At 55.4% G+C, this 213,087-nt stretch carries 202 protein-coding genes, 13 tRNA genes, 2 pseudogenes, 4 riboswitches and 1 other annotated feature (1 of these 222 cut by a window edge); of the genes and pseudogenes, 32 read left to right on the forward strand and 185 right to left on the reverse strand.

The genetic code is table 11. The features are described 5' to 3' along the window. Positions 1-1,258: the 5' portion of an MFS transporter gene (locus ETC00_RS02125; RefSeq protein WP_171564313.1), read on the reverse strand. It extends 47 nt beyond the left edge of the window; only the first 1,258 of its 1,305 coding nucleotides appear in the window; it begins with the start codon at positions 1,256-1,258; its stop codon lies beyond the left edge, outside the window. A gap of 227 nt (positions 1,259-1,485) precedes the next feature. Here ETC00_RS02125 and ETC00_RS02130 point away from each other — a divergent pair, with 227 nt between their 5' ends. Together ETC00_RS02130 and ETC00_RS02135 are read left to right on the forward strand one after the other, a co-directional pair. Then, positions 1,486-2,034, forward strand: a complete 549-nt coding sequence (locus ETC00_RS02130; RefSeq protein WP_171564314.1) for a cysteine hydrolase family protein — start codon at positions 1,486-1,488, stop codon at positions 2,032-2,034. A 15-nt stretch (positions 2,035-2,049) separates the two neighbouring features. Next, positions 2,050-3,687, forward strand: a complete 1,638-nt coding sequence (locus ETC00_RS02135) for a nicotinate phosphoribosyltransferase (protein WP_171564315.1) — start codon at positions 2,050-2,052, stop codon at positions 3,685-3,687. Between the two features lie 78 nt (positions 3,688-3,765). Here ETC00_RS02135 and ETC00_RS02140 read toward each other — a convergent pair whose 3' ends face one another. From ETC00_RS02140 to ETC00_RS02290, 31 genes are all read right to left on the reverse strand, one after another. Beyond that, positions 3,766-5,382: a glycerol-3-phosphate dehydrogenase/oxidase gene (locus ETC00_RS02140; RefSeq protein WP_171564316.1), complete on the reverse strand. Its 1,617-nt coding sequence runs from the start codon at positions 5,380-5,382 to the stop codon at positions 3,766-3,768. Between the two features lie 168 nt (positions 5,383-5,550). Beyond that, on the reverse strand, positions 5,551-7,044 hold the full coding sequence (gene glpK, locus ETC00_RS02145) for a glycerol kinase GlpK (protein ID WP_171564317.1): 1,494 nt from the start codon (positions 7,042-7,044) through the stop codon (positions 5,551-5,553). Between the two features lie 63 nt (positions 7,045-7,107). Then, positions 7,108-7,815 (reverse strand): MIP/aquaporin family protein, encoded by a 708-nt coding sequence (locus tag ETC00_RS02150; protein WP_171564318.1) that lies wholly within the window; start codon positions 7,813-7,815, stop codon positions 7,108-7,110. 230 nt (positions 7,816-8,045) lie between these two features. Further along, positions 8,046-8,594, reverse strand: coding sequence for a glycerol-3-phosphate responsive antiterminator (locus tag ETC00_RS02155; RefSeq protein ID WP_171564319.1), 549 nt, complete (start codon positions 8,592-8,594; stop codon positions 8,046-8,048). A gap of 89 nt (positions 8,595-8,683) precedes the next feature. Further along, a complete protein-coding gene (locus tag ETC00_RS02160; protein ID WP_253264219.1) occupies positions 8,684-10,009 on the reverse strand; it encodes a homoserine dehydrogenase in 1,326 nt (441 codons plus the stop codon). 55 nt (positions 10,010-10,064) lie between these two features. Then, a riboswitch (SAM riboswitch) is annotated at positions 10,065-10,174 on the reverse strand. A gap of 85 nt (positions 10,175-10,259) precedes the next feature. Continuing rightward, positions 10,260-10,367, reverse strand: a riboswitch (SAM riboswitch). A 211-nt stretch (positions 10,368-10,578) separates the two neighbouring features. Then, positions 10,579-11,148 carry a DUF3221 domain-containing protein gene (locus ETC00_RS02165; protein ID WP_171564320.1) on the reverse strand — a complete coding sequence of 190 codons (570 nt, stop codon included), beginning with the start codon at positions 11,146-11,148 and terminating at the stop codon, positions 10,579-10,581. A 208-nt stretch (positions 11,149-11,356) separates the two neighbouring features. Next, positions 11,357-11,992: an orotate phosphoribosyltransferase gene (gene pyrE / locus ETC00_RS02170; protein WP_171564321.1), complete on the reverse strand. Its 636-nt coding sequence runs from the start codon at positions 11,990-11,992 to the stop codon at positions 11,357-11,359. 25 nt (positions 11,993-12,017) lie between these two features. Beyond that, positions 12,018-12,755 (reverse strand): orotidine-5'-phosphate decarboxylase, encoded by a 738-nt coding sequence (gene pyrF / locus ETC00_RS02175; protein WP_371808865.1) that lies wholly within the window; start codon positions 12,753-12,755, stop codon positions 12,018-12,020. A 430-nt stretch (positions 12,756-13,185) separates the two neighbouring features. Further along, a complete protein-coding gene (carB, locus tag ETC00_RS02180; protein WP_171564322.1) occupies positions 13,186-16,398 on the reverse strand; it encodes a carbamoyl-phosphate synthase large subunit in 3,213 nt (1,070 codons plus the stop codon). Next, complete coding sequence (locus tag ETC00_RS02185; protein WP_171564323.1) at positions 16,382-17,479, reverse strand: carbamoyl phosphate synthase small subunit; 1,098 nt, start codon at positions 17,477-17,479, stop codon at positions 16,382-16,384. The genes carB and ETC00_RS02185 overlap by 17 nt, the downstream gene beginning before the upstream one ends. A gap of 26 nt (positions 17,480-17,505) precedes the next feature. Next, a complete protein-coding gene (locus tag ETC00_RS02190) occupies positions 17,506-18,789 on the reverse strand; it encodes a dihydroorotase (protein ID WP_171564324.1) in 1,284 nt (427 codons plus the stop codon). After that, entirely contained in the window at positions 18,756-19,703 is a 948-nt protein-coding gene (locus ETC00_RS02195; protein WP_171564325.1) for an aspartate carbamoyltransferase catalytic subunit, read from the reverse strand. Before ETC00_RS02195 ends, ETC00_RS02190 begins: the two co-directional genes overlap by 34 nt. 168 nt (positions 19,704-19,871) lie before the next feature. Next, positions 19,872-21,218, reverse strand: coding sequence for a solute carrier family 23 protein (locus ETC00_RS02200; RefSeq protein ID WP_171564326.1), 1,347 nt, complete (start codon positions 21,216-21,218; stop codon positions 19,872-19,874). A 186-nt stretch (positions 21,219-21,404) separates the two neighbouring features. After that, entirely contained in the window at positions 21,405-21,944 is a 540-nt protein-coding gene (pyrR, locus tag ETC00_RS02205; protein ID WP_171564327.1) for a bifunctional pyr operon transcriptional regulator/uracil phosphoribosyltransferase PyrR, read from the reverse strand. Positions 21,945-22,158: 214 nt separating this feature from the next. Then, on the reverse strand, positions 22,159-23,601 hold the full coding sequence (locus ETC00_RS02210; RefSeq protein ID WP_171564328.1) for a TolB family protein: 1,443 nt from the start codon (positions 23,599-23,601) through the stop codon (positions 22,159-22,161). Positions 23,602-23,740: 139 nt separating this feature from the next. Continuing rightward, positions 23,741-24,670, reverse strand: coding sequence for an RluA family pseudouridine synthase (locus ETC00_RS02215; protein WP_171564329.1), 930 nt, complete (start codon positions 24,668-24,670; stop codon positions 23,741-23,743). A 60-nt stretch (positions 24,671-24,730) separates the two neighbouring features. Further along, positions 24,731-25,180, reverse strand: coding sequence for a signal peptidase II (gene lspA, locus ETC00_RS02220; protein ID WP_171564330.1), 450 nt, complete (start codon positions 25,178-25,180; stop codon positions 24,731-24,733). Between the two features lie 129 nt (positions 25,181-25,309). After that, positions 25,310-25,951 (reverse strand): serine/threonine protein kinase, encoded by a 642-nt coding sequence (locus ETC00_RS02225; protein ID WP_171564331.1) that lies wholly within the window; start codon positions 25,949-25,951, stop codon positions 25,310-25,312. Positions 25,952-26,155: 204 nt separating this feature from the next. After that, complete coding sequence (locus ETC00_RS02230; RefSeq protein ID WP_171564332.1) at positions 26,156-27,580, reverse strand: phosphoglucomutase/phosphomannomutase family protein; 1,425 nt, start codon at positions 27,578-27,580, stop codon at positions 26,156-26,158. A gap of 6 nt (positions 27,581-27,586) precedes the next feature. Next, complete coding sequence (locus tag ETC00_RS02235; RefSeq protein WP_171564333.1) at positions 27,587-29,566, reverse strand: glycoside hydrolase family 15 protein; 1,980 nt, start codon at positions 29,564-29,566, stop codon at positions 27,587-27,589. Positions 29,567-29,624: 58 nt separating this feature from the next. Then, entirely contained in the window at positions 29,625-32,006 is a 2,382-nt protein-coding gene (locus ETC00_RS02240) for a sugar phosphate nucleotidyltransferase (protein ID WP_171564334.1), read from the reverse strand. Positions 32,007-32,025: 19 nt separating this feature from the next. Next, a complete protein-coding gene (locus ETC00_RS02245) occupies positions 32,026-34,872 on the reverse strand; it encodes a 1,4-alpha-glucan branching protein domain-containing protein (protein WP_171564335.1) in 2,847 nt (948 codons plus the stop codon). Between the two features lie 14 nt (positions 34,873-34,886). Beyond that, entirely contained in the window at positions 34,887-35,534 is a 648-nt protein-coding gene (locus tag ETC00_RS02250) for a DUF4912 domain-containing protein (protein WP_171564336.1), read from the reverse strand. Between the two features lie 262 nt (positions 35,535-35,796). After that, positions 35,797-36,366, reverse strand: a complete 570-nt coding sequence (locus tag ETC00_RS02255) for a manganese catalase family protein (RefSeq protein WP_171564337.1) — start codon at positions 36,364-36,366, stop codon at positions 35,797-35,799. Between the two features lie 21 nt (positions 36,367-36,387). Continuing rightward, positions 36,388-36,657 (reverse strand): spore coat protein CotJB, encoded by a 270-nt coding sequence (locus ETC00_RS02260; RefSeq protein ID WP_171564338.1) that lies wholly within the window; start codon positions 36,655-36,657, stop codon positions 36,388-36,390. Further along, the gene (locus ETC00_RS02265; RefSeq protein WP_171564339.1) at positions 36,654-36,878 is read right to left on the reverse strand and encodes a spore coat associated protein CotJA; all 225 of its coding nucleotides are present in this window, start codon (positions 36,876-36,878) and stop codon (positions 36,654-36,656) included. The genes ETC00_RS02260 and ETC00_RS02265 overlap by 4 nt, the downstream gene beginning before the upstream one ends. Positions 36,879-37,276: 398 nt before the next feature. Continuing rightward, complete coding sequence (locus ETC00_RS02270; protein ID WP_171564340.1) at positions 37,277-38,074, reverse strand: DUF4247 domain-containing protein; 798 nt, start codon at positions 38,072-38,074, stop codon at positions 37,277-37,279. Positions 38,075-38,086: 12 nt separating this feature from the next. Then, positions 38,087-38,593 carry a DUF4178 domain-containing protein gene (locus tag ETC00_RS02275; protein WP_171564341.1) on the reverse strand — a complete coding sequence of 169 codons (507 nt, stop codon included), beginning with the start codon at positions 38,591-38,593 and terminating at the stop codon, positions 38,087-38,089. A 21-nt stretch (positions 38,594-38,614) separates the two neighbouring features. Next, entirely contained in the window at positions 38,615-39,019 is a 405-nt protein-coding gene (locus ETC00_RS02280; protein ID WP_171564342.1) for a DUF350 domain-containing protein, read from the reverse strand. 79 nt (positions 39,020-39,098) lie between these two features. Then, a complete protein-coding gene (locus ETC00_RS02285; RefSeq protein ID WP_171564343.1) occupies positions 39,099-39,764 on the reverse strand; it encodes a PspA/IM30 family protein in 666 nt (221 codons plus the stop codon). A gap of 88 nt (positions 39,765-39,852) precedes the next feature. Next, positions 39,853-42,057: a DNA topoisomerase III gene (locus ETC00_RS02290; RefSeq protein ID WP_171564344.1), complete on the reverse strand. Its 2,205-nt coding sequence runs from the start codon at positions 42,055-42,057 to the stop codon at positions 39,853-39,855. Positions 42,058-42,257: 200 nt separating this feature from the next. Between ETC00_RS02290 and ETC00_RS02295 the strand changes: the two genes are divergently transcribed. Then, complete coding sequence (locus ETC00_RS02295) at positions 42,258-42,353, forward strand: YjcZ family sporulation protein (RefSeq protein WP_171564345.1); 96 nt, start codon at positions 42,258-42,260, stop codon at positions 42,351-42,353. Positions 42,354-42,542: 189 nt separating this feature from the next. On the opposite strand, the gene ETC00_RS20815 is transcribed toward ETC00_RS02295, so the two are convergent. The 4 genes from ETC00_RS20815 to ETC00_RS02310 form a co-directional block, all read right to left on the reverse strand. Next, entirely contained in the window at positions 42,543-42,671 is a 129-nt protein-coding gene (locus ETC00_RS20815) for a hypothetical protein (protein ID WP_256379846.1), read from the reverse strand. Between the two features lie 85 nt (positions 42,672-42,756). Next, positions 42,757-44,385: a 2-hydroxyglutaryl-CoA dehydratase gene (locus ETC00_RS02300; RefSeq protein WP_171564346.1), complete on the reverse strand. Its 1,629-nt coding sequence runs from the start codon at positions 44,383-44,385 to the stop codon at positions 42,757-42,759. 23 nt (positions 44,386-44,408) lie between these two features. Next, positions 44,409-47,927 carry a BadF/BadG/BcrA/BcrD ATPase family protein gene (locus ETC00_RS02305; protein ID WP_171564347.1) on the reverse strand — a complete coding sequence of 1,173 codons (3,519 nt, stop codon included), beginning with the start codon at positions 47,925-47,927 and terminating at the stop codon, positions 44,409-44,411. 183 nt (positions 47,928-48,110) lie between these two features. Further along, entirely contained in the window at positions 48,111-49,574 is a 1,464-nt protein-coding gene (locus ETC00_RS02310; RefSeq protein ID WP_171564348.1) for an LCP family protein, read from the reverse strand. Between the two features lie 263 nt (positions 49,575-49,837). On the opposite strand from ETC00_RS02310, the gene ETC00_RS02315 reads away from it, so the two are divergent. Together ETC00_RS02315 and ETC00_RS02320 are read left to right on the forward strand one after the other, a co-directional pair. Next, positions 49,838-50,752 (forward strand): NAD(P)/FAD-dependent oxidoreductase, encoded by a 915-nt coding sequence (locus tag ETC00_RS02315; RefSeq protein WP_171564349.1) that lies wholly within the window; start codon positions 49,838-49,840, stop codon positions 50,750-50,752. Positions 50,753-50,795: 43 nt separating this feature from the next. Beyond that, the gene (locus ETC00_RS02320; RefSeq protein ID WP_171564350.1) at positions 50,796-51,269 is read left to right on the forward strand and encodes an NUDIX domain-containing protein; all 474 of its coding nucleotides are present in this window, start codon (positions 50,796-50,798) and stop codon (positions 51,267-51,269) included. A gap of 32 nt (positions 51,270-51,301) precedes the next feature. Here the strand turns inward: ETC00_RS02320 and ETC00_RS02325 are convergent, their stop codons facing one another. The 18 genes from ETC00_RS02325 to ETC00_RS02410 all read right to left on the reverse strand — a co-directional run bounded on the left by ETC00_RS02325 (position 51,302) and on the right by ETC00_RS02410 (position 68,542). Beyond that, complete coding sequence (locus ETC00_RS02325) at positions 51,302-52,699, reverse strand: MFS transporter (protein WP_171564351.1); 1,398 nt, start codon at positions 52,697-52,699, stop codon at positions 51,302-51,304. 14 nt (positions 52,700-52,713) lie between these two features. Beyond that, positions 52,714-53,832: a mandelate racemase/muconate lactonizing enzyme family protein gene (locus tag ETC00_RS02330; protein ID WP_171564352.1), complete on the reverse strand. Its 1,119-nt coding sequence runs from the start codon at positions 53,830-53,832 to the stop codon at positions 52,714-52,716. Between the two features lie 12 nt (positions 53,833-53,844). Continuing rightward, positions 53,845-54,606 (reverse strand): TraR/DksA C4-type zinc finger protein, encoded by a 762-nt coding sequence (locus ETC00_RS02335; RefSeq protein ID WP_171564353.1) that lies wholly within the window; start codon positions 54,604-54,606, stop codon positions 53,845-53,847. Positions 54,607-54,822: 216 nt separating this feature from the next. Beyond that, positions 54,823-57,609: an isoleucine--tRNA ligase gene (gene ileS, locus ETC00_RS02340; protein WP_171564354.1), complete on the reverse strand. Its 2,787-nt coding sequence runs from the start codon at positions 57,607-57,609 to the stop codon at positions 54,823-54,825. A gap of 50 nt (positions 57,610-57,659) precedes the next feature. Next, positions 57,660-57,930: a binding site (T-box leader), on the reverse strand. 55 nt (positions 57,931-57,985) lie between these two features. Then, positions 57,986-58,480 carry a DivIVA domain-containing protein gene (locus tag ETC00_RS02345; protein ID WP_171564355.1) on the reverse strand — a complete coding sequence of 165 codons (495 nt, stop codon included), beginning with the start codon at positions 58,478-58,480 and terminating at the stop codon, positions 57,986-57,988. Positions 58,481-58,574: 94 nt separating this feature from the next. Continuing rightward, positions 58,575-59,348: a YlmH family RNA-binding protein gene (locus ETC00_RS02350; protein ID WP_171564356.1), complete on the reverse strand. Its 774-nt coding sequence runs from the start codon at positions 59,346-59,348 to the stop codon at positions 58,575-58,577. 13 nt (positions 59,349-59,361) lie between these two features. Next, positions 59,362-59,631 (reverse strand): YggT family protein, encoded by a 270-nt coding sequence (locus ETC00_RS02355; protein ID WP_171564357.1) that lies wholly within the window; start codon positions 59,629-59,631, stop codon positions 59,362-59,364. Positions 59,632-59,656: 25 nt separating this feature from the next. Continuing rightward, positions 59,657-60,082 carry a cell division protein SepF gene (locus tag ETC00_RS02360; RefSeq protein WP_171564358.1) on the reverse strand — a complete coding sequence of 142 codons (426 nt, stop codon included), beginning with the start codon at positions 60,080-60,082 and terminating at the stop codon, positions 59,657-59,659. 29 nt (positions 60,083-60,111) lie between these two features. Beyond that, positions 60,112-60,810, reverse strand: coding sequence for a YggS family pyridoxal phosphate-dependent enzyme (locus tag ETC00_RS02365; protein ID WP_171564359.1), 699 nt, complete (start codon positions 60,808-60,810; stop codon positions 60,112-60,114). After that, entirely contained in the window at positions 60,807-61,655 is an 849-nt protein-coding gene (gene pgeF / locus ETC00_RS02370) for a peptidoglycan editing factor PgeF (RefSeq protein WP_171564360.1), read from the reverse strand. The genes ETC00_RS02365 and pgeF overlap by 4 nt, the downstream gene beginning before the upstream one ends. Positions 61,656-61,723: 68 nt before the next feature. Next, the gene (locus tag ETC00_RS02375; RefSeq protein ID WP_171564361.1) at positions 61,724-62,008 is read right to left on the reverse strand and encodes a YlmC/YmxH family sporulation protein; all 285 of its coding nucleotides are present in this window, start codon (positions 62,006-62,008) and stop codon (positions 61,724-61,726) included. Positions 62,009-62,234: 226 nt separating this feature from the next. After that, on the reverse strand, positions 62,235-63,014 hold the full coding sequence (gene sigG, locus ETC00_RS02380) for an RNA polymerase sporulation sigma factor SigG (protein WP_171564362.1): 780 nt from the start codon (positions 63,012-63,014) through the stop codon (positions 62,235-62,237). A 207-nt stretch (positions 63,015-63,221) separates the two neighbouring features. Further along, positions 63,222-63,944, reverse strand: a complete 723-nt coding sequence (sigE, locus tag ETC00_RS02385) for an RNA polymerase sporulation sigma factor SigE (protein WP_171564363.1) — start codon at positions 63,942-63,944, stop codon at positions 63,222-63,224. Position 63,945: 1 nt separating this feature from the next. Then, positions 63,946-64,905 carry a sigma-E processing peptidase SpoIIGA gene (spoIIGA, locus tag ETC00_RS02390; protein WP_171564364.1) on the reverse strand — a complete coding sequence of 320 codons (960 nt, stop codon included), beginning with the start codon at positions 64,903-64,905 and terminating at the stop codon, positions 63,946-63,948. Between the two features lie 201 nt (positions 64,906-65,106). Then, positions 65,107-65,673 (reverse strand): bifunctional adenosylcobinamide kinase/adenosylcobinamide-phosphate guanylyltransferase, encoded by a 567-nt coding sequence (cobU, locus tag ETC00_RS02395; RefSeq protein ID WP_171564365.1) that lies wholly within the window; start codon positions 65,671-65,673, stop codon positions 65,107-65,109. A 43-nt stretch (positions 65,674-65,716) separates the two neighbouring features. Further along, entirely contained in the window at positions 65,717-66,496 is a 780-nt protein-coding gene (locus tag ETC00_RS02400; RefSeq protein WP_171564366.1) for an ABC transporter ATP-binding protein, read from the reverse strand. A 4-nt stretch (positions 66,497-66,500) separates the two neighbouring features. After that, positions 66,501-67,538, reverse strand: coding sequence for a FecCD family ABC transporter permease (locus ETC00_RS02405; protein WP_171564367.1), 1,038 nt, complete (start codon positions 67,536-67,538; stop codon positions 66,501-66,503). Then, entirely contained in the window at positions 67,538-68,542 is a 1,005-nt protein-coding gene (locus ETC00_RS02410) for an ABC transporter substrate-binding protein (protein WP_171564368.1), read from the reverse strand. The genes ETC00_RS02405 and ETC00_RS02410 overlap by 1 nt, the downstream gene beginning before the upstream one ends. A 344-nt stretch (positions 68,543-68,886) precedes the next feature. On the opposite strand from ETC00_RS02410, the gene ETC00_RS02415 reads away from it, so the two are divergent. Continuing rightward, positions 68,887-69,240: a YmaF family protein gene (locus tag ETC00_RS02415; protein WP_253264220.1), complete on the forward strand. Its 354-nt coding sequence runs from the start codon at positions 68,887-68,889 to the stop codon at positions 69,238-69,240. 99 nt (positions 69,241-69,339) lie between these two features. Here the strand turns inward: ETC00_RS02415 and ftsZ are convergent, their stop codons facing one another. The 28 genes from ftsZ to ETC00_RS02555 all read right to left on the reverse strand — a co-directional run bounded on the left by ftsZ (position 69,340) and on the right by ETC00_RS02555 (position 100,407). Then, complete coding sequence (gene ftsZ / locus ETC00_RS02420) at positions 69,340-70,485, reverse strand: cell division protein FtsZ (protein WP_171564370.1); 1,146 nt, start codon at positions 70,483-70,485, stop codon at positions 69,340-69,342. A gap of 152 nt (positions 70,486-70,637) precedes the next feature. After that, a complete protein-coding gene (gene ftsA, locus ETC00_RS02425; protein ID WP_171564371.1) occupies positions 70,638-71,888 on the reverse strand; it encodes a cell division protein FtsA in 1,251 nt (416 codons plus the stop codon). Between the two features lie 139 nt (positions 71,889-72,027). Beyond that, positions 72,028-72,375: a small basic family protein gene (locus ETC00_RS02430; protein ID WP_171564372.1), complete on the reverse strand. Its 348-nt coding sequence runs from the start codon at positions 72,373-72,375 to the stop codon at positions 72,028-72,030. Position 72,376: 1 nt separating this feature from the next. After that, a complete protein-coding gene (locus ETC00_RS02435; RefSeq protein WP_171564373.1) occupies positions 72,377-73,126 on the reverse strand; it encodes a DUF881 domain-containing protein in 750 nt (249 codons plus the stop codon). A gap of 17 nt (positions 73,127-73,143) precedes the next feature. After that, entirely contained in the window at positions 73,144-73,851 is a 708-nt protein-coding gene (locus ETC00_RS02440; protein ID WP_171564374.1) for a DUF881 domain-containing protein, read from the reverse strand. Between the two features lie 33 nt (positions 73,852-73,884). Further along, positions 73,885-74,676 (reverse strand): cell division protein FtsQ/DivIB, encoded by a 792-nt coding sequence (locus ETC00_RS02445; RefSeq protein ID WP_171564375.1) that lies wholly within the window; start codon positions 74,674-74,676, stop codon positions 73,885-73,887. 169 nt (positions 74,677-74,845) lie between these two features. After that, complete coding sequence (gene murA / locus ETC00_RS02450; protein WP_171564376.1) at positions 74,846-76,102, reverse strand: UDP-N-acetylglucosamine 1-carboxyvinyltransferase; 1,257 nt, start codon at positions 76,100-76,102, stop codon at positions 74,846-74,848. Positions 76,103-76,117: 15 nt separating this feature from the next. Next, positions 76,118-77,023, reverse strand: a complete 906-nt coding sequence (gene murB, locus ETC00_RS02455) for a UDP-N-acetylmuramate dehydrogenase (RefSeq protein ID WP_171564377.1) — start codon at positions 77,021-77,023, stop codon at positions 76,118-76,120. A 116-nt stretch (positions 77,024-77,139) separates the two neighbouring features. Further along, positions 77,140-78,231 carry an undecaprenyldiphospho-muramoylpentapeptide beta-N-acetylglucosaminyltransferase gene (gene murG / locus ETC00_RS02460; RefSeq protein WP_171564378.1) on the reverse strand — a complete coding sequence of 364 codons (1,092 nt, stop codon included), beginning with the start codon at positions 78,229-78,231 and terminating at the stop codon, positions 77,140-77,142. A gap of 16 nt (positions 78,232-78,247) precedes the next feature. Then, on the reverse strand, positions 78,248-79,336 hold the full coding sequence (gene spoVE, locus ETC00_RS02465) for a stage V sporulation protein E (RefSeq protein ID WP_171564379.1): 1,089 nt from the start codon (positions 79,334-79,336) through the stop codon (positions 78,248-78,250). A gap of 67 nt (positions 79,337-79,403) precedes the next feature. Beyond that, entirely contained in the window at positions 79,404-80,768 is a 1,365-nt protein-coding gene (gene murD, locus ETC00_RS02470; RefSeq protein WP_171564380.1) for a UDP-N-acetylmuramoyl-L-alanine--D-glutamate ligase, read from the reverse strand. Then, the gene (gene mraY / locus ETC00_RS02475; protein ID WP_171564381.1) at positions 80,765-81,736 is read right to left on the reverse strand and encodes a phospho-N-acetylmuramoyl-pentapeptide-transferase; all 972 of its coding nucleotides are present in this window, start codon (positions 81,734-81,736) and stop codon (positions 80,765-80,767) included. The genes murD and mraY overlap by 4 nt, the downstream gene beginning before the upstream one ends. 43 nt (positions 81,737-81,779) lie before the next feature. Beyond that, positions 81,780-83,258 (reverse strand): UDP-N-acetylmuramoyl-L-alanyl-D-glutamate--2,6-diaminopimelate ligase, encoded by a 1,479-nt coding sequence (locus ETC00_RS02480; RefSeq protein ID WP_171564382.1) that lies wholly within the window; start codon positions 83,256-83,258, stop codon positions 81,780-81,782. A 119-nt stretch (positions 83,259-83,377) separates the two neighbouring features. Continuing rightward, the gene (locus ETC00_RS02485) at positions 83,378-85,303 is read right to left on the reverse strand and encodes a stage V sporulation protein D (protein ID WP_171564383.1); all 1,926 of its coding nucleotides are present in this window, start codon (positions 85,301-85,303) and stop codon (positions 83,378-83,380) included. A 68-nt stretch (positions 85,304-85,371) separates the two neighbouring features. Next, a complete protein-coding gene (locus ETC00_RS02490) occupies positions 85,372-87,738 on the reverse strand; it encodes a penicillin-binding protein (RefSeq protein WP_171564384.1) in 2,367 nt (788 codons plus the stop codon). A 140-nt stretch (positions 87,739-87,878) separates the two neighbouring features. Beyond that, positions 87,879-88,358 carry a cell division protein FtsL gene (gene ftsL, locus ETC00_RS02495; RefSeq protein ID WP_171564385.1) on the reverse strand — a complete coding sequence of 160 codons (480 nt, stop codon included), beginning with the start codon at positions 88,356-88,358 and terminating at the stop codon, positions 87,879-87,881. A gap of 37 nt (positions 88,359-88,395) precedes the next feature. Next, positions 88,396-89,331, reverse strand: coding sequence for a 16S rRNA (cytosine(1402)-N(4))-methyltransferase RsmH (gene rsmH, locus ETC00_RS02500; RefSeq protein WP_171564386.1), 936 nt, complete (start codon positions 89,329-89,331; stop codon positions 88,396-88,398). A gap of 86 nt (positions 89,332-89,417) precedes the next feature. Then, positions 89,418-89,849: a division/cell wall cluster transcriptional repressor MraZ gene (mraZ, locus tag ETC00_RS02505; RefSeq protein ID WP_171564387.1), complete on the reverse strand. Its 432-nt coding sequence runs from the start codon at positions 89,847-89,849 to the stop codon at positions 89,418-89,420. A gap of 150 nt (positions 89,850-89,999) precedes the next feature. Next, entirely contained in the window at positions 90,000-91,259 is a 1,260-nt protein-coding gene (locus tag ETC00_RS02510; RefSeq protein WP_171564388.1) for an adenosylhomocysteinase, read from the reverse strand. Between the two features lie 252 nt (positions 91,260-91,511). Continuing rightward, a complete protein-coding gene (bshC, locus tag ETC00_RS02515) occupies positions 91,512-93,134 on the reverse strand; it encodes a bacillithiol biosynthesis cysteine-adding enzyme BshC (protein ID WP_171564389.1) in 1,623 nt (540 codons plus the stop codon). Between the two features lie 113 nt (positions 93,135-93,247). Further along, positions 93,248-93,805, reverse strand: a complete 558-nt coding sequence (locus ETC00_RS02520; RefSeq protein ID WP_171564510.1) for a helix-turn-helix domain-containing protein — start codon at positions 93,803-93,805, stop codon at positions 93,248-93,250. A gap of 52 nt (positions 93,806-93,857) precedes the next feature. After that, entirely contained in the window at positions 93,858-94,277 is a 420-nt protein-coding gene (locus ETC00_RS02525) for a DUF3397 domain-containing protein (protein WP_171564390.1), read from the reverse strand. Further along, a complete protein-coding gene (locus ETC00_RS02530; protein WP_171564391.1) occupies positions 94,261-95,235 on the reverse strand; it encodes a ketopantoate reductase family protein in 975 nt (324 codons plus the stop codon). Before ETC00_RS02530 ends, ETC00_RS02525 begins: the two co-directional genes overlap by 17 nt. Before the next feature lie 296 nt (positions 95,236-95,531). Continuing rightward, positions 95,532-97,070, reverse strand: a complete 1,539-nt coding sequence (locus ETC00_RS02535) for an acyl-CoA carboxylase subunit beta (protein WP_171564392.1) — start codon at positions 97,068-97,070, stop codon at positions 95,532-95,534. A 15-nt stretch (positions 97,071-97,085) separates the two neighbouring features. Further along, complete coding sequence (locus ETC00_RS02540) at positions 97,086-97,859, reverse strand: enoyl-CoA hydratase (protein ID WP_171564393.1); 774 nt, start codon at positions 97,857-97,859, stop codon at positions 97,086-97,088. Further along, the gene (locus ETC00_RS02545) at positions 97,856-98,785 is read right to left on the reverse strand and encodes a hydroxymethylglutaryl-CoA lyase (protein ID WP_171564394.1); all 930 of its coding nucleotides are present in this window, start codon (positions 98,783-98,785) and stop codon (positions 97,856-97,858) included. Before ETC00_RS02545 ends, ETC00_RS02540 begins: the two co-directional genes overlap by 4 nt. Positions 98,786-98,837: 52 nt before the next feature. Then, on the reverse strand, positions 98,838-99,050 hold the full coding sequence (locus ETC00_RS02550; protein WP_171564395.1) for an acetyl-CoA carboxylase biotin carboxyl carrier protein subunit: 213 nt from the start codon (positions 99,048-99,050) through the stop codon (positions 98,838-98,840). A 13-nt stretch (positions 99,051-99,063) separates the two neighbouring features. Next, on the reverse strand, positions 99,064-100,407 hold the full coding sequence (locus tag ETC00_RS02555) for an acetyl-CoA carboxylase biotin carboxylase subunit (RefSeq protein ID WP_171564396.1): 1,344 nt from the start codon (positions 100,405-100,407) through the stop codon (positions 99,064-99,066). A 273-nt stretch (positions 100,408-100,680) separates the two neighbouring features. Here ETC00_RS02555 and ETC00_RS02560 point away from each other — a divergent pair, with 273 nt between their 5' ends. Continuing rightward, positions 100,681-101,148: an N-acetyltransferase gene (locus ETC00_RS02560; RefSeq protein ID WP_171564397.1), complete on the forward strand. Its 468-nt coding sequence runs from the start codon at positions 100,681-100,683 to the stop codon at positions 101,146-101,148. A 75-nt stretch (positions 101,149-101,223) separates the two neighbouring features. Here ETC00_RS02560 and ETC00_RS02565 read toward each other — a convergent pair whose 3' ends face one another. The 4 genes and pseudogenes from ETC00_RS02565 to ETC00_RS02575 all read right to left on the reverse strand — a co-directional run bounded on the left by ETC00_RS02565 (position 101,224) and on the right by ETC00_RS02575 (position 103,589). Further along, complete coding sequence (locus tag ETC00_RS02565; protein WP_171564398.1) at positions 101,224-101,853, reverse strand: RsfA family transcriptional regulator; 630 nt, start codon at positions 101,851-101,853, stop codon at positions 101,224-101,226. Positions 101,854-101,999: 146 nt separating this feature from the next. Next, a complete protein-coding gene (locus ETC00_RS20585) occupies positions 102,000-102,458 on the reverse strand; it encodes an enoyl-CoA hydratase/isomerase family protein (RefSeq protein WP_253264226.1) in 459 nt (152 codons plus the stop codon). A gap of 136 nt (positions 102,459-102,594) precedes the next feature. Then, positions 102,595-102,765, reverse strand: a pseudogene (locus tag ETC00_RS20590) (enoyl-CoA hydratase/isomerase family protein); the annotation flags it as partial. 446 nt (positions 102,766-103,211) lie between these two features. Further along, positions 103,212-103,589 (reverse strand): Spx/MgsR family RNA polymerase-binding regulatory protein, encoded by a 378-nt coding sequence (locus ETC00_RS02575; protein WP_171564399.1) that lies wholly within the window; start codon positions 103,587-103,589, stop codon positions 103,212-103,214. 219 nt (positions 103,590-103,808) lie between these two features. On the opposite strand from ETC00_RS02575, the gene ETC00_RS02580 reads away from it, so the two are divergent. Further along, complete coding sequence (locus ETC00_RS02580) at positions 103,809-104,513, forward strand: helix-turn-helix transcriptional regulator (RefSeq protein ID WP_171564400.1); 705 nt, start codon at positions 103,809-103,811, stop codon at positions 104,511-104,513. A gap of 213 nt (positions 104,514-104,726) precedes the next feature. Next, positions 104,727-104,993 (forward strand): DUF2626 domain-containing protein, encoded by a 267-nt coding sequence (locus tag ETC00_RS02585; RefSeq protein WP_171564401.1) that lies wholly within the window; start codon positions 104,727-104,729, stop codon positions 104,991-104,993. A 44-nt stretch (positions 104,994-105,037) separates the two neighbouring features. Here the strand turns inward: ETC00_RS02585 and ETC00_RS02590 are convergent, their stop codons facing one another. Then, positions 105,038-106,156 (reverse strand): class I SAM-dependent methyltransferase, encoded by a 1,119-nt coding sequence (locus ETC00_RS02590; RefSeq protein ID WP_171564402.1) that lies wholly within the window; start codon positions 106,154-106,156, stop codon positions 105,038-105,040. Positions 106,157-106,278: 122 nt separating this feature from the next. Between ETC00_RS02590 and ETC00_RS02595 the strand changes: the two genes are divergently transcribed. Beyond that, positions 106,279-107,349 (forward strand): coiled-coil domain-containing protein, encoded by a 1,071-nt coding sequence (locus tag ETC00_RS02595; RefSeq protein ID WP_171564403.1) that lies wholly within the window; start codon positions 106,279-106,281, stop codon positions 107,347-107,349. 148 nt (positions 107,350-107,497) lie between these two features. Here the strand turns inward: ETC00_RS02595 and ETC00_RS02600 are convergent, their stop codons facing one another. Beyond that, complete coding sequence (locus ETC00_RS02600; RefSeq protein WP_171564404.1) at positions 107,498-108,145, reverse strand: MBL fold metallo-hydrolase; 648 nt, start codon at positions 108,143-108,145, stop codon at positions 107,498-107,500. 73 nt (positions 108,146-108,218) lie between these two features. Here ETC00_RS02600 and ETC00_RS02605 point away from each other — a divergent pair, with 73 nt between their 5' ends. Beyond that, complete coding sequence (locus ETC00_RS02605; RefSeq protein WP_253264227.1) at positions 108,219-108,707, forward strand: hypothetical protein; 489 nt, start codon at positions 108,219-108,221, stop codon at positions 108,705-108,707. 67 nt (positions 108,708-108,774) lie between these two features. On the opposite strand, the gene ETC00_RS02610 is transcribed toward ETC00_RS02605, so the two are convergent. Next, entirely contained in the window at positions 108,775-109,221 is a 447-nt protein-coding gene (locus tag ETC00_RS02610; protein ID WP_171564406.1) for a hypothetical protein, read from the reverse strand. Between the two features lie 155 nt (positions 109,222-109,376). Between ETC00_RS02610 and ETC00_RS02615 the strand changes: the two genes are divergently transcribed. Continuing rightward, the gene (locus ETC00_RS02615; RefSeq protein WP_171564407.1) at positions 109,377-109,853 is read left to right on the forward strand and encodes a DinB family protein; all 477 of its coding nucleotides are present in this window, start codon (positions 109,377-109,379) and stop codon (positions 109,851-109,853) included. A gap of 364 nt (positions 109,854-110,217) precedes the next feature. Here the strand turns inward: ETC00_RS02615 and ETC00_RS02620 are convergent, their stop codons facing one another. Continuing rightward, a complete protein-coding gene (locus ETC00_RS02620) occupies positions 110,218-111,549 on the reverse strand; it encodes a PhoH family protein (RefSeq protein WP_171564408.1) in 1,332 nt (443 codons plus the stop codon). Positions 111,550-111,744: 195 nt separating this feature from the next. Between ETC00_RS02620 and ETC00_RS02625 the strand changes: the two genes are divergently transcribed. Further along, positions 111,745-112,353, forward strand: coding sequence for a YhcN/YlaJ family sporulation lipoprotein (locus ETC00_RS02625; RefSeq protein WP_171564511.1), 609 nt, complete (start codon positions 111,745-111,747; stop codon positions 112,351-112,353). Between the two features lie 34 nt (positions 112,354-112,387). Here ETC00_RS02625 and ETC00_RS02630 read toward each other — a convergent pair whose 3' ends face one another. From ETC00_RS02630 to ETC00_RS02640, 3 genes are all read right to left on the reverse strand, one after another. After that, a complete protein-coding gene (locus tag ETC00_RS02630; protein ID WP_171564409.1) occupies positions 112,388-113,575 on the reverse strand; it encodes a trans-sulfuration enzyme family protein in 1,188 nt (395 codons plus the stop codon). After that, positions 113,572-114,738 carry an aminotransferase class I/II-fold pyridoxal phosphate-dependent enzyme gene (locus tag ETC00_RS02635; RefSeq protein WP_171564410.1) on the reverse strand — a complete coding sequence of 389 codons (1,167 nt, stop codon included), beginning with the start codon at positions 114,736-114,738 and terminating at the stop codon, positions 113,572-113,574. The genes ETC00_RS02630 and ETC00_RS02635 overlap by 4 nt, the downstream gene beginning before the upstream one ends. A gap of 96 nt (positions 114,739-114,834) precedes the next feature. Beyond that, positions 114,835-114,947, reverse strand: a riboswitch (SAM riboswitch). A gap of 89 nt (positions 114,948-115,036) precedes the next feature. Further along, a complete protein-coding gene (locus ETC00_RS02640; protein WP_171564411.1) occupies positions 115,037-115,495 on the reverse strand; it encodes a pyridoxamine 5'-phosphate oxidase family protein in 459 nt (152 codons plus the stop codon). A gap of 150 nt (positions 115,496-115,645) precedes the next feature. Here ETC00_RS02640 and ETC00_RS02645 point away from each other — a divergent pair, with 150 nt between their 5' ends. Beyond that, positions 115,646-115,978, forward strand: a complete 333-nt coding sequence (locus ETC00_RS02645; RefSeq protein WP_171564412.1) for a DUF5665 domain-containing protein — start codon at positions 115,646-115,648, stop codon at positions 115,976-115,978. Between the two features lie 3 nt (positions 115,979-115,981). Here the strand turns inward: ETC00_RS02645 and ETC00_RS02650 are convergent, their stop codons facing one another. From ETC00_RS02650 to ETC00_RS02665, 4 genes are all read right to left on the reverse strand, one after another. After that, the gene (locus tag ETC00_RS02650) at positions 115,982-117,280 is read right to left on the reverse strand and encodes a hypothetical protein (RefSeq protein WP_171564413.1); all 1,299 of its coding nucleotides are present in this window, start codon (positions 117,278-117,280) and stop codon (positions 115,982-115,984) included. A gap of 205 nt (positions 117,281-117,485) precedes the next feature. Next, positions 117,486-117,758 carry a hypothetical protein gene (locus tag ETC00_RS02655; RefSeq protein WP_171564414.1) on the reverse strand — a complete coding sequence of 91 codons (273 nt, stop codon included), beginning with the start codon at positions 117,756-117,758 and terminating at the stop codon, positions 117,486-117,488. Positions 117,759-117,768: 10 nt separating this feature from the next. Next, complete coding sequence (locus tag ETC00_RS02660) at positions 117,769-118,095, reverse strand: YlaH-like family protein (protein ID WP_171564415.1); 327 nt, start codon at positions 118,093-118,095, stop codon at positions 117,769-117,771. A gap of 3 nt (positions 118,096-118,098) precedes the next feature. After that, entirely contained in the window at positions 118,099-118,959 is an 861-nt protein-coding gene (locus ETC00_RS02665) for a deoxyribonuclease IV (protein WP_171564416.1), read from the reverse strand. Positions 118,960-119,118: 159 nt separating this feature from the next. Here ETC00_RS02665 and ETC00_RS02670 point away from each other — a divergent pair, with 159 nt between their 5' ends. Then, complete coding sequence (locus tag ETC00_RS02670; RefSeq protein ID WP_171564417.1) at positions 119,119-119,349, forward strand: hypothetical protein; 231 nt, start codon at positions 119,119-119,121, stop codon at positions 119,347-119,349. Between the two features lie 81 nt (positions 119,350-119,430). Here ETC00_RS02670 and typA read toward each other — a convergent pair whose 3' ends face one another. The 6 genes and pseudogenes from typA to ETC00_RS02700 all read right to left on the reverse strand — a co-directional run. Beyond that, positions 119,431-121,272: a translational GTPase TypA gene (gene typA, locus ETC00_RS02675; RefSeq protein ID WP_171564418.1), complete on the reverse strand. Its 1,842-nt coding sequence runs from the start codon at positions 121,270-121,272 to the stop codon at positions 119,431-119,433. 171 nt (positions 121,273-121,443) lie between these two features. After that, positions 121,444-121,848 carry an adenosylmethionine decarboxylase gene (gene speD / locus ETC00_RS02680; protein WP_171564419.1) on the reverse strand — a complete coding sequence of 135 codons (405 nt, stop codon included), beginning with the start codon at positions 121,846-121,848 and terminating at the stop codon, positions 121,444-121,446. Between the two features lie 234 nt (positions 121,849-122,082). Then, positions 122,083-122,679, reverse strand: a complete 597-nt coding sequence (locus ETC00_RS02685) for a hypothetical protein (protein WP_171564420.1) — start codon at positions 122,677-122,679, stop codon at positions 122,083-122,085. 324 nt (positions 122,680-123,003) lie between these two features. Further along, a complete protein-coding gene (locus ETC00_RS02690; RefSeq protein ID WP_171564421.1) occupies positions 123,004-123,528 on the reverse strand; it encodes a DUF4446 family protein in 525 nt (174 codons plus the stop codon). 76 nt (positions 123,529-123,604) lie between these two features. Beyond that, positions 123,605-124,258: an endonuclease III domain-containing protein gene (locus ETC00_RS02695; protein WP_171564422.1), complete on the reverse strand. Its 654-nt coding sequence runs from the start codon at positions 124,256-124,258 to the stop codon at positions 123,605-123,607. A gap of 186 nt (positions 124,259-124,444) precedes the next feature. Further along, a pseudogene (locus tag ETC00_RS02700) lies at positions 124,445-124,726 on the reverse strand (hypothetical protein); the annotation flags it as partial. 406 nt (positions 124,727-125,132) lie between these two features. On the opposite strand from ETC00_RS02700, the gene ETC00_RS02705 reads away from it, so the two are divergent. Further along, a complete protein-coding gene (locus ETC00_RS02705) occupies positions 125,133-125,783 on the forward strand; it encodes a YktB family protein (RefSeq protein ID WP_171564423.1) in 651 nt (216 codons plus the stop codon). A gap of 115 nt (positions 125,784-125,898) precedes the next feature. On the opposite strand, the gene ETC00_RS02710 is transcribed toward ETC00_RS02705, so the two are convergent. Continuing rightward, a complete protein-coding gene (locus ETC00_RS02710) occupies positions 125,899-127,008 on the reverse strand; it encodes an NAD(P)H-dependent flavin oxidoreductase (RefSeq protein ID WP_311837315.1) in 1,110 nt (369 codons plus the stop codon). Between the two features lie 39 nt (positions 127,009-127,047). Between ETC00_RS02710 and ETC00_RS02715 the strand changes: the two genes are divergently transcribed. Next, positions 127,048-128,520: an aminotransferase class I/II-fold pyridoxal phosphate-dependent enzyme gene (locus ETC00_RS02715; RefSeq protein ID WP_171564425.1), complete on the forward strand. Its 1,473-nt coding sequence runs from the start codon at positions 127,048-127,050 to the stop codon at positions 128,518-128,520. Between the two features lie 112 nt (positions 128,521-128,632). Here the strand turns inward: ETC00_RS02715 and ETC00_RS02720 are convergent, their stop codons facing one another. The 5 genes from ETC00_RS02720 to ETC00_RS02740 all read right to left on the reverse strand — a co-directional run bounded on the left by ETC00_RS02720 (position 128,633) and on the right by ETC00_RS02740 (position 132,985). Then, on the reverse strand, positions 128,633-130,729 hold the full coding sequence (locus tag ETC00_RS02720; protein WP_171564426.1) for a hypothetical protein: 2,097 nt from the start codon (positions 130,727-130,729) through the stop codon (positions 128,633-128,635). Between the two features lie 118 nt (positions 130,730-130,847). Then, complete coding sequence (locus ETC00_RS02725) at positions 130,848-130,973, reverse strand: GapA-binding peptide SR1P (protein WP_171564427.1); 126 nt, start codon at positions 130,971-130,973, stop codon at positions 130,848-130,850. Positions 130,974-131,124: 151 nt separating this feature from the next. After that, positions 131,125-131,928 (reverse strand): alpha/beta hydrolase, encoded by an 804-nt coding sequence (locus ETC00_RS02730; RefSeq protein WP_171564428.1) that lies wholly within the window; start codon positions 131,926-131,928, stop codon positions 131,125-131,127. Between the two features lie 52 nt (positions 131,929-131,980). After that, entirely contained in the window at positions 131,981-132,280 is a 300-nt protein-coding gene (locus tag ETC00_RS02735) for a DUF3055 domain-containing protein (RefSeq protein ID WP_171564429.1), read from the reverse strand. Positions 132,281-132,460: 180 nt separating this feature from the next. Beyond that, positions 132,461-132,985: a MarR family winged helix-turn-helix transcriptional regulator gene (locus ETC00_RS02740; protein WP_171564430.1), complete on the reverse strand. Its 525-nt coding sequence runs from the start codon at positions 132,983-132,985 to the stop codon at positions 132,461-132,463. Between the two features lie 184 nt (positions 132,986-133,169). On the opposite strand from ETC00_RS02740, the gene ETC00_RS02745 reads away from it, so the two are divergent. Next, positions 133,170-133,598 carry a DUF1885 family protein gene (locus ETC00_RS02745; protein ID WP_171564431.1) on the forward strand — a complete coding sequence of 143 codons (429 nt, stop codon included), beginning with the start codon at positions 133,170-133,172 and terminating at the stop codon, positions 133,596-133,598. A gap of 60 nt (positions 133,599-133,658) precedes the next feature. On the opposite strand, the gene ETC00_RS02750 is transcribed toward ETC00_RS02745, so the two are convergent. The 5 genes from ETC00_RS02750 to dapD form a co-directional block, all read right to left on the reverse strand. Beyond that, complete coding sequence (locus ETC00_RS02750) at positions 133,659-134,078, reverse strand: DUF4912 domain-containing protein (RefSeq protein WP_311837303.1); 420 nt, start codon at positions 134,076-134,078, stop codon at positions 133,659-133,661. Positions 134,079-134,144: 66 nt separating this feature from the next. Then, entirely contained in the window at positions 134,145-134,738 is a 594-nt protein-coding gene (locus ETC00_RS02755) for a hypothetical protein (RefSeq protein WP_171564433.1), read from the reverse strand. Between the two features lie 378 nt (positions 134,739-135,116). After that, the gene (locus tag ETC00_RS02760; RefSeq protein ID WP_171564434.1) at positions 135,117-136,262 is read right to left on the reverse strand and encodes an N-acetyldiaminopimelate deacetylase; all 1,146 of its coding nucleotides are present in this window, start codon (positions 136,260-136,262) and stop codon (positions 135,117-135,119) included. Between the two features lie 4 nt (positions 136,263-136,266). Then, positions 136,267-137,484, reverse strand: a complete 1,218-nt coding sequence (locus ETC00_RS02765) for an aspartate aminotransferase family protein (RefSeq protein ID WP_171564435.1) — start codon at positions 137,482-137,484, stop codon at positions 136,267-136,269. A 16-nt stretch (positions 137,485-137,500) separates the two neighbouring features. Further along, complete coding sequence (gene dapD, locus ETC00_RS02770) at positions 137,501-138,211, reverse strand: 2,3,4,5-tetrahydropyridine-2,6-dicarboxylate N-acetyltransferase (protein WP_171564436.1); 711 nt, start codon at positions 138,209-138,211, stop codon at positions 137,501-137,503. Positions 138,212-138,303: 92 nt separating this feature from the next. Further along, a riboswitch (Lysine riboswitch) is annotated at positions 138,304-138,490 on the reverse strand. A gap of 149 nt (positions 138,491-138,639) precedes the next feature. Between dapD and ETC00_RS02775 the strand changes: the two genes are divergently transcribed. Next, complete coding sequence (locus ETC00_RS02775) at positions 138,640-139,083, forward strand: flavodoxin (RefSeq protein WP_171564437.1); 444 nt, start codon at positions 138,640-138,642, stop codon at positions 139,081-139,083. 125 nt (positions 139,084-139,208) lie between these two features. After that, positions 139,209-139,754 (forward strand): GNAT family N-acetyltransferase, encoded by a 546-nt coding sequence (locus tag ETC00_RS02780; protein ID WP_171564438.1) that lies wholly within the window; start codon positions 139,209-139,211, stop codon positions 139,752-139,754. A gap of 62 nt (positions 139,755-139,816) precedes the next feature. Here ETC00_RS02780 and ETC00_RS02785 read toward each other — a convergent pair whose 3' ends face one another. The 3 genes from ETC00_RS02785 to ETC00_RS02795 are packed head-to-tail and all read right to left on the reverse strand — an operon-like array spanning position 139,817 to position 141,341. Next, positions 139,817-140,626: an EcsC family protein gene (locus ETC00_RS02785; protein ID WP_171564439.1), complete on the reverse strand. Its 810-nt coding sequence runs from the start codon at positions 140,624-140,626 to the stop codon at positions 139,817-139,819. A 19-nt stretch (positions 140,627-140,645) separates the two neighbouring features. Then, positions 140,646-140,867 carry a hypothetical protein gene (locus tag ETC00_RS02790; protein WP_171564440.1) on the reverse strand — a complete coding sequence of 74 codons (222 nt, stop codon included), beginning with the start codon at positions 140,865-140,867 and terminating at the stop codon, positions 140,646-140,648. 21 nt (positions 140,868-140,888) lie between these two features. Next, on the reverse strand, positions 140,889-141,341 hold the full coding sequence (locus ETC00_RS02795) for a DUF1284 domain-containing protein (RefSeq protein WP_171564441.1): 453 nt from the start codon (positions 141,339-141,341) through the stop codon (positions 140,889-140,891). 152 nt (positions 141,342-141,493) lie between these two features. On the opposite strand from ETC00_RS02795, the gene ETC00_RS02800 reads away from it, so the two are divergent. Next, the gene (locus ETC00_RS02800) at positions 141,494-141,658 is read left to right on the forward strand and encodes a hypothetical protein (protein WP_171564442.1); all 165 of its coding nucleotides are present in this window, start codon (positions 141,494-141,496) and stop codon (positions 141,656-141,658) included. A gap of 95 nt (positions 141,659-141,753) precedes the next feature. Then, a complete protein-coding gene (locus ETC00_RS02805) occupies positions 141,754-142,539 on the forward strand; it encodes a class I SAM-dependent methyltransferase (RefSeq protein WP_171564443.1) in 786 nt (261 codons plus the stop codon). A gap of 110 nt (positions 142,540-142,649) precedes the next feature. Here the strand turns inward: ETC00_RS02805 and ETC00_RS02810 are convergent, their stop codons facing one another. Genes ETC00_RS02810 through ETC00_RS02820 form a run of 3 tightly spaced genes read right to left on the reverse strand, consistent with a single transcriptional unit; the run spans position 142,650 to position 146,380 of the window. Then, complete coding sequence (locus tag ETC00_RS02810; RefSeq protein ID WP_171564444.1) at positions 142,650-144,176, reverse strand: efflux RND transporter periplasmic adaptor subunit; 1,527 nt, start codon at positions 144,174-144,176, stop codon at positions 142,650-142,652. Positions 144,177-144,196: 20 nt separating this feature from the next. Beyond that, positions 144,197-145,654 (reverse strand): ABC transporter permease, encoded by a 1,458-nt coding sequence (locus ETC00_RS02815; protein WP_171564445.1) that lies wholly within the window; start codon positions 145,652-145,654, stop codon positions 144,197-144,199. A gap of 24 nt (positions 145,655-145,678) precedes the next feature. Then, a complete protein-coding gene (locus ETC00_RS02820) occupies positions 145,679-146,380 on the reverse strand; it encodes an ABC transporter ATP-binding protein (RefSeq protein ID WP_171564446.1) in 702 nt (233 codons plus the stop codon). 212 nt (positions 146,381-146,592) lie between these two features. Here ETC00_RS02820 and ETC00_RS02825 point away from each other — a divergent pair, with 212 nt between their 5' ends. Next, entirely contained in the window at positions 146,593-146,766 is a 174-nt protein-coding gene (locus ETC00_RS02825) for a hypothetical protein (RefSeq protein WP_171564208.1), read from the forward strand. Positions 146,767-146,939: 173 nt separating this feature from the next. Continuing rightward, positions 146,940-147,755, forward strand: coding sequence for a pyridoxine/pyridoxal/pyridoxamine kinase (gene pdxK / locus ETC00_RS02830; RefSeq protein ID WP_171564447.1), 816 nt, complete (start codon positions 146,940-146,942; stop codon positions 147,753-147,755). Between the two features lie 54 nt (positions 147,756-147,809). On the opposite strand, the gene rarD is transcribed toward pdxK, so the two are convergent. Next, complete coding sequence (gene rarD, locus ETC00_RS02835) at positions 147,810-148,718, reverse strand: EamA family transporter RarD (RefSeq protein WP_171564448.1); 909 nt, start codon at positions 148,716-148,718, stop codon at positions 147,810-147,812. Between the two features lie 258 nt (positions 148,719-148,976). Between rarD and ETC00_RS02840 the strand changes: the two genes are divergently transcribed. After that, a complete protein-coding gene (locus tag ETC00_RS02840) occupies positions 148,977-149,885 on the forward strand; it encodes an EamA family transporter (RefSeq protein WP_171564449.1) in 909 nt (302 codons plus the stop codon). Positions 149,886-150,188: 303 nt separating this feature from the next. Here the strand turns inward: ETC00_RS02840 and ETC00_RS02845 are convergent. The 25 genes from ETC00_RS02845 to ETC00_RS02965 form a co-directional block, all read right to left on the reverse strand. Then, positions 150,189-150,273: transfer RNA gene (locus ETC00_RS02845), tRNA-Leu, on the reverse strand. A gap of 41 nt (positions 150,274-150,314) precedes the next feature. Continuing rightward, a tRNA-His gene (locus ETC00_RS02850) sits at positions 150,315-150,390 on the reverse strand. Positions 150,391-150,400: 10 nt separating this feature from the next. Then, positions 150,401-150,477, reverse strand: a tRNA-Met gene (locus ETC00_RS02855). Positions 150,478-150,486: 9 nt separating this feature from the next. Beyond that, positions 150,487-150,560 (reverse strand) — tRNA-Gly (locus tag ETC00_RS02860). A 68-nt stretch (positions 150,561-150,628) separates the two neighbouring features. Further along, positions 150,629-150,705 (reverse strand) — tRNA-Pro (locus tag ETC00_RS02865). Between the two features lie 46 nt (positions 150,706-150,751). Beyond that, positions 150,752-150,828 (reverse strand) — tRNA-Arg (locus ETC00_RS02870). Between the two features lie 22 nt (positions 150,829-150,850). Then, positions 150,851-150,926: transfer RNA gene (locus ETC00_RS02875), tRNA-Gly, on the reverse strand. Between the two features lie 42 nt (positions 150,927-150,968). Then, positions 150,969-151,055 (reverse strand) — tRNA-Leu (locus tag ETC00_RS02880). Positions 151,056-151,078: 23 nt separating this feature from the next. Beyond that, a tRNA-Val gene (locus ETC00_RS02885) sits at positions 151,079-151,154 on the reverse strand. An 87-nt stretch (positions 151,155-151,241) separates the two neighbouring features. Next, positions 151,242-151,318: transfer RNA gene (locus tag ETC00_RS02890), tRNA-Glu, on the reverse strand. A gap of 10 nt (positions 151,319-151,328) precedes the next feature. Then, positions 151,329-151,421: transfer RNA gene (locus tag ETC00_RS02895), tRNA-Ser, on the reverse strand. A 254-nt stretch (positions 151,422-151,675) separates the two neighbouring features. Then, positions 151,676-152,485: a hydroxyethylthiazole kinase gene (gene thiM, locus ETC00_RS02900; protein WP_171564450.1), complete on the reverse strand. Its 810-nt coding sequence runs from the start codon at positions 152,483-152,485 to the stop codon at positions 151,676-151,678. A 208-nt stretch (positions 152,486-152,693) separates the two neighbouring features. Next, positions 152,694-153,356: a YitT family protein gene (locus ETC00_RS02905; RefSeq protein WP_171564451.1), complete on the reverse strand. Its 663-nt coding sequence runs from the start codon at positions 153,354-153,356 to the stop codon at positions 152,694-152,696. A 456-nt stretch (positions 153,357-153,812) separates the two neighbouring features. Continuing rightward, on the reverse strand, positions 153,813-154,820 hold the full coding sequence (gene iolC, locus ETC00_RS02910) for a 5-dehydro-2-deoxygluconokinase (protein WP_171564452.1): 1,008 nt from the start codon (positions 154,818-154,820) through the stop codon (positions 153,813-153,815). Then, on the reverse strand, positions 154,817-155,662 hold the full coding sequence (gene iolB, locus ETC00_RS02915; protein ID WP_171564453.1) for a 5-deoxy-glucuronate isomerase: 846 nt from the start codon (positions 155,660-155,662) through the stop codon (positions 154,817-154,819). Before iolB ends, iolC begins: the two co-directional genes overlap by 4 nt. Positions 155,663-155,672: 10 nt before the next feature. Beyond that, positions 155,673-156,590 (reverse strand): myo-inosose-2 dehydratase, encoded by a 918-nt coding sequence (gene iolE, locus ETC00_RS02920; protein ID WP_171564454.1) that lies wholly within the window; start codon positions 156,588-156,590, stop codon positions 155,673-155,675. Between the two features lie 21 nt (positions 156,591-156,611). Beyond that, positions 156,612-158,546 (reverse strand): 3D-(3,5/4)-trihydroxycyclohexane-1,2-dione acylhydrolase (decyclizing), encoded by a 1,935-nt coding sequence (iolD, locus tag ETC00_RS02925; RefSeq protein ID WP_171564455.1) that lies wholly within the window; start codon positions 158,544-158,546, stop codon positions 156,612-156,614. A gap of 50 nt (positions 158,547-158,596) precedes the next feature. Then, a complete protein-coding gene (locus ETC00_RS02930; RefSeq protein ID WP_171564456.1) occupies positions 158,597-159,601 on the reverse strand; it encodes an ABC transporter permease in 1,005 nt (334 codons plus the stop codon). A 27-nt stretch (positions 159,602-159,628) separates the two neighbouring features. Then, positions 159,629-161,134 (reverse strand): sugar ABC transporter ATP-binding protein, encoded by a 1,506-nt coding sequence (locus ETC00_RS02935; protein ID WP_171564457.1) that lies wholly within the window; start codon positions 161,132-161,134, stop codon positions 159,629-159,631. 16 nt (positions 161,135-161,150) lie between these two features. Next, positions 161,151-162,125, reverse strand: coding sequence for a sugar ABC transporter substrate-binding protein (locus tag ETC00_RS02940; protein ID WP_171564458.1), 975 nt, complete (start codon positions 162,123-162,125; stop codon positions 161,151-161,153). Positions 162,126-162,208: 83 nt separating this feature from the next. Continuing rightward, complete coding sequence (locus ETC00_RS02945) at positions 162,209-163,225, reverse strand: Gfo/Idh/MocA family oxidoreductase (protein ID WP_171564459.1); 1,017 nt, start codon at positions 163,223-163,225, stop codon at positions 162,209-162,211. 136 nt (positions 163,226-163,361) lie between these two features. Next, the gene (locus ETC00_RS02950) at positions 163,362-164,360 is read right to left on the reverse strand and encodes a Gfo/Idh/MocA family protein (RefSeq protein WP_171564460.1); all 999 of its coding nucleotides are present in this window, start codon (positions 164,358-164,360) and stop codon (positions 163,362-163,364) included. A 383-nt stretch (positions 164,361-164,743) separates the two neighbouring features. Next, entirely contained in the window at positions 164,744-165,748 is a 1,005-nt protein-coding gene (locus ETC00_RS02955; protein WP_171564461.1) for a LacI family DNA-binding transcriptional regulator, read from the reverse strand. 467 nt (positions 165,749-166,215) lie between these two features. Next, positions 166,216-166,929 carry a VanZ family protein gene (locus tag ETC00_RS02960; RefSeq protein WP_171564462.1) on the reverse strand — a complete coding sequence of 238 codons (714 nt, stop codon included), beginning with the start codon at positions 166,927-166,929 and terminating at the stop codon, positions 166,216-166,218. Continuing rightward, entirely contained in the window at positions 166,926-167,255 is a 330-nt protein-coding gene (locus ETC00_RS02965) for a PadR family transcriptional regulator (protein WP_171564463.1), read from the reverse strand. Before ETC00_RS02965 ends, ETC00_RS02960 begins: the two co-directional genes overlap by 4 nt. 1,093 nt (positions 167,256-168,348) lie before the next feature. On the opposite strand from ETC00_RS02965, the gene ETC00_RS02970 reads away from it, so the two are divergent. Further along, positions 168,349-168,633, forward strand: coding sequence for a hypothetical protein (locus ETC00_RS02970; protein ID WP_171564464.1), 285 nt, complete (start codon positions 168,349-168,351; stop codon positions 168,631-168,633). A gap of 50 nt (positions 168,634-168,683) precedes the next feature. On the opposite strand, the gene ETC00_RS02975 is transcribed toward ETC00_RS02970, so the two are convergent. The 35 genes from ETC00_RS02975 to ETC00_RS03140 form a co-directional block, all read right to left on the reverse strand. Next, positions 168,684-169,508, reverse strand: coding sequence for a nuclease-related domain-containing protein (locus ETC00_RS02975; protein WP_171564465.1), 825 nt, complete (start codon positions 169,506-169,508; stop codon positions 168,684-168,686). Positions 169,509-169,861: 353 nt separating this feature from the next. Then, positions 169,862-170,254 carry a VOC family protein gene (locus ETC00_RS02980; RefSeq protein WP_171564466.1) on the reverse strand — a complete coding sequence of 131 codons (393 nt, stop codon included), beginning with the start codon at positions 170,252-170,254 and terminating at the stop codon, positions 169,862-169,864. A gap of 108 nt (positions 170,255-170,362) precedes the next feature. Continuing rightward, positions 170,363-172,819, reverse strand: coding sequence for a DEAD/DEAH box helicase family protein (locus ETC00_RS02985; protein WP_171564467.1), 2,457 nt, complete (start codon positions 172,817-172,819; stop codon positions 170,363-170,365). Beyond that, on the reverse strand, positions 172,819-173,142 hold the full coding sequence (locus tag ETC00_RS02990) for a nucleoside triphosphate pyrophosphohydrolase (protein ID WP_171564468.1): 324 nt from the start codon (positions 173,140-173,142) through the stop codon (positions 172,819-172,821). The genes ETC00_RS02985 and ETC00_RS02990 overlap by 1 nt, the downstream gene beginning before the upstream one ends. Positions 173,143-173,155: 13 nt before the next feature. Continuing rightward, the gene (locus tag ETC00_RS02995) at positions 173,156-173,539 is read right to left on the reverse strand and encodes an HIT family protein (protein ID WP_371808866.1); all 384 of its coding nucleotides are present in this window, start codon (positions 173,537-173,539) and stop codon (positions 173,156-173,158) included. A 313-nt stretch (positions 173,540-173,852) separates the two neighbouring features. Beyond that, entirely contained in the window at positions 173,853-174,542 is a 690-nt protein-coding gene (locus ETC00_RS03000; RefSeq protein ID WP_171564469.1) for a glycosyltransferase family 2 protein, read from the reverse strand. Continuing rightward, positions 174,508-175,983, reverse strand: a complete 1,476-nt coding sequence (locus ETC00_RS03005) for an alkaline phosphatase family protein (RefSeq protein WP_171564470.1) — start codon at positions 175,981-175,983, stop codon at positions 174,508-174,510. The genes ETC00_RS03000 and ETC00_RS03005 overlap by 35 nt, the downstream gene beginning before the upstream one ends. Continuing rightward, positions 175,980-176,927, reverse strand: a complete 948-nt coding sequence (locus ETC00_RS03010; protein WP_171564471.1) for an NAD-dependent epimerase/dehydratase family protein — start codon at positions 176,925-176,927, stop codon at positions 175,980-175,982. Before ETC00_RS03010 ends, ETC00_RS03005 begins: the two co-directional genes overlap by 4 nt. Beyond that, positions 176,924-177,850 (reverse strand): FTR1 family iron permease, encoded by a 927-nt coding sequence (locus ETC00_RS03015; RefSeq protein ID WP_171564472.1) that lies wholly within the window; start codon positions 177,848-177,850, stop codon positions 176,924-176,926. Before ETC00_RS03015 ends, ETC00_RS03010 begins: the two co-directional genes overlap by 4 nt. A gap of 32 nt (positions 177,851-177,882) precedes the next feature. After that, complete coding sequence (locus tag ETC00_RS03020) at positions 177,883-179,355, reverse strand: glycosyltransferase family 39 protein (protein ID WP_483296498.1); 1,473 nt, start codon at positions 179,353-179,355, stop codon at positions 177,883-177,885. Positions 179,356-179,400: 45 nt separating this feature from the next. Next, positions 179,401-180,165: a hypothetical protein gene (locus tag ETC00_RS03025; RefSeq protein ID WP_249179047.1), complete on the reverse strand. Its 765-nt coding sequence runs from the start codon at positions 180,163-180,165 to the stop codon at positions 179,401-179,403. Between the two features lie 42 nt (positions 180,166-180,207). Beyond that, positions 180,208-181,383, reverse strand: coding sequence for a hypothetical protein (locus ETC00_RS03030; RefSeq protein WP_171564474.1), 1,176 nt, complete (start codon positions 181,381-181,383; stop codon positions 180,208-180,210). Positions 181,384-181,487: 104 nt separating this feature from the next. After that, positions 181,488-182,792, reverse strand: coding sequence for a UDP-glucose dehydrogenase family protein (locus ETC00_RS03035; protein WP_171564475.1), 1,305 nt, complete (start codon positions 182,790-182,792; stop codon positions 181,488-181,490). Further along, complete coding sequence (locus ETC00_RS03040) at positions 182,785-183,999, reverse strand: lysylphosphatidylglycerol synthase transmembrane domain-containing protein (protein WP_171564476.1); 1,215 nt, start codon at positions 183,997-183,999, stop codon at positions 182,785-182,787. The genes ETC00_RS03035 and ETC00_RS03040 overlap by 8 nt, the downstream gene beginning before the upstream one ends. A gap of 214 nt (positions 184,000-184,213) precedes the next feature. Beyond that, entirely contained in the window at positions 184,214-185,530 is a 1,317-nt protein-coding gene (locus ETC00_RS03045; RefSeq protein ID WP_253264221.1) for a restriction endonuclease, read from the reverse strand. A 43-nt stretch (positions 185,531-185,573) separates the two neighbouring features. Beyond that, positions 185,574-185,738, reverse strand: coding sequence for a hypothetical protein (locus ETC00_RS20595; RefSeq protein WP_253264222.1), 165 nt, complete (start codon positions 185,736-185,738; stop codon positions 185,574-185,576). An 884-nt stretch (positions 185,739-186,622) separates the two neighbouring features. Next, positions 186,623-187,765 carry an Ig-like domain-containing protein gene (locus ETC00_RS03050; protein ID WP_171564477.1) on the reverse strand — a complete coding sequence of 381 codons (1,143 nt, stop codon included), beginning with the start codon at positions 187,763-187,765 and terminating at the stop codon, positions 186,623-186,625. Between the two features lie 89 nt (positions 187,766-187,854). After that, positions 187,855-188,205 carry a hypothetical protein gene (locus tag ETC00_RS03055; RefSeq protein WP_171564478.1) on the reverse strand — a complete coding sequence of 117 codons (351 nt, stop codon included), beginning with the start codon at positions 188,203-188,205 and terminating at the stop codon, positions 187,855-187,857. Between the two features lie 146 nt (positions 188,206-188,351). Beyond that, positions 188,352-189,443 carry a stalk domain-containing protein gene (locus ETC00_RS03060; protein WP_171564479.1) on the reverse strand — a complete coding sequence of 364 codons (1,092 nt, stop codon included), beginning with the start codon at positions 189,441-189,443 and terminating at the stop codon, positions 188,352-188,354. A 110-nt stretch (positions 189,444-189,553) separates the two neighbouring features. After that, complete coding sequence (locus tag ETC00_RS03065; RefSeq protein WP_171564480.1) at positions 189,554-189,802, reverse strand: hypothetical protein; 249 nt, start codon at positions 189,800-189,802, stop codon at positions 189,554-189,556. Positions 189,803-190,336: 534 nt separating this feature from the next. Continuing rightward, a complete protein-coding gene (locus tag ETC00_RS03070) occupies positions 190,337-191,641 on the reverse strand; it encodes a phage portal protein (protein ID WP_171564481.1) in 1,305 nt (434 codons plus the stop codon). A gap of 10 nt (positions 191,642-191,651) precedes the next feature. After that, positions 191,652-193,211 carry a terminase large subunit domain-containing protein gene (locus ETC00_RS03075; RefSeq protein WP_171564515.1) on the reverse strand — a complete coding sequence of 520 codons (1,560 nt, stop codon included), beginning with the start codon at positions 193,209-193,211 and terminating at the stop codon, positions 191,652-191,654. Between the two features lie 104 nt (positions 193,212-193,315). Beyond that, positions 193,316-194,158, reverse strand: a complete 843-nt coding sequence (locus ETC00_RS03080) for a hypothetical protein (RefSeq protein ID WP_171564482.1) — start codon at positions 194,156-194,158, stop codon at positions 193,316-193,318. Between the two features lie 84 nt (positions 194,159-194,242). Then, entirely contained in the window at positions 194,243-194,632 is a 390-nt protein-coding gene (locus ETC00_RS03085) for a hypothetical protein (protein ID WP_171564483.1), read from the reverse strand. A gap of 13 nt (positions 194,633-194,645) precedes the next feature. Further along, positions 194,646-194,876 carry a hypothetical protein gene (locus tag ETC00_RS03090; protein WP_171564484.1) on the reverse strand — a complete coding sequence of 77 codons (231 nt, stop codon included), beginning with the start codon at positions 194,874-194,876 and terminating at the stop codon, positions 194,646-194,648. A 148-nt stretch (positions 194,877-195,024) separates the two neighbouring features. Continuing rightward, entirely contained in the window at positions 195,025-196,275 is a 1,251-nt protein-coding gene (locus ETC00_RS03095; RefSeq protein WP_171564485.1) for a replication protein, read from the reverse strand. A gap of 59 nt (positions 196,276-196,334) precedes the next feature. Beyond that, complete coding sequence (locus ETC00_RS03100; protein ID WP_171564486.1) at positions 196,335-197,327, reverse strand: hypothetical protein; 993 nt, start codon at positions 197,325-197,327, stop codon at positions 196,335-196,337. Beyond that, on the reverse strand, positions 197,324-197,512 hold the full coding sequence (locus tag ETC00_RS03105; protein WP_171564487.1) for a helix-turn-helix domain-containing protein: 189 nt from the start codon (positions 197,510-197,512) through the stop codon (positions 197,324-197,326). Before ETC00_RS03105 ends, ETC00_RS03100 begins: the two co-directional genes overlap by 4 nt. 60 nt (positions 197,513-197,572) lie before the next feature. Then, the gene (locus ETC00_RS03110; protein WP_171564488.1) at positions 197,573-198,460 is read right to left on the reverse strand and encodes a DUF5309 domain-containing protein; all 888 of its coding nucleotides are present in this window, start codon (positions 198,458-198,460) and stop codon (positions 197,573-197,575) included. 26 nt (positions 198,461-198,486) lie between these two features. After that, positions 198,487-198,897: a hypothetical protein gene (locus ETC00_RS03115; protein ID WP_171564489.1), complete on the reverse strand. Its 411-nt coding sequence runs from the start codon at positions 198,895-198,897 to the stop codon at positions 198,487-198,489. Positions 198,898-200,617: 1,720 nt separating this feature from the next. Further along, positions 200,618-200,875: a hypothetical protein gene (locus ETC00_RS03120; protein WP_171564490.1), complete on the reverse strand. Its 258-nt coding sequence runs from the start codon at positions 200,873-200,875 to the stop codon at positions 200,618-200,620. 64 nt (positions 200,876-200,939) lie between these two features. Further along, the gene (locus ETC00_RS03125; RefSeq protein ID WP_171564491.1) at positions 200,940-201,860 is read right to left on the reverse strand and encodes a tyrosine-type recombinase/integrase; all 921 of its coding nucleotides are present in this window, start codon (positions 201,858-201,860) and stop codon (positions 200,940-200,942) included. Positions 201,861-201,991: 131 nt separating this feature from the next. Then, positions 201,992-202,067, reverse strand: a tRNA-Val gene (locus ETC00_RS03130). Positions 202,068-202,099: 32 nt separating this feature from the next. Further along, positions 202,100-202,176, reverse strand: a tRNA-Ile gene (locus tag ETC00_RS03135). A gap of 282 nt (positions 202,177-202,458) precedes the next feature. Continuing rightward, on the reverse strand, positions 202,459-203,019 hold the full coding sequence (locus tag ETC00_RS03140; RefSeq protein WP_171564492.1) for a phosphatidylglycerophosphatase A family protein: 561 nt from the start codon (positions 203,017-203,019) through the stop codon (positions 202,459-202,461). A 220-nt stretch (positions 203,020-203,239) separates the two neighbouring features. Here ETC00_RS03140 and ETC00_RS03145 point away from each other — a divergent pair, with 220 nt between their 5' ends. Continuing rightward, complete coding sequence (locus tag ETC00_RS03145) at positions 203,240-203,944, forward strand: alpha/beta hydrolase (protein WP_171564493.1); 705 nt, start codon at positions 203,240-203,242, stop codon at positions 203,942-203,944. A 2-nt stretch (positions 203,945-203,946) separates the two neighbouring features. Here ETC00_RS03145 and ETC00_RS03150 read toward each other — a convergent pair whose 3' ends face one another. After that, positions 203,947-204,105 carry a hypothetical protein gene (locus tag ETC00_RS03150; protein WP_171564494.1) on the reverse strand — a complete coding sequence of 53 codons (159 nt, stop codon included), beginning with the start codon at positions 204,103-204,105 and terminating at the stop codon, positions 203,947-203,949. A gap of 152 nt (positions 204,106-204,257) precedes the next feature. On the opposite strand from ETC00_RS03150, the gene ETC00_RS03155 reads away from it, so the two are divergent. Continuing rightward, entirely contained in the window at positions 204,258-204,767 is a 510-nt protein-coding gene (locus tag ETC00_RS03155; protein WP_171564495.1) for a 2'-5' RNA ligase family protein, read from the forward strand. Between the two features lie 110 nt (positions 204,768-204,877). Further along, the gene (locus ETC00_RS03160; RefSeq protein ID WP_171564496.1) at positions 204,878-205,333 is read left to right on the forward strand and encodes a GNAT family N-acetyltransferase; all 456 of its coding nucleotides are present in this window, start codon (positions 204,878-204,880) and stop codon (positions 205,331-205,333) included. A gap of 54 nt (positions 205,334-205,387) precedes the next feature. On the opposite strand, the gene ETC00_RS03165 is transcribed toward ETC00_RS03160, so the two are convergent. Further along, positions 205,388-206,230 carry a PHP domain-containing protein gene (locus ETC00_RS03165; protein ID WP_171564497.1) on the reverse strand — a complete coding sequence of 281 codons (843 nt, stop codon included), beginning with the start codon at positions 206,228-206,230 and terminating at the stop codon, positions 205,388-205,390. Between the two features lie 108 nt (positions 206,231-206,338). Between ETC00_RS03165 and ETC00_RS03170 the strand changes: the two genes are divergently transcribed. Continuing rightward, on the forward strand, positions 206,339-206,701 hold the full coding sequence (locus ETC00_RS03170) for a YugN family protein (RefSeq protein ID WP_171564498.1): 363 nt from the start codon (positions 206,339-206,341) through the stop codon (positions 206,699-206,701). Here the strand turns inward: ETC00_RS03170 and ETC00_RS03175 are convergent. Both ETC00_RS03175 and ETC00_RS03180 read right to left on the reverse strand, forming a co-directional pair. Beyond that, a complete protein-coding gene (locus ETC00_RS03175) occupies positions 206,692-207,588 on the reverse strand; it encodes an MBL fold metallo-hydrolase (RefSeq protein WP_171564516.1) in 897 nt (298 codons plus the stop codon). The genes ETC00_RS03170 and ETC00_RS03175 overlap by 10 nt on opposite strands. Before the next feature lie 54 nt (positions 207,589-207,642). Beyond that, positions 207,643-208,278 (reverse strand): YitT family protein, encoded by a 636-nt coding sequence (locus ETC00_RS03180; protein ID WP_171564499.1) that lies wholly within the window; start codon positions 208,276-208,278, stop codon positions 207,643-207,645. A 260-nt stretch (positions 208,279-208,538) separates the two neighbouring features. Between ETC00_RS03180 and ETC00_RS03185 the strand changes: the two genes are divergently transcribed. After that, positions 208,539-209,909, forward strand: coding sequence for a hemolysin family protein (locus ETC00_RS03185; RefSeq protein ID WP_171564500.1), 1,371 nt, complete (start codon positions 208,539-208,541; stop codon positions 209,907-209,909). A gap of 484 nt (positions 209,910-210,393) precedes the next feature. Continuing rightward, on the forward strand, positions 210,394-212,760 hold the full coding sequence (locus tag ETC00_RS03190; RefSeq protein WP_171564501.1) for an ATP-dependent helicase: 2,367 nt from the start codon (positions 210,394-210,396) through the stop codon (positions 212,758-212,760). Positions 212,761-213,087 lie beyond the last annotated feature (327 nt).

Below are 213,087 nucleotides of genomic sequence, written 5' to 3' on the forward strand. Positions count from 1 at the left end.
CGATGGCGACGAGCGAAATCAACCCGGTCAAGATGATGTACAAAGCGACCGGTACCCACGAGTTGGCAAACACGTCAAGCAGCCAAGTAGCAATCAGCGGAGCGGTCCCGCCAGCGATGGCTGCCCCTATCTGATAGCCGAGGGACACACCGGTGTAGCGCACCTCTGTCCTGAAAATCTCGGAAAACAGCGTTCCCAGAACAGCCGTCACCGGCGCCCAGAGGATGCCCAGTCCGATCACCGTGGCCGCCGTCAGCCAAAACGCCGACTTGAGCGAAAGCAGATAAAAGTATGGAAACGCAAACAGCATGATCGCCACGGTGCCGCCGATGTAGAGCGGTTTGCGTCCGGCCCTATCCGACCATTTGCCCATAAACGGAATCGCGATGGTGGCCACCAGCGTGGCGATCGTCACCGCGTTCAGCGCCGTCACCTGGTCGTAGTCGAGGTACTTCGTCGCGTAGGCGATCACAAACGTTGAGAAAATGTAGAACGGTCCGGTCTCCACCACTTTGGCCCCAATGGCGATCAGAACGGACTTCCAGTGGTAGCGGAGCGTGTCCGCCAGCGGCACTTTGGCAATGCTGCCGCTTTGCTGCGCGGCACGAAACGCAGGCGTCTCGTCGATGCCGCTGCGAATCCACAGGCCGAGGAAGACGAGCACGGCACTGAGGACAAACGGCACCCGCCAGCCCCACGCCAGGAACTGTTCTTCCGGCAGCAGGCTCATGAGCGACATGGATAACGTGCCGAGCAGCATGCCGATGGTCACGCCCATCTGGGGAATGCTGCCGTAGAAGCCGCGTTGGTCGTTTCGTGCGTATTCTACAGCCAGGAGCAGGGCGCCGCCCCACTCGCCGCCAATCCCCAGCCCCTGCACCAGACGAAGGATGAACAGCAGGATCGGGGCCCACACGCCAATCGTGTCGTATCCAGGCAAAAGGCCGATCAGGACCGTCGCCGTCCCCATCAGCGAAAGCGTCAACACCAGCGTCTTTTTTCGTCCGACCTTGTCGCCGATATGACTGAAGATGAGGCCTCCCAACGGACGAATGAAAAACGTCAAGGAAAACGACAGGTAGGAGAGCAGCAGTCCCACCACAGGGTCCGTATTGGGGAAAAACAGCTTGCCAAATGCCAGTGATGCTACCGTCCCGTAGAGAAAGTAGTCAAACCACTCGATGGAGCTGCCGATCAGACTGGCGACCAACGCTTTGGTGCCCGTCTTCGGCGATACAGCCGTTTGCGCCATCTGCATCCTCCCTTTCCTCAAAGACAAATAGTGAATGTACCCCGAATGGTAACGCCCTATTGGCTGAATCGTCAATATTTTCACATAAAATACATGCCTGCATGGCGTCATATTGACGTGGGTATGTTTACCAGGTAAGATGAAGCCAACTTCCGTAACGACAGTCACGACTTGGCATCGTTATGGCCGGCTGGCAAACGCCGCGGTCTATTGATTCTTTCGGGGGGATAGCGATGAACGCCTTGATAGTGATTGACTATACGAACGATTTCGTGGCAGCCGACGGAGCGCTGACCTGCGGGGAACCGGCCCAGCGGATCGAACAGCGGATCGCGGAGCTGACCGAGCAGTTCGTGCGCGACGGCCACTACGTCGTCATGGCGGTGGACGCCCACCAGAAGGACGACCCGTACCACCCGGAAACGCCGCTGTATCCTCCGCACAACATCATCGGCACCGAGGGGCGACGGCTGTACGGAAAGGTGCAGGACGTGTACGAACGGCATGCCGGACGCATTACCTGGATGGACAAAACCCGCTACAGCGCATTTCAGGGGACCGATCTCGCCCTGCAGCTGCACGCTCGGGGCATTCGCGAAATCCACCTTACCGGCGTCTGCACGGACATCTGCGTGCTGCACACGGCGATCGACGGCTTTTACCGCGGGTTTACGGTCGTGATTCACGCCGATGCCGTCGCCAGCTTTAACCCGGCCGGTCACGAATGGGCCTTGAACCACTTCAAAAATCAGCTCGGCCTCCAGGTTTTGGCCGATTTGTGATAAGGAGACGCCTAGATGACACCCTACAAGACGCTTTTTGACGTAATTGACCCGAAAATCTACCGCTTTGTCCACATTTGCCAAACGTGCGGCCAGCCCAATTTCCGCACGACCGATCAACCGCAGAAATGCGCGGCTTGCGATGAGACCCGGTCGTTTGAAGTGCTGCCCTACTACGATCCGTCCCGGGATTACGCCCTCGACGCGGACGAGTACGCGCTCAGCATGATGTACGCGCTGTACAAGAAAGGGCTGCACAAAACCGAAGTGGTATTTGACGACTTTTACCGCAAGGCACCCTTCGTCAAACCGACAGGGGATTACCAGGGCGAGCTGGGCGGGTACGTGGCATTCGGCGGCTTGGAGCAGTTGATTGACATTCTCCAAAACCTGTACTTCAACGAATCGGACATCGCCTACCTGCGCTCCAAAAACCTGTACGACGAGGACTTTCTCGAAGAGCTGCGAAACCTGCGCTTCACCGGCCATCTGGATGCCATGGAAGAAGGCCAGATCGTCTTCCCCAACACCCCCTACATCCGGATCATCGCCCCCGTGATCGAATGCATCTGGATTGAAGCGCAGCTGCTGAATACCATCAACAGCGAGTCGCTGCTGATGACCAAAGGGGCCCGCATCATCACGGCGACGGACGGGCAGACCGTGATCGAAATGGGCAAACGCCGCGCCCAGGGGCGGGACGCTTCCGTCCAGGGGGCACGAGCCGCCTACATCGCCGGCTTTCACTTTACGTCCAATCTGAAAGCAGGCAAAAAGTACGGCGTGCCCACAACGGGAACGCACGCCCACCTGTTCGTCCAGTTTTTCCCCAGCGAGCTGGACGCGTTTCTCGCCTTTGCCGAGGTCTTTCCGGCGAAGTCAATCCTGTTGGTCGACACCTTTGACGTGCTGGGTAGCGGCATCCCCAACGCGATCAAGACGGCCAAGATCATGGAAGAACACGGACACAGGCTGAACGGCATCCGGCTTGACAGCGGCGATTTGGCCTACCTGTCCAAGCGGGCACGGGAGATGCTGGACAACGCCGGCCTGTCGTACGTAAAAATTGCCGCTTCCAGCGACCTGGACGAGTACACGATCGCTTCGCTCAAGCTGCAGGGGGCCAAAATCGACGTGTGGGGCATCGGCACGAAGTTCATTACAGCCTATGACAGCCCCGCCCTTGGCGGTGTGCACAAGATCGTCGCCCGCAAAACCGAGCGGGAATGGATCGCGCTGATCAAAATCTCGGAGAACCTGGACAAAATCATCAACCCCGGGCTGAAAAAAGTGTACCGCCTCTACGATCGAAACGGCATGGCCAAAGGCGATTACATCTGTCTGCAGGAAGAGACGCTGGACAACCTTACCGAAATCGTTCTGAAGCACCCGACCAATCCGCTCAAAAGCAAGCGGGTCGTCGACTTTACGGCAGTGGAATTGCTTCGCCCCATTTTCCGAAACGGTCAGCTTGTCTATCAGAAGCCCACGTTGGACGAGATAAGGGACTTCCACCGCAAGCAGAAAAGCACGTTCTGGGAAGAATACCTCCGCCTCGACAACCCGGAAGTATACCCTGTCGCCCTGTCCGACCGCTTGCGGGCGTTGAAGGACAAGCTGATTCACGACAAGCGGCGCCATTCACTGACGTAACTGACAACAAAAACACCCCCTCCGAATCATCTGCCGGAGGGGGAGCATGACCATTTAACTTGGCGCCTCGCCCGCCTGTCAGGGCGTCATGTCGTGGATCTGCTGCTCCAGTTCGCGGCGGTACGCGTCCGCCTGTTCCGCACTCCAGTTTCCGTACTGCTTCATGAAGGACAGGATCGGCTCTTTCCAGCGCTTCGCCCACGCGATGTCAAACAGCAGACTGCTCGTGCGGCGAAGCAAAAAGTCCCCCGGTGTCACTGCCATCTCCTCTTCCAGCGCGTACACCAGGGACGTGAACACTTCCAGCGACATCTGGTGCCGCTTTGCTTCCTGCCCGCGCTCGCGGATAATCGCAAACAGGCGGTCTATATTGCTGCCATAGCGGCGAACGAGCCGTTCCGCCTCCTCACGACTGAGGCCTGCCGCCATCCCTTCCTCTGTTTTCCTTGCGACAAAGGATGCAAAACCTGCGGAGCCGCCCACCTTGCCGCCGGACAGCGCAATCCGGTCCGTCGTGCACCCTGCCTGTACGCCCAGTTCCTGTGCGACGATGTTGACCACCTTTTCCGCCATCTTGCGGTAGCCGGTCAGTTTGCCGCCGGCAATGGTGATCAGACCGCTCGGGGAACGAAACACTTCGTCTTTGCGGGAGATTTCCGAAGCCGACTTGCCTTCCTCGTAAATCAGCGGCCGTATCCCAGCCCAGCTCGCCTCGATGTCCTCCGCCCGGATGCCCACCTCCGGGAACATGTAATGGATGGCCGAAAGCAGGTAATCGCGGTCTTCCACCGTCATCACCGGATGGGCCAGATCGCCGTCGTAGGGGGTGTCGGTCGTGCCCACGTAGGTTTTCCCCGCGCGCGGAATGGCAAACGCCATGCGGCCGTCCGGCGTGTCAAAATAGACGGCCTGACGCAGCGGAAACCGCGCCTGGTCAAAGACGATGTGCACCCCTTTGGTGTGAAAGAGCCGCTTGCCCTGCAGGGAACCGTCTTTTTCGCGCAATTCATCCACCCACGGACCGGCAGCGTTAACCACTTTTTTTGCGCGGATGGCAAACGTCTCCCCGCTGATCCGATCGACGGCCTGCACGCCAACGACCTTGCCGTTTTCGTACAGGAACGACTCCGCCTTCACGTAGTTGACCGGCAGCGCCCCGCGGGCCGCCGCCTCTTTGATCACTTCCAGCGTCAGCCGGGCGTCGTCCGTCTTGTACTCCACGTAGTAACCGCCCGCTTTCAGCTTTTCCTTGCGCAGGAGCGGCTCCATCTTGAGCGTCTCCTCCCGGCTGAGCATCCGCCGCCGTTCGCTCCGTTTCACTCCTGCCAGCCAGTCGTACAGGTACAGGCCGACAGATGTGGCCAGCCGTCCGTACGTGCCGCCTTCGATCAGCGGCAGCAGCATCCACTCCGGCTGGGTGACGTGCGGCGCGTTTTCGTAGACGATCGCCCGCTCTTTGCCCACTTCGGAGACGAGGCGAAACTCCAGCTGCTTCAGGTAGCGCAGCCCGCCGTGAACCAGTTTGGTGGAGCGGGAACTGGTCCCCGCGGCGAAATCCTGCATCTCAAACAGCCCTGTTTGAATCCCCCTCGCCTGGGCGTCCAGCGCAATCCCCGCTCCGGTGATACCGCCGCCGATCACCAGCAGGTCTACCTCTGTCGATTTGAGTTGCGCCAGGTGCTCCGCTCGTTTCATCACGCATCACTCCCTGTTTTACTTTATCGATGGGTCAACCCGAACAGTCCGGAAAAAACACAAACGACCACCAATCCCTCCTTGCCTGCAAAGAAGGATCAGTGGTCGACTCCGTATCTCAGACCATCCGTATGAACTTATCGCGTACAGTATACCACATGCGGCCGATTATTTGAAGGCCATCGCAGCCCGCACGGCTTTTTTCCAGCCGTCGTACAGTTCGTTGCGCTTCTCCTCGCTCATTTTCACGTCAAAGACGCCGTCGACGTGCCAGTTGGCGGCAATCTCCTGCCTGTCTTTCCAGAAGCCTACCGCCAACCCGGCCAGATAGGCTGCTCCCAGAGCGGTCGTCTCGTTTACCTGCGGACGTTCCACTGGCACGCCCAATACGTCGCTTTGGAACTGCATCAGGAAGTCGTTTTTCACCGCGCCGCCGTCCACGCGCAGCTTTTTCAAATTGATGCCGGAGTCGGCCTCCATTGCGGTGAGCACGTCTTTCGTCTGGTAGGCCAGCGATTCCAGCGTGGCACGGATGAAGTGCTCCTTGCTGGTCCCCCGCGTCAGGCCGAAGACGGCGCCGCGCACGTCACTGTCCCAATACGGCGTGCCCAGGCCGACGAACGCCGGCACCACGTAGACCCCTTCGGTCGATTCCACACGGCTGGCGTACGTTTCGCTGTCGGCTGCCGACTTCAGCATGCGCAGGCCGTCGCGCAGCCACTGGATGGCGGAACCGGCGACAAAAATGCTTCCTTCCAGCGCATATTCCACTTTGCCGTCGATCCCCCAGGCAATCGTGGTCAGCAGGCCGTGTTCGGAACGCACCGGTCTCTCCCCGGTGTTCATCAGCATGAAGCAGCCGGTGCCGTAGGTGTTTTTCGCCATGCCTTCCTCAAAGCATGCCTGGCCGAACAAGGCCGCCTGCTGATCTCCCGCCGCGCCGGAGATGGGCGCCTCCACGCCGAAAAAGAGATCTTTGTCGGTATGCGCGTAGATTTCCGAGCTGGAACGCACTTCAGGCAGCATCGCTTTCGGCACGGTGAGGTGCGCCAGCAGTTCGTCGTCCCAGCGCAGGTCGTAAATGTTGTACATCAGCGTGCGGGACGCATTGGTGTAGTCAGTCACATGCGCCTTGCCGCCAGAGAGCTTCCAGATCAGCCAGGAATCGATGGTGCCAAACAAGAGATCGCCGCGTTCTGCCTTGGCGCGTGCCCCTTCCACGTTGTCAAGGATCCACTTGACCTTGGTGCCGGAAAAGTAGGCGTCGATCAACAGGCCGGTCCGTTCGCGGAACAGGTCGTTCAGCCCTTTCGCCTTCAACTCTTCGCAAATATCGGCCGTCTGGCGGGACTGCCAGACGATCGCGTTGTAGACCGGCAGACCGGTGTGTCTGTCCCAGACGACAGTCGTCTCCCGCTGGTTGGTAATGCCGATCGCGGCCACTTCCTGGGCGCTGATGTTGTGGTTGGCCAGCACTTCGCCGATCACGCCGACGACGGACGACCAGATCTCCATGGCATCGTGCTCCACCCAGCCCGGCCGGGGAAAAATCTGCGTAAACTCCCTCTGGGCTACTCCCACCATGTGTCCTGCCCGGTTGAACAAAATGGCACGGGAACTGGTCGTGCCCTGGTCAATGGCCAAAACATACATCTTTTCCATCCGTCACATATCCCCCTTTATCGTTTCCCGATCATCTCTGCCTCAATCAGCTTGGGCCGACCGCTATCCGAACAAGGCCTTGAAGACGAGCGCTCCCGCCGTCCCGCCGACGATCGGCCCCACGACCGGAATCCAGGCGTAGCCCCAGTCAGATGTGCCTTTGCCCGGGATCGGCAGAACAAAGTGGGCGAGACGAGGCCCCAGATCGCGCGCCGGATTGATCGCGTAGCCGGTGGTCCCGCCGAGCGACATGCCGATGGCGACGATAAAAAAGCCGACGATCAGCGGATTGAGCCCTTCGGTAAACGTGTTGCTGCCGATAGCCAGCAGGCCAAACACAAGGAAAAACGTGCCCAGTCCTTCGCTGAGAATATTCGCAAATGTGTGTCGAATCGCCGGAGCTGTGCAGAATACTGCCAGCTTGGCCGCCGGGTCAGCAGTTTCTCTCCAGTGCGGCAGGTAGTACAGGTAGACAAAGATTGCTCCCAAAAACGCCCCGGCCATCTGGGCCAAAATGTACCCGGGCACGAGCTCCCAGGCAAACGAGCCAATTGACGCAAACGCAATGGTAATGGCCGGATTAAAATGGCCGCCGCTGATGGCCCCGACCGCGTATACGGCAAAGGCGACAGCAAACCCCCAGCCCAGGGTAATCACGATCCACCCGCTGTCTTTTGCCTTTGACTTGTTCAGCACGACTCCCGCCACGACGCCGTCCCCGAGAATCACCAGCATCATGGTCCCGATCAGTTCCGCCCAATACGCCGACATCTTGTTCCTCCATTCTCTTTTTTTAATATTTATGACGAGTCTGGACCGGTTTTCCCTCTTTTGCTGTTCACCTCCACTGGAAGAAAACAGAAAATCCACCTATTTATCCACGGTTTAAGTCCACAGGAACTTAAACACAGGGAATATATAGGTGGATCTCCTGATCTCATCCGACATATGAACTTCTGTAATCAATCTTATGCGGTCGTGAAAGCGTTGTCAATCATTTTTTACAGCTGTTTCCACAAGTTTCGATCGGAGGTGGTGACGGCGATGGCTCCTGCCGCCAGAGCGCTCTCGATCTCCTCCCGGGTGCGGATAAACCCGCCTACGATGATCGGAATTTGAATCTGTTCGCGAATTTCCGTAATAATGTGCGGCATGACCCCCGGAAGGACTTCGACGAAATCGGGTTTTGTCTGCTCAAGGATTTTGTAGCTCGTCTCCAGCGCGCCGGAGTCCAGCAGAAACAGGCGCTGCACCGTGACCAAGCCCTTCTTTTTGGCGGTCGTGATCACCTGCGAACGGGTGGAAATGACGCCGGCCGGCTTGATCTCCTGACAAAGAAACAGTGCGCCGTGCTCGTCGTTTTTCAATCCCTGCACCAGATCGGCATGCAGCCACAGCTTTTTTCCGTGCCGGCGTGCCAGGTCGGCGATGCTTTTCAGTTGGCAGATATGGCTCTCCAGCAAAATGATCGTCTCGTACCGGCTTTCCAGGACGCGTTCAAATTCTTTCATTTGGCGAATGGCCGGCAAGATGGTTTGCGAACCCAGCATGACTTGTCCTCATCCCCTTGAAGAAGAAGTGCTCCGCTTCAATCATGCCAAAAAAACCCGGCGAATGCGATGGGGAGTTGGATGCTAGTTTACAGCCCCGCACTCCCGCCGTCGGCATCTTGATCATCGGCCGCCTCCAGCACGGGGTACAGCCGCGCTTCGAGGCCGAAATCCCGTTCCAAAAGCCCAACGTGCTCCTCCTGCAGTCCGGCAGCGAGCAGGCCCACACGCAGGACGCTGCCCGAATCGTACTGGACGGTCATCCTGCGGACGGAGACACCCGCCCGTTCGAGAAACAGCAGTACCTGCTCCGGCGTCACGCCAGCCGCTGTCCCTGCCAGGCAGCAGAAGTCGAGGCCGGATGAGAGGCGGCTGGACGGGACCGCCTCCGGCCGTTCACGCCAAGCGGGATGAGGCGCAAACGGTTGGGTCAGCAAGTAGGCCAGATCTTCCACAACCGCGCTGGCAGTCGGCAATTCGCCCGCCCCTTTGCCGGTGAACAAAAGGTCGCCGACGAGACTGCCTTCCACCTGTACGGCATTGTACGCATCCTGGATGCGCGCCAGCGGATGCTCCAGCGGCACCAGCGTCGGCCGCACGGACAGGTGCAGGCCGCCGTTTCCCTGGTGGGCTTGCGCCAGCAGTTTGATCCGATACCCCAGTTCCTTCACCAGCCGGATGTGGCTCTGCGAGACTTCAACAATCCCCTGCCGCTCAATGGCTGACAGGGGCAGCGACTCCCCGAACACGAGCTGTGCCAGAATGTACAGCTTGTACAAGGCGTCCCAGCCTTCCACGTCGGAGCTCGGGTCTGCCTCCGCATACCCCAGTTCCTGTGCCCGCTTCAACACATCGTCGTAGGGAAGCTGGGCCTCCTCCATCTGCGACAGGATAAAGTTGGTCGTCCCGTTGAGGATGCCGCACACCTTTGTAATATCGTTGGTTCTGAGGAATTGACGGAGCACCCCAAGGATGGGAATTCCCCCCGCGACGCTGGCTTCATAGGCGAGATGGACGCCGTGCCGGTTGGCCAGTTCCACCAGCTCCGCGCCGCGTTTGGCCAGCAGCTCCTTGTTGGCCGTCACCACATGACAGCCCTTCTCGATCAGCGACCGTACGTAGTCGTAGGTCGGTTCCACGCCGCCCATCACTTCCACGACGATGTCTACGTCGCTTTCCATTACGTCGGCAAACCGTGTCGTCAACAGCGATGGCTCCACCTGCACGGCCCTCTGCTTCCGCGAGTCGCGCACCAGCGCCTTGACGATTTCGATGCGCTTGCCCAACCGGGCCGACAGCTTCTCCTGCTTCGAACGGATTGTCTTGACCACCCCGCCGCCTACCGTTCCCAATCCCAATAAGCCTACTTTTACCACACTCATGTTTTTCCACCCCGTTTTTTGTTTGTACAACATGAAAAAGCCTTCTTCGGATTCGAAGAAGGCTGGTGTGCATTGTGCTCGAGCCTTCTTCTCATCTCTCAAGACACGCGTGTCTTGCAGGAATTGGCACCTGGTCACGCACCGCGTGACGGTTGCCGGGCTTCATCGGGCCAGTCCCTCCACCTCTCTGGATAAGAAGAAGTCCTATGAAATTTTGAAACAGAAAAATAAAAAAACCTTCTCCGACAAGAAGAAGGTCTGCGTCCATATCAATCAAACCCGCTTCTTATCTGTCAAGACACCTGTCTTGCAGGAATTGGCACCTGGTCACGCACCGCGTGACGGTTGCCGGGCTTCATTGGGCCAGTCCCTCCGCCGCTCTGGATAAGAACAGTGTTTAACTCTTGGGTATCATTGTAAAGAATCACAGGTTGTTCGTCAACAAAAATCTGGCAGACCGGCATTTCGCCCGTCGTAAGCCGCTGCAAGTTGACATACATACGAAAAAGGATGGAGTCGTCAGATCGGCCATCCTTTTTCTTGACCAGCAAGGCACTGGCACCTGTCGAACCAACGGAAAAGGCGCTTTCGCCAATACCGGGTTATTTGATTCGCTTTACTTCACCCGTTTCTGCATGAACACTTATCTCGTGCTTCTGTCCTGCATTGAAAGTAAAAACGCGAACGATCCATTCTGATTCGGTGCTCACTGCATCCTGTACAATGAATATATCAGCTTTGTCAGAAAGACTCTTTACAAAGTTTAGCGCCATTTGAATGGCTTTCTTTTGCAGCATGGGATAATGTGGATGTTGTACATCATCTGCAACGACAAGTTTGCTCAAATCCGTTTTCGCAGGATACGATTCCAATGAAGGGGAAGCCGCCCATGTTTCTACTTCCGCTCCGACCTCTATGTCTGTAAGCAAAACCTTGTTATTCTTGCGATCAAGCAGAATGGCATCGTCGTTTACGAAATACCATTCGGCGTCATAGTCGCCATCTCTTGCTGTTTTGTCACTTTCAGCAACCAGCAGTGCTTTTTTCTCATAGTTTGTCTCGATGACGTATCCTGTCAAACCTTTGCGTTCGTTTTTGGGTTTCTCATCCGAGCATCCTGCTGTGAGAAGCAGAAACGCAAACAAGGTTATGTACAGTAATGGTCTGTTCATGATCCCTCCATTACGTTCAAATGTAAAAGAGCATCCACGATTTTTACCCACCGGTTATGAAGTATTATAATGTAAAAAACATGAAAATAAATTACATTTTGGTAACGAACAAAACAAAAAACGCCCCGAAACAGGGCGTTGGTAAAGTACAGTCGATTGAGGTACAAAATTTTTTTATCCAATCCGTTTGGACATGCGTCATGACCGGTTACGCATAAAAGCTGCGAGGGGCTTTGCGCCAGTCGGCCAACAGGCTTTCCTGCTCTGCCGTGATGACGCCGCGCTCGCGTGCCGTCTCGAGCAGTGCAGTGTAGTGGGAAAGCGTCGCGACCGGGATGCCTTCCTCCCTAAAGAGGGCTTCCGCTTCTGGAAACTGGTAGCTGAAGATCGCTGCCACGCCGAGCACGTCGCCTCCCTCCGCCTGGACGGCCTTTGCCGCTTTGAGCGAGCTGCCGCCGGTGGAGATCAGATCCTCGATGACCACCACTTTCTGACCTGCGGCCAGCGCGCCTTCCAGTTGATTCTGCCGCCCGTGCCCCTTTGCCTTGTCGCGCACGTAGATCATCGGCAGGTCCAGCAGTTCTGCCACCCAGGCAGCGTGCGGGATGCCTGCCGTCGCCGTGCCGGCGATCACTTCCACCTGCGGAAAATGTTCGCGGATCACCTCGGCAAACGCCTGGGCAATCCGGCGGCGGACCGGCGGATGAGACATCGTGAGCCGGTTGTCGCAGTAGATCGGCGACTTGATGCCGGATGTCCAGGTATACGGCTGGTCCGGGCGCAGGTGAACGGCGCCGATCTCCAGCAGGTGTCCCGCTATTTCTTTGGCTGTCGTGGTATTCATCCTATCCTCTTCCCTTCGCGTACGTTTAGAGGCATGCCGCCTGAACGGCGTTAACGATCCGCTCCCAGGCGGCGGCAGGATCGGGCGAAGCCGTAACCGCCCGGCCGATTACGATGTAGTCGCTCCCCAACTGAAACGCCTGTTCCGGGGTCGTGATCCGGGTCTGGTCTCCCTTCTCCGCCCAGAGAGGCCGAATCCCCGGGGTGACGGTGAGGACATCAATACCGGCCGCCTGCTTGATCATCGGTACTTCCAATGGAGAGGCGACGACTCCGTCCAGCCCCGCCTGTTTGGCCAACTTCGCGTAATGGACGACGACATCTTCCACCGTGCCGGGAATCGCCAGCTCCTCGTTCATCGTCTGCTGTCCGGTCGAGGTGAGCATCGTAACGCCGATCAGCAGAGGACGGGGAGCACCGGCCGCGGTCCCCTGCTCCAGTCCTTCCCGGGCCGCCTCCATCATCGCCACGCCTCCCGCAGCGTGCACGTTGACCATGTCGACGCCGTGACGGGCCAGGCTTTTCATCGCCCCTTTGGCCGTGTTGGGAATGTCGTGCACCTTCAGGTCGAGAAACACCTTCAGTCCCTGCTCCTTCAGGTAGTGGACGATCGCCGGGCCTTCTGCATAGTACAGTTCCATGCCCACCTTGACGTATCGAATCAGCCCGTCCAGCCGGGCCAGACATTGTGTGACGTCCTTTTTCGTGGAAAAGTCGAGCGCAACGATCATGCGCTCGCGTATATCGGTTGGTTGCAGCGGCACACCGCTCTCTCCCTTCCTAGTGGCGACACCGCCTCGAATTTGCTTCCCTGCGTAGCCACATCCAGGTCCGCGACAGGGGGCTTCCTAGTGGCGACACTTCGTCGCGTTTACTCCCCTGCGTAGCCACATCCAGGTCCCCGATAGGGGGCTTCCTAGTGGCGACACCGCCTCGCGTTTGCTTCCCTGCGTAGCCACATCCGGGTCCCCGATAGGGGGCTTCCTAGTGGCGACACTTCGTCGCGTTTACTCCCCTGCGTAGCCACATCCGGGTCCCCGATAGGGGGCTTCCTAGTGGCGACACTTCGTCGCGTTTACTCCCCTGCGTAGCCACATCCGGGTCCCCGATAGGGGGCTTCCTAGTGGCGACACTTCGTCGCGTTTACTCCCCTGCGTAGCCATAGCCGTAGCTCCGCAGGGGACGCTCTGACTGTTATACCGGCACGGCTATCTTGGCTCCCGTGCGCTGCGCCGGCATCGCTTCCGTAGAGAACGTGATCGTCTCCAGGACGTGCAGGAGCGCTTTTGCTGTGTCCAGGGACGTCAGGCAGACGGCACCGTTTTCCACAGCTTCGCGGCGGATGCGGAAACCGTCCCGCTGCGGTGTCTTGCCTTTGGTCAGGGTGTTTAACACAATATTCGCTTCCCCTTGATGGATCATGTCCAGCAGGTTGGGCGTGCCCTCGGACAGCTTGTTTACGCGGGTAACGGTCAATCCCGCTTTCTCCAGGTAATCCGCCGTTCCAGAGGTGGCCAGCAGTTTAAAGCCCAGGCGATGGAAGCGTTTCACGATCTCCAGCGCTTCTCCCTTGTCCTTGTCGGCGACGGTGACAAGCAGCGAACCATGTGTCGGGATGTTCATGCCGGCGGCCAGGAGCCCTTTGTACAGCGCTTTGGCCAGCGTCCGCTCGCGGCCCATCACTTCGCCGGTCGACTTCATTTCCGGACCCAGCGTGATGTCGACGCGGCGCAATTTGGCGAAGGAGAAGACCGGCACTTTCACGGAAACCATCTCGTCTTCCGGATGGCAGCCGGGCGTAAAGCCCTGCTCGACGATGGAGTGGCCGAGGATCGCCTTGGTCGCGATGTTCGCCATCGGGATGCCCGTCACTTTGGACAGGAACGGCACGGTCCGGGACGAACGCGGGTTTACCTCGATCACGTACGGACGGTTGTCGCAGATGACAAACTGAATGTTGATCAGCCCTTTGATCTGCAGGGCGCGGGCCAGCTTCGTCGTCATGTCGACCAGTTCTGCTTTGATTTCAGGCGAGAGCGACTGCGGCGGATACACTGCGATCGAGTCGCCGGAGTGCACCCCTGCGCGCTCAATGTGTTCCATAATGCCCGGAATCAGCACGTTTTCCCCGTCGCAGATGGCGTCCACCTCCGCCTCCGTGCCGACCATGTAGCGGTCGACCAGCACCGGATGCTCCGGATTGACCTTCACTGCGTGTTCCATGTACTCCAAAAGTTCCGTCTTGTTGTAGACGATTTCCATCGCGCGGCCTCCCAGGACGTAGGATGGACGAACCAGTACCGGGAAGCCGAGGCTTTCAGCCGCCACCACCGCTTCTTCCACAGAGGTGACGGTTTTGCCCGGCGGTTGGGCGATGTCAAGGCTTCTGAGCAGCGCTTCAAACTTTTCGCGATTTTCCGCTGCGTCGATGTTCTCCAGGCTGGTGCCGAGGATGCGCACGCCGCGGGCGGCCAATTTGTCCGCCAGGTTAATCGCCGTCTGTCCGCCAAACTGAACGATCACGCCCTCGGGCTGTTCCGCGTCGATGATGTTCATCACGTCTTCGATGTAGAGCGGCTCGAAGTACAGGCGGTCAGAGGTGTTGAAATCAGTGGAGACGGTCTCCGGGTTGTTGTTGATAATGATTGCTTCATACCCCGCCTCTTTCAGCGCCCAGACCGCGTGAACGGTGGCGTAGTCGAACTCGATGCCCTGGCCGATGCGGATCGGGCCGGAGCCAAGCACGACGACGCGCTTTTTGCCCGTCTCCACCCGCTCGTCTTCCTGCTCGTAGGTGGAGTAGTAGTACGGGGTCTGCGCTTCAAACTCGGCCGCGCAGGTATCCACCATCTTGAACACGGGCTTGAAGCCGTGCTCTTCCCGCAGAGCGCGGACTTCTGCTTCCGTTCGGCCGGTCAGTTCAGCGATTTTCCGGTCGGTAAAGCCCATCCGCTTCGCCTCGTAGAGCTTCTCCGGCGTCAGACCTGCCGCCAGTTCTTGTTCAAAAGCGACGATCCTGTGCAGCTTGTGCAGGAAGAAACGGTCGATGCTGGTCAGGTCGTGCAGCGTCTCGATGCTCCAGCCGCGGCGCAGTGCCTCTGCAAGCAGGAACAGGCGCTCGTCGTCAGCGGTGATCAGCCGGTCTTTCAGCTCCTCGTCGGCCAGCGCGGACGTGCCCTTGATCTCCAGGTGGTAGGTGCCGATCTCCAGGGAGCGGATCGCTTTCATAATCGACTCTTCAAACGTGCGGCCAATTGCCATCACTTCCCCGGTCGCCTTCATCTGCGTGCCCAGCTTGCGGTTGGCCGACTGGAACTTGTCAAACGGCCAGCGCGGGATTTTGCTCACCACGTAGTCGATCGTCGGCTCGAAGCAGGCGTAGGTTTGGCCGGTGACCGGGTTCTTCAGTTCGTCCAGCGTGTAGCCGATGGCGATTTTGGCAGCCATCTTGGCGATCGGGTAGCCCGTCGCCTTGGAGGCCAGCGCGGAGGAGCGGCTGACGCGAGGGTTTACCTCGATCACGTAGTAGCGGAAGCTGTGCGGGTCGAGCGCGAACTGCACGTTGCAGCCGCCTTCGATGCCCAGCGCGCGAATGATTTTCAGCGCGGAGGAGCGGAGCATCTGATACTCGCGGTCGGACAGCGTCTGGCTCGGCGCCACGACGATGGAGTCGCCGGTGTGCACCCCGACCGGATCGATGTTTTCCATGTTGCAGACGACGATGCAGTTGTCGTTTGCGTCGCGCATTACCTCGTACTCGATCTCCTTCATCCCGGCGATGCTCTTCTCGATCAGACACTGCGAGATGGGAGAGTATTTCAGACCGCTCGCCACGATTTCCCGCAAGCTCTCCTCGTCTTCGCAGATGCCGCCGCCGGTGCCGCCCAGCGTGTAGGCCGGACGGACGATGATCGGGTAGCCGATTTCGCTGGCGAACCGCACCGCTTCATCCACGGTGCTGACGATCGTCGACTCGGGCACCGGCTCGCCCAGCTCGTTCATCAGGGCGCGGAACTGCTCCCGGTCTTCCGCCTGCTTGATCGCGTCCAGGTTGGTGCCGAGCAGCTTCACGTTTTCTTCTGCCAGCACACCCGATTCTGCCAGTGCCACCGCCATGTTGAGCCCGGTTTGGCCGCCCAGGGTAGGCAGCAGGCCGTCCGGTTTTTCCTTGCGGATGACGCGGGTGACAAATTCCGACGTGAGCGGTTCGATGTACACGTTGTCCGCCATGTTGGTGTCGGTCATGATCGTGGCCGGGTTGGAGTTGATCAGCACCACTTCCAGCCCTTCTTCCTTCAGCGCCTGGCAGGCCTGTGTGCCTGCGTAGTCAAACTCCGCCGCCTGTCCAATGACGATGGGACCGGAGCCGATCACCAGGATTTTTTTCAGGTCAGCGAGCTTTGGCATGTGCCCTCTCCTCCTTCGCGGTGTCCATGATTTCGAGAAACTGGTCAAACAGGTAGCCGGTGTCGTACGGACCTGGGGCCGCTTCCGGGTGGTACTGTACGGAGAAAGCCCGTTTCTCCAGATTGCGCAGACCTTCCACCGTGCCGTCGTTCAGTGCAACGTGCGTAATCTCCAGGCCGGTGCCCGGAATCGACTCCGCTTTCACCGCGTAGCTGTGGTTCTGCGACGTGATGTAGGTGCGGCCTGTCATGATTTCCTTGACCGGATGGTTGCCGCCGCGGTGGCCAAACTTCATCTTCACCGTGTCCGCTCCGGACGCCAGGGCAAACAACTGGTGGCCCAGACAGATGCCAAACAGCGGATACTCGCCCAAAATCTCGCGGATTGTCTCGATCGCCTGCGGCACGTCTTTCGGATCGCCGGGGCCATTGGACAGGAGGATGCCGTCCGGCTGCAGTCGGCGAATCTCGGCTGCGGTCACGTTGTGGGGAACGACGACCACATCGCAGTTGCGCTTGGTCAGCTCGCGCAAAATACCATGCTTGGCGCCGAAGTCGACCAGCACCACGCGATGGCCCGTTCCCGGACAGCTAAACACGCTCTTGGTGGAGACACGAGCCACCTGATCGTTCATCAGGGGAGCGTGGCGGAGCGAGTCGAGCAGCTCGGACAGGGGAGCCTCGCTGGTCGTGATCATCCCTTTCATCGTACCGTGATAGCGAATCTTGCGGGTCAGCATCCGCGTGTCGACGCCGGCGATGCCCGGGATGTCGTACGCTTTCAGCAGTTCGTCCAGCGTCCCGGCGCTGCGCCAGTTGCTCGGCGTGTCACAGTGCTCGCGGACGACGAATCCGTGGATGTACGGGCGCACCGCCTCAAAATCGTCCCGATTGATCCCGTAGTTGCCGATCAGCGGGTAGGTCATGGTGACAATCTGGCCGCAGTAGGAAGGATCGGACAGCACTTCCTGATAACCGGTCAACCCGGTGTTGAATACCACTTCCCCCACGCTCTCCGTCGTCGCCCCAAAAGCGGTGCCGACACACTCCGTTCCGTCTTCCAAGATCAGTCTCGCTCGCATCTTCGCTTCCTCCTTTTTCTGCTTCCTTATTCCGCTTCCCGATATACGATCGCACCGTTTACCATCGTCAGGGTCGGCCATCCTTTGCAGACCCAGCCGGCAAATGGCGTGTTGGTTCCCTTGCTGGCAAAGGTGCCGGGATCAATGGTCCGCTCCGCTTCCAGATCAAGCACGCTGAGATCGGCTGGAGCACCCACTTCCAGGCGTCCGTACGGCAGTCCGAAAATCTCTGCCGGTTTTACGGTCAACAGCTCAATCAACTGCTTCAGCGTCAGTTCGCCGGTCAGCACCAGATGGGTGTACAGGAGCGGGAATGCCGTCTCCAGTCCGACGATGCCAAACGGTGCCCGCTCAATGCCGTTCGCCTTTTCTTCCGCTGTGTGCGGGGCGTGATCAGTGGCGATGATGTCAATCGTGCCGTCCTTCAGTCCGGCGATCAGCGCCGCCCGGTCTTCGCGGCTGCGCAGCGGCGGGTTCATTTTCCAGTTGGCGTTCAGGTCGTCCGGGATGTCTTCGTCGCAGAGCAGCAGGTGGTGCGGCGTCACTTCGCAGGTGACGTTCACCCCGGCCCGCTTGCCGTCCCGCACCAGACGCACCGATTCCTTGGCGCTGATGTGGCAGACGTGGTAGTGGACGCCGGTCTGCTCTGCCAGCAGGATGTCCCGTCCCACGTGGATCGACTCCGATTCCGACGGGATGCCCGGAAGGCCGTGCCGCGCCGCCACCACGCCGTCGTGAAGCGCGCTGCCCGGAGTGATCAGATCGTCGTCTTCGCAGTGGGCAACGATCGAGAGGCCCAGTTCTTTCGCCCGCTTCATCGCTTCCTTCATCATCGCGCTGGATTGGACGCCCACGCCGTCATCAGTAAGGGCGAAAATCCCCGCTTCCTTGAGCGCGGCGAAGTCGGTCAATTCCTTGCCGAGCTGCCGCACGGTAATCGCTCCGTAGGGGAGCACGCGGGCCTTGCCCGCTTCCTGCGCCTTGTCGAGAATGTAGTGGACCGTCTCCACACTGTCGATGACAGGGCGGGTGTTGGGCATGCAGGCGATCGTGGTAAATCCGCCTTTTACGGCTGCATGCGCCCCCGTCGCGATCGTCTCCTTGTGTTCAAAGCCCGGTTCACGCAGGTGGACGTGGACGTCAATGAAGCCGGCGGAGATGAGTCTGCCCTTGCAGTCGATCCACACATGCCCGTCGCGCGCAAGCTGTTTATCGATCGCTTTGATGCGTCCGTCTTCGATCAGCACTTCGGCGGGGATCAGTTCGCCAGCCTCGTTTATGCGTTTGCCGTTGCCAAGGATGATTCCCATGTCTTATCGCTTCCTTTCAGCACAGTTTCCAGTACTGCCATGCGGGCAGCCACGCCGTTGGTCACTTGTTTTTGGATCAGCGACTTCTCGCATTCCACCAGGTCGCTGTGGATTTCCACTCCGCGGTTGACCGGCGCCGGGTGCATGATCACCGCGCCCGGCTTCATCATCTTGGCCCGCTCCAGCGTCAGCCCGTGTGCCCGGTGGTACTCTTCCTTGGATACAAACAGCGCGTCTGTGTGCCGCTCCAACTGCACGCGCAGCATCATCACCACGTCGGCCGTCTGGACCGCTTCGTCGATGTCGACCTTTTTCACCCCGTCCGGCACGATCTGCGCCGGCGGCATCATGCTGGCCGGACCGGCGAGCAGCAGGTTGGCCCCCAGCTTGGGCAGGGCGTGCAGATGCGAACCGAGCACGCGGCTGTGGCGAAGGTCACCGATGATGGCCACGGTCAGCCCCTCGATCCGGCCGAACTGCTGCCGCATCGTCAAGAGGTCGAGCAGACACTGGGTGGGATGTTCGTTGGTGCCGTCGCCCGCGTTGATCAGATGAAGGCTGACTTCAGAGGCCAGTTCCGTCAGCAGGCCGTCCTTTTTCGTGCGGATGACCGCCGCCTCCACGCCCATCGCTTCCAGCGTGCGGATCGTGTCGTAGATCGTTTCCCCTTTTACAGTGGAAGAGGTCTCCGGGATGAAATTCAGCACGTGCGCACCCAGCCGTTTTTGCGCCACCTCAAACGAAAAGCGGGTTCTCGTGCTGGCCTCGAAGAACAGGTTGGCGATGAAGCGTCCCTTCAGCACATCCGTCTGCACACCAGGCCGCTCCGCCCAGTATTCGGCGCGATCCAGCAGCCGCTCGATCTGATCCGTTGTCAGCTCTTTCATGCCAATCAGGTGCGTGACGATGCTCATCGAAAATCCCTCCGTATTCCGCAATTGGATAAAAAAAGCTTCTTGCCGTCTTTGCCGTGAAGGCAGGTAAGGCAAGAAGCTCGTGATTTGCTTCCCTGTGCGCAGGTGAAACAGCGCCCAGCCGCCTTGCCAGCCTCTCGGGACTGATTTAAAGGTCGTCGGAACGTGTCAGGCGATATGCTTTTGTTCTTCGCGGTGCGCTTCCCCCATCGCCGATTCCTTGCCCGGCAGGATCAGGTGCAGCACGATGCCGAGGAAGGTGGAGAAGGCGATGTTGTCAATTGTCAGGTTGTGCAGGAAAGACTGCCAGAAGGAAACGCCCTCGAAGCTGATTTTGTAACCGCCGATCCCGGTCACCAGAATCGCGGCGGCAATGATCATGTTGCGCTTATTGGAAAAGTCCACTTTGCTTTCGACGTACATGCGAAGCCCCTGGGCCGCGATAATCCCGAACAGGATGATGGAGACACCGCCCAGCACCGGCGTCGGAATCGTCATCAGGAGCTCGCTGATTTTGCCGCAGAAGGAGAACAGGATTGCCAATACCGCCGCCAGCGCAATCACCGTGCGGCTGAACACACGGGTGATGGCGAGCACACCGATGTTTTCCCCGTACGTGGTGGCAGGCGGTCCGCCAATCAGACCGGCCAGCGCGGTCGCCACTCCATCCCCCAGCAAGCTGCGGTGCAGTCCGGGATCTTTCATCAGATCGCGGTCCATTACCCGGCTCGTCACCAGCAGGTGGCCGAGGTGCTCCGCCAGCGTGACAAACGCGACCGGCGCAATGATCAGCGCCGCTACCCAGGCGGACGGGTCGCCGAGCGCGAAGGCCACTTCTTTCAGCTTGAAGTCCGGAGCGGAAATGATCTCTGCAGTAGCCACCTTGTTCAAGTCAATCAGCTCAGGATGACGCATGAGCGTGTAGAGGTACCCGGCGATGATGCCGATGAGAATCGGAATGAGGGCAAAAAAGCCGCGCAGCATCACAGCCGCCAGAACCGTTACAATCATCGTCACCAGTGAAATTTCAATGGAGGTGAGCGACATGACCGACTGGCCGTCCACCGTTACCTTGGTCGCCATATCGACGGCCACCACCGACAGGCTCAGGCCAATGACGACGATGACGGACGCGATCACCACCGGTGGCAGAACGCGGTCCAGCCACTTTACGCCGGCCTTCTGCACGATCGCCGCCACGATGACGTAGACCAGACCGGAGAGCAGACAGCCCAGCAGCGCGGTGCCGACGCCATAGGCCTGGCTTACCGTGATGATCGGGCCGATAAAGGCGAACGACGATCCCAGGTAGTTGGGCAGCTTGCCTTTGGTAATCAGCAGAAACAGGAGTGTTCCCACCCCGCTGGTAAAGAGCGCGGTCGCCGGGTCCAGGCCGGTCAGAATCGGCACCAGCACAGTCGCGCCAAACATCGCAAACAGGTGCTGGATGCTGAGCGGCAGCAGCTTGGAGACCGCGGGTGTTTCGTGCACATCGACAAAGTTTTTTTGACTCATCTGTATTGTCCCCCTGCGTTTGTTTTGTCTTTTATTTGTCTATACTGCGTATTTCGGCCAACAAAAAACCTCTTTGTGCAGGCACAAAGAGGCATACTCCTTCCATCCTTCCACGGGCATGGAAAGCGCGTAAACCTCTTCGCAACCTCACGGGATTGCGGTTAAAGAGGCGTATCCATTTTTGTCTCAGATCAACTGGCGGATGGTGACCATGTCCATCCCGTCCACTTCCGCCAGCTTCACGTCCACAATCTCAGTACGGGACGTAGGGACGTTCTTGCCGACAAAGTCGGGTCGGATCGGCAGCTCGCGGTGGCCGCGGTCCACCAGCACGGCCAACTGGATCATGCGTGGGCGGCCGTTGTCGATCAGCGCGTCCAGTGCGGCCCGAACCGTTCGTCCGGTGTACAGCACGTCGTCGACGAGAATGACCGTCTTGCCGGTGATGTCACCGGGCAACTGGGCACCGTGCAGCACCGCATCTTCTGATTTGTGCTGCAGATCGTCCCGGTAAAAGGTGATGTCCAACTGGCCGACCGGTACCTTGACGTTTTCGATCAGTTCGATCCGCTCCACCAGCCGCTGCGCCAGGTAGATGCCCCTCGTCTTGATGCCGGCGATGATACAGTCTTCCACACCCTTGTTCCGCTCGATGATTTCGTGGGCGATCCGCGTCAGTGCCCGACGGATGGCCGCTTCGTCCATGATGACGCTCTTGTTGATCACGTGCGCTTCCCTCCCGGAAATCGGCTTGTCTTACCTGTGGCACAAAAAAGGCTTCTTGTCAGGCGACAAGAAGCCACTGGCCGATGACAGGCAAAAGGGGTGATCCGCCCTTTTTCCTGCCGTCTCTGCGTATCCGTGCCCTTGCCAGCCTCACAGGACTGGATTTAAAGGTTCCCTTTGTCAGAATGAATTATGGCACGAATCGCAAGCCGTGTCAATGAGGTTTTTGCTCTTTCCAGAAAACGCTGATCCACGCCGGCAGGTGGTTGCCGTAAAACCCGACGGAACCCGTCACATGCCGAAGCAGTTCCACTTCGCGTTCACTGCCCGTTTTCAGATAGAGCGAGCCGTGTTCGGCGGCATCAAGCCGGACAAACAGCAAGGCGTTTCCGTCCGGTGACAGGGTGGGAAAGATATCGGCCGTCTTGTCCGTCCCCTGCGTCACAGCCTGCTGACTGCCGTCAGCGCTTCGCCGCCAAATGCGCTGCCCGGGCACCTTCGGATTTTCCGGGTCGTCCTCAAAATACGTCTCAACACCGCGGGTAAAATACAGCGTGTACGGAGAGGCGGCTGTCCACGTCGGCTGCGCATCCACCTTGTCCGGCTGCCCTGCCGGGATCACCCGCCCGTTGGCATCGGCAATCATCACGCGCTTGTTGTGCGTGGCCATGCGATCTTCGCCGTCGATAAACGCCAGCAGGCTGCTGTCCGGCGACCAGGCCAGCCACTGCGGATAGGCCAGACCGCTGCCGATGTCCACCGGTTTGCTGCCGGAGCGGGTCAGGTCAAGGATCTGAATCGGCACGCCGTCATTAGAAAGCGAAGCGGCATTCATCCACACATAGTAAGCCACCCGCTTGCCGTCCGGAGCGACTTTCAACCCTGTAGCCTCCAGCGGATAGATGTCTTCGTCCACATTGGACTGCTCGGTAAGCGGATAGACGGCCAGCTGATTGCCTGCCAGATCAATGAGCCTGAGCGTCATCGGACGGTCCGAAGCGACAGGCACGGAGACGAGCAGGCGCTTGCCGTCCGGCATCCAGGCAAAATCGGCCAGCTCCATCGTCTGGGTGCTGACGACGCCCGCTTTCTCCCCGGCCATTTCCGCCACCACCAACAGCTTTTTTCGGTCCTCGTCCGCCCCGGACGCAGCGACCAGGTAGGCGAAGGTGCGGGAGACAGGCGACCACTTGGGATGTTCCAAGACGGGCCGCTCATCCACCTGGAATGCTCCGGTTCCGTCCGCCTTCACCGCCCACAAGTAAGCCGGTGACGAACTGGAGCGCGCCTCCTTTTCGTACAGCAGGTAGAGCAGCCATTTGCCGTCGGCCGACCACCCGGCGATCTCTGCTTCGCCCTGCGTCGTCACCTGCACGGGCACGGCGTCGGCCTTGCTGGCGTCGAGTATCCACAAATGCTTATTGTGGATAAACGCGATCGTCGCCGGAACGGCAGTCTGGCTGACGCGCTGAGGGGCGTCTGCGGCCCGCTCTCCCGGCTGCACGTCTACCGCCGGTTCACTTCCCGTCGGCAGGGATGGCACGGGAGCCGAGCCCTGACCCGTCGCGACCGGGACTGTTCCGGTCTGGGCGGATGTGGTCAGCACCGACGCCGTCAGCGCCGCTGCACATGCCGCCAGTTTCACCATCGTCCACATGCGTACTCCTCCTTTTTCTCTCGTCGTTGGTATGACGATACCAACGCGGCAATGTTTCATCGGCAACAAAAAACGCCAGGGAACATCTGTGGTACTCCCTAGCGTTTAATTCGCTGAACCGTATTATGTGTGCGCTGTGTCAGGCTTGCCGCAGCTGGTGAATCACGTCCAGCAGATCCTGCGGCAGCGGCGCTTCAAACTCCAGCCGCTCGCCCGTGCGCGGATGGTCAAAGCCCAGCGTTTTGGCGTGCAGCGCCTGGCCGTTCAGTTCCAGCGTGTTTTTCGGCCCGTACTTGGGGTCTCCCGCCAGCGGATAGCCGATGTATTTCATATGCACCCGGATCTGGTGGGTGCGCCCCGTCTCCAGCTTCAACTCCACCAGGGTAAACGCCTTAAACCGTTCCAGCACGACAAAATGGGTGACGGCCGGTTTGCTGTTTTCAAAGACGACGGCCATCTGCTGCCGGTTTTTCGGGTCCCGGCCGATCGGCGCGTCGATTGTGCCCATTTCGTGCGGGATAACCCCGTGCACGATGGCCACGTATTTGCGGTTGACGCTGTGCTCTTTCAACTGCCGGGCGAGGCTGACGTGCGCCTTGTCGTTTTTGGCCACCATCAACAGACCGGACGTGTCCTTGTCGATGCGGTGGACAATGCCAGGCCGAAGCACGCCGTTAATCCCCGACAGATCCTTGCAGTGGGCCAAGAGACCGTTGACCAGTGTGCCGCTGTAGTGTCCGGGGGCAGGATGGACCACCAGCCCGCGCGGCTTGTTCACAACAATTACGTCGGCGTCTTCGTAAACGATGTCGAGCGGCATCGGCTCCGGCTCGATCGCCATTTCCTTCGGCGGGGGGACGCGCAGCGTAATCTCGTCGTCCGCCGCCAGCTTGTAGTTGCTTTTCACCGGCTCCCCGTTGACGGACACTCGGCCTTCCTTGATCCAGATTTGCACTTGTGACCGGGACCAGTCTTCGTTTTGCATCGTGATGAATTTGTCAATCCGCTCACCCGCGTCGGCAGGCTCAACGGTCCAGTCGTACCGTTCAAACAACTGCGTGTCGTTCATCTCTGTCTCCTCGTATGTAGTACGCTAGTATCGTTTACAACCACTCGTTCCATTTACCACTTACTCGGCCTTGCGTCTGCCCTCCAGCAGCACGTCCAGCAGCAGCAGGGCAACGCCGAATGTAATGGCCATATCGGCTACATTGAAAATCGGAAAGTTGATCAGGGTAAAATCGAGAAAATCGACCACCTGGCCCGTGCTGACGCGGTCGATGAAATTGCCGATCGCCCCGCCCAACACCAGCGAAAGCGCGAGAGACACGCGCGGCTGCCGCTTGCCGATGCGCACGAGCGACACCAGAATGCCGATCACGACGGCAATCGTGATGATCACAAACAGCCATCGCTGGTTTTGCAGGATGCCAAATGCCGCTCCCATGTTCCGATGGGACGTGAGGTGAAACACATCTGGAATCAGGGGAATCGACTGCCCCAGTTCCATCCGGGTCACCACCAGGTTCTTGGTCCATTGATCGAGCGCGACAATGGCAGCAGCAATGAGATAGTACATCGATGGGGTCCTCCTTACTCCGACTCAGACAGCCAGCAACATGACGTCAACAGAAAATGATACCACAGCGCCGCTTGTGAAACAATGAAACGATCCACGCTCCCCGTGGACCGGTGCGTCTTCCCCTGCTCACCGAAAGAGGCGGGACAGCTTTTTGTAGTACCGATACCCTTTGCGCACGCCATCCAGCACCCAGAGCGGTATCTTCCAGCCGCGGTCCTTGAAAAGCGGCAGGTAGAACTTGTAGTACGCCCGTCGCAAGTCGCGCCACTTGCTGTCCGGTATGTTTTTGTAGTAGTCGGACACGTCGATCAGATAGCCCCGCCCCTGATCCATCAGCACGTTTTTGGCGTGCACGTCGTGGGGATACAGCCCCTTGGACCGGGCTTCCTCCAGCGCCTCCTCCACGTCCTCGATCACCTGCGGCGGGATCGGAATGCCGTAGCGAAGGCAGTCAAACAACGAGATGCCTTTGATCCGCGTCAGCACCAGAAAGCAGGGCTCCGCCTGATAGCAGACGGGAAACGAGCGGGTCTGCCCCAGCTTGCGGTACACGTCCACTTCCTGTTCCCAACCGGGACGCCCCGGTGCGTACAGCTTCACCACCACGTCCGGGTAGTCAGGATGGGCGAACACCGCCGCGTAGTTGCCCCTTCCCACCAATTCCCACGGGTACGGTGTGTGCAACACGACGACCGGGTCGTCCGGCGAACGGCTTTCCAGTTTTACCTCACGCAGGAACGGGTCCAACACGTCTCGATGAATGCGCATGTGTCCTCTTCTTTCGTCACGGAAGGGTTTCTTCTTTTTGATTCTAGCAAAACCAGAAAATTAGGCAACCTGCTCGGCGGATGCTGTTGAACAACGGCAAAAGCCGCCTCCCCGCCGCATGGGCCAGTCTGGGAGGCGGCCTCTTTTATTTTTCCCCGCACATGCATGTTCGTTTCCGGCAAGAGCGCAAAGAGGGCTAGTTCGTTACGCGTTGATCTCGATAAACCAGTCTTGGACAGCCTCTCTGATCTGTTCAAGAGCGGCAGGGTTCGCCGCCTCGCAGTAAATGCGGAGAAGCGGCTCTGTTCCGGACGGACGGATCAGCACCCAATGACCGCCGTCGAGCAGCAGCTTGACGCCGTCCATGCGGTTTACTCCCCGCACTGCAAACGGGCCTACCTGGCCAGGCGGCACCGCCAGCATCTGCTGTATCCAGCGTTCTTTTCCCGGCAGGCGGATATCCAGGCGCGTCGAAAACAGCTCGCCATACTCGTCGCAGACCTCCTGAAGAATCTGATCGATGCCTTTCTTTTCCCAGGCGCACATCTCCGCCAACAGCAGGTTGATCAGAATGCCGTCCTTTTCCGGAATGTGGCCGAAAATGCTGGCGCCGCCGCTTTCCTCGCCGCCGATCAGCACGTCTCCCCGCAGCATTTGGGCGCCGATGTACTTGAACCCAACCGGCGTCTCCACCAGCTCCAGACCGTAGCGGGCCGCCATCCGGTCCAACAGGTGGGTGGTCGCCACGGTGCGTACGATTCGGCCGCGCAGCCCCCTGTTTTTGACCAGATGGCGGGTCAGCAGGGCGAGCACGGCGTTGGGCGGCACGTACCGGCCGAAACGGTCAACGGCTCCGAAGCGATCCCCGTCTCCGTCATTGGCCAACCCCAGGTCGGCCTGCCGGTCGATGACCTCCCTCTTCAACAAGGACAGGTGGTGATCGTTCGGCTCCGGCAGGCTGCCGCCAAAAAACGGGTCGGTCGTCTCGCGGATGCTGATCGTCTCCACCCCTGCTTCTTTCAGCAGTCCGCTTACGTAGCCAATCCCGGCGCCGTGCATGGGATCAATCACGACCCGCAGCGGTGATTGTTTCAGCACGTCCAGGTGGACCATTCGCCTGAGATGCGCCTCGTAGTGCGGACGGAGCACGATCACCTGCAGCAGCTTGCGCGCCTTGGCTTCATCCAGCGGAATGTCCCGGACGCCGCCCGCCTCCTGGACCGCCCGGATCAACGCTTCCAGCCTGCTGGTGATCTCCGGAGCGGCCGGTCCGGCATAATCGGGAATGTATTTGATCCCGTTGTACTCAGGCGGGTTGTGGCTGGCGGTAATCATCACCGCGCCGCTGGCGGCAAAATGCTTGACGCCAAAGGCCACGGCCGGCGTCGGTGCTGCTTCGTTGACCAGATAGACGCGAATGCCGTTGGCGGCCAGCACGCCTGCCACGGTCTCGGCGAAGCGTCGGCCCAAAAAGCGCGTGTCATGACCGATGAGAATGCCCTGTTCCTGTTGGCCGATTTCCCTGGTATAGGCTGCAATGGCCTGGGCGACGACGCGCACGTTTTCCATCGTAAATTGATCGGCGACGATGGCGCGCCAGCCGTCCGTGCCAAAGCGGATGTCGTTCACTGCGATTCACCTCTCCCTTTTTTGCTTCAGCTCGTTTGCTTTGTCCACGTAACGCAGCACCGTGGCGACAAAGGTGGCGTGCGACCAGGTGAGCGGCGCAACGGAGACGGGCTCGCCGGTGTACGGGTCCAACTGCTCCGACAGCACGCCGCTTTCCATCGCGTGCCGCACCACCCAGTCGAGCCGCTTTTTCGCTTCGCCAAGTTCTTCCAGCGATTGCGCTTTCGCAATTTCCCAATCGGCTACCCACAGCGTGCAGATAATCCAGGGGTTCCCCGGCACCCTGGCCGCGTCGTGTGCCTTGCGAAAATACGGATCACCCTGGTACCGGGCGATTCCGCCCACCGGCGTATCCACCCGCAGACTGCGCCTAACCGCCTCCATCGTGCTGACGACCCGGGGATCGTCTGCCGGCATCACGCCCAGGGCAAACAGTCCGTACAGGCTGCTATCCACCGTTTCATCCTTTTCCAGCTTTCCGTCTGACCGCAGGTACCCCCCGCGCAAAAAACGGCCGAGGTCCGGATCGTACAGATGCTGCAACATGGCCGCACGGACGCGCTCCGCCCCTTCGTCATAGCGCTGGAAGCGGTGATCGTCGCCAAACAGTTGGGCAAACCTTGCCGCCGCCTTGAGCCCGGCGTAGACGGTGGCACTGGTAAAGGTAAAGATTCCTCTGCGCTCTTCCCACAGATCGTAGCTGGGGAGGGGGAGGTGCCATTCGGGATGGAGATGGGACAGCAAAAACCGGGCCGCCGGCCTGACCAGTGTGGGATACAGCCGCTGGCAAAATTCAATCTGCTTGCTGCAGCGGTACATCTCCCACAGCGCGTGGAGAACAAGCGCCGTCTCGTCCTCCTGGATGGGAAGCTGGTACTCCCCGTCCCGAACAAACGGGTGCCAGCTCGAACCGACAGACCCGTCTGGATTGTACTTGTGCAGCAGATAGCCGTCCTCCGTCAGCGCGTCACGGCAAAAGCGAAAAAACGGCGCCACCGTCCCGCCGTATCCCGCGCGGACCATCGCGCTGGCGACCAGCGCCCCGTCGCGCGGCCACATGTAACTGTAATGATCGCGGTTGTACTGCAGGATGTCCGAATCGTTGGCGGCCAGAATGGCGCCGTTCTGATCAATCTGTGTTTGGATGATCAACAGGCTCTGTTTGTACAGGCGGATCACCTCAGGCGGCAGGTCAGCAAAGCTTTGCTCCTCCTTGTTCACCCAACGCCGCCAGTAGACGTCCACGCGCGACAGCAGCCGGTCCGCTCCGCTGTCCAGCACGTACTGGTTCAATTCCTTGACCGCCGGGTACGTGTCACCAACGCACATCCAGTAGTACAGCGTCTGCTCCGCCAGCGGCTCCAGCACAAGGCGGAACGAAACGGTGCTGTCCACCGAGCCCTGCGCGATCGTGTTTCCTTCCAGCAGACCGTCCTCTGCGTCCCGCCAGGTTCCTTCCGCGTAATTAAACCGCTTGATGCCCACACTGTACTGAAAAATGCCGCCGTTCTCCGCCGTCCGGCCGTTCACCATGATGTAGACATTGCGCTTGTAATGGTACACGGTGTGAAGCAGGGGATCGTACACGGCCGTATCCCCCACTTCGGTCTCGTTCAAGCTGAAGTCGTGATGAAAAAACAGGCGCACTTCCCGCGTCTCCGCGAAGTGGTTGCGGACACGGACCTGTTTGAGGTAAATCGGGTCGCGCTGATGCACGCCGTCTGCGATGCAGAGCGAAAGCCCCAATTTCTCGTGACGGGCGGTGACATCGGTGACGAGCGACTCGTCGCGATAGCCGAGCCTGCGTTCCCATCCGTCTTCATCCAACCAGGAAAACCGCCCCTGCACCCAGATGCCCAGCTTGCAGTAATGACCGCCCACGTGATTCAGTTGCCCGACATACGGATAGAAGAGATCGCGCATGCGCAGTCTGTCGTCAAAATTGATCAGCAGCTTTCCGTTACCCACCACAAGCGGTCTTGGCATGATGTCACGCCCCTTCCGATCTGAAACTTCACGAGAAGGTTCCCGAAAACAAGGCGCGTTATCGGGACTGGAACTCCGCTATCCTCCGGGCGAACAATGCGGCGAGCGTCGATGCTGATTCCGCTGTCACGCCCTGTGAAATGATATTGACGTGGGAATGTTCTGTATCCGGCAGAATCAGCACCCAGCCGTGGGCGTCGTACACCTTGATGCCGTCCACCAACTCCAGCTGCTGGCCTTTGTGTTCCTCCAACATTTTACGCATCACTTTTCCCTTCCATGCCCACGGACAAAACACCGTCGTTTTGTCCATGTGGCACGCCGGAAGCTGAGCGGTCAACTGGCTGAGCGGCTGTTTTTCCCGTGACAGGTGCGCAAGGATGCAGACCAGGCTGAAAACCGCATCAAACAGCGGATGGAACCGCTCGTCCGGCGACACCTCCATCATCGCGCGCGGCGACAACTTGGTGCGGACCACCTCCACCTGCATCCGCCGGGCCAGCTGCTCCATCTCTTCCGGCGCGCTGACCGGCAGGCCGATCTGCCGTCGCTGCCCCCGGCAGGCGAGGAGCTGCAGCGCCATAAGTTGTTCCGGTGTCAGGCGTTCCCCCGTGTCCGTGAACAGCTCGAACTGCTCGCCGTTTTTGTGCAGGCGGACAGCCAGATCGACACCGTGCCTGCCGACCCCTTCTGCGACGGCGCCGTACACGGCGGTCACACCCAGCGCGCCAAACAGCGGAGCCAGAAACGCCGGCAGGAAGCGGGGCTCGCACTCGATTAGCAGGTTGAATCCCCGGCGCCGAATCAGTGCCGCGTCGATCTGCTCCAATAGTTCACGCGTGTAGGTTTCCTGCACCTGGTGTTCCACGTGCAGATAACCCAGGTGGTGCAGCGAACGGACATACGTCTCCTGCCAGCAGGCATTTTCAATTTTCCGCTCCCAATCGCGGGAGACCGGCAGCCCCAGCTGGTCGACGAACTGGATCACTACTTGCTTCTCCTCAGCCGATTCGTCCATGTGGATGTGAATCCCGCCCTGGCAGTGAAACTGTCGGACGGCGTACCGGTTTACCGGCGCGATGCTGATGCCGATGTCGATCGTGTCAATTCCGGACGAGCAGAGACTGGTCATGACGCTGTGCTTGAGCAGTTGGGCAAACGGGTGGGCGCAGGCGGACAGGGCGATTTTGCTGCCCGGCTTGAGCAGGTAGGCGTATGCGGCAGCCAGCCGGGTTACGAACTCCGGCGTAATCTCCACATTTGCCAGCCCTTTGATGCCATTGCCGCCGAACAGGCGTTTTGACTGCTTGGTTCCGTAAATGAGCGACGTGTGTACGTTGGCGCATTCCTCAATTTCCTTGTGGGGCCAGACCTTGACCCCGTCTTTTACCACCGCCTTGGCACCGATCCGGCAGCGGTCGCCGATGACCGCGCCCTCGCCCAGCAGGACACACGGTCCGACGCTCACGTTGCGGCCCAGAATAGCGCCTGTCAGTTCCGCCCGCTGGCCGATATAGGAGTTTTCCCACAAAATCGACTGCCCCAGCCTGGTCCCGGCGCAAATGACCGAATGACTGCCCAGCACGGAGTAGGCACCGACCGACACACCCGCTTGCAAATGGACGTTTTCCCCGATGTACACGGGCCCTTCCAGCCGCACGGACGAATCAATCCGCACGTGGTTTTCGAGAAAGATCCGGGGGGCAATCTCTCGCGCGTCAATCTCCACCCGCACCCGTCCGTCCAGCATGTCAGCCTGCGTCTGCCGATACACGTCCAGGGACCCGATGTCCGACCAGTAGCCCTCCGCGATGTGGCCGAACAGCGGCAGACCCGCGTCCAAAAAGGCGGGAAACAGCTCTTTGCTGAAATCCACTTCTCTGTCTTCTTCTATGTAAGAAAGCACCTCAGGTTCGAAGACGTACATGCCTGTGTTGACCGTATCACTGAACACTTCGGCCCAGCTGGGCTTTTCCAGGAACCGGGTGATTCGTCCGCTCTCGTCCGTCATGACGACGCCGAATTCCAGCGGCGTCTCCACTCTGGTCAGGATCAGCGTGGCCAATGCGCCGTTTCGCTCGTGAAAACGGACAGCCTCTGTCAAATCGATGTCCGTCAAGGTGTCTCCGCTGATCACCAGGAACCGGTCATCCAGGAATTCAGCGCAGTTTTTGACGCTGCCCGCCGTGCCCAATGGCGTCGCTTCTTCGAAATAGGTAAGCGAGACGCCAAAGCGTGATCCGTCGCCAAAGTAGCTGCGGATGGCATCGGGAAGGTACTGCAGCGTGACCGCGATGTCCGTAATGCCATGGCGTTTCAGCAGGTGGATCGTGTATTCCATGCAGGGACGGTTTAACAACGGCACCATCGGTTTGGGCGTATGGACCGTCAACGGGCGCAGGCGGGTTCCCTTGCCGCCGGCCATGATCACTGCTTTCATCAACCGTTCCTCCTCTCGGTCAGATCGAAGTTGCCCAGGCTGAACCCAATGAACGATACAAATCCATCGTCTGAAGCGCCAACCGGTTCCAGTCGTATTGACACAGGATGTCCTCACGCGCCGTGCGGACCAGCCGCTCGCGTTCATCGGGGCAGTGCAGGAGCCAGCACAACTGATCAGCAAGCGAATTGGCGTTGCCGGTGTAAAAGGTGAGCCCGTTTTCGCCGTGGCGGACGATTTCCCGCAAGCCTCCCGTGTCGGCCACAATCACCGGTGTCCCCAGCGCCATGGCTTCCAGCGCCACGATGCCGAACGGCTCGTACAAGCTGGGAAAAACGGCTGCCGCTGCCATTCGGAAGAGCAGATTGCGGCGGTCGTCGTCGACAAAGCCGAGAAATCGGACGCGAGACGCCAGCCCCCGCTGCTCCGCCATCTGCCGCCACTCTTCCAGCATGGGCCCTTTTCCCGCCAGAACGAAGACGGCTTCCGGGTGTTCGTGCAATACGCGGGGGGCGGCCTCCAACAGCAGGTGCACCCCTTTTTCCCGCACCATCCGGCCGACAAAGAAGATGACCGGTCCCGTCCCCAGCCCCAGTTCCTCCCGCACGACACGCATGCACTCTGCTTCATCCGCAGTCGCGGCCGGCGGGCATGCGACGCCGTTGGGGATCACGGCGATACACTCATGCGGTACGCCAAACAGCCTGTTCACCTCCCCGGCCATGTAGCGGCTGCACACGATGAGGCGGTCGGATGCGGTGGAGAGAAGCTGTTCGCGCTCGTGAATCCGCTGCTGCAGCGGGGTGTGAATCCCTTGATGACGGCCGTGTTCCAGCGCGTGGATCGTCGTCACCAACGGCCGTTCCCAACGCTGTTTCAGCTCCAGCGCTGCCCATCCGACCATCCAGTCGTGCGCGTGGATGAGATCGGGCCGAAATCCCTGCCGCACCAATCGTTCCGCCGCGTCTGTCATCGCCAGGTTGAGCTGAAATACCCAGTCGAGAAAATCGCTCTGCTCTCCCGGGACGTAGGTGTTGAGCCAATGGACGCACACCCCGTTTACCAGCTCCGAGTGCGCTGCCGTACCCGGTGAGGCTGTCAATACGTGCACCTCTGCGTGCTGCCTTGCCAGATGGCAGGCCAGGTCGTACACGGCCCGGCCCAGTCCGCCGACGACGCGGGGCGGAAACTCCCAGCTCAACATCAGCACCCGAAGCCCTTCCTGACGCTCACTGCCGGCGGCCACATACTGACGCGATACGTTCACTCTATGCGAACTTATCGGCAAATAGTACCGCAGGTCCAGATCGGGGAAAAGCGGATACGCCTGCTCTCTTGCGGCCAGTCGCTCGGGATCAATCGTCCCCGCCTCAATCTGCTCCACCAGCTCGCGAAAGCAGGTGAGATGGTCGTGAGTGCGGCGGACGGCGTAATCAACCACGGTTTGTCCGTCCATGATAAAAGCCCAGTCACTGCTTTGCGCCAGCATCAGCTCCCGGGCCGCCTGCTGCAGTCCGCGCCGCAACAGCGGACGTGCCTCATGATCGTCATGGGTCTTTTCCACCAGTTCGATCAGGTCCCGTTCAGCCTGGTGCAGGTGGCGGTAAATCCAGCTGTTTCGCTCGTTGAGCCAGACTTCGCCGTAGCCGTTTCGCCCCCAGGACGACATCGGCAGACGCCCCCGGTCAATCTGGGGGCAGGCGTCCATGTAGGCGGAGGGCGTGGTCAGACTGATCACATGTGAATCGCAGGCAGCCTTCCGCAGCAGAAAATCGAGAAACTGCGGCCCTTCGTACCACCAGTGGCCGAACAGTTCGGCGTCGTACGTGGCCGTAATCAGCGCAGGGCGATCCAGCCATTCGGCCGCCTGCACCACCTGTGCCTCCCGACTGGCGAGGAAATGACCGGCGTGAACGTCCGCCTTCTCCCTCGCCCGGTCGGGATCGTAAATGGCTTTTGGCTCATCCCGCCCGGTGATCCGGTGGTACTTGAGTCCTGTATGTACGCGGAATCCCTGGGGATGAACGTACGGAGCGATGTACGCCCAGTCCAGATCAAACCCGATGTCCCGGTAATATTCCCGGTAATCGTAATCTCCGGGATAGCCGGTGACAGAGCTCCATACCTGACGCGACGCTTCTTCATCGCGTGGAAAGGCGGCTACGTCGTACGGGGTCAACAGCGGCGCAAACAGCCCCCGCCGCGGATGAGGAGTGGCGTGGCGAACCGTGTGGCTGTCGGTGAAAAAGTAGCGGATGCCCGCCTCTTTCAGCAGGCGGTCCAGCCCCGGGGTATAGCCGCACTCGGGCAGCCAGATTCCCGCGGGACGGCGGCCGAGAATACGCTCATGCGTATCAATCCCTACCATAAGCTGGGCGCGGATTGCCTCTTCCGTCTCTACAAAGGGGAGAAACGCGTGAGTCGCGGCGCACGTAATCAGCTCCACGCAGCCGCTCTCCTGCAGCCGTTTCAAAGCGGATACAAGCGCATAATCCCACTTGCGGCAGTACTGGGCGATTTCCCGAAAGCGCTGCAGATACATTTTGGCGACGCGGTGCTCCTCCGGGCTGCCGCTCGTCCGCTTGCATTCCTTTCCGGCCAACTCGACCGTTTTGGCGAGATGGCGCCGGAATCTCTCACGGATCAACGGATCGTCAAGCATGGACAGCAGCGGAGGTGAAACGGCCAGCGTGATGCGAAACGGGATGCCGTCCGCGAGCAGCTTTTCAAACACCAGCAACAGCGGAATGTACGATTCGAGCATAGCCTCGTACACCCAGCGCTCTTCCAGGCGATCATCCCGCTCGCCATCCCGCACGTAAGGCATATGGGCATGCAGCACGAGGGAGAGATAACCGTTTGACACCACAGACACCTCGCTCATTTTGACGTTTTGGGATAGAGGGAATAGGAAGAAAAGTTCTCAAACCAGGCTGGTACGCGCGTGTCGGTGGCTGGCTCCACCAGCGGCTCGCCCCATGCGGCAGGGTAATTGCGCGGTGTCGCTGCCGGTTCCGAGCGCAGGATCGGGTAGAAGCGCTCGCGGTGGAACAGACCAAAGTCGGCGATGTACGTTCTCCCCGGCTGGACGTCATGCACAAACCAGGAGTGGGCGTCATGTGACACGGTCACGTCCAGGTGGCAATGCGCGTTGGTGCCGTCAAACAAGCGGTCGGTCACGTCGTAGAGACGGAGCCCCTTGTCGATCTGCCGGTAGTCTGCCTGCAGGTAGGATGCGACCATCCGCATGCGCGGCCAGGTGATCTCCCAATAGACAAACAGCACCGTCGGCCCCTGCACCATCAGTTTGACCACATCCCTCCCGTAAAACGGCGGCAGCCGCCACCCGTCGTCCGGTTTGTTCTTTGGCGGGACAGCATTCCGGCTGCTGGAGTCAGGTTCGGCCGCCGAACGCGATCTGCCCTTCTGCAGCCGGTATTTCACCTGGCCCACGGTCAGCCCGCATTCTTTGGCGATTTGCGCGATGGTCATGGACTGCGAGCGAAGCTGTAAGATTCGTTCCAACATCGTTGAACGCTCCTTTCTGCCGGTATCCTCCAAGCACGAGACTGGCGGAGGCGACGGGTCTTTTGCCAACAATGCCATCATAGCCAAAACCGCCCATCAAAGACTGTCGAACAGTGTGTGCACATCCTTTCTTCTTTTGTCGAGTTTCCGACAGTTTTTCGTCATGAGAACTGACGTACTGCAGGATGGCGAAAGACCCGTTGACCTTTCGGGAAATCAGGGCAAGAAAAAAACCACCTGTACAGGTGGATCAGACAGTAAATCAGAAAAATTTCTTTCGTCCCTGCTCTTCTTTCAACAGTTCCACTGCTTCACGAAATCTCAGCGAGTGGACGATCTCCCGTTCGCGGAGGAATTTGAGGCCGTCCTTCAGGTCGGGATCGTCCGTCATGTCAATCAGCCATTGATAGGTGGCTCTCGCTTTTTCCTCGGCGGCAATATCTTCGTACAGGTCGGCGATCGGGTCGCCTTTGGCCTGGATGTACGCCGCCGTCCAGGGGACGCCGGCGGCATTGTTGTAAAACAGCGCCCTGTCGTGATTTACGTAGTGGGGGGAGAGGCCGGCTTCCTCCAACTGCTCGATCGTGGCGTCTTTCGTCAACTTATACACCATGGTGGCAATCATTTCCAGGTGCGCAAACTCTTCTGTCCCGATATCCGTCAACAGACCGATCACCTTGTCAGGGATGGTGTACCGCTGGTTCAGGTAGCGGAGCGCCGCCGCCAGCTCCCCATCGGCGCCGCCATACTGCTCGATCAGGAGTTTCGCCATACGCGGATCGCATTTGCTCACGCGTACGGGGTACTGCAGTTTTTTCTCATAAATCCACACGTTTGATTCTCCTCCTCATCCTCATACCTGCCACGGCCACGGCGTTTCGGGCCACTGCCAGGGATATCCGGAATAGCTGTGTCCGAATTGCAAAAGCGGTCCGTAATGAGCCTCAAACTCGCACGCCACCTGCCAGCGTCTGGCGGAGTACTCGTTGAACTGCTGGACCGCATTCATGTCGTCTCGGTGAGTGTTCAGGTACAGCGACAACTCCACCAGCACGAAATCGAGCGCCTGCAGCTCATGCAGAAGCTGGTAGTAGCGTTCGTCCACTTGTTTGCGATCGCTCACTTCCGCTCCCTCCCTTTTCGATCCCGTCCCTCGTACGGACTGTACAATGCCGGCCAGAGCACGCCGTGGCGCAGCGCTTCGTGAGCAGAAAACTGCGGCAGTCCGGGGGGCTGAAAATTCATGAACAGGTTGGGGGGGACCACATAGGTTTTCACCCGGATCGGCGGACACGGGTCAAAGGGGCTGACGTACGGATAATACACTCTCGTCTGCGAATCCAACGAAGGTGACCTCCTTGCTAGGTGATTGACTAACCAGTATCACTGTATGACACTCACCTACCTGCGGTGTTGGGCGGTCGCCCGTTTGTGTGGCATAAGAAAAACCCGCTGTGCTCAGCGGGTTACAGTGTGTAGAAAATGACCATTGCGAGGAGAACACGTTTCCGTCAGCCGCTCCGTGCTCGCCCAACAGAGAAACACATACTGCTCGCTCCGCATTGATTTGCGGGGGATCGCCAAAGCCGCATGGCTACGCAGACTGTTCAACGGTGGCGATCCTTTTTCCCGCAAATCGCTGCTCCGCTCGGCAGGGCTCACAAGTCGCTCTGCCTGGAAACGTGCTTCTCCTTCGATGCAATCGGGTTGGCTTCAGTCGGAAACCCGCTGTTTTCAGCGGGTTATCGTCGTTTGGTGATACGGCCGAAGCCACCAACCTTCGTGCGCGGAGGCGATTTGCTTCGCGGCGGGGAGAAGATTGAGGATTTTTTTGTGGATGTCGAATTGGAGATGGTCGTCTTCTTGTCAGACTTGCGGATAATCCGCCCGACCTGCCCGGATGGCGCTGTGGACGGTTCCGTCTTTTTTTTGATGATGCTGCCGTCCGCACCGACTCCGGAACTCCGATCGGCAGGCTTGTCGCTGCGCTTGATGATGCTCCCCGTTCCCTGCTTGGTGACAGGAGGAGCCGCCTTTTTTTCCTGCTGGGTGGGGACCCGGTACGTCCCTCCTGGTTTGTAGATGTCTCTTGTGGTATACCCTCGATACGAACCGGTGGCATGTTTGTGCGCATCGAAGAGGTCATCCAGCAGGCTGGCGATGATGAACCCCTCCAGAAACGACGGATCGTAATTTTGCCGGACAAACTCCTTGCTGTCCACTTCGATGAGCGTGTCCGAAGGCTTCTCTTGATCCTGCTGCAGGTGGTACCATTCATCCGGATAGATGAGAAACATGTGTTTCTCGTCTTCTTTTGAGATTTCGTCCGGCTCTCGCTGCTCTGCCAGTTCGCGGGCCACTTCCGGCACCGTTTTGTTTTCGGCGCGGTAGACGCGGGAATACTGCCCGTCGTCCTTGGAGATCACCGATTCCAGCGGATAGTCCAATTCGGCCGACGGTTTCCCGCAGCCAGCCAGGGACAAGAGCAAGAGCGCTGGCACCAACAAGATCGCGACCGCTCGAAACAACCGCTGTGCCATCCTCATCCCTCCCTACGTTCCGCGCAAGACCTGCACGTCAGCCGAGAGGACAAACTCTCCCTCGTACAGCATGAAACGGCCGTCCTGCCATTCGATCCGCAGCAGATGGCGCTGGTCGGATTGAAACTGCCAGATGTGCTGCTCGCCTGACGAAGAAAACGGGGTTTTGCCCTGGGCCGTCACGTGACCGCTGTAGTGTTCCTCCAGGTGGTAGTAGACCCCGTCCATTTCGATCGTGGTCGGGACTCCATCGTCAAAATCCAGCCGGCCGTCAATGGCGCTGTAGAGCTGATACACCACCTGTTCCCGCTCTTCGATATAGAGATAGCGAATCTGCTGGCCGTCCTGCAGGGTCAGCATCACAGCGTTTCGACTGACGTTTTGAATCCTGCCCGTCACCTGATAGGTGACCAGGGAAACCTCCACCACATCTCCCGGCCCAACAGTGAGGATGCTGCGCTCTGCGGGCAGCGGCTCATGCTTGGCAAAGAGACCGTGGATTCGCTTGAACAAACTCATGGATGCCCTCCTTTCCCCGCACTACAGACAAGCGGCCAAAATCAAAGCGCCGACGATGTGGAAAGAGCCGGCCAACAATGCGTACGCGACTTTCCCCTGCCGCGTTCCCTCGTCCAGATCAAACGACGCAGCCATTTTCAACAGCCGTTCGACAATCCATTCCAGCATGAACAAAATGACAAATGAAACCACAGACACCAACAGGGCAATAAACAGATCGTTGGAAGTGGCAATCGACCGGGACAAGATATAGCCCTGGGCAAACAGCTTCATGACGAAACGGGTCGTTACCGCCACGTTCCCGTTCTTCATTTCCGTAATGTCCTTGTATTTGGTGAACAAACTGTCCACCCACATGAGCACAAACAAGAGAATGGCGCCGGCCCCGGTCCACACCAGCATGGCCAGCACTTCAAACCACGACAAAGTCCATCCCTCCACAGCGTCAAAATTTACTTGCGGCAGTTCGCGGAATCAGAGAAAAAGGGGAACCGCCTGGAGCGGTTTACCCCTCGTATTTTTTCATCAGGGCCGCCAGTTCGTCTTCAATTTCCTGATCACGGTTCAATTTGGCGATTTCCTCGTCCAGCGATGTTTCTTTTTTGTACACGTCGCCGCTGGCCTCCGCTTCCGCTTCGAGCTGCAGCGCCTTCTCCTCCATGCGCTTCAACCCCGCCATCGCCGTATTTGCGTCGAACCCGGACATCGCCTTGTTGATGTTTTTCTGGGCCTTGGCGGCGTTGACGCGGGCGACCAGAGTCTCCCGTTTGTGTTTCAGCTCGTTGATCTGCTTGCGCATTTCCGCCAGCTTTTCGCGCAGGTTGTCAGCCGCCTGTTTATTCTGCTCGTAGCTTGCCTTGTACTCCTCCATCTTTTGCTGGGCCGCTTTCTTTTCTTCCAACGCGCGTCGGGCGAGATCGACGTTCTTCGCCTGCGCGGCCAGATGGGCCTGCTCGTCGCGTTTCTTGACGAGGGCTTCCTGCTCCTCGTACAGCAGCTTGAATTTTTTCTCCAGGGCAATTTGGGCAGCGACAGCTTTTTCCGCTTCTTCCAGATCGGCCTGCATGTCGCGCAGATACTGGTCTGTCATTTTAACGGGGTCTTCCGCTTTTTCAATCAGAGCATACAGATTGGCCATGGTCAGGTCTCGCAGACGTTTGAAAAACGACATGACATTTTTCCTCCTTGCATAAGAATGTCAACGCAGCTGCAACTGCGCCTCTCTAACACGTATCTACGAAAAAAGAGGGGCCTCGGTTTCAACCGGACTCCTTTCGTTTGCGCATGCTGCCCTTGCGCTCTGCCTCGCCGCCAGCATTCTGCTGCAAACGCACCTTTTGCTCCCGGTCGTCCCACAGCAGGTAGGCGTCGAAACGCTCTTCGCCCTTTTGAAATCCTTTGATGAGATTGCTTCTGCCCGACTCCATCAGCCGTTTGACGTTGGCGGCGGAAATTTTCTTGCCCAAAATGGTCTTGGACAGCGTCACGCCGCAGCCGGTCTTGCGGTAGTTGGCACAGCCGTAAAAATCCCCCTTGTCCACCAGATCGCCGCCGCAGGCGCGGCAGGCGGCCACCTTTTTGCCCAGGCTGAACCGGGAGGACTGCCTCGGCATCGCCGCCACGTCGTATCCGTCCAAATTCCAGCTTTGCGACTGTTCCACCGCATCCTGCACGATCTTGCTGGACAGTTTTTTCACCTGCTCCATGAACGCCTGCGGCGAGGCCAATCCCTGCCCGATCTCCGCCAGACGCTGCTCCCACCGGGCGGTCATTTCCGGCGAGGCCAGGATCTTGTCACCGATCAGATCGATCAAAAGCATACCCTTGGGGGTGGCGTACACCTGGTTCCGCTTGACCTCGATGTACTTTCGCTGTTTCAGTGTGGCGATGATGGCGGCGCGGGTCGCTTCGGTGCCCAGCCCTTCCGTCTTCATCAGCACCTTCTCCAGCTCTTCGTTGTCCAGATGCTTGCCCGCCGTCTTCATCAGCGTGATCAGCTGACCTTCGGTGTAGCGCTTGGGCGGCTGCGTCCTGCTCTCCTTGACGCTTGCTTTGCACACCCGCCCCTCTTCTCCCTCGGCCAGCGGCGGCAGCACCGGTTCGTCCTCTTCCTTCTCCTCGTCGAACAGCACCGACCGCCATCCGGCCCTGAGCTGCACCTTTCCCTTGCTGACAAATGCAGCCCGGCCGTCCACCAGCGTGACCACCGTCGTGTAATCAAACAGCGCGCTCTCATAATGGGCGGCGATCAGCCGGCGGGCCACCAGGTCGTAGATTTTCCGCTCGTCGTCCCCCAGCTTGGCCACGGTGGGCACCTGCTCCGTCGGGATAATCGCGTAGTGGTCCGTTACCTTTTTTTGGTTGACGTAGCGTCGATCTTGGGCGATCGAGGACTTCGGCGCGGGAAAAAAGCCGCGGTACTCCGGCTGTCTGGCCAGCCTGGCAAGGATATCCGGGAACGCCCGCGCCTCCTCGGCCGTCACAAAGGCGGAATCAGAGCGCGGATAGGAGAGATATCCCTTGACGTACAGCTTTTGCGCCACGTCCAGCGTCTTTTGCGGCGAAAACTTGTACAGCTTGTTGGCGGCCGCCTGGAGGGAAGAGAGGTTGAACAGGTACGGGGGCAGGAATTCTTTCCGCTCCGTCTTCACCTCCGACACGCGTACCGGTTTATCACGGCAAAACGCGGCGATCCGCTCCGCCAGCTCGGGGTCGTTGATCCGCGATTGCCCGTCCTTCTGCCAGACGCCTTCATACCGTTTGCCGCACACGTCGAAGGTGGCCTTTACTTCCCAGAACGGCTCCGGCCGAAACGAGGCGATTTCCTTTTCCCGCTTTACCACCAGCGCCAGGGTCGGGGTCTGTACCCGGCCGGCGGAAAACACATCGCTGATTCCTTTTTTCTTTAGCAGGATGGTGTACACGCGGGAGGCGTTCATGCCCACCAGCCAGTCGGCGCAGGCCCGGCTGTACGCCTCGTGGTACAGATTGCGCGTCTGCTCCTCCTCCAATAGCGATGCGAAGCCGGCGACGACAGCCCGCTCCGTCAGCGACGAGATCCACAGCCGCTTCATCGGCTTGCGAACCCCGCTCATCTCCACGATCGTCCGGACGATCAGCTCCCCTTCCCGTCCGGCGTCGCCCGCGTGAATGATCTCGTTTACGTCAGGCCGCCTGAGCAGCTGCTTGATAATCCCGAACTGTTTGGCCTTGCCCTTTATCACCTGATGGCGAAACGATTCCGGGATGATCGGCAGCGTCTCCACCGCCCACTTTTTCCAGGCAGGGTTGTACGCTTCCGGCGGCACCAGCTCACACACGTGACCTACCGCCCACGTGATGTAGGCCCCCCGGGGAAACAGCTGGTTTGGCTGAATTTCCACATAGCCCTGCTTCTTTTTATGCGCAAACGGACTGGCCAACTTGATCGCCTGGTCCGGTTTTTCGGCAATGATGACTTTCATGCGTGGCATTCTCCCCATCCGTCTGGAAACATTTGTTCTGACTTCTATTGTACTACAAGTCCGCGGACCTGTCCCGGCTTGTCCATCCGTTGTCCAAACGGGGGGATTTCCTCGTCGGTGCGTCCAGCATTGGGCGAGCGTACAGGCAAAACCCACTGCGCACACATACAGTATGATAGTCGCGGAAAGGAGGGGTAGTGATGAGCAGTATCTTCAACGGTTGCGGATTTGACGAATTCAGCCTCGTGCTCGTGCTGTTTATCCTGTTGGTCATCGTCGGCTGCAGTTGTGAATAACGGAAACAAAGCAAAAGCAGAAAGATCCATGCAAGGGGAGAATTCGGGGGCATTCTCCCCTTGCATGCACTCCGCTATGGCTGGTGAGAAAACGCCGCCGACGGTCGATGGTACACATCTCTCCTCATGTATCCACAAGCACCAGATACCTGTACGCCTTGGCATGCTCGCTGCGAGCGATGGGGTGTCTCATTTCTTCTTGTCGTTCAATTCCACCACGTAGCCGATCAATTGAAGGACAGCCCCGATCAGCGACAATACCTGCCCGATCAACTGCAGTTCCTGAGTGGGCGTCGGGCGATTTTCTTTTTCCTTCATGTCTTCTCCCCCGGTATCGTTTTTCATCAGGATATGCAAAAAACGCGCTTTCCGCTGCTTGGCGAAAAAACGCGTTTTTTTCGTGCTAGACGCTGTGCATCTCCTCTTTGCTGCTCCGAACGGACAGCCAGGGAAAGCGGCGCAGGCTGTAGACGGCGTTGGCCGCCGTACAGGCTACCCGGTGCCGACTGGTCTTCAACGGATGGGCAAAGGCCGGGCGGTCTGCCAGGTTCCGCAGCCTCTCCAATGTGATCCCCTGCTGCGCCAGAGCTTCCTCGAATTCTTTCTGGGCGGCTTGCTTTGCTTTGAACAGCATCATCTGCACCCTGCTGTAGACGTTGATCGCGCCGTCTCCTGTCGTCTCGATCGGGAGGAAAATGGCATCCGGGTACTTTTCCGTGATCAGCGACTGCACGCCGTCCGATACCCCGGAAGACGGCATGCAGCCGAACGGCTTGACGGAGATCGTCATGTTCACTTTCCGCTTGACCACGTTCAGGATCAGCTTGCCCACTTCCATGTGGCCTTCGCCGCCGCGCAGGTGGTTGTTGTAATGCTGATGCGCAACCCGGGCCACCTCATCCATGTCCGGCAGATGGTAGCCGGACAAGCCCAACAGCTTTGCGTAGCTGTAAAACATCAAGCGGAGAACGCGGTCGGCCGCCCACAGCATGCGCAGGCGCATGACCGGATTTTTGCCGGCAAGGCCGTAGCGGCCGCCGTCCTCGCCGCGCAGCCTCATGCGCTTCAGCGTGTCGTAGCGCCCTTCCCAGATCAGGTAGAGAATCCAGGCAGTCAGCAATTGCACGTCTACCTCGGCCCCTTCCTTTTCCAGAAAGCGCTGCAGTTGATAGTTGCCGTCGCCCTCCGTCGTCATCGCCCAAAACTCGCCGATCACGCTCACCTTGGGTTTGGCCTGCGTCCGGTCCACCCTGATCGCCTGCAGCTCCCTGCGGCATGCCAGCAGGGCGGGAATCAGCCATTTGCGCTGGCGCAAGGCCTCGTACAGTCGATGTTTGCAGCGCTCGAGCGCGGCATCGGTGGCGCCCGGTTCCACTTCGTAGGGACGGATGCGATAGCCGATGGCATTCAGAATGTCGCCCAACAGGACTGCTTTCAAGAAACTGAGGAAGAACGCGGTGTCCAGCTTGAGGGCGGAGTCGCTGCCGGTCGCCTGCTTCAGCCCGCTCTGCTGCTGAAACAGGAGCACGCGGAAGCCGTCAAACCCGGCATCGCGCAGCGCCTTGCGATACTCCGTCACATACGTGCCGAAGCGGCAGGGCCCGCACGAACCGCTGGTGATGAACAGGTAGTTTGCGACGATCTCCTCTTTTGATTTGCCCTCCACGTCCCGCAGATACGTCAAATACTTGATCAGGTTGCCCACGGTAAAATACGTCGGATTGCACTGGCCGCGGTTGCCGAACTCCTTGCCGTACCGAAGCGACTCGTTGTCGGGACAATCCAGGTGCTTTACGTTGTAGCCCAGCCCGGAGAGCGCCCCTTCGATCAGGTAGTCGTGGGCCATGGTCAGTCCGCCGAAAAGGATGGTGGTGCTGGCCTTGTCCTTGGCCAAAAACTGGCGGGGAACCGGATCAAACCACTGCTGCCGACTGGCTGTCAATCCCAGCGCCTGCATCTGCTCTTCCTGATAACGGCGCAATTCATCGGCAATCGCGTTTTCGTTCCCGGAAATTTCTGTGGTGGTTGACATACCTTTTCGCCCCTTTCAGATGGTCATAACGGGATCGATTCGCTGCCCGTCTGCGCAAACCCGGTCGATTCCATCACAGCCGTCCGTTCCTGCGTGTCGAGGCCAAGCAGTTCCCGCCGCTTCTGTTCGATGCGCTTTTGCAGCTCCGCTTTTTTCGCGGCCAGATCCTGCAGCCGCTCCTCGTGCAGACTCAGGCTGTGGGCATAGGTTTTCACACGAATGTTGATCGAGCCGCTCGGCTTGTTGGCGTCGATGTCGTGCAAGGCGGAATAAGGCGTTCCTGCCGTCGAGATGATCTTGTCGATCAGCCCGTAGGTCGGTGCGTCATGACCGCACTTGAAACTGGACAGATCAAGCACCGCAACGTTGGGATGGCGGGCGGCAAACTTGGCTGCCCACACCTTTTGCACGCTGTTGGAACTGAAGTTTTCCGGCCAGACATCCGTCACCTCCAGTGCGTGCTCCACGCGCCCGCTCTCGATGTCGTCGCGGAAAAAACGCCGCAGCCACTGCTCGTCCTTGGGGATGGAGCGCATCGAAAGGATGGGGTAGCCCAACACCTGAAACTCTTCCAGCACGCCGTGATTGAGACCGGGATCGGAGTGGTACGGCCGCCCGATCATCAGGATGGCCAGACGGTTTTCCGCTTCCACCTGCTCCAGGATCGCCTTTCCCCGCTCCTGCATTTCGGCGTCAAAGAGGTCCATCGCCCGCCATCCCTGCTCCACGGCAAAATCGCTCTCGTCCTCGGTGATCTGCAGCACGTCTCGAAACGCCTCGAACAACTGCTTTTTCATCATGTGCCGCTCCGTAAAGGTGACGGCCGGGTCGAGGTAGGTGACACCTCTCGTCGCAAAGAAGTCAATCTCTTTCGTAAAGGCCGCTTTAATCACATTGGGCGCCCCGGCGACAATGGGACAGCTCGCGGAATCCATCACGTTCTGCAAGTGGGTCGGAATGTGGGTGATGCACGGGAATACGATGCAGTCCAGCGGCTTCCGCTCGTGATGCTTGAACAGCAGATTGTGGATGTGCGCCTGGGCCACCTTCGACGGGTAGCACGGGTCGATCGAACCGTACTTGCCGCCCTCCAGCCACATCTCTTCGCTGGTGTAGTCGCTGAATACGATGTTGTTCTTGTCGATGCCAAGTGTTTCAAAATAGGTGCGCCAAAACGGAGCCGTCGACCAGATGTTGAGCACCCGCGGAATTCCGATGCGCATCCGGCTACGCCGCTCTGCCGCCTCTGCCGAGGAGCGCTGAAAATGGCGCGTATACACCTTTCTGCGCACGCCCCCCAGACCCAGCCACCTGCGCGTGACGCGCACGTCGTTCACCGTCTCGTCCGCTGTCGGCATCGGTTCCGGATCGTAGAAATGCTGGAACATGCGGGTCGCTTCGTATTCCACCAGGTTGGGATAGTGTTTTTTCAGTTCCTGCCGCTGCTTGGTCAGGCGAATGACCGCCTCCTTGTCTTCCACCGTTCCCTTTTCGCAGCTAAAGCCGGAGATGTAGCGGGCCGTCTGTCCGTCCGGCGTCTTTGCGTCAATAAAGGTTCGGCTGCAGTGGTTGGGACAGAAGGTACAGCGGGTGGATTCGTCGTTGCGGGTGATGTACGAAAGCCCAATCGCAGCATCCAGCCCCAGGAAGGTGGAATACCCCCGACGCTTGACGACGCGCAGGGTCTCCATCGCGGCGCCGATCGCGCCTGCTTCACCAGGATGGGGATGCACGTACACCTTGGCGTCGGGAACCCGCTCCCTGATGTAATCGACCTGCGCTTTGACCGCTGCCAGGTTGTACTGCGTGCCGCCCTGGAGGACAAAGGTGCGGCCCAGTTCGGCCATGCGCGGGATCTGCACGACGTACTGCCAGACGTTTTTCGGCAGGACCAGGGCAAGGCCGGCCAGCAGTTCTTCCTTGGAATACCCTTCCTTTTGAAAATTGACCCGGTCGGCATCGAGGAACACCGCACAGCCGTAGGAAAACTTGGGGGTGAGTTCCGCCTTGAAGGCCGTTTCCGCATACTCCTGGATGGGAATGCCGAACTGGTCGGCCATCGCCTGCAGCAGCATGCCATTGCCCGCCGAGCATTGGTTGGACAGCCGGAAGTTGCGGATGTCGCCGTTTTTCAAAAAGAGCACTTTGATGTCCTGGCCGCCAATGTCGCAAATCACGTCGACATCCCCGAACTGGTGAACGGCGCTCATCATGTGGGCGACCGTCTCCACGATGTTGACGTCCGCCCTGAGCGTCTTCTCCAGCACGTCCGCCGCGTACCCGGTGGCGCCAAAGCCGATGATCTCCAGCTCCGCTCCTTCGCCTGTCACCTTGTCGCGAATCCGCCGCAGCATCTCTTTGGTGTCTTCGAGCGGGTTGCCCTTGGACAGTTGGTACTCTTTCAGCAAAATGGCGCCGCTCTCGTCAACGAGCACCGCTTTGGACGACGTCGATCCTCCGTCCAGCCCGATCACCGCCCTCACCTTTTGCCCAGGCGAGAAGCTGGCGGGCGTAAACGGCGGGATGCTGTACGTGCGGCGGAATTCTTCCAGCTCGCTGACACTGCGCACGAGCGGCGGGCCGGCATTTTCACCCAGTTTGGCTTTGCGTCCGTGGGCGATGAAGGCTTTCAGCGCTTCGATCCCTTTGTAGGCGCCCACCTCGGCCTGCTCGTGCAGTCCGTACATGACGGCGCCGTATGCGGCGTAGTACTGGGAGTTTTCCGGCACAAAAATCAGCTCTTCGACGGGGACGTCCCGGGGGTACTGGTATCCCCGCTCTTCCCACGTCTGCGGAATGCGCTTGCGCCAGCACTCCTGCAAAAACGGCAGGTACGTATTGGGGCCGCCCAACAGCAGCACCCGGTGCCTGAGCGTGTTTCCCCGCGTAAGTACGGACAGGTTTTGCATGACGATGGCGTCCGCCAGCGAACACATGATTTCCGCCGCCGGGATGCCGCTCTTCACCAGGTTGACGATGTCCGTCTCTGCAAACACGCCGCATTTGGCGGCCACGTGGTGCAGCTTGGAATCGTCGAAATGCAGCCGGCCCACCTCCTCCATCGGCATGCCCACCTTGATCATGCATTTGTCGATGGTGGCACCCGTCCCGGAGGCGCACTTGTCATTCATCGAGGTGATCGCCTGCTTGTCCCCCGTCTCTTCGTTTACCTTGAAGATGATGATTTTCGCGTCCTGCCCGCCCAGTTCGATCACACTGCCGACGTCAGGATGAAGCTGTTCCACTGCCATGGTTACGGCGTTTACTTCCTGGACAAACTTGGCGCCGACGTGTTCCGCAATCGGGCCGGCCCCGGAGCCGGTCATAAAGATGCGAATGTTTTCACGCCGGACATGGGCAAACTGATTGCCGATCGCCACCAGGAATTCCAGCACTTTTTCCGCCTGCTTGGTATGATGGCGCTGATAGTCTGACCAGAGAATCTCCCTGGTGTCGGGATCGACCACGGTAGCTTTGACGGTAGTCGAGCCGACGTCGACACCAATAATGAGAGAGTCTTGCCCTGCAGCTTCCTTTGCCATCAAAACCACACCTTTCTCCAATAACATCCATATAGGTAGCGTGGCAAAGTTGGATGTAATCTATTCATCATGGATATAGGGGAAAAGAGATGGGCCAACAAAAAACCCCTCCTCGGCACTTCGAGGAGGGGGTGCGGGCAGCCAGCCTGTTTGGCAGGTTGCCGCATGTCGTTTTCTCATCTGTTAGTGTATAACCGCACCGCTGCCCTCTTCTTTGCCGGCTGCCCCGGCAGGAAGCGGATCAAAAGAGGGTGGAGCAATGATGTCGGGCGGCGGAAGATTGGCGGGCGGCTGCTCGGCTTCGGGGCTGGTGCTTGGCGGCGGAGACGATTGCTGTCCGCCCGTTCCGCCCGAAGCGGGAATGTCCGCTGGGGAGTTGTCCGTTCTCCCTTTTCCGGCCGACACGTCACCGGAATCAGCCGGTTTGGACTTGCCGCCGTTGAGTGCCGGCGTGGAACCGGCAGCCGATTGGCCGGTTTTCCCTGCCTGTTTGGAAGCTCCCGTCTTCCCGTTTCCAGCCGTCTGTTTGCTTGGCGCTGTCGTCTTTTTTTGTTCCGCGCGTGCGTACTCGGCAACGGCCGCCTCGCTCAAGGTTGCGCCTGATGTGACCTTCATGGCGCTTTGCAGGGCGGAGCGGACCTGATCCATCTTCTCTTTGGGCCACAGCGTGTACAGGAGGCGGGAATCCCACACGGCGCCATTGTCCAGCGAAACGATCCGCTCCGAGGAAAAGCTGGTGAAATCGAGGGCCAATCCGGTGATCTGCTCTTTGGACAGATCGGTTTTGATGTGCTGGCCCGCTGTCTCCAGAATGGCGAACGCGTTCCTGAGGCCATTCATCGACGTCACTTTGTCGGCCACCGCCCTGATCACTTCCTGCTGCCGCCGGTTGCGGTCAAAATCGCTGGAGTCGTAAGCGTGTCCCCGCCGGTCCACACGGTGGCGGACAAAGCCGAGAGCCTGCTCGCCGTTCAGCACCTGCCGTCCCTTTTTCAGACGCTTGTAGACGCCCCCTTGGGGCAGTTCATAGACGAGGTCGCGGTCGACCGTCACCTCTACCCCGCCCAGCTTGTCAATCACTGCGGTGAAGCCTTCAAAGTCAAACAGGACGTAATGCTGCACCGGGATGCCCATCATCGCTTCGACCGTTTTTTTCAACAGCGAGACGCCGTTTTCGGTCACCGGCTCACCTCGCTGCTCTGCGCGAATCCGCACGCTTTCCCCGGCGGCAAACACGCTGTTGATCTTGTGGTAACCCGGGTAGCCCGGCATCTGGACGCGGGTGTCGCGCGGCAGAGAGACCATCGTCACCCGCTGCGCATCGGGATCGACGACGGTCAGAATCAGCACGTCGGTGTTTAACATGCCCCCCAATTTCCGGGTGTCGGTCCCGATAATCAGCACGGAAAGCGGCTTCTTTTTCTCGTACGCCTGCTGCGTTGCAGGCTCGTCCGGCAGCTTGTACGGGTCATTCGTAATCGTCCCCAGGGTTTCGTTGATCCGGGTGAAGCTGTAGGCGGCTCCGGCTGCCAGCATACACAGAATCAGACAGCCCGCCAGCAGCAGACGCATTCCCCATGTCCGCCGTCTCCGTCTGGCGCGGCGCCCCTTTTGTGCAGGAGCAGTCGCTTCATCCGTCTTCCGCATGCGTCGTCAACTCCTCAATCCCATTGTACGTGGCGTTTGGCTCAACGATTCTACCTTTTCTGGAAAAAATATGTATAATTCTATCACAATTTTGTCTGGCTTTGTAGAATGATGATAGGTTCCCAAAATGGGATCAGGTGCCGGCCTGTTCCGTCCGGAAGGCCCGCCCTCCAGAACGCACTTGCGCTCCCCACAGGAAAACGGTAGTCTAAAATTATCCAAGATAGAAACCGGAACGATCACGGGAAGCGGAGGGGCTGAGTGTGGAACACGTACAGGTGCTGATCGCCGGCGGCGGCATCGCCGGGTTGTCTGCTGCCATCTGGTGTGAACGGCTCGGATTGTCCTGTGTCCTGGTGGAAAAAAACGATCGGCTCGGCGGGCAGCTTTCGGACATCCACAACCAAATTTGGGACTTTCCACCGCGTGTATACCCGGATGGCGCGGCCTTGCTGGACGAACTGCTCGCCCATCGATCAATTCGCGCACTCCGTCCCCGCCTTGGGGAAGCGCTCCGCTCGATCGATCTCGACAAGCACCTGGTCCATACCGACAAGACCGTGTACCTGGCCGACTACCTGATTATCGCGACGGGCGTGCGCCCCAATCGGATTCCCGCCCTCGTCGGCTGTTCGCGGGTGCTGCAGCCGTGGTTCTCCACCACCTCGCAGGGAACCGCTGTCGCCGGCCAGGATGTCGCGGTGATCGGAGGCGGTGATCGGGCGGTGGAAAGCGCCTGCAACCTCCTGCCACACGTCCGCAGCCTCTACCTCCTCGTCCGCAGCGATCGGCTGCGAGCCCGTCCGCAGTGGGTGGAGCGCCTTCGCCCTCACCCTTCTCTCCACGTGCTGTGGGAGACAGTGGTGAGCGACTGCCGGGAGCAAAATGGCAAAGCCGTGCTCACCCTGGACTCCCCCCGCTCCGACACGCCGCAAACGCTCGTCGTCGATTGGGTCCTGCCGCGAATCGGCGTGCGCGGGAACAGCGAGGGGTTGGGACAACTGCCTGCCTTGGAAGGCGGGTATCTGCAGACCGACGTCAACCTGCGGGTGGGTGCTGATTGGATCTACGCCATCGGTGACATCACCAACGGCGCCGCTTATGCCAGCCTGTCGCTCGCCGTCGGCCAGGCGATGAAAGCGGTCAAGCACATTTCACTTCAGGTCCCGTCGCTGTAGCCGATCGCGTCTAGTGACCATCCGGACAAAAGGAGCCGTGATCATGTACTCGTTCGTCGATAATTTTGGCCTGCCGGTGACGCTCACGTTTGACCCGGCCGTCTACCGAAACCGGCGTGCCCTGCATGTACTGGTTTTTCCGTTCTGGCAGGGCCGGCTGGTTTTTACCCGCCACCGCACGCGGGGCATCGAGCTGCCCGGAGGCAAGGTGGAGCCGGGTGAGTCCAGTCTGGCTGCCGCGATCCGGGAAACCTACGAGGAAACCGGTGCCACGCTGGAGGCGATCGAGCGCATCGGCCAGTACACCGTCAACCACAATCTGGTCAAGGATATCTACGTTGCCCGCGTGCTGGACCTGGAAACGGAGCCGCCCGGTGCCGACGTTGCTGAACGGGTGTTGTTCGAACATATACCGCTCCAGGTACGGAATGATCCCCGCTTCAGCCGCTATCTGTACGACGATGTATACCCGCTGGCGCTGGAGCGGGCACGCCGCCATCCGTTTGCGACAACGTGACAGGCATCCCCCAACCGTGGGCGATGCCTGTTTTAGTTTTTGCCTTTTTCCTTTTTCCCGCTCAACAGATGGTTGACCAGATCGTTTGGGTCAAACCCCATCCTGCGCACCGCTTCTGCCCGCTGTCTCTCCTCCTCGCTCTCCGCCTGGATTCCCAGGATCTCCGCCGCCTGACGCATTGCTTCCATGTCTTTTTCCTGCTTGTCTTCCGCTTTTGCCTGTTGGCCGGAAGCCTCCTGGGAAGCTGCCTGCTGCGGTTTTAGAAAGAACAGCGCGACCACCGCAAACAAGGCGGTTATGCCGGCAATGGAGTAAAACATCACGTTGCGGGAAATGCCCAACAGCCAGGTAAACACCGGCGGTCCCACAGCTACGCCGATAAACCGGACGCCGCTGTACAGCGACGTGATCATGCCCCGTTCCGCCTTTTTCACGGCCCCGACGATCATGCTGTTGAGACAGGGCAGGATCATGCCTGTTCCGACACTGCCGATCACCAGCACCCCGATCAACAGGTACACCCCTTGTACGAAACTGGCGATCACGTAGGAGGCGGCCAAAAGAAACATCCCGACGATCACGAACAGGCGCATCAGGCGCAGCTTTTTTTTGATGATCAGGCCGGTCAGGTATGCGACGATGCTCATGACCAGCAGCGGGATGGCCAGGAAACCGCCCTTCAGCACGCCGTCGATCTTGAACGTCTCTTCCAGCAGATCGGACAGGTAAAACAGCACGCCAAACAGTGTGAACAGGCAGATGCTGCCGATAAAGAACGCCGGCACCAGCCAACGTCCGTGCTGCCGAAACACCTGTCCGATGGATCGGAGATACTGGCCGACCTGCACCGGCTGTTTCTCCTGCTTGTTTTCCCGGGTACAAAACAAAAACAGCAGCACGATCACTCCGCAGATGATCGGAAACGCGAGAAACACCATGTACCAGGTAATCATGGCCAACAGCGCGCCGATAATCGGACTGAGCACCTTGCCCAAGCCGTTGGATGTCTCCATCAAGCCCAGCGCCCGGCTTTCCGCCGCCCCGTTAAACAAGTCGCCCACCATGGCCAGCGCAATCGGGGCAGTCCCGGCAGCACCGATCCCCTGCAGGACCCGTCCAGTCATGATGATCCCGTACGGCTTGTCCAACCAGAGCGCCGCCAATCCAGCCAACAGACCGCCCGCCCCGTACAGAATCAGAGACAGGGTCACGACGATTTTGCGTCCAAACCGGTCGGACAGATAGCCCGCCAGCGGAATGACGACGCCCGCCGCGATGGAAAACGCGGTAATCACCAGGCTCGTCTGCAAGCCCGTCAGCTGCAGCTTGGCTTTCATCGTGGGCAGGACGGGGATCAACATCGAGTTTCCCAACACCATGACAAGCGGAATGCCCACCAGTCCTATCAGGTTTTTCGTGTTCTGTGCCATACCGTACACCCTCGTCACGCGTATGCGCTGCCATCCCAGCACAACGCTTTGATAATCTGCCAATCCGGCTGGACGCCGATGCCCGCTCCTCGCGGCAGGGTCACCTGTCCATTGACCGGAGCTATTGGAAAAATGCAGGTAAACGGATTGTCCATGACGTCCCACTCCACCGGTTCAATCGGGTCGGCGTCCATTTTGCTCCACGCCGGGAGACACGCCTGCGCGTATATCGCGTACAGCCGCGTTAGCGATCCGTCAAACACGTGCGGAGAGACGCGGTGTCCAAACTGCCGCCCCATCTGCAGCATGAAGCGAAAGCTGTCCACCCCGGTCGCATGCATCGGATCGGGCTGGATGATATCAAGCGCTCCCTGTTTCAACAGCGGCACGTACTGGTAGCAGTGGATCAGATTTTCGCCCCCGGCCAGCGGAATTGACAACGCCTGCCGCAATTTGGCGTACTCTTCCGTCCGCTCCATCGGCATCGGCTCTTCCAGCCACATCCAGTTTTCATAACGGGAAAAGACATGCTCCCACTGTCGGGCAGCAGCCAGATCGTAACTTTGGTTGGCGTCTACCGCCACCTGGACGTCTGCGGGCAGCGATGCCATCAGCCGCTCGATGTGACGGCGGTCCTCCTGCCAGGAACGGCCGCCGATCTTCACCTTGATGCGGCGAAATCCGGCCTGCACCTGTCGTTCCACCAGCCGGACGGAATGCTCCGCCCAATCAGGACGCTCGCTGTAGGATTGAAAGGACGCGTACACCGGGATGCTGGTGTGGTACGCCCCGCCCCACAGCTCGCAGACGGATAAACCGGCCAGCTTGGCAGTAATCTCGGTCAGGGCCATGCTGACGGCCGCTGCCGAGCGCTGATGCCATTTGCTGATCACTTCCACCAGGCGCAGGCGGTCCGTCACCCGTTTGCCGATGAGGTACGGGATGATGCGCTCGCGAAATCCCTTGTCCAGCGTCGGCAGCCAGTCTACCGCTTCTCCCCATCCGTCTGCCCCGGAGGTCGTGACGATGCGGATCAGGTAACAGGCGCGGTACTTCTTGTAGCCGTTGGCGTCGCCGTACGGCTGCGTCAACCGATAGAGCAGCGGGTAGGTCTCCACGCGTTCGATCTGCATCCGATGTGCTCCTCACAACAGGTCGTCGCGCCCTTCGCGCTCCGCCCGCTCCTGCAGATACGCTTCGTAATCGAGAAACAAGCCTTTGCCTTCCCCTTTGCGCATGTACTCCTCATACGTGCCGCTGCGCATGAAATTGACGCTCTCCGGACCGTGGTAGCCGTCGATGTCCGTGTAGCCGATCTGCTCGATGGCCTCGACGGCTCCGTCCGCCTCGTCGCTTTCCACGTACATTTCCTTGTAGTCGGTCTTGTCGTTGTCCACATAGGAAAATGGCGTGCTTGACGTTCCCCACGACTCGACAATCTGCCAGGCGTCCTCTCCGTCAAAGCTGTTCTGTCCTTCTTTTTCGTCCAGCGAGGTGCGGCCGAACGGCGGCTGCAAGAACTCCTCCTCGATCGGACGAGACTGGTTGATGTTGGGTGCCGCCGCGTGTTCCTTGCAGGTTTGAGCGTAGGGCAGCGCCTCCAGCCGCTCTTCCGGGATGGGCTGCCCGCAGACGGTGCAGAGCCCGTACGTCCCTTCGTCCATGCGGGTAAGCGCCTGGTCAATCTCCTTTAACGTCTCCCGGTCCAGACTGTCCAGTGCGAGATCTTTTTCACGCTCAAACAGCTCACTGCCAATGTCGGCCGGGTGATTGTCGTACATGGAAAACTCCTGCAGGGATGTCGCCATCGGCTCCCGCATGCCGTAGTGGGCCTGCACCCGCTCCTCCAGCTCACGTTTTTCCTGCATCAGCCGTTCCCTGAACCGAGCCAGCTTTTCCTTGTCCACGCATGCCACCCTCCTCTGTTTGCTTTTCTTGGTGTAGTATGTCTTGCCGGCCGCGAAAATAACCCACGGCCAGTCCCTTGCCTGCCCCGCGTGAGCCGACATCGCTCTGACAACCCTTTCTGCCGTGGGGGAGGAACCCTGTGGACAAAAAAACAGCCCTGCCTCACCGCAGGGGCACAGGCAGAGCTGTACTGTTTGTCAGATTGTGAGATTAAATTATTCAGCCACGTGGGCGTAGTGTTCGTGTACGATCGTCACGCAGCGCTGGCAGAGGCTCGGATGGGCGCTGTCCGCCCCGACGTCCTGCTTCACCACGCGGCAGCGCTCGCACTTGACCCCGTCAGCAGGTGCGACGACGACTGCGATACCCTCCAGCACAGCTGCTTCGCTCGGCACGCTGGCGCCATGCGGATGCAGATCTACATGGGCGACGATGAACAGGTCGGCCAGGTCATCCATGGCGGACAAGACGCGCGCAACCTCTTCGGTTTGCGGATAGAGCGCCAGTTTGGCGTCGACGGAGTTGCCGAACACTTTGTTGCGGCGTGCTTCTTCCATCGCTTTCAGCACTTCGTCGCGCACCGCCAGGAACGCGTCCCACTTGCTCTCCATGTCTGCCGCGAAGCCGAGATGCTGTTCGTTTGCCTCCGGCATGTCGGTCAGCTGCACGCTTTCCTCGGCTACGCCCGGGATGTAGCTCCACACTTCGTCTGCGGTGTGCGGCAGGATCGGCGCCACCAGTTTGACCAGGTTCAACAGGCAGTCGTACATGACGGTCTGCGCGGCGCGGCGCTTGATGCTGTCGGGCGCTTCCACATAGAGCCGGTCTTTGCAGATGTCCAGATAAAAGGCGGACAGGTCAATGACGCAGAAGTTATGAACAGCGTGGAACACCGTGTGGAATTGATAGTCGTCGTACGCCTTGCGCACCCGTTTGACCACTTGGGCCGCCTTGGCCAGCACGTAGCGATCCAATTCGCCCAGCTGCTCGTACGGGACGCGGTCCTTCGCCGGGTCGAACCCGTTCAGGTTGCCCAACAGGAAGCGGAACGTGTTGCGGATCTTGCGGTACACTTCGGCGATTTGGTTGAGGATCGCGTCGGAAATCCGCACGTCCGCCTGGTAATCCACGGATGCTACCCACAGGCGCAGGATGTCCGCCCCCAGCTTGTCGATCACCTCTTGCGGCACGACGACGTTGCCGAGCGACTTGGACATTTTACGCCCTTCGCCGTCGAGGGCAAAGCCGTGGCTCAGCACCGCCTTGTACGGCGCCGTTCCGTATACGGCCACCGAGGTGGAGAGCGACGAGTTGAACCAGCCGCGATACTGGTCCGATCCTTCCAGGTAGAGGTCAGCAGGCCATTTCAGTTCTTCCCGCTCTCTCAACACTGCTTCGTGGCTGGAGCCGGAGTCGAACCACACGTCCATGATGTCTGTCTCTTTGCGGAACTCCGTGCAGCCGCACTTTTCGCAGGTCAGGCCCGGCGGCACCAGTTCACTCGCTTCACGGGCAAACCAGACGGAAGAGCCTTCTTTGCGGAACAGCTCCGCGATGTGATCGATCGTCGTGTCGTTGATCACCGGTTCGTTGCAGGATTTGCAGTAGAAGATCGGGATGGGTACGCCCCAGACGCGCTGACGGGAGATGCACCAGTCGCCGCGGTCGGCCACCATGTTGGCCAGGCGCGTTTCGCCCCAGTGCGGAAGCCACTGCACGTTTTTGATCGCTTCCAGCATCTGTTCGCGGAAGCCGTCGATCGACGCAAACCACTGCTCGGTCGCCCGGTAGATGACCGGCTTTTTCGTCCGCCAGTCGTGCGGGTACGAGTGGGTGATGAAGCCGAGCTTCAAGAGCGCTCCCGCTTCTTCCAGCTTTTGTGTAACCGCCTTGTTGGCATCCTCGTAGAACATGCCTTCAAAACCTGGTGCTTCGGCCGTCATCTTGCCCTCATGGTCAACCGGGCAAAGCACGCCGAGACCGTATTTCTGGCCGATGTTGAAGTCGTCTTCCCCGTGTCCCGGAGCGGTGTGAACGCAGCCCGTACCGGCGTCCAGGGTGACGTGTTCGCCCAGGATCAGCGGAGACGGACGGTCGTAGAACGGGTGGGCCGTCACGACGCCTTCCAGTTCACTTCCCTTGAAGGTAGCCAGAACCTCTACGTTCTCCCAGCCGATCTCCTTGGACGCTGCTTCCAAAAGACCGTTCGCCAGCAGGAATTTGCGGCCGTCCGCATTCACTACGTTGTACTCCAGTTCCGGGTGAATGGAGATGGCCAGGTTGGCCGGAATCGTCCACGGTGTGGTGGTCCAGATCACAACGCCGGTGTCTGTGTCCAGTTTGCCCTTGCCGTCGGTCACTTGGAAGCTGACGTAAATGGATGGCGAGCGCTTGTCCTTGTATTCGATTTCCGCGTCCGCCAAAGCCGTCTCAGACGACGGGGACCAGTATACGCAGCGCAGCCCCTTGTAGATGTAGCCTTTTTTCGCCATCTCGCCGAAGATGCGGATTTGCCGCGCTTCATACTCCGGTTTCAGCGTCACGTACGGATTTTCCCAGTCGCCGCGAACGCCCAGCCGCTTGAATTGGTCCCGCTGCTTTTCGATGTAGGACCAGGCGTACGCTTCACAGCGTTTGCGGAATTCGTTTACCTCGATGTTGCGGCGGTCCAGCCCCTCAGCATTGATAATCGCCTGTTCGATCGGCAGACCGTGGGTGTCCCAGCCGGGAACGTACGGCGCGCAGAAACCGGCCATCGACTTGTAGCGGACGATGATGTCCTTGAGAATCTTGTTCAGCGCGTGGCCGATGTGAATGTTTCCGTTGGCATACGGAGGACCGTCATGCAGCACGAACAACGGACGCCCCTTTGTCCGCTCCTGCACTTTCCGGTAAATCTCCTGCTCATCCCAGCGGGCCTGTATCTGCGGTTCCCGGGTCGGCAGGTTGCCGCGCATGGGAAAATCGGTTTGGGGCAGCGATAATGTTTTGCTGTAATCCATGACCTGTTTTCACTCCTACTTGGTATAAATAAAAAGCCTTCCCCCATCCCAAAAGGGACGAGAGAAGGCTCCCGTGGTACCACCCTGATTGAACGGAACGACCCTGCCGCAAAGCAGACAGATGCCGCTCCGCTCCACTCGTTTCATTCGTAACGGGAATGACGCGCTCCCTTACTCGCCCGCCGGACGTGACGCCGGCAGCCGGCTTTCAGTTGTGAACTCCCGGGTGATTTTCGGCGACGGCAACTGGCCGGGCTTTCACCTCTCCCCGGCTCTCTGGGCAGTGCTTGGTCACGTACTCTTCCCGTTCATCGTCGATCCAGTGATGAAAAGTTTGCAAATATTATAGTACCATCATGGCCTGAACGTCAACGGTTTATTCCGCCATCAGAGCGGACGTCGTGGAATCTGCCTGCTCGAGATCGTCCCATGCCCCGTTATCCAGCATCTCCAACTGGGCTTCGAGCAGCGTGCGGAAGCGCATCCGATAGACAGAGGCGCGCTTTTTCAACTCTTCGATCTCGATGGCGATCTTGCGGGATTTCGCCAGTGCTTCATTGACGATCCGGTCGGCGTTTTTCTCCGCTTCTTTCAGGATCAACTGCGCTTCCTTGCGGGCGTTGGCCTTGACATCCTCGGCCGTCTCCTGAGCCACAAGGATGGATTTGCTCAGGTTCTCCTCCATGCTCTTGTAGTGTTCCACCCGCTCGTTCAGCATGGCGACACGCTCTTCCAGTTCCTTTTTTTCCTTTATCAGGAGTTCGAAGTCCTTGATCACCTGATCGAGGAACTCGTTCACTTCGTCAATGTTGTAACCGCGAAAACCCGTGCTGAATTCCTTATTGTGTATGTCCAATGGCGTTAAAGGCACATGAACCCCTCACTTTTTCCGGTAATCGTACCCAAATTCTTCGACAGGTTTATCCGCATTTCCTGCCGGAATTTGCAAAATTATTGAGCCCGTCTCAGGTGAGTCGCCCGACGATCATGCGCAGCCGTCCGCTGCGCGTCGGCCCGGACACGTCCAGCAGCTTGAACCGTCCAAACCCGGCCAGCGACACCATGTCGCCAGGCTCCAGCAGATGCGACGGGTCGTCCACCACTTTCCAGTTGACTTTCAGTTTGCCCGCCCGGATCGGGACCAACGCCTTTGCCCGCGACAGGTTGTACACCTCGCCGATGACCGCGTCGACACGCGGCGACGGAACCGTGATCACCTTTTCCGCATACCGGGGAGCGGGCGGCTGAAACGACTCCCAATCCACCCGCTCAAATTGGACTGGCGTCCGGTGTATATGGGTCACCTGCGAACAGATGAAATCGGCTACCTCGTCTGCGATGACGACATGGATCGCCTCTTCGGCCACGAGCATGTCGCCAAATTTCTCCCGCTTCAGCCCCACGTTCAACAACGCCCCCATCACATCCCGGTGCTCCAATGTATGGAAGCGCTGGTCAGCGGAAATCCGCAGCAGGGCCAGGCGGTAGTCCTGCGGTTCGGGCACGATGTAATCGGGATGGAGCAGCACGCGCACCCGCTCCGCTCCGTCGTAGCCTCCGCTGGCCGAGACGGACACGTCACTTACCTGCGAGGTCAGGCTCTGCATGATCGCAAGCTGCCTCGGGTCCAGAAAATCAGTAAGGCGCATGGCCTGCTTCCGCTCTGTCAGCGTCAGCATCTCCAGCGCCCGTTCCGCAAAGGGACGTTCTTCTTTTCGAAAATGATCAAACACGCTCATGCCGTCACGCACCTCACAGCAGCAGTTGCTGCAGGATCGCATTCAGGCCCCTGTGGGCGAAGTTGAGTGCGATCAGCGCCACGATTGGCGAGATATCGATAAAGCCGAGCGGCGGGATAAAGCGGCGAAATGGCGCCAAATACGGCTCCACCAACCGCTCCAGCAGTTGACCAATGGGCGTTTCCCGCATCTGCGGCACCCACGACATGAGCACGTAGGCAATGACCATGAATTGATAAATGGTAAAAGCGTAATACACAATGGTAAAAATGGCCGTTGTCATTCACTCACCCTTTTGCTAGGTTCTCTTACTCTTCGACGACACTGGAGATCGTCCCCTGAATGTCGACGTGATCCGGCGTGCAGACAAAGATGTAGTCGCCCACCTTTTGAATGTCACCGTTCAGCGCGTAGACCGTTCCGCTCAAAAAATCGACGATGCGCTTCGCCTGTTCCTTATCCACCCGCTGCAGGTTGACGACGACCGGCCGGCGGTGACGGAGGTTGTCAGCGATGTCCTGCGCGTCGCTGTAATGTCGTGGTTCACATAAAACCAACCGAATGCCCTCCTTTTCCCGAGCCTGAAACGGCACCACGTTGTTGGCGCGAGGCGCCGGCTGCCGTTTGGTGAAAGACTCCCGCTCCTGCTCTTCACGCTCCTCTTCCACCGTCTCTTCAATGTATTCTTCGTTATCCAATCCAAAGAACCCCATGATCTTGTTCATTACGCCCATGGCCATCCTCCTCTCGTGCAGCGTTGCGGTCATTCCGGCTTAACCAGGACCGAACCAAGCCGGACATATGTCGCTCCTTCTTCAATCGCCACTTCAAAATCGTTGGACATGCCCATCGACAGCTCTTCGATTGCAGCGTGCGGAAAGTTCCAGCCGTTGATCCGTTCTTTCCATTCCCGCAGGCCGCGGAATACGGGTCGCGCCTCCTCGGGATTTTCGACAAAAGGCGCCATGGTCATCAATCCGACGATCTTTATATGATTCATATTACTGGTTTCCTGCAAAAAAGCCAATACATCATTGGGACTAAGCCCAAATTTTGTCTCTTCTCCAGAGATATTGAGCTGCAGAAAACAGGAAACGACACGGTCCAGCGCTTCCCCGCGCTTGTTCAGCTCCCGGGCCAGCGACAGCCTGTCCAACGAGTGGATGTGTGCAAATTTGCCCACGACGTCTTTTACCTTGTTGGTCTGCAGATGGCCGATGAAATGCCACGTCCCCAGGTGGCCGTAGCGCTCGAATTTGGGCAGTGCATCCTGCACGCGGTTTTCCCCGATATGCTCCACCCCGATGGCCAACAAATCGCCGATCGCGTCGGCGTCGACGTACTTGGTGACGGCGATGACTTTCACCTCTTCCCGCTTCCGGTTGGCTCGATCGCAGGCGGCCGCGATGCGCTCTTCGACGGCTGCCAGCCTCGCTTTCAGCATTTCCCTCTCTCTCGTCACGATTCGTTCACAGCTCCTTTTTCAGACTCTCTCCATCCGATAAACGATGCCATCCGGCCCGTTTTCCCCGCCTCCCTGCGGTGAGAGAAAAACAGGTCGGTCCGGCAGCTTGTACACCATCCCGTCCGCAGCACGCGCTCTGGCGCAACGCCGCATTCCGCCAAAATCTCCGTGTTCAGACGAGGCAGATCCAGCATGTATCGGCCGTTTTCCCGGGGCGTCACGGCGTCTTCCCAGCGAGCAGCCGCCGTCCGTACCCGTTCCATGATTCGCTCGTCCACTTCATAGCAGCAGCCGCCGATGGCAGGACCGATCGCCACCAGCAGCTCCTCCGCCCTGCTGCCGTAGTGACTTTCAAACGCCCGCACCATTTCCTCGGCAATACGCGCCGCCGTCCCCTTCCAGCCGGCGTGGGCCAAGCCGATCGCCCGCGACACCGGGTCGAGGAAAAACAGCGGCACGCAGTCGGCATAAAAGGACGTGAGCAGCACGCCCGGCTGATTCGTATGCAGGCCGTCTGTCGCCGGAATGACGTCGTCCAGGCTCTCCCTGCCCGCTCCCATGGATTGGGCGGTCACCTGGCAGACCCGGCTGCCGTGCACCTGATCCGCGCACGTCCAGGCTTCAAACGACATGCCCAGTTCCGCTGCCAGCTTGCGCCGGTTGGCCACCACACGGTTCGGGTCGTCTCCCACGTGCAGGCCCATGTTAAAAGAGTGGTACGCTCCTTCGCTCACTCCGCCGTTTCTGAGGGTAAACCCGGCCGCCAAGCCGGGAAAGCGCTCTTCCCACTCGCGCAGATGCAGCAGCGCGCCGCCCTCTCTGCCAACAAACGGTTCGTTCATGTTGTCACCTTCCTTATATGGCTTATGATACCACAGCCCAAAAGAAAAGAAAGGCTCTCTCGCCTTTCTTACGCCCGGTATTCGTCTTCCCCGCCGGTTTTTGCCTCTACCCGCATCGACTCCTCCAGGCGAACCAACACGACGTCCTTGCCGATCTTGATGATGTTGCGCCAGGGAATCACGTAGTCGTTGCCCGCTGAAAAAAACCCGAGGAATTTGCCCGGTCCGGGGACGACAATCGCCTCCACCCGCCCGTGGCGCAGGTCTATCTCCAGATCGGATATCTGCCCCAGCCGCTTGCCATCCAAAATGTTCACCACTTCTTTGGTCTGGAAATCCGAGATTTTGACCATTTTTCCTCACCTACTTTTTCTCCGTTAGTTCAAGTATATGAACGGGCAGACAAATATGCCCCGGGGAGCGGTGAAAGATTGGACCGGCGTCACGGCGCGTCGATTGCAGAGTCCCATCACGACTTGTAAATTTCACAACTTTCAGACTGTTTCAGTCGCCGAGCAGCTTATACAGAAACAAAAGCCTCCGACGCTGATGGCATGGAGGCTGCTGATGATAAACCCATTACGATTGCACGTGTTTTTGCATGTGGGCGATGGCCGCTTTTTCCAACCGGGAGACCTGTGCTTGGGAAATGCCGATCTCCTCCGCCACTTCCATCTGCGTCTTGCCTTCGTAGAACCGCATGGAGAGAATCATCTTCTCCCGTTCGCCCAGCCGCTGCATGCCCTCGCGCAGGGCGATTTCTTCCACCCAGTTGGCATCCCTGTTCTTCTCGTCGCTGATCTGGTCCATCACGTAGATGGGATCGCCGCCATCCTGATAGATCGGTTCAAACAGCGAGACCGGGTCCTGAATGGCGTCCAGCGCAAACACGATGTCTTCCTTGGGCACGTTCAATTCCTGGGAAATCTCCGTGATGGTGGGTTCCCGCGAATGCTTGTTGGTCAGATTGTCCCGCACCTGAAGCGCCTTGTACGCGATATCCCTTAGGGACCGCGACACGCGGATCGGGTTGTTGTCCCGCAGGTAGCGGCGAATCTCCCCGATGATCATCGGCACGGCGTACGTGGAAAATTTCACGTTTTGGCCGAGGTCAAAGTTGTCGATGGCCTTCATCAGGCCGATGCAGCCCACCTGAAACAGGTCATCCACGTACTCGCCCCGGTTGTTGAAGCGCTGAATGACGCTCAGCACCAGCCGCAGGTTTCCATTGACCAGTTTCTCCCGCGCTGCCAGTTCGCCGTTCTGCAGGCGTTCGAACAGCTCCCTCATCTCTTTGTTGGTAAGCACCGGAAGCTTTGAAGTGTCCACCCCGCAAATCTCTACCTTGTTGCGCGTCACGTCTTACCCTCCTCGAAGCAAGAAAGTTCCCAACCCGGTTGTCTTGAAAGGCCGCGTACCGACGCATCGCCGGATGAAAGAAAACTCGGCGAAGGCCGAGCTTTGCGGCGAGAGCGAGCCGTGTATAGGCGGTTTTACGAGCAAGTGGCGTTGCCACTCTCTGGCACGGTTTAGGAACAGTATCTCCTTCGATTGGGAAATTATGCGCTACACCATTTTGTTGAATTCTTTTCGCAACCGTTTTATAATTCGCTTTTCCAGACGGGAAATGTACGACTGGGAGATGCCCAACAGATCGGCGACGTCCTTTTGCGTCTTCTCTTCTTCTCCCGACAATCCGAAGCGCAGCTCCATGATGATGCGTTCTCTCTCTGTCAGCTTATCCAGCGCTTTTTTCAGCAGCTTGCGGTCCACCTGGTCTTCGATGTTCTTGTAAATGGTGTCGTTGTCCGTCCCCAACACGTCGGAGAGCAAGAGTTCGTTGCCGTCCCAGTCGATGTTGAGCGGTTCGTCGAACGACACTTCCGAGCGAATCTTGTTGTTCCGCCTGAGGTACATGAGAATTTCGTTTTCGATGCAGCGGGAAGCGTAGGTGGCCAGCTTGATGTTTTTCTCCGGATCAAACGTATTGACCGCCTTGATCAAGCCGATCGTCCCAATGCTGACCAGATCCTCGATGTTGATCCCCGTGTTCTCAAATTTGCGGGCGATGTACACGACAAGCCGCAGGTTGCGTTCGATCAGCATGCTGCGCACGGCGGGATCGCCGGACGGCAGCCGGCTCAGGAGAATCTCTTCTTCTTCTCTGGTCAGCGGCGGCGGCAGGGCTTCACTTCCCCCTATGTAGTAGATCTCTTCGGCGCGTGCACCAATCCACAGCAGGAAACGGTACCAGAGCAATTGGAGTTGCAGGCGAAGTTTCACATACATACTAGCCCTCCTGTTCGCGTAAGGGAGTTAGGTTTTGGTCATCGCTTTGTATGATGGCGGGGTGCACGATGGCTTGATACCGGCCGTCGGCGGCCAACGGGATCGGATTGAGACCGATCAGCACCTTCCTGGCAAGGTAGCGGGCGCCATTTTGCACGACAATTACTTCGTCCGGCTTGACGGCGAGCAGAAAATCCATCCCTCGGGACACGCTGCGGTAGGGAATCAGCCGCAGCCGCGACTGCCATTCGGCGGGCACCTGCTCGAAGACCCCGTCCAGGTTTTCCCATGCCGTTGGGCTGCCGATCCGCTGACGAAGCGAAGCCGGCAGGATATGGGCAACCAGTTCGCTCTCCACAATCATCACCGGCTGGCGGGTAATCGGTTCGTGGAGTTGGTTGCCAGTGTCCACCAGTCCGCGACAGACGACGCTTTCCCCTGCGATCGTCACCGTCACCTCGGCGAGGAACGCCTCGATCCGTCGCGGCTCTTGAACGGCATGGTAGCTCTTCCGGCTGAGGACAAAGACGAGGGAAAACCCCATGGCGAGAACGCCCAGCGTCGGTTTGAACCCGACACCGAAGCCGTCACTGTGGAGAGTCACCAACCCGTTCAAGATCTCGTTGTGTGAGGCAAGGAAATACTGCAGGCCAAACACCCCGCCGCCGAAGATGAAGGCCACGAAGTAGAAAATGGCGAGATTGTGCAGAAAGGCTCGCAGTCTTCGATTGCCAAACGCGATCCACAGCATGAGAACGGAAAACAACAGCTTCACGGTCCACTGGTACATCGAGGCGAAGGAAGGGAGAAAGAAAAACGCCAGGTACATCGACCCGAACAGAGAAGCAAGCAGGATCCTCCACCATATAACCCGCTCTTTGCGAAAATAGGCCGTAAACCAGAGCAGCAAGGTATCAATGGCCACATTCAGGAGTAAAATGATATCAAGATAGACGATCATCTGCCTTCACCCCCGCCCGGCAAAGACAGTATATATCAATGTGTATGTAAAGTCTGTCAATTCTTGACCGTGTTTTTTCGGATTTTTTGTAGAAGGGACCAGGCGGGGGCTGAGGGCAATTTCGTGCGGGGCACAACCCCTAAAATAAAACGAAAGGGCTGTCGTCACGATGTGTACGACAGCCCTTTATTGTTTTGATCGTCACGGGCGAAAGGCGCGCGATTTCAGCTCCACCGGAATGCCTGCTGTCACCAGAAACACCTGCTCGCTCGCTTCCGCCACCCGCTGATTCATGATGCCGGCCGCATCCCGGAACATCCTGCCAAGCGGATTGTCGGGAACGATGCCGTACCCCACTTCGTTGGAGACCAGCATGATCGTCCCCGGAAACGACCGCAGCACGTCCACCAGTTCGTCCACCTTTTCCAGCGTACGCTCCATCGGCTGCTCCTGTTCAAATTTCAAGAGCCAATTGGACAGCCAGAGTGTCAGGCAATCGACCAGGACCACGCGCTCGCCCGAGCCGATCGCCGGTTCAAAGGAGAGCCCGCGCAAAAAGCCGGCAAGGTCGTACGGTATCTCATGCGTCTCCCACGAAAAGGGCGACTGCTCGCGGCGCTGACGATGGCGGCGTACCCGCTCCCGCAGTTCCTCGTCAAAAACGGGGGATGTGGCGATGTACACGCCTTGTACCCCGAGACGGGCCGCGTACGTTTCCGCAAACGTGCTCTTGCCGCTCCGCGCACCGCCTGTAACCAGCACGATCATGCCCATTTCCTCCTCTCGTATCCGACACGCCGACGACACACTGCTAGCTGCATCCCGATTGCAGCAGGATTTGCGGCGATTGGCGCACCGGGTGTTCAATCACGATCGGCTGGGTGCCGTACACCTCCCGAATCACATCGGCATGCAATATCTCCCGAGGGGCCCCGATCCGACACGGCTGCCCCTTTTGCAGCAAAAGGAGACGGTCGCAGTACAGCGATGCCAGATTCAGATCGTGCAGGACGGCGATTACGGTCACACCCTCCTGTCTCTGCCAGGCGCGGACCATATCCATGAGCTGCACCTGATAGCCGATGTCCAGGTATGTCGTCGGCTCGTCCAGGAGCAGAAGCCGGGGCTGTTGGACCATCGCCTTGGCCAAGGCCACCCGCTGCTTCTCCCCCCCGCTCAGCCATTCCAACGTGCGGTGCTCGAGGTCGCCCAACCCGAGCATCCGGATGATTGCGTCAACCAGCGAAGCGGCGTTCTCCCGCTCTTCCCCGAGCCAATTTTGATACGGATACCGCCCCATCTCCACCACGTCCCTGACGGTAAACCCGACCGCCGGCAGGGGCTCCTGCTGCAGCACGGCAATCCGGCGGGCCCGCTCCTTGCGCGAGTACGCTTCGAGCGGTCGGCCATCCAGCCAGATGTGCCCCTCATCGGGGGATTCGACGCCGGACAAAAGCTTCAACAAAGTGGATTTTCCGCTGCCGTTGGGGCCGATGATGCCGAAACACTCCCCGCTTTCCACGGAAAAATGAACGTCTCGCAGAATTGGCATGCCGTCGTACGCCTTACCCACTCCGTCAACCCGTACCATCCGTCTACCTCCTCGCCAGCCGTTTGTTTTTCTTCAGCAAATAGGCAAAGAACGGCGCGCCCAGAAAGGCGGTGACCACCCCAAGCGGAATCTCCGTCGGGGCCAGAATCGTGCGTGCCAGCGTGTCCGCCCACAGCACATACGCGGCACCGTATATCACCGACAGCGGCAGCAGCAGGCGGTAGTCCGGGCCTACCAGCAGGCGGACCAGATGGGGCACCACCAAGCCGACAAAGCCGACGACCCCGGCAATGGAAACGGCGGCGGCGGTCAGCAGGGCGGACACACACAGCACCACCAGTTTTGTCCGTTCCACATGAACCCCCAGGTGAGCGGCCTGTCTTTCACCCAGTGCAAACAGGTTTAACGTTCGGCTGTAAGCAGCCAGCACAATCAGTCCGCCACCAAGGTAGGGCACCAGCACGGACGAAAACGCCCAGCCCCGGTACGCCAGACTGCCCATCAGCCAGAAGACGATTTCGTTCACTACCTGATCGGAGAGCGAGACCATGAACGACACCAGCGATCCCAGGAATGCCTGAATGACGACGCCCGACAGCAGCAGGGTTTCGACGTGAAACATGCCGTTCGTGTTGGCCAGCCTAAGGACTGCCCACAGACTGACCAGGCCGGTCAGAAAAGCAGCGATGGGAACGGTCCATTGGCCGAGCAGGACAAACTGGAAGCCGAACAAGATGAAGAAAGCGGCACCGACGGCAGACCCCGAAGCCACTCCCAGGGTGTAAGGATCGGCCAGCGGATTGCGCAGCACGCCTTGGAAACCGGCGCCGGCCAGCGACAGACAAGCCCCGACGAGAACAGCCAGCATGATTCGGGGAAACCGCACTTTCATCACGATCTGCTCAGACGACGCCGGCCAGTCGGCAGGGACGTGCTGCCCGATCACTGGAAGTTGATGAAGCAGGATAGCCCACACCTGGGAGATAGGCAGGTGGGCCGCTCCCAGTGACAAGCTGACTACGACCGAGAAGAAAAGGAGCAGGCAGCCTGCTCCTCCCCAGAGAAACAATCGCGTTCTCATCATTTCACCCGATCCGGGTAAATCGCTTTGGCCACCTCATACAGCCCTTGGGTGATCCGGGGGCCCGGGCGGTTCAGCACATTCTGGTCAACACCGACGATCCGCTGATCGCGGACGGCCGTTATCTTGTCCCAACCGCTTCGCTTGCGGATGATCTGCTCCAGGGTCTGGCCGCTTTTATCATCTGTCACGCCGCTCGCATACAGGATCACGTCCGGGTCTTCGTTTAGCACCTTCTCCTCGCTGATCGGGTTCCAGCCTTCCATGTCGTTGGCGATGTTTACGCCTCCTGCCAGTGTGATCAGCTCGTCCATGAATTCACCCTTTCCGACGGTCCAACCGGGTGCGAATTCAACATACACCTTCTTCCGTTCGTTCGGCTTGACGTCCTGCACGGCGTTTTTCACCCGCTGGATGTCTTCCTTCATCTGTGCGACGAGCGTCTCCGCCTGTTCCTGCCGGTTGGTAATCTGACCGAACAGCAGGATGTTGTTCAGGATGTCCTCCGTCGTGCGGGGGTTGGTCTTCCAGACGACCAGGCCAAGCGAACGCAGTTTTTCCGCCACTTGATCCTGCATGGAAATACCCGTAATCACCAGGTCGGGCTGCTGGGCAATGATCGCCTCCTCATTGGGATTGACGATGCCCCCTACTTTCGGCTTGGCTTTGGCTTCCTCCGGGTAATCGTCATAATCAGAGACGGCCACCACACGGTCGCCCAACCCCAATGCAAACAAGATTTCCGTTTCAGCCGGGGACGTGGAGACAATCCGCTCCGGCGCCTTGGCAAACGTATAGGCGGTGCCGGTCGCATCTTTCAGCGTGAGGGGATAACTCGTCTGTTTGGTGCCGGCAGTCGTTTTCTGGCCTGTATTCTGATCTGTGCCGACCGTCGCCGGCGCAGGCGCCTGGTCCGAACCGCCCGTGGTCGGTCCGCTGCCGCCGCAGCCGCCAAGCAGCGCCACGACCAGCGCACCCGTTACAAGCCACAGGGATCGTTTCATCGTTCACTCTTCCTTTCCATATGTATAAATGTATAAAAACTTTCTGGCAGCCCACCGTAAAGCGAAAAAACCCTTTGCATCCGCCGGGAAACAAAGGGTCAGCAAGCACCCGCTGCCGGAATACGATTCGATAGGTATGCGTCAAACCCGTCTGTCATTATATCATTGAGGCGGCAAAAAAAGAAGATACACGGCAAGGGAAAAGCTGCCGTGATCCCTCCCGGAGACGAGATTCCGTACGTTCTCGCAGAATTTGTCGTGATGCGATAGGCATCTACCGTTTCCAGATTTCCCCGGATGGCATGTTATGTAGAAACGTCATTCTTTTGAAAGGCGGTATTCTCTTGCGAAAAAAACGGTCCGATCAGCACACCCATGCCGTCGATTTCATTCGCTTCTCCGACACTCCGGGACACATTCATGCGTATTCGACCCGCACCAGCTTCAACCACGGTCATCGCCACCAGGTGCGGGGACGAACGTCGGGGCCCTACCCGGTCCCGGGCAGGGGTCACGTCCACTACTACGAAGGCGTCACCTCGTTTGACGACGGTCACGTTCACTATTTTCGCGGATGGACCAGTCCGCCCATTCCGCTTCCCGGCGGCGGCCATTATCACACATTTGCTGGTGAAACGACGCTCAACGATCGGCATATCCATTCTTACCGGGGACGCACCAGCGAAGGCTACCGCTGACACATCGACGAAGGCTGCCACTGACCCGTCTGCCGTCCGGCGCAGACAATCAAAAAAACCTTGTTCCCTAAGTGGAACAAGGTTTTTTTACGTCCGTCCCTATTTTTTGTTGCGACGGCGGTTGCGCAGAAACGCCGGGATGTCCAGGTTGTCCAGATTGCTCATGGAGAAGAACGATTTTTCTTCTTCCTCCTCCTTGCTGCGGACCGTATTGGTATTGGAGATCGGCGTCGGACGGTTGGTCGCAATCGGCTGCTGTTGCGTACGACGGGCTGCAGCCGCCTGTTTTTGGTTGTCTTCAAAACCGGTGGCGATAACCGTCACGACAATCTCGTTCTTCAATTCCTCGTTGATGACGGCACCGAAGATCATGTTGACGTCCGGATCGGCAGCGGACGACACGATGTCGGCAGCTTCGTTCACCTCATACAGGCTGAGATTGGTACCGCCCGTAATGTTCATCAGCACGCCGCGAGCACCATCGATTGACGTTTCCAGCAGCGGGCTGGAAATGGCACGGCGAGCTGCCTCGGCCGCACGATTTTCTCCGCTACCCACCCCGATGCCCATCAGGGCGGAGCCGCGTTCGGTCATGATCGTCTTCACGTCGGCAAAGTCCAGGTTGATCAGACCGGGCACCGCGATCAGGTCGGAAATGCCCTGCACACCTTGGCGCAAAATGTTGTCCGCCTCGCGGAACGCTTCCAGCATCGGTGTGTTTTTATCCACGATTTCCAACAAACGGTCGTTTGGAATCACGATCAGCGTGTCCACTTTTTCCTTCAGTGCGGCAATCCCCATTTCGCCCTGCATGGCACGCTTGCGCCCTTCAAACGAGAACGGACGGGTAACCACGCCGACAGTCAATGCGCCAAGTTCCTTCGCGATTTCAGCAACGACGGGAGCGGCACCGGTGCCGGTACCGCCGCCCATCCCTGCGGTCACAAACACCATGTCTGCGCCGCGCAAGGCGTTCTCGATCATCTCGCGGCTCTCTTCTGCCGCTTTTTTACCGATTTCCGGGTTGGCCCCGGCACCCAGGCCGCGCGTCAGCTTCTCCCCGATCTGCAGTTTGATTTCTGCATTGGACAGTTGAAGCGCTTGCGCATCCGTATTCAGGGTGATGAATTCCACTCCTTTGACGCCGCCAGCAATCATACGGTTCACCGCGTTGCTTCCGCCACCGCCGCAACCGATTACTTTAATTCGCGCAAAGGATTCCATCTCCATATCAAATTCCAGCATCTTGCTAGTCCTCCCCAATTCAACATGAGAAAAGCTTTGGCTGATGAAGCCTGCGGGGAATGCGGCAGACGGCCGTATTAGTTGGCCGCAGCGGGACATTGTCAATCCTCTGCCGATTCGCCCGATTTAAAATGTTTTGCGGTTGCAGTCGGTTAGATAAACTCGCTGAACCAGTTTTTCACTTTCTCCATGAAGCCGCCGCCTTCCTTCGGCTTGGAAACGGCCTGCTTCTGCACCGCTTTAATCGGAGCGGTGTTGTTTACGTTGCGCCGCTCCAACTGCTGCAGGGCGTACTGAATCAGACCCACGCCGGTGGTATAGGCGGGGTCCCGCACCCCGATGTAATCCGGGATGGCGATGCGAACCGGCGCGTCCAGTTCTTCCTTGGCCAGCTCCAGCATGCCCGGCATCGCCACGGTCCCCCCCGTAAGCACGTATCCGCCGGCGATTTGATCACGAAAGCCCAGCTTGTACACGGCCTCATCCACGAGGTTGAAAATCTCCGCCGCACGCGGTTCGATGATTGTGGCCAGATCCACCTGGGTAAACTGTTTTTCCACATCGCTGCCGATGCGGGTCACTTTAAAGGTGACGTCGTCGGAAGCTTCATCAATCAGGGCACAGCCGTGCTTCATCTTGACGCGGTCTGCCACGTCGGTATGCGTGCGCAGGCCAAGCGCAATGTCATGGGTGATATGGTCTCCACCGATGCCAATGACGGTGGTGGCCGCCAGTTTCCCATGTTTGAAGACACCGATGGTTGTGGAACCGGCACCGATGTCGACGAGGACGACACCCATGTTCTTGTCGTCCTTGGAAAGCGCCACGGTGCTGGAAGCAAGCGGCTGCAGGAAAATTCCCGCCACACGCAGGTTGGTGCGTTCGGCGCAGCGCACAATGTTATGTACGACCGTTTTCAGGCCGGTTACAATTGTTCCTTCCATTTCCAGCCGGACGCCGATCATGCCGCGCGGGTCCTTGATGCTGCCTTGTCCGTCCACGATGTATTCATTCGGTACGACCTCGATTATTTCTCGGTCAGGCGGAATGGCAACAACTTTCGCTGCCTGAATGACGCGTTGAATGTCTTCCTCTCGTATTTCACGGTCCTCGCTGGAAACAGCGACAACCCCTTGAGTTTCATGCAGCTCAATGTGGTTCCCGGTTATACCGACATACACTTCGTCTATCGATACTCCTACCATGCGTTCTGCATGGTCAACAGCTTCCCGGATGGCATGCACGGTTTGGTCGATGTCGACGATCACGCCCTTTTTGATTCCTTCGGAGTGGGCCTGGCCGACACCGATGATGTTGATGGAACCGTTGTTGACCTCGCCAATCATGACGCGAACTTTGGACGTTCCTATATCTAGGCTGACGATAAGTTCATTACTTACCAAACCTGTGACACCTCCCCTGCTACGACTTTCGTCATCGAGTAGTGAATCCATCTGCGTAATTTATTCCACACAGGACTACCATTCCCTTTTTTTCATCATGAATTTTTGTAAAAATATGACCTTCCTCCCAAGAACCACCCTACTCCTGCTCGTTGATCCAGCGAGACAATACGATCCGGCGGATGACCGCCAGATTGTTGAACAAGCGGACCCCAAACGCAACGATGGCTGCCAGGTACAGGTCAATGCCGAGAAAACCGCCCATAAAGGCCAGCCCGGCCGCAAACAGCGTGTTGAAAAAGAAACCGGACATGAAGATGCGCACGTTGAACGTACGTTCCAGATACGAGCGGATGCCGCCGAAAATCGTGTCCAATCCGGCCAGGAGGGCGATGGAGAGGTAGCTAGAGTATTCCTGCGGCACGCGCCAATCCAGCAGCAAGCCGACAGCGATGCCGACAATCAAACCGACGAGCGGGAGCCACATGTTACGAATCTCCTTTTTCTTTGACAGGTTTCATGTATTGGATGACGTGCGGCTCACGATTGGCGGGAATGACAAGCTTGTCCCGCTTCTCGGCCACAATGGTCTTGTTGGCGAGCTTGAAATTCTCTTCCACGCCCTCCAGCTTCAAGGCGGACAGGAGCACATCCGGCTCCCCCAGCGCCTTCAATTCATACGGCGGCTGAATCGTCTTCGTGTCGACCTGAATGGCGTCGCCGACCAAGCGGATGGACGTTGTGGCGATCAGACGGTGTCCGTTGATGGAAACCGCTTGAGCGCCGTTGGCAAAAAGGATGTTGACAAGCCAGCGCAAATCCTCGTCGTCGACCGTATAGCCGCCTGCAACCGCTTCGTGAGAGGACATGTCCACCGCCGGATCGGCCGGCGGCTGCTCTGCTTCCACGATACGCAGCTCAATCCCTTCTCCCTCCACGCTGACCATGCCCGCCATGCGGCGGTTGCGTTCCAACTCTTCCTTCATGACGGAGATGCTTTCGTTTTCGTTGAGAGCCGTCTCGTACTGATAGTAGAGCTGATTGTATTTGGAAATATCGGCCAGCAGATTCTTGTGTCTTTCTAGCTCTTTTTGCAGCGTCGTGCGCAGTTCTGCGATGCTGCGGGACTCCTTCTGCACCGGATGCAGGTTGCTGCGAAGCTGTACCGTCAACATAACACCTATGATAGCACTAATAAAGGCGAGAATAAACGTGATTTTACGGTTTTTTTGCGACATGGAAAATGCTTCCCCCGTCAGGAGTGTTTGGTTTTGGCGTCACCGACAAAGGCAGGCAGGACCACCTTGTCCTTTTTTGCCACCTCGATCTGCACGAAATCCCGCAAGGTGCTGAGGACGCCGCCCGGCAGATTAAGTGCGCTTTCCAGCGTGTTCGGATCGCCAATGGCGGTAATGACGAACGGAGCGGCTGACTTGATGCCGTTGACGATGATCGTGGGGCCGACACAGCGGATGGACGAGTTGCTGACCAGTCGCTGGCCGTTGATGCTGATTGCTTCGGCTCCGGCAGCGCGCAGTTCGTTGACCACCAGGCGCACATCCTGCTCGTGGACGATGTAATTGGTCACATCAGCGCTGCTGGCCGCATTTTGACTGTCCTGCATCGTCACGACGACGCCCGGTCCCTCGACCGGCACGACGCCGGCCATCATCCGCGCCGCTTCCAACTCGCTGAGAATCGCCGCCGCTTCCGACTTGCGCTGAGCCATCGCCTCCTCCACCTTGCCCACCTGACGCTGCAGGTCCAAGAGCTGGTCCTCAAGCTGGCGGTTCTGCTCCTTCTCCGCCAGGATGCGCTCGTTGAGCTGTGTCTCCTGCTGAAACTGCTGGTCGTTCATGCGTTCCGTCCGCAGCAGTTTGGTCGTTTCGATCGAAGTGGCGATGAGAAACCCGGTACAGAACGTGACGATGGTTAAATACAACTGAAACTTGTGACGACCCATTGGCTGCTTCCCCTTTTATACAGTACTAAGACACTACGACTGTGGAGGCTGTGTATCACCGGACTGCAGCGGGATGGGCGCATCCGGCGTTCCGTACGGCACAAACCACGGCTGCTCAAACAGCGAGAGCACTCCCTTGACGCCCTGCGGCAGTTCCTTGGCAATCGTCGGATACCAGTTGAGCATGGAGTCCAGTTTGTGCAGCACGCTGCGCACTTCGTTGCCGTCGCGCATGTAGAGCGTCACGCGCTGCTTGTCGTACGCCGTGGGCGTCAGCGTGATGTCGGAGATTTCACCAAGCACACCCGGCGACAACTTGGCCAGCGCCTTCGCGAGCTGCGGGAGCAGTTCCGGTGCCGACCAGGAGCTGATCAGCGGCCTGTCCACCACGCGATTGGCAAAATTGACCTGCTTGAGCACCCGCCCGTTTTCCAGCAGCGGATAACGGCTGCCGTCCGGTCCGTTCCAGAATGCCACACGCCGATACTCCTCAACATGCAGTCGAATCACGCCGGGAAAGGAACGCTCGACGGACACGTCCTTGATTCCCTCCAGCGGCTTCAGGCTTGTCCGCACATCGGATTCCCACACGTTGAGAAACTGCATCCCGATGACCAGACCGGAGTTCTTCACAACTTGCTCGGCAGGGTAGATATCGTTTCCGTACACTTGAATCTGCTGAACCTTGCTGTATGGTGAGCGAATAAACACGATGACAAGGATGATCAGAAAAAACAAGCCGAGCAGAAACACCAGCTTGCGGTTGACTCTGCGCTTGGGGCGCTGTTCCTTGACATGCGGAATGCGTTCTTCGTATACCGCCATGAGCCTACCCTTCCTCAATAAGCTGTCGCACGCGCAAGAACATGAAATGCGCGGCGACTGCGTACATATGGTTTACACAAAAAATGGATGTTCATGGATTATCTGACACCGTACAAAACAGGGAAAGCGGCATATCCTTATGCCGCTTGTCACTCTACAACCACCTGAACTATGTCGACGTGCGGGTAATCTCTGCCCCAAGCTGGCGAAGCTGCAATTCCAGCCGTTCGTACCCGCGGTCGATGTGATGAATCTGCGTTACCGTTGTGGTGCCTTCCGCGGCCAAGCCGGCGAGCACAAGTGCGGCACCTGCCCGTAAATCGGTTGCTTCCACGTTCGCAGCCGTCAGTTTGTTGACGCCGCGAATGATCGCAGAACCCAGGTCGACGTATACGGAGGCGCCCATTCGCGCCAATTCGTTTACATGTTTGAACCTTCCCTCAAATATGGTTTCCTTGATGACGCTCGTTCCCCTGGCCTGCGCCAAAAACACCATCAATTGCGCCTGCAAATCCGTCGGAAACCCCGGGAAGGGAGAGGTGATGATCCGTTCGTAAGCGCGGGGTCGAGTCGTACTCTTGATTTCCATTATATCATGGTGGGTCTTGATTTCAACACCACAGCTACGGGCTACCTCGATCAGGGCGGTGAGGTGTTCGGGAATGGTGTTGGTCAGCTCGATATGACCCTGGGCGATACCTGCCGCCAGCAGAAAGGTGCCCGTCACAATCCGGTCCGGAATGATCCGGTAGCTGACCGAACGCAGACGCGTAACGCCGGTGATCTCGATCGTATCGGTGCCGGCGCCGCGAATCCGCGCTCCCATGGCGTTCAGGAAATTCTGCAGGTCAACAATCTCCGGTTCACGCGCCGCGTTGCAGATGCGCGTCGTCCCCTTGGCGAGCACTGCCGCCATCATGATGTTTTCCGTCGCTCCCACGCTGGGGAAGGACAGAAAGATGTTGGTCCCGCGCAACTGCTCCGCCCGAAACGTGATGTAGCCTTCCGCTTCTTCGATTTTTGCACCCAGTGCGGACAATCCCGCGAGGTGCAGATCAATCCGGCGCTCCCCGATATCGCATCCGCCCGGTCTGGATATGGTTACCTCGCCCAGGCGAGCGAGGAGCGGCCCCGCCAGAAATATGGAAGAACGCATCTGGCCCATCAGCTCATCTGGCACGTGCGGTACAGAGACAGACGTTGTATCCAGATCAACACATCCGTCCGCATGCTTCGCCTTGGCCCCCAAGGCCGTCAGGATCTTCAACATCACCTCGATGTCTTTGAGATGGGGAACGTCGTAGATATAAAATTGCCCTTCCGTCAAAACGGATGCGGCAAGGATGGGTAGGGCAGCGTTCTTTGCTCCTTGGATCCGAAGCGTGCCGGACAGAGGTCTTCCGCCATCGATCGTAAAAGTCTCCAAACTTTCACCTCCGTGTTACCCCTCGCCCACCACCAACACTTCCGGATGCATCTCGACGCCGAATTTTTCTTTGATCGTACATCTGATGTGATCCATCAGGGTGAGGACGTCGGCAGCCGTGGCCCCTCCGCGATTGACGATAAAGTTGGCGTGTATCTCAGAGACCTGAGCTCCTCCAATCTGAAAGCCTTTTAATCCGGCCGCTTCGATCAGCCGTCCGGCGTGATCTCCCGGCGGATTGCGGAACACGCTGCCGGCGCACGGCATCTGCAGGGGCTGCGTCTGCCGGCGGCGATCCTTGTACGCAGCCAGTGTGGCCGCAATCTCCTTGCGGTCGCCCTTGCGCAGACGGAAGCGCGCCTCAAGCACGATTCCCTTGCGCTTTTGCAGAAGAGACGTACGATAGCTGAAGCTCAGCTCTTCATTGCTCAACACCTTTACCTCGCCATTTTCGAAGAGTATCTCGGCTTCTAGTAGAATACGTGAAAGATCAGATCCGTGAGCCCCCGCATTCATGTAGACGGCTCCGCCTACTGTACCAGGAATGCCTCCCGCAAACTCCATGCCTGTTAACCCCATCTTGCCTGCCTCCACCGCCAGGCGGATCATGGAATATCCGGCACCCACACACACCTCTTCGCCCCTGAACTCGCAGTGACTCAAGCCCTCAGCCACCTTGAGCACGGCTCCGCGAATCCCTCCGTCCCTCACCAGAAGGTTGGAACCGCGCCCAATAACACTCCAAGGAATTTCGTGACGATGGATGATTTGCAAGGCTTTCTGCAAGGATGCTTTATCCTTGGGTTGGATTAACAAGTCAGCAGGACCCCCGATCCGCCACGTCGTATGGTTGGCGAGAGGTTCATTGGTCCACACTTTTCCAATACCTGCTTGCCTCAACTCATCTGCGATTTGTTTCATCTGTGAACCTCCTGATACACATGCTAGGTCGGACCTATGTCTTATCACGTGTTTGCTTCATCCTATGCGATCGCCCATAACGGCGTGACAATCGCCCAGACGTCCGTTTTTTGCCTCTAAAGGCTTTTCATCAACCGATAGATTTCCGTTGCCGCCTGCGGCATCCCCAACTTGAGCGAGGCCTCCCGCATGGACGCCCAGCGCTTCCGGTCGCTCAACAGTCTGGTTAGCGACTGACGCAGCCGCTCGCCGGTCAGCTCCCGCTCCAGGATGACTTCAGCCGCTCCCTCCTTCTCCAGTCCGCGTGCGTTTTTCTCCTGATGGTTGTTGGTCACGTACGGGGACGGGATGAGAATGGCGGGGATGCCCAAGGCAGTGATTTCCGCCAACGTGGATGCGCCTGCCCGGCTGACCAGCACATGCGTAGCCGCCAGAACATCCGGCATATTGTGGACGAACGGCAGGAGGGAAATGTTGCGCGGCAGGTCTCCCTTTTCCCGCAGAGCGGCGGTAATTGCCTCGTAGTGAACTTCGCCGGTCACGTAGACAAAGTGGGTATCTTCAAATTGTTCCAACTCCGGCACGATGGACAGCACCGCTTCGTTGATCGCTTTCGCCCCGCGGCTGCCGCCAAACATGAGGACGATACGCTTGTCCCCGCCGATGCCCAAAAACGAACGGCCCGCCCGCTCGTCTCCGTGCATCACTTCCGTCGCCCGGGGATTGCCGGTCAGCACGCTTTTTGACCGGGGGAAAAACGACAGGGACTCGGGAAACGACACCGCCACCTTGTCGACGAACCGGGTAAGAAATTTGTTGGTCAGGCCGGGCACCACGTTTTGCTCGTGGATGATGGTGGGAATCCCCAGCCGGGCCGCCGCGTAGACCACCGGGCCGCAGACGTACCCTCCCGTGCCGATGACCACGTCCGGCCGAAAACGCTGCAGCATCTGTTTCGACGCGGAGACGGCGCGGAAAAACTTCCACAGGGTCTTGACGTTGTCCAGGGTGAGCTTCCGCTTCAAGCCGACAATTTCCACCGATTCAAACGGAATCCCGGCCCGCGGCACAATCTGGGCCTCCAGGCCGTGCTTGCTGCCGATATACAAAAAGGCCGCCTGCGGTTCCTGGCGGGACACTTCTTTCGCCACCGCAAGCGCCGGGTATATATGTCCACCTGTGCCTCCACCTGTGAGGACGACACGCATACGATCACCTTCTATTCTATCTGGAAAAACGCGAAATGTTTAACAGCACACCGACCCCGGTCAGCATCAGCGTCAGCGACGAGCCGCCGTAGCTTAAAAACGGCAGGGTGATTCCGGTAACCGGAAACATGCCGGTCACCACACCGACGTTGATGACCACCTGGATCGCAATCATTCCGATGATGCCCAGCGCCAGCAGACTGCCGAACAGATCCGGCGCTGTAATCGCCGTGCGCATGCCCCGCCACAACAGCAACAGGAACAGCAGGAGCACCAGTGATCCGCCGACAAAGCCAAGCTCCTCGGCAATCACCGAGAAAATAAAGTCGTTGTAGGGCTCCGGCAGGTAGAAGTGCTTCTGCCGGCTCTGCCCCAGCCCCAGGCCAAACAGCCCGCCGGGACCGATGGCGTACAGGGACTGGATGATCTGGTACCCGGTGTTCAGCGGGTCCTGCCATGGGTCGAGGAACGAGGTGATCCGCTTGATCCGGTACGGTGCGGACAGAATCAGTCCGACAAACCCGGCCAGGCCAAGCACGCCCAAGCCGATGAAGTGGCTGATCTTTGCCCCGGCGGCGAAAATCATCACCAGCGCGGTACCCATCAGCACGGTACCCGTCCCCAGATCAGGCTGCAGCATGATCAGGGCGAAACATACGGTCGGGATCGCCAGAGCGGGCACCAGCCCTTTGCGAAACTGCACGATCAGCTTTTGATTGTCGGAGAGCCAGCGGGCCAAAAAGGCGACGACTCCCAGCTTGGCGAATTCACCCGGCTGAATCCCGAACGCGCCGATGCCCAGCCAGCTCTTGGAGCCGTTCACCTCGATGCCGATGACCAGCACCAGGATCAAGAGGCCGATGCTGGCGTAAAACGCGACTTTGGCCCACCGCTTCCAGATCCAGTAGTCCATGTTCATCGTCAGGTACATGGAGGTGATCCCCAGCAGGGCAAAAATCAACTGCCGCTTGGCAAAGAAAAACGGGTCGTTGAACTTCTGCGCCACGATCGCGCTGGCGCTGTACACCATCACGATGCCTATTCCCAATAAAAAAAGTGTTGCAAAAATAATTACGAAGTCGGGAGCGGAGCGGGACTTGCTCATTGTGACAGGTCATCCTTTCTCGCGCCGTCCTTCGCTGATGCAGCACTCCTGCTGTACGGGACGGACGTTATGCTAGGCTTGTTTTAAGTCTATGCACAGCGTCCTTAAACATGCTCCCCCGCACTTCGAACGACGGGAACATGTCCCAGCTTGCGCACGCCGGACTGAGCAGCACCACGTCGCCCGGCGCAGCCTCGCCGCTGGCGGCAAGGACGGCTTTTTCCACAGTATCGACATGGATGAGCCTGCTAATTCCTGCTTCTTTTGCCCGCTCCAGCAAAATCGGGGCAGTCTGCCCGAGCGCGACCACCGCTTTTACCCGCGGCCCGATGACAGGCACCAGCTCGCGAAAATCCACGCCCCGATCCAGTCCGCCGCAAATCCAGACGATCGGTTCGTCCAGCGCCTGCAGCGCCCGCGAAGCCGCTTCCGGGTTGGTCGCCTTGGAGTCGTTGTAGTATTTGACACCGTCAATCGTCGCCACGTACTCCATGCGGTGCTCCACGCCCGGAAAGGTGGAGAGCACCTTGGCGATGGACTGCTTGTCCGCGCCTGCCAGCCTGGTCACCAGCGCGGCTGCCAGGGCGTTGTCCAGATGGGCGACGGACAGATCGGCCACAGCCATGAGCACATCCCGCTCCCCCTGCGGCCCGACGAAGACGATGTCACCGCCGTCCACATAGACGCCCTGCGGCACCGACTGCCACTTGCTGAAGTAGTAGGTGGCCGCCTTCAGTTCCCCGCATTTGGCCAGCACGTCCGGCTGGTCGTACGGCAGGATGGCGATGTCGTCAGCCGTCTGGTTGGCAAACAGCTTCAGCTTGGCTGCCAAATACTCGTCCATTGTGTGATGGTAGTCGAGATGGGCCGGATACAGGTTGAGCAGCACGCCGATTTGCGGCCTGAACGCCTGCGTCCCCAGCAGTTGAAAGCTGCTCAATTCCGCCACCAGGCGCTGGTCGGGCCGGGCCGTTTCCGCAAGCGAACACAGCACCGTGCCGATATTGCCTCCTACCAGGGCATCCATGCCCGCTTCCTTGAGGATCAGACCGACCAGCGTGGTCGTGGTCGTTTTGCCGTTGGAGCCGGTGATGCCGATGATCGGCGCCTGCGAGATGAGGTAGGCCAGCTCCACCTCCGTCACCACCGGGATGCCGAGCGCCAGCGCTTTGGCCACCGGCGCCGCTTCGTAAGGGATGCCCGGGTTTTTCACCACCAGGGTCACGCCTTCATGGATCAGGTAATCGGGGTGATGCCCGCAGATGACCGGAATGCCGAGCGCTTCCAGTTCGTCGGCGCCAGCCGTTTCCTCGCGCGGCTTCTTGTCGTTGACGACAACATGCGCACCAAAGCGGTGCAGCAGTTTTGCCACTGCCACACCGCTTTTTGCCATGCCCAACACGACTACGTGCTGATTGTGATAACGTTTCATCGCATTGCCACCACCTCTAGGTACACGCCCAATCCGGCAAAGATGATGCCCACCAGCCAGAAGGTGACGACAACGCGCCACTCCGACCATCCGGTCAGTTCAAAGTGATGGTGAAGCGGACTCATCCGGAAAATGCGCTTCCCTCTCGTTTTAAAGGAGACAACCTGCAGAATGACGGAGAGCGTCTCGACGACAAACACGCCGCCGATGACGGCCAACAGCAGCTCTGTCTTGGTCATGATCGCGATTCCCGCCAGGGCACCGCCGAGTGCCAGCGACCCGGTGTCCCCCATAAAGACGCGGGCGGGATGCGCGTTGAAGACGAGAAAGCCGAGCACAGCCCCGACGACGGCTGCGCTGAAGATGGCCGTGTCATAGTCCTGGCTGATCCAGGCGATGATGGCGTACGCCCCGAAGGCGATCGCGCCCGTCCCGGCGAGCAGGCCGTCCAAACCGTCGGTGATGTTGACGGCATTGGTCGTGCCTACCAGGAGAAACAGCAGAAACGGGAAGTACAAGAGGCCGAGCTCCAGCTTCCACGGTGTCCCCGGCAGGTGCAGCGTCGTATCGTGTCCCATTTGCACTAATAGGTAATACGCGCCGACGGCCAGAAGGAGTTGGCCGGTAAATTTCTGCTTGGCCGTCAGGCCGAGATTCCGCTTCCGGATGATTTTGATGTAGTCATCCAAAAATCCGATCAATCCGTAGCCAAGTGTCACCAGCATCAAAAACAGGATTTCTGCATTGATGTTGGCAAACTTCAGCACGGTAAAAATAAGTGCCATCAGGATGATTGTCCCACCCATGGTGGGAGTTCCTGCCTTTTTTTGGTGAGATTGCGGCCCTTCCTCCCGGATCGCCTGCCCGAATTTCAGGCGGCGCAGCACGGGGATGAACAGGGGACCGATTAGTACGGCAATGAGAAACGCGGCGACGATCGTGACGAGTAGTACATTGTCAGCGAACATGCCCGACCCTCCTTTCTCTGATGCTATTCACGGACGCGTGCCTCTATTCGTTCCGCCGTTCGGCGATGGCCTCCCGGGCCACTTCACGGTCGTCAAACGGCAGCACCTGTCCCTTGATGATTTGATAGGTTTCGTGTCCCTTTCCGGCGATCAGGATGACGTCATCCTGCTTGGCCTGCGCCACGGCGTAGCGGATCGCTTCCCTTCTGTCCACGATGGAGACGTATCGCTCCGCAGCCACTTCCGTGAGGCCCGCCAACATGTCGTCAATGATCGCCTGCGGATCCTCGGAGCGAGGATTATCAGACGTTAAGACGGTCAGGTCAGCGTATTTTGTTGCAATCCGCGCCATAATTGGGCGCTTTGTCCTGTCTCGGTCTCCGCCGCAGCCGACCACACAGAAAATCCGTCCCTTGGCAAACTCCTTGACGGTCGCCAGCGCGTTTTCCAGGCTGTCCGGCGTATGCGAGTAGTCAACCAGCACGGCAAACGGCTGGCCCGCGTCGACCGGTTCAAACCGGCCGTTTACGCCCGGCACCGCTTCCAGGCTCGCCTTGATCTCATCAAGCGGCACACCTTCGGCCAGCGCGACGGCAATGGCGGCCAACGCGTTGTAGACGTTGAATTTGCCCATCAGCTTCAGATTGAGCCGGATGGAACCGGCGAAGGTGTGGGCAGTAAACGACGTGCCGCGGCTGGTGATCTCAATCTCGGCGGCCCGCACGTCGGCCGGATTGTCGATGCCGTACGTGATCACCCGGGCGGGCGTGACTTTGGCGTACAGGTTCGACGCCTCGTCGTCGGCATTGAGCACGGCCGTTTTCAACCTGTCGGGATCGTAGCTGTTTCCCAGTTGGGAGAACAGGAGCGACTTGGCGTCACGGTAATTCTCCATCGTCTCGTGGTAATCCAGATGATCCTGCGTCAGGTTGGTAAAGACTGCGGTATGTACATCGCAGCCGCGTACGCGCCCCTGCTCCAGAGCGTGGGAAGACACCTCGATGATCGCGTATTCCGTGTCGACGTCGCGCATCCGGCGAAACGCGTGCTGCAGTTCCAGCGCGTCCGGCGTGGTGTTTTTCACCTCTTCGGTGACATCGCCGATCCGCATGTGAATGGTGCCAATCAGCCCCGTGCGCTTGTTCTGGTCGCGCAAAATCTTGTCAATCAGATGGGTGGTGGTCGTCTTGCCGTTGGTTCCGGTCACCCCGATCAGCTTCAATTCCCGCGTAGGCGACCCGTAAAAACGGTCAGCCAGCATTGCCATTGCCCGGCGGGTATCCGGCACCCGGACAACGGTCGCTGGCACGTCCACATCCTGCTCCGCAAGCACGGCGACGGCTCCGTTTTCCACCGCCTGTGCCGCGAAGGCATGACCATCCACGGTGAAGCCTGTCAGACAGACAAACAAGCAGCCGGGCTGAACTTTGCGTGAGTCTGCCGTCAATCCTGTAATCTCCAAGCTGTCATCTCCCGTTACCTGCACCGGCAACAGAGGAGCAAGCAGATCTCGTAACAGCATAAAACAGGCACCCCATTCTCTCCCTATTATAGACAAATGCGTTGCGATTTCTACAAAACGCGGCGGGTGAGGCTTTCGATCAAGCCTCCCCACCCCGCTTCCGAAATCTCATTGTATAGCTAATCGGCTGATTTGTCACCCAGATGGATACGAATTTTTGATCCTTCCTCGATTTTGACTCCCGGGGCAGGCGACTGGCTGATGACGTGAGTGCCCTTGCCGGAGACGACCAACGGCAGCGTGTCGTACGTAGTGACTATTTCCCGCATCGAAAGCCCCACCATGTTGGGCACTTCCACGTAACGCGTCTGGCCGAGGGCGGGATTGTACTCCCGCGGGATGCCGTCCTTTCGTTTCGGCACGCCCATGTACTGCAGGGACGATTCGATGATGTTTTTGACGCTCGGCGCGGCGATCAGCCCCCCGAAGGCCAGCGCCTTGGGGTTGTCGACGGCGAAGTAGACCAGTATCTGCGGGTCGTCTGCCGGCGCGAAACCGATAAAGGAGACGATGTACTCCCCGTTTACGTACCTGCCGTTTTTTACCTTCTGGGCCGTACCGGTCTTGCCGCCGACGCGGTAGCCCTCGATGTACGCCTTGTTCCCCGTTCCGCGCGCCACGACACTCTCCAGCGCGTAGCGAACCTTGGCGGACGTCTCCGGCGTAATCACCTGACGCACTTCGGTGGGAAGCGCCCTGCCCACCACGTCATGGGTTACGCTGTCACGCCACTCTTTGGCTACATACGGCTTCATCAGCTTTCCGCCGTTGATCGCCGCAGCCACGGCGGCCATCTGCTGGATCGGCGTGACCGACACCCCCTGGCCGAACGACGTGGTGCCCAATTCCACCGGTCCCACCCGGTCCAAGTTGAACAATAGGCCGTTTTCCTCACCAATCAGATCAATGCCTGTCTTTTGTCCAAAGCCAAACTTTTTGATGTAGTCAAACAGCCGCTCCTTTTGCAGCCGCTGCCCCATCGTCACAAACCCCGGGTTGCAGGAGTTTTCCACCACTTCCAGCATCGTTTCCTGGCCGTGTCCCTGCCGTTTCCAGCAGCGCAGCCGCTTGCCGGCGACGAGGATGTAACCCGGATCGTAAAACCCTTCGTCCAGGCTGACCACGCTTTCGTTCAGCGCAGCGGCCAGGGTCACGATCTTGAACGTCGAGCCAGGCTCGTACGTCTTCCAGATTGGCAGGTTGCGGTTGTACACCTCTTCGGGGTAGTCCCGGTAGCGGTCAGGCTGAAAGGTGGGGCGGCTGCCCATGCCGAGAATCTCGCCCGTCTTCGGGTTCATGGCTATCGCCAGCACGTCGTCAGGCTGATACGCCACCATCGCCTGATCCAGTTCCCGCTCGATAAACGACTGAATCGTGCTGTCGATGGTCAGGTACATGTCCATCCCGTCGATTGGTGCGACATATTGCTCTCCTCCGCCGGGCATCGACTTTCCCCGCGCGTCGGCCAGGTACGAAACGTAACCGGGCTGCCCTTTGAGATAGTCGTCGTACAAGCGTTCCAGACCGGTCAGCCCCTGGTTGTCGATCCCGGTAAAACCGAGCAGATGGGCGGCCATCGTACCATGCGGATAGAATCGCTGGGTGTCTTCCACCACCTCGATGCCGGGCAGGTTCAGCTCCTGAATCTGCTTGGCTTTCTCCGCAGAGATTTTCCGTCCTCCCGGCACGCGGTTAATCATCGCTCGTTTGGTAATGCCCTGGTAGACCGTTTCTTCGTCCTGCTCCAGTATGACCGCCAGCTTCCGCGCCGTCTCACGCGCATCTTCCAGCTGCACCGGAATCGCCATGACCGAGGGAACGCTGATGTTGGTGACCAGTTCGTTGCCGTTGCGGTCGAGAATGCGCCCTCGCTTGGCTTCGAACGGAATGTTGCGGTTCCACAACTTCAACGCCTTGTCCTGCAGCCAGTGCCCCTGCACCAGTTGAACGTATCCGAGACGGGTGATCAGTGCGGTGTACAGGACGATGCCGATCACCAAGGCGACAAATATGCGGCGCCGCACAGTTACATTGGATACCCGCAAAGCGAGTCCCCCCTCACGGAGTAGGTTGTCTCTTTCCTACCCTATTCGCGGGGGGGACGGGTTAGAACTTACGGTGTTGACGGCGGCTGATTCGCCGATCCTGCTGTGCCCGCTTCCGCGGAACCCTGCGCTGTTGTCTCGGCTCCCGATGTAGCGCCGGGAGGGGCGCCTCCTGTCGTCGGATTGGTCTCGTCAGACGCCTGCGGCAGCTTGGACGCAGGTTGAAGCGTTACCTGCAGCTTTTCGCCTCCATTGAGCACGGTGCCCGGCTTGATGCTTTGCTGGGTGACAAAACCGGTCCCGACCTGCGCAACCTGGATGTTCAACAGCGAGGCGAATTCCATTACGTCACGCAGCGACCTGCCGGTAAAGTCCGGCATTTTCGCCCCTTTGACCCGATCCGTCACGAGGATCACGCGGGTGCCGGAGGGCACTGTTTCATTCGCGGCCGGAATCTGGCTGACGATCTTTGTGCCGGTTCCGACCACGTTCACGTTCAACTGCTCCTGCTGGGCCCGAAGCTGCGCGGTCGTCGTGGACATGCCGACCAGCTTGGGCACCGTCACTTCCTTGTCGGTGATAACCGGCTTCTGGGATGTGGCTGTGTTTGCCTTGTCCGACGCCTGCTGCACCTGCTGCATGTCGGGTTTTAGCTGAAGGTACTGCAGGCTGCGCCCCATGACGGACGTAAAGATCGGCGCCACTACCTTTCTGCCCCATGTCTGATACGACTCGCCCACCTGCGGGTCATCCACCACCACGTAGACGAGCAGACGCGGATTGTCCTTGGGCGCAAAACCGATGAAAGAGACGATGTAGTGGCCCTTCATGACTTCACCGTTTTCCGGGTTGTACTTCTGCGCCGTCCCGGTCTTGCCGGCAACGTGATAGCCGTCGATCCTGTACGCTTTCCCCGTACCTTCTTCGTCTGTGACCACCGTCTCCAGTATGTCACGCACCTGCTTGGCGGTCGATTCCTTGACCACCCGGCGAACCACTTCCCGCTCGTTGCGCTTGACCACCTCACCGGTATTGGGATCGCGCATTTCCTTGACGATGTGCGGTTTCAAAAGCTCGCCGCCGTTGGCAATCGCTCCTACCGCCATCACCTGCTGGATCGCCGTCACGGTCACCCCTTGGCCAAACGTGGTAACGGCGATATCGCGGGGCGAACGCGGATTATCCAGGTTGTTCAGGTTGCCGGCCTTTTCGTAGGGCAGCTCGATGCCGGTAAGCTGGCCCATCCCGAAGTCCTTGAAGTACTTTTTCAGCCGGTCCTGCTTCAGCCGGTCGTACCCCAGGATGACGAAGGCGACGTTGCTGGAGCGCTGCACGCCTTTGAGAAAGGTGATCCTGCCCCAGCCGACCCCGTTGTTGTGGTCGCGAATCGCCGGACCGGGAATTTTTGTGTATGTACCCGACTGGTAGGTCTCATTCGGGTTGAACAACCCCTCTTCGATGGAGGCTGCCAACGTGATGATCTTGAACGTGGAGCCCGGTTCAAACATGCTCGTGACCGCGTGGTTGGTGTAGTTGGAAATCCCCTTGTAGTACTCGTTGGGGTTGAACTGGGACCGGTTGCCCATGGCCAGGATTTCGCCCGTGTTGGGATCGCTTACGACCACAGTCATGGCCTTGGGCTTGAATTCCTGCTCCGCCTGTTCCAGCGCCTGCTCCACATAGCCCTGGATGGTCCGGTCGATCGTCAGGTAGACGTTGAGACCGTCCTTGGCCGGTTTGTACTTGCGCTCCCCGTCCGGGAGCTGATACCCCAGCCTGTCCGTCAGAATCTGCATCTCACCTTTTTCGCCGCGCAGCTCCTTGTCCAACTGCAGTTCGATCCCCATGCGCGGCGTGCCCTCGTAGTCCACATAGCCGAGGACGTGGGTGGCAAAGCTGCCGTTGGGGTAATAGCGGCGGGTGGTTTCGATCAGCGTGATGCCGGGAAGCTGGTTATCCTCCACCTTCTGCCCGTTTGGCAGCGTCGGATGCTGCAGCTCGAGAATGCGGTTGCGCTGTTCTTCCGTAATCTTGTTGCCCCAGCGGCCCAATTCCACCACTTTGGCGGTAGGATTCGTCAGGTATTTATACAGTTTGTCCACCGGCGCGTTCAAAATGGGTGCCAGTTTGGTGGCCGTGTAGTACGGGTCTTTGACGTAATCCTGGTCCTTGTCGTCCATGGGCTTCAGCCTGGCGTTTACCGTGTACGCCTTGGCTTCGAAGGCCAGCTTCTCGCCGTTGCGGTCGAGAATCTCTCCCCGCTTGGGCTGCAGCGTTTTTTCCATGTCGTCCCATTGGATTTTGGCGTAGTCCATGAGCTTTGCCGCTTCTACGGTCTGAAGCCACCAGAGTCGCACCGTCAGGCCGGAAAACAGCACGATGGTGCAAAGCGCCAGAATCAGGATCCGCCAGTTGACGCGTCGTTTCGTGTCCATGCCCTCTTCCCTCCAACTCGACGGATGATGACCGCCCCCGTGCAGGGGACAGCAAAAAAGAAAAGCTTCTCCGATCCCTGTCGGTGAAGCTGATGTCAGCATGTTGAACCTGTGATTACGGCAATATCCGCAAGTTCCCGTCAGGAATTCGTTTTCGACTGAGCGGGCTGTTTCGTCTTGGCATTGTTGTCATTTTGATTTTGCTTGGGAGTTTTCGCCGGATTCGTCTGCGCCGATCCCTGTGACGCGGATTTCCCCTTGGGTTGACCGATGAAGTGTACCGCTTCCGGATTGTAAACCATCCCCATGTTTTGCGCTTCTCTGAGAATCCGGTCGCTGTTGCTCAACTGCTCGACTTGCAGCAGCAGCGAGGCGTTTTGCTCCTTCGTCTCCTTGATCTCTTTTTTCAGGCGCTGGATTTCGTAGTTGTACTGTGAAATTTCCGAGTAACGGACGCCGACCAGACCCACTCCCGTCACGATCAGCGAGATCAACAGCAGGTACAGCAGCTTTTCCTTGGTTGGAATGGACGGTTTGATGCGAATGGTGCGCTTGGTTTTGGTCACGGTGTGCGACTTTTCCAGTTCCACCGCAAGATTTCCCCGGTAGTAGTAGCTCAACTCGGTCTCCCTCCTTTGCGTGCAGGCTCGCGGGGCCTTACAGTTTTTCCGCCACCCGCAGCTTGGCCGAACGGGCGCGCGGGTTGGCCGTCAATTCCGCTTCCGAAGGCAGAATCGGCTTTCTCGTGATGATTTTGACAGACGCCTGGTTCCCGCACGTGCAGACGGGAAACGACGGCGGACAGGTGCAGCCTTTGGCAAAATCCTGAAATACCTGCTTGCAGATCCGGTCCTCCAGCGAATGAAACGTGATGACGCTCACTCTACCCTGGGGACGGAGCAGATCGATCGCGTCCACGACCGCCTCGCGGAATGCATCCAGCTCGTCGTTGACTGCGATACGAATGGCCTGAAACGTGCGTTTCGCCGGGTGCGGGCCGCTCCGGCGTGCCGCCGCCGGAATCGCTTCCTTGATCAGCTCCACCAGCTCCCCGGTCGTCCGCACAGGTGCATGCCGGCGCCGCTGTACGATTTGACGGGCAATCCGCCGAGAAAACTTTTCCTCACCATACTCCCAGATGATCCGGGCCAACTCTTCCTCATCCCACTCGTTTACGATGTCGTAGGCGGACAACGGTGCATCCTGATCCATCCGCATGTCCAGCGGCGCATCGGCGTTGTAGCTGAAGCCGCGCTCCCCCTCGTCCAACTGGGGGGAGGAGACTCCCAGGTCAAACAGCACGCCGTCCACACCGTCCAGACCGAGATCGCTTGCAATGTCACGGATTCGGCGAAAATTGCTCTTGACCAGCGTCACCTTATTCATGTAGGGAGCCAGCCGTTCGCGGGCGTTGTCCAGCGCCCAGTCGTCCTGGTCAATGGCGATCAGGCGTCCGCCTGCGCCCAACCGGGACGCGATCAAGCTGCTGTGCCCCGCGCCGCCCAGCGTACAGTCCACATAGACGCCATCCGGCCGGATATTCAGCCCGTCTACGGCTTCTTCCCTGAGTACGGTCACATGATGAAACGACAAAGGTTGTCACTCCCGATTCAAACGCGTAAGAAAAGGGTTGTCTGCCTTTTCAAACCGGATATTTTGCGCTGCCTGGACTCATGCAGTTACAAGTTGAAATCCACCAGCTTTTCGGCAATGTCCCCAAACGAACCCTCCGACTGAGCGAAGTACTCTTCCCAGCGCTCTTTGCTCCAGATCTCCACGCGGTTGGAGACGCCGATGCAGACGCACTCCTTTTGGATGTCAGCGTACTGGCGCAAAGTGGGCGGTATGTTTACCCTGCCCTGCTTGTCCCATTCGCATTCGGTCGCGCCGGAAAAGAAGAACCGCGTGAAGGCGCGGGCGTCAGCCTTGGTAAAGGGGAGCGTCTTCAGCCGCTCCTCCAGCACTTTCCACTCTTCCATCGGGTAGACAAACAAACATTGATCGAGGCCGCGGGTTATAACAAAGGACGAGCCGAGCCCTTCGCGGAATTTGGCAGGGATGGTCAGTCGGCCTTTTTCATCGATGCTGTGCTGATATTCACCCATGAACACGGCCGTTTCCCCCACTTTCCTTCCACTAGACTCCACTTTCCCCCACTTTTCCCCACTCGCTGCCTAGTTGTTATTATAAAAAAAAATCCTGCTTTTGTAAGCAGGATTTTTTCGCTGATTTTCTCGCCGGACTTGGACGGGTTTCGCCGCTTATTCGACCCAGCTGTCCAGATACGCTTTTTGTTCGTCGGTCAATTTGTCGATGCCGATGCCCAGCGCCTCCAGCTTGTAGCGCGCCACCATTTCGTCCAGCTCGTACGGCACGTTCAGCACGCGCTTGCCGATCGACTGGTAGTGTTTGTTGACGTATTCCAGAGAGACTGCCTGGAGGGCAAACGTCATGTCCATGATTTCCGCCGGGTGGCCGTCGCCCGCCGCCAGGTTGACGAGGCGGCCTTCCGCCAGAAGGTACAGTTTTCGACCGTCCGCCATGACAAATTCCTCGATGTCCTTGCGAACCGTGCGCTTCGATTTCGACAGTGCTTCCAGCTCCACCTTGTTCACTTCGACATCGAAGTGGCCGGCATTGGAGAGGATCGCTCCGTCTTTCATCACTTCAAAGTGCTCTTTGCGGATCACGTCGCGGTTGCCGGTAACGGTGACGAAGTAGTCGCCGTGTTTGGCCGCTTCGCTCATCGGCATCACTTCGAAGCCGTCCATGTACGCTTCGACCGCCTTGATCGCGTCCACTTCGGTCACGATCACTTTCGCCCCGAGGCCTTTGGCGCGCATCGCCACGCCTTTGCCGCACCAGCCGTAGCCGACCACGACCACGGTTTTTCCGGCGACGACCAGGTTCGTCGTGCGGTTGATGCCGTCCCAGACGGACTGCCCGGTGCCGTAGCGGTTGTCAAACAGGTATTTGCAGAACGCGTCGTTGACCGCCACCATCGGGAACTCCAGCTTGCCCTCTTTTTCCAGCGCTTTCAGGCGCAGAATCCCGGTGGTCGTCTCTTCCGCGCCGCCGCGAATCTGGCCGAGCAGATCGCGACGTTCGCTGTGCAGGATGGACACCAGGTCGCCGCCATCGTCAATGATCAGGTCCGGACGGGTCTCCAACGTTTTGATCAGGTGCTCCTTGTACTCCGCCGGATCCGGATTGTACTTGGCAAATACGCGGATGCCGTCTTCCACCAGGGCCGCGCAGACGTCGTCCTGCGTGGAGAGCGGGTTGGAACCGGTAATCGTCACTTCGGCGCCGCCTGCTTGAATCACTTTTGCCAGGTATGCCGTTTTTGCTTCCAGGTGCAGGGAAATCGCCACTTTCAGGCCGGCAAACGGTTTTTCCCGTTCAAAGCGCTCCCGGATCCGGTTCAACACGGGCATATGTTCTTTCACCCAGTCGATCTTCAAGTGACCGTTGGGTGCCAATGACATGTCTTTTACAATGCTTTCCGAAACCATGTTCATGGGTTTGACGAACCTCCTTCTTCTCTGCAACACCATCATTATCTTATCATACGCATTCGCAGGCTTCATCCTTTTTTCCTGTTCAAACCAAAAATGGTCTTGCGCGGACAGGAGCGGACGCTCGTGGTTCAGCGTGGCTCAGTCAACACTGACAAAGAAGCCTGGAAACATGTGTCTCGTTCGCTGCAATCGATTGGCCATCAGTCAGAAGCACTGCTGCGGGTGCTTGTATCTTAGAGGAAATTGTATGATTTACAGATAGATGACGTGATGCCTGCCGTCGTGGGCAAGCGGCGCTTCGATCAGACGGTCGACCAGATCGAGTCCGTGCTTGTTGGCAAAGGAAACATACGACAGCTTCCGCTCCTGCCATGCTCCCTCTGGAGCAAGCGCAGCCTCCAGCCGCTGCACCCGCACCCGGCCCACATCTTCCCGCTGGTCCAGCAAGCGGAGCAGCCGCTTCTCCAAAAAGTCCACCTGGGCCATCAGCATGCCCACATTTTTTTCGGCCAATTTACGCATGCCCGGTTCCAGGCGGATGACCTCGTCCACGAGCGGACGGTAGATGTCGAGCAAACCTTCCCGCACCTCCGTGAAGCGCCCGGCCAGGGGGTGCGGTGCCCGCCGCGCCTCCCATTCGGCTTTCCACCCGGCAAAATCCCTTAACATCTGCTCAATGGTAATGCCGCACTCGCGCATCAGCCGCTCCATCGCCCCTTCGACCAGGGTGACCGACAGGCGGGGCAGCACGATCGGCAGGCGAAGCCCAAAGAGTTCAAACACTTCTTTTAAATACGCCCAGTACGCCACTTCACCCGGTCCGGCCACAAAGGCCAGCGTGGGGAACAGATACTCCTGCATCAGCGGGCGAGTCACTACATTGGCGCTGAAGCGCTCCGGTTCCATCTCCGCCAGCCGCAGCAACTCCTCACGAGTGTAGCTGCGACGCCGCGTCACGAACCGTTCGCCGTGGCGTTCCAGTAGCAAACGGTCTTGGTCCTCGTAGAGAAACAGGTTGGCTTGATGCGCCTTCACCTGAAGCTGCTGCGGGTATCCGGCGGCTTCGATCCGTTCGGTGGCATCCATCAGCAGGCCGGCCAGCTGTTCGTTTTGTTCGAGGATCGCGCGGAACATCGGCTGTTCCAGTTTGCGCACAAACGGCAGGCTGGACTCCACCAGCACCAGACCGTGCTTGCCGAACAGGCGGGCCATCAGGCGGGCAAACCAGTCCGCCAACGTCTTGGAGGAAGCCTGCGTTTCTTCCAACAGATCCCGAATCACGGCCGTATACTCCGTTTCCGTCTGGTCGGCAAAAAAATCGGCCAGAAAGCGGCGGCACTCATCCGGGTCGAAGGGCAGCATGCTGGCCGACGGGCGCCCTTTGCGCGGCAGCGCCAGCCGTCCTTTGCGCAGAGCCGTTCCCCCTTCCGCCAGCCAGTAGAGGTGGTCGATTTCGTCAATATCGTGATCTTCACCGGCAATCCAAAACACCGGGACGACTTCCGTCTGGAGTTCCTTTGACAGCCGTTTTGCTGCCTGTACCAGGTGGACAGCCTTGTAGATCGTATACAGCGGTCCTGTCAGCACTCCGGCCTGCTGGCCGCCAACGACGACCAGCGTCTGCGTACATCGCAGCCGTTCAATCTGCGCCAGCGCCTCCGGATGATTGCCGATCTGACTGTTGTAGGCATACAATCCGTCCGCCAGTTCATTCCGGTGCGGGATTGGCCGTTCTGTGAGCCACGCGATCCGCTCCCGGTACGAATCGGAACGGTAGGGATGGTACGCAAAGAATTGCAGCGCATCGGCTTTTCCCTGCTGGTACGCATTGGACAGCGGGTTCGCCAAAGGAAGCGCAACGCATTCAATTTTCATTAATGCTCACCTTTCTTACGCCATGTCACTGCAAATTATACCATGCCCCCTTTCCGTAAAAAAACAAGACAACCCGCTGAATGGGTTGTCTAAGTGCAGTCAAATGTGCTGTCTTAAAATTGCGACGGTGTCATCGACCAAATCAGCACGGCCTCGCCGTCGCCAGTATTTTCGATGGTGTGGGGTTTGGAACAGTCAAACGAAATGCTGTCACCCGCTTCCAGTTCATGCTCCTCGTCATGAAAACGCGCCGTCACGCGTCCCTGGATGACGACAAAACACTCTTCGCCCTCTGCCTGCACAAACCGGTCTGCCGCCATCTGTCCCGGCTGCAGCCTGACTTCCAGCATGCCCAATTTGCCGCTGCCGCCGGTGGAAAGCAGACTGTACGTGCCGGTCGATTCAGGGAAGATCATCTGTCTGCGCTTCTCTTTGCGGGTGACGTGTACCTGCTTCTGGTCGATGTCCTCGAAAAAGTGAATGATCGACGATTCAAGCGCTTTCGTAATTTTCCACAGCGAATCCAGCGAGGGCTGGGAAATGCCGCGCTCCACCTGGCTGAGCAAGCCCTTGCTCAGTCCTGTCTTGTTGGCCATGACTTCGAGCGTGAAGCCGCGTTCTTTCCGAATCGTTCGAATCTTGTGTCCGATCGACTCGATGGGAAGCCGCATCATTGTCCTACCTTCTTTCTTTTCAGGATATGTATTGATACCGCCGGTGGATTCAGACGACGCTCATCGTCTTGACGATCCCCATCGCAAAGAGCACCACGTAAACCAGTCCAAACAGGGGAAACGACAACCGCCACGCGGAAAAACCGGCCTTCCGCAGGGAGAGTTTTCTCTTCCACTTCACCTGCAGCCAACTCAGCAAGCCTACAGTCACGAGGAAAAACACGATCACCCACCACCAAGCGGAAAGCGCATCCGGCCAGATCACGCCATAGGCGGCCACGACAGCGCGAATGAACAAAAAATTCGTGATATTAACCGCCCAGCGGCCGGCCAGCCGCCGGTCCCGTTTCCACGCGTGCACGATCAGATACGCCAGCGGAAACCCGAGAAATGGAAAAACGGTCAACAGAGCCCACACATGGGTCAGCACTGCCCAAACAAACGACCAGAGATTACCCAAAACGGTCATGTGCCGCCTCTCCTTTCGCGGTTTCCATGCCTGATTTGAGATGTACGGCGCGCAACAGCGTTTCGTGCAGCGGAACGGGCGTGCCGGTCCGTTTTCCCTTGTCCACGAGGTACCCGTTGATCGCGTCCACTTCCGTCCGGTGGTGCCGTCTGATATCCTGCAGCATGGAGGAAAGATTCCGGGAAGTATTTCGGCAAATGGATACAATTTCCTGCCAATCTGCTTCATCAATTTTTTGACCGCAGCGTTTGGCCACGGCGGCCGCTTCGTCAAACAATTCCCGCATCAGCCTGAGCGTGTGCGGTGAATCGAGCAGCATGCCGTTGGGAATCTCGAACAACGCGGTCAAGGGATTAATCAGCGCGTTGGCCAGCAGTTTGCGCCAGGCGTAAGGCTCGACGGCGTCCACGTATTCGGCGCGGATGCCGCAGCGGTTGGCCCAGGCGACAAACGCGGCAATCAGCGGATCGCGCACAGGCTCAGCCGTCCAGGGTCCGACGCGCAGCAGGCCGGTGCCGGTGTGTTCCACCTCGAACGGCGACAGGCGGCGCGCCCCCTCTGTATTGATCGCGTAAAAATGCTGCCCAGGCTCCAGCCCTTCCGCCAATTGTTCGTGATGACCCATGCCGTTTTGCAGGGCCAGCACCCGCGCCGAGCGGGGGAGTTGGCGCAGCAGCGGCAGCAGCTCGGCGATGGCAGTCTGCTTCACGGCCAACAGGTAGAGATCGCCCTCCGGCAATCCGTCGTCTATCGGAGAAGCGTTGACCGCGACTGTTTCCCGTCGGCCGTCCAGCGTGAACAGGGACAGCCCCCGGTCGCCGATCAGCGCGGCCTGCTCACGGGTGCGGGTAACCAACTCGACCGACTGGCCGTTCAGCAAAAAACGGGCCGCGTACAGCAATCCTACGGAACCGCCGCCGATTACCACCGGGTGGAACGTTATCGCTTCCGACTGCATTTGTTCACCTACATTAATCAATACTTATTTCAAGAATAGCAGGTTTGCGATCAATGTTCAATGAAATGTGCGCAAAAGGTCGAAATTATCGAAACATTTTCCGCCCGAGCGGTCCGTCAGCACACGTGCCGGCAGCAGCGGTCAATCTGAATGAACAAAACGCAACGCCATCGCTTCAGGTTAAACCTTCTTATTTGTAAAGGCATACCTCCCGTTGGCTGCCAAGCAGCGCCACAGCCTGTTTTTCACAAAAAAAACAGACTGCCTCCTCGCCGAAGACAGTCTGTCTGGCACATCTACACCGGGTATACCGGGTGCTTGCGCTCCGAGAAGATTTGCTGCTTGCTCTTGTAAATCTCGAAACGGCGGATCAGCTCGCCGCGCAGTTCGCTCGGCGGCACGATCGCATCCACGATCAGGTTGGAGGCGAGCAGGTAGATGTCGATATCCTGCTGGTACTCACGTCGTTTTTCCATAATAAACGCTTGCCGCTCCTGCGGGTCTTCAATCGCCTGAATCTTGTTGCTGTAGACGGCGTTAACCGCCGCTTCCGGCCCCATCACGGCGATCTGCGCGCCGGGCAGTGCCAGGCAGGCGTCGGGTTCAAACGCCGAGCTGGCCATCGCGTACAGGCCGGCGCCGTACGCCTTGCGCACGATCACGGAGATTTTCGGCACAGTCGCCTCCGCCATGGCCGCGATCATTTTCGCGCCGTGCCGGATGATGCCGGCCCGCTCTACGGCGGTGCCAATCATGAAGCCCGGGACATCAGCGAGAAACAGCAGCGGGATGCGAAACGCGTCGCACAAGGTAATGAAGCGGGCCGCCTTGTCGGCCGAATCGACGAACAGCACGCCCCCTTTCACCCGAGGCTGGTTGGCAACAATGCCGACCGGTTTTCCTTCCAGCCGGGCAAAACCGGTGATCAGTTCCTGGGCGAACAGCTTCTTGATCTCAAAGAACGAACCCTCGTCCACCAGTGCATCAATCAAGTCGTACATGTTAAAGGGCGTGTTCTGGTTTTCCGGCACGATCTCGTTGATGTCCCGCGCATCCGGTTTGGGTGGCCGGGCCGCTTCCACAGGGAGCTCTTTCGTGTAGTCGTCCGGCAAATAGCTGAGGTAGCGACGGGCTGCCTGAATCGCTTCCTCTTCATTGGCCGCCAGAATGTCGCCGCAGCCGCTCACCGAGCAGTGCATGCGCGCGCCGCCCAGTTCCTCCAGCGTCACCTTTTCGCCGATTACCATTTCCGCCATGCGGGGAGACCCGAGGTACATGCTGGCGTTTTTGTCCACCATGATGACCACGTCGCAAAACGCCGGAATGTACGCTCCTCCAGCGGCGGAAGGGCCAAACAGGACGCACACCTGCGGAATTTTGCCGGAGAGCTTCACCTGGTTGTAAAAGATCCGGCCCGCTCCCCGCCTGCCGGGGAACATCTCCAGTTGATCGGTGATGCGTGCGCCGGCGGAATCAACCAGGTAGATCAGCGGCACGCGCATTTTCTCCGCCGTCTCCTGGATGCGGATGATCTTTTCCACCGTCCGCGCTCCCCACGAACCGGCCTTGACCGTCGCGTCGTTGGCCATCACGCAGACGGTCCGCCCATTCACTTTGCCGATGGCGGTCACGACCCCGTCTGCCGGCAGGTCACCCGCGGTGAAATTGGCAAACAAGCCGTCTTCCACCATGAACTCATCGTCAAACAACAGCTTCAATCTGTCGCGGACGAACAGCTTGTTCTGCTCCTTCAGCTTGGCGTGGTAATTTTCCTCTCCTCCCTGCTTCACCTTGACAATCCGTTCTTTCAGCGTCTGTTCCAACTGCTTGCTCATCTGCCGTTCCTCCCGTCATTCTCCGCGATATACCGGTTTTCGCTTTTCCCTGAACGCTTCCAGCCCTTCCAGCCGGTCGCGGGTGGGGATTAGCACCTGGTAGGCGCTGCTCTCGATCGCCAACCCCGTCGCCAGATCGGCCTCCATCCCGTAATCAATGGCGAACTTCGCCTGGGCCAGCGCAAGCGGCGCGTTGGCGGCAATCTCCTCAGCCAGCTGAAGCGCGGACGTCATCACCTGATCGCGCGGAACCGTGCGGTTGACCAGCCCGATCGCCAGCGCCTCCTCGGCGTTGACGCGGCGGGCGGTAAAAATCAGCTCCTTGGCCTTCCCCTTGCCGATCAAGCGCGGCAGCCGCTGCGTCCCGCCCGCTCCGGGAATGATGCCAAGCGACGTCTCCGTCAGCCCCATCTGGGCCGTCTCGCTCATCACCCTGAGATCGCAGGCCAGGGCCAGCTCCGTTCCGCCGCCCAGCGCAACGCCGTTGATCGCGGCGATGACCGGCTTGGGCAGACGCTCCAGCTCACTGAACGTATCCCGGATGGTGCGGATGTAGAGCTGCACTTGAAGCTCCGTCATCGTCCTCCGCTCCTTTAAGTCGGCGCCGGAGCAGAACGCCTTCTCCCCCGCACCGGTCACTACGACGGAGCGAATTTCCCTGTCCGCGTCGATCTCGGCAATCAGCCGACGGAGCGTGAACAGCGTCTCCAGGTTCAGACAGTTGTACACCTCGGGCCGATTCAGCGTCAGCACGCCGACGGCCCCCTCTTTTCGCAGCAGTACGCTCATGCCGTATCCCCTTCCGCCTCATTCTTTGCGCAGGTTTCCGCCTGCGCCAGACTGGCCGCAAGCACCTTGGACGGCAGAGGGCGCCCCAACTGCCGCTGAATGTAACTGCCCGCCTCGATCAGCTTCTGCAGATCCACGCCAGTCTCATAGCCCATGCCGTGCAGCATGTAAACCAAATCTTCGCTGGAAATGTTACCGCTCGCCCCCGGCGCGTACGGGCATCCCCCCAAACCGCCGATCGAGCTGTCAAATGTGCGGATTCCTTCGGCCAGGGCAGCCGCCACGTTGGCCAGGCCCGTTCCACGGGTATCGTGAAAATGACCGGCCAAGCGCTCGCTCGTAACATCGTTCACAAGCACTGAAAACGTCTCCTGCACCTGACGGGGCGTGGCCACCCCGATGGTGTCGCCGATGGAGACTTCGTAGACGCCCATTTTGAGCAGTTCGTCCGTCACCCGCCGGCTGTTGTCCAGCGGGACGGCCCCTTCATACGGGCAGCCGAACACGGTGGAGACGTATCCCCGCACGCGCATGCCCAGCGTCAGCGCCTCTTGGACTACTTCCCTGAGGACGGGGAAGGTTTCGCTGATGCTTTTGTTGATGTTTTTGCGGTTGTGCGTCTCCGAGGCGGACATGAATACCGCCACCTCCGTCACCCCGCACTCCCTGGCTCGCTCCAGCCCGCGCAGATTGGGCACGAGCGCGCTGTACGTCACGTCCGGGTTGCGCGGCAGTTGGCGAAAGACGTCCGCCGTGTCGGCCAATTGGGGAATCCAGCGCGGATGGACGAATGAGCCGGCTTCGATCCGGCGCAGTCCCGCCTCGGCCAGCAGGCCGATCAGCCGGATTTTCGCCTCGGTCGGCACCATTTGAGATTCGTTTTGCAGGCCGTCACGCGGCCCTACTTCTACAATCTGCACCTGCATGCAGGCCACCTGCCTTTCCTAGCGGGCGCTCAGTTTGGAATCATTCTAAAAACTACTCCAGTACGAGGATGACATCTCCGTCATTGACGAAGTCCCCGACATTTACTTTTACTTCAACCACTTTGCCGTCCGCTTCCGCCTGGATCGGCACTTCCATCTTCATCGACTCCAGCACGACCACGTCCTGACCTTGGTTCACCTGGTCGCCTGCCTGCACCAGCACGTTGATAACGGTTCCTGCCATGGATGCTGTCACGTTTTTCATCATCATGCTCTCCTTACGTTGTTTTTTCTTTTCGCTCTTCTACAAAGCGCGTGGTGTACACGCCTCGCCGGAATGCCTCGTCGCCCAAGACCTCCAGCAAAAACGGAATGTTGGTCTTGATCCCGGTAACCTCAAACTGCCGCATCGCTTCCCGTGCCCGCTGTATCGCTTCTTCGCGGGTTGTGCCGGAGGCGATCACCTTGGCAATCATCGGGTCGTAGAACGGCGTTACCTGCGTGCCGGTCTCCACGCCGTCGTCCACCCGTACCCCGTCCATTTGCGGCGGCCGGTAGTACGTAATCGTTCCGGGAGACGGCAAAAAGGTGACGGGATCCTCGGCGTACACCCGCAGCTCGATCGCATGGCGCAGCGCCTTGACATCCCCCTGCGCGACGGGCAGAGCGTTGCCGCGGGCGATCTCCAACTGCAGCGCGACCAGGTCGAGACCGGTCATCTCTTCAGTGACAGGATGCTCTACCTGCAGCCGGGTATTCATTTCCAGGAAATAGAAATTCTTGTTCCCGTCCATGATAAACTCCACCGTGCCGACGCCGGTATACCCGACCGCCCTGGCAGCCGTCACCGCAGCTTCGCAAAGCCGCTGTCTCGCAAGCTCGTCGAGGAACGGGGACGGGCTTTCTTCCAGCACCTTCTGGTGGCGGCGCTGGATGGAGCACTCCCGCTCCAGCAGGTGAATGACGGTGCCATGCGCGTCTCCCGCGATCTGCACCTCGATGTGGCGAGGGCTGTCCACATACGCTTCCACGTACATGGCGTCGCTACCAAAATACGCCTTGGCCCTGCCCCTGGCCGACTGGAACGCCTGGCGCAGCTCCGCTTCGTCGCGGCATATCTGCATGCCGATGCCGCCGCCGCCCGCGCTGGCCTTGAGCATGACTGGATAGCCAATCTCGGCCGCCACCCTGGCCGCTTCATCCGGCGTGTTCACTGGTTCCTCGCAGCCGGGCACCACGGGTACACCTGCTTCCCGCATCACGCGGCGGGCCGTCAATTTATCCCCCATCTGCGCAATCACCTCCGGCGACGGCCCGATGAAGACCAGTCCTTCGTCGCGGCAGCGCCGTGCAAACGCGGCGTTTTCCGACAACAGGCCGTAGCCCGGATGGACGGCATCCGCTCCGGTCTCTTTGGCGGCCGCGATGATCGCCTCCACGTTGAGATAGCTGTGCGGCACAGGGGGAGGTCCGATGTGGACGGCCTCGTCCGCTTCCCTGACAAACGGCAGGTTGCGATCCGCCTCCGAATATACGGCCACTGTCGCCACTCCCTGGGCTTTGCAGGTGCGGATGATCCGCCGCGCGATTTCCCCGCGATTGGCAATCAGTACTTTGCGCATGGCAACGCTCCTTTCGGCGATCAATCGTCCGCTGCTCGAAAACGCTTTCATTGCATGCGGTGCGATTGTTCGAAATTGTTTTGCTACTCTCTATTTTGCCATGAGACCGTCCATAGTTCTAGTTGAAATTTAAATTTCTTCCATGATAGCCTATCCAATTTCTGGGATACCCAAGAAATCAACACGAGAAAATCGCTCGGGAAGGAGGTTTTTGGTGTATAATGTAGGTAGCCCATGAAGGTTAGGCAATGCGCGTGAGAGGAGTGGCAAGCGATGTATGAAGTAAAACGTTTACGGATCAATTACAAGACTCTGGAGGAGTTTCAAAAATTCCGCGAATTTGGCCTGGAGGAGCTTTCCATGAAGGAAGACCTGGAGGCGAACATCGTGGAAAACGATTCGGAATCTCCTTTTTACGGAATCTACGACAACGGCCTGCTGGTGGCACGGATGAGCCTGTACAAAATCGACGGCAAGTACGACCGCTACTTCAAACCGGCTCAAGATTATTACGAATTGTGGAAACTGGAAGTGCTGCCCGATTACCGCGGCAAGGATTACGGCACGGCTCTGGTCAACCACGCCAAGAGCTTTGGTGCACCCATCAAGACCAACTCCCGCTGTCGCGCTGACCAATTCTGGCTGAAGATGGGCTTCACTCCGGTCAAGTACAACCCGATTCGCGACCGCGGCGAGAACCCGTACGTCTGGCTGCCCGAAGGTGTCGGCCTGCAGGACTGAGGGCTTTTGCACCGTCCACGCGTCAAAAAAAGAAGCGGTTTTATCCGCTTCTTTTTTGTTGGCACGTTTGCACGCTCACTTTTCCACGCGCTCCAGGTTGCCGTTTTCATCCATCCTGAAAATCGCCTTGGGCGCCTCCTCTTCCTGCAAGAAAGCGAGTTTGCGGGCGCGGTCCATAATCTGCACGAGTGCCTTGTAGTCCTCATTGACCCCGCGCACCTGCTCCAGCTCTTGTTTCATCCGTTCGTTGGCCTCTTTCAACTCTTTTATCTCCGCATTCTTTCCTTCCAATTCTTGTTCCAGCTGCTTCAAGCGGCGCACGATCTCCTTCTGGTTGGTCAACAGCCGGATGACGGCCTCGATGTGCTGCTCGTCGTCTGCCGCAGCTGCGCCCTCTCCCAGCAGGAGCTGGCCTCCCGACTTGGCAGTGTTGGCCGAGTCAAGCGCGTTGTTTCGCGCGTTCAACCGCCCCATTTTTTTCAACTGCTGGCGTTGGCTCTTGGCGATCTGAATCGCCGCGTCATACCGCTTGCGCACGCAGCTGTTCCAACGAAACCCGCAGGCGGCGGCAGTTCGGCCCAGCCGCTGTCCCACTTCTTCAAATGCGGCGAGTTGTGTCCCGCCCTCGCGAATATGGCGTAAGGTGACTTCCGCCAGCACCAGATCGTCGTCTTCCGTCCATGCATCTTGTCTGGAAGCTGCCATAAAAAATGTCCCTCCCGTTACCTTGATAGGATGATGATGTAATTCATCCTATGCTTTTCCCTACTCTGGTAGAATCGCTTTCTACTAGAAAAAGTATGTCCAGACACAAAAGGGTTTAAACGGGAGGGATTTGCTTGGTCAAACCGCTAGTTTTTTCGCAGAACCCGCTGCACCGCGGAAACGTGATCGTCGCTGCCCCACAACTCGGCGCACTGGCTGACCTCGCGGCGGATGCGCTCGTCCAGGCTCAACCCGTCCCGCTTCCAGCGCAACAGCTGCATGTACGCCCGGATACCGGAAAGCGGCTGGGCGGCGATCTCGGCGGCAAAGCGTTCCGTCTCCTCACGCAGGCGATCTGCGGGATACACCGCATCCACCAGCCCATAGCGCTCCGCCTCTTGCGCACTGACCCGCTTACCCGTCAGCAAAAGCGCCAGCGCCTTGGACTCCGGCAGCTTGTCCAGCAAGCGCGACCCTCCGCCCCATCCGGTCGTGATCGAGAGGCCAATCTGGACAAAGCCGAGCACGGCCGTCTCGGCGGCGAAGCGAAAGTGACAGGAGATCGCAAACTCGCAGCCGCCCCCGATGGCGTGTCCGTTGATCATCGCAATGGTCGGTTTGCTGCAGTTGTCGATCGCGCGGAGCAGCCCGGCCACCGGCCACGCGGTCGAGAATCGGCTGCGCCTGTTCCCTCCCCCTTGCCTGCATGAACTGCCGCAGGTCGCCGCCGGAGATGAAACTGTCGCCCATGCCGGTAAATACCAGCACCTTGACCGCGTCGTCCTCCTCGCACGCGCTCACCGTCTGGCGCAGTTCCTCCGCCATCTCCAGGCTGATCGCGTTGCGGACGTGGGGCCTGTTCAGCGTGATGCAGGCCACCCCCGCCCGTTTTTCCACCAAGATTGTGTCCATTCTTCTCCAACCCTTTCGCTGATATTCCAGAGCACAGCAGTACCCATGGTGAACGCCCGTCCAGGCAGGTCAACGCCATCGAAGCAGCCCGCTTGTTCTAATCAGACTTCGCGAATCAGACTTCACGAACCGCTTTCCTACATTGTAAACGGGTCCGCCAAACGAAAAAAGAGGAGGGATATCCCCTCCTCGCAGACAGAAGACAAACTGTACTTTTTCATTGAGGTTCCGCAAGGAAACGATCTTTCCATCGTTGTCAGGCCGAAAGGCCTGAACACCGATCAACCGAAGGTGGAGATAAAGGACATGGCATGGAGTGATGGGCCAAGCGAGCTCCTTTGACGACCGGCTCGGCGGAAAAACGAAAGACGCGAGCGGGCCCGATCACCCATGCGCCTCGGACTTTGTCTACACGCTGAGAGGCGGAATATTCCCTCCTCGTTCGCTTAGGCCAGCAGTTTTTGCATCGCCGATTGGTTATACCCGATGATGATGTTTTCCCCGTCGGTCAGAATCGGTCGCTTCAGGAGCTGCGGCTCTTCGCTCAGCATCTCCAACAGCTGGCTGACGGTCATTTCATTGATGTCCACCTCCAGGTTTTTGAAACGCTGGCTGCGCGTGGACAGGATTTCGTCCAAGCCGTTGGTGGTCTTTTTGATGATCTCCATCAGTTCTTCCGGCGTCGGCGGATTTTTGAACAGGTGCCGCTCCTCGTATTTTACTCCGTGTTCCGCCAGCCACGCCTTGGCCTTGCGACAGGATGTACAGCTCGGATAGGTGAAAAACGTCAATGTTTGTGGACGAGTACGTTCAGCGACCGCCATCGTGTTCCCCTCCATCTTGCTCTATTTTCTTATTTAACTATACAAAAGTTAGGTAATAAAAAATCCTTTTCTACTCTGGATTATAAATGCGGTGTTAACACTATGTCAATAGTATTAAATATATAAAATACGACGAATGCCTGGCACACTCCAACCTTAACAACGGCGCGAAAATCGGCTAAACTAATGGTGATTTGTACTGAGAAAGGGGGGACCAGCGTGGATTGCGACGCTCAAAAGTTAACAAGCGCCTTGGCTGATTCCACCCGTTTTTCCATTTACCAGTTTGTCTCCAACAGCAAAGAGCCTGTGACCGTGCAAGAGGTGGCCGAGCAGTTTTCCATCCATCCAAACGTGGCGCGGCTGCATTTGACCAAGCTGGAAGACGTCCATTTGCTTACCTCTTTCTCCGACAAAAGCGGCAAGGGGGGGCGTCCCTGCCGTCTGTACGCCCTTTCCGATCAGGTAGTCAGCCTGCAGTTTCCTCCTCGTGATTACCGGCTGTTGGCCGACATCGCCATCGAAAGTCTGCTGTCCTTGGGAGAGATGGGGGAAGTTGCCCTCGTCAAAATGGGACACCGCATGGGAACGGAAATGGCCAAACGGGCGCTGGCGGAAGTGCCGATCGACATGAATAACGCAACGTTGGACGCAAAGTTGTCCCACATCCACCGGCTATTGGTGGCGCAGGGACTCAAACCTGAGATCGAACCCCTTTCGGACGGAAGTTTGCGCTTTCGAGTGAACAACTGCACGTTTTCCGAGACAGCCAAGCGTTTCCCCGACGCCATTTGCAAGATGCACAACGCTCTGTTGTCGGGGATATTTGAGACTTACTTTGGACACATTGAATTACAAGAAGACGAGTCCATGATCAAAGGTTGCAGGTCCTGCAACTATACCGTGGCGCGTATCCCTCGTTGACGTCGACGTTTCGCCCAACGGCGCGGTCGGCAGCGGTACAACCCGAATCTCCCCCATCCGGCTGGATGGTATGTCGGGAGCGATTCGGATGCGTGGGAACGGCTGCGTCAAAAAACCGTCATACCTTCCCGTTTACAGGCCTCTTCCAGTCCTTTATAATGGGGGAGGAATCTTGTAAATCTTGCCGACTTGCTGGAAAAAGGAGGGAAACAGATGGATCGCATGTATCGCGTACTCGGCTTCTGGACGCTGGCGATCGCGCTGATGGCGTTCTGGGGGCACCTGTACCCGATGGCTCTCTTGTTTTTCGGACTGACCGCCTTCTTCGTATCTCTCAGCTACATGAATCTGACAGAACGGGCGTACTTGAACATTTTCTTCTGTTTTATGTTTGTCTCTTTCGTGGGCTTCACCTATTACACGTTCTTCGTCATGCCGGTGGGTCCGCAAGAGCACTCCATGCTGAACTTGATCATGTAAAAAAAGATGCTCTGGGTGAGCATCTTTTTTTATTTCCTGTAGAGCTAGCGCAAAAAGCTGAGCGGCACTCCGTCCGGCATCGCTTTTGCCTGGACCAGCACGCGAAAGAGGCCGCCCAGGCCGCCCGGGTAGATCAGCTGTTGAATCGCCCGGTTCCGCTTCATCGCTTCACTTGTGAACGGGTCCGTGTCCGCATGGGCGACCGCCTTTTCCAACAGGCCGCATTTGATCAAAAAACGGTCCTGTCGCATGTAGGCAAGCGTCTTCAGCCCAGTCCGCTCGCCCGCGCGCATCCATGCAGAAAAATTGACGTGCGCCGTGATGTCCTGTTCCCCCACGTGCACATAGGGATTGTCGTGCGCCTGATGGCGGTGGTAGCACATCAGCGTCCCCCGCTTCCGGGCGGGATGGTACAGCTCCTCCTGCACGTCACCGTAATCCACGGTCAGGACATACCCCTGCCTCAGCAGGCGGGACAGGTCGGCGGCTGTCTCCTCCATCGCCGTATTGACCTCGATCCGCATCCCCCGCGGCAGCGACTCGTCCATCTCTTGCAGACTATCCTCCAGGGCAAACGTCAATTCGCCGAGCACTTCGGCAAAACCGCCATCTGTCTCCGTCACCCACACCTCCCGCCAGCAGTCAGCCGTCTTCTCCACCACATGCACGGGAAAGGCATCGAGCCATTCGTTGGAGAGGATCACCCCTTCGACGCCTTCTGCTGCCGCCTCCCGAAGACTGGAATACCAACGTGTCTCCACCTCTGCATCGCGCAGCACCTCCTGCTGAAGCTGCCGATGATACGAGCTTGTCTCGATCAATACGAGGCGCATGTCCCGATACAGCTCGGGCACCGTCTCGCGCAGCCGGCGAAGCATGCTGCCCGAAAGCGCGCCCGTACCTCCACCGATCTCCACCAGCGCCGGGGCGGTCCAGCCACCCGACTGCCACATCTCGGCCACCACGTCAGCCAACGTCTCGGCAAAGACGGGATGAACCGTCGCACTGGTAAAAAAATCACCGTCTCTGCCCACCTTGGGGCGCGCCGACATGTAGTACCCGCCTTCGGGATGGTAGAGTGCCAGCTCCATGAACCGCGCAAACGGAATCGCCCGCCGCGGATGATTGCGTATTTGGTCCCGAATGATGGATGTAATCGTCATTTCTGTTCTCCCGCTATCCAAATTTAACCGTATAAGGCTATAATACGAAAAGAAGTCATAGAATGTGGAGAGAAATTGTTTTTTACGTATTTCTCCACCTCACAAAAACAAAAGGTGAAGCCATGCGTACACTCATGCTTTGCTTGCTGCTGCTGGCGCTGCCGTTGACCGCGACAGCCCTGGCCCAAGAGCAGCTGCCCCTGGAACAGCTGATCTTGCAGCAGCACTTTACCCAAAAAGAACTGGAGCGCACACTGACGCTGATCAGGCAGGAAGAAAACCGGCTGCACGGGGAGATCGCCCAGCTGGATCTGGATCTGCAGCGTAAGAAACTGGTGATGGACGCGATGCGCCGCCACGCAGGAGAGGTTGCCAAAGCGTACTACACGGGAGAGCGGGCCAACCTGCTGACGCTGCTGTTTGATACGAAAAATTTCAATGATTTTCTGTTGTTGTTTGATTTTCTGCAAATCCTCTACGAACGGGATCTGACGAAGCTGGAAGCATACCAGAAGGAACGTGCCGCGATGACGTCGTTGCAGGCGGAGCGGCAAAACCGGCTGACGTTGCTGCAGAATTTGCGGCAGCAGTACGAGAAGCAGTTGGCGGACATGCTGGCAATCCAGGCGGAAAAGGAGAAAAACGTGCAGATGCTGAGCGACCCGACCAGCGTTCAGGCACTGATGGACCACCTCGTCACCGATTGGCGGGAACGGGGACTGCCCGCTTTTCAAACGTTTTTCAACGAGCTGTCCAATGTAATGTTCCAGATCTCCGAGTTGGCGACGCCGGATCGCATCCAATCCAACGGGCTGTTCACGCACACGCTGACGATCCGGCAGGATGAGTTTAACCGCTTCCTGGTCTCCAAGGACGAATTGTTCAAACATACGCAATTTTCCTTTGACAACAACCAATTGATTGTGGAAGGCTCGTACGACCAGGTACACATGCGGCTGGTCGGCACGTACGAGCTGGTTTCGACGAAAGCCTTGAAATTTCACATCAACGAGCTGTACTATGACGGATTCGCCCTGCCTGCCTCGACGATTGAAGAGTTGCAGAAAACGTACGACCTCGGTTTTTACCCGGAGCTGATCTCCTCCAACATCCAGGTGGAGGGGATCACGCTGGCCAACCAGGAATTAAAGCTGCAGTTGAAGATCAACCTGCCGTTTGGGTTCAAAAAATAGGGATGGCCGCCGGGACGCCCTGTTCCAAACACGCTTTCGTCTATTTGGGCCGCATTTGGCAGATGAAAAAGCCAGCGTTTTGCACTGGCTTTTTCCTTATTCGGCCGCTCGTCCGCTGGGGATGCGGATGACAGCCGGCGACGCTCGGTTACCGCAGCAAGCCCGTCACAAACGGGTTGTACAGCTTTTCCGCTTCGATCGTGGTTTTCGGACCGTGCCCCGGGTAGACGATCGTGTCGTCATCCAGCTCAAACAGTTTGTCCTGAATGCTGATCATCAGTGTCTCGAAATTTCCTCCCGGCAGGTCTGTCCGCCCGATGCTTTGGGCAAACAGGACGTCGCCGCCGAAGCAATGCTGTCCCACCACAAACGAGCAGCTCCCCGGCGAGTGTCCGGGCGTGTGCAGGACGCGGATGGTCAGTCCGGCCAGCTCCAGCGTTTGCCCGTCGGCCAGCTCGTGCTCGGCCGGCTCGCAGACAATGGGTTCTGACAAGTGCCAGCGGGTCGAGCCGTTCAGATCGGGATCGGTCAGCCAGCTCTGCTCCAGCGGATGGATGTAGACCGGTGCGCCGGTCAGGGCACGCACCTGATTCAGCCCGCCGATGTGGTCCAGATGCGCATGGGTCAGCAGGATGGCGACGATGTTTTTTCCCTTCAGAGCGCGAAGGAGCGCCGCCGGTTCCATCCCCGGGTCGATCACGATGCTCTGCCCGGTTTCCGGGTTGGTCAAAATGTAGGCGTTGGTTTGAAACGGCCCCAGTACGTATTTCTCAATGGTCAATTGTGGTTCGTTCATGGGTGAACCTCCTTTTTTTATGATACGATATGGATAATACTCAACGTGAAACGGAGTGAGACTGTTGAAGCGCATGTACGGTGTGGACATGCAGGTGCCGGACGGCAAACGGCCCGGCTTCTATGCTCAAGTCATACATAAAATTGGGGATCATGTCAATGTGTTTGACCGCGACGGCCGACTGTTTATTGTAGAAAGCCCGCACGAACGGGACACCTTGCGGGACATCTTGCAAAAGGCGGGAATGCTGGGCGAAGAATTTACGCTCTGGCTGCTCCCCGAGGGAGCGGACATCGCCCACCTGGACGACGTCGGATTCGTCAGTCAAAACGAACACGTGTATCTCTACGCTGACCGCGTCGCCGCGTTTTCAATGGACGCTGCCGCCGGCGAGGAACGCGACCGCTGGGCCGCTCTGGAGCAGTGCCGGGAACACGTGATCGGAACGCTGCACGCATCGTCATCCCGCCCCACGCTGTACCTCGTGGACGCCAACCAGACTGACCTGATCGAAGGAATTGCCCGCGCCTACCGGACGGCCGTCACGTGGTGGAACGAGTGAGACAAGCCCATCTCATGAAAAAACCATGCGGCTTTCCACTCGAGTGAAAGCCGCATGAATCGCCTCGTCAGTTTCTTGGTCCTCTGACCTTTTGTCTTGGCTTGTGCGGAAAGTTGTCGCCGTTGACGTTTTGTTTCCACCCTTCCAGAATCTTCAAGACGGAGGCAAACAACGGCGATCCAAAGACAGCGACAATCCCCCAGATCCAGGTGCCCACTTTCCACGGATTGTCGACAAAGGCGGATGGCGCCCCGACGAGAATCAGCGCGGGATCAAGGCCGAGCAGTGCGAAAATGACGCCTGCGGACACGACGGAGATGATCAGATTGCAAAACTTTTTGTAATGTGTCAGCCGAGCGGCGTGGTTGTGGTCTTCCAACCGGTCTTGTTCGGCCTCGTAATCAGTGGCGAGGAAGGGTACCACCGACTTGACTGCTTCCGTCACCCCGGCGGCCGCGCTGGACACCGCCGTGATGTAAATCATAAAGGAAATGGATGAATCCAGACTGACCATGTCTACTCCCCCCTCATTCATGTGTATGGGGGATAAGCCCGACGCATGACCTTCGATGAAACCGTCTCGATGTGCCATCATTGGCAGGTGTTTGCCCGCCGAAAGCGAATACAATCACACGTATGGCAAAATTTAGGGAAAGGTGGTAGTCACCCGTGCACGATTACGCGTTTGTCTGGAAGCAGTACGATCTGGTTCGCGGCATCACTCTGGCGGTATTGAAGGATCTGCCCACAGAGCAGGCGGATATCGTTCCGGAAGGATTTTCCAACAACATCCGCTGGAATCTGGGACATATTCTGACCGTTCAGGAAAGCTGTATGTACGGTCTCGAATTTACACACCTGCCTGCCTCGTACAAAACGCTGTTCGGACCGGGCACGAAACCGGCGGACTGGCAGGGAGAGGTGCCATCCCTGTCCACGTTGGCCGAACAGTTGGAAGAGCAAAAGGAGCGAATCAAGCGAACCTTCCGTGAACGGCTCAACCAGGAATTGCCGCAGCCGTTCGTCTTGCGAAACACGCAGATGACCACACTGGGCGAGATGTTCGTTTTTTCGCTCTTTCACGAGGGGATGCACATCAGTACAATCAACACACTGAAAAAGGCGCTGGCCATAACGCATTCATAAACCCCTTTTGCCCGGCTCTTGCAGCCCGGGCTTTTTTCTTTTCCCGAAGTTCCCCTTCTCAAATCATCCGCCCCGTCCAATCGGCCGCTGTAAGCTGAAAAATGAAAAACCGCTCCAACAAGGAGCGGTTGTGTCGAGCCCTTCTGCTCTGGGGTACTACCGGTTATTCTCTTTGGCACGTCAGCCTCCATCCATAGAGTCTGTTACCTAAAGAGCTCGGGTTCCGCCACTTTGACCAAGATCGACTGCATGATCATAAATAACCACGCTTTTTCGCCTCCCAAGAAGGCTTGTCGCCGTTGATCCATCAATCATCGGGCTCGACGTTTTACAGTATGCGCTGATTTTTGGTTTCTATGCATCCCTACAGCAGATCGGCCGCCAACTGCGCCAGCACGCTGCGTTCCCCTTTTTCCAGCTTGATATGGCCCGCCAGCTTTTGCGTCTTGAACATCTCCACCACGTAGGTCAGTCCGTTGTTGCTCTCGTCCAGATAGGGGTGGTCGATCTGCTCCGGGTCTCCCATGAGCACAATTTTTGACCCTTCGCCGACCCGGGTCAGGATCGTCTTCACCTCGTGTTTGGTCAAGTTCTGCGCCTCGTCGATAATGATGAACTGACCGGGAATGGAGCGTCCGCGAATGTACGTCAGTGCCTCCACCTGGATGCTTCCCATGCCGGCGAGGATCTTGTCCAGATCACCCGGGTGCTTGGTATTAAACAAATATTCCAAATTATCGTAAATCGGCTGCATCCACGGCCGCAGTTTCTCTTCCTTTTCCCCGGGGAGAAAGCCAATATCTTTTCCCAGTGGGACAATGGGTCTGGCCACCAGCAGCTTCTTGTACGTCTGCAGGTCCTCGATCTGCAACAGCCCCGCCGCCAGCGCCAGGAGTGTTTTGCCGGTACCAGCCTTGCCCGTCATGGTGACAAGCGGAATCTCCTCCCGCAGCAGCAGTTCCATGGCCATGCGCTGCTGCACGTTGCGGGCGCGAATGCCCCAGACCGGATCGTCGCTCGTCACCAACATCTCCAGCGTCCTGCCTTCTGCGTCCACTTTGCCGATCGCGGAGATCGAGGGATTGATCTCGTCTTTTAAAATCAGGAACTGGTGCGGAAAAAACCGGGTATTGGGAAAACAGGCTGACAGGTTCAGCTTGCGGGAGGCGTAGTACGTTTGAATGATGTGGGAAGCCACTGTCAGCTTTTCGCAACCAGCATAAATACTGGAGTGCTCGACGACGCGGTCGGACAGGAAATCTTCCGCTTTCAGGCCGAGCGCGTCCGCCTTTACCCGCATCAGGGCATCTTTGCTGACGAGAATGACGGGACGAGGGCTTGGGGACAGGTTTTCCTCTTCCTGCAGATTTAGCGCTACGGCCAAAATCCGGTTGTCGTTTGTAAATTCTGTAAATTGCTTCTGCAGCTTGTGAAGCGATGAGTGATTCAACTCTACGCGAAACAGACCGCCTGTCTCCAGCGTAATGCCCTGATGCAGATGGCCCAGTTCGCGAAAACTGTCCAACAATCTCGACACGTAACGGGCATTACGGCCAATTTCATCCATATAGCGCTTTTTGGAATCAATTTCTTCCAATACCACGGCGGGTAGGACGATCTCATTGTCCGCAAAGGAGAACATCGCCCGCGGATCTTGCAGGAGTACGTTGGTGTCCAGTACGTAGATTTTCTTCAAAGTCTCGCCTCCTATTACCCATCTTCTCTATTATATGCAGTTGGGGACCGGATGCTCTGCTGTCCGAACGCGATGTATTACAGTGTATGACAAGGGGTGGACGGATAGACGAGAGGCAGAAGAATGAAAACGGGGCAGGCAGAACACAATACGACTAACCATCACCTGTACCGCAGCAATCCAGGGAAAGGAAGTATGACCGTGAAACGGACAGCGATCTATGTACTGAGCGTCAGCCTGCTCCTCTCCGCCTGCATGACGAACAACAAGCCTCCGGCCAACCAGGCGGCTCCGCAGCCCGGCCAAACTGTGCCGGAAACGCAGCGCGTCCAGCAAACCGCCCCGTCCCCAACCTACAACCAGTCGCCGCAGGCAACCGCTGAACGGCTGGTGCGCCTGGCCACGCGGGTGAAAAACGTCAATGACGCGACGGCGGTGGTCCTGGGCAAGTGGGCGGTCGTCGGCATTGATGTCAACGCCCATCTGGATCGGCCGGAAGTGGGCGTGATCAAATACTCGGTGGCGGAAGCGCTGAAAGAAGACCCCCAAGGGGCGAACGCCATCGTCACGGCCGACCCCGACATCGTGCAGCGGCTGCGGGAAATGGCTGCTGACATCCAACGCGGTCGTCCCGTGACCGGCTTGGCCGAAGAACTGGCGGACATCGTCGGGAGGCTCATGCCGCAGCTGCCGCGCGACGTGCAAAAACGGGAAGAGACGCCAACCAGGGAAAACGAACAGCGGATCAACAAAAGCGGCAACTCCAAACCGCAGGGAAATGAAAAAATCCCGGTGAACCGCTGACCATCGTCCGAAACAATACAGGCATTTTCCGGGCTTACGCCCAGGAAAATGCCTGTTTGTCGTCTGCCGCCTGCTCTGCGGGTCCAAGCGCGTCCAATGCCTGCTCCAGGTCTTGAAGCAGGTCGACAGCGTCCTCCAGGCCCGCGGAGAGACGGATCAGTCCGTCCGTAATTCCACGCCGCTTACGCTCTGCGGGCGGCATGGCGGCATGGGACATCATCGCCGGATAGGAAAGAATCGTTTCGACCGCACCCAGACTGACGGCGACAATCGGCAGCTTGACGCGGTCAAACAGCGCTTTGGCCCGCTCGCGGCTGCCCACGTCAAAGGAGAGTACCGCCCCGTGTCCGCTCGCCTGCCGGTTTTGCAGGTCATGACCGTCGTGTTCCGGCAATCCGGTGTAGTAGACGCGGCTGACCGCCGGGTGTGTGGAAAGCCAGTGGGCCAGCTTTTCCGCCGTCTGCGTGCTGACGTCCAGACGCGCTTTCAAGGACTTCAAGCCGCGCAGCACCAGCCAGGAATCCTGCACGCCGAGGATCGCTCCCATGCCGTTTTGGATCATGTAGAGCTGCTCACCCAATGCCGCCTCCTTGGTCACGGCCAACCCGGCCACGACGTCACTGTGGCCGCCGATGAACTTGGTCGCGCTGTGGATCACCACGTCCGCGCCCAGCTCCAGAGGCCGCTGATAGTACGGCGTCATAAACGTATTGTCCACGATCACCAGCAGTCCCCGCTGTTTCGCCAGCGCGCAGACAGCGGCGATGTCCGTCACTTTCAGCGTCGGGTTGGACGGAGTTTCCAGGTAGATGCCCTTGGTCTCGGGACGGATGGCTGCTTCCACCTGCTCCAACGACGTGGTATCGACAAAGCTGACGGCGATCCCCATGCGGGACAGAACATTGGTCAAGAAGCGGTAGGTGCCGCCGTATACGTCCTCCGCCACCACGACGTGATCTCCGGCGGAGAACAGCATGAACACACTGGAGATGGCCGCCATACCGGAAGCAAAGGCGAATCCGCGCTCGCCTCCCTCCAAAACGGCGATTGCCTCTTCCAACGCATGCCGTGTGGGATTGCCCGAACGGGCGTAATCGTAAACGACGGGCCGGTCCAGATCAGCCTGGTGAAAGGTGGACGCCTGATAAATGGGCACCGAGGCCGCCCCTGTCACCGGGTCGATACAACTGGTGCCGTGCAGCAGTTTGGTGGCAAACTTCATCGTACGCTCCCTCCCGTCAGTGAGAGACTTGCATCCAGAGCCTGACACACGTCAGCGATCAGGTCGTCGGGATGTTCGATCCCGACCGACAGCCGCAGCAGCCGGTCGCACACGCCCACGTACTCGCGAATCTCTTGCGGGATGTCGGCATGCGTCTGCGTCGCCGGATAGGTGCACAGCGACTCCACGCCGCCCAGGCTTTCCGCAAACGATATGATCCGTAAGCTCTCCAGAAACGGCGCCACCTGTTCAGCCGAGCGCAGGCGGAACGAAACCATCCCGCTGAACCCGCTGGCCTGCCTGCACTGCACCTCATAACCGGGATGCTCCGGCAAACCGGGATAATAAACGTCCGTCACGGCAGGGTGTTCCCGCAATGTCTTTACAATCGCCAAGGCATTTGTCTGATGGCGTTCCATTCGCAGAGCCAGCGTCTTCATCCCCCGCAGCAGCAGCCAACAGTCCTGCGGCCCCAGCACCGCTCCGATCGAATTGTGCAAAAACCGGATTTTTTCGAACAACTCTTCACCCTTTGTGACGATCAATCCAGCGAGGACGTCGTTGTGGCCGCCGAGGTATTTGGTCGCGCTGTGCAGCACCAGGTCAGCCCCCAACTCCAGCGGCCGCTGACAGAACGGCGTCATGAACGTGTTGTCCACAATGGTCAACAGCCCGTTTCGCTTGGCCACCTCTGCCACCGCCGCGATGTCGGTGATCTGCATCAGGGGATTGGTCGGCGTTTCCACAAAAACAGCCCGCGTCTCCGGGCAGATTGCTTCTTCCAGATTCTTCACGTCACGCAGGTCGACATAGCTGAAGCGAAGTCCGTAACGTGAGAGCACCTGCTCGAACAACCGGTACGTCCCGCCGTACAGATCGAGCGATACGACCAGGTGATCTCCCTGGGAGAACAGTCCCATGACCGTATGTATCGCGGCCATGCCGGAAGCACAGGCAAACCCGGCGTCTCCCCCTTCCGCTTCGGCAATCGTCTGCTCCAGCACGGTCCGGGTCGGGTTGGCTGTGCGCGTGTAATCGTACCCCGTGCTCTGCCCGAGGGCGGGATGGCGATACGCGGTGGCGTTGTAAACGGGAAAGCTGATTGCGCCGGTCCGCTCGTCTTTGGCGACGCCCGCCTGCACCAATTTTGTCTCCAGATGCATATGGATCTCTCCCTCCAACAAAATGACCGAGGGCATTAAAAAAAGCCCTCTTTTCTCTGAAAAGAAGGCTTTGTTTACGCGTACGTAAGCAAATCCTTCTCATCTTTCAGAGCGTTACACTCTGCAGGAATTAGCACCAGTATCCCCTTGTACAGGTGATTGGTTGCCGGGCATCATCGGGCCAGTCCCTCCGCCTCTCTGGATAAGAAGTTTGCTATGCAATTTGCAATTGGTTGACCTTATACTACCGAAATCGGCAGTACCTGTCAACCTGTTTTTCATTATGCTGGTAACCCGATCACGTTGCGTTTTTCAATGCGGTCATCACCTGGTTGTCCAGTTTGCTGGCCGCTTTTTTGTCGTACGTCTTTTCATATTGGGGCTCGACCGAGATGCGGGAGCCGTAGAACATCACGTCGCGAACGGCCTCGATGGCCACTTCCACCATCGCCAGCTTCAGCGGGACATTCTCCATCCGTTCCGTCTTGATCGTCGCCCTGCCGTTGATGGCATAGGAGGAACCGGCCCCGATCAAGTGCAGCACGACCTGCGGTTCCTTGGCAATGTTGGCCAAAATACGAGAGCGGTTGTCTACGGCGAAACGGATCAACTGCGGCGTCGGCGCAAACGTCCAGGAAAGGGAACTGAGCGACGGAGCGCCGGACTCGTGGTCAATCGTTCCGAGTGTGACAAAACGCTCCTGCTGCAAAAGCGCGAACAGTTCCTCCGAAAGCGTTTGGGAAACGGTTTCAGCCATTCCGATGCCTCCTTGAAAAGGGAATGTACGTCTATTGTACCTACCCGCCTGGCGATAGGCAAACCTTTCCGTCCAACACCTTGCTTCTCACCCGTTTTTTTCCTACACTGATACGTAACGGGAACGAATGCAAGACAGGAGGAGAGCCGCATGCCCCCATCCCCCACCGACCGCTTGCTGGCCAAGATCGACAAGCTGCTGGCAGAGCTGCAGGAAGTGCGCAAACTGAACGAACGGATGGACAAAATCGCCCTCTTTCTGGAGGATATCCGCCTCGCCGACGTGATTCAAAATTATACAGCCCCGAGCAAGCTGCTGTGGATCAACTTCCTCGCAGGTCTTGCCCGAGGCCTGGGATTGACGATCGGTACGGCCATCGTCCTGGTGCTGCTCGGCTCTTTTCTCAGCCAGTTCCTGTCCGTCCCGATTATCGGCGATTACATCCGCCAATTGATCGATTACGTGCAGGCCTATCGACAGTAAGCCTTATTTGTGATCGTCGTCATCACCGTGCTTTTTCCCATTGCCGTTGCCTTTCGGTCCCTTATCCTTGTCTTTCCCCTTGTCTTTGCCTTTTTCATCGTCATCGCCGTTGACCGGCTTGTTGTGCGGGATGTCGGCTTTGGCCACAAGTTTGCCGTCCAGGTACAGCTCGAGGTGGACTGCTTTCGCGCTGTACGAGCGATCGTGGTACTTCAGCTTCGCCTCAAACCGGCCGTCTTTCACTTTCACCTCGTGCTTTTTGCCGTCCGGCGCCACGACGTACAGCTTCACCTTGCCCTTGCCGTTCAGGCCGTCAATGCTTCCTTTCACGCGAACCTGTTTTTCCTTGGCATTGATCGTTGCGGTTCCCTCGATGCGGTAGCTGTGCGGCTTGTCAGCGTCGTTGATTACCTTCAGCTCCACGGATTCGGAATCGATTTTCTTGCCGTCTTTGTAAGCTGCGATCAACACCTTGCCTTTGCCGGCCTGTACGTCCTTCAGGCTGACAGAGAAAGAGCCGACGCCTTGCCACAGTTTTTTCACGTTCGCTTCTTTGGATTTGCCGTTGTACGTGACGACCACCTTGTCCGCTTCCTGGCTGATGATGCCGTTTACTTTCAGTTCCTGTTTCTTCTCATCCAACAGAGCCAAGGTGTGAATCAGCACGTCGGCCTGCACGACAGTTCCCGTGTTTACCTGCACCTTGCGGGTGTCCACCAGCTTGTCGTCCACGTACGCCTTGACTGTCGCGTACTGCGGCGTGGCGCTTACGATCGCCGTAAAGCTGACCGTGAAGGTATCCTCCGCGGTGGGAATCACTTCGATCGTGCCGCCGTTTGGCTTTTCGACGACTACTTTGGTCACATGTTCCGACACTTTCCCTTTCAGGTACGTAATTGTGTCGCGGGTCTCCGGTTTCACGCTGATGAAACCTTGTTCATCGACGTCAAAACGGACTTCCAGGTAGATGTCGGCGTAGTGTTCGCGGTAGACGCGCTCCCACTCTTCCGGATGTTCCTCGATGTACGTCCGCAATTTGGCGTCCAGCCCGATCTCTTTTACGACCAGATACAGGTGGTCGGCCTGCGTTTTCAACAGCATGTTCAGCGTCGCCGGATCGTTTGCCGCCAACTCTTTCAGATTGTATCGGGTGACGTGTTTGCTTTCATCGTTCATGACAACTTTGGTGCTGTTTGTTGCGGGTACGGGGGTGCTCGCATCTGCCAGGAGCGGAGTCACTCCCCCGATGATCGCCGCGGCAGTCACGACTGCCAATACGGGCTTGGTTCCTATTTTCTTCATGCTGCCTTCTCCTCTCTATGTAGTTCCTGCCCTGGACACCCTAACAGACGACAGGTTTCCTGCAAAGGTTGCAGTTACGACCAAAAACGGGGGATGCCGAGACCAGATTGGGACAAACGACACAAAAAAACCCCGCCTCTGGCGGAGACGGGGATAATGCCGAAGTCCCAACCGTTCTTTCGTTCGGCGGAGCCTCATGCCGGTTCTACTCGTTATACCGGGGTTCGTTTTCGATTGCAGCCAAAAGCGATTCCGCTTCCTCCGAGGGATAGCGGCGTTCCCAGACTTCGTCGGGGAAGACGCAGCGAACCACGTACCAGTCCCCTTCGCGGCGATACTCGCATTCCGATGCCTGGTGGTCCTCTCTCAGGATGTCCGCGAAAAATGCTGCCGTATCCAGAGCGGACCGGTCATCCGGCCGCGCGTCGGCGACGATTTGAATCTGCAGCCAGTTGTAGAGCGCATCCTCCCGCTTCACGACGGTTCCCTCACTTCCCGCTGCGTTCTCCCGGCTTGTTCCGCATCTTGACGATCACCAGAATGGCAACGGCGACCAAAAGTGCGCTTTTCACCGGGAGCTGCACGTCCAGAATGGCAAAAATCAATGCGCCGATAAAGAGCAGCACATACAACAGGAGCGTTTTCAGAATCGGCATGCGCCAGCGGGTGGCAAACCCGAGATAGTACACGATGATCAACTCGACAAAAATGATCCAGGTGCGGTAGTGGTCCGCCCACAAGCGGAAGCTGTCGTACGCCGACAGCTGGTCCGGTGCGGCTGGTGAATAGGTGGAGGCAAGCTCAAACCACTCCATGCGTCACCCCTCCTGCCCCGCAGCGTCCAGGCCCTCGCGGCGCAGTTCGTGCAGGTACACCATCTCGTCTGCGTACTCCCGTTCGTCTTCCACTGGGGTTTCCAATACAACAGGCAGGTGCTGGAGTTTGTCGCTCACCAGGAATTTGGCCAGCGCTTCACTGCCAATCTCCCCTTTGCCGATTTTTTCGTGGCGGTCTTTCCGGCTGGCAAAAGGGGCCTTGCTGTCGTTGAAGTGGATCGCCACCAGGTGCTCCAGATAGCCTGTCCGCTCCATCTCTTCCAGCAGGTCGTCAAACGTCTCTCCTCTCCACTGCCCGGCGGCAAAGGCGTGGCACGTGTCAAAGCAGAACCCGATTTTCTCGGGGAAACGGGTGGCGGCGCGAATCTCCATCAGATCCCGGATCGTCAGTCCCAGTTCGGAGCCTTGGCCAGCCGTGTTTTCCAGCAGGAGCTTGACCGGACCGTCGTACTGCTCCAGAATCAGGTCCAACGTCTCTACCATTCGTTTTGTCCCGTATTCTTCCCCTTCGCCGACGTGCTTGCCGCAGTGCACCACGGCGCCGACCGCCCCGTAGGCTTCGGCAATATGCAAATCTTCCAAAATCGAGCGAATCGTCACTTCCTGCAGATCCGGCTTGGGCGTAGACAGGTTGGTGATGTAGGGGGTGTGGCAGACCAGGGTGAGATCGTGCTTTTGCAGCAGGTCCACCCCTTTGGTCGCGTCCCGGTAGTCAATTTTTTTCGGGCGCAGACCGCGCGGGTTCTTCGTAAACACCTGCAGCGATTCCGCCCCCAGCTCAATGGCGCGCAGGACTGCTTGTTCCAGTCCCTTGCCAACGCTGATATGGCATCCGATTTTCAATCTGGTTTCACTCCTACGATAAAATCTGTCCATTTAACTTTATCAGTTGGCCCGTGCCCTGTCAAAATGAGAACCCTGCGCATGCAGCAGTATCATAAAACGCGATCCGTCCGCTTACCTATGAAGTAGTGACCATTCAGCAGAGCGGGAGGGAAACGGGTGAAACATGCACAAGCGATGGCCAGCGTGCAATTTTTGCAGGAGCGGTTCGCCTACCGCACCATGTACGACTCGGTGAGAAAAAGCGGACTGGGCCAAGTGCGAACGATTGTGGTGCAAAACCAGGACGGCGTAGTCCGTGTCCTGCAAAGCACCGTGCGAAACGGAACAGAATCGCTGCAGCAGATCATCCTCGCCGAGGAAGAACTAAACATCCTGAAACAGCTGTAGCCAATCCCACGAGCAAACCGCATGACGGAAAAAAGAAAAGCCGTGCTGCCTGTATAGACAGTACGGCTTCTTCCGTTGTCGTTACGCCTGTGCCTGCGCTTCCCAGCGTTTTTGCTTTTCGTAGCGCTCCCGCTCCGACTTGGTCAGGAACTTCTTGCGCAGGCGGACAGACTGCGGCGTCACTTCGCACAGTTCGTCGTCGTTCAGATACTCCAGCGCTTCCTCCAGCGTCAGCAGACGGGGGGTTTTCATCTTCACCGTCTCTTCTTTGGTCGCCGAGCGGACGTTGGTGGCGTGCTTTTCCTTGCAGACGTTGACGGTCAAGTCGTTGTCCCGGTTGTGCTCGCCTACGATCATCCCCTCGTACACCTCTGTCCCCGGGGTGATAAACATCACGCCGCGGTCTTCGACGGACATCAGACCGTACGTGGTCGCTGTGCCCGTCTCGTTGGAGATCAGCACGCCGGCACGGCGGCCGCCCACGCTGCCGGGAACGTACGGACGGTAGCTGTCAAACGAATGGTTCATGATGCCGTATCCGCGGGTAATGGTCAAAAACTCGGTGCGGTAGCCGATCAGCCCGCGGGAGGGAATGATGAACTCCATCCGCACCTGGCCGAAGCCGTTGTTGATCATGTTGACCATCTCTGCCTTGCGCTGACCCAGCGTCTCCATGACGGCACCCGTGTACTCCTCCGGCACATCGATAATCAGGCGCTCCGCCGGCTCCATTTTTTGGCCGTCGATTTCCCGCACGATCACTTCCGGTTTGGAGACGGCAAGCTCAAACCCTTCCCGGCGCATGTTTTCCACCAGGATGGAGAGATGAAGTTCGCCCCGGCCGGATACGATAAACGCGTCGGGCGAATCGGTCTCCTCCACACGCAGCGACACGTCTGTCTCCAGCTCCGCCATCAACCGGTCGCGCAGTTTGCGGGAGGTGACGTGCTTGCCCTCCCGTCCGGCAAACGGACTGTTGTTGACGAGGAAGGTCATCTGCAGCGTCGGCTCGTCAATTTTCAACAGGGGCAGCGGGTCGGGATGATCGACGTGGCAGACGGTCTCGCCGACGTTGATGTCCTCCAGTCCGGCGATCGCCACAATGTCCCCCGCTTTGGCCGTCTTTTGCTCCACGCGCTGCAGGCCGGAAAAGCCGAACAGCTTCTGCACGCGCATCCGCTTGATCGAGCCGTCCCGTTTGACGACAGCCACCATGTCGTTGACGTTGATCGTCCCGCGGTAAATCCGGCCGATGCCGATGCGGCCCAAAAAGTCGTTGTAATCCAGCATCGTGACCTGCATCTGCAGCGGAGACGCTTCATCCGCTTCCGGCGCCGGAATGTGCTTGACGATCGTTTCAAACAGCGGGCCCAGGTCGCCCTGCAATTGATCCGGCTCCATCCCCGCAATGCCCTGCAGACCGGATGCGTATACAATCGGAAACTCCAGCTGCTCTTCCGTCGCGTCCAGGTCGATGAACAGATCGTACACCTCGTTGATCACTTCCTGGGGACGGGCGTTTTCCCGGTCCACCTTGTTCACGACGACGATCGGCGTCACCTTCGCTTCCAGCGCCTTCTTCAGCACGAAACGGGTCTGCGGCATACAGCCTTCAAATGCGTCGACGATAAGCAGCACACCGTCCACCATGCTCATGATCCGCTCCACCTCACCGCCGAAGTCGGCGTGGCCGGGCGTGTCCAGGATGTTGATGGTATACTCCTTGTATTTGACGGACGTCGTTTTCGCCAGGATGGTAATGCCTCGCTCCCGCTCCAGATCGTTGGAGTCCATCATCCGCTCCTCCACCTGCTGGTTGCTGCGGAACGTCCCCGATTGGATCAGCAATTTGTCAACCAGCGTCGTTTTCCCGTGGTCGACGTGGGCAATAATCGCAATGTTGCGGATGTCAAGACGCTTCATGTGTACCTCCTCTAGGTATGCGTACCTTTCATATTATCAGGTTGTGAAAAACGGCACAATGGACACCTGCGATGAACGACGATTGGATGTCACTCAGCCGCCAATCCCGGAGCAGGATTGACGTAAAAGAGGTGCGGATGATTCCGCACCTCTTGGCTTTGCTGGCGATTGTTACTTGCTTGCTACTTCAAACGTCTTGATTTCCGGTTCGGAAACTTGCAGTTCGCCGGTGCCGCGTACCAGTTTCTTCGCGTACACTTTTTCCGGCTTCAGCACGGAAATCAGGTAGTCGATCGCCACTTGCGGATCGACAGTTTCGCCACAGGTGTAGCAGTCCAGAGCGGCAAATCCGCGCTCGGGATAGGTGTGAATGGACAGGTGGCTTTCCGAGAGGAGAACCAGAACGGTAGCCCCTTGAGGAGAAAACTGCTTGGCTTGCACGCCCAATACGGTGGCGCCACACGCTTCGGCAGCCTCAATCATTTCTTTCTTCAAATATTCGGCGTCGTTCAACAAATCAAACTGAACTCCCCATGTGTCAACGGCAACGTGTCTTCCGAAAGTCGAGTATTCCATCTTTCGGTTTCCCCCTTCCTAGCAAGTGTAATGTTAAACATCGCTAGGACCTGCGTCATTCACTAACGGGGGCGGTTTTCCTCATGTAATCCACCCTTTAAAGTGAATCCTGGTTCCTAATCTTGTTTCCAACGAAAACAAACATACCATGCTTCTGCCCAAATGACAATACTTTTTTTGGAGAAAAACCAGGAAAACAAAAAATGGGCGGATGCGCCCATTTTTTGCTTGCTCTTATGCTTCCAATTGAAACAAACGGCGTGACAACGCGGCCAGTCGAAGATCAATCGCATTGACCTTTTCCGGGGCCGTTCTCTTTGCCCAATTACGCAAATCAAGCCATCGATCCGTCTCTTGCCGAATCGATTCGATCTCCTGTTCGCTGCCCATCTGCCGGAACAGGGATTCCAGTTCCCGTGCAACGTTTCCCTCGGTGTTCTCGAAGATGGACACCTCTTCGTCGCCGGAGACTTCCTGAATGCTTACGACAGAGCCTTCGTCGTAATGGTAGACGATTGTAAATCCGTCGTAGATTCGGTGCACGATTCCGTGACCGCGAAATGTTTTCATGGCTTTTCGCATCGCGTTGGCCAACTGCATGTCTCGGATGAGGTAGGAACTTTCACACGAATAACGGTTGCCAGTCCGGTGGAAGGTCAGTTGGATCTCCCCGTTCTGATCCGTCAGCAACACGTCACGATCACCGTTGTCGCATACTTTAACATCGACTGAAATGTGTTCATTGGCGAAGAGCGCGACAAATCGGTCCAGCTCTTCTTCATTCATCGTGAAATAGGCCTTGGCGTAATTGGTTGCTAAACGCTGTGCCATACTATCTCCTCAATTCTTGTAAATTCCTGGCTCGTTCAGACAATAACGACTGCCAATTGAGGAGATACGCTACGTGTCAACAAAGGAACGTTGTAGAATCTGGCCTTGCCCCGTGAATCGATAATCGATTTGGGTAATGAAGGCGGATCACCTACTTTTTGTAATTAAACCGTCCTTGACACTTTTATTATACACGATGTGCAGGCAAAAGTCTTGAGCGAAAAGCGGATGAATTTTCGCAAAAAGCTCAAATATCCCCAAGAAATGGCGAGGAGGGAAAAAGAACTCCCTGAATCTGTGCAATGCGTGCCATTCCTGTAGGATTTACCGGCTTTTCTCATCCAGTCGGCCAGCACTGTTGTTCATCGCTTTGCGAATGGCGGTACGTTCTTCCTCGGAGAGCTGATAAGGAGATTCGCCGCCCTGCACCGGTTTGGCATACATGCGCGATTCATCCCGTCCGTAGATGCTGGTGATGACCACGCCGTTCTGCGCGTCGTCCACGATGGCAAGCGAAAAGCTCAAGTCGCTGCCCAGTTCGGCGAACGCATTGTAGCGGACGAGCGCCACGTTGGCACACTGGCTTCCAACGCGCTGCGCCAGGCGGTTCAGCGTAAACTGCTGGTCATCCTGCCGCTTCTTCACCTCGACCACTTCGTCCATGAGCCGGTGCATGCCCTCTTCCAGGTTGGCCCCGCCCGTCCCCGACAGCAGCCGGTTGAGCGATTTGCGCAGCCGTTTGATCCGCACGGACTGCATGATGATGAGCACGAGCAGGAGGAGGTTAAACGCGAGCACGGTCAACAGCAAGATTGGCGTGTCGGCCGTCAATGATAGGAGTGGTTCCATGCGATGTTTTCTTCCTTTCTGGTGGTGCGTAAATGCCAAAATCCTCTACTATTGTACCTCCGTCCGGTCGGGCAATTCAAATGGAATCATGCAAATATCGGCAATCGTCTGCAAACAAACAGGCCGAACAGCGGGGAAGGCGCTTTGCGCAAATCGCCTTGCCGTGCTCCACGATCAAACCGTGCAGCCGGCGCAGGTCTTCCGCCTCCGTCAGCTCCGCCAGAATGGCCCGCCGCACCTGTTCGTAGGAAAGCACTTCGCCGGTGAGCCGCTGCCACAATCGACGGGTATAGGCGTCCCCGGAAATGGTCGGCCGGGTCAATGCGTAGGCCAGGATCGTGTCCGCCGTCTCCGGCCCGATTCCTTTCAGGAGCAGAAGCTGTCGGCGCAGCTCGTCCGTGCTGTCTGTCAACCGGCGAAGCCTGTCCACTCCGCCATGCTCCACGACCCACCCGGCCAGCCGCAGCAGCGCAGCGCTTTTCGCCCGCTGAAATCCGGCCGGACGAATCACCTCCGCCAGTCGTTCGACCGTCTCGCCAGCCAGTGCCGCCGGTTCAAGCAATCCCGCCTCTTCCAGTCTGTCAAGCGCTTTGCTTGCATTGATCCAGGTCGTATTCTGCACCAGTACGCTCCCCGCCATGCGGGCGAACGGCTCGGTCACCCCCCACCACTCATCCACGGTAAACGACGGGAATGTCCGCTCCAACGTGTGGTATATGCGCTTCCACATGCGCTCATCCCTCCCGCAGACGCGTTTCCCTTTCATTGTAGCAGATACACCGCGAGCAAAAAGACGCCTTCCGCGCCCCATTCCGAGACCAAAAAAAGCGACACCTACCATGACGAGATGTCGCTTTTTTTATTCTCTATGCACATGTTCGAGACTCATCTTCCTGTACGTTCCTCCAGTCGTTCGTTACGCTTCCAGCAGCAGCATTTCACGGCTGAGCTGCTTTAACCGTTCGGTTGATTTGCGAATTTGCACCTTGTCATTCTCCTGCAGCGCATCGTACAGCGTGGCCAGTTCGTAGTCCAGTTCCAGGCGCAGGACGGGTATGCGTTCTTCGGCGTCGCGTCGTTTCAGAGCGGCAATCACCTGATCCATGGTTACATTGCAAGCCTTTTCGTGGATCATTGTTTTCTCAGCTCCTTTTGTTTCGACTGTTCTGACGGCCTCTTCCTGCCGAATGCGCTTTACCGACGAGGTGCCGGTACGTTCATTCGGCCATGCCGTCGGGGGTGTTCGCGCGGAAAAGAAACTGCCTGTAGGACTCCCTTCACGAGACGCTGCTCCCGCTTTCGAGTGTGTGCGGCATCGCGTGCCGGTGGTCCGGCCAAGCCAACCTGCCAGCTCCCCAAACTCCAGATTCCTTGTCGTAGTTCATCCACCCCCATTCACAGAATACTCAGACAATGTTGCTGCAGACGGGAGCGAGTGGTATATCATATTATTCTGCGGCTTGGATTGCTATTCATTTCCCGACATGTATTTTTTTCCGGCTTGTTATGTTATCATATGGGGGATTACAAGCTCCCTTGACGGGGACGCCTGCCCGTTTCTCGCGGGCAACTTGCGAGACAGTCTGAAGCGAGGTGTCCGTTTCATGAAAACGTTTTCAGGTTTTCGTCAGGAAGACTTTGACGTATTTGCCATTGACGGCTTGGATAACCGGATGGAGGCGATCAAAACCGTCATCCGCCCGAAACTGGAGGCGCTCGGCCATCATTTCGCCCCGACGCTCTCCACGGCGTGCGGCAGCGAAATGTTTTACCATGTGGCCAAACACGCCCGCCGGACCGTCAATCCGCCAAACGATACATGGGTGGCCTGGGCTCCCGACAAGCGCGGGTATAAAAAGCACCCGCATTTTCAGGTGGGGCTGTGGGGCACGCACCTGTTTGTCTGGTACGCCGTCATCTACGAATCGCCCGTAAAAGAGGAGATCAGTCAATCGATGAAGCGGCATCTGGATGAGATCCTGGAGATCGTCCCCGATGATTTCCGCTGGTCCCCCGACCACACCCAGCCGGACAGCACCCCGCAGGCTGAATTGGGACGGGAGGGCATCCTCAAGCTGGTGGACAGGCTGGCTGCCGTGAAAAAAGCGGAGATTCTCTGCGGCATTACCATCGACCGGCACGATCCGGTGCTGGCCGACGGCGACAAGCTGCTGCAGCGAATGGACGATACATTTGCCGTGCTGACCAGGCTGTACAACCTGTGCAGGTCCGGTTCGCTGGCTGCTTCTCGCTAAAGGTAGTGAGAATATATGCAAAAGAACAGGTCCGCTTTCTATCGAAAATGAGGCGTGCCTGTTCTTTTTTCATTGTCTCGCGTACCGGACGAGAGATGGGAATAAGCGGTATCGGCTATTCCCGCTCGACACTGGCGCGCAGCGCAGCAAGTCTTTCCTCCACCTCCCGGAACATCCGCTCGAAGAGTTCCTGCACGGTCGGCACATCGTGGATCAAGCCGATCACCTGCCCGGCCCAGCCAAAGCCTTCCTCAGCGTTCCCCTCGTAGATGAAGGTACGATTGCGCTCGCCGCTGATGTAGGGCTTCAAGCGTTCGTAGTCAGCGCCTTCCTGCTCCAGCTGCAGGATTCGGTCGGAGCCAGGGGTGCGCACGACGCGAGCGGGTGTGCCAAGCGTTCGCTTGATGACGGCCGTATCGTGCTCTGTGCCTTTTAACAGTGCGTCCTTATAGGCAGGATGGGCGTGCACGCATTCCTGCGTTGCGATGAATCGGGTGCCCATCTCCACGCCGTCCGCTCCCAACGCCATCGCCGCGAGCAGACCGCGACCGTCACCAATGCCGCCGCTGGCCAGGACGGGAATTTTCACCGAATCCACGACGCGGGGAATGAGCACAAACGTCCCGATGTCGTCACGCCCCAAATGGCCGCCGCCCTCCTGACCCACAGCCATAACTGCATCGGCACCGATCGCTTCCGCCTTTTGCGCCTGCCGCACGGAGGCGACGAGCACCAGCTTTTTCACGTCATGGCCGTCGGTTCGTCGAATCAGCGGTTCCGGGTTGCCGCCGGTGATTGATATGACCTTGACGCCCTCCTCCAGCGCGACCTCCAGCATGTGTTCGTACGGACGACCGTGCTGGCCGATGGCAAAATTGACGCCGAACGGCTTGTCTGTCAGCGCTCGTACCTTGTGAATCTGTTCGCGCAGGGCCTCGGGTGACGGCAGGGACATTGCCGTGATCTGCCCCAGACCGCCGGCATTGGAGACGGCTGCAGCTAGCTCGGCGTAGGCCAGGTACGCCAATCCCCCCTGGACGATGGGATAGCGGATGTGAAGCAGTTCCGTTACTCTCGTTTTCATCCTCTTCACCTCGCTTATCACAAAACTTCTCGGTGCAGGGGCAAAACTCCTGCCTGTAAACGCATACATGAATAAAAATCCGCTTGCTTTCCCGATGCTTTTTGCTATACTCAACTTTGTTTGTTTCGTTGCATCCATCATTTTCGCATATTCATCTTTCTGGTAAAGCGAGGCGATCGTATGAGTCAAATGAAAACTCCTCTGTTCAGCGGGTTGGTGGAGCACGCCCGAAAAAATCCCATCCAGTTTCACATTCCGGGTCACAAGAAGGGCATGGGCATGCACCCGGCATTCCGCGAGTTTATCGGGGAGAATGCGCTCTCGATTGACCTCATCAACATTGCTCCTCTGGACGATCTGCATCATCCCAAGGCGATGATCAAAGAGGCTCAGGAATTGGCCGCCGAAGCGTTCGGCGCTGATCATACATTCTTTTCCGTACAAGGGACAAGCGGTGCGATCATGGCGATGATCATGGCCACCTGCAAACCGGGTGACAAGATCATCGTGCCGCGCAACGTGCATAAATCCGTCATGTCGGCGGTTATTTTTGCCGGAGCCGTTCCGGTGTTCATTCACCCGGCCATGGACGAACGCCTGGGGATTTCCCACGGGATTACGGTCAAGGCCGTGCAAAAAGCGCTGCAGACCCATCCGGACGCGGCCGCTCTGCTGGTGATCAATCCCACCTATTACGGCATCGCCGGGGATCTGCGGGAAATTGTGCGCATCGCCCACCAATACGGCATTCCCGTACTCGTGGACGAGGCCCATGGCGTGCACATCCATTTTCATGAGGACCTGCCCATTTCCGCGATGCAGGCGGGGGCGGACATGGCGGCCACCAGCGTACACAAGCTGGGCGGGTCGCTCACCCAGACCTCGATTCTCAACGTGCGGGAAGGACTCGTGGACATCGACCGGGTGAAAACGGTGATGAGCATGCTGACCACCACTTCCACATCGTACATTTTGCTGGCGTCGCTGGACATGGCCCGGCAGCATCTGGTCCTGAACGGACGGGCGATGATGGACGAAGCGATTCGGCTCGCCGACAAGGCGCGGAAGATGATCAACGAGATTCCCCGCATCTACTGCATCGGCCGGGAAATACTCGGCAAACCGGCGACGTATGCAATGGACCCGACGAAGCTCCTGATCCACGTGCGGGATCTTGGCATCACCGGCTGGGAAGTGGAAAACTGGCTGCGGGACAAGTACAACATCGAAGTGGAATTGAGCGACCTGTACAACGTGCTCTGTCTCATCACCCCCGGCGACACGGACGAGACGATTGAGGTACTCGTCAACGCTCTGCGCGAGCTGGCAGTGGAATTTGCCCATGTGCAGGCGGAGGAAAAGCCGGCAATTGTCCTGCCGAGAATCCCCGTGCTGTCCATGACGCCGCGCGACGCGTTTTACGCGGAGACGGAGGTCATCCCGCTGGCGGAAGCGGAGGGCCGCGTCATTACCGAATTCATCATGGTCTACCCGCCGGGCATCCCGATTTTTCTCCCCGGCGAAGTGATTACGGCCGACAACATCGCCTACATTCAGGAAAACATTCGCGTCGGTCTCCCGGTACAGGGGCCGGAAGACGAGACGCTTCGGACCGTCAAGGTGGTCAAACAGCAGGCCGCCATCTCCGGCTAAAGCCAGTGACAGCCGCTGCCTCATCTCGAGTGCAGCGGCTTTTTTGATAATCATAAACAGGCAGGCCAGGAGGGAACCACGCCCTCGCAGCCTGCCTGTTTTGTCTGAAAAATTATTTGTACACGCGGATGACAACGTTGTCCAGACCGGATTCATACACCAAGTCTAAAAACAGATCGGCGTCACTCAGCGCATCCAGGAAGTTCAGGGACACTTCGTTCTTTGTGCCGACAAAGAAGACGAAATAGATGTCTTCATAGTCGTTCTCGTCAATAATGTCAAAGAACGAGTCGTCCTCCAGCACTTTGAGGAAATTGTAATCCCGGTAATCGCCCGACGGTTCATCGTCGTCTTCATCGTCCCGCGGGTCTGTGACTGCGAGCGTGTACACGGCCGGATTGCCGTCGCGGTTATCAATCCACACCACGCGGTTGCCGCTCAGGCGAACTTCATCCATTTCCGCATCATCGGACCAGTAGTACCTGCTGTACGTTTCGTCTTCAATGTCGTACAACTCGTAGCTGAAGTCTTTATTGCGCGAACCGCGCTTTTCCTTGAACAGGACCAGGTTGCGGGACGCCTGCGGTTCAATCTGATCCCCGTCCGTCCAACGCGTGAGCACATCGGTACGGTCCCGGCGAATGTCGTAATAGTACAGATCGTACGATTTGGTTTTGGATGAATATTCACTCCACACAACGACGTTGTCGCCCACGCTGGCCCCGGTAATGTCAGCATTGGTGCGCACTTCCGTCTCGTCCTCATCGTCCAGGTCGTACAGGTAAATGCTGTCTTTTCCGGAGCGTTCCGTTACCCACAGCACGTAGTTGCCGTAAATGTCAACAGCCTTGGGGTTGCTCACCCTTGCAATATCCTCGGTTTTTTCCGTGGACAAGTCGGTTACGTACAGATCGCGGTCATCGTCGATCCACGCCAGCTTGCTGCCGTCCAGTTCGTACAGCGTGTCGGAAGGTTCGTCCTTGCTGCTCGTCACCCTCTTCTGGGTACCGCGGCGAATGTCGTACGCGATCAACGCTTCGTCCTCAGCGTCATACCAGACGACATAACGGTCGCTGACCAGGGGACGGCGCGGCTCCGAACCGGATTTGCTGATCACGGAACTGGTCTGCGTTTTTAGATCGTGCAGAACCACCGAAGATGATTTCTTGTTTTCATTGAGGTAGACCACATAGCGGTCATCGCCGTCCGGTTGGCTCGGTTCTCCGGACAAGCCGCCGATTGGGACCAACTCTTCTTCGTCCAAGTCGTACAGATAGAGATGCACCTTCTTGTCGCCGTCTTGTTTCGCAAAGATCACGTAATCGCCGTAAATGCGCGGCGGCAGCTTGTCGTAGACCTCTTCGTCCAACTCCTCCGCATCGTCGTAGTCTACATCGCCGATCATCAGTGCACCCTCTTCGATATACACGTATGTATCTCCGTACAGATGCGGGTATGCCTGCTCGTTGGAGTCGTCCGTCAGGCGCTTGTTTCGCTCGCGGCCGATCATGTAGACGTACAGGTCGTCGTATCGCTCGTCCTGGTAAATGATCTGGTCATCATAGATCGAGGGATTGGTCTGATGGCCGAGCGAGGTAACCGCTGCGCGTTCCCGTCCGCTCTTGATGTCGTAGTAGTAAATGTCGACGTTGCCGTTTCGACGGTCTTCCCACGCGACATACGAGGGGCTTACCGTCGGTTTGCTCGCCTGGCCGCTTGTGGAGATCCGGACTTCTTCCCCGGTATTGATATTGTAGAGGTAAATGTCGGATTTTCCGCCATGTTTGCCGCTCCAGGCCACGTAGTTTCCGGCCAGTTCCAGTTCCATCGCTTCTGTCGAGCCGTCCGTCAGGCGCACTTCCTTTTTCTTTGCGATGTCGTACAGGTAGACATCCGAACCGCCGTGACGGGAATCGATCCAGGACACGTACTTGCCATCCACGCGCAGGTGGGATTTGGCAGATTGCTTGTCCCCGATTTGACTTTCTTTATGCTCATCGAGATCATACAGAGTGATAACTTTTTCGCCCTCTGCGATCCAGACAGCGTAATCCTTGGAAATGTCAAAACCGGCTTTGGAAATGACCGGATTGCCTGAGTCGATGCGGACTTCTTCCCCTACGTAGTACGCAAAAGCCGGAGTCCCGCTCCACAGGGTCGTGGCCAGCAGCGCCGCCGCCAACAAACCTCGGATGGGGGTTCTCTTCATTGTAACGATTCCTCCTTTTGTGACGTTTCTCCCTCTTTTACCAATTATCCGACATATGGCAATGGATGTCAAAAAAAATCAGGCGCTATCGACAAGCGCCTGACGAACTATTTGCATGTTACTCCTGTTCCTGTTTTTCACTGGGGCAGCAGTCGCAGTTGCAGATCCCGTACAGCGTTTTCACCTGGTTGCTTTCAAAATGCTCGATAATCGTCCCACAACTCTGACAAACAATCGTACCCATATTCGAAATCCCTCCGCGTTCGTACTGCCTAAGCGCAGATCAGCCAAAAGTGACATCAAAATGTGATGGTACTTTTATATTAATATGACATACTAATGAGAGTCAATACGAAAAACACACACAATATCGCCAATTTAGTATGTCACATTTATCATTGACCACCGTGTCGCTTCAGCCACTCCAGCATCTGCCGCAGCACGTCCTCCCGCTCGGGTTCGTTCAGCACTTCGTGGCGCAGTCCGGGAAAACGGACAAAGGTGACCTCCGCCGGCAAGCCGGACGCAAACCGTTCCACTCCGTCCGGATCGACCAGTTGGTCATCTCCTGCCTGCAGCACCAGCACGGGAAGGTCAAGCCGCTCCCGCTCTTCCCAGGCGGCCCGCATGGCCCGGTTGAGCTCCTGGAACCAGCGGACGCTCACTTTGGAATAGATGTACGGATCGTTTACGTATTCCGCCTGCACCTGCGGATCGCGGGAGACCATGTCCGCCGTGATCCCGTTTGCCATCACCAGCCTGGGCATGGCGCGATCCAGCCATTGCGCCAGCCTGGCCTTCCACACTGGCACGTCGATCTTCAACTGCAGGCAGGGCGAACTGAGCATCAACCCGGCCAGCTGACGCCGCTTCTCATACCGCTGGACAAACCGCACCGCCACCAGACCGCCCATGCTGTGCCCCAGGAGAAAAACGGGCCGCTCGTCTCCAGCTGCCTTGAGCGCCCGCTCCGTCCAGGTTTCCACGGCGTCCAGATACTGTGAAAACGAATCAATGTGCCCCTTTTTCCCCGGCGAACGACCCCACCCGGGCAGATCCCCGCTGAATACATCCACGCGGTGGTCATTCAAAAAGGCCGCCACATGCTTGTAGCGTCCGTGATGCTCGCCAGTTCCGTGCACCAGCACGACCGCCGCGACCGGATCGGCGACCGTCCAGGCATGGAAATAGCTGTCCATTCTCCTCCCTCCCCAAGACAAAAACGGGCAGAAGGAATCCTTCTGCCCGATGTCAGTACTGGTTATCTTCCAACGGCACCGATGGCAAACACTCCTGGAAAAACTGCGACAGCATTTCTGCTTCATTCTGGCAGTCGATCCGAAAAACCTTTTTCAGGTACTCTGGATTGACCGCGTCCTCCGAACTGAGAAGAGTGGATTGCCCCGTCTGCATACAGATGACCAGCGGCTTACCATCAAACTTGTTGGTGAAGACGATCCCAAAGTCGTGCCGTGCAAGTTCCGTCGCAACACCGAAGAAGCGCACCTGAGCAGTCTCCGCAACGTCGTACAAGTGGTCGAACCGTTCCATCAGCAATCCCTCCTCATGGCATTGATGTCCGAAAAGCAAATTGATGAAATTTTCGGATTGTTTATCAGTATATCAAAAAAAGCGGCAGATTTCCACCCCTGCCCTCGCAGCAGCCTCGTGGCCGCACAAAAGCGCCTGGGTGTTCTGCCGCCTCTTTTGCTCACCAATCCTGCTGTGATCCTAGCTGATCAGATGGCGAAGGTTGGGAACGCGGTCCTCCCCTTCCTGAATCCAGCGAACTTTTTCCGCTCCATGCAACGATTGGGCGACAAACGACAAACATTCAAAGAACAGTTCCACAACGGCCGAACTGTACCGCTCCTCCAGCTTTTCCAGCGCATAGGTGAGCCGAAATATCGACGGTACGTTCCGCCTGCTCGCTTCGATCACTTCCCGTCCCTTCTGCGTCGGGTAGACGTGCACCACGCGCCCGTCCAGCTCCGACTTTTCGATCGAGACCATCCCTTTTTCCACCAGCTTTTTGATATGAATGACGATGGAAGACGGATGCCAAAAGGTCCATTCAGCGATCTGCGTCACGCGGACGCCTTCGTAGCAGTAAATGATCCAGAGAATATTCAATTGCACGGACGAATCCAGCTCCGCTTCCTTGGCCGCCCGTTCCCAGTCTTCCTTGTTGACGACATCAATGGCGCGCATCGTGTTTAATGCTTCATAAACGTTTCGAATTGAAACCTCGTGCATCGGGTCCATTCCTCCACGATCCTTTATCATTGTTTCTCTTTCCTGTAATGAATGTGATATTTATTTTACACTTTTCAGAAAAGACGCGCAATTATTTTCCTTGTAACATGTCGCATTGCCAATGAGTGGCAGGAAATGCTACACTAATCGCAAGAGATTCCCGGGACTAGGAGTGACGGCAATCGTGAACCTGAAATCGGCCTACATCTATTTCGTGGAAGGTTCCACAGCCACGAAAGCGGACATCGACGACGTCAAGGCAAAGTTTGAGCGATACATTGAGATGACGAAAAAAACGGGGGAACAACTGGGGTGGACCTACGCGGACGCCGCCTTTCCGTACGTGATCGAGGAGCGGCCGGAAGGGAAGGGTTCCTGGTTTTTGCTGAAAGGCAAGGATCCCAATCTTTACAAGGCCATCATCGTGGGCGTGGGCTCCCGCGAGGAGAACGGCCAGGAGCAGTTTTTCATTCAGGTCTCCCTGCCGGAGTCGGCCACGCACGGCGATATGAACAAGGCAAATGAATTCTGCCGCTATTTGGCCCGCGAATACAAGGCGGAGCTGCACCTGTTCAACAAACGCATCCAGTACTTCCAGCCGCGCAAACCGTGAGCGGCCGGACGACAAAAAAAGGCTCTCCCGAGTGGAGAGCCGTTTTAATGCGTACGTTGATCAAATCGGTTGAGATCGGGACAGCGAATAAAATCTGCCATCAACCATTCGAATCCCCAAATCCACACAGTAGCGCAAGCCCTGTGTGACGCCGTAGAGGATCCACTCCGATGAGCGGTGGTTAATGTCAAAGTCAGTGTAGAGGTCGGTGCCGTCGTTGCGGATCTCGTTGCGGTCTGTCACATCAAAGAGGCGGAGGACAAATGGCAGTTCGGCAAACGGGATGGCAAATTTCCGCTCCACTTCCCGTTCGAACTCCTTTGTCATGTGCCATTGGGCCAGGATCGAATGCTCATCTTTCCAGGCAATCCGTATACTCGGGCCTTCTATGTCTGTGGATGACCGCGCGGGATTTGTCTCCATTCGCTCCCATCGTTCCTTTCTCTCATGTACTTGCATCAGGGTGACGCAAAACGTCATTTGTTACTCATTATACCATGACAACAAGCCATGTGGAAACGCGACCAAGCCAATTTTCTCATTGGGCTATCGTCCGACGGTAAAGCTGTTTTCACCGACGGTGATGTACTCGTTGGACTTCTCTGTCTTCATCTGCAGCTGCACTTTGTACGTTCCGTACAGTTCCAATTTGGTGGAGACAAACGGTTCGGAGAAGTAGAAGCTGTTGGCGTTCAGCGTCGAGTACTTCCACTCTTTGCCGTGGTCTACCTCTTTGCCGTCCGGGCCGATCAGCACCAGGCGCAGCCTCAGGTCTTTCGTCACCGGCGCGTCATCCACCTCGACAAACACGTTAAACGTCCGGGGCACGTCCTTGTCGCTGTACCCTTTGATCGGATTGCTGAAAATGATGTTCTTGTTGCGGGATTGCTGAATGCCTTCCAGCACGAGAATATTGACGTTCGGCTTGACGATCTCCAGTTTTCCGGAGCGTTGATCGTACTCGACAAAGCCTCCCATCCGCTTGACCAGTTTCTGCATCGAAGCGCTCGTGGAAGCGGGCAAGCTATCGACGATGCGCTCGCCGCTCAGATAGACCCGCATCGCGCCTTCGCCCAGGGCCGTGCTTCCAACTCCGGCGATCGTCAGCAACAACAGGGCAGACAACCATGCTTTCTTCATGTCACAATCCTCCAGTATGTTCTGCGCCTCTCTCAGCGCGTAATTTCCCAATTTCTTTTGCATTAACTTATACGCCCAAGCCGGCAAATAGTTGTGGTCGCCCCGCAAACTTTTTTCACAATATCCACAATATCCACAGGCGGATCTCGTGCTGGAGGAAGGACTTATCAACACTCTATTCAGATAAAAGAAAAAGCGACTCGCGTGGAGTCGCTTCAGCATGCAGACAAAGTCCGAGGCGCATGGGAGATTGGGCCCGCTCGCTCGCTTGACGCCCAGCACAGAAGCGGATGAAGTCCGCTCCAAAACGAGACGCGGGGCCCATCCCTCCATGCGACGATGTACATTGTCTACGGCTTCGGTTGATGAATGGGTCGCTCAGATCGGCCATTCCTCCTGTCCGGACAGCCAGGTCAGATAGTCCGTCACCAGGCTGATTGCGATGTCGATCGCCCGCTCGTCCGGTTCGATCTTTGCATGATGCAGGCCGTAGGGGGTATTCACCCCGAGCCAGAACAACAAGCCGGGGATTTCTGACAGGAAAAAGCCGAAGTCCTCTCCCGTCATCGCTTCGCTGCAGCGAATCGGCGTGATGTCCGGGCGCTGGGTGCCCACCCACTCCATGAACTGCTCCGTCAGCAGCTCATGATTGTACACCTGGCAGTACCCGCAGCCGTAATCGATGGCAGCCGTGCACTCGAAACCCGCTTCGATACCTTTGACCAGCGCCTCGATGCGGCTTTTCACCCGGGCCATCGACTCCAGCGACATCGTCCGGATTGTTCCTTCCAACCGCGCCGTTTCCGCGATGATGTTCTGCCGGGTACCCCCTTCGATTTTGCCCACCGTCACGACGGCCGCATCGAGCGGATCGACGTTGCGGGCCACAATCGACTGCAGCTGCGTCACCAGATGGCTGGCCGCCACCACCATGTCGTTTGCCTTGTGGGGAAAGGCCGCGTGCCCCCCTTTGCCGGTCAGCTCAATCATCAGCTCCGAGGTGTTGGCAAACAGGATACCCGGCTTGGTGGCGATGTGTCCCACCGGGTACTCCGGCGCGATATGCAGCGCAAAGATGCAGTCAGGCCGCCACTCAGCAAATTCTTCGCTCTCCATCATCGGCTTGGCGCCGCCCGGTCCTTCTTCGGCCGGCTGAAACACGAAGAGCAGATCGTCATCGACGGGATGGTGCACAAAATGGGTCAGAATGCCCAGCCCGATCGCCATGTGCATGTCGTGGCCGCAGGCGTGCATGTACCCCTCGTGCTTGGAGCGGAACGGATAGGTCGTCTCCTCCCGGATCGGCAGACCATCCATGTCCGCCCGCCAGGCGATCGTCCGCCTGGGATGAAGCCCGCGCACCCTGACGAGAATGCCGGTGCGCCAGGTCCTGATCTGCAGGCGCTCCTGCGGCAGCCGCTCCAGATAGTCCAGCAGGTAGCGCTGCGTTTTGTACTCCGCAAAACCGGGTTCAGGTATTTGATGCAAGTCGCGGCGAATCTGCACAAACGCAGAATCGGTCATCCCTCTACACTTCCTTTCCGGTGCCGAGCGCCGTCAGCTGACGGGCAAACTCGTCGATAAACCGGTCCACATCTGCCCGCGTCAAGGTAAGCGGAGGCAGCAGGCGGACGATCGTCTTTTGCGTCACGTCGACGAGGAAGCCCGCAGCCAGCAGGTTTTGCTGCAGCCGGGCCGCTTCTTCGGGTGTAACGTTCAGCGGAATGCCCACCATCATCCCTTTGCCGCGCAGTGCATGAAGCTGCTCCGGCAGGCGCTGTCTCAGCTCTTCCAGACGGCCCCACAGGTAGCCGATCACGTCGCTCACCTGGTCACAAAAAGCCGGGTCGAGCAATTCGTCCAGCACCGCATTGCCCAGCGCGGCGGAGAGCGGCGAGGGCGCAAAGGTGGTGCCATGATCCCCCGGCTTGAACAGATTCATCAGCCGTTGGCCGGCGATCACCCCGCCGAGCGGCAGACCGCCGCCCACTCCTTTGGCAAACAGGATCAAATCAGGCGTCACTCCGGCGTGCTGATACGCGAACAGACGACCCGTTCGTCCCATGCCGGTCTGGATTTCATCCATGGCAAACAGCACGCCCTCTTCCCGGCAGATCGCCTCCGCTTCCTTCAGAAACGCTTCGGAAAGCGGCACCACACCGCCGGAGCCGAGCACCGGCTCCATCAGGAGGGCGGCTGGCTTTTCGCTGCGGCAGACGGCGCGAAGCTGTTCTGCGTCTTCTGCATCCAGCTCGTAGACGGGAAAGTCAGGCTGGGGAAAATCCTGATAGACATGGGGCTGCCGCGTCAGTCGCACCGCTCCCAGCGTGCGCCCATGGAAGCTGTTGCGCAGGACGGCGATACCCGACCGGCCGGCCCCCTCCGCTTTTGTCCATTTGTGAATCAGCTTGATCGCCGCTTCCGTCGCCTCCGCCCCGGAGTTGGAGAAAAAGACCTTGCCGGGGATGGTGTTGTCGATCAGCCGCTGTGCCAGCCGGATCGCCGGCGGGTTGAGAAAGATGTTGGAGATGTGCAAAAACCGCTCGCCCTGCTCCCGGAGCGCCTGGACAATCCGCGGATGGGAGTGGCCGAGAACATTGACGGCCAGTCCGGTAAACAGGTCAAGATACGCCCGGCCGTCGGTGTCGTACAGATAGTTGCCCTCTCCTCTGGCGATTGCGATCGGCAGCCGTTTGTACGTCGGGACGATGTACTGTTCGTCGAGTGAACGCCAGTCCGTAGCCATCTTCTCACTCACGCTCCTACAGTTGCCGCAGCTCCTGCTTGATTTCCGTCTTGGAGCGTGTCTTTTCGTCGATCTGCTTGATGATGCGCGCCGGAGTGCCAGCCACGACCACGTTCGGCGGAACGTCCTCGATGACGACCGCACCGGCAGCCACGACGGAACCTTTGCCGACGCGAACGCCTTCCAGAATCACCGCGTTGGCACCGACTACCACGTCGTCTTCAATCACGACCGGCTGGGCGGACGGCGGTTCGATCACGCCTGCGATGACTGCACCGGCACCGATGTGGCAGTTTTTCCCGATAGTGCCGCGGCCGCCGACCACCACGTTCATGTCGATCATCGTTCCTTCTCCGATGACAGCGCCAATGTTGATCACGGCCCCCATCATGATGACGGCGTTGTTGCCGATGCTCACCTGGTCGCGGATGATCGCGCCCGGCTCGATGCGCGCCTGGATGCCTTTCGTGTCCAGCAGCGGAATGGCGGAGTTGCGGCGGTCGCTTTCCACCACGTAATCGGCGATTTTATCCTTATGCTGTTGCAGCACCGGCTCGATTTCCTTCCATTCGCCGAAGACCACGCCCGTGCCGTTGCTGATAAACGTTTTGGCGCTTGGGCCGAAGTCGATGCCGTCCAGCTCCCCTTTCAGGTATACCTTCACCGGCGTTTTCTTTTCGCTTTTTTGAATAAACGAGATAATTTCATGCGCATCCATCATGTTCACTGTGAATCTCCTCCATCACATGTATGTGAAAATGTAGAAAAAGCAATGAGTGCAGACGCTATCCTCATTGCTTTTTTGATACCTGAAAGCAAACCGTAAATAGCGCTCCACGAAAGGCCGTGCCTTTCATGACAGGGCGACCGTTGTTCACGGGAACCCCAGCCCTCGCCGTCCGAGGGGTACGGCCAGAACTTCGGCGCCTTGGCCTTTCCGTCTTTCCACGCCCCCCGCGTTTGTATGGCAAGACGTACTCTTCCGCAGCGCACCTCTATTTGTTAATGGTTATGGAATTTCCTTTTACTCTATCAAAATCCTCCCCGGGTGGCAACATCTGAATGAAGAAGAAGCGAAACATAATAGTTGACAACGATAATCATTTTCATTATCTTGTAATTGAAAATGATAACCATTATCTATTCGGAGGGCTTATGAAAACGATTATTCTCGTTTATGCAAGCATGACAGGAAACACCCGGGAGATGGCCGATGCAATCGTCGAGGGCATTCGCTCGGCGGGAATCGAACCGGAGGTAAAGGAAGTGCTGGACTGCTCCGCTTCCGATTTGGCCGACTATGACGGCATTGTGCTTGGTGCCTACACGTGGGGAGACGGAGAACTGCCAGACGAGTTTCTGGATTTTTACGAAGAGATGGAAGGGCTTGACCTGCGGGGCAAAAAAGCGGCGGTATTCGGCTCTTGCGACTCCGGCTACGAAAAAGTGGGAGCCGCCGTCGACATTCTGCTGGAAAAAGTAACTGCGCTGGGCGCAGACGTCCCGTTGAACGGGTTGAAGGTGGAACTGTCCCCGTCCGCCCAGGAGAAGGAAACCTGCCGGGAATTCGGACGTTCGTTTGCACAGTCGCTGATGTAGCAAAAGAGCGCTAGCGCCCCATCCGTACGGTTCCGGCCAATCTGCCAAGCCGTCTTTTCAAAAAGGACGCATACGTGATACACTGGCGGTCCAGATTCTATCAAGAGGATAAGGAGGACCGCCCCATGTCTTCACAGGCACCCAGCGTGTACATCCGCCCCCTGACGGCAAATGACGCACCGGCCATGTTGGACCTGCGCGTTCGCAATCAGGCGTTTCTTCAACCGTTTGAACCGATCCGTCCCGCGTCGTTTTTTACCCTGGAGGGACAGCGGGAGCAGCTGGCGTCCGCCGAGCGCGACTTCGCGGCGGGTACCGCCTACGCATTTGGCGTTTTTCTGCGTGAAGGCGACGAGCTGATCGGCCGCGTCAACCTTACCAACATCGTGCGTGGCGCCTGGCAAAACGCCACCATCGGCTACTTTCTCGACCAGTCATGTGGCGGACGCGGCTGTATGACGCAGGCCGTCAGGCAGGTGCTGGATTTTGCGTTTGCCAAAGCCGAACTGCACCGCGTACAGGCGGCGGTCATGCCGCGCAACACGGCCTCCATCCGCGTGCTGGAAAAGACCGGCTTCCGCCGGGAAGGGCTGTCGCTTCGGTATCTGCAGATCAACGGCGTCTGGGAAGACCACCTGATCTTCGCGATCACGAGCGAGGAGTGGGCGTAAAGCGGCCAGTCCCGTGCCGCCCTGGCAGCGGGAAAGCCGGAGCGCACGGGACATCCTGCCCGTCAGGCTCCGGCTTCTTCCTGCCTCAGCCGCTCCAGAATCCGCCGCTTGCGGTACAGCATCCGGCCCGTTTCCGCCACATCCTGCACGGTGGAGCGGTTCAGGTAAGCGCCAAACAGCATGCCCGCCACCGGTACCATCTGAAACAGCTTTTTCCATCCAAAGTTTTCCGTGTACGTCACCACCACTTCCCGCCAACCTTGCAGTTGGGCAATGACATCCCGCTGTCTTTCGGGCTCGTCAAAGCGGGAGAGCTCCTCCAGGATCGCGCGCTTGCCGACAATGTCGGAAGAGGCAAATTGCAAACATTTGACGATGAACAGCCGCTCCCGTTTTTCCTCCGGGCGGTATCCGTAACAGAGTGCCATCTCCTGCAGCACCTTGAGCGAGGTGCCCAACAGCAGCGGAACGTCGATCGCCAGGGTGAACAGGCCGCCCACCCCCGTTGTCGCTCCCTGCACCGTGGCAAATGCGGCGCGGGATGACACTATTTCCGCTGCCACCTGGTCCATGCTGGCCAGCGGCAATCCCTTGACGTCCTCCTGCTTGGGCCGTCCCTTACCCTGCTGGGCCTCCTGAAACCGCGCATACACCGCCTCATCGCTTACCAGATAGGTACCCCCCTGTTCCAAAAAGGCGGCCATTTCATCGACAGCCGTCCCCAGCTTTTCCCTGACGACGGCAGGCGTAATGCGGTCCAACAGCACAAATGGCAGCCGGCCCAGCTTTTCCCAGAACCACAGGTCCTTCTGATCCCGTTCCCACGCTTCCACTTCGTTCAACGCCCGCAAGAGCATCTCTCTCGTCTCCATGCTGACTCTACTCATCTCCTTACCCGCGCGTCTGCCCCTCTCTGCCCGGCTGTGCGGCCGTTTTACGTAACCGGCAGCGGGTGCGCAGCATCGCTTTTGCAAAGGCCTCCAGTTCTGCGAGAGACGCAAATCCCTCAAAGACCTCACATCGTTCTACGATCCCCAGCTTGAGATGTTTCACCGCGCCGTCCTCCAACCGGAACCCCAGCTTTTCCAATACGCTGCGCTCTTCGTCGGTCACGATTTTCTCTCTCCTTTCCGGCTATGGGGCGGTTTTCCGCTCCTGCCTGCCGGCCTCTGTCTGGCGCAAGCGGGCGATGCCCTCGCGGCACACGCCGTATTCGTACCAGGAGCACCCGGCGCAGAGGAAGGCCAGATCGTCCGGTGCCACCAGGCGGCGGGTGCGCTCCACCAGTTCCGACTTGAGGTAGACCTCTCCCGCCGTCAAGCCCAGATGGGTAAGAACGTTTCGGTCCAGCGTCTGCACGTGCTCTTCCGAATCGGGGGAAGCTTCGCACCGTTCCGCTCCCTTGTTGGGACACGCCTGGCACGCGTCGTCAAAGTCCTGCACCACCCGGATGGGAAAATCCTGCCGGGGATCGCGGATTCGCTCGACGATTTCCCCCATTTTGGCGACAAACGCGGGGCTGTACCCCATCCCCTGAAACCCGTGAACGCACAGCAGATGATGGCCGCGCAGCACAATCGGTTCCATACGTTCCTCCTCCCTGCCGACATCCGGCATCTTTTCCCTGGTTTTATCGTACTGCTTTCACCATCCCGCCACAAGGCGGCTGCCGGGACAGGCATAATGCTGGCGCTGCCGGCAAACGCTAGGGACAGCCCAAATGAAAGGAGGCAGGATCGATGGACAAGCGGACGGACGAGCGCAAACCGAATCGCAATCCGAAGCACGAACCGACCATCGCGCCCGGGATGGAGATGGACGAGTTGGAAGAAAAGGCGACGGAAGAAGAAATAAAAAACGGCGACTCCACCTCGGTAACCACGCTGTATCTTGACCGAATATAGGAGCATAAATAGGTAAAAACTATACATTTCATCATTTTTATAGATTTGACGAATAACCCCTCCACTGGTACAACGATACCAAGGAGGGATTTTCCATGCATGTAGAGAACCGCTGGAACGCACGGCTGTACGACAGCAAGCTGGACTTTGTCTCCCGGTTTGGCAAAGGCGTGCTGGAATGGCTTCAGCCGCAGCCGGGGGAAACGATTCTCGACCTGGGCTGCGGAACAGGTGATCTCTGTGCCGAGATGGCCAAGGCCGGGGCTGTGCCGACAGGAATGGACCTGTCAGCCGAGATGATTGACACGGCGCGGAGCAAATACCCTGCGCTGCGGTTTTTCGTCGCCAACGCCGAGACGTTTGTGACGGAGGAGTTGTTTGACGCCGTCTTTTCCAACGCCGCCCTGCACTGGATGAAGCGGCCGGAAGCGGTCATCCGCCAGGTGTGGCTGGCGCTGAAGCCGGGCGGACGGTTCGTGGCCGAATTTGGCGGAGCGGGCAACGTGGAACGGGTCGTCCAGGCCATCCGCACCGTCCTGGCAGACAAGGGGCGCGATGCGGACAGCTGCAACCCCTGGTACTTCCCCGGCATCGGCGCCTACACCTGGCTTTTGGAACAGCAGGGCTTTGTCGTCAAACTGGCGCAGCACTTTGAACGGCCCACAGAGCTCCCGGACGGAGAACAGGGGCTGCGCCACTGGCTGGATGCATTCTGCGGCCCGTTTTTTGCCGACATGCCTCCGCAGGAAAAAGACGAAACCTGCGCGATGATCGCCGAACGACTGCGTCCCGCCTTGTTCCGCGACGGCTCCTGGGTCCTGGACTACTGCCGAATCCGGGTCGCCGCCATCAAGCCGCCCGAGCAAAGGCCGCTGCCGTAAAGCGGATTGGCTGAACAGCAGGGCGTCCAAACAAACAACCCGCCTGCTCTGCCGCAATGGCACAAGCAGGCGGGTTTCATTTGAGCCGGAGGCGTGCCGACGCGGCCGTGCTAGAAGACGTCGCCGCCGTTCATCATCAGCACTTCCTCGCCTTCCTCAAGGCCGCTCTTGATTTCGATGAACTCTGCTCCTTCGATCCCGATCTCCACTTCTTTTGGCGTCGGCTCTCCGGTTTTTGGATCCTTCACCATGACCGTTCCCTTGCCGTCCTCCAGCACTTCGACCGCCTGCAGCGGCAGCCGGAGCACGTTTTCCTTTTTCTCGACGTAAATGTCGCAGTCGCCGGTCATGCCGTGCTTCATCTCAGCGGCATCAGTCAGCTCGATTTTCACCGCGAAGCGCACCGACTTGTCCTCTTTCGTCCCCTCTTTGGGCACGTCCACGACCTTGCCGATAAACGGCTTGTTGCCAAACGCCGTCACGTACACCTCGGCCGTCTGACCCACCTTGATGGACGGAATGTCGATTTCATCCACACCCGCCACAAAATACACGGCGCTGCTGTCCATGATGACCATAGCCGGCTTGCTGGAGTCCGGCGTCTCTCCCGGTTTGACCTCCACCTTGGTGACTACCCCGCTGATTGGCGCCGTCACCTGCTTTTTCGCGATCTCCCGCTTCTTCTGCTCGAGGGACAAAAGCGACTCTTTCAAGGACAGTTCCTTCTCCTTCAGGTCCAGTTCGGAGGCGGACATGTCCATTTTCGCCAGCAGTTGACCCGCCTTGACCTCGTCGCCGTTTTCCACTTCCACCTTGCCGACCTTGCCGTGGGTGCCGGCCACAATCTCCACGTCGTCCGGGTCTTCAAACGGCGTCGCCACCTGGCTGGCGAACAGAACGCCGCTTGGATTGACCCACTGTACCTCTCCCAGGTCTCCCACGTACAGAGCTCCCGGCTTTTTCACCAGCACTTCCACGTCGTGAACGCCACCGACGCCTTTTTCCTTCTTGCCGACCAGGTCGACCTTGGTCACCGTTCCGTCGAGAAAGATCATCGACGAGGAGATAAACACTTTCACCTTTTGGCCCACCTTGAAGTGCTCTGCTTCAAAGGCGGAAAATTTTCCGGTAATCTTCAGGTGTTCGGTGTCAACCAGTTTGGCGACCACGGTATCCGGCGTCACCGTGTCTCCTTCCTTGACCAGCACTTCCTTCACCTTGCCGCCCATGGAAAAGACAATCTTGTCCTTCCGGTTTTTCAAATCGTTCAATTCCCGCTTGGCGCGGACGATGCTCAACTCCTGCTTTTGCAGCTCCAGGGCGGCGTCCGAACTGTCGATGGAGAACAGCGGATCTCCCTTGTTCACGCGCTGCCCTTCTTTCACGAAGACCTGCTCCACCTTGCCGGACAGTTCCGGTTTTACTTCCTCGCGCGCCTTTACTTCCACGGTACCAGAGGCAAAAATGGTCTTTTTCACGTCCCCCCTGTCCACGACTGCGGTGGGAAAGGAGGGCGGCTCCTCCTGAGTCTGTTCGGCTGCCGCGTCTTTGGAGCCGAGATAGTGATAGCCGGCGTATCCGCCACCGCCCAACAGGACAATGACTGCCGAAAGAATGATCCACGTTTTCTTTTTCATACTCCCTATCCCCACATTCTTTAATCAGATCGAATCGCTTGCAGCGCGCTCAACCGGGAGGCGCGGATGGCTGGGAAAATACCCGCCAGCAAACCGATGACAAACGAAAATCCGATGGCGAACAGAGACAGCCACGTCGGAATGATGGCCAGGCGCAGTTTCTCCTCTCCCTCGGGTCCGCCGAAGCCGATGTTGAGGCTGTCCATGATGCCGCCCGCTTCTCCAAAGTGGTTGACCAGCTCCACCGCTCCCCAGGCGATGCCGAGGCCGGCCAGTCCGCCAATCAATCCGATGAAGCCCGATTCCATCAGGAACAGCCAGCGTATGTTGTACACGGTGGCGCCGATCACCTTCATGATGCCGATTTCCTTGGTCCGTTCCAGAATGGACATGATCATCGTGTTGACAATGCCGATCGTGGCGACCAACAGCGAGACGGCGGCAATTCCGCCCAGCACGATCTGGATGATGAAGAAGAACTTGTTGATCTGCTCCAGTTCGCGAGCCGGCGACCAGACTTCAAACCCGCGCTCCTTTAGCGCCTGTACAACGCTCTCCACTTTTTCGCGCGATTCCACCTTCACCGTCATCTCGTCAAACTCAAAGCTGTCCTGCTTCGCAGTCTCGCGGTTGCGCCGGGTGCTGCCGCCTCCATCGCCAAATTCGTCGCCCCGGGTGCGGTTGAGCCAGTCGTTGATCTCTTTTACCAGGCTGAGCGGCGCATAGACCGCGTGTCCGTAGCGGTGGTTGTCGTCCTGCCGCAGTTGGCCGACGACTCTCACGCGGATTTCTTTCTTTTCGAAGTGCGGCTCGTCGTCGATCCGGTACTCGCGCGTCAGCACGATCGTAGCCGTCTTGTCGACGAGATTGAACGACTGAGGGGCATCGCCACCGTTAAAACCAGGGCGCATGATCTCCATTCCCCCGCCCCGTTTGGCGTCCGCGCTTCTCCGCCGCGCTTCCCGCCGCTCCTTTTCCACGTCCCGTAAAATGGTGGGAACTCGGTAGGCCACGACGATTTCCTGCGGCGATCCGCTCAGGTAGCTGCCTTTTTCCACGTCATCCTTGCGGTAGGCGGCCGATTCGTGCACGTCCACTCCGACTACCTCGACATACCCTTCTCGCCTGCCCACTTTCAGCTTGGTTTCCCCGTGTATCCGCTTGATCGGCATGACCGCCGCCACGCCGGGTATGCCCTTGATCACCCGCACTGCTTCCATGTTCAGCTTTTTCCGCTGGTCGTCCGGGATAGGCTCGTCCTTTTCGTAATTCCAATACGCCGGTTCTACGTCCAGCTCCGTCAGGTTGCCGAAATTCTCCAGGCTTTTGACGGCATTTTCCTTCAGTCCCAGACTGAGGGCGATCATCGCCACAATCGCGGCCGTCCCGATCATGACGCCGACGGAGGTCAGCGCCGTGCGCAGCTTCATGCGCCACAAGTTTCGCCAGACGATGCGAAACGAATCCAGAAGTTTCACAGTAGGTTCACCTCATGCCCTCTCTCATGCCGGTTTGGTCCGTTTTTGCACGACCCGTCCGTCCTGCAGATAGATGACGCGGTCGGACTGTTCCGCCACTTCCTGTTCGTGCGTGACGATGATAAACGTCGTGCCGTTTTCGCGGTTCATCCGCTTCATCAACGCCAAGATTTCCTGCTCGGTTTTGCTGTCCAGATTCCCGGTCGGTTCGTCGGCAAGCACAATGCTGGGCTGGTTGACCAGGGCGCGGGCGATGCTGACCCGCTGCTGCTGCCCGCCGCTCAGTTCGTTTGGCTTGTGGTCCATCCGCCCTTCCAACCCGACGCGTTCCAGCATCTCCTTTGCTTTGGCCCGCCTGCTTTTGCGGCTTTCGCCGGCAAAAATCAGCGGCAGTTCCACGTTTTCCAGCGCGGTCAGGTTGGGAAGCAGGTTGTACGATTGAAAAATAAAGCCCATGCACCGGCGGCGAAACAGACACAGTTCATTCTCGTTCAAGCGGGAGATTTCTTCCCCATTGACGAAAATCCTTCCCTCGTCCGGTTTGGTCAAACCGGCCAGCAGGTTCAACAGCGTCGACTTGCCCGATCCGGACGATCCGCACAGGGCGACAAACTCCCCTTTGTCGACGTGCAGATTGATGTCGAACAGCACGGGCACCTTGATCTTGCCCGTCCCGTAGCTGTGATTGACGCCGTTCACCGTCAATTCGCCTGTTCCGTTGGCCATCTCGTTTTCCACCTCGTTTGTCGATACGTGTAAAATTGGCATCCTTTATCTATAGACGCAGTAACTGGAGAAATGTAACGCGACTTGGTAAATATTTTCTTGTTCACGCAAACGCAATACTTTCTTCATGAAAATGTAACACCGCGGTGATCTAATACATGCTGCTCGTTGATACAATAAAGGTGTGAAGAAAAACGAGAGAGGGCGGATAGATGATGAGAATCTATCGGTTTTTGTTTGAAACGGCGTCACGTCAATGGATTGAAATCATCAAGGCACCCAGCATGTTTGAGGCAGCCAAAGAGGCCAAGCGCCTCGCCTCGAAGCGCGCCAAGGCCATGTCCACTCCGATCACCTTCTCGTTCCATCACATTGCATCTGTCTGAAAAAGTAACCCTACATAGAAAATCGCCCACGATATCGAAACGCTTCTCCCCGCCGGAGAGGCGTTTTTTCATGGGACGAACGTATTGACACCGCCCTGGTTTTCCACTTCAATTTAGGTAGAACGTAAACGAACCGCACCATCAGTTGCGGCTGGAAAAGGGAGACATCTGCCATGACGATTCGCAAAGCGTTAACCATCGCAGGATCTGACACCAGCGGCGGCGCCGGCATCCAGGCTGACCTGAAGACGTTTCAGGAGCTGGGCGTCTACGGAATGACCGCCCTGACCGTAATCGTAGCGCAAGATCCGCACAATTCCTGGTTTCACGAGGTGTTTCCGATCGACCTCGGCACTCTGGAGAAGCAGTTGGAAACGGTTCTCTCCGGCATCGGCGTCGATGCCGTGAAAACCGGCATGCTGGGTACGACGGAGCTGATCGAGCTGGCGGCCCGGAAAATCGACCAATACCAATTGAAGAACGTCGTCGTCGACCCGGTGCTCGTCTGCAAGGGAGCGGACGAAGTGCTTCACCCGGAAGTGGCCGACAGCCTGCGCGACGTCCTCGTTCCCCGGGCTACTGTCGTGACGCCCAACCTGTTTGAAGCCGGTCAGTTGAGCCAAATGGGGGCGCTCAAAACCGTCGACGACATGAAAGAAGCGGCCAAGCGCATTCACGACAAAGGGGCGGCCTACGTGCTGGTCAAAGGCGGCGGCAAGCTCGCGCACGAAAAAGCGATTGACGTCCTGTACGACGGCCACACATTTGACATTCTGGAAGGCGAGCGGATCAACACCACCTACACGCACGGCGCCGGCTGCACCTACTCCGCCGCCATCTGTGCGGAGCTTGCCAAAGGCAAATCGGTGCGCGAGGCGGTAGCGGTAGCCAAGGCGTTCATCACCGAAGCGATCCGCCATTCTTTCCCGCTCAATCAATACGTCGGACCGACACATCACGGCGCGTACCGCAGCCTGCAACACAACTGACAGCAAAAAACTCCAATCCGTCCGCTGCTTCGGACAGATTGGAGTTTTTTTGTGTTACGCTTCCTTTTTGATCGCCAGCTCCACCGGCTGCTGTGCAGAACCCGGTTTTTTTCGCATCGAGCTGACCGTGTACACGAACAGCGCGCTCCAGATCAAGCCGAAGCTGACCAGGTGAACGCCGCCAAATGTTTCGCCAAACAGGAACACCGCCATGAACAGCGAGATCGACGGGGCCAGGTACTGGATAAACCCCACCGTGGACAGCGGCAGCAGCTTGGCCGCTTGAGCGAACCAGAAGAGCGGCAAGGCCGTCGCCACGCCAGACAGCGTCAACAGTGCAATCTGCCAGCCTGTCACGTGGGAAAGCGTGTCCGTCCCGCTGACGTGCAGCGTCACCAGGTACCCCAGCGCCACCGGAGCCACCACCAGCGTTTCCCAGGCCAGACTGATGATCGCGTCCGTTTTTATCAACTTTTTGACCAGCCCGTAGCAGGCAAACGTCAGTGCGAGGGAAATCGCGACCCACGGTACCCTGCCGTAGTGCGCGGTCATCACGGAAACGCCGGCTGCGGCCAGCGCAATCGCCATCCACTGCCCCTTTCCCAGCCGCTCTTTGAGGAACAAGACGCCAAAAAGCACGTTCAGCAGCGGGTTGATGTAGTACCCGAGGCTGGTTTCCAACACGTTGCCGTTGTTGACCGCCCAGATGAAAATCAGCCAGTTGGCGCTGATAAACAGCGAACACAGGAGGAGCGCCCCTCTCTCCTTCGCCGTCGAAATCGCCTTTCGCATCTGCAGCCAGCGCTTCGTCACAAACAGCAGTACGGCAACAAAAACGAGGGACCAGACAATTCGGTGGGCGAGAATCTCCCACGCGGCCATTTCCTGAAACACCTTCCAATAGAGCGGCAGCAGTCCCCAGGCCAAATAGGCCCCCACCGCGTAGAAGACACCCTTTCTCATCTCTCCAGCCTCCATGAATTATTTGCTCTGTCATCTCTAGTGTAGCTGAAGCAGGCCGGAACAGCTATCTATTAACATGCAGCATATTGGCCGGGAGAAGGCACATGCTTGCACGCCACGGCAGTTGTTTAGCATGGTAACGAATCATCACAGCAGTATGATAAAGATATGTGTAAAATTTTATTTTATCATTTCTAAATCTCATGTACAATAATTTTCGCATACTTATGTTTTGTCACAAGAAAGGAACGTTTGCTTATGAGTTACTGGCGATCCGTGCTGCTCGTCCTGGCCGGCGCGTGCAGCTACGGCGTGCTTTCTGTCATCATGAAATCCGCCTTTTCCGCCGGTTTTACCCCGGTCGAATTAAGCGGCGGGCAGCTTGTGTTCGGGACGCTGATCATGTCCGGCGTCGCGCTGTTCCTGTCCAGGCAGCGGTTTCGGCTGCGCCACCTGCTGATCCTGCTGCCGTCCGGCCTGATGATGGCCGGCACCAGCCTGTTTTACCACCGGGCGGTCAGCGAAATCCCGGCCTCGCTCGCCATAGTGCTGCTGTTCCAGTTTACCTGGATTGGCGTGCTGATCGAGTGTATTGCCGACCGCAAGTGGCCCGGACCGGAAAAATGGGCCTCGCTGGTCCTCCTCGGCATCGGCACCGTGCTGGCCAGCGGCCTGATGGAATCCGGCCTGCATGACGTCAGCGCCACCGGTCTCATCTATGGTCTATTGTCCGGGTTTACGTTTGCGATGGTGATCTTTCTCAGCGGACGGCTGGCGCCGGACGTGAACCCGTATCTGCGCAGCGCCGTCTCCATTGGCATGGCCGCGCTCTGCCTGTCGCTGGTCTATCCGCCGACCTTCCTCATCAACGGCAGACTGTGGGACGGATTGCTGCCGTACGCCCTGCTGGTGGCCTGCTTCGGCTCAGCCATCCCGATTCTCTGTCTGTCGATCGGCGTGCCGCGTATCGGCAACGGATTGGCGACCATTCTCAGCGCAGCCGAACTGCCGGCAGTCGTGCTGCTCTCCAGTCTGGTGCTGCACGAACAGGTCAGCCTCTACAAGTGGAGCGGTGTGCTGTTGATCCTGGCCGCCATTGCCGTGCCGCAGATCAAGTGGAATCGGCTGGTCCATCCTGCCCGAAAGCCTCACCGGCATAAGATGTAAAAAAGGATACGGCAAGGCGCTGAACGGTTCAGCGCTTTTGCCTCATGCACCATGCGGGCGTGTCGACCGGATAACAGGTTGGCGCGCCTGTTTTTGTGCGCCTTCGCCCTCCCATACCCCAAAACGTGGCAGCCTTGAAAAGGAAGCGGCGAACTTAAGCGCATTTACTCGTCACAATATTGCGAAAGTGAAAGAGAAAGGCGTCCGCCCGTGGAAAAGCGGCCTGGTACAGAAACGATTCAAAATCAAAAAGCCCGGCGTTTGCAGCGGTTTGCTGCACTCACCGGGCTATGTGAACATAGATGGTGCGGTCGGCGAGACTCGAACTCGCACGGGTCGCCCCGCCACCCCCTCAAGATGGTGTGTCTGCCAATTCCACCACGACCGCATGTGTCTGGGTTGGGGACGTCCTTTGGTGAATAAAAAAAATGGGGCGATCGATGGGAATCGAACCCACGAATGCCGGAGCCACAATCCGGTGCGTTAACCACTTCGCCACGATCGCCATGTACATATGGTAGCGGTGGAGGGGCTTGAACCCCCGACCTTTCGGGTATGAACCGAACGCTCTAGCCAGCTGAGCTACACCGCCAGAAACATTTGGAGCGGGTGATGGGAATCGAACCCACGCGACCAGCTTGGAAGGCTGGGGTTCTACCACTGAACTACACCCGCACGCGTTATCGGCCAGCGCAGCAGATCGGATGCTGCTCTGCGCCGCCCGTTGCTGATGAGAATAAGAATGGTCGGGAAGACAGGATTTGAACCTGCGACCTCTTGGTCCCGAACCAAGCGCTCTACCAAGCTGAGCCACTTCCCGACGTGGAGGTGAGACACGGGCTGTGCCAACTTCCCACCTCTTGCTATGGCGTGCCCTGAGAGATTCGAACTCCCGACCTTTTGATTCGTAGTCAAACGCTCTATCCAGCTGAGCTAAGGGCACAAAACGATGTAAGAGATTGCACTGGAGCGGACGACGGGGCTCGAACCCGCGGCCTTCGCCTTGGCAAGGCGACGCTCTACCAGCTGAGCTACGTCCGCATGTTAATACCTTCTGAGATGTAACAATCAAGACATTTTGTATGGTGCGGTCGAGAGGACTTGAACCTCCACGGTGTTGCCACCACTAGAACCTGAATCTAGCGCGTCTGCCAATTCCGCCACGACCGCATATGTCATTGTACCCGTAAAGGTGGTGGAGGCTGACGGGATCGAACCGCCGACCCTCTGCTTGTAAGGCAGATGCTCTCCCAGCTGAGCTAAGCCTCCGCTCCGTCCGCAAAGTGAACGGAGGCTTCTCAGCGAATCCGTATGCTTTGCGGGGTCCCCCGGACAGCGTCCAGGGGGATTTTTCTATGGTGACCCGTAGGGGATTCGAACCCCTGAATGACAGCGTGAAAGGCTGCTGTGTTAAACCACTTCACCAACGGGCCAGGTGATTGATGGCGGATGGAGTGGGATTTGAACCCACGAGACGAGTCATCCCCGTCTACACGATTTCCAATCGTGCTCCTTCGGCCTCTCGGACATCCATCCAGATCGTTTTTGCCGTTCTCTCATCGGCAAGAATTAATCTATCACATCTCAAAAGCTTTTTCAAGTGGTATTTTAAAATTTTTTTCTGGTTAAAAGAGAAGATGTTGGCCTCGTGCTTATTTCATTGTATCGATTCCGCTTATGAAAGGCAACGCAAAGGCCCCCTCGCTCACAAGCACAAAGGGGCCTTTTTCGCCCAACAGCGGGAAAGCAGTCTGGCCGTCACCCGGCCGATACGCGCTCTTCTCCCCGGCTTACACGCGGTCGATCGCTCCGTATCTGCGGACATCGTCTGCGGTGATCCGCGCCAATTGATTCAAAAACTCGATCTGAAATTGTCCCGGGCCTTCCGCTCCTTTGCCGGCAGCTGCCACTTCCGCCGCCACGCCATAGCTGACGAGTGCAGCCGCCCCCGCAAGCAGCAGGTCTTTCTCCACCGCAGCAAACGCCCCCAGGACGGATGTGAGCAGGCAGCCCGTGCCCGTTACCTTGGTCAGGATGGGATGGCCGTTGCGGATGAGGTAGGTGGTGCAGCCTTCCGTGATGACATCCGTTTTCCCCGTAATCGCGACGATCGTGCCCAACTGCTTCGCCGCCGACTGCGCGAGCGAGACAACATCGCCGCTCCCTTCCCCCGCATCGACGCCTTTGATCGTCCAGCTCTCGCCAATCACATGAGCGATTTCCGCAGCGTTGCCGCGAATGACGGACACCCGGACCTCCCGCATGATCATTTGCGCGGTTTTCGTCCGATAGGCGGTCGCCCCCGCTCCAACCGGGTCGAAGATGACCGGCACGCCGTGCTGATTGGCCGAACGGCCCGCGATCAGCATGGCCTCCACCTCTGCCTCATTCAGCGTGCCGATATTGAGCACCAGCGCGCCGGCGATTTTGGCCATGTCCGCCACCTCTTCCTTGGCGTACGCCATGACAGGCGAAGCGCCCAGGGCCAGCAGGCCGTTGGCGGTAAAGTTGGTGACGACGACGTTGGTGATGTTGTGGACGAGGGGGTTGGCCTCACGCACCTTCACCAGCGTATTCCCGATGTCTTGCAGCAATGTCATGAAAAGCGCCTCCTGATCCTTTGTTCGGTTGTCCTCTCATTATCTCACAAGACCGAGGCGTGAGACAGACAAGCACGCACGCAAGCTGCCCTTTTGCCGTGAAAAAACCCCTCGCGGCAAACAGCGATACGCGCTGTATTACCAGGAGGGGTTCGCGTTGGATGGACCTGCCGGCATTTACCTCATCCGGTCTGAAACTGGTTTGGCATCAATGATCCGGCAGGGTAAGCGAACGCGATATGCTTTTTGTTTCCGATTCGTCGCCATCATCTGCCCGGCCGCTTGCAGCGGCGGTCCAGTTGACCACCCGGCTGGCAATCGTCACCGCCAGGATCGTGTAAAGCGTTTCGCGAAGCGGCAGGTACCACAGCGACAGACTGAGCACCAGCGCGTCCAGCAGCAGAAAGACCGTTCCAATCGACAGTCCGATCTGACGGCTGAGCAGCACGGCCAGGATGTCGTCCCCGCCAGTGGCGCCGCCATACCGCAAGACGATCCCCGCCCCCCAACCGGTCAGCAGGCCGGACAGCAGGGCGGCCAGCGGCATGAGGCCGCTCAGATCAACGTGCAGCGGCGAGAACCGCTCAAACAAATCGTAAAAGACGGAAAAGGCGATGGATGCAATGATGGTGTTGGCCAGAAACTGACGTCCCTTCACGTGAAAAGCGACGAGAAACAGCGGAATGTCGAGCGCCAGCGTCGTGATCGCCGGCGACAGGTCAAACGCGTACTTGGCCAGCAGGGCCAACCCGACAAACCCGCCCTCCGACAAATGGTTCTGAGCATTGATGTGATAATACGCAAATGCCAATACAAACGCGCCGAACACAATCCAACACAATTGGCGAACGTACGCAACTGCTCTCCTCATCTGAGATTCCTCGCATCGTAAACCGTTTTGGCGCGGGCGCCCTTCCGGCTACGGAGGAACTCCTGACGATTCGATCTCGTTTCATATCCATTATCTCGCTTTCGTAGCAGGTTGGGTCGCCCAAGAGACGATCAACAGCTACGTCGCTAGATGTAGGAGAGGTCATAACGTTTCCAGATGGTCTTATACGGACCCATCGGTATCAAGATCCTTTCCTGTTTGATGCCTCCATTTTACCATAATCAGGGGGGAGGCGTCGAACGGCCGGAAGGCGCAAAAAGCCGCGACTTCGCGGAAAAAACCGCCCTTTTCCGTGTTTGGACTGCAAACGTCATTGATCCCCGCAGATTTCCGCTGTTTCCGTTGTTTTTGGCCAGATGTTTGCCCCTTGTCCGCGCCTCGTTTTGGAGCGGACATGATCCAGGCCCCCATCACCCATGCGCCACGTACTTTGAGTCAGCGTACACCTTCCCCGCTGCGGCACTGTTGGATATAGCGTTCGATCTGCTCCACCGTCGGCATCGCCTCCGAGCAGCTGTGGGAGGAAATGACAATCGCGGCGGCAGCAGCCCCGTATTCCATCGCCTTCGCAATGTCCCATCCCTGCATCAGTCCGTAGATCAGAGCGGCGGCATAAGAATCTCCCGCACCAAACGTCTTGACCACCTTGGCCGGAAAAACCGTTCCCGTATAACACTGGCCGTCGTTGGTGTACGCGACGGAACCGTTTTTCCCGTGTTTGATCAAGACGATTTTGGCCCGGCAGTCAAACCACCTTCTCGCCGTGACGGCGTCATCGTGCCGGTCATTGCGATCAAAGTGCTCCATCCGGTCAAATTCTTCCCGGGTGCCGATCAGGACGTCACACTTTTCGGCAGCCAGCTTGTAGTAGATCGCCGTTTCTTCCGCAGAAGTCCACGTGTACGGACGGTAGTCGAGATCAAAAAACGTCACGACGCCGTGCCTATTGGCGTAGTCCAGGGCGAGAAACACCGCTTCACGCGACGGGCTCTTCGCCAGCGCCGTGCCGGTGATCAGGATCGCTTTGGCATTTTGAATCGTCTCTTCCTTCACGTCGTTGGGTTCCAGCCGCAAATCCGCGGTATTCTCCCGATACATCAGGATGCTGCAATCGGTTGGGCTTTTGATTTCGGTAAACGTCAGCCCCGTTACGCTGCCCGACCGGTCGACGATTACCTGGGAGGTGTCAATCTGATTCTGTTTCAGGTAATTGACGATAAACCGCCCCATCTGATCATCCGCCACCCGGCCGATAAACCCCGTTTTCATCCCCAACCGGGACAAGCCGATGGCGATGTTGGCCGGGGAGCCGCCCACGTATTTGGTAAAGGTCATCACTTCTTCCATCGGGCGGTTGATCTCATTGGCATTCAGGTCGATGCACAGCCTGCCGATCGCGATGAAATCCATCGGCTTGCGGTTGTCAAAGGTCAGATTGTTCATGGAGCATCCCCTTCCCTTCCATCCTGCCGGCTGGCCATTTTGCTTGCCATTACCCACTCATGGGCCGGATCGTTCTGAAATTTCCACGTACGTACCGGTCCCGCCATGACGTTTAAATAGTAGACGTCATAGCCGGGCGGGGCGGAAACGGGGTGATACCCTTTGGGGACCAGCACCGCATCGCCATCGTGCACGGTCAGCGTCTCGTCCAGTGAGCGGTCGTCCGTGTACACGCGCTGTACGGCGAAACCGTGACCGGGATTGATTTTGTAGTAATACGTTTCCTCCAGATAAGATTCATGCGGCAGATTGTCCTGATCGTGCTTGTGCGGCGGATAGCTGGACCAGTGGCCTTCCGGTGTGAACACTTCAACCACCAGCAAACTGTCCGCCGGCTGCTGTTCCGGCAGAATGTTGTGAATTCTTCGCTCGATGTTGCCCGCTCCCCGCTGCTCAACGCCGACGTCGGCGGGAGAAATCAGGCGGGCGGGGTACGTTCCTTTCCCCGGCGCCCGACAGACCGCCAGTTCCACGTCCGTTACAGCTGTTACTTCGCAATGGTCGCCCGGAGGGACGTACACGGCATACGGCGGTACTTTTTCAAAAACGTTCATGCGCTGGCCGATGCTTTCCCATGCTGCGCGGGCGGTGGCGGCATGAGCGATGCCCGTCAACAGCACGATGCACACTTCCTGATCGCCGGTATGCTTTTTCAGTGTCTGCCCTTTTGACAGCGCGTACACCTCAAAGCCGATGTATTTCCACCCTGCCGATTCCGGGGTAACGCGCAGCACCAACCCTGCTTCGTCCGGTCGGGAACCGGGAACAATCAGCGTACTCATCGTCTCCCTCCTATCTCTGCTTCGCCGCTGACCGAATCGTCGCCTCGAGATATTCTTTTGCCCGCTGCGCATACGTGTAGGGATGAGCGACAGCCGGGTCCTGTTCCGCTTCGACAATCAGCCAGCCCGTGTAGCCGTTTTCCAGCAGCTTCTGTATGATCGGCGCAAAGTCAATGCAGCCATCGCCCGGCACCGTGAACATTCCCAGCTTTACCGCCGTGAGAAAATCCAGGTTCTGCTGCCGGACATGCTCCAGCACATCCCGGCGGACGTCTTTCAGATGGACGTACTGGATTCGCTGTCCGTGCTTCTCTGCCAGTGCCAGCGGATCGTATCCGCCGTACAGCGCATGCCCGGTATCGAACAGCAAATGCACCAGGGCCGGGTCGGTCGTCTCCATGAGCCGATCGATCTCGTCCGCCGTTTCCACCACGGTGCCGGCGTGGTAATGATAGACGAGCTTCATGCCGTGTTCCCGGCACAGGCGGGCCGCCCGATGCAGTCCCTCCACCAGCGACTCCCACTGGTCATCCGTCAGTTTGCGGACTGCCGTGTCGCCCGGTGCGCGCCGGGGGTCCCAATGCATCGACCCGCCCATCTCGCAGGCGATCACATGCTCGCAGCCCATTTCCTTCAGATAACGCACCCATGAGCCAAAAATCTGCAATTCCTCTTCCAGACGGTTGGCGTCCGAAAACAGCGTCGCCACAAACTTGCTGGCCAGCTGTATGCCGTACGCGTCCAGTTTGGCCTTCAGCGCCGCAGGTTCCTGCATGAACAGGCGACCCATTTCAGTGGCAACATAGCCGAGTGCAGACATTTCGGACAAAACCTGATCCTGCGTGTAATGGTCGCCGAGGCCGGGAATATCGTCATTCACCCAGCCGATGGGGGCGATTCCGATGCGAAAGGGATTGGGTTGACTCATCTTGCACACCCCGTTTTTGGATTAGTATGGTCGTGCGTGTTTCAGGTTCGCTTCCTTTTCCCGATACGCTGCCCTCACCGCAGCGTTGTGCGAAACCCCCGCGATGCCGACATGCCACCATGCTTCGTACCCGCCGGTCATCGTCTTTGGCAGCACCTTGATGTCGAGCAGGGTAGACACGGTTTGCCGTTTCGCGTCTGCGATGGCTGCCCGCAGTTCATCTGTCGTCCGCACACGGTATGTTTTTACGCCGTATCCGGCGGCGCTGCCGGCGTAATCAACGGTCATCAGGCGGCCGTCCAGGCGACCGGTTTCCGGGTTCCGGTAGCGGAATTCCGTCCCGAAGCTGCCCATGCCGTTGCCCATTTGCAGGTTGTTGATGCACCCGAACGAAGCGTTGTCAAACAGCAGCACATTGATTTTTTTGCCTTCCTGGATGCTCGTCAGCAATTCAGAATGCAGCATCAGGTAGCTGCCGTCCCCCACCATGGCATAGACTTCTTTGTCCGGTTCGGCCATTTTGACGCCCAGCGCCCCGGCGATTTCATACCCCATGCAGGAGTAGCCGTATTCCATGTGATAGGTGTTCGGCCGGCGGCATTCCCACATCCGCTGCAGGTCGCCGGGGAGGCTTCCCGAGGCCCCGACGATGATCGCGTCCTCCTCAATCAAGGCGTTCACCAGGCCGATCACCTCGGTTTGCGTCAGGCAGGATTGGAAGGTGTCTGCGAATTCGGGCAGCACCTGATCGAGCTGGCCGGCCACTTCCGGCGTGAACCCCTGCTTCCGGTACTGAATGCTGCGCAGACGGTCCAGCTCTTGCTGCCACGCCTGTTTGGCCTGTTCGATCTCATCCGTGTACCCGGACCGGTATCCGATCCGTTCCAGTTCGGTTTCCAGCGCGAGCAGGGCCAATTTGGCGTCAGCGACGATTTTCACCGCGTCCAGCTTGCTCGCGTGGTACTCGGAAACGTTGATCGTGAGCACATCCACATCCGGATGTTGAAACAAGCGTTTCGACCCCGTCGTAAAGTCGGTGAATCTAGTGCCGATTCCGATGACGACATCCGCCTCTTTGGCCATCCGATTGGCCGCGAGGTTTCCGGTCACGCCGATGCCTCCCAGATTGTACGCATGACCGCTGTCCACCGCGCTTTTCCCGGCCTGGGTCTCCCCGTACGGAATGTGAAACGTTTCGGAAAAGCGCCGCAGGGCATCAGCCGCGTCGGAATAACGAACGCCCCCGCCGCAGATGATGATCGGCTTTTTCTTGTGCCGCAGCAGCTCCACCGCATCGCGCAGCGCCGATTTGCTCGGAATCCGGCGGTCGATCCGGTGGACGCGCTTTTGGAAGAAAGACTCGGGAAAGTCATACACTTCTCCCTGTACATCCTGAGGGAGGCAGATGGTTACCGCCCCTGTATCAGCCTGGTCGGTGAGCACGCGCATGGCGTTGAGCATGGCGGTCATCAACTGTTCCGGCCGGTTTACCCGATCCCAGTACTTGCTGACAGCGCGGAAAGCGTCATTGGTGGTGATGGTCAGGTCATGGCCGTGTTCGATCTGCTGCAAAACGGGGTCCGGCTGCCTGGTGGCAAACGTATCGCCAGGCAGCAGCAGGACCGGTATCTGATTGGCGGTCGCCGTCGCCGCGGCTGTCAGCATGTTGGCCGCACCCGGCCCAACCGACGACGTGCATGCCATGATCTGCCGACGGTTTTTTTGCTTGGCAAAGGCCACCGCGGCGTGTGCCATCCCCTGCTCATTTCGCCCCTGGTACACTTCCAGCTCTTCCGCATATTCTTCCAGCGCCTGGCCAAGTCCCAGTACATTTCCGTGGCCAAATATGGTGAAGATTCCCTTGACGAACCGCTCCTGCCTGCCGTCCCATTCCACATACTGCTGCTGCAAAAAGGCTACCAACGCTTGCGCCGTTGTCAGTCTCCTCGTCTTCATTCCGTTCGTGTCCCACCTTTCGCATCTTGCCGGAACTCACGATTTTTGTTTCAGGATTTTCTGTTTTTCCGGGCGTCGAGAAAGACAGCGGTGACAATGATCCCGCCCTTCAAGATCTGCTGCCAGTACGAGGATACGTTGAGCAGGTCGAGACCGTTGTTCATCACGCCGATGATCAGCGCCCCGATAATGGTGCCGCCAATCGTTCCGATCCCGCCGGACAGGCTGGTGCCGCCAATCACCGCTGCGGCGATCGCGTCCAGTTCATACATCACGCCGGCCGTCGGCTGACCGGAGGCGATCCGGGACGTCAGGATGATCCCGGCAATCGAAGAGAGCAAACCGGCATAGGCGTAAATCATGATCTTATACCTGTCGACCGGAATCCCCGCGATCCTCGCCGCTTGTTCATTCCCGCCCATCGCATAGACGTACTTGCCAAATTTCGTTTTGGTCAGCAGGAGATAAGAAACCAGTCCGACCAGGGCAAAGATGATGATGGGCAGCGGTATCCCGAACACCGCTCCCTGGCCGATGAACTTGAACGAATCGGACATATTTCCGATCGGTCTTCCGTCACTGAAGAGCAGCGCCGCCCCTCGCGCCCCGGTCATCATCCCCAGGGTGACGATAAACGGGGCAATTTTTCCTTTGGCAATAATCGTCCCGTTGATCACTCCTGTCAAAAGTCCGATCCCCAGTCCGACGGCGATCGGAACCACGAGCGGATAGCTGTCCGGATGCGCGAAAGACGCGACAACTACGGACACGAGCGCGATCACGGAACCGGATGAGAGGTCGATCCCGGTGGTGATGATCACCATCGTGACGCCAATCGCCACAATGCCGACGATCGACATCTGCCTGACGATATTGAGCAAATTGCCAGATGTAAAGAACGTAGGGGACAGAATCGACATCACCAGGATCAGCGCGATCAGAATAAAAAGCATCCCGTATCGTCCGAAGAGGCGGAAGGCCGTTTCTTTCCAGCGGCGTTTTCCGACTGCTTCGGACTTGTTTGGCTTGTTTGCGATCGTCACTTCACTGTTCATCCGCACGTCCTCCAGACTTGTATGAGACTAGCTGGCGATCAGCTCGCCGGTCGCCAACTGCATGATTTTTTCCTGGGTCGCCTCCTCCCGGCGCAATTCCCCCATTTTTCGTCCTTCGTGCATTACGATGACCCGGTCGCTCACACCCAATATTTCCGGAAGTTCGGAGGAAATCACCACGATGGCTTTGCCCTTTTGGGCCAGATCGGCAATCAGTTGGTAGATTTCCAATTTGGCCCCCACATCGATCCCGCGCGTCGGCTCATCCAGGATCAAGATGTCGGGATCGTGAAGCAGCCAGCGGGCAAGCAGCGCTTTTTGCTGATTCCCGCCGCTCAGATACTTGATCGTTTGAGACAGGCTCGGCGTCTTGATGGCCAGCTGCTCACACTGCTGCCGACAATCGGCCTGGATTTGCCCGGCATTGAGAAAGCCGCAGGTTGTGTAGCGATCGATGTTCACCGTGATCATGTTGTCCTGCACCGACAGCGGGAGGAACAGGCCCGTTCCCTTCCGATCCTCTGTCAAAAATCCCATCCCGCACCGAATCGCATCGCGCGGCGAACGAATCGCCGTTTTCCTGCCCTTCACCACGATCTCACCGGAATCGGGAGGCACAATCCCAAATACGCTCTCCATTACCTCCGTTCTGCCAGACCCCATCAGCCCTGCAAAGCCGACAACCTCTCCCCGGCGGACTTCGAAGCTGACGTCCGCGAATTTCCCCGCTCTGGTCAGACGGTTGACCGCCAGCACGACCTCTCCGATGTCCGCACGCTTTTTCTGAAACACGTGATGCAGCTCCCGCCCCACCATCATTTCGATCAGGTGCTCCTTGCTGATGCGGTCGCTCGGCCTTGTGCCCACGTACTTTCCATCGCGCAGGACCGTTATCTCGTCCGTGATCTGCGCCAGTTCTTCCATTTTGTGCGTAATGTAGATCATGGACACGCCTTCCTTTTTCAGCGATCGAATGATGGAAAACAGATGCTGGACTTCTTTTTCCGTGATCGCGGACGTCGGTTCGTCCATGATGATCAGCTTGGCTTGGCGGGAAATCGCCTTGGCGATCTCGACCATTTGCGTATGGGCGATGCTGAGGTCAATCATCTTTGCTCGCGGGTCGATGTCAATCTCCAGCCGCTCGAACAGCCGCCTCGTGTTCTCCTCCATCTCTCTCTGCTTCACCCACCCCGTAAACCGGTAACTGGGCTCTCTTCCCAAAAAGATGTTCTCGGCCACGGTCATGTAGGGGATCGGGCTGAGCTCCTGGTGAATCATTGCGATCCCTTTGTCGAGCGCCTGTTTGACATTGGACAGCTTCAGCTCTTCCCCGTCAAAGATAATGCGCCCGCTGTCCGGACTGTACATCCCGATCAGGATTTTCATCAGGGTTGATTTGCCCGCGCCATTCTCCCCCAGCAGGGCGTGTACGGTCCCTTTCCTCACCTTGAGCTGTACGCGGTCCAGAGCTTTTACTCCCGGAAATGCCTTGGAGATATTCTCCATTTCCAGGATGTACGTGCTGTGCATGACGACTCCCCCCGCTTTACTGCCATTTTTTCATGTACTCGTCCACGTTCTCTTTGGTTACCAGTTCATACGGAATCCAGTTGAACTTTTCCACCTTTTCGCCTTTGGCCGCTTTGATCGCCACTTCCAGGCCGCCTTGTCCCTGGCCGATCGCATTTTGATACACCGTCACCTGCAATTTTCCGGCTTTTACGTATTCCAACGCATCCGGAGTGGCATCGACGCCGGCCACGACGACGTCGTTCAGTTTTCCTGCCGCTTCGAGCGCCATGATCGCGCCGATGGCCATTTCATCATTGTTGGAGACAACAGCGTCGATTTGCTTTCCGGACTGGAGCCAGTTTTCCATCAAGGCCATGCCTTTGGCCCGATCCCATTCTGCCGTTCCTTCCATGACCACCTGCATGTCCGGGTACCGCTCGATGACCTGCTTGTTCCCTTCCGTTCGCTTGATCTGCGCCTCGTGCCCCATCTGTCCGTTCATGATCGCGATGTTTCCTTTTCCGCCGAGCAGTTTTGCCACTTCCTCCATTTCCATGAGACCAGCCTTGATGGATTCGGACCCCACATAGGCGGTGGCCGCTTCCACCCCGTCGTATATGCGGTTCACGACCACGATCGGCAGATTGGCCTGGTTTGCTTTTTCGACCAGATTGGGCGCGGACGTGGTATCGACGGGAATCAGCACGATCGCGTCCACTTTCTGCTGGATGAAATTCTCCACCTGGGAGAGCTGCTTGCTGGCGTCATTCATCGCATCGACGTAAATCACTTCCACGTTCTCCTGCGTTTTTTCGTACTGTTTCATACCGTCCTGCAGGTAGCTCAACCACTTGTCATCAAAGTCGGGAAGCGCTGCGCCGATCACAATCTTGTCCTTCTTGTCAGAGCCTGCCTGCTGCGCTGTCTCCTGGTCGGCTCCGCATCCGGCGACCAAGACAGCGACCAGACATACAATCAACCACCATGCACCCTTTTTTTGTCCCTTCATGAATAGCCCCCTCCTTATTTGCAGGCGATCCTGCCCGTTTGCACGCCGCGTTCCATCGTAGACAGGTAGACCCGATCCGCTCTTTATTCCGGACTTCCCCCCTCGATTGTGATCTTTTTCCCGGTGTCAAATGATTGAGTGGCCGCGATGGCGATTTGCAGATTGCGTCTGCCGTCTAATTCTGTAACGCTTGGTGTTTGCTTGTGCTGGACACAGTGGATGAAATGAGCAAGTTCCAATCGGTAGGCATCGTCAAAGCGGGTCTGAAAATCGGGGATGATCTCGTAGTGGCTGCCCTTGTGGTTCAGATACGTGATCGGTTGATTGCGAAGCGTTCCAATAAACAGCGAGCCTTCCGTGCCAATGATTTCCGTGCGGATGTCGTGACCGTAGGGCGAGTTTCGGCTGGCCTCGATATCCCCTGCTGCACCGGAGTCAAATTCGACATACGTGAGCGCCTGATCCACATCGTTGTACTCTTCCATGAACGAATGCACCAGCACTCGCCCGTGTGCGGACACGGCAGTGATTTCCGCCCCCATCAGGTACCGCGCCATGTCGTAGTCGTGGATGGAGACGTCCATAAACATCCGTCCGCTGTGCTTGATAAACGAAGCGGGCGGCGATCCGGCGTCACGGGAAATTGCCTTGAAGTAAACGGGTTTTCCTATATCTCCTGCGCTGATCCTGCGCTTTGCCTCGGCGTAGGCAGGATCAAACCGTCTCATGAAGCCCACCTGGCAGATCACCCCGCTCTCCTTGATGATGTCGATGATCTCGTCCGCCTCTTCGAGATGCTGCGTGAGCGGCTTTTCCACAAACACGGGCTTGCCGTGTTTTGCCGCTTGTTTGATCATCTCGGCATGGGTGCTGGTCGGCGTCACAATAATGACCGCGTCGACATCGGGATCGGCAATGACTTCCTCCGGATTCTTCGCCCACGTTTGCAGGCCGAATTCTCTTGCAACCTGTTCCGCCCGTCCTTCCATCGTGTCGACAACACTCACCAGTTTGGCCCCGCTGATCTGATGGGTGGCGATATTTTTCGCATGGTGATACCCCAGGCGTCCCAATCCCAGAACTGCACAGCGAACCGTCATGGAATCACGCTCCTTTCCGACTGATGAATTTACGGTATATTCAGACCATTTTGCTCATTGTCCGGACCAATTCATCCGGTCCGTACCTGCTGCTTGTGCAATGCCGTCCGCAGCATCACTGCCGCTGCCTGCCCGCCTACCGTGCCGCCTGGCGCATCTCGATGCGCCTGCCCGTTTTGGCGCTTTCGTACACGGCTTCCAGCAGTTGAATCGAACGATATCCGTCTTCTGCGGTCACGGGCGGTTTTGTCCCGTGGACAATCGCGTCGATGAACAGCCGATCTTCCTCCGCGTACCCCCACTTCTCCTCCATCGGCAGTTGGAAGAAGTCGTGGACGTGTGCAGCCTGCTTCAAGCCCGGGGCGTACATCACCTTTTCCAATTCCTGTGTCGCGACAGTCGCATATGTCCCGTACACCTCCACGCTCTCAAACGGAAAGCTCCAACCGGCATGGGCGTACGTAACAAACGTGGCCACGGTTCCCGATTCAAACGTCAGCAGAATGGCAAACGTGTCCAATTCCGACTGGGAGATATGCTGTCTGCCCTCGCAGGAGACAGATTGCACTTCTCCAAACAAGTAGCGGCTCAAGTCCAGGAGGTGAAAAGGCGTTTCGTACAGGAACCCGCCGGTAACCTTCGGGTCGGCAGTCCAGGCGGGGTGCAGCAGTTCTCCCCGGTTCATCTTGAGGTGCGCCAGGTACGGGTTGACCTCGCCGGAGCCAATCAACTCCTTCACACGTTTGTACACGGACGCGTACCGGCGATTCATCCCCAGATTGTACACCGCTTTCGACGCTGCCGCCGCCTCCCTGATTTGCCGCGCTTCCGCCAACGACGTGGCCATCGGTTTTTCGGAAAACACGTGGATGTTGCGCTGCAAACACGCAAGCACCGGCTCCACGTGAAGCGTATTGGGGGTGGTGACATAGACCGCGTCAACACCGAGATCAAACAGCTCTTCCAGGCTCCCGACCGCTTTCGCCCTCCCTGCCTCCACCGCCAGGGCTGTCGCCCGTTCTTGCGAGATATCGGCCACGCCCACAATCTCCACCCGCTCATCGCGCTTCAGGATCGAGGTATGTACCTTGGCGATCCCGCCTGCTCCCAAAATGCCTACCTTTACCTGTGCCATGAAAAACGTCTCTCCTCTCTCCACACAAATCCGGGTTAACGTCAGTGGAAAGCGCTTACACTTTTCCTCCGAAAAATTGCACCCTGCTCGCTTTTCTTAGTAGACCGAACCGATTGAGAGGATGGTTTATGCCGTGAAATCACTGCGTTTATGGTGCAGGAGGCTTCCTGCCGATACTTGCGCAAGCGCTTTCTCTAATTTGCCTTCATTTTACATCCATTGCCCATTTTCTTGCAACACATTTTTCAAAAATTTAAAAAAGAAAGAAAAAAGACGCGCAGCCATCCCCTTCACGTGTGTGAAGAGGAGCAGAGCGTCTGTCTCCGGGCAGCATCGCGATGCTTATGGGAATCTACCGCCGGTCCGTCCTACTGCTGGTCCGTCTACGCAATGGGCTTTGTGGACTGGCGAATAATCAGCTCGGGCGGTAAAATGACACGCTGCTTCGTCTTTTTGTCACCTTCGATTTCACGTACCAGCAAATCCATCACCTGACGTCCCATCTCGTCAATCGGCTGGGCGATGGTCGTCAGCGGCGGATCAACAATGGACGCCAGTATCGTGTTGTCAAACCCAACGACAGACACATCGTCAGGGATGCGCAGCCCCAACTCTTTGGCTGCCTGGTAGACGCCGATCGCCAGGAAGTCAAAACAAGCAAAAATCGCTGTCGGCCGTTTGGGTGACGTCAGCAGTTCACGCGCCGCCCGCTTCCCGTCCTCCCGCGAATAATCCGTCCGGATCACCAGGTCTTCCGTAAGCTCCAGCCCATGGTCCTCCAGCGCCTGCCGAAACGCCTCCAGCCGATATTTGTCACTCGTGCGATTCATGTTGCCCACAAGGATGGCGATCCGTTTGTGCCCCAGCGATACCAGATGCTGGGCAGCCTGATACCCGCCCAGATAGTCATCGACCGCTACCACGTCGATCATCAATTCCGGGATGTCCTGCGCAATCAGCGCCACCGGCAGATTCTCCTCCAACAGCTCCCTGAGGACGCGATGATTTCTCGCGTTCGTGCCGATGATGATACCGTCGACACTTTTCTGTCTCAACAAGGACAGGTACATGTCTTCCGTATCCGGGTTGTTGTCCGTGTTGCACATCAACAGGTTAAAGCCCAATTCCCGTCCCCGGTCCTCCACCCTCCGCGCAAGCTCCGCAAAAAAAGGATTGGCCACATCCGGAATGATGAGGCCGATCGTGCGCGTACGCTTTCCCGTCAACGCGGATGCGACCACGCTGGGCTGGTAGCCCAACTGCTCAATCACGTCCAGGACCCGTTTCTTCGTCTTCGCGCTGATCCGGCCGGTATTGTTGATCACCCGGGATACCGTGGAGATGGACACGCCAGCCTTTTTTGCCACGTCGTAAATGGTCGTCTTCATTTCTCATCCACTTTCCTATCAGACTTTGGCGATTCGCCATTTGGGAAAGCGCTTGCTCTCCTGTCTGTCTTCAGTTTACCGGGTCGTTTTTTGTTTCGCAATTGATTTTTGCGGGAATTTTTTAACGATTTTGCACAAAACAACCCTCCCCCTGAGCTATTGGGGGCGGGTATGCGGAGGGCGAGATACATGACAGTAAGCGATTGGAAAATGTCTATTCGTCTCCTTTTGATGAAGTACGGCTGTTTGGCGAGCATGCTTATTGACGTTTGCGTGCTCGCTTATGCGGCTCTGAAGGCTGGATAATTTTGGGGAATTTTATCATACTCATCTTTAATGTTCCGGTAGCGAAAGCTTGCCAAGAAAATTCTCAGAGGATACGAAAAGAGAAAAGCCGAACAGGTGATCAGGTAAAACCCCTATCACTGCTCGGCCTCTTGGTCAACTATTGGAATATGTTAATTGCCTCATGCTATCGTTGGTTTTGTTTTTTTCGTCAACTTGGCGATGACTTTATTCATCAGCATCCAAAGAATAAACCCAACATACCCGCCGAATGTGTTCAAAATTAGATCATCAACATCAAAATATCCCAGCTTCGTAGTAACTTGGATAATCTCGATCGCCAAGCTAAATGCAAGGGAATAACCGAGAATTCTTAATGCGGATCTAGCTTTCGAAAACAGTACTGGCAGCAGCACACCGAAAGGCAGGAATATCAAAATATTTCCGAAGGTGTTGAAAAACCACGTATTAAAATTATAGTGCTCAAAATTCAGGAGATAGGTAATGATATTTTTAAATGGAACCAGGTTATAACGACTTGTGGGTTCAACACCCGAGGTTATTACATGCTCCCGAGAACTCAATCTAAACTCATCAAAAAAGAGTAGTTGAAGTACCACCGCAATGTAGATCAATAACCCGATCCAGGCGCACCCATTAATCCACTGCTTATAAGGAAAGATGGCTTTTTCCAAGCTCTTGCCAACTTTTTCCGTATCACCAAAAGCGTTAATTGCCATTTGTATAGACTCTGACTCCGAAAAACCTTTTGCTATATACTCCGCTTTTAACTGCGTAAGATGATCCAAAAATTCAGTGTAGAGTTCATGTTTTTCTTCTTCCGAGACATCAATGTTTGCAATGATTTTTTTAAGATATGAATCGAAAGGATTCATGCGAATTCCACCTTTCTGCATGCTTGAATAAGAAGATTTATCTGATTCCATGATCGTAATTTTTCTTGCAATTCCGCTTTCCCTTCGTTCGTAAGGGAGTAGAATTTCCTCCGTCCCGTTTCTTCATTCTCTACCCAATAGGATCTCAACAATCCCTTTTTCTCCAACCGTTTCAGAGCAGGATATAGCGTTCCCTGGCTCATCAAATATTCACCGTTACTAAGAGCCTTTAGCTGCTGGATAATGTCATATCCATATGTATCCTGCCGGCCAATAATAGAAAGAAGTAGGATATCAATACTCCCCTTTAATATCTCCTTATCCATATGTTTACACCTCCTGGTAGACATTGTATAGCAACATATGTCGCTTTACAAGGTAATACGGTAAAAAAATTTTGGTGAGCATTAAGCACTCCCAACGACTGAACGCAATGGAAATGATGTTCTCCAAGAGTCGCTCGGCCGTCCCCGGGGTAATCCCCGGGGTTTTTGTTTAGCAAATATAAATGGGGTGATTAGAATCGAAATTCTCGAAACAGTCAAAGCCACATTGTGGTAAAATAGGTAGTAGTTTTAATGTTTGTGAGGAGGTTACCCTATGTTCCGAAATAAAATTTATTGGATGTTACTCACTCCTTTTTTGGCAATTGCAGTAATACTGGCTTTTTGGTTACCTCCAAAACAAAAACCACTTACATTGCTTGTCGTAATCGTATTCTGGGCAGTGTATTATCTCTGGGATTCTTTCGACAAAAATCTTAAATCCAACAAACAACCATAATCTCCCTACACATTGGTTAATTACGATTTACCGGGGTGTGTAACCATTTTGTACAATTAATAGGCAAAGGCCATCGTAAATTGTTGAACAATTCCGTTCGTCATAACGTCGGTCATTTTAAGTGCTTGTGCTTCAATCCTGTCACTTAATGCAATGTTTTTCTACATAGTTTCCGGCGATACGGGCAGCCACTTCGCTGCTGAGCAGCCTCAAATGTTTATACAACATGTCTCTCCATTCCTCTGTGGACCATTAATTCTGCCCAGAAGGCAGCAATCTCATCCTCATTGCGAACCAACGTTTCTGGGCATCTACAGCTGCTGTGGTATTGCCTGTTTTCAGCGCCTGAACCAGTTCAGCCGCTATCGTAAAATGTCAGGCTCAACAAATCGCCAAGTCGTGCTGCGATTGCCTTTCCATAAAAAGGTTCAAGGGCGGCTGCAAAATCTGTGGGATTCCGAAGAAGCCTTTTAATGGTTTCATCCTTATCAGGTTTGTGCTTATACCTACTTTGTAAAAAGATTGGCCGTTATTCGATCGTTTTCCGTTCTGGTTTCCCCTGTTCAGCAAGTTACCGATAAAATCAAGAAATCCTTGATTTCTCAAGGATTTCTGCTGTTAGGAGTGTGGCATTCGGTGTTTGATCATTATACCAATCAATATGCGCGCTGGATTCGTGTACTTGCAGGTGTAGTACTTGCCGTTGGAATTATCAGTGGAGTCGTACTCTGGATGATTGACGAGAGACACTTCTTTCTCACCCTCGTGTCCCCTCTGGTTTACTCTATTGTCAGCAGTATCTTAATGTATGGGTTTGCAGAAATCATTGAGATCCTGTATCGGCTCTACCAGCGATTCGATGCAGTGGATAGCATCAACAGTCTCTTGAACATTTACGTGAGACAAAATAGCCGCCAGTAAAAGGCGGCTTTTCTTATGACATACCCTTCATGTCCTTTCGCACAAGCGACTTATTTTTGGTGATCATAACAATAAATTTTTCCTTTAAATCGGGCGGGATTGGCCAGGCAGTACTCTTTTACCTTTTGGGGTACTGGCTTGCCGCATATGGCACATTTTGCCTGTTCATTAACAATTGTCTTTTGAGTAAAAAGGCCGTTCCCTTTCAGACTGTCAGTATGCAATGCTCGAATTGCCGGATCGGTGATATTGGCTTGTTTTAACGCCAAATACATCTCGTCAATCTGCTCAGCCGTAAATTTGCTTTTCTTCTCTGTCAGTTTGATGTAGTTTATCTTTCGTTCAATGAATTCCGTCAACTCTATGTCATATACTATCAGGTCATTGGAAGAAATCTTCCGTAACGCTGGATCGACACTAAACGTAGCCCGTCTGGTAAATGAGATTAGGGAAACGATATCTTCTCGTGATGCGTTTGTAATCTTTCGTACGATTTCAATATGTCCGTAATTTTGGTTAAACGGATTCATCATAGTAAATCGATTGTTAACGTTCCACTGTTTGTCGTCTCGCCCTCCTTTGATCTCCCCTTGATAATTCTTCGTCTCGATAACAAAAATGGCATACGGTGTAAGGAGTACGTGGTCAATCTGAGAATAGCCAGACTTCGCTGCTGGGTTTGTCACCAGAAGGTCAGCAAGATGCTTATACTCTTTTGGCATCTGGTCCAACTGAATATTTACCTTGTACTCACCGATTTCCCCTTTTCTCACAGATTTTTTCTGCTGCTCTTGTTTATTTTTATTTTGCGTCACCTTTTTCGTGGCAGGTTCCTCTTTTTTTGACTGAAAGAGACCAAGTATTTTGGATATCAAGAGTAACACTCCTTGAAAATGCTGTTGCCTTCCCGCTTTTTAACTTGGAACTTATCTCGTAATCGCAGTCACTCCAAACGACATGATCTAGTAAAATTTTACACCAATAGTTTCAATAATAGTAGATCATTGGCCCCAACAATTCAACATCACAAACACGCATTTGTACGAGAGTCAGGGTGTTTCACATAAAAACTACTTGGTATAACCTCCTGCTTTAAGATCATGAAGCATCTCCCTCACCATTTCTGGCCGCCCGCATCTGTAAACAAAAAAACATCAGGGATTTCTCTGATTCCAAAGAGAATTACCCTGATGTTTCTGCTCTTGTCCGAATCGGTCAAAGCGATGAGCTACTTTTCTTCGCAGACGTAGTTGGCAATCTCGACCAGATTCTGGTCGGGATCGCGCAGGTAGACAGAGAGGATCGGCCCTGTCGCTCCCGTCCGTCGCACCGGTCCTTCAACGATCTCCCCGCCGTGCGACACAATGTGGCGGATCACCTCGTCAAGCGGTGTCTCGGTGATAAAGCACACATCGGCTGACCCCGGGGTCGGGTGCAGCGCTTTCGGTTCAAACTCCTTGCCCGCCTCATGCAGATTGATTTTCTGCTGCCCGAACTGCAACGCCTTCCTGCCGTTGCCAAACGTGACCTCTTCCATTCCCAATATTGTCGTGTAAAAACGGACCGTCGCATCGATATCCTTGACGGTCAAGACAAAATGGTCCAAACGATCGATCTTCATTTGCTCCGCCTCCTGTCAAACTCTCACGTTTTTCCAGGGTGAGAAAAGGATGATGGTGGAGTTCGCCTGCTTCTTGCCGGCATAGCCACCGTCCCTTACTCAAGCAGTTCATTGAGTGTTTTCTCTCTCAATCTGATTCCCCGCTTTCTTTTCAAAATGGACGTGCAGCCGGTACAGACAAATATCTCTCGTCCAGCGGTAGAGAATGGGGCTGTCCTGGGGGTCGATATCGAAATTCAGGGAAAACACACCGTCGGTGAAAGCAACCAATCCCTTCGAGCTGCCGCTCCAATTGCTCATCGGCTTTTCGGCTATCAACTTGGCCACTTGTTCCTCGTTGTAGGTCCATAATTTCTGTGATGATTTGTCCGAGAAGTCAATCCGTTTGCGGAATTCCTTCTCCGTCAAATACCGATGAAAGAAAGGAGCAACCTCTCGCGGAGTCACGGAGTGATACCATCTTTGCTCTCCCCGATTCAGCATGTAAAGCAGGACGATCATTTTATAGCTTTTTGTCATTGAAGTCGCTTCGACTTCGTTGAGCCAATGCTCATATTTTCTCAGCAGTTCACTCTCCAGCTGACTTAATTGACCAGCCCAATCCAGAAAACGGATGTACGACGTAAATTCCTGTCTGTACGCACGGCTGTTTTCCCTGCCGTACAGATGAAGTTCCAGGTAGGTTGGAATCCGACCCAAATCGCGTTTGACTTCCTCAAAAGCCTGGAGAAGTTTTTCCTTGCGCGGCTGCCTTTTACGCGCCATTTCTTGCAGCAGGTTGATCACACCCGTTTCCAGTTCCATGCTGCAATTAAACGGTACGACAGGCTTGCAGTCCTGATTCTTTCTTTCCGTACCCGTTCTTGTATCAAAAAGGGTCAGTTTCACATCCGCATTGCGATAGTTTCCAATCAAATCAATAATCGTGCAGTATTCTTTGGTCGGATACAAACGCAAGCCGCGGCCAACTTGCTGGGTAAAAATCGTTAACGATTCCGTCGGACGGACAAACAAGAGCGTATCCACCGAGGGGATATCCGTTCCTTCATTAAAAAGATCAACAGTAAAAATGACGTCCAGCTCTCCTTTTTCCATCTGGCGAATCGCCTCTGCCCGAGACATTTCCCTCGTCCTGGAGTGAAGGCTGAGCGCCCGAACACCTTTAGCCCGAAAAAATGTACTCAAGAAATCCGCTTGACGGATTGAGGAGCAAAAGGCAAGCGTTCTGGTTTGCTTATGTTTGTTCCACGCCGCATATATTTTTGCAGCCATCTCTTCTTTGAGCTGTGCCTGTAACAGCTCTTCTTCGGCATAACGGTTGCCCAACCAGGTGATTTGCGAATAATCCGTATCGTCATACACGCCATAGTAGCGAAACGGAGCCAACCATCCTCGCTGCACTGCTTCGATGAAATCGAGCTGAAAGGCAACATTTCCGTCACAGATGGCGTATACGTCTTTCCCGTCTGTCCGATATGGCGTCGCGGTGATTCCCAGCAGGAAAGTGGGTTGAAAATAATCTAGCACTCGCCTGTATGAGTTCGCCGCAGCATGGTGAAACTCGTCCACGATAATCAGGTCAAACTCGTCTGGACGAAACCTTTCCAGATGCCGCTTTATGCTTAACGTGTAGATCGAGGCAAAAACGGAATCTGCTTGTCTTTCCTTTGTTTGGCCGTCATAGATCCCGCCGGTTCGTTCCGGCATCACTTCCGCAAAGGAACGGCGCGCCTGGTACAGCAGCTCTTCCCTATGGGCGATAAAGAGAACCCTGTTAAAGTTTCTTGCAAAAAAAGCAGCCAGATACGTTTTCCCTAGTCCGGTAGCCATGACCACCATCGCTTTGTCATAGCCTTCACTCATCGTTTTTTCCAATTCTTCGAGCGCGATTTGCTGAGCTGGACGCGGAACAATACCACCATAGGAAGCGACTGCTTCTTTCAGCACAAAAGAATCCCGTTTTTCGGCATCCTCGTATACCGGCATGGTTAGTTCAATCTCTTCCGTTTCCGTCCACGTCTTCACAAGGGAGGGATGAAGACGGTGATACTCCTCATACTCCCTTGCATAATCCATACAAGTCTCGCTGTTCAGGGGAACTGTCTGCTCATGGTAAAACAGGTGCATGAATCTGGTTTGCGCTTCTTCAAATGTCATGGGTGCAGCCTTGGCCTGCATCGCCAGATTCCACTCGACGCCATACGTTAATGCGGACCGCGACAGATTGGATGAGCCAACAATCAAAACCCCATCGTTGTCTTCATATTGGAGGAGATACGCTTTGGGATGAAAAGATGTTCCGCCACTTCGCCACAGGCGTACCTCTATACGCGGGTCAATCTCAAGCAGTGCCTGCAGCGCATGTGGCTGCGTCACAAACAGGTAATCTCCAGCAAGCACCTTTACTTCTGCGCCGAGTTCGATTGCCTCTTTCAAATGCGGCTCAAGCAGGCGAACACCGGAGTACATGACAAAAGAGGTGAGTATGTAAATGGAGGAAGCTTTCTTCATCTCCCTCGTCATTTCTGTAAACAGATTTTCCGTAATAAGTCTGACGTCTGCCATTAATCTTCTACCTCATGAAGAAACAGCTTTTGCTCGAATCCTCCCCGCTTCTCCGCTTTGGATCTGCGAATCTCTTCCAGATCCCTCGGGGAAGCTCCGTGAACACGGGCGAGCGCATATACGACTTCCAATACATCCGCCAGTTCTTCCAGACTTTCCCGATCGGATTTAGCAGAGTTGTACTCGTCAAGCTCTTCCTGGCACTTTTCACGGAGCTTGACCAGGTACTCTTCATCTGATAATACGCTGGTCGTATATCGTTTCCCGGTTGCTGCGATAATTTCCGGTATCCGGTCTCGGATCAATTTGTTGTAGATCGGCATAATACATTCTCCTTTAGGGATACGGTACGAGATTGGGGATTGCTTTGCGGATTCCCCCACGCGGGTCGTCAATGTCTCCCTTGTAACGGGGAATCAAGTGTACGTGCAGATGCATCACTGTCTGTCCGCCGTACTCCCCAACATTGACGCCGATGTTGTAGCCGTCGGGGATGTATTCTCGATCAAGCAGTTCTTTTCCCTGCTTTATCAGCTCATGGACGGCCATGATCTCTTCATCAGCGGCGTCGAAGTAAGTGGCCACATGACGTTTGGGTACGATCAACAAATGGCCTCGTTGAACCGGGTATTTATCATAAAAGGCAATGGCTTTGTCGTTTTCCAGGATGATTTTAAGAGACTGTGTATCGCAGAAAGGGCATTTCATCATTATTACCATACATCCTCCTCACTCTTTATATGCTCTGATAACAAGTTTACCTTATCCGGCAGAAGTTTGGTGTCGTGATCAGCAGTCATCCAGATTATAGCCATTTTTCTTCTCACGAATTGCCTCAACACGAATGGATCTGTGACCATTTTCCCTCACAATTCCTTATGATCAGCATAAACAGGCTTGCGCTGATATGACGGATTACCATGATGCGGCAACCGCTCGACCGTCCCCTGGTTAATCCCGGGGTTTTTTGTTAAATGATCGACAACAGCAAAAAACCCTTGATTTCTCAAGGGTTTGACGAGCGACAAGTTTGCTATTGCCTTCTCCATTCGCGCCAGATCGCAGGGAATACGTTGGTCACATACCCTTTGAAGGTGATAAATGACTCCCCGGTCTGACGGACTTTATAGGGGATATCCACTTCACGCAAGCGGTATCCCTTACGCAAAATATTCATCGTCATCACTTGGGCGTAATTGTAATCGTGAATGATCTCCAGGTCCCTAAGGACTGATCGGGAAAAGGCGCGAAAGCCTGTCTGTCCGTCCGTGATCCATTGACGCAAAAGGATGACCTGCAATGCGGTGAAAAAATAGTTTCCCAGCCTCCTGTGCAGCTTCATGCCTTTGACCCGTCGCATGAAGCGGGAGGCCAATACATAGTCTGCCTGGCCGTCAAGAATCGGGGCAACCACACGCGGGATATGGTCCGCCGGGTACTCGTCGTCCGCATCGATCATCACTGCCAAATCCGCGCCCAATTCATAGGCTTTCTTCAGACCTGCTCGTACCGCTGCACCCAATCCCCGATTGGTGGAAAAGCGAAGGATGTGCTCTACTCCTGCTGCCTTGGCCACTTCCTCTGTCCGATCCGTCGAGCCATCGTTTACCACCAACACTTCCACCTGGACATCATGCTGAAAATGTCTGGGTACCTTGCCGATCACACGGGCAATCGATTCTTCCTCGTTAAATGCGGGGATGACGATGATCAGTTTTTTCATGCTGTGTTCCACCATCCTGTACAAACGCTTCGTGTAATACTGGTCCTCTCGCATGGTCTGGAATCGGGACACCCAAGAGCGCGCTGATCGTGGCAGCGACAGATACGATGCTGCGGAACTCGTTTACTCGTTGTCCCTGCTTGATCATGGGACCATGCATCATGAAAGGAACGAATCGCTCTCCTTCATCGAGATGCCCATGTCCGCCAATCCCGTTTCCTTGTCCGTGGTCAGCCATGACAATAAACGCCGTATCATCCAAAAGCCCGCGCTCTCCCAGCCAGGAGTGGAAGTCTGCGATTAACTTGTCCGCTTCGTGAATCTTTTGCAGATATTCGGGGTAATGCACCCCCCGGCTGTGCCCCGTTTGATCGACGGCAATCATCTGGACGATAAACAGATCCGGTTGTTCTCGTTCATAGATCACTTTTGCCTGATTCATAATCTTGTAGTCAACGATATCGTTGTGAGAAACAGCCGTGAAACTCTCCACGTCATCGCCGAAGGCATCAATCAGATGGGCGCAGCCGAACAGAATGCCTTTTTTCCCTTGCTTCTTCAACACATCGAAAATACTCTCCACCTTCACCCCAAGGCTCCACACCATGTTGGATCGGATACCGTGCTCCCGTGGATACGTACCTGTGAACATGGAGGAGAAGCATGTCACGGTCCGGGCTGGATAGATCGTCTCCATCGTCTCATAAACTGTACCTTCCCGCATGAGTTGATGAAGGAATGGCGCATCCGCCTGATACAGCTTGTCCTTTCGGCAACCGTCAATCACCACGATCACCACTCGCTTGGCCAGGGGTTTTTCAGGAAGCTCATTTGGCGTGACATAATGCGGATACTCCTTGGGCTTCCAGTTAAACAGGAAACGATGAACCAGGTACGCGTAAACGGCCAATATGATCGTGAAAACGAGTACCTTTCCTCCCGTTCCTCCCCCCGGTTCCGCCTGATAAAGCGCCGTAAACAGGATCAATTGCAGGGTGAATTTCGGTACCTGCTCCAGTACATTGCCGCTCGTAGAATCACTGTTGATCAAAAAGAGCCGCCATATCCGCAAAAAGTTCCACCAGGTGGTCCCGATCCGCAGGTGATAGTAAAGCGTTCCCCAGAAAAAGACCGTAAAAAACACGTACATACCAAGCGCAAACCAGATGAGATTCCCATCCATTACACCAAACAGGATGCCGCCCGCAAGCAGGGGAACCAACAAAAACCAGCGCAGATGAAGCGGAAAATCAAACAAATAATACACCACAAAAACAGGCAGCATGTATACAAAAGCATGGAAAAAGGACGCTGCCTGCAGATCCGTCGCGTGGTACATCAAAAAAACGCCAAGCACAAACACGGGCGTGAATGTCTTGCCTTCGTTCAAGACATTCCAGCATCGTGCCATGACAACCTCGATTGCGGAAGCCTTCTTCATCTCTTCACTCCTTCCTCCCAAAACCAGTCAGCAAACAACCGGATTCCCTCTGAAAGCGATACCTGTGCCCGAAATTCCAGCTCCTGCTCGGCACGGGTCGTGTCAGCCCACGTGAGCGGCACATCGCCAGCAGGAAGGTCTCTCCACTCAATCACGGCACGTTTGCCTATTGCCTTCTCCAGTTCTGCCACCAGTTTCTCCAACGGAACCACGCACCCATTCCCCAGGTTATAGGTTCGATTCACAGCTTGGGGACGAAAGCAGGCGCGGACAATGCCGTCGGCAATATCTGACACATAGGTGTAGTCTCGTCCCATTGCGCCCCGGTACAAGGTAATCGGTTCTCCATTCATCATCTTCATGACAAATTTCCAGAGAGCCATGTCCGGTCGTTGCTCGGGGCCGTACACCGTAAACGGGCGAACGATCGTCACAGGCAGATGATACAGCCTCTGATAGGTGCGGCAGTACATCTCGGCCGCTGCCTTCGCTGCGGCATAAGGCGAGACAGGCTGCAGCTCATCATCCTCCCGGCAAGGACGATTGACAGCCGGTCCGTATACGGAGGAAGAGGAAGCAAAGACAAACCGGGATACTCCGAACTGAGCAGCCAGGGAAAGTACATGAACCGTCCCCTTCACATCCACGTCCACGTACTTGGCAGGATGGACAAGCGACGGTTGAACCCCCGGCATGGCAGCGAGGTGAATCACGCGATCAGGCTGAAAAAAATGAAATACCTTTTCCAACTCCGAAAAGGTAAGGATATCGACATGGCGCCATTGCACATGCGGCAACTTCAACAGCTTGTTCAGGCGCTCCTTTTTCCATTTGGGATCATAGTAGGGGTCGAGTGAATCCACGATGAGAACCTGATGATCGTGAAGTTTTTCCACGACATGGGAGCCGATAAAACCGGCTCCCCCTGTAATTAATACCTTCATGCTTTTACTTCCTTTGTCTGTACAGTCTGTTCACGTGTCTTCCCTTGCGGCAGTTCAGGTTTGTGCTCTCCGCGACCGCGCAGCAGCAAATACAATACCAGGAAATATCCCCAATAAATCAAGAACTCTTCGAGCGAAGGTGAGGACGAGTACCCGAACAGCGCCTTCAGGAAAATACCGACCTGCCCGGAAATGAGCGGTTCTTGACCGTGATCCCGGATGTAATGTTCTTCATCGATGGGATGCTCCGGCATAAACCACGTCAGATCATACAATTGCGGCGTCACAGAGCCGATGACATGCATGTCCTGAAGGATGGAAAACCCCTGGACGAATAATCCTGCGGCGATCAAAACGATAAATACACCCGTAATCTTGAAGAACGTCTTGAGCTGAATCCGCATCGTGCCTTTGAAAAAGAAGTAGGTCACGACAGCAGCCAGAAGGATACCGGCAAATGAACCCCATGTCTGCATGGCTTTGCCGATGTCTCCGCCCGTAATCGCGGCGAAGAAAAAGACAGTCTCCACACCTTCGCGAAGAACGACGAGAAAAGCGTGAACCACCATGCCGACGACATTACCGGTGGTAATAAACTGGCTGTATTTTCCCTGCAACTTGCCGGAGACTTCCTTGGATTGCTCCGCCATCCAGAACACCATTTGGGTCAGCAAAACTCCGGAAACGAGCATGATCCCTGCTTTCATATAGTTCTGGGAACCCATTGAGGCGAACCCGTCCAGCACGACCTGGAAGAGCAGTGCCATCCCCAAAGAGGCAACAATCGCGAGCGATGCGCCGAGCCAGACGTGCTTGACGTACTCCGGATGATCTACCCGCTTTAGATACGAGGTAATAATTCCGACGATTAACAATGCCTCCAGCGCTTCTCGAAAGGTAATCAAAAATGCTTGCAATTCCACCCCGTTCACCTCCGCATGCTGTCATGAACCTGCTACTGCCCGGTCTTGATCAGTCTGATCCACTCTTGTCTTTTATCCTGACGAACTTCGTATAATACGATGTCATGGTACGTGGGATAGAGCCACTCATTTCCCCGAAATCGGGCTGCTTCCTTCACATATTCCTTCAGCTGTTCATTGTGAAATCCGTCCAATACACGATCTGTCAAATAAACATGATCGGGCAGCACGGAATACGCAAGGATGGAGGCCTGAAAATCGGACCACTTCCTGAGCCGGACAGTTGTAACAGAAGGATAAAGGTAACGTATGACGCGTTCTTCTTCATACGTATAAATGATACTCGATTCACCACGATCAGCTTGTGCCACATAATGGGCGAGTTGTGCCATTGGTGAATCCGTCACCGGCTGCTCACGGACCTGGATGACACCCACGGCAGCCGTACTTGCGGCCAGTGCTGTCAACAAGATGGGGGAGAACCGCCTCCACTGCTGCAAGCCCCAGACAATGCCCCAGATCAATGGAATCATCAATGGCAGGATATGACGAGGCTTCTCGACATTCTGGGCAAAAAAGGCCCAGAGGAGATAGGGAACGATCCACAGGAAAAGCAACACGATGTGTTCCTTGTTCCCCGTCTGCAGCCAGCGCGTCTTTCCTACCGCTATTCCACCCCCCGTGATTCCCGCACAAACAAGAATCAGGATGAGACAGCTGAACCATGAGTTCTGCTCGTTCCACGGCGCCCCCAGCCCGGCGGCAAACCACTGCCGCCCAATCCAATAGAGAAGTCGCTCTCCCGCATCGCTTCCTGTGTACGCTCCTCCCCAATCGGAAAAATGACCTTCTGTGAATGCTGCTGCCAACCTCCAGAAACCTGTGAGGCTTCCCACATTCAGCACCAATCCGTACAGCCACAACAGATTGACCAATAATGAAGAAACGATTGCACTGACAACATCGCCGTACCGCCGGGTATCCCTGCCGTACACGTACAATGCCCAGGCAAACACGGCTCCCAATGGCAGGTACGAGATCCTCACGCCGTACAATAAGCCCAGCAGGATTCCCGAGAACACCAGTACCAGTGCCCGCTTTTTCTCCGCCAAACCAGGGTCAACCACGACCAATGAGGCAGCTACGAGCCAGACAGCCAGCAAATTGCCGAAGCTGTCCGAAAGCGGTTGGGTTCCCAAGACCATGCCAAGCGGGTTTACTGCCCAAAGAACCGCCACCCAGACAGCTGTCCGCTGATGGCTGCACCGCTTGACAATCGAATACAGCGGGAACACTGTGCAAGCGTTCGCAAGAGCAGACAGAAGGGACAGCGCCAAAAACGGATTCGCGATCAAACGCGCGAAGCCAATGGCAACCAACATGTATACCGGATAGCCGGGAAAATGCGGCTGCATCAGCGACAGATCGTAATTGTCCACGCCAAGGGCGAAGTCAACATCATCCCAGCCAGCCGGTCCATGTGCCAGAAATGGCAGGCGGATCACAAAGGCCAAGCACGCGATTCCAAACGGAAGCAGGACATTCATCTCTTATGTGCGCCGTTTTTGCATCGTGCGAACAACGATGAACAAGATCACGAGCACGATCAGGACAAGCGGCAGCCAATTCTTTAGATTGTCTGTTATGGTGGAGGTATCGTTCCCCACTTCATTTCCCGGACCTTGCCCAGGTGTGAAATGCCCCACTTTCAATTCAGGCATGTTGAAAAATGTCTGAAGGCTTTGCAAGATCTCATCCTTGTGAGTGATGAACGCCTGCTGATCCGGTTCCTTCACGCCAACCCCGAACAGCCCGGGATTCCCCAACGCCTGCAGTGTCAGATCAAAACTTTCCCGTACTTTCTGATCCAATGCCGCATCTTTTCCCTTGATGACAGGGGAAAGGGCATCATAGGTAGCCAACGCTTTGGCAAGCAGCAGTTTGCTCTGCTGATAGTTGGCGAATTCCTTCTCCGCGCTTTCCAGGCGCCTTGCAACGTTTAACACAAGCGTCTTCTGGTACGCACTGATTGCAGCCTGTTTATCCTGCGCCAGCAACGCTTGCGTGATCGCCTGACTCGGCTCCGGCCCCATGTGCATGTCCAGTTCCTGTTTGATGCTCTCAAAGGTCTTGGAAGCTCCTGCGTAGTCAGCCGGCGTTTGATTCAGTTTTGCCACGACTTGTTTGTAGTTCTCCGCCACAGCCTCTTCGTTTGGATTGCCGTATGAATACGCGAACGCCGCATGCGGCACAAGCGTAAACACCGCCAATAACAAAGCAAAGAGGGAGGACATGAACTTACGTGCATAAGACATTACCCAGCCCCCCTGCAAATCCACTTTTCTTATTCTGTTACATTATTTCCCGTATTTTTCAAGCAAGTCGAGCACAGGCTTGATCTGTTTGAAACTCTCATCTGCTTTTGCCTTGTCCTGAGCTTTTACGGCGTCAAGATACTGCTGCGCAAGTTTCTGGAGGGCATCCGCTTTCTCCGCACTGCCGAGAGCCTTCGGCAGATCCGTCTTGATCATATCGATGAACAGAGCTCCTTCGAGCGCGGTGATTGCTGCCTTGTCGTTGCCCCAGTTTTCAACAGACGCTTCATATTCACTCTTGGCTGTCTTCGCAATCGCGCGCACATACGCTTGATTGATTGTGTCGCCTTTGACGTTTTTCACGTCGTTGGAGAGATCGAACTGGCTGTTAATGAAATCCGCATCTTCTTTGTCGTGTTTCTCCAGGTAAGATTGCAGAGATTGGAAGAACGCCCAGCCTTCTGCCTGACCTACTCTCGCGTCATCCGCCTTGCCTTCTTTCACCAGTTTCTCAATCTTGTAGGCGTATCCTTTTTCAGCGCCCGATGCCAGGTAGAATGCTTTCATGATGGATTTGTCGACGACTTGCTTGCCAAGGTTAAACGCGAGATTGTCGCCTTTTTCAATGGCGCCTTCCATCTCGGCAAAACCGGCGTCAATTGCGCTGACGAGTTGCGTTTCATACGCATTGTCGCGCTTCTCGATCATCGCTTTCAGCACGCCGTCATAATATTCTTTTGCTTCGCCCAATTCCTTTTTCGCTTCGTCTTTGTTGGCGAATTGATCATTTGCTCCCTTGAACTCGTTGCGAATGGAAAGGAACGCTACTTTTTGCAGCAATTTATCGCCGATCTGGGCAACAACTTTTGCCGGCAGCTGACCGTCCTTGCCTGCGTTCAAAGCAGCAGTGATTTGTTCATTTACTTGTGCACTGTTCGCTTCATCCATGGATTGAACATGAGATTTTAATTTTTCGTCGTACAGTTTGATCGCTTTGTCCCAATCCACTTGTTCTGCTTTCAAGACTCCTACCAGTTCTTTGGTTGCACCGACAAGATCAGCAACCGCAGATTTCCTGGCCTCCTCTTGCGCAGCCGGTTGTTGTGTCGTTTGGGTCTGCGCATTGTCTTGAGGCTGCGCCGCAGGCTTGTCACCGCATCCAGCAAGCAGCAGGCTCATGACCAAAGCAGTCGTGGAAAGAACTTTTACCGGTTTCATGTTACGAGGTCCCCCTAAGGTGCGTTTTATTGATAATCATTATCACTCTCAGCAAAACTCATTGTAAAGATAATGAGACTCGTTGTCAATTAGCAAAGAAAAAATTATCGGCCAATCGCTATATAATCGAACCCCATCTGCTCCAGTTTCGCTCGTTGATAAAGAGAGCGAAAATCAAACATAACCTTGCGCGACAAGGCCTGAGCTACTCTGTCCAAATCAAGTTGGCGAAACGATGGCCAATCTGTGACGATTACGATTCCGTCCTGGCCGGCCGCTGCTTCATACTCGTCTTCGGCGTAGAGACACCCATCTCCCCACAACTGCCTGGCCTCATCCAGCGCCTGCGGATCATACAGCGTCAGTTCTGCCCCCAACTGCAGCAGTTGGTTGATGATGGGAATTGCCGGGGATTGGCGCATGTCGCTGGTTCCCCCTTTGAAGGCTGTTCCCAGCACGCCAAGTTTGATGCCGTCCAGGGTGTTGTAATAATCGCTGATCTTTTGGACAGCGTAGCGATGCTGCATGTGGTTGCTCTCCATCATTGCTTCGATGATCGGCAGGGGCATCCCCCTCTCGCGGAAAAAGTGCGCAAAGGCTGCCGTGTCCTTTGGCAGGCAGGAGCCCCCGTAACCAGGACCCGGTTGAAGATAAGCCGGACCAATACGAGGGTCCTGGCCAATCGCCCGAGCGATTGTCAAGACATCTGCACCGACCAGATCACACACTCTAGAAATCTCATTGATAAACGCTACCTTCATCGCCAGAAAGCTGTTTGCGCTGTATTTGATCATCTCTGCTGTCTGAAAGTTGGTATAGATAAACGGTACCTCGCGTTCAATCAACGGCTGATAGATCCGCTGCAACCGCTCGATTGGAGCAGAGCGATCCGTCCCGATCACAACGCGATCAGGCCGCATAAAGTCGGCGATGGCCGATCCCTCCCGCAAAAATTCAGGGTTGGTCGCCACCTCAAAAGAACAAATGCCCGCCAGCCGTTCCCCGAGAAATTCCTTCACTCGCTGGGTCGTGCCCGGCGGGACTGTGCTCTTGATCACGATCAGTTTGTCTTCCGTCATGTGTTCGCTGATGGTGGACACGGCTGCGAACAGGTCGGACAGTTCGACGCTGCCATCAGGGAGACTGGGGGTTCCCACCGCGACAAAAATGACATCAGCGGATCGAATTGCAATGGAAGCATCGGGTGTAAACGTCAACAGTCCCTTCTGCATACTCTGGGCCATCCATTCTTCCAGTCCCGGTTCGAAGAAAGGAACCTGCCCTTTGTTCAGCGATTCGATCTTCTCCTTGTCCACATCGGTACAAACGACAGGCCATCCAAAAGCAGAAAGGCCGACCGCTGTTGTCAATCCGACATAACCCGCTCCCAACACGGCAACCTTATCCATTGCTCTCACCTCTGTTCCGATTCTTGCTGATCCAACTTCTCAATTCGCTCCATGGTATGGGGAGAGCGATCCACGCCCACAGCCCTGCCAGATAGGAAAAGGCAAACTTCCATCCGTGCGTCAGCAATGCCACCTCGTATGCTTGCTGCCAGCCCACACCAGCAGTCACCAGCGAAAACGTCATGACACTCTCATACGTACCCAACCCGCCAGGCGTAAAATGAAACAGCTGCCCTGCGATCGTCATGCTGTTTACCCAGAGACCTTTCAGTACGGAAAGATCGATGGACAAGGCATTCGTCACTCCCAGCACAACAAACGCTTCCAGCCCCCAGCTGGCAGCAATCGCCGCACAGATGAACCATCCTTTGGGGCCCGTAAAGGCTGTTTTGACGATCTGCACATGTTTTTTCAGCAAGGGCTTTTTCATCCCCCAGCGGAGCAAAACAACCAGACCTGCTGCCCCGATACCAGCGACCAGAAACAGAGTCGTCCACGCGTATGCGAGCCCCATCCAGAAGACGCCGATCCCCGCATATGCCGCCAGTACCAACAGATCAAGCGATCGCATCACCACGACAGAATGCAGGGATTCATCCCACTGCACATCCTTTTCTTTCGCCAGCAATCCAATTCGCACGGCGTCCCCTGCCTTGACGGGCAAAACGTGATTGATGAACAAACTGTAGAATTGCGCATACAAAAAGACAGAAAACGCGACATCCTTATTCACATACCATTTCCAGGCAAACGCTCTGAGACAAAAGGCCATCCCGTAGAGGAGCGCCATCCCCGCAAGCGTAAACGGATGGTGAAGCAATGTGAGGAGCTGTCTGTTTATCGCCTTCAGATCCAAAAAGAACACGCACAATCCCACAAATGCGGCAAACAACATCAGTTTACACACAAAAAAAAGCAGACGCTTCCCCATACTCATCATGTCCCTCTTCCCGCCTGGAGGTTTACGCACTTCCGTATTTCCAACAGAAAGATTATAAAGATCATAAAGGCAGTTCGCAATGATTCTCAGCTTCCCCCTGATTTTTTTTGCCGGACCATAAAAAAACCCCCTGCGTTCCCAGGGGTTACAGTCTGTAGACAAAGTCCGCGGTGTCATGTGTGATGGTTTCCGCTCGCTCTCTTGATGACCAGCGAAGGAGTGGGTAGCGTCCGCTCCAAAACGCGGAACGGGCAGGAGGGCCAACATGTGGGTATTTCGAAGAAGTCAGACTTGTGCCCCCTGTCTTCCTCACGTCCTGCGCTTCTCCGCTGAGGAAGTCGTTAGAGGAGCTCGTCTCGGCCCCCATCACTCCATTTATTCCCCGACTTCGCGTAGCACGATAAGGGGAAGGACAGTGCCTTTCCTAATGTCCTATCGATGTAATACACACCATCAACCAATTTGAGTGAGAAAAGGGAATCTACCTTTGAAGCTGAATGGTTACGTTATAACCAAATTCTTGGAACATGTAAACTAAGTTTGAACCGTCTATCAAGGTAATCGGCTTATCTTTTGCAAACTCTCTAGAGTCATTCCCAAAGTAACTGGTTGTAACTAATATACCTTTTGTAGCCCCTTCCGCCATTAAAGTCCCATAAAGATCCCTGACGGCTGAAACAGGAACCACGTTATTATACCGTTTCGCCTGGATTACAAATTTTCCACCTCTTATCGGATCCGGATCAAAAGCTATTGCGTCGACTCCCCCATCACGACTCGCTTGTGTCACCTTTACTTCTGCACCGTCTTTGGAAAACACCCTGGCAAATAATTCTCTAACTAGGTGTTCAAAATCCTCCCAGTCCATGGTCGCAAGATTCGTTTCAGCGTTTAGACCAGCTAGAACATCTCTGGATTCAACGAACCTTGAATCCTCTTTCTTTATATCAAGAATGGGTCTTACCGGGGCTAGGTGTGCTAATGGGCCAGCGGAAATTCCTTTTAAGTTTCGGAAACATTCTTTGGGATCGACCCTTTCAAGATTTAATGCTTCGAACTCTTCTCGAGATGCCTGACAGGACATTATACAAGAACGAAAGTCATTGCCTGTTTTCGGATCAACACCACTTATCCACCCGTTAAAAACAACCGATTTTACGGCATTGATGTAAACAGATTCAAAGACCTCATGAATGGTTCGAAGGCAAATTTGATATAGAACATTTTCGTAGTAAATCTCAAATTCTTTCTTTTTCATTTCGACACGATCGATAGCTTTGCGAGAAGCAACATACTTGTATTGAATAACTTTGGGTACGGATTCTTGTGATGGTAATTCAAAGGAAATAATGATGGTACCACTTATCGGTTCATACTGAACTTCATAATCTCTTTCTAATCCTTCAGGATATGTAGAGCGTTCGAGTACCATATAAACATACTTTTCGATTGCATCTCCATGTCCTAATTCGAAATCGGTTTTAAACTGATCAATCAATTCGTTTTGTTCTTTCTGTTTAGCTAAAAACTCTTCTTTTCTTTTTTCATATTCTTTCAATCTGGTCTCGAACAAAGTTTTTGCCTCATCTACTTTTTTAAGTCGGGCTTCTTTCTTTGATTTGAAAAAGAATTCAAGGATCCGATTTTCCTTGGGCACATTTAATTCATTCAATATATTATCAAATTTCGGACTTTTTTCGATATCTTCATACTCGTTCTTCTCTTTTAATGCCTCCCAGTTTAGCTTATCATCTACTCTCAAAGTAGATTTGAGAATATTTTTGTAATCCTCAATCAACTTTTGTGCCTGTAAGGTATCAAATTCCGCCTGGCTTTTAAGGTCAGCTATTGCAGCTCGTTCTCTCTTTTAATTCCCTTTCTTTCCATTTTCGTAATTGTTCTTCCGCCTTAAATTGAACCTCTGCCTTGGTGGCCCCTTTTATTTCCTTATATACGCCTAAGTAACTATTCGTCACAATAGTACTATAATAATATTTTCGTGCCATACAGATACCCCCTAGCTATGACCGAGTGTCACTATAAATTTTCTCCAATTAGTTCCTTATTCCTACATGTATTATCGAACAAAATCGACAATATTAAAGAACCTCCTCTTAAGGAGGTTCCATTGAGTTCTTAACAAGAAATGAAATAGATACATGTTTTCAGTAATCTCACTTGTCTACATGCAACGCCTTTAGTCAATATGGCTGTATGAGGATAAACAAAAAATTAATGCAGCAACTCTTTATACCTATATCTAACGAAATACAATATCATCCCTACCTTAAGCAAGGTAGAATGTATAATCTGACCCCGATGATGCTTCAGCAATATAATCATCTCATAAAAATTAAAGTATATAGGGCCTTGTGACCAAGAACGTGGCATTGATCAGCCCAACGTATAAAAAAGAAGTTCTCTTTAAAATACCAATCAGTTCCGAAAGTTTTTTGGAGATTGCGAAGGAAAGCTCGTACTACATGATTTTTTCTCATCATAACATCGGGCAATTGAAAGAGGGAAATTCTTGGACTAGCTTGGGGTATGTTAATCTTGAGAAAGGATATCTGGTAAGATGTTTTGATCACTGTCCTAAGGACGGGGATCAGTAGCTCTTTTGGACCACAAAACGAAAAAAATCAAAAAACCCTTGATTTCTCAAGGGTTTCATCTACTTATGTATGGTGATCCGGACTGGGTTCGAACCAGCGACCCCCACCCTGTCAAGGAAACTGAAACGAAAAGTTACCGTATCAATGACTGGGCTTGTCCTCGATATATCAAACCACTTACTTCCAGTATCATTTACCATAAATATATAGTAGTCAGGATAAGAAGTCAAGTGGTCGCTAAAATATCTCCGATAATTCATAAAGTTTGTTTCAATCTAAATCAAACCCTTCACCACTATCTGCTTTTCAGTTGTCAAACTCCCATCATTCAGTGTGCAAATCAACTTGAAGTAACCTGTTCTATTAGCTTTCAATGTGCAACTTTCATTTGTCTGACTTATTATGGTCACTAAATCCGTTGTTCCTCCTTCTGGATTAGCGATACTCCACGTTGCCGGTTGCATTGAAACCTGTCGCCCACTGTTGGTCAATACGGCATTCCATGTTTTAGTTTGTGTCACTCTCATATTAGGATCGCCAACGATAGTTAGAGCGAAATTATCTTGTTGAACTGCTTCAACAGTGAGTGTAATAGTATCCTGAACATCTAATTTTTGAGCTAATGCAGCCGTAATGGTCACGAATCCTGTATTAACTGCCATCACCAATCCTTTTTCATCCACTGTTGCGATATTGGGATCACTTGAACTATATATAACTGTTTTATCCGTTACAACATTTCCATTCAGGGTGACAGATACATTCAGCTGCAGAGTGTATCCTTGTTGAATGGAGGTTTCCGTGTTTGTAATGTTAAGAGCATAAACCCATTTTTTTGCGTCAGCAATTTCATTTTTTATGTCATCAAGGGCTGTATTAAACTGATCTTCTTTGCACCACAATCTAAGCAATCCTTTTTCCGTTCTATCAATGGCTTCAACAGCCCAAGCCCTGCCCATTTTGATGAATCGTTGCCCAACTCCGATTTGCAATGTTTCTTGATTCTCCTGCATCGTCACAACAATCTTACTTGCTGGCAAGGTCATAAATTGACCAATTTCCACGTCAAAAACACGCCCATCAACGATTGCAGGAAACTCTTTTACTATACCTTCAAAATTAAACTTAATTGGATAATCACAAACACGCATGATGCCTTTGTATTTTCCATATCTTTGTCCATTAATCTCACTAATAATAAGCCAATCCTCATCACAGTAATGAACTAAATCACCACATTTAATCGGTTGAAGCGTAGATATCTTCTTGTCATCATAGTCAATAGCAGTAGAAGTTTGGTTTATTGGTGTGTTTGTGATTACTGCTCTTACAGAGTGATTGTTAACTAGAACATCCTGTCCTAAAATATCAAAGATGTACTGAATATCATCTGGATTGGTTTGAAACAGGTTTATCATTGTTTTAGCTCCTTTCTTTAAAGTAAGGACAGTAAATTTCCGACTTATTTACTCACCAATACCAAGTTAGGGACAAGCTGTCCCTATGTTTATCTGTCAAATAGCATAAAAAAACAGCCATTTTGGCTGGCTGCCTTTGACTCGTCAATCTTCATTTTTCGAATTTTGTTTTCCAACTGGTCGATCCTTGCCATAAGGTTCTCATGGAATTGGCTTACAGTTTGATCATCTGTCGTGTAGTTTTTCATTAGGTGCGGCTGATTGGCAATGGATTCCAATATTGCGAGTGCCGTTTCGTAGATTTTTCGTGTTTGCGATTTGTTTGTTGGGTTATATATATCGTTGGAATTCAAGCCATTTTCAGCTAGATAAATAGATATTTCAGCCTCCGAAAGCGATATACCTTTTATTTCCATGAACAAGCGTTCTTGATTGGTCATAAGTGCTTCCTCCTTTTTGGGCAAAAAAGAGAGGTGTCCCATAGTTGAACTGCACCCCGTCAAGTAATAAAACCTGTCTACTGTATGAGGAGCATATCAAGTCATCGTAGATGACTTTTGGGACACCCCTCTTTTACAATTATCTATTATTTAACCTGTTGCCATGAGGTAAGAATACCATTTTTAAAGTAAAGATATGATGTACCAAATGTTTTATAATCATACACCCACTGCTCAAAAGTTCCCCAAGAATATGTAGATATATTTTTTCTTGTTGGTGTCCCAAGAGAAAGAGAAACCATGTCTTTATTCATTCCTACAAAGACAGAACCTTTCTTTACATGATCCCATACTTTTTGTGACCATTTGTAGTATGTGTATGGGTTAAAATCTAGAAAACTCATTCTAAAATCAAGAGCGTCTTCAACATCCATATAATAAGTATATTTTCCTGATATTAGCCAAATTCTATAATTGTACAGTACCGAATCACTTTTCTCTTCCACTTTAGTTATCCAGAATGGAGTTAAGTTTTCAATTGAAGATATATTTCCTGAAGTATCGTAAACCAGTCCGTTTCTATAAAATATATTTTTCCCTAAGTAACTACTTATTTCCTTTTTGAATTCTATAACTTTCTGGCTTTCTTGTTGTTGAACATTGTTAGTTGGTTTAGTGGTTGTATACTGTGGATTTGGACTTGAATTCCATGATACCTCTTGGAACGGATTTTTTAAACTCTTGTGATAAATGGCGACAATATTTAAACCAGCATTGTATTCAACAAGATAATCTCTGTAACTAAACATGCTCCGAACTAATGAAACTGGAATGAATAATTTATCCCCAACCATTCGAGGAGCAACATCTAGGTTAATTTGTTGACCTTCAAATATATAATAATTTTGATTTGCTGTAATTTGAAAAGTTTTACCCTCTCTAGAGACGCCTACCATTGTACCATTTTCTAATTTATATAATCCTGCGCGATCACCTTTTTCCCATTTATCCTTAAACCTCCCTTGAAAGAAAGCATCATAAATACTGAAACTCGACAATATTGGGCCTGCATCCATTAATACTGTATTGCCCTCTTTAATCGGTTCTTGTGGATAAAAACCAATTTCTTTACCATTCACTAATACTTTTGGAGTGCTACTATCAGCTGCGTAAACAGTAGAGATACTGTATACTAGCAGCAATAAAACAACAAGGAATAGGTTAATCATTCTCCTCATAAGAAAATCCTCCTAATTCAGGATAAGGATGATTTTACCATACATCAATAAATATTTGATCGCTGTCGTCAAAAAATCTAAGTTTGTGGTCACAAGTCCATTGAAGATAACTATCTGTAAACATGTCTTGGGAACTCATTTAATACGATGTAATCTCCACATGACTTACAATCAAAACGTATTTCTTTAACTTCTGCCGTTACTTCTTCAATTTCATCGACAGAATAATCGTAATCCAACTCAATTTCAGATATCCTGAAACGCTCATCATTGACATTCAAGTGTACATGTTGACCTTTAGTAACAGGTACTAATTCAACAAAATGACCGCATTTTTCACAAATGATGAGTATTTTCACAATCACACTACCTCCATTTTTATAATGATTTGTACAATACTACCATTACCCTTTCTCTAATGACTAGAAACATTTACTACCCCATTTACATAGATTAATCTAATTTTCCTTGTGTGTGTAATTGAGTATGCTAGGCAGCCCTTTTCCCCTTTTGGGGTATCGAACATTTCTATGAAAACTTGATTTCATCATGTCTTATTCCCGAACAATTTCCCTAAAGCAAACCGCGTATAACTATACTTATACGTACCTGACCACAAATTAGGCAAAAACCCGACCACAATCTCAATAAGTTAGTGGTCAACATGTTCACAAACAAAATACAAACCTAGATCAATCAACAAAAGGCAGCAGAAGGAACGCAAAAAAAAATCTCACCTTCCTCTGCCTCTTTATTTATTTTTATTGATTCACTAGATGAAACAGTATGGGTAACATGTGTGTGCGAGTGAGCATTATCCCTATCCACACAATCCCTTACAAATTCTATGGTTATTTCCCAATACCATTTCCCAAATGATCAGATTTCATGTATTATTTTCTCCCTTCATATCCCCTCTGATTCTCCTTCAATCGTTCCATTTCTTGTACTACATCTGTAGTATATGGACTATGTTCTAGGATACTTTGCAAACTAATTGCCCCCATGTCGTTAAGCGTCTTCAGGTTATCAATTGTCTCCTTAGCATTTTGCGGAGTGGCATATGTAAATACAATACTCAAAGAATCAAATTCATCGTCTCTCAACGTGATTCCCTGATACGCCAATAATTTTCTTATCTGCTCAAACCTCTTTTCAATGCCTTCACGCATGATACGCTCATTTTGGCTGGCTTTAATATTGGCTAATGAGAAGAGCAGTTTAACAGAAACCTCCGACAAGTTGCTAATGTCAGTTTTATTCATGCTGACAGCGGGTGTTTGACTGACATCAAGCAATGCTTGCAGTAAGGTTTTCCAAACAGTCTGGAAACTATTTGTGTCTAATTCTGTTGTCACCATCTTGAAGTCGGCTCCATCATCCAATTGAAGCCCTTGCCCCACCAGATTCGGATTTATCCCGCTGCCTTTGATCTCTTGTCCAATGGTTACAGGAATTGGATTGTGATGCTTGTAGAATGAATCGCTGAACTTGCTAAGTAAATCCTCCATACCATCCAGGATGGATATATACTCACTCACATCTGATCTCCCAGTATTCTCGTCTGTTTCTGAACTGTTTAAATAAATAATGGGCAATCCGCTCAGATTGGAATATTTACCAATCAAACGCAATTGCCCACCTTTATTATTATACTTTTGAACTGTATCAGGATAGTACACCGTATAGTAATCTACATTATCAATAGAATAATGCTGTATGAATGCTACATAGTTATTTTCATCATCAATGACAGGGTAACTGTCGGCAGGATCAATTATCGTTGACTTAATTGTTTTATCAATATCCAAAAACACATATTCTGCCGCCATACCATATTTAAGGACTTTATTCAATATGTCATAGTTGATACGGTCATATTTTCCTTTGATATGTACTCGTTTAAACTCTTTTACGGCTCTCTCATCACCTGTAATGGTTATTCCTTTTGTCAATAAGTAATTGGCGTGGAATGAAATTAGCGTCTTAGCATAATTAAGAACGATTTTACGTGTTTCATATATATTGCCATTCCACACTTCATTTCCACGCTGGATGATCCTATGCTTACCGTCAAGATATTCCTTGGTGTCTAAGACTTCCATAATCCGCTTCTGATTGGCATAACTATTACACTCTTGGACAAACCAGTCACTAACATCAGCGTATTTATCTTTAATATATTGTTCAATGCTCATATTGACCTCCTTACTCGATATCAACGTAGTATTTGTTCTGTTTCATTGCCTGTACTGCAAGTGCAACCGAAATAATTAAGTCATCGTGGTTTCCCTCGCCTTTTTTGTTGTTCATCCTACCGTTTTCTTCTTGGAATATTTGCATCTGCTGAAGTGTTTCTTTGCAATGGATATTGACTAGACCACGCTCAAATTGTTCCTTGAAATCGCTAATCATGATCGATTTAGTAATGTTTGTCGTTGTCCATCCTAATTGCAGTTTCGTTTTACCCCTCTGATCGAAAACCTTTTGTTTTAGTAGGTTCATATATTCATAATCTTTTCTTAGACGTTCAATCAGCGGTAACCCTAGATTATTTCGCTCGATAGCAAGAAAAGCATAGTTACTCCATTTCCCAATTGCATCCACAATTTCGGCAAAAAGATAAACAGGCACTTTGTTATGATAAAAACTCAGCACCTGTTCACCTTCATTATCGAATATGGAAATGGTCGAATAGTCGCCACCTGATCCACTGGCAGTATCTACTCCACCAAACATTCTGATTCCCTTTTTAGGCAATTTGTAGATGTACAATCCTCTGTTGATATATGGCTTTAATACGTCTGGTAACTGGCTATACACTTCATTCGTTGAAAGTGGCTCTGATACATAATTTAGCCGTTCTAATACTTTACTTTGATCAAACACGCTTTGACCAGATGAAATGAATGATTCTATTGGGTTGCTTGGGTACTCTTGATAAAACTCCTGCAAAGTCATATCAAGCAATTTATATCTGCGCCACATCAGGAAACGTAAATTAGCACCTTTTTCATATAGGATCTTTTCATCTGGTTCCAAATCCTTTTCCCTGAGCCGATTACCTCTATTATTGGCCTTAAACCAGTTTTCCGCTTCATCATGTTCCGCTCTAAACTGCTCCTTATACAAACTTGCATAAAACGGAACAAAAAACGCTTTATATTTTGATTCGCCTTTCCATGCACTCGTGAATAATTTTTGATAAAAATTGAATCCATTACTGGTAGTTTCAATGACCAATTTACCTGAACCTTTTGCAAGGGCTTGTTCTGCACTCAACAATTGTTTCTCTTGGTTCTGATAGAAAGCAAACTCAGACAAGTGAATCATAGAATACGTTGATCCACGTCCTACGTCTTTATTTCCTGCAACAACGCAGGTAATACGACTGCCATTTTCCAACAATAGTTCATTCCGGTTGTCCCGTTTTGTGGCCGGAAACAATTTCGTTCCGTATTTTTCTCGAAATTTGTCCAAGTCACGATTCATCATTTTCAATTTCTCAAACAATGCCATTGATGAATCTTGTTTATACGAGACAATCAAGATATTGCTGTTTTCAATTCGTATAGCTTGCCATAATGCTCTGCCTAGAGCATAAGTGGAGAAGCCACCTTGTCGGCTCTTGGAGATTATTAAGTAACGGTTTTTTTCCAAAAGGTCATTAAACTCTTGTTGCTGTGGATTTAACACAAAGTTTATTTTTTCTCCGTTGTTATCGACGATGTAAATGAAATTCTTGGCAAATAGTTTGAAGTCATCCATTATCAATTGTAGTTTTTCATGTTTCGTTAAATGTTTTGTTTTTGCCACCGTTTCAACTCCTTTCAGGTAAAACAAAAAAAGGCAGCCGAAAAAATCGACCACTATCAAAACTTTGCAATAATTTTATTTGTTTTATCCTCAATTACATAAATTGCAATTTTATCATACACTAATTTATAATTAGAAGAGCTTACTTCCCCCTTTTTTTCAATCTGTTTTTTTAATACCTCTTCCAACTCTTTGATAAATGAAATAATTGAATCAGCCATTTGAACATGATTAATTGCAAACTTTGCAGTAGTAAGCCCACCATATATAGGAGAATATACGCTCCCATCTACTTCAGTAAAAATAAATGAACCAGATCTCCTTGCATCAATTATTTCTTTTTCACTAAGATTTGGAGTTACATTAATTGCATCAGGAATTCTATAAGGTTCAAGTACATCTGGCCAGTTCTTATTTACAATTCGTAGAAGTTCCTTGTTACCCCACAAATTCATTTGTTTGTGCGGGAGAACTTCTATAAAGTATATTTCATTATTGAAACACATAAAAAATAATAATTCATCAGATCTATTGAAAAAGTAGTCATCCTCTTTGTCTTTTTTGTTACTTAAATGTAAATGATATATACCCCAATCAACAAGCAAATGATCTGGTTTTTCTATATTAAAAATACTTTTACTCAAGTAGGGATTAATATCTTCTCCCCTCTCGATTTTATCTTTTATATTATCAAGAGCTTCTTTGAATGGACTAGCAATTTCTTTGTTGGATAACTCAGAGGATATATGTATTTTTCTTGGATAAGGAATGATTAGTTTTGACTTCAAATTTAGATAGCACATTAATAGATAATGTGTGTCTTTCCTACTAGGGAGTGTTATGCCAAATTGTTCAAAATAATGTATCAATGTTTTTTTTAGGTCTTCAAGTAAATTCACAGTTTCGCCCTCCTAACCACAAGTAATATAATATTACATTGCAGTAAAGTGGGGGATTAAATATTCACTCAAATGCCCCCTTCATTACAGTTCCAAATCAACGTCTTCTTCATCATCCTCAACAATATCCCCAAACGCTCTTAACGCTTGCTGTTTGTGTTGTTCGATCTCTTTCTGAAGAGTTAGAAGCAACTTAACAGCCTTCTCATCACCATCAAGTGCTTTTTTCCTTACAACCTCATAAACATCAATCAAATCATGTGCAGTTTTTGTTGCTAATACCAAACTTGCTATATGCTTAAATTCATCTGTTTTTTCCCATTTATGAAAACTGTTCATTGTCTTTTTGTTAACCGTTTTTAGAAACTCTTCTTCTGTCATAGTCTTTTCCGTGTCATACCAAAGATTAAAGCGATATTTTATGTATTGTTGCTTTGAAAAAGGCAACTTAGCAATCACATCGTATATGCTCATTTCTGTTCCCTCCTTAATGCAGCCTCTGCATGTATCCATGCTTATAAAGTGGTTCAAGATCGTTTTTATACAGAACACGATTAATTTCATTTTCAGTAAATCCTTTTTCTCGCATCATCTCAATTAACTCTTTATTTAATTGTTTTACCTTTTCAACTAACTCATCACATTTCTTGTCCAGTTCAAGTTGATACCATTTTAGATATTCCTGATTCTCTTCATCTGTCTTGAATAATTTCTTCATCTATTTACCTCCATTCATCATCACACAAAAAATTAAATGGTATGTCCCTTTAAATTATGGGATACCTGTATGCCATTTCTCCCGCCTACTCAATAACTACACCATATTAACACCACATTAAAATATGTATAAACCTTAACTATGTATGTCATCTATCATCTATTTGTTTTCTTAACTGGGATACCCTAGCAGGAGTAATACTTAGCAATTCAGCAATTTCTTTATTTTTGATTTTAGGATTATTTAAGAGAATTTTTCTTATCACTTTCAATCTTTGTTCAGTTATATTTTTTTGCTCTTCAATGTACTTTCTTCTTTCAATAACTCCTTCGTTTCTTCGTTTTTCCCTCTTAGCAATTGTATTTCTGCGTTGTTTTTCTTCTTTTCCGATGATAGTTTTCATGTGCCTTTGCTCTTCAGGAGTAATATCGAGCAACGATATCAATTTTTCATTTGTAAAATTGTAACCATCACGCTTATATGTACCGTTTGATGTGTTTAGCATCCATTTTTCATACGCTTTTTCTGCCGATTTAGTCGCTCTTGTAACTTCTCTTTCAGTTAATGGTTCTTTTAATTCACTATTTAAAGATAGTGTCTGTCTAAGTGCTTCTTCTTTATCAGTTAAATAACAACATGACCAGTACCTATACAGAAACAAAGACGTTTCGCGGTATCCGGTCATGTCGTAATTTCTTAATTGAATCAATTTATATAGATCAATTAGCCGACTATAATGAAGCGTATAAATGTTGAATAAGTGCTCTATTTTCTTTGAGTGGCTCTTTGTGGCCCTCTTTTCTTTTTTAATTTCCGGCAAATATTCATTTTTTAGAGCCTCAAGATCATACACGAAATCATGTTTATATTCCACAGTGACCAATTTTCCACTTTTACTGTTCCTTGTTCCTGCTAATCGAAATATCCTTGCTGCATCTGTGGCTTTGGTATCGGCTCCTAGAGGCTTTAGTGTCTCAGCAAAATAATTCTCAACCGCTTGCCATCTTGGAAGCCCCATAATGGGAACTGGTTCAATTAGCCAAATCAGCACCAAACCACGTCCTGAGTAGATAATGTAATTCGGCTCTGGTATGCTCTGCCTAAAATATTCTTCTTCCAATGCCATTTCAACCTGATTTATTGTAAATCCTGACTTATAACAATCAATATCGCAGTACAAAGCCCTTAATTGCCTTACGTTTTCAATCCGTCTTTGTGGTCGATAAAATGTATTCTGTGAGAAATAAACATCATGACCAGTCCACTCACTTAGTTTGTCCTGCAATTCTTCAATCCTGAAGTGATATTGTTGAAACACTCCAGATTTTTTTTGCGCTAAAGTTACCCATCCATCACTTGACCCGTGATGGAAAAGCAAGTGTTTAATTGCTGTATTCATTCACTTTGTAACCCTCCATTCCAACAAAAAAGCCGCTTTAAGAGCGACTTCCGATTTTGCTAATTCAAATCAATACGCTGACCTTCTAATTTAATATTTCCTGCTGCCTTGATAGTGATGTTCTGCCCAATCTCTAGCACGCTTCCAGAATGGTGTTGGAGCCTAATCGTTCCATCATCCGCGATTTCGATCAAGGATAATGCCCCACTGTTCATAGCAGAAGAAATGAGGATTTTTTCATCACCTATTTTGAAAAGTTTCTTTCTTTTGCCTATTGATTCGGATGTGGTGTACTCGATCACAAAGTCTTGATCTTTTTTGTACATCTTGGTCATTTCTGCATCACCATTACCACTACCAACCCCCCACTCCATCACCGGAAAAGAATCGTATCCTGTGTTCTCAAAGTAACAGTGCAGCTTGTAATCCTTCACACGCATTTTTTCCAGATTTTCTTTCAACTGATAAGTCTGACTGCTTATCACTCCGTTGGGCGTTAAGTAGATAATATCCACTTCGCCGCCGACTTCCTCACATGACAAAGCCTCAAAGATTTTAACAATCTCAATCTCAGCATTCTCTTGATTAACTTGACGTACTAGCGGCATTGCTTCCTGCTGCTTGAATCCGTATGCTACTCGTCCAATTACTTCTTTTCCGTGCGCGGTCAATGGTGTAAAATTATTGCCGGAGCCGAAGAACGTTAATTTCGTTGTCCCCCGTTTATCAAATCCATAAATACCGATTGCAATATATTCATCTTTATTCTTAGACCATTCTGTTTTGACCAGGTTGATGATATTGTCTGTTCTGTGATCATTGGACTCCTGTATCAATCTCTTGACACGATTACCAAGCTCAAAATCGCCACAAACGAAGTAAAGTTTATTGCCAGCGATGACGTACTTTTGGGCAGACATACTAGCCACCCTGTAATTTTTCCCTTCTACACTTGTGCTCACAGCACGATCAATACCGATAATGTGCCAATCCCTACCTGTAAGAGAGATTGCAAGACTCATTTTCATTCCTCCATTTTGTTTCAGTTTCATTCTTTCGTTTCATAATTGTCTATGAAATCACGATATTTTTTAATTTTATCAGGGCTCATATCAGTGCCCCGCTCGTAATCAGACAGTGTTGAGATAGCACAGTCTAAAGCTTCTGCAATTTGCCTGAGTCGAATCTTTTTACGTTTTCTGAGCATGATGTATTGCTCTTTTAGAGTGAAGTTCATAATCAATCACCTCCAAAATTAAAGAGGACAGGAGTTTCCCCATCCTCTTTTCAGTATGTATTAAGCCATGTCGTACATTGCTACGGCTTTTTTGCTTGCAACCTTGAGTGTGGCCTCGGCAATTACATGCCCTTTAATCGCATCCCCTGTCTTAGCAAGCATTTCAAACATTGGCTGGCGCAGGAAAGCAATATCCAGATAGTTAGCATCAAATACAATCAATTTGTCTTCTGGCACATGACGGGAAAGGATAAAGTTTACATCACCATAGTTCGTCCGTAGTTTATCGACAGTCAGGCCAAACACATTTTCCTGTGCAATGTAACGGTAAGAACCTTTATACATTTCATCAATTTGCTCTTTAATATCTGCATTGACAAGAGCAAAGTATTCACCGGTTGGAAGCCCTTGTTCCCAAAGTTTGCGCACAGTCTGTTTTAATTCATCCTCTGTGATCACACCTGCTGTGGCACCAGAAACTATGTTTGCAGGATCAACGAATTTATCCAGACCATCCATGCGACGAATATATGGAGAAGCAGAACCATCATTACGGGTACCAGTAGTTAATGCTTTTTCCATATTTACTTTCAACTCAATAAGACGGTCATTTACTTCAGCGGCAAATACATTCGGTTGACCCGGTACACTAATCGCTTGAACAGTGCCGCTAACACTTGCTGCCTTCTTGAAGATTTCACACACGTTATTTAGTTCTGCTCGTCCGCTTTCTTGGAAAACTGTCGTTTCAGAACCTTCAACTTGACTAATATCAGCGGTACTATCAAGCGTGCGCTCACGCCAAGTATGGATTTTTCCATTGGCTTTTTCTGTACGTCCTTTAGCAAGAAGCAGAGACATTAGCGGAGTATCCTGCACTCCTGCAAGGGAAATTTCTTTGGATAGTGAAATAGATTCTGAATTTGTTAGTTTGCCAGTAGTAAACATTACTATCATTCCTCCTGAATTAAGATTTACTTGAATAGATTGCTTAATTTCTCAGTCAACATGCCAGCAACATTCTTTTCTTTTTCGTATACCGTATACTTGTCAGTCGCCTTGTGATCCGTTGGACGGAAACTGGATTCAATTTTCCGTGCAATTAGGATTTTATTAAACTTGTCAATTTGCTTTTTTAGCGATTCAGCATCAGAAGCATTAAAGAATTCGGCGAAATCAGAAAGTCCTGCTTCTTTTAGTGTCAGATAAACTTCCTTCTGCCAAAGTTCTGCTTGCTTGGCTTCAATCGCTTTTTCAGCATCTGATTTCTCAACTGGTTTATACTGTTCCAGTTCTTTAATCTGTGCTTGAAGAGGTTGCAGTAACGCATCCACTTCTTCTTGTGTGTAAGTTTTTTCTTGTTGTTGATTTTCATTACTTTCCATATAACATGTCCTCCTTTTGTTATATATTAAGCACACCCTATCATCTGATAGGTTGTATGCTTTACTAGCTAAATGAAAAAATTAGCCATTTTTTACGATAAAAAATGAAGAAGACGGGAGGGGATTCCCGTCTTCTTTTAGAGAGGATCAACACATACTGAACAGAACTAAACAATCACCCATCATTGAAGTGAAGGATTATCCTTCATTCATCGTCCACACTCGTAGGAGATCAATGAAAGATATTTTCATGGTACTGTATACTTCTCCCTTAAATACCATCCATGAAAAAATGACATAAACGTAGTAACATCAAGGGTTTTTGCTGATTTTATGTAAATCATTTTTTGATAAGATAGTGAGAAAAGCCTTATGTATCAAGGGTTACAGCGATTTTCATTTTCGCTACCATTTCGATAATTCCTTTTCCATTGTCTTTTTCTCATTCTTTCTTTCTCTTTTGCGCAGTATTCACAATACTTCTTAGTATTATAGGATTCAATTCTTTTTCCGCACATCATGCACTGTGATTTTTTTCATCATATTTTTTTTGTAAATTCCTCTTTAGATTTTCGACTAAAATATCTCCAAAACTTGACCATAAAGTTGTTTTATAATTACTTCAGCGACTTTTGCAATTAGATCGGTTTTTGTCACGTTTAAATTCCTCCCAAAGTAAATGTATTTGTTTTGATTTTTATAGAGTAGGGAGGGCAATCTCTTTTTATGTGGAGATTAGATTGCACTTCTCCCTTAAATACCATCCATGAAAAAGTGGTATAAACGCAGTAATATCAAGAGTTTTAGCTGATTTTATGTAAATCATTTTTTGATAAGATGTTGAGAAAAGCCTTATGTATCAAGGGTTACAGCGATTTTAAAAAGCGGTAGCATTTATTTATATCGCTTGTCTCCCTTAGTACACGATGTTTCCCTTAAAGGGCATCCTACTATATATACCCTCCTTTTTATCAAAAGCACTTATTTTATCTAAATTCCAGCATTTATCTCATGCAAAATGTTCTATTCATGGATTGTTAATAATTGAATTTTTCCTTGATGCACAAGCGATACAGAAGTTTTCATTTTTTCACTACCCCCATAGGGTATATTAGATTGCTATGTTTCCCTTAGAGACCATCCATTTTCTAAATGAATTACTGCGAAACTGTTGATATATCAATGTTTTTAAGTGCATTGTATTTTTGATTGTTAAACTCATTGGCTTGAAAATCCCTTATGCATCAAGGGTTTGCAAAGTTTTTTCTAATTGTCCACGTAACCGTCTGTATTCCCTCTCTTTTTTTTACTCCCTCACATAAGAAAAATTTATTTCACGCATCAACTCCTTTTGATAATTATTTCGATACTCCTTCCAGCACTCACGGCACATACGCTGATTTTTTCCTTTAGACTCAATTCTTTTCCCACAAGACTCACATTGTATAGTATTTTCACCATATTTTCTTTGCAGATTTCTCTTTAGATTTTCAACTAGAAAAGGTGGGTATGAATTAGTAGAGGCAAGGGGAAGGGGGAATATATTATCCTGACAATAATAATAAAAGAAGCGGCATAACCGCTCCTTTATCTATTCCGCTTGTCCATATATTTGAATCATTACATTGGCATACCGATCACACTCATCCGTCATTAGCCACTCTTCATACATTTGGAGTTCCTTTTCTTGATCCACTAATCTTTCACCCCCAACACTTAATTAAGCAACCAACTCATAGCCAGCCGATTCTATTTCCCCATCTTCATCATAATCCATAACGTATCTACAAAGCCCTTCTTCAACTTCAATAATCCCCGCTATCGGTTTTTCACCCAAGCATACAGCATCATTCAGATCATCAATTGTCGCCAAATAATGCTCATATTGTTTCGCTTCCTCTTCATCAACTGTTACAAACCAATCCTCCATAGTCGGGCAATAGAAAATGAACGCTTTTTTGATTTCAGTTTTTTGCATGGGTTTATTTCCTCCCTTAGTTTTCATTCAGATTCTTTTCATTTGACCGGTAATGTGTCCTCTTCTAAATATCCAAGGTGTTCAATGGATTATATTTTGAATTTTGTTCCCTAAGTGCTACTCCCCAGATTGCCAGATACCTTTGCGTCATTGCAATATTGCTATGCCTGAGCATTTTTTGCAATGTGAAAACATCACAACCGTTCATCAGCATTCTATGGGCAAAAGTGTGTCTGAAAGTATGGGCTGATAAACGTACATCAGAAAAATTCATGATCTCTTTTAGTCGCTTAAAGACGCACTTTACAGCATTATCAGTGAGTTTTTTCCCCTCAACGTCTGTAAATACATAGTCGGGAATCTCACCAAACGTCTGCTCACAAAATACCCTGTACTCGCAAAGTTCTTTGATCAGTTTCTTGGTTAACGGGATAGAACTTTGCTGTCGCTTCTTGCCAAAAACGATAATTGTACCGTTTTTCAAGTCAACGTCATTCCAGATCAGATTGACCAATTCGCCTAATCTAACGCCTGTTCCAAGCAAAAACACAATCATAGTGTAATCTCTGTAAGCAAAGAACGATTTTTCGCGTTGCTTTAATCTCCTGTAGTAACTAAGCATTTGATGAATGTGCCTATCTTGGAATACTTCAATTTTTATGTCCTCTTTCCCATACCCAATTCTTTTAGCAGGATTTTGTTTTTGTGTAATGACTTCGATCTCTTCAAGGTAATTAAAGAAGATTTTCAGAACATGGAGTTTACTGTTTCTGGTCGTTACATTGTTGTTTCGTTCTTTCTGACAATACATCAGATAATTTTTAATGATATTAGGTGTTACGTCACTCACATCGACAATTTCTTGTTTTCCGCAGAATTCTTGAAACTCATTGAGGGATGACATGTACGTTTCGATTGTTTTAGGCGATAAGTTTTTAAATTCTCGATCCTCCTTGAAATCTTTAATGGCAAACTTTAATAACACGAAAAAGCACACTCCCCTCCAGTTTTCTGATACTGAAAGAAAGTGTGCTTTCTATTTGAAAGCGTGTTTGTATTCGACCACAACATTTATTATGTTGTCTAATCGTCTACAAACCCTTGATATACCTGTTATGGTGATCCGGACTGGGTTCGAACCAGCGACCCCCACCCTGTCAAGATGGTGCTCTCCCAACTGAGCTACCGGATCATGTTATGTAACTTTTACAATCGTCTGTCTCATGGTGGGCCCTGTAGGACTCGAACCTACGACCAATCGGTTATGAGCCGACCGCTCTGACCAACTGAGCTAAGGGCCCGAATCGTACCGGACACCGATCACATGATTTAATATACCTGATTTCTTTTTCGATTTCAAGAGGAAAAATCAAAATTCCTGTAAAAAATTTTACCGGCATAGAAAGAACCATTCTCTGCCAGCTTCACGTGCAAGAGAATGGCCCTGTTCTCGCTTGGTTTTCCGGTAATGCTTCTGCATCATCTCTGCCTGAATGAGACCGTACTGCTCAGATGAGACCGCATTTCCCAAATGTTTCAGCATTTCGCGAAAGCTGACCCGGGAGCTGTCCGCCCCCCTTTTCTTACCCGGCTTGATCCGCCTTCTGCTCCGCAATCCGGATCTCGGCCTGTTTGGCTTGCTCTTCCTGCTCGTCACGCAGGCGGTGGGCCATGCGGCTGGAGGCGTTGGCGGCGATGCTGGCGACGAGGTCGTCCAGGAAGGTGTGGACGCGGCCGGAGCGTTTGGTGTCCAGGCGTTGGATGACGCCGACCTTGTGTTTGTCCAGGTGGCCAAAGGTGGTGACGGCGATGCTGCCGTAGCCAAACACGGAGCCGAGCGCAAGGGTTTCGTCGCAGCCGAACAGGCCTTCGTCTGTCGCGATGAGGGTTTGTAGCGGCTCGGACAGCATGCCTTTTTCCGCCAATGTATCCAATTCCACGCCGACGAGGATGGCGTGCTGCATTTCCCTTTTTTCCAAAACGGCTTTTACGCTCTCGATGCAGGGTTCCATGGTCAGGTCGGGATGGTACGGCGACTGCATCAGATAGACGATTTCGGCAATATCCTCTACCGTGACGCCGCGCTCTGCCAGGCGTGTCAGGGCGGCATTTCTGACTTCGCTGCTGTGTACGTGCTTCTTCATTGAGACAACCCCTTCCACGATTGAGTGAAGTCACTTTTTATCATAGTATCATACGCTGGCAGAATTGCGACAATCTTTCGGCTGGAAAGGTTTTTTGTCCGATGGAGGAGTTGGGAAAACATGGCCGGGCGGGTCGCCCCTCCCTCAGTTATGAAAACGATTTCCCTGTCCCCTTGGCTTTCGGTATAATGAACGCAGCCACGAAAAGGAGGACATCCCTGTGCCGCTGAATGAAATCACACTGACGAGCAACTTCCTGGGAACAACGGAACATCTCCTCATCTATACCCCTGAGCGGTACTCCCCGCTCTACTCCTATCCCGTGCTGTACGTGCAGGACGGCGAGGATTACCTGTCGCTGGGCCGGCTGGCGACGCTTCTGGAACAGCTCCACCGGGAAAAAGAAATGCCTGACCTTATTGCTGTGTTCCTGCCGGTGGACAAGTCCCGGCGGTACGCGCGCTACCATCCGGACGGTGATGAGCATCTGGCCTACCGGCGCTTTTTGGCAGTCGAGGCCGTCGGGTACGTGGACCGTCACTACTCCACTCCCCCGCTGGGGCAGGCGCGAACGCTGCTGGGCGAGTCGTTGGGCGGCGTCGTGTCACTGTTTACGGCGTTGGCGTATCCGCACACGTTTGGCCAGGTGGCCTGCCAGTCTGCCGCGATGGACGAGGCGCTGAACCGGCGTGTCGCCGAAGCGGAGCTGCCTGCTTCCCTGCACGTCTACCTGGAAGTGGGAACGGAGGAAACGGCGGTGGAAACGTCGCGCGGGACGCTCGACCTGCTCGCGGCCAACGAACGACTGCGCGACATCCTGCAAACAAAAGGGGGCACCCTGGCTTATGAGACCTTTGCGGGTGACCACACGTGGGGATATTGGCAGGCCAACCTGCCGCGCATGCTGCGCGCGCTGTTTGGGTAAACTTACCGTGGCCGTTCTTTTTGCGTGCCGTCTTCCTTTCCTGGCGAGACGAGCGCCTCTTCGAATTCCGCTTTGCGGATGACGGTAATGATTGTAAAGGTGAGCAGCGCCAACAAAAACAAAACGAGGAACATAAAGGTAATCATCATGGCTGTTTTCATGATTATTGGGACACCTCCTTGCTGTTAACAGTCTGTCCCATCGTCGAAGGAATATACGGGTTGACGCATAACATTACACAAATGGCGAATTTTCTGTTAAAATAAGTGGATATGATGGCATGTTCAAAAACGTGAAGAAGGAGGGGTTCCATATGAAATACAGTATCGTCGTATTCCCATCCAGCCAGGTGCAAGAGATCGCCAACTCATACCGGAAACGTTACGACCCGACCTTTGATTTGATCCCGCCGTACATCCGACTGAAAGAGGCGTTTGAGCTGGAAGAAGACCGCCTGCCTAATCTGGTGAGCCACCTCGAACAGGTTGCCCAATCGACAGATAGCTTTACCGCTCATTTCCACCGCATCTCGACGTTTCACCCGACCAGCAACGTGATCTACATTGCCGTGCAAAACAAGGAGCCTTTTGTGGCCCTGCACGAAAAGATTGTGAAGAAATGTGTCAATACTCCGGAAACATACGCCTACGTGCCTCATCTGACCATCGGGCGCGATCTGTCCAACGACGAGCTGCGCGACGTGACCAGCCAGCTGAGCATGCACAAGATCGACCTGACCTCGGAGATTGACAGCTTCCACTTGATTCGTCCGCTGGAGGACGGCACCTGGAGCGTATATCAAACGTTCCACTTGAAAAAATAACCGTGAGGCGATTATTCTCGCGGGCGGGATAGCAAGCGGGCGTTTGAGCGCAGCCCCCTTCACGGCTTGTGAAAAGAGAACTTCGGCGCAGAGCGAAAGGAAGCGTGACGATGAACCAGGTGTACCAAATCGAGACCGTCCAGTCTGACAAGCAGATGAACGATGCCCTGTCGGTGCGGCGGGCCGTGTTTGTCGAGGAGCAGCAGGTGCCGGAAGAGCTGGAGATTGACGAGCATGACCGGCCGGACACAGGGACCGTTCACTTCGTCGCCTACGCGGGGGAGACGCCCGTGGGAGCAAGCCGTTTGCGGCCGTATGCTCCCGGTGTGGGCAAAGTGGAGCGGGTTGCCGTGGTGAAAAGCGAGCGGGGCACCGGCCTGGGCCGGGAACTGATGCTGGCCGTAGAGCAAGCCGCCCGCCGTCTCGGCTACCACAGCCTCAAACTGAACGCCCAGACCCACGCCCAACGCTTTTACGAAAAGCTCGGCTACCAGGCGCACGGTGACGTGTTTGACGAAGCCGGCATTGAGCACATTGCCATGGTAAAGAAGCTGGATACGAAATAAGTGTAAAAAACAACCCCGCAGTCCTCATCGGACGCGGGGTTTCATTGTGCAGTGTTATCGCTTCCGCATCGCCGCAATCTCCCGCAGCCGTTCCACTGCGGAGACCGGTGCGGTGTGCGTACCCAGCATGGCGTGAAACGGCTCTTCGCCGCGCCAGCCGTGGAAGTCGGAGCCGCCGGTCATGACCAGGCCGTGTTGCTCAGCCCAAGTGCGATACCGCTCCCGTTCGGCCGCGTCGTTGTCCGGGTGCCATACTTCGATGCCGTCCAGGCCAAAGGCGATCAGTTCCTGCACCAGGTCATCGTCGTCGTACAGGCCGGGATGGGCGAGCACGGCGGCACCGCCGGCTTCCTTGATCAGCGTGATTGCCTCCTGGGGCGTGATGCGCGGAGGGTTCACGTAGGCGGCTCCCTCGCGGCCCAGGTACTTGGCAAATGCTTCGTCGATGGAGCCGACCACGCCCAGTTCCACCAGCTCTTCGGCGATGTGGGGCCGGCCGATGTTTTTGTCCTCCCCCTTCTTTCGCCGGTAGACGCTCTCCAGGGTGATCGGGATGCCCAACTCACGCAGACGGGCGATCATCAGCTTGTTGCGCTCGTGCCGGGTCTCGCGCAGCCCGCGCAGCTTTTCCTGAAACGCCTCGTTGTCGTACGGGATGAAATAGCCGAGCACGTGGATGTCCTGTCCGTTGGCCGCAGAGCTTATCTCCACGCCGGGGATGACCTCGATGTTCCGCCCCGCGGCCGCTTCCAGTGCAGCGGAAATCCCCGCGACGGTGTCGTGGTCGGTGATGGCGACGGCGGCCAGTCCGGCTTCGGCGGCGAGACGGACGTTTTCCGCAGGCTCGCAGGTGCCGTCGGATGCGCGTGTATGGGTATGCAGATCGGCTTGTTTCACGTGATGTTCCACTCCTTCTGGTTTCTCCTGTTTGTAAGTCTGAATCGCCGCTCCTCCACATATGATTAGGCAACACACAATTTTGAGTGGTAGCCAAGGAGGATGTCCATGCGGTTAAAAAGCAAAAACCTGACCGGTGTTGTTCGGCCGCTGTCTTATGTCGACAAAATGCTCCGGCAGCAAGGATTTCACCGTTCCGGCGGCGACAGCCCCCCTACCTACGATGTCGTCATCTACGACTCAGCCACCAGCACTTCGTATTTTCTCCGCATTCCGACCAACTACACCAGCACTACCACCGGCAAGGGAGAATTGACCGTCAAATTGGGCCACCCTTATCTGGAAGCGAAGTTTTACATGCACACGACGGACGATGACCAGTTCGTGATTCCGAAAGAGATCCGCGAAGCCGCCGAGCACAAGCTGGCCGAAATCGCGGACTACTTGTCCCATCCCGCTGCTCAGCGCTGATCGCTCACTTTTCGGCTCCACAGCCATTGATTGGCGGCGAAGCGATAACCCACGCGCTCTTCCTTCATCAGTCCAATCAGGTAGCCCATCAGCGCTGTCCGGTACAGCACGTAGCTCGTGGCGTTTTCGATGGATATCTGCAAGCGTTCACACAGCAAGGCCAGTGTTTGTTCCAGCGTTCTCTCCTCCGCCAGCAGCTCTTCAATCACGTCGTACAGACGGCGGTGCCAGTGGATGTTTTTCGTCAGGATCGCTTCCGGGTCAGTGGTGTAGGGACCGTGGCCCGGCAGGTAGCCGCGATAGCCGGATTCCAGCAGCTTCACCAGACTGCGCAGGGTCTCATGCGCATCGACGAGAAACGGCAGCTTGTGCTTTTTCAGTGTCTCCTCGCCGAAAAAGCTGTCGGCGGCAAAGCAGATGCCATCGCACACCAGGCCCACCTGCTGCCAACTGTGTCCCGGCAAGGCGATGACCTCAAAGCGGACGCCGTCGATGTCCAGCCCGCCATCCACCGGCAGGAGGCGGTCCACCCGGGAGGCTTCCGCCAGCAAAAACTTGTTGCACAACTCCGCCAGCGGTTGGGCCCCCATCCCGAGGTAGATCGGTTCCAACAGCGGGTAGCGGATGATCGCCTCCTCCAGCGGCGGAGCGTATACGACCGCCTCCGGCCAGCAGGTGAGCAGGTAGGCATTGCCGCCGAAATGATCGGCATGGGCATGGGTCTGAACGATGGCAGACAGCGGCTGGGGCAGTGCCTCCAGCCCTTTTTTGATTTTCTTCGCGGTCTGCGTGTCCAATCCGGAATCGATCAGGATGGCGCCGCTTTTTCCCAGAACGAGGCCGATGTTGACGCTGCCGGGAAAGTAGCCGATCCGATCGGTAATCATTTCAGGCATATGTGAAGCCACAGGCGTTCCCTCTTTTCTTGTCTGGCTTTTTGCTTATTTTCTCCACGCGCCTCTCCCATCCCTGCCGATCGGCCCGATTACGACGTACGGCGCCGGCCTGCGGCGAATGCCGCTGAAGACATGGGTGCAGGACGCGACGGCGACAATCGTGATCAGGGAAAAGACGGTGCGTTCCCATCCGATCGCCGGCAGCGAACCGGCGACGATCAGTCCGTCGATGCCGAGAATCAGGAGCGCCACAGGCAGTCCGTACCGCCTCGCCACAAACTGGGCCAACAGGTCGGTGCCTCCCGTGTTGGTCTTGTACGCCAGCATCAGTCCGATGCCGGAGCCGATCAGCGCGCCGCCCCAGACGGCCGAGGCTGGCGTCGACCAGACGTTCCAGGACCGCAGCGGCGAAAAGACATCAATGAAAAAAGAAGAGATCAGCATGCCGTGAAAGCTGTGGGCAAACAGGCTGCGGTCGAAGGCGAAGACGAGTGCGTAAACGGGCAGGCTGACCAGAATCATCACCAGTCCCGGGGGCACGTGCAGGTAGTACGTGGCCAACAGCCCCAGGCCGATCATGCCCCCATCCATCAGCTGATGCGGAACGAGAAACAGGTTGACGCCCACGGCGACCAGCACGCTGCCCGCCAGGATTGCCACGCTTTTTTGCAGCCAGTACACACGCTTCTCCTCCCCGGACAGGGTTTCGCTTAACTCTATGTCAGAGCGGGTGCGGGTATGTATGGCAATTGTGCTGATGTGCCGGCACAAATCGGATGGTTTTGACTCTTCGCTTTTTCTGCTGGTATACTATCCAGTAACAGGATAGGTGCGAATGTTGGCCGTAGGGCGTTCGTACAAACATCATCTGACAATAACAAGTGGAGGTGAATTCTCCTGCTGTCGCAAAAGCGCTAGCGGATGCGAGAGGGGAGACATTATTGGAGAGTCCGATAGGTCCGATAGGGGAGATTGTGTTGAATCTGCTGCTCGTCGGCTTTCTGGTTTTTTTGAATGCCTTTTTTGTCGCAGCAGAATTCTCGCTGGTGAAAGTGCGCCAAACCCGTCTGGCCCAACTGGCAAGCGAGGGAAACAAGCGCGCCGCCTACGCGCAAAAGGTGACCCGCCAGTTGGACGCCTATCTGTCCGCGTGTCAGCTTGGCATTACGCTGGCATCGCTGGGACTGGGGTGGGTAGGTGAACCGGCCGTCGCCCATTTTGTCGAACCCGTTTTGGTTTCTTTAAACCTGCCACAATCCCTGGCAACGCCCATATCGCTGGCGATCGCCTTTGGGTTCATTACCTTCCTGCACATTATTTTCGGGGAGCTTGCTCCCAAGTCGCTGGCGATCCAGAGAGCGGAAACTACCTCCCTCTGGACAGCAGCGCCGCTGATGTTCTTTTACAAGCTCAGCTATCCGCTGATCTGGCTGCTGAACGGCACGGCCAACTTCTTCATCCGGCGGCTGGGCATCGAGCCCGCAGCGGAACACGACTCCGCCCATACGGAAGAAGAGATTCGCCTGCTCGTCAACCAGAGCCATAAAAGCGGCCACATCGACCAGACCGAATTGGCACTGGTGGACAACGTCTTTGCGTTTTCCGAGCGTCTGGCCCGGGAAATCATGATCCCGCGGATTGACATGGTCTGCCTCTACGATGACAACACGTTTGAGGAGAACCTGGAAATCATGCGCCAGTCAAGACACTCCCGGTTTCCGGTGGCCCACGAGGACAAGGACCGACTGATTGGGTTTGTCCACACCTCTGATTTTTACCTGTCGGCTCTCACCTATGGGAAAGCGGAGCTGAAGGATTTTCTCCGCCCGCTTTTGACCGTGCCGGAGTCCATGGAAATCAGCCACGTGCTGCGGCTGATGCAGAAACGCCGTTCGCAGATGGCAATCGTCATCGACGAGTACGGCGGCACCGCCGGACTGATTACCATGGAAGACATTCTGGAAGAGATTGTGGGCGACATTCAGGACGAATTTGACGAAAACGAACGTCCCGATATTGAAAGTTCCAACAACAACGAATGGTCCGTCTCCGGGAAGATGCTGCTCTCTGAGCTGAATGACATAATCCCCGTGGAGATGCACTCCGACGAGGTAGACACGATTGCCGGCTGGCTCTACAGCCAGTTGAACGAAGATGTGGCGGAAGGCAAGTCGGTCCGCTTGCAGGACTACCTCTTCACCATCACCGAGCTGGAAAACCACCGCATCACGCGGGTGAGCATCACCTACGTGGGCGAAAACGCACCACCGACAGAGAGCGACGAGACCGTTCTTTTACCCGCACAGTCGTGACGTATAGACAAAGACTGAAGACAAACTGCAGGAACGATCTTTCCATCGGTGTCAAGCCGAAAGGCCTGCACATTGATCAACCGAAGGTGGAGATAAAGTACATCGCATGGAGTGATGGGCCAAGCGAGCTCCTTTGACGACCGGCTCAGCGGAAAAACGAAGACGCGGGGATAAACAGGGGACACAAGTCTCACTTCAGCGAAACACCCAGATGTTTGCCCCCTGCCCGCGTCGCGTTTTGGAGCGGACTTCATCCGCTTCTTTGCTGGGCGTCAAGCGAGCGAGCGGGCCCGATCATCCATGCGCCACGGACTTTGTCTACACGCTGAAGTGTCCCCTGCCCGCAGGGGGCACTTCTTCTTTCCGGCTGTCGGCGGTACAAGACCGACAGCCCCCGTTTCCATCATCCGATGTTACCATTCACAGGCGTGTCAGCGCGGTAAGTCTGCCGTATCACACGCCGCATTCCGTACGAGGTGTCGCCATGAAAATCGCGCAGCTAGACGACCAGGTCATCCTGCTAACACCCGAGACATACCCTCGCATCCCCGCCTGGCGGCTGGCCGCTCGCCAGGGAAAAGTGCGCTGCCCCGTCTGCGGTTCGCATCTCAGTCTGATGGCGGGAATCAGTGCGGAACCCCGCTTTCTCCATCCCGCGGACAGCGATTGTGCCTGCAAAGGAAGTGACGATGCGGTGCACGAGCGGCTGGCTGCCAGTCCCGAGCTGGCGGCCGCTGTCGCAGCTGCGGCCGATCCCGCTCCGCGTGATGCCAACCCACGTCAGGCGAACGCCGCCACGGTGGAAGAAGAAGACGGCGAATCGGTGCGGGTCGGCTCCTTTCGCCTGCCCAAACAGCGGACGATCGGCGGCAGCAGCATGACGCCCGCGCCAAAACCGCCGCTGTTTCGAAAACGGCTGATGCCGAAAACGCGCATCCAACACCTGGCGGAACAGCAGAACGAACCGCTTCATCCCCGCCAGCAGCAGGCTGTCACGACCACGGATGGCCCCCTTCTCATCCTGGCAGGGGCGGGCAGCGGCAAGACGCGCGTGATGACAGCCCGGACCGCCCACCTGATCCGGGACAAAGGCGTCCCTCCCCGGCAGATCATGGTGGTCACGTTTACCACCAAGGCGGCGGATGAGATCCGGCAGCGGCTGGCCCGCCAGCTTCCCCGCGAGCAGGCGCGGGAGCTGATCGCCGGCACGTTTCACGGCATCTTTTACCGCATGCTGCTGTACCACCAGCCGGAACGCTGGGATCAGCGCCGCCTGCTGAAAAAAGATTGGCAAAAGTGGCGGCTGCTCAGGGAAAGCGGCCTGCTCGCCAGCCATCCCGAACTCCTGGGGCAAAAGGAACAGGACGTGCTGGACGCGTTTGGCGTGATTAGCCGTTGGAAAAACGAATACCTGCTGCCCGGCCAGTCCGTCTCGCAGGAAGCGGCAAACGACGCGGAGCGGCAGGCACACGAGCTGTACCCGCTGTACGAACAGGCGAAGCGGACGCTCGGCTGGTTTGACTTTGACGACATGTTGATCGGCTGTTACGAAATGCTGCGGGACGATGCGGAGATCCTGCGCCGCTATCAGGAGCGGATCACGCATGTGATGATCGACGAGTTTCAAGACATCAACCGCATCCAGTACGAAACCGTCAAGCTGCTTGCAGCGCCGCAAAACAATCTGTGCGTCATCGGGGACGACGATCAGTCGATCTACGGATTTCGCGGCAGCGATCCGCAGTACATACTTGGTTTTACCCGCGATTATCCCCAGGCCCAAACGATTACGCTGGAAGTGAACTACCGCTCCCGCTCCGCCATCGTCGGGCTGGGCTACTCATTGATCGGCCATAACCGGGCGCGCTGGAAAAAAGACTGCCTGTCGTTTCACAGCGAGGAAGGGGAAACCTATCTGTTTGAGCCGGACGACGAGGAAGAACAGGCCTCCCGGATCGTCGACGAAATCAGCCACCGGATCGAGCAGGGGACCCCTCCCGGCGAATGCGCCATCCTCTACCGCACCAGCGAGTCGGCCCGACCGATCCTGGAGCGGCTGAGCGAAGCGGGCATTCCGTTTCACTACACGCAGGAGGAGGACTCCTTTTACCAGCGGCAGGCTGTACGCTGGACGCTGGGCTATTTGCGGCTGGCGCAGGACCCGGACGATGCAGAAGCGCTGAGGGAGATTCTCCCCACCCTCTACATCTCCCAGGAGATGTGGAACGCTGTGCGCAGCCAGGCCATACTGGAAGATCTGCCGATCCTGCACGTGCTGCCTCGCCTGCCGCAGTGGAAAGTCTACCAGCGCAAACACTTGCAAACCGTGACCGACATCCTCGCCGCCTGCCGGGAATGCCCGCCCGCCCAGGCGCTGGAGCTGATCTACGAGGACGGCCGGCTGCGGGATTATCTGAAAAAGCGGGCCAAAGACCGGGACGACGGCAGGGAGCGCTGGAGCGACGAACTGCAGCAGCTCTTGGCCGCAGCCAGGCGGCACGCTACCGTCGCCGAGTTTTTGCACCATGTGGAACGCATGGCAGAACAGGAAAAGGAGTGGCGCCATGCGCGGCCACTCCCAAAGGAAGGTGTTCACGTGCTCAGCATTCATCGGGCCAAAGGACTGGAATTTGACCACGTGTTCCTGCCCGATCTGGTGGAAGGCGCTCTCCCTCACGAGTACGCGCTGGACGCCGTGCGCAAGGGAGAATCGTCCGCGCTGGAGGAAGAGCGGCGGCTCCTATACGTGGCGATCACGCGTGCCCGCCATTCGGTCGCGGTCGGCATCCCCCGCGAACGGTTCGGCCGGAAAACCAGGCCCTCCCGCTTCATCGCCGAAATGGGCGGATAGCCGGTCCACTCCCCCGCCCATGTAGATCAACCATTCTTCCATCGATGCAATGATTGGAAACACGGCAAACGGCTCCCTTCCGTACGTTTGGTACTAGCGTGCGGAAAACGGGAGCCTTTTATGCGCGCGGGAGCGGTATTTGCAACGCCGTTTTAGCTGCAGCGTTGTTGGCTGAAAACGAAAAAACCCCTGCGCCCGGCTGGTCAAGACCCCATTTTGTAGACACTTAAAAAACCCCCGGCCGTTAGGCCGCATGCTGACGCCTGTACTCGACTGGCGTCAGCTTATTTAATTTGATTTGCAAACGCTCCTCATTGTAAAAACGAA

Source organism: Brevibacillus sp. MCWH, assembly GCF_013096935.1.
Classification (GTDB): domain Bacteria; phylum Bacillota; class Bacilli; order Brevibacillales; family Brevibacillaceae; genus Brevibacillus; species Brevibacillus aydinogluensis.

Excerpts from the sequence above, each read along its gene's own strand:
- ETC00_RS02130 (WP_171564314.1), top strand. The coding sequence starts at position 1,486 with ATGAACGCCTTGATAGTGATTGACTATACGAACGATTTCGTGGCAGCC.
- ETC00_RS02135 (WP_171564315.1), top strand. The coding sequence starts at position 2,050 with ATGACACCCTACAAGACGCTTTTTGACGTAATTGACCCGAAAATCTAC.
- ETC00_RS02140 (WP_171564316.1), bottom strand. The coding sequence starts at position 5,382 with ATGAAACGAGCGGAGCACCTGGCGCAACTCAAATCGACAGAGGTAGAC.
- glpK (WP_171564317.1), bottom strand. The coding sequence starts at position 7,044 with ATGGAAAAGATGTATGTTTTGGCCATTGACCAGGGCACGACCAGTTCC.
- ETC00_RS02150 (WP_171564318.1), bottom strand. The coding sequence starts at position 7,815 with ATGTCGGCGTATTGGGCGGAACTGATCGGGACCATGATGCTGGTGATT.
- ETC00_RS02155 (WP_171564319.1), bottom strand. The coding sequence starts at position 8,594 with ATGCTGGGTTCGCAAACCATCTTGCCGGCCATTCGCCAAATGAAAGAA.
- ETC00_RS02160 (WP_253264219.1), bottom strand. The coding sequence starts at position 10,009 with ATGTTGTACAAACAAAAAACGGGGTGGAAAAACATGAGTGTGGTAAAA.
- ETC00_RS02165 (WP_171564320.1), bottom strand. The coding sequence starts at position 11,148 with ATGAACAGACCATTACTGTACATAACCTTGTTTGCGTTTCTGCTTCTC.
- pyrE (WP_171564321.1), bottom strand. The coding sequence starts at position 11,992 with ATGAATACCACGACAGCCAAAGAAATAGCGGGACACCTGCTGGAGATC.
- carB (WP_171564322.1), bottom strand. The coding sequence starts at position 16,398 with ATGCCAAAGCTCGCTGACCTGAAAAAAATCCTGGTGATCGGCTCCGGT.
- ETC00_RS02185 (WP_171564323.1), bottom strand. The coding sequence starts at position 17,479 with ATGCGAGCGAGACTGATCTTGGAAGACGGAACGGAGTGTGTCGGCACC.
- ETC00_RS02190 (WP_171564324.1), bottom strand. The coding sequence starts at position 18,789 with ATGGGAATCATCCTTGGCAACGGCAAACGCATAAACGAGGCTGGCGAA.
- ETC00_RS02195 (WP_171564325.1), bottom strand. The coding sequence starts at position 19,703 with ATGAGCATCGTCACGCACCTGATTGGCATGAAAGAGCTGACAACGGAT.
- ETC00_RS02200 (WP_171564326.1), bottom strand. The coding sequence starts at position 21,218 with ATGAGTCAAAAAAACTTTGTCGATGTGCACGAAACACCCGCGGTCTCC.
- ETC00_RS02210 (WP_171564328.1), bottom strand. The coding sequence starts at position 23,601 with ATGTGGACGATGGTGAAACTGGCGGCATGTGCAGCGGCGCTGACGGCG.
- ETC00_RS02215 (WP_171564329.1), bottom strand. The coding sequence starts at position 24,670 with ATGAACGACACGCAGTTGTTTGAACGGTACGACTGGACCGTTGAGCCT.
- lspA (WP_171564330.1), bottom strand. The coding sequence starts at position 25,180 with ATGTACTATCTCATTGCTGCTGCCATTGTCGCGCTCGATCAATGGACC.
- ETC00_RS02225 (WP_171564331.1), bottom strand. The coding sequence starts at position 25,951 with ATGCGCATTCATCGAGACGTGTTGGACCCGTTCCTGCGTGAGGTAAAA.
- ETC00_RS02235 (WP_171564333.1), bottom strand. The coding sequence starts at position 29,566 with ATGCCAAGACCGCTTGTGGTGGGTAACGGAAAGCTGCTGATCAATTTT.
- ETC00_RS02240 (WP_171564334.1), bottom strand. The coding sequence starts at position 32,006 with ATGAAAGCAGTGATCATGGCCGGCGGCAAGGGAACCCGCCTGCGCCCG.
- ETC00_RS02250 (WP_171564336.1), bottom strand. The coding sequence starts at position 35,534 with ATGTTGGAACGAATCTTACAGCTTCGCTCGCAGTCCATGACCATCGCG.
- ETC00_RS02270 (WP_171564340.1), bottom strand. The coding sequence starts at position 38,074 with ATGGCACAGCGGTTGTTTCGAGCGGTCGCGATCTTGTTGGTGCCAGCG.
- ETC00_RS02275 (WP_171564341.1), bottom strand. The coding sequence starts at position 38,593 with ATGAGTTTGTTCAAGCGAATCCACGGTCTCTTTGCCAAGCATGAGCCG.
- ETC00_RS02285 (WP_171564343.1), bottom strand. The coding sequence starts at position 39,764 with ATGTCGTTTTTCAAACGTCTGCGAGACCTGACCATGGCCAATCTGTAT.
- ETC00_RS02290 (WP_171564344.1), bottom strand. The coding sequence starts at position 42,057 with ATGAAAGTCATCATTGCCGAAAAACCGGACCAGGCGATCAAGTTGGCC.
- ETC00_RS02295 (WP_171564345.1), top strand. The coding sequence starts at position 42,258 with ATGAGCAGTATCTTCAACGGTTGCGGATTTGACGAATTCAGCCTCGTG.
- ETC00_RS20815 (WP_256379846.1), bottom strand. The coding sequence starts at position 42,671 with ATGAAGGAAAAAGAAAATCGCCCGACGCCCACTCAGGAACTGCAGTTG.
- ETC00_RS02300 (WP_171564346.1), bottom strand. The coding sequence starts at position 44,385 with ATGTCAACCACCACAGAAATTTCCGGGAACGAAAACGCGATTGCCGAT.
- ETC00_RS02305 (WP_171564347.1), bottom strand. The coding sequence starts at position 47,927 with ATGGCAAAGGAAGCTGCAGGGCAAGACTCTCTCATTATTGGTGTCGAC.
- ETC00_RS02310 (WP_171564348.1), bottom strand. The coding sequence starts at position 49,574 with ATGCGGAAGACGGATGAAGCGACTGCTCCTGCACAAAAGGGGCGCCGC.
- ETC00_RS02320 (WP_171564350.1), top strand. The coding sequence starts at position 50,796 with ATGTACTCGTTCGTCGATAATTTTGGCCTGCCGGTGACGCTCACGTTT.
- ETC00_RS02325 (WP_171564351.1), bottom strand. The coding sequence starts at position 52,699 with ATGGCACAGAACACGAAAAACCTGATAGGACTGGTGGGCATTCCGCTT.
- ETC00_RS02330 (WP_171564352.1), bottom strand. The coding sequence starts at position 53,832 with ATGCAGATCGAACGCGTGGAGACCTACCCGCTGCTCTATCGGTTGACG.
- ileS (WP_171564354.1), bottom strand. The coding sequence starts at position 57,609 with ATGGATTACAGCAAAACATTATCGCTGCCCCAAACCGATTTTCCCATG.
- ETC00_RS02350 (WP_171564356.1), bottom strand. The coding sequence starts at position 59,348 with ATGAGCGTGTTTGATCATTTTCGAAAAGAAGAACGTCCCTTTGCGGAA.
- ETC00_RS02355 (WP_171564357.1), bottom strand. The coding sequence starts at position 59,631 with ATGACAACGGCCATTTTTACCATTGTGTATTACGCTTTTACCATTTAT.
- ETC00_RS02360 (WP_171564358.1), bottom strand. The coding sequence starts at position 60,082 with ATGGGCGTAATGAACAAGATCATGGGGTTCTTTGGATTGGATAACGAA.
- pgeF (WP_171564360.1), bottom strand. The coding sequence starts at position 61,655 with ATGAACGAACCGTTTGTTGGCAGAGAGGGCGGCGCGCTGCTGCATCTG.
- ETC00_RS02375 (WP_171564361.1), bottom strand. The coding sequence starts at position 62,008 with ATGGTCAAAATCTCGGATTTCCAGACCAAAGAAGTGGTGAACATTTTG.
- sigE (WP_171564363.1), bottom strand. The coding sequence starts at position 63,944 with ATGTATGTGAAACTTCGCCTGCAACTCCAATTGCTCTGGTACCGTTTC.
- spoIIGA (WP_171564364.1), bottom strand. The coding sequence starts at position 64,905 with ATGATCGTCTATCTTGATATCATTTTACTCCTGAATGTGGCCATTGAT.
- cobU (WP_171564365.1), bottom strand. The coding sequence starts at position 65,673 with ATGATCGTGCTGGTTACAGGCGGTGCGCGGAGCGGCAAGAGCACGTTT.
- ETC00_RS02400 (WP_171564366.1), bottom strand. The coding sequence starts at position 66,496 with ATGGTACGGGTTGACGGAGTGGGTAAGGCGTACGACGGCATGCCAATT.
- ETC00_RS02405 (WP_171564367.1), bottom strand. The coding sequence starts at position 67,538 with ATGAGAACGCGATTGTTTCTCTGGGGAGGAGCAGGCTGCCTGCTCCTT.
- ETC00_RS02410 (WP_171564368.1), bottom strand. The coding sequence starts at position 68,542 with ATGAAACGATCCCTGTGGCTTGTAACGGGTGCGCTGGTCGTGGCGCTG.
- ftsZ (WP_171564370.1), bottom strand. The coding sequence starts at position 70,485 with ATGCTGGAATTTGATATGGAGATGGAATCCTTTGCGCGAATTAAAGTA.
- ETC00_RS02430 (WP_171564372.1), bottom strand. The coding sequence starts at position 72,375 with ATGTGGCTCCCGCTCGTCGGTTTGATTGTCGGCATCGCTGTCGGCTTG.
- ETC00_RS02435 (WP_171564373.1), bottom strand. The coding sequence starts at position 73,126 with ATGTCGCAAAAAAACCGTAAAATCACGTTTATTCTCGCCTTTATTAGT.
- ETC00_RS02440 (WP_171564374.1), bottom strand. The coding sequence starts at position 73,851 with ATGGGTCGTCACAAGTTTCAGTTGTATTTAACCATCGTCACGTTCTGT.
- ETC00_RS02445 (WP_171564375.1), bottom strand. The coding sequence starts at position 74,676 with ATGGCGGTATACGAAGAACGCATTCCGCATGTCAAGGAACAGCGCCCC.
- murB (WP_171564377.1), bottom strand. The coding sequence starts at position 77,023 with ATGAAACAAATCGCAGATGAGTTGAGGCAAGCAGGTATTGGAAAAGTG.
- murG (WP_171564378.1), bottom strand. The coding sequence starts at position 78,231 with ATGCGTGTCGTCCTCACAGGTGGAGGCACAGGTGGACATATATACCCG.
- spoVE (WP_171564379.1), bottom strand. The coding sequence starts at position 79,336 with ATGAGCAAGTCCCGCTCCGCTCCCGACTTCGTAATTATTTTTGCAACA.
- murD (WP_171564380.1), bottom strand. The coding sequence starts at position 80,768 with ATGAAACGTTATCACAATCAGCACGTAGTCGTGTTGGGCATGGCAAAA.
- mraY (WP_171564381.1), bottom strand. The coding sequence starts at position 81,736 with ATGTTCGCTGACAATGTACTACTCGTCACGATCGTCGCCGCGTTTCTC.
- ETC00_RS02480 (WP_171564382.1), bottom strand. The coding sequence starts at position 83,258 with ATGCTGTTACGAGATCTGCTTGCTCCTCTGTTGCCGGTGCAGGTAACG.
- ETC00_RS02490 (WP_171564384.1), bottom strand. The coding sequence starts at position 87,738 with ATGGACACGAAACGACGCGTCAACTGGCGGATCCTGATTCTGGCGCTT.
- ETC00_RS02510 (WP_171564388.1), bottom strand. The coding sequence starts at position 91,259 with ATGAACATGGTTTCGGAAAGCATTGTAAAAGACATGTCATTGGCACCC.
- bshC (WP_171564389.1), bottom strand. The coding sequence starts at position 93,134 with ATGAAAATTGAATGCGTTGCGCTTCCTTTGGCGAACCCGCTGTCCAAT.
- ETC00_RS02520 (WP_171564510.1), bottom strand. The coding sequence starts at position 93,805 with ATGCGGCTTCCCATCGAGTCGATCGGACACAAGATTCGAACGATTCGG.
- ETC00_RS02525 (WP_171564390.1), bottom strand. The coding sequence starts at position 94,277 with ATGACCGTTTTGGGTAATCTCTGGTCGTTTGTTTGGGCAGTGCTGACC.
- ETC00_RS02530 (WP_171564391.1), bottom strand. The coding sequence starts at position 95,235 with ATGCAGTCGGAAGCGATAACGTTCCACCCGGTGGTAATCGGCGGCGGT.
- ETC00_RS02535 (WP_171564392.1), bottom strand. The coding sequence starts at position 97,070 with ATGAGCAAGCAGTTGGAACAGACGCTGAAAGAACGGATTGTCAAGGTG.
- ETC00_RS02540 (WP_171564393.1), bottom strand. The coding sequence starts at position 97,859 with ATGAGCGTACTGCTGCGAAAAGAGGGGGCCGTCGGCGTGCTGACGCTG.
- ETC00_RS02545 (WP_171564394.1), bottom strand. The coding sequence starts at position 98,785 with ATGCAGGTGCAGATTGTAGAAGTAGGGCCGCGTGACGGCCTGCAAAAC.
- ETC00_RS02550 (WP_171564395.1), bottom strand. The coding sequence starts at position 99,050 with ATGAAAAACGTGACAGCATCCATGGCAGGAACCGTTATCAACGTGCTG.
- ETC00_RS02555 (WP_171564396.1), bottom strand. The coding sequence starts at position 100,407 with ATGCGCAAAGTACTGATTGCCAATCGCGGGGAAATCGCGCGGCGGATC.
- ETC00_RS02560 (WP_171564397.1), top strand. The coding sequence starts at position 100,681 with ATGTATGAAGTAAAACGTTTACGGATCAATTACAAGACTCTGGAGGAG.
- ETC00_RS02565 (WP_171564398.1), bottom strand. The coding sequence starts at position 101,853 with ATGGCAGCTTCCAGACAAGATGCATGGACGGAAGACGACGATCTGGTG.
- ETC00_RS20585 (WP_253264226.1), bottom strand. The coding sequence starts at position 102,458 with ATGATCAACGGACACGCCATCGGGGGCGGCTGCGAGTTTGCGATCTCC.
- ETC00_RS02575 (WP_171564399.1), bottom strand. The coding sequence starts at position 103,589 with ATGGCGGTCGCTGAACGTACTCGTCCACAAACATTGACGTTTTTCACC.
- ETC00_RS02585 (WP_171564401.1), top strand. The coding sequence starts at position 104,727 with ATGGATCGCATGTATCGCGTACTCGGCTTCTGGACGCTGGCGATCGCG.
- ETC00_RS02590 (WP_171564402.1), bottom strand. The coding sequence starts at position 106,156 with ATGACGATTACATCCATCATTCGGGACCAAATACGCAATCATCCGCGG.
- ETC00_RS02595 (WP_171564403.1), top strand. The coding sequence starts at position 106,279 with ATGCGTACACTCATGCTTTGCTTGCTGCTGCTGGCGCTGCCGTTGACC.
- ETC00_RS02600 (WP_171564404.1), bottom strand. The coding sequence starts at position 108,145 with ATGAACGAACCACAATTGACCATTGAGAAATACGTACTGGGGCCGTTT.
- ETC00_RS02605 (WP_253264227.1), top strand. The coding sequence starts at position 108,219 with ATGTACGGTGTGGACATGCAGGTGCCGGACGGCAAACGGCCCGGCTTC.
- ETC00_RS02610 (WP_171564406.1), bottom strand. The coding sequence starts at position 109,221 with ATGGTCAGTCTGGATTCATCCATTTCCTTTATGATTTACATCACGGCG.
- ETC00_RS02625 (WP_171564511.1), top strand. The coding sequence starts at position 111,745 with ATGACCGTGAAACGGACAGCGATCTATGTACTGAGCGTCAGCCTGCTC.
- ETC00_RS02630 (WP_171564409.1), bottom strand. The coding sequence starts at position 113,575 with ATGAAGTTTGCCACCAAACTGCTGCACGGCACCAGTTGTATCGACCCG.
- ETC00_RS02635 (WP_171564410.1), bottom strand. The coding sequence starts at position 114,738 with ATGCATCTGGAGACAAAATTGGTGCAGGCGGGCGTCGCCAAAGACGAG.
- ETC00_RS02640 (WP_171564411.1), bottom strand. The coding sequence starts at position 115,495 with ATGGCTGAAACCGTTTCCCAAACGCTTTCGGAGGAACTGTTCGCGCTT.
- ETC00_RS02645 (WP_171564412.1), top strand. The coding sequence starts at position 115,646 with ATGCCCCCATCCCCCACCGACCGCTTGCTGGCCAAGATCGACAAGCTG.
- ETC00_RS02650 (WP_171564413.1), bottom strand. The coding sequence starts at position 117,280 with ATGAAGAAAATAGGAACCAAGCCCGTATTGGCAGTCGTGACTGCCGCG.
- ETC00_RS02660 (WP_171564415.1), bottom strand. The coding sequence starts at position 118,095 with ATGGAGTGGTTTGAGCTTGCCTCCACCTATTCACCAGCCGCACCGGAC.
- typA (WP_171564418.1), bottom strand. The coding sequence starts at position 121,272 with ATGAAGCGTCTTGACATCCGCAACATTGCGATTATTGCCCACGTCGAC.
- speD (WP_171564419.1), bottom strand. The coding sequence starts at position 121,848 with ATGGAATACTCGACTTTCGGAAGACACGTTGCCGTTGACACATGGGGA.
- ETC00_RS02685 (WP_171564420.1), bottom strand. The coding sequence starts at position 122,679 with ATGGCACAGCGTTTAGCAACCAATTACGCCAAGGCCTATTTCACGATG.
- ETC00_RS02690 (WP_171564421.1), bottom strand. The coding sequence starts at position 123,528 with ATGGAACCACTCCTATCATTGACGGCCGACACGCCAATCTTGCTGTTG.
- ETC00_RS02695 (WP_171564422.1), bottom strand. The coding sequence starts at position 124,258 with ATGTGGAAGCGCATATACCACACGTTGGAGCGGACATTCCCGTCGTTT.
- ETC00_RS02705 (WP_171564423.1), top strand. The coding sequence starts at position 125,133 with ATGAAAACGTTTTCAGGTTTTCGTCAGGAAGACTTTGACGTATTTGCC.
- ETC00_RS02710 (WP_311837315.1), bottom strand. The coding sequence starts at position 127,008 with ATGATGGATGCAACGAAACAAACAAAGTTGAGTATAGCAAAAAGCATC.
- ETC00_RS02715 (WP_171564425.1), top strand. The coding sequence starts at position 127,048 with ATGAGTCAAATGAAAACTCCTCTGTTCAGCGGGTTGGTGGAGCACGCC.
- ETC00_RS02720 (WP_171564426.1), bottom strand. The coding sequence starts at position 130,729 with ATGAAGAGAACCCCCATCCGAGGTTTGTTGGCGGCGGCGCTGCTGGCC.
- ETC00_RS02725 (WP_171564427.1), bottom strand. The coding sequence starts at position 130,973 with ATGGGTACGATTGTTTGTCAGAGTTGTGGGACGATTATCGAGCATTTT.
- ETC00_RS02730 (WP_171564428.1), bottom strand. The coding sequence starts at position 131,928 with ATGGACAGCTATTTCCATGCCTGGACGGTCGCCGATCCGGTCGCGGCG.
- ETC00_RS02735 (WP_171564429.1), bottom strand. The coding sequence starts at position 132,280 with ATGGAACGGTTCGACCACTTGTACGACGTTGCGGAGACTGCTCAGGTG.
- ETC00_RS02740 (WP_171564430.1), bottom strand. The coding sequence starts at position 132,985 with ATGCACGAGGTTTCAATTCGAAACGTTTATGAAGCATTAAACACGATG.
- ETC00_RS02750 (WP_311837303.1), bottom strand. The coding sequence starts at position 134,078 with ATGACGTTTTGCGTCACCCTGATGCAAGTACATGAGAGAAAGGAACGA.
- ETC00_RS02755 (WP_171564433.1), bottom strand. The coding sequence starts at position 134,738 with ATGAAGAAAGCATGGTTGTCTGCCCTGTTGTTGCTGACGATCGCCGGA.
- ETC00_RS02760 (WP_171564434.1), bottom strand. The coding sequence starts at position 136,262 with ATGACCGATTCTGCGTTTGTGCAGATTCGCCGCGACTTGCATCAAATA.
- ETC00_RS02765 (WP_171564435.1), bottom strand. The coding sequence starts at position 137,484 with ATGGCTACGGACTGGCGTTCACTCGACGAACAGTACATCGTCCCGACG.
- ETC00_RS02775 (WP_171564437.1), top strand. The coding sequence starts at position 138,640 with ATGAAAACGATTATTCTCGTTTATGCAAGCATGACAGGAAACACCCGG.
- ETC00_RS02780 (WP_171564438.1), top strand. The coding sequence starts at position 139,209 with ATGTCTTCACAGGCACCCAGCGTGTACATCCGCCCCCTGACGGCAAAT.
- ETC00_RS02785 (WP_171564439.1), bottom strand. The coding sequence starts at position 140,626 with ATGGAGACGAGAGAGATGCTCTTGCGGGCGTTGAACGAAGTGGAAGCG.
- ETC00_RS02795 (WP_171564441.1), bottom strand. The coding sequence starts at position 141,341 with ATGGAACCGATTGTGCTGCGCGGCCATCATCTGCTGTGCGTTCACGGG.
- ETC00_RS02800 (WP_171564442.1), top strand. The coding sequence starts at position 141,494 with ATGGACAAGCGGACGGACGAGCGCAAACCGAATCGCAATCCGAAGCAC.
- ETC00_RS02805 (WP_171564443.1), top strand. The coding sequence starts at position 141,754 with ATGCATGTAGAGAACCGCTGGAACGCACGGCTGTACGACAGCAAGCTG.
- ETC00_RS02810 (WP_171564444.1), bottom strand. The coding sequence starts at position 144,176 with ATGAAAAAGAAAACGTGGATCATTCTTTCGGCAGTCATTGTCCTGTTG.
- ETC00_RS02820 (WP_171564446.1), bottom strand. The coding sequence starts at position 146,380 with ATGGCCAACGGAACAGGCGAATTGACGGTGAACGGCGTCAATCACAGC.
- ETC00_RS02825 (WP_171564208.1), top strand. The coding sequence starts at position 146,593 with ATGATGAGAATCTATCGGTTTTTGTTTGAAACGGCGTCACGTCAATGG.
- pdxK (WP_171564447.1), top strand. The coding sequence starts at position 146,940 with ATGACGATTCGCAAAGCGTTAACCATCGCAGGATCTGACACCAGCGGC.
- rarD (WP_171564448.1), bottom strand. The coding sequence starts at position 148,718 with ATGAGAAAGGGTGTCTTCTACGCGGTGGGGGCCTATTTGGCCTGGGGA.
- ETC00_RS02840 (WP_171564449.1), top strand. The coding sequence starts at position 148,977 with ATGAGTTACTGGCGATCCGTGCTGCTCGTCCTGGCCGGCGCGTGCAGC.
- thiM (WP_171564450.1), bottom strand. The coding sequence starts at position 152,485 with ATGACATTGCTGCAAGACATCGGGAATACGCTGGTGAAGGTGCGTGAG.
- ETC00_RS02905 (WP_171564451.1), bottom strand. The coding sequence starts at position 153,356 with ATGAGGAGAGCAGTTGCGTACGTTCGCCAATTGTGTTGGATTGTGTTC.
- iolC (WP_171564452.1), bottom strand. The coding sequence starts at position 154,820 with ATGAACAATCTGACCTTTGACAACCGCAAGCCGATGGATTTCATCGCG.
- iolB (WP_171564453.1), bottom strand. The coding sequence starts at position 155,662 with ATGAGTACGCTGATTGTTCCCGGTTCCCGACCGGACGAAGCAGGGTTG.
- iolE (WP_171564454.1), bottom strand. The coding sequence starts at position 156,590 with ATGAGTCAACCCAATCCCTTTCGCATCGGAATCGCCCCCATCGGCTGG.
- iolD (WP_171564455.1), bottom strand. The coding sequence starts at position 158,546 with ATGAAGACGAGGAGACTGACAACGGCGCAAGCGTTGGTAGCCTTTTTG.
- ETC00_RS02930 (WP_171564456.1), bottom strand. The coding sequence starts at position 159,601 with ATGAACAGTGAAGTGACGATCGCAAACAAGCCAAACAAGTCCGAAGCA.
- ETC00_RS02935 (WP_171564457.1), bottom strand. The coding sequence starts at position 161,134 with ATGCACAGCACGTACATCCTGGAAATGGAGAATATCTCCAAGGCATTT.
- ETC00_RS02940 (WP_171564458.1), bottom strand. The coding sequence starts at position 162,125 with ATGAAGGGACAAAAAAAGGGTGCATGGTGGTTGATTGTATGTCTGGTC.
- ETC00_RS02945 (WP_171564459.1), bottom strand. The coding sequence starts at position 163,225 with ATGACGGTTCGCTGTGCAGTTCTGGGATTGGGACGCCTGGGGTATCAC.
- ETC00_RS02950 (WP_171564460.1), bottom strand. The coding sequence starts at position 164,360 with ATGGCACAGGTAAAGGTAGGCATTTTGGGAGCAGGCGGGATCGCCAAG.
- ETC00_RS02955 (WP_171564461.1), bottom strand. The coding sequence starts at position 165,748 with ATGAAGACGACCATTTACGACGTGGCAAAAAAGGCTGGCGTGTCCATC.
- ETC00_RS02960 (WP_171564462.1), bottom strand. The coding sequence starts at position 166,929 with ATGAATCCTTTCGATTCATATCTTAAAAAAATCATTGCAAACATTGAT.
- ETC00_RS02965 (WP_171564463.1), bottom strand. The coding sequence starts at position 167,255 with ATGGATAAGGAGATATTAAAGGGGAGTATTGATATCCTACTTCTTTCT.
- ETC00_RS02980 (WP_171564466.1), bottom strand. The coding sequence starts at position 170,254 with ATGAAGATCGATCGTTTGGACCATTTTGTCTTGACCGTCAAGGATATC.
- ETC00_RS02985 (WP_171564467.1), bottom strand. The coding sequence starts at position 172,819 with ATGGCAGACGTCAGACTTATTACGGAAAATCTGTTTACAGAAATGACG.
- ETC00_RS02990 (WP_171564468.1), bottom strand. The coding sequence starts at position 173,142 with ATGCCGATCTACAACAAATTGATCCGAGACCGGATACCGGAAATTATC.
- ETC00_RS02995 (WP_371808866.1), bottom strand. The coding sequence starts at position 173,539 with ATGGTAATAATGATGAAATGCCCTTTCTGCGATACACAGTCTCTTAAA.
- ETC00_RS03000 (WP_171564469.1), bottom strand. The coding sequence starts at position 174,542 with ATGAAAAAACTGATCATCGTCATCCCCGCATTTAACGAGGAAGAATCG.
- ETC00_RS03005 (WP_171564470.1), bottom strand. The coding sequence starts at position 175,983 with ATGAAGAAGGCTTCCGCAATCGAGGTTGTCATGGCACGATGCTGGAAT.
- ETC00_RS03010 (WP_171564471.1), bottom strand. The coding sequence starts at position 176,927 with ATGAAGGTATTAATTACAGGGGGAGCCGGTTTTATCGGCTCCCATGTC.
- ETC00_RS03025 (WP_249179047.1), bottom strand. The coding sequence starts at position 180,165 with ATGTCTTATGCACGTAAGTTCATGTCCTCCCTCTTTGCTTTGTTATTG.
- ETC00_RS03030 (WP_171564474.1), bottom strand. The coding sequence starts at position 181,383 with ATGAAACCGGTAAAAGTTCTTTCCACGACTGCTTTGGTCATGAGCCTG.
- ETC00_RS03035 (WP_171564475.1), bottom strand. The coding sequence starts at position 182,792 with ATGGATAAGGTTGCCGTGTTGGGAGCGGGTTATGTCGGATTGACAACA.
- ETC00_RS03040 (WP_171564476.1), bottom strand. The coding sequence starts at position 183,999 with ATGTTGGCCCTCCTGCCCGTTCCGCGTTTTGGAGCGGACGCTACCCAC.
- ETC00_RS20595 (WP_253264222.1), bottom strand. The coding sequence starts at position 185,738 with ATGGCACGAAAATATTATTATAGTACTATTGTGACGAATAGTTACTTA.
- ETC00_RS03050 (WP_171564477.1), bottom strand. The coding sequence starts at position 187,765 with ATGATAAACCTGTTTCAAACCAATCCAGATGATATTCAGTACATCTTT.
- ETC00_RS03055 (WP_171564478.1), bottom strand. The coding sequence starts at position 188,205 with ATGACCAATCAAGAACGCTTGTTCATGGAAATAAAAGGTATATCGCTT.
- ETC00_RS03060 (WP_171564479.1), bottom strand. The coding sequence starts at position 189,443 with ATGAGGAGAATGATTAACCTATTCCTTGTTGTTTTATTGCTGCTAGTA.
- ETC00_RS03070 (WP_171564481.1), bottom strand. The coding sequence starts at position 191,641 with ATGAGCATTGAACAATATATTAAAGATAAATACGCTGATGTTAGTGAC.
- ETC00_RS03075 (WP_171564515.1), bottom strand. The coding sequence starts at position 193,211 with ATGGATGACTTCAAACTATTTGCCAAGAATTTCATTTACATCGTCGAT.
- ETC00_RS03085 (WP_171564483.1), bottom strand. The coding sequence starts at position 194,632 with ATGAGCATATACGATGTGATTGCTAAGTTGCCTTTTTCAAAGCAACAA.
- ETC00_RS03090 (WP_171564484.1), bottom strand. The coding sequence starts at position 194,876 with ATGAAGAAATTATTCAAGACAGATGAAGAGAATCAGGAATATCTAAAA.
- ETC00_RS03095 (WP_171564485.1), bottom strand. The coding sequence starts at position 196,275 with ATGAATACAGCAATTAAACACTTGCTTTTCCATCACGGGTCAAGTGAT.
- ETC00_RS03100 (WP_171564486.1), bottom strand. The coding sequence starts at position 197,327 with ATGAAACTGAAACAAAATGGAGGAATGAAAATGAGTCTTGCAATCTCT.
- ETC00_RS03105 (WP_171564487.1), bottom strand. The coding sequence starts at position 197,512 with ATGAACTTCACTCTAAAAGAGCAATACATCATGCTCAGAAAACGTAAA.
- ETC00_RS03110 (WP_171564488.1), bottom strand. The coding sequence starts at position 198,460 with ATGTTTACTACTGGCAAACTAACAAATTCAGAATCTATTTCACTATCC.
- ETC00_RS03115 (WP_171564489.1), bottom strand. The coding sequence starts at position 198,897 with ATGGAAAGTAATGAAAATCAACAACAAGAAAAAACTTACACACAAGAA.
- ETC00_RS03120 (WP_171564490.1), bottom strand. The coding sequence starts at position 200,875 with ATGCAAAAAACTGAAATCAAAAAAGCGTTCATTTTCTATTGCCCGACT.
- ETC00_RS03140 (WP_171564492.1), bottom strand. The coding sequence starts at position 203,019 with ATGAAGAAGCACGTACACAGCAGCGAAGTCAGAAATGCCGCCCTGACA.
- ETC00_RS03150 (WP_171564494.1), bottom strand. The coding sequence starts at position 204,105 with ATGAAAACAGCCATGATGATTACCTTTATGTTCCTCGTTTTGTTTTTG.
- ETC00_RS03155 (WP_171564495.1), top strand. The coding sequence starts at position 204,258 with ATGAAATACAGTATCGTCGTATTCCCATCCAGCCAGGTGCAAGAGATC.
- ETC00_RS03160 (WP_171564496.1), top strand. The coding sequence starts at position 204,878 with ATGAACCAGGTGTACCAAATCGAGACCGTCCAGTCTGACAAGCAGATG.
- ETC00_RS03170 (WP_171564498.1), top strand. The coding sequence starts at position 206,339 with ATGCGGTTAAAAAGCAAAAACCTGACCGGTGTTGTTCGGCCGCTGTCT.
- ETC00_RS03175 (WP_171564516.1), bottom strand. The coding sequence starts at position 207,588 with ATGATTACCGATCGGATCGGCTACTTTCCCGGCAGCGTCAACATCGGC.
- ETC00_RS03190 (WP_171564501.1), top strand. The coding sequence starts at position 210,394 with ATGAAAATCGCGCAGCTAGACGACCAGGTCATCCTGCTAACACCCGAG.